The sequence below is a fragment of the Embleya sp. AB8 genome (genome assembly GCF_049739465.1).
In the GTDB taxonomy this organism is placed as follows: Bacteria; Actinomycetota; Actinomycetes; order Streptomycetales; family Streptomycetaceae; genus Embleya.
In genome coordinates this window covers 54,840-279,458 of record NZ_JBMHHY010000014.1, presented here as the reverse complement: position 1 = coordinate 279,458, position 224,619 = coordinate 54,840, and the positions used below count along the sequence as shown (strand labels likewise).

Annotated in this window: 189 protein-coding genes, 1 tRNA gene, 1 pseudogene and 1 riboswitch; of the genes and pseudogenes, 95 read left to right on the top strand and 96 right to left on the bottom strand. The window is 72.0% G+C overall.

Annotated elements, in window-relative coordinates:
• Positions 1 to 64: 64 nt before the first annotated feature.
• Both ABIA38_RS22605 and ABIA38_RS22600 read right to left on the bottom strand, forming a co-directional pair.
• Positions 65 to 157 (bottom strand) — tRNA-Lys (locus ABIA38_RS22605).
• A gap of 137 nt (positions 158 to 294) precedes the next feature.
• A complete protein-coding gene (locus tag ABIA38_RS22600; protein WP_424640568.1) occupies positions 295 to 1,278 on the bottom strand; it encodes an AfsR/SARP family transcriptional regulator in 984 nt (327 codons plus the stop codon).
• 363 nt (positions 1,279 to 1,641) lie between these two features.
• Here ABIA38_RS22600 and ABIA38_RS22595 point away from each other — a divergent pair, with 363 nt between their 5' ends.
• Both ABIA38_RS22595 and ABIA38_RS22590 read left to right on the top strand, forming a co-directional pair.
• Complete coding sequence (locus ABIA38_RS22595; RefSeq protein WP_424640567.1) at positions 1,642 to 2,598, top strand: diacylglycerol/lipid kinase family protein; 957 nt, start codon at positions 1,642 to 1,644, stop codon at positions 2,596 to 2,598.
• Positions 2,595 to 4,124, top strand: coding sequence for an MmgE/PrpD family protein (locus ABIA38_RS22590; RefSeq protein ID WP_424640566.1), 1,530 nt, complete (start codon positions 2,595 to 2,597; stop codon positions 4,122 to 4,124). The genes ABIA38_RS22595 and ABIA38_RS22590 overlap by 4 nt, the downstream gene beginning before the upstream one ends.
• Here ABIA38_RS22590 and ABIA38_RS22585 read toward each other — a convergent pair.
• Positions 4,098 to 4,316: a hypothetical protein gene (locus ABIA38_RS22585; RefSeq protein WP_424640565.1), complete on the bottom strand. Its 219-nt coding sequence runs from the start codon at positions 4,314 to 4,316 to the stop codon at positions 4,098 to 4,100. The genes ABIA38_RS22590 and ABIA38_RS22585 overlap by 27 nt on opposite strands.
• 63 nt (positions 4,317 to 4,379) lie before the next feature.
• Complete coding sequence (locus ABIA38_RS22580) at positions 4,380 to 5,393, bottom strand: phosphatidylglycerol lysyltransferase domain-containing protein (RefSeq protein ID WP_424640564.1); 1,014 nt, start codon at positions 5,391 to 5,393, stop codon at positions 4,380 to 4,382.
• A gap of 232 nt (positions 5,394 to 5,625) precedes the next feature.
• Here ABIA38_RS22580 and ABIA38_RS22575 point away from each other — a divergent pair, with 232 nt between their 5' ends.
• From ABIA38_RS22575 to ABIA38_RS22550, 6 genes are all read left to right on the top strand, one after another.
• Complete coding sequence (locus tag ABIA38_RS22575; protein ID WP_424640563.1) at positions 5,626 to 6,762, top strand: acyl-CoA dehydrogenase family protein; 1,137 nt, start codon at positions 5,626 to 5,628, stop codon at positions 6,760 to 6,762.
• Positions 6,763 to 6,787: 25 nt separating this feature from the next.
• On the top strand, positions 6,788 to 7,291 hold the full coding sequence (locus ABIA38_RS22570) for a hypothetical protein (protein WP_424640562.1): 504 nt from the start codon (positions 6,788 to 6,790) through the stop codon (positions 7,289 to 7,291).
• A complete protein-coding gene (locus tag ABIA38_RS22565) occupies positions 7,288 to 7,872 on the top strand; it encodes a flavin reductase family protein (protein ID WP_424640561.1) in 585 nt (194 codons plus the stop codon). Before ABIA38_RS22570 ends, ABIA38_RS22565 begins: the two co-directional genes overlap by 4 nt.
• A 28-nt stretch (positions 7,873 to 7,900) precedes the next feature.
• Entirely contained in the window at positions 7,901 to 8,887 is a 987-nt protein-coding gene (locus ABIA38_RS22560) for a VlmB-like protein (protein ID WP_424640560.1), read from the top strand.
• Positions 8,888 to 8,893: 6 nt separating this feature from the next.
• Positions 8,894 to 10,417, top strand: coding sequence for an APC family permease (locus tag ABIA38_RS22555; protein ID WP_424640559.1), 1,524 nt, complete (start codon positions 8,894 to 8,896; stop codon positions 10,415 to 10,417).
• 70 nt (positions 10,418 to 10,487) lie between these two features.
• Entirely contained in the window at positions 10,488 to 12,137 is a 1,650-nt protein-coding gene (locus tag ABIA38_RS22550) for a pyridoxal-dependent decarboxylase (RefSeq protein ID WP_424640558.1), read from the top strand.
• Positions 12,138 to 12,373: 236 nt separating this feature from the next.
• On the opposite strand, the gene ABIA38_RS22545 is transcribed toward ABIA38_RS22550, so the two are convergent.
• The gene (locus tag ABIA38_RS22545; RefSeq protein WP_424640557.1) at positions 12,374 to 13,255 is read right to left on the bottom strand and encodes an NAD(P)H-binding protein; all 882 of its coding nucleotides are present in this window, start codon (positions 13,253 to 13,255) and stop codon (positions 12,374 to 12,376) included.
• Positions 13,256 to 13,473: 218 nt separating this feature from the next.
• Between ABIA38_RS22545 and ABIA38_RS22540 the strand changes: the two genes are divergently transcribed.
• Together ABIA38_RS22540 and ABIA38_RS22535 are read left to right on the top strand one after the other, a co-directional pair.
• Positions 13,474 to 14,436 (top strand): AraC family transcriptional regulator, encoded by a 963-nt coding sequence (locus tag ABIA38_RS22540; protein ID WP_424640556.1) that lies wholly within the window; start codon positions 13,474 to 13,476, stop codon positions 14,434 to 14,436.
• Positions 14,437 to 14,720: 284 nt separating this feature from the next.
• The gene (locus ABIA38_RS22535) at positions 14,721 to 14,972 is read left to right on the top strand and encodes a hypothetical protein (protein ID WP_424640555.1); all 252 of its coding nucleotides are present in this window, start codon (positions 14,721 to 14,723) and stop codon (positions 14,970 to 14,972) included.
• A gap of 124 nt (positions 14,973 to 15,096) precedes the next feature.
• On the opposite strand, the gene ABIA38_RS22530 is transcribed toward ABIA38_RS22535, so the two are convergent.
• Together ABIA38_RS22530 and ABIA38_RS22525 are read right to left on the bottom strand one after the other, a co-directional pair.
• The gene (locus ABIA38_RS22530; protein ID WP_424640554.1) at positions 15,097 to 16,860 is read right to left on the bottom strand and encodes a phosphatidylglycerol lysyltransferase domain-containing protein; all 1,764 of its coding nucleotides are present in this window, start codon (positions 16,858 to 16,860) and stop codon (positions 15,097 to 15,099) included.
• 300 nt (positions 16,861 to 17,160) lie between these two features.
• Complete coding sequence (locus ABIA38_RS22525) at positions 17,161 to 17,400, bottom strand: hypothetical protein (protein ID WP_424640553.1); 240 nt, start codon at positions 17,398 to 17,400, stop codon at positions 17,161 to 17,163.
• Between the two features lie 761 nt (positions 17,401 to 18,161).
• Between ABIA38_RS22525 and ABIA38_RS22520 the strand changes: the two genes are divergently transcribed.
• The 4 genes from ABIA38_RS22520 to ABIA38_RS22505 all read left to right on the top strand — a co-directional run bounded on the left by ABIA38_RS22520 (position 18,162) and on the right by ABIA38_RS22505 (position 22,657).
• Positions 18,162 to 19,355: a cytochrome P450 gene (locus tag ABIA38_RS22520; RefSeq protein WP_424640552.1), complete on the top strand. Its 1,194-nt coding sequence runs from the start codon at positions 18,162 to 18,164 to the stop codon at positions 19,353 to 19,355.
• A gap of 109 nt (positions 19,356 to 19,464) precedes the next feature.
• Positions 19,465 to 20,658, top strand: coding sequence for a cytochrome P450 (locus ABIA38_RS22515; RefSeq protein WP_424640551.1), 1,194 nt, complete (start codon positions 19,465 to 19,467; stop codon positions 20,656 to 20,658).
• Positions 20,659 to 20,694: 36 nt separating this feature from the next.
• Positions 20,695 to 21,738 carry a methyltransferase gene (locus ABIA38_RS22510; protein WP_424640550.1) on the top strand — a complete coding sequence of 348 codons (1,044 nt, stop codon included), beginning with the start codon at positions 20,695 to 20,697 and terminating at the stop codon, positions 21,736 to 21,738.
• Between the two features lie 169 nt (positions 21,739 to 21,907).
• Positions 21,908 to 22,657 carry an AfsR/SARP family transcriptional regulator gene (locus tag ABIA38_RS22505; RefSeq protein WP_424640549.1) on the top strand — a complete coding sequence of 250 codons (750 nt, stop codon included), beginning with the start codon at positions 21,908 to 21,910 and terminating at the stop codon, positions 22,655 to 22,657.
• Between the two features lie 92 nt (positions 22,658 to 22,749).
• Here ABIA38_RS22505 and ABIA38_RS22500 read toward each other — a convergent pair whose 3' ends face one another.
• On the bottom strand, positions 22,750 to 23,274 hold the full coding sequence (locus ABIA38_RS22500; protein ID WP_424640548.1) for a flavin reductase family protein: 525 nt from the start codon (positions 23,272 to 23,274) through the stop codon (positions 22,750 to 22,752).
• On the bottom strand, positions 23,271 to 24,839 hold the full coding sequence (locus ABIA38_RS22495; protein WP_424640547.1) for a tryptophan halogenase family protein: 1,569 nt from the start codon (positions 24,837 to 24,839) through the stop codon (positions 23,271 to 23,273). The genes ABIA38_RS22500 and ABIA38_RS22495 overlap by 4 nt, the downstream gene beginning before the upstream one ends.
• Before the next feature lie 231 nt (positions 24,840 to 25,070).
• On the opposite strand from ABIA38_RS22495, the gene ABIA38_RS22490 reads away from it, so the two are divergent.
• The gene (locus ABIA38_RS22490; protein WP_424640546.1) at positions 25,071 to 26,372 is read left to right on the top strand and encodes a cation:proton antiporter; all 1,302 of its coding nucleotides are present in this window, start codon (positions 25,071 to 25,073) and stop codon (positions 26,370 to 26,372) included.
• A gap of 51 nt (positions 26,373 to 26,423) precedes the next feature.
• Here the strand turns inward: ABIA38_RS22490 and ABIA38_RS22485 are convergent, their stop codons facing one another.
• The 6 genes from ABIA38_RS22485 to ABIA38_RS22460 form a co-directional block, all read right to left on the bottom strand.
• Positions 26,424 to 27,272 carry an ABC transporter permease gene (locus ABIA38_RS22485; protein WP_424640545.1) on the bottom strand — a complete coding sequence of 283 codons (849 nt, stop codon included), beginning with the start codon at positions 27,270 to 27,272 and terminating at the stop codon, positions 26,424 to 26,426.
• A gap of 214 nt (positions 27,273 to 27,486) precedes the next feature.
• Complete coding sequence (locus ABIA38_RS22480; RefSeq protein ID WP_424640544.1) at positions 27,487 to 28,413, bottom strand: ABC transporter ATP-binding protein; 927 nt, start codon at positions 28,411 to 28,413, stop codon at positions 27,487 to 27,489.
• Between the two features lie 29 nt (positions 28,414 to 28,442).
• Positions 28,443 to 29,294, bottom strand: a complete 852-nt coding sequence (locus ABIA38_RS22475) for a DUF4097 family beta strand repeat-containing protein (protein WP_424640543.1) — start codon at positions 29,292 to 29,294, stop codon at positions 28,443 to 28,445.
• Between the two features lie 44 nt (positions 29,295 to 29,338).
• Entirely contained in the window at positions 29,339 to 29,833 is a 495-nt protein-coding gene (locus ABIA38_RS22470) for a toxin-antitoxin system HicB family antitoxin (protein WP_424640542.1), read from the bottom strand.
• A gap of 119 nt (positions 29,834 to 29,952) precedes the next feature.
• A complete protein-coding gene (locus ABIA38_RS22465; protein WP_424640541.1) occupies positions 29,953 to 45,867 on the bottom strand; it encodes an amino acid adenylation domain-containing protein in 15,915 nt (5,304 codons plus the stop codon).
• On the bottom strand, positions 45,864 to 52,397 hold the full coding sequence (locus tag ABIA38_RS22460) for an amino acid adenylation domain-containing protein (RefSeq protein WP_424640540.1): 6,534 nt from the start codon (positions 52,395 to 52,397) through the stop codon (positions 45,864 to 45,866). Before ABIA38_RS22460 ends, ABIA38_RS22465 begins: the two co-directional genes overlap by 4 nt.
• On the opposite strand from ABIA38_RS22460, the gene ABIA38_RS22455 reads away from it, so the two are divergent.
• The 4 genes from ABIA38_RS22455 (at position 52,386) to ABIA38_RS22440 (ending at position 60,469) form a co-directional block, all read left to right on the top strand.
• Positions 52,386 to 53,519: a thioesterase II family protein gene (locus tag ABIA38_RS22455; protein WP_424640539.1), complete on the top strand. Its 1,134-nt coding sequence runs from the start codon at positions 52,386 to 52,388 to the stop codon at positions 53,517 to 53,519. The two genes, ABIA38_RS22460 and ABIA38_RS22455, sit on opposite strands and share 12 nt — an antisense overlap.
• Before the next feature lie 17 nt (positions 53,520 to 53,536).
• Positions 53,537 to 54,361, top strand: coding sequence for an SDR family oxidoreductase (locus ABIA38_RS22450; protein ID WP_424640538.1), 825 nt, complete (start codon positions 53,537 to 53,539; stop codon positions 54,359 to 54,361).
• A 404-nt stretch (positions 54,362 to 54,765) separates the two neighbouring features.
• On the top strand, positions 54,766 to 57,456 hold the full coding sequence (locus ABIA38_RS22445) for an amino acid adenylation domain-containing protein (protein ID WP_424640537.1): 2,691 nt from the start codon (positions 54,766 to 54,768) through the stop codon (positions 57,454 to 57,456).
• A 322-nt stretch (positions 57,457 to 57,778) separates the two neighbouring features.
• Positions 57,779 to 60,469, top strand: coding sequence for an SdrD B-like domain-containing protein (locus tag ABIA38_RS22440; protein WP_424640536.1), 2,691 nt, complete (start codon positions 57,779 to 57,781; stop codon positions 60,467 to 60,469).
• 221 nt (positions 60,470 to 60,690) lie between these two features.
• On the opposite strand, the gene ABIA38_RS22435 is transcribed toward ABIA38_RS22440, so the two are convergent.
• Positions 60,691 to 62,103 (bottom strand): right-handed parallel beta-helix repeat-containing protein, encoded by a 1,413-nt coding sequence (locus tag ABIA38_RS22435; RefSeq protein ID WP_424640535.1) that lies wholly within the window; start codon positions 62,101 to 62,103, stop codon positions 60,691 to 60,693.
• Positions 62,104 to 62,286: 183 nt separating this feature from the next.
• On the opposite strand from ABIA38_RS22435, the gene ABIA38_RS22430 reads away from it, so the two are divergent.
• Entirely contained in the window at positions 62,287 to 63,429 is a 1,143-nt protein-coding gene (locus tag ABIA38_RS22430; RefSeq protein ID WP_424640534.1) for a hypothetical protein, read from the top strand.
• 221 nt (positions 63,430 to 63,650) lie between these two features.
• Here ABIA38_RS22430 and ABIA38_RS22425 read toward each other — a convergent pair whose 3' ends face one another.
• Positions 63,651 to 65,084, bottom strand: a complete 1,434-nt coding sequence (locus tag ABIA38_RS22425; RefSeq protein ID WP_424640533.1) for an APC family permease — start codon at positions 65,082 to 65,084, stop codon at positions 63,651 to 63,653.
• A 101-nt stretch (positions 65,085 to 65,185) separates the two neighbouring features.
• On the opposite strand from ABIA38_RS22425, the gene ABIA38_RS22420 reads away from it, so the two are divergent.
• The gene (locus ABIA38_RS22420) at positions 65,186 to 65,839 is read left to right on the top strand and encodes a TetR/AcrR family transcriptional regulator (protein ID WP_424640532.1); all 654 of its coding nucleotides are present in this window, start codon (positions 65,186 to 65,188) and stop codon (positions 65,837 to 65,839) included.
• Complete coding sequence (locus tag ABIA38_RS22415; RefSeq protein WP_424640531.1) at positions 65,836 to 66,996, top strand: P1 family peptidase; 1,161 nt, start codon at positions 65,836 to 65,838, stop codon at positions 66,994 to 66,996. Before ABIA38_RS22420 ends, ABIA38_RS22415 begins: the two co-directional genes overlap by 4 nt.
• A 109-nt stretch (positions 66,997 to 67,105) precedes the next feature.
• Here ABIA38_RS22415 and ABIA38_RS22410 read toward each other — a convergent pair whose 3' ends face one another.
• Positions 67,106 to 67,480, bottom strand: coding sequence for a DUF2690 domain-containing protein (locus tag ABIA38_RS22410; protein WP_424640586.1), 375 nt, complete (start codon positions 67,478 to 67,480; stop codon positions 67,106 to 67,108).
• Between the two features lie 422 nt (positions 67,481 to 67,902).
• On the opposite strand from ABIA38_RS22410, the gene ABIA38_RS22405 reads away from it, so the two are divergent.
• Both ABIA38_RS22405 and ABIA38_RS22400 read left to right on the top strand, forming a co-directional pair.
• A complete protein-coding gene (locus ABIA38_RS22405) occupies positions 67,903 to 68,139 on the top strand; it encodes a DUF397 domain-containing protein (RefSeq protein WP_424640585.1) in 237 nt (78 codons plus the stop codon).
• 97 nt (positions 68,140 to 68,236) lie between these two features.
• Positions 68,237 to 69,163, top strand: coding sequence for a helix-turn-helix domain-containing protein (locus tag ABIA38_RS22400; RefSeq protein ID WP_424640530.1), 927 nt, complete (start codon positions 68,237 to 68,239; stop codon positions 69,161 to 69,163).
• 39 nt (positions 69,164 to 69,202) lie between these two features.
• Here ABIA38_RS22400 and ABIA38_RS22395 read toward each other — a convergent pair whose 3' ends face one another.
• The 7 genes from ABIA38_RS22395 to ABIA38_RS22365 form a co-directional block, all read right to left on the bottom strand.
• Positions 69,203 to 70,018, bottom strand: coding sequence for an SAM-dependent methyltransferase (locus ABIA38_RS22395; RefSeq protein WP_424640529.1), 816 nt, complete (start codon positions 70,016 to 70,018; stop codon positions 69,203 to 69,205).
• Between the two features lie 504 nt (positions 70,019 to 70,522).
• On the bottom strand, positions 70,523 to 71,455 hold the full coding sequence (locus ABIA38_RS22390) for a hypothetical protein (protein WP_424640528.1): 933 nt from the start codon (positions 71,453 to 71,455) through the stop codon (positions 70,523 to 70,525).
• 119 nt (positions 71,456 to 71,574) lie between these two features.
• Positions 71,575 to 72,588, bottom strand: coding sequence for a hypothetical protein (locus ABIA38_RS22385; protein WP_424640527.1), 1,014 nt, complete (start codon positions 72,586 to 72,588; stop codon positions 71,575 to 71,577).
• Between the two features lie 109 nt (positions 72,589 to 72,697).
• Positions 72,698 to 72,967, bottom strand: a complete 270-nt coding sequence (locus tag ABIA38_RS22380; RefSeq protein WP_424640526.1) for a hypothetical protein — start codon at positions 72,965 to 72,967, stop codon at positions 72,698 to 72,700.
• A 755-nt stretch (positions 72,968 to 73,722) separates the two neighbouring features.
• Positions 73,723 to 76,488 carry an immune inhibitor A domain-containing protein gene (locus ABIA38_RS22375; protein WP_424640525.1) on the bottom strand — a complete coding sequence of 922 codons (2,766 nt, stop codon included), beginning with the start codon at positions 76,486 to 76,488 and terminating at the stop codon, positions 73,723 to 73,725.
• A gap of 434 nt (positions 76,489 to 76,922) precedes the next feature.
• Entirely contained in the window at positions 76,923 to 77,762 is an 840-nt protein-coding gene (locus ABIA38_RS22370; RefSeq protein ID WP_424640524.1) for a hypothetical protein, read from the bottom strand.
• Positions 77,759 to 78,904 carry a sigma-70 family RNA polymerase sigma factor gene (locus ABIA38_RS22365; RefSeq protein ID WP_424640523.1) on the bottom strand — a complete coding sequence of 382 codons (1,146 nt, stop codon included), beginning with the start codon at positions 78,902 to 78,904 and terminating at the stop codon, positions 77,759 to 77,761. Before ABIA38_RS22365 ends, ABIA38_RS22370 begins: the two co-directional genes overlap by 4 nt.
• 971 nt (positions 78,905 to 79,875) lie before the next feature.
• Here ABIA38_RS22365 and ABIA38_RS22360 point away from each other — a divergent pair.
• Positions 79,876 to 81,132, top strand: coding sequence for a hypothetical protein (locus ABIA38_RS22360; RefSeq protein WP_424640522.1), 1,257 nt, complete (start codon positions 79,876 to 79,878; stop codon positions 81,130 to 81,132).
• Here ABIA38_RS22360 and ABIA38_RS22355 read toward each other — a convergent pair.
• Complete coding sequence (locus ABIA38_RS22355; protein WP_424640521.1) at positions 81,110 to 83,218, bottom strand: tetratricopeptide repeat protein; 2,109 nt, start codon at positions 83,216 to 83,218, stop codon at positions 81,110 to 81,112. The two genes, ABIA38_RS22360 and ABIA38_RS22355, sit on opposite strands and share 23 nt — an antisense overlap.
• 539 nt (positions 83,219 to 83,757) lie before the next feature.
• Here ABIA38_RS22355 and ABIA38_RS22350 point away from each other — a divergent pair.
• Complete coding sequence (locus tag ABIA38_RS22350; RefSeq protein WP_424640520.1) at positions 83,758 to 85,437, top strand: hypothetical protein; 1,680 nt, start codon at positions 83,758 to 83,760, stop codon at positions 85,435 to 85,437.
• Here ABIA38_RS22350 and ABIA38_RS22345 read toward each other — a convergent pair.
• The 4 genes from ABIA38_RS22345 to ABIA38_RS22330 form a co-directional block, all read right to left on the bottom strand.
• Complete coding sequence (locus ABIA38_RS22345; protein WP_424640519.1) at positions 85,415 to 87,481, bottom strand: NB-ARC domain-containing protein; 2,067 nt, start codon at positions 87,479 to 87,481, stop codon at positions 85,415 to 85,417. The genes ABIA38_RS22350 and ABIA38_RS22345 overlap by 23 nt on opposite strands.
• Before the next feature lie 216 nt (positions 87,482 to 87,697).
• Positions 87,698 to 88,180 (bottom strand): hypothetical protein, encoded by a 483-nt coding sequence (locus ABIA38_RS22340; protein ID WP_424640518.1) that lies wholly within the window; start codon positions 88,178 to 88,180, stop codon positions 87,698 to 87,700.
• A gap of 271 nt (positions 88,181 to 88,451) precedes the next feature.
• Positions 88,452 to 89,315, bottom strand: a complete 864-nt coding sequence (locus ABIA38_RS22335) for a hypothetical protein (RefSeq protein ID WP_424640517.1) — start codon at positions 89,313 to 89,315, stop codon at positions 88,452 to 88,454.
• A gap of 34 nt (positions 89,316 to 89,349) precedes the next feature.
• Positions 89,350 to 89,907, bottom strand: coding sequence for a SigE family RNA polymerase sigma factor (locus ABIA38_RS22330; protein WP_424640516.1), 558 nt, complete (start codon positions 89,905 to 89,907; stop codon positions 89,350 to 89,352).
• Positions 89,908 to 90,310: 403 nt separating this feature from the next.
• Between ABIA38_RS22330 and ABIA38_RS22325 the strand changes: the two genes are divergently transcribed.
• A complete protein-coding gene (locus ABIA38_RS22325; protein ID WP_424640515.1) occupies positions 90,311 to 91,216 on the top strand; it encodes a hypothetical protein in 906 nt (301 codons plus the stop codon).
• A 172-nt stretch (positions 91,217 to 91,388) separates the two neighbouring features.
• On the opposite strand, the gene ABIA38_RS22320 is transcribed toward ABIA38_RS22325, so the two are convergent.
• The 5 genes from ABIA38_RS22320 to ABIA38_RS22300 form a co-directional block, all read right to left on the bottom strand.
• Positions 91,389 to 92,144: a polysaccharide deacetylase family protein gene (locus tag ABIA38_RS22320; protein WP_424640514.1), complete on the bottom strand. Its 756-nt coding sequence runs from the start codon at positions 92,142 to 92,144 to the stop codon at positions 91,389 to 91,391.
• Between the two features lie 430 nt (positions 92,145 to 92,574).
• Positions 92,575 to 93,084 (bottom strand): GNAT family N-acetyltransferase, encoded by a 510-nt coding sequence (locus tag ABIA38_RS22315; RefSeq protein WP_424640513.1) that lies wholly within the window; start codon positions 93,082 to 93,084, stop codon positions 92,575 to 92,577.
• Between the two features lie 276 nt (positions 93,085 to 93,360).
• Positions 93,361 to 93,918 (bottom strand): DUF3060 domain-containing protein, encoded by a 558-nt coding sequence (locus ABIA38_RS22310; RefSeq protein WP_424640512.1) that lies wholly within the window; start codon positions 93,916 to 93,918, stop codon positions 93,361 to 93,363.
• A gap of 128 nt (positions 93,919 to 94,046) precedes the next feature.
• Positions 94,047 to 94,958 carry a sensor histidine kinase gene (locus ABIA38_RS22305; RefSeq protein WP_424640511.1) on the bottom strand — a complete coding sequence of 304 codons (912 nt, stop codon included), beginning with the start codon at positions 94,956 to 94,958 and terminating at the stop codon, positions 94,047 to 94,049.
• Entirely contained in the window at positions 94,955 to 95,686 is a 732-nt protein-coding gene (locus ABIA38_RS22300; RefSeq protein WP_424640510.1) for a response regulator transcription factor, read from the bottom strand. Before ABIA38_RS22300 ends, ABIA38_RS22305 begins: the two co-directional genes overlap by 4 nt.
• 413 nt (positions 95,687 to 96,099) lie before the next feature.
• On the opposite strand from ABIA38_RS22300, the gene ABIA38_RS22295 reads away from it, so the two are divergent.
• Positions 96,100 to 96,339: a DUF397 domain-containing protein gene (locus ABIA38_RS22295; RefSeq protein ID WP_424640509.1), complete on the top strand. Its 240-nt coding sequence runs from the start codon at positions 96,100 to 96,102 to the stop codon at positions 96,337 to 96,339.
• Positions 96,340 to 96,442: 103 nt separating this feature from the next.
• Positions 96,443 to 97,372: a helix-turn-helix domain-containing protein gene (locus ABIA38_RS22290; RefSeq protein ID WP_424640508.1), complete on the top strand. Its 930-nt coding sequence runs from the start codon at positions 96,443 to 96,445 to the stop codon at positions 97,370 to 97,372.
• Positions 97,373 to 97,428: 56 nt separating this feature from the next.
• Here ABIA38_RS22290 and ABIA38_RS22285 read toward each other — a convergent pair whose 3' ends face one another.
• Positions 97,429 to 98,241, bottom strand: coding sequence for an SAM-dependent methyltransferase (locus tag ABIA38_RS22285; protein WP_424640507.1), 813 nt, complete (start codon positions 98,239 to 98,241; stop codon positions 97,429 to 97,431).
• Between the two features lie 77 nt (positions 98,242 to 98,318).
• A complete protein-coding gene (locus ABIA38_RS22280; RefSeq protein ID WP_424640506.1) occupies positions 98,319 to 98,840 on the bottom strand; it encodes a hypothetical protein in 522 nt (173 codons plus the stop codon).
• A gap of 496 nt (positions 98,841 to 99,336) precedes the next feature.
• Between ABIA38_RS22280 and ABIA38_RS22275 the strand changes: the two genes are divergently transcribed.
• Positions 99,337 to 100,149, top strand: coding sequence for an SAM-dependent methyltransferase (locus tag ABIA38_RS22275; RefSeq protein WP_424640505.1), 813 nt, complete (start codon positions 99,337 to 99,339; stop codon positions 100,147 to 100,149).
• Positions 100,150 to 100,265: 116 nt separating this feature from the next.
• Here the strand turns inward: ABIA38_RS22275 and ABIA38_RS22270 are convergent, their stop codons facing one another.
• The 8 genes from ABIA38_RS22270 to ABIA38_RS22235 all read right to left on the bottom strand — a co-directional run bounded on the left by ABIA38_RS22270 (position 100,266) and on the right by ABIA38_RS22235 (position 108,168).
• Positions 100,266 to 101,471, bottom strand: a complete 1,206-nt coding sequence (locus ABIA38_RS22270; protein ID WP_424640504.1) for an alpha/beta hydrolase family protein — start codon at positions 101,469 to 101,471, stop codon at positions 100,266 to 100,268.
• A gap of 223 nt (positions 101,472 to 101,694) precedes the next feature.
• On the bottom strand, positions 101,695 to 103,986 hold the full coding sequence (locus tag ABIA38_RS22265) for an FtsX-like permease family protein (RefSeq protein WP_424640584.1): 2,292 nt from the start codon (positions 103,984 to 103,986) through the stop codon (positions 101,695 to 101,697).
• A 20-nt stretch (positions 103,987 to 104,006) separates the two neighbouring features.
• A complete protein-coding gene (locus ABIA38_RS22260; protein ID WP_424640503.1) occupies positions 104,007 to 104,687 on the bottom strand; it encodes an ABC transporter ATP-binding protein in 681 nt (226 codons plus the stop codon).
• Positions 104,684 to 105,208: a PadR family transcriptional regulator gene (locus tag ABIA38_RS22255; RefSeq protein WP_424640502.1), complete on the bottom strand. Its 525-nt coding sequence runs from the start codon at positions 105,206 to 105,208 to the stop codon at positions 104,684 to 104,686. The genes ABIA38_RS22260 and ABIA38_RS22255 overlap by 4 nt, the downstream gene beginning before the upstream one ends.
• A gap of 145 nt (positions 105,209 to 105,353) precedes the next feature.
• Positions 105,354 to 106,145 (bottom strand): S1 family peptidase, encoded by a 792-nt coding sequence (locus ABIA38_RS22250; protein WP_424640501.1) that lies wholly within the window; start codon positions 106,143 to 106,145, stop codon positions 105,354 to 105,356.
• Between the two features lie 212 nt (positions 106,146 to 106,357).
• Complete coding sequence (locus ABIA38_RS22245; RefSeq protein WP_424640500.1) at positions 106,358 to 106,675, bottom strand: peptidylprolyl isomerase; 318 nt, start codon at positions 106,673 to 106,675, stop codon at positions 106,358 to 106,360.
• A 330-nt stretch (positions 106,676 to 107,005) separates the two neighbouring features.
• Positions 107,006 to 107,962 (bottom strand): oxidoreductase, encoded by a 957-nt coding sequence (locus tag ABIA38_RS22240; protein WP_424640499.1) that lies wholly within the window; start codon positions 107,960 to 107,962, stop codon positions 107,006 to 107,008.
• Between the two features lie 65 nt (positions 107,963 to 108,027).
• The gene (locus ABIA38_RS22235; protein WP_424640498.1) at positions 108,028 to 108,168 is read right to left on the bottom strand and encodes a hypothetical protein; all 141 of its coding nucleotides are present in this window, start codon (positions 108,166 to 108,168) and stop codon (positions 108,028 to 108,030) included.
• Between the two features lie 93 nt (positions 108,169 to 108,261).
• Between ABIA38_RS22235 and ABIA38_RS22230 the strand changes: the two genes are divergently transcribed.
• The 6 genes from ABIA38_RS22230 (at position 108,262) to ABIA38_RS22205 (ending at position 112,820) form a co-directional block, all read left to right on the top strand.
• Positions 108,262 to 108,720, top strand: coding sequence for a hypothetical protein (locus ABIA38_RS22230; protein WP_424640497.1), 459 nt, complete (start codon positions 108,262 to 108,264; stop codon positions 108,718 to 108,720).
• 4 nt (positions 108,721 to 108,724) lie between these two features.
• Positions 108,725 to 109,240 carry a thiol-disulfide oxidoreductase DCC family protein gene (locus ABIA38_RS22225; RefSeq protein WP_424640496.1) on the top strand — a complete coding sequence of 172 codons (516 nt, stop codon included), beginning with the start codon at positions 108,725 to 108,727 and terminating at the stop codon, positions 109,238 to 109,240.
• Positions 109,241 to 109,251: 11 nt separating this feature from the next.
• Complete coding sequence (locus ABIA38_RS22220; protein ID WP_424640495.1) at positions 109,252 to 110,019, top strand: TetR family transcriptional regulator; 768 nt, start codon at positions 109,252 to 109,254, stop codon at positions 110,017 to 110,019.
• Between the two features lie 194 nt (positions 110,020 to 110,213).
• Positions 110,214 to 110,831, top strand: a complete 618-nt coding sequence (locus tag ABIA38_RS22215; protein ID WP_424640494.1) for an HD domain-containing protein — start codon at positions 110,214 to 110,216, stop codon at positions 110,829 to 110,831.
• Between the two features lie 36 nt (positions 110,832 to 110,867).
• Entirely contained in the window at positions 110,868 to 111,632 is a 765-nt protein-coding gene (locus ABIA38_RS22210; protein WP_424640493.1) for a nucleotidyltransferase domain-containing protein, read from the top strand.
• A gap of 393 nt (positions 111,633 to 112,025) precedes the next feature.
• Positions 112,026 to 112,820 carry an oxidoreductase gene (locus tag ABIA38_RS22205; protein WP_424640492.1) on the top strand — a complete coding sequence of 265 codons (795 nt, stop codon included), beginning with the start codon at positions 112,026 to 112,028 and terminating at the stop codon, positions 112,818 to 112,820.
• Between the two features lie 48 nt (positions 112,821 to 112,868).
• Here ABIA38_RS22205 and ABIA38_RS22200 read toward each other — a convergent pair whose 3' ends face one another.
• The 3 genes from ABIA38_RS22200 to ABIA38_RS22190 all read right to left on the bottom strand — a co-directional run bounded on the left by ABIA38_RS22200 (position 112,869) and on the right by ABIA38_RS22190 (position 114,815).
• Positions 112,869 to 113,081 carry a hypothetical protein gene (locus tag ABIA38_RS22200; protein WP_424640491.1) on the bottom strand — a complete coding sequence of 71 codons (213 nt, stop codon included), beginning with the start codon at positions 113,079 to 113,081 and terminating at the stop codon, positions 112,869 to 112,871.
• A gap of 120 nt (positions 113,082 to 113,201) precedes the next feature.
• On the bottom strand, positions 113,202 to 113,822 hold the full coding sequence (locus ABIA38_RS22195) for a YigZ family protein (RefSeq protein ID WP_424640490.1): 621 nt from the start codon (positions 113,820 to 113,822) through the stop codon (positions 113,202 to 113,204).
• A 99-nt stretch (positions 113,823 to 113,921) separates the two neighbouring features.
• On the bottom strand, positions 113,922 to 114,815 hold the full coding sequence (locus ABIA38_RS22190) for a LysR family transcriptional regulator (protein ID WP_424640489.1): 894 nt from the start codon (positions 114,813 to 114,815) through the stop codon (positions 113,922 to 113,924).
• Between the two features lie 137 nt (positions 114,816 to 114,952).
• Between ABIA38_RS22190 and ABIA38_RS22185 the strand changes: the two genes are divergently transcribed.
• Together ABIA38_RS22185 and ABIA38_RS22180 are read left to right on the top strand one after the other, a co-directional pair.
• Positions 114,953 to 116,194, top strand: coding sequence for an MFS transporter (locus tag ABIA38_RS22185; RefSeq protein ID WP_424640488.1), 1,242 nt, complete (start codon positions 114,953 to 114,955; stop codon positions 116,192 to 116,194).
• A gap of 54 nt (positions 116,195 to 116,248) precedes the next feature.
• Positions 116,249 to 116,662: a VOC family protein gene (locus ABIA38_RS22180; RefSeq protein WP_424640487.1), complete on the top strand. Its 414-nt coding sequence runs from the start codon at positions 116,249 to 116,251 to the stop codon at positions 116,660 to 116,662.
• A 15-nt stretch (positions 116,663 to 116,677) separates the two neighbouring features.
• Here ABIA38_RS22180 and ABIA38_RS22175 read toward each other — a convergent pair whose 3' ends face one another.
• The gene (locus ABIA38_RS22175) at positions 116,678 to 117,367 is read right to left on the bottom strand and encodes a helix-turn-helix domain-containing protein (RefSeq protein ID WP_424640583.1); all 690 of its coding nucleotides are present in this window, start codon (positions 117,365 to 117,367) and stop codon (positions 116,678 to 116,680) included.
• A 76-nt stretch (positions 117,368 to 117,443) separates the two neighbouring features.
• Between ABIA38_RS22175 and ABIA38_RS22170 the strand changes: the two genes are divergently transcribed.
• The gene (locus ABIA38_RS22170) at positions 117,444 to 117,665 is read left to right on the top strand and encodes a hypothetical protein (protein WP_424640486.1); all 222 of its coding nucleotides are present in this window, start codon (positions 117,444 to 117,446) and stop codon (positions 117,663 to 117,665) included.
• 54 nt (positions 117,666 to 117,719) lie between these two features.
• Here the strand turns inward: ABIA38_RS22170 and tsaD are convergent, their stop codons facing one another.
• Positions 117,720 to 118,793, bottom strand: a complete 1,074-nt coding sequence (gene tsaD / locus ABIA38_RS22165) for a tRNA (adenosine(37)-N6)-threonylcarbamoyltransferase complex transferase subunit TsaD (RefSeq protein WP_424640485.1) — start codon at positions 118,791 to 118,793, stop codon at positions 117,720 to 117,722.
• 110 nt (positions 118,794 to 118,903) lie between these two features.
• Here tsaD and ABIA38_RS22160 point away from each other — a divergent pair, with 110 nt between their 5' ends.
• From ABIA38_RS22160 to ABIA38_RS22135, 6 genes are all read left to right on the top strand, one after another.
• A complete protein-coding gene (locus tag ABIA38_RS22160; protein ID WP_424640484.1) occupies positions 118,904 to 121,186 on the top strand; it encodes an excinuclease ABC subunit UvrA in 2,283 nt (760 codons plus the stop codon).
• A 58-nt stretch (positions 121,187 to 121,244) separates the two neighbouring features.
• Positions 121,245 to 123,224, top strand: coding sequence for a hypothetical protein (locus ABIA38_RS22155; RefSeq protein WP_424640483.1), 1,980 nt, complete (start codon positions 121,245 to 121,247; stop codon positions 123,222 to 123,224).
• Between the two features lie 160 nt (positions 123,225 to 123,384).
• On the top strand, positions 123,385 to 126,153 hold the full coding sequence (locus tag ABIA38_RS22150) for a DEAD/DEAH box helicase (RefSeq protein ID WP_424640582.1): 2,769 nt from the start codon (positions 123,385 to 123,387) through the stop codon (positions 126,151 to 126,153).
• Positions 126,150 to 126,983 carry an SWIM zinc finger family protein gene (locus tag ABIA38_RS22145; protein ID WP_424640482.1) on the top strand — a complete coding sequence of 278 codons (834 nt, stop codon included), beginning with the start codon at positions 126,150 to 126,152 and terminating at the stop codon, positions 126,981 to 126,983. The genes ABIA38_RS22150 and ABIA38_RS22145 overlap by 4 nt, the downstream gene beginning before the upstream one ends.
• 67 nt (positions 126,984 to 127,050) lie before the next feature.
• Entirely contained in the window at positions 127,051 to 127,755 is a 705-nt protein-coding gene (locus tag ABIA38_RS22140; RefSeq protein ID WP_424640481.1) for an HAD family hydrolase, read from the top strand.
• Entirely contained in the window at positions 127,755 to 128,195 is a 441-nt protein-coding gene (locus tag ABIA38_RS22135) for an NUDIX domain-containing protein (RefSeq protein ID WP_424640480.1), read from the top strand. Before ABIA38_RS22140 ends, ABIA38_RS22135 begins: the two co-directional genes overlap by 1 nt.
• A gap of 2 nt (positions 128,196 to 128,197) precedes the next feature.
• Here ABIA38_RS22135 and ABIA38_RS22130 read toward each other — a convergent pair whose 3' ends face one another.
• Entirely contained in the window at positions 128,198 to 128,722 is a 525-nt protein-coding gene (locus tag ABIA38_RS22130) for an urease subunit beta (RefSeq protein ID WP_424640479.1), read from the bottom strand.
• Positions 128,723 to 128,738: 16 nt separating this feature from the next.
• Complete coding sequence (locus ABIA38_RS22125) at positions 128,739 to 129,518, bottom strand: cobalamin biosynthesis protein CbiX (protein WP_424640478.1); 780 nt, start codon at positions 129,516 to 129,518, stop codon at positions 128,739 to 128,741.
• 340 nt (positions 129,519 to 129,858) lie between these two features.
• On the opposite strand from ABIA38_RS22125, the gene ABIA38_RS22120 reads away from it, so the two are divergent.
• Positions 129,859 to 130,299, top strand: a complete 441-nt coding sequence (locus ABIA38_RS22120; RefSeq protein ID WP_424640477.1) for a type II toxin-antitoxin system PemK/MazF family toxin — start codon at positions 129,859 to 129,861, stop codon at positions 130,297 to 130,299.
• A 22-nt stretch (positions 130,300 to 130,321) separates the two neighbouring features.
• On the opposite strand, the gene ABIA38_RS22115 is transcribed toward ABIA38_RS22120, so the two are convergent.
• The 7 genes from ABIA38_RS22115 to ABIA38_RS22085 form a co-directional block, all read right to left on the bottom strand.
• Positions 130,322 to 130,672: a cation:proton antiporter gene (locus ABIA38_RS22115; protein WP_424640476.1), complete on the bottom strand. Its 351-nt coding sequence runs from the start codon at positions 130,670 to 130,672 to the stop codon at positions 130,322 to 130,324.
• A gap of 1 nt (position 130,673) precedes the next feature.
• Positions 130,674 to 130,937, bottom strand: coding sequence for a monovalent cation/H+ antiporter complex subunit F (locus ABIA38_RS22110; RefSeq protein WP_424640475.1), 264 nt, complete (start codon positions 130,935 to 130,937; stop codon positions 130,674 to 130,676).
• Positions 130,934 to 131,503, bottom strand: coding sequence for a Na+/H+ antiporter subunit E (locus ABIA38_RS22105; RefSeq protein WP_424640474.1), 570 nt, complete (start codon positions 131,501 to 131,503; stop codon positions 130,934 to 130,936). Before ABIA38_RS22105 ends, ABIA38_RS22110 begins: the two co-directional genes overlap by 4 nt.
• On the bottom strand, positions 131,500 to 133,071 hold the full coding sequence (locus ABIA38_RS22100; protein ID WP_424640473.1) for a Na+/H+ antiporter subunit D: 1,572 nt from the start codon (positions 133,069 to 133,071) through the stop codon (positions 131,500 to 131,502). The genes ABIA38_RS22105 and ABIA38_RS22100 overlap by 4 nt, the downstream gene beginning before the upstream one ends.
• Positions 133,068 to 133,865: a Na(+)/H(+) antiporter subunit C gene (locus ABIA38_RS22095; protein WP_424640472.1), complete on the bottom strand. Its 798-nt coding sequence runs from the start codon at positions 133,863 to 133,865 to the stop codon at positions 133,068 to 133,070. The genes ABIA38_RS22100 and ABIA38_RS22095 overlap by 4 nt, the downstream gene beginning before the upstream one ends.
• Complete coding sequence (locus tag ABIA38_RS22090) at positions 133,862 to 136,717, bottom strand: Na+/H+ antiporter subunit A (RefSeq protein ID WP_424640471.1); 2,856 nt, start codon at positions 136,715 to 136,717, stop codon at positions 133,862 to 133,864. Before ABIA38_RS22090 ends, ABIA38_RS22095 begins: the two co-directional genes overlap by 4 nt.
• A 929-nt stretch (positions 136,718 to 137,646) precedes the next feature.
• Entirely contained in the window at positions 137,647 to 140,934 is a 3,288-nt protein-coding gene (locus tag ABIA38_RS22085; RefSeq protein ID WP_424640470.1) for an AfsR/SARP family transcriptional regulator, read from the bottom strand.
• 151 nt (positions 140,935 to 141,085) lie between these two features.
• Between ABIA38_RS22085 and ABIA38_RS22080 the strand changes: the two genes are divergently transcribed.
• Both ABIA38_RS22080 and ABIA38_RS22075 read left to right on the top strand, forming a co-directional pair.
• Positions 141,086 to 142,144 carry an NADP-dependent oxidoreductase gene (locus ABIA38_RS22080; protein ID WP_424640469.1) on the top strand — a complete coding sequence of 353 codons (1,059 nt, stop codon included), beginning with the start codon at positions 141,086 to 141,088 and terminating at the stop codon, positions 142,142 to 142,144.
• Between the two features lie 40 nt (positions 142,145 to 142,184).
• Positions 142,185 to 142,808, top strand: coding sequence for an NAD(P)H oxidoreductase (locus ABIA38_RS22075; RefSeq protein ID WP_424640468.1), 624 nt, complete (start codon positions 142,185 to 142,187; stop codon positions 142,806 to 142,808).
• Positions 142,809 to 143,246: 438 nt separating this feature from the next.
• Here ABIA38_RS22075 and ABIA38_RS22070 read toward each other — a convergent pair whose 3' ends face one another.
• The 5 genes from ABIA38_RS22070 to ABIA38_RS22050 form a co-directional block, all read right to left on the bottom strand.
• Positions 143,247 to 145,787: an FtsX-like permease family protein gene (locus ABIA38_RS22070; protein WP_424640581.1), complete on the bottom strand. Its 2,541-nt coding sequence runs from the start codon at positions 145,785 to 145,787 to the stop codon at positions 143,247 to 143,249.
• Positions 145,787 to 146,536 carry an ABC transporter ATP-binding protein gene (locus ABIA38_RS22065; protein ID WP_424640467.1) on the bottom strand — a complete coding sequence of 250 codons (750 nt, stop codon included), beginning with the start codon at positions 146,534 to 146,536 and terminating at the stop codon, positions 145,787 to 145,789. Before ABIA38_RS22065 ends, ABIA38_RS22070 begins: the two co-directional genes overlap by 1 nt.
• Positions 146,533 to 147,180: an ArsR/SmtB family transcription factor gene (locus ABIA38_RS22060; RefSeq protein ID WP_424640466.1), complete on the bottom strand. Its 648-nt coding sequence runs from the start codon at positions 147,178 to 147,180 to the stop codon at positions 146,533 to 146,535. Before ABIA38_RS22060 ends, ABIA38_RS22065 begins: the two co-directional genes overlap by 4 nt.
• Before the next feature lie 52 nt (positions 147,181 to 147,232).
• A complete protein-coding gene (locus ABIA38_RS22055; protein ID WP_424640465.1) occupies positions 147,233 to 147,763 on the bottom strand; it encodes a DUF1697 domain-containing protein in 531 nt (176 codons plus the stop codon).
• 73 nt (positions 147,764 to 147,836) lie between these two features.
• Positions 147,837 to 148,403, bottom strand: a complete 567-nt coding sequence (locus ABIA38_RS22050) for a TetR/AcrR family transcriptional regulator (RefSeq protein WP_424640464.1) — start codon at positions 148,401 to 148,403, stop codon at positions 147,837 to 147,839.
• Positions 148,404 to 148,487: 84 nt separating this feature from the next.
• Here ABIA38_RS22050 and ABIA38_RS22045 point away from each other — a divergent pair, with 84 nt between their 5' ends.
• The 7 genes from ABIA38_RS22045 (at position 148,488) to ABIA38_RS22015 (ending at position 153,633) form a co-directional block, all read left to right on the top strand.
• A complete protein-coding gene (locus ABIA38_RS22045; protein ID WP_424640463.1) occupies positions 148,488 to 148,982 on the top strand; it encodes an FBP domain-containing protein in 495 nt (164 codons plus the stop codon).
• A 65-nt stretch (positions 148,983 to 149,047) separates the two neighbouring features.
• Positions 149,048 to 149,266, top strand: coding sequence for a type II toxin-antitoxin system VapB family antitoxin (locus ABIA38_RS22040; protein WP_424640462.1), 219 nt, complete (start codon positions 149,048 to 149,050; stop codon positions 149,264 to 149,266).
• Between the two features lie 107 nt (positions 149,267 to 149,373).
• Positions 149,374 to 150,216 (top strand): NAD(P)H-binding protein, encoded by an 843-nt coding sequence (locus ABIA38_RS22035; protein ID WP_424640461.1) that lies wholly within the window; start codon positions 149,374 to 149,376, stop codon positions 150,214 to 150,216.
• Positions 150,217 to 150,298: 82 nt separating this feature from the next.
• Positions 150,299 to 150,997 (top strand): PadR family transcriptional regulator, encoded by a 699-nt coding sequence (locus ABIA38_RS22030; RefSeq protein WP_424640460.1) that lies wholly within the window; start codon positions 150,299 to 150,301, stop codon positions 150,995 to 150,997.
• A gap of 206 nt (positions 150,998 to 151,203) precedes the next feature.
• Positions 151,204 to 152,331, top strand: coding sequence for an ATP-binding cassette domain-containing protein (locus ABIA38_RS22025; RefSeq protein WP_424640459.1), 1,128 nt, complete (start codon positions 151,204 to 151,206; stop codon positions 152,329 to 152,331).
• Positions 152,328 to 153,143 carry an ABC transporter permease gene (locus ABIA38_RS22020; protein WP_424640458.1) on the top strand — a complete coding sequence of 272 codons (816 nt, stop codon included), beginning with the start codon at positions 152,328 to 152,330 and terminating at the stop codon, positions 153,141 to 153,143. The genes ABIA38_RS22025 and ABIA38_RS22020 overlap by 4 nt, the downstream gene beginning before the upstream one ends.
• Positions 153,144 to 153,231: 88 nt before the next feature.
• Positions 153,232 to 153,633 (top strand): VOC family protein, encoded by a 402-nt coding sequence (locus ABIA38_RS22015; protein ID WP_424640457.1) that lies wholly within the window; start codon positions 153,232 to 153,234, stop codon positions 153,631 to 153,633.
• Positions 153,634 to 153,649: 16 nt separating this feature from the next.
• Here ABIA38_RS22015 and ABIA38_RS22010 read toward each other — a convergent pair whose 3' ends face one another.
• The gene (locus ABIA38_RS22010; protein WP_424640456.1) at positions 153,650 to 154,471 is read right to left on the bottom strand and encodes a glutamate racemase; all 822 of its coding nucleotides are present in this window, start codon (positions 154,469 to 154,471) and stop codon (positions 153,650 to 153,652) included.
• Positions 154,472 to 154,763: 292 nt separating this feature from the next.
• Here ABIA38_RS22010 and ABIA38_RS22005 point away from each other — a divergent pair, with 292 nt between their 5' ends.
• From ABIA38_RS22005 to ABIA38_RS21995, 3 genes are all read left to right on the top strand, one after another.
• Positions 154,764 to 155,561, top strand: coding sequence for an arylamine N-acetyltransferase family protein (locus tag ABIA38_RS22005; protein ID WP_424640455.1), 798 nt, complete (start codon positions 154,764 to 154,766; stop codon positions 155,559 to 155,561).
• Between the two features lie 152 nt (positions 155,562 to 155,713).
• Positions 155,714 to 156,076 carry a hypothetical protein gene (locus tag ABIA38_RS22000; protein WP_424640454.1) on the top strand — a complete coding sequence of 121 codons (363 nt, stop codon included), beginning with the start codon at positions 155,714 to 155,716 and terminating at the stop codon, positions 156,074 to 156,076.
• A gap of 254 nt (positions 156,077 to 156,330) precedes the next feature.
• The gene (locus tag ABIA38_RS21995; protein WP_424640453.1) at positions 156,331 to 157,452 is read left to right on the top strand and encodes a hypothetical protein; all 1,122 of its coding nucleotides are present in this window, start codon (positions 156,331 to 156,333) and stop codon (positions 157,450 to 157,452) included.
• 241 nt (positions 157,453 to 157,693) lie between these two features.
• On the opposite strand, the gene ABIA38_RS21990 is transcribed toward ABIA38_RS21995, so the two are convergent.
• A complete protein-coding gene (locus ABIA38_RS21990; protein ID WP_424640452.1) occupies positions 157,694 to 158,494 on the bottom strand; it encodes a DUF952 domain-containing protein in 801 nt (266 codons plus the stop codon).
• 107 nt (positions 158,495 to 158,601) lie between these two features.
• Between ABIA38_RS21990 and ABIA38_RS21985 the strand changes: the two genes are divergently transcribed.
• Both ABIA38_RS21985 and ABIA38_RS21980 read left to right on the top strand, forming a co-directional pair.
• On the top strand, positions 158,602 to 158,862 hold the full coding sequence (locus ABIA38_RS21985; protein ID WP_424640451.1) for a LysR family transcriptional regulator: 261 nt from the start codon (positions 158,602 to 158,604) through the stop codon (positions 158,860 to 158,862).
• A 118-nt stretch (positions 158,863 to 158,980) separates the two neighbouring features.
• Positions 158,981 to 159,832, top strand: coding sequence for a class I SAM-dependent methyltransferase (locus ABIA38_RS21980; protein ID WP_424640450.1), 852 nt, complete (start codon positions 158,981 to 158,983; stop codon positions 159,830 to 159,832).
• Between the two features lie 16 nt (positions 159,833 to 159,848).
• On the opposite strand, the gene ABIA38_RS21975 is transcribed toward ABIA38_RS21980, so the two are convergent.
• Positions 159,849 to 161,279 (bottom strand): MFS transporter, encoded by a 1,431-nt coding sequence (locus ABIA38_RS21975; protein ID WP_424640580.1) that lies wholly within the window; start codon positions 161,277 to 161,279, stop codon positions 159,849 to 159,851.
• 392 nt (positions 161,280 to 161,671) lie between these two features.
• Between ABIA38_RS21975 and ABIA38_RS21970 the strand changes: the two genes are divergently transcribed.
• Positions 161,672 to 162,637 carry a TetR/AcrR family transcriptional regulator C-terminal domain-containing protein gene (locus ABIA38_RS21970; RefSeq protein ID WP_424640449.1) on the top strand — a complete coding sequence of 322 codons (966 nt, stop codon included), beginning with the start codon at positions 161,672 to 161,674 and terminating at the stop codon, positions 162,635 to 162,637.
• A 36-nt stretch (positions 162,638 to 162,673) separates the two neighbouring features.
• On the opposite strand, the gene ABIA38_RS21965 is transcribed toward ABIA38_RS21970, so the two are convergent.
• Entirely contained in the window at positions 162,674 to 163,087 is a 414-nt protein-coding gene (locus ABIA38_RS21965; RefSeq protein WP_424640448.1) for a response regulator, read from the bottom strand.
• A gap of 244 nt (positions 163,088 to 163,331) precedes the next feature.
• On the opposite strand from ABIA38_RS21965, the gene ABIA38_RS21960 reads away from it, so the two are divergent.
• The 8 genes from ABIA38_RS21960 (at position 163,332) to ABIA38_RS21925 (ending at position 171,181) form a co-directional block, all read left to right on the top strand.
• A complete protein-coding gene (locus ABIA38_RS21960) occupies positions 163,332 to 163,937 on the top strand; it encodes a class I SAM-dependent methyltransferase (protein ID WP_424640447.1) in 606 nt (201 codons plus the stop codon).
• 81 nt (positions 163,938 to 164,018) lie between these two features.
• Complete coding sequence (locus ABIA38_RS21955; protein ID WP_424640446.1) at positions 164,019 to 164,795, top strand: SGNH/GDSL hydrolase family protein; 777 nt, start codon at positions 164,019 to 164,021, stop codon at positions 164,793 to 164,795.
• Between the two features lie 134 nt (positions 164,796 to 164,929).
• The gene (locus tag ABIA38_RS21950) at positions 164,930 to 165,793 is read left to right on the top strand and encodes a siderophore-interacting protein (RefSeq protein ID WP_424640445.1); all 864 of its coding nucleotides are present in this window, start codon (positions 164,930 to 164,932) and stop codon (positions 165,791 to 165,793) included.
• A gap of 152 nt (positions 165,794 to 165,945) precedes the next feature.
• Positions 165,946 to 167,418: a M1 family metallopeptidase gene (locus tag ABIA38_RS21945; RefSeq protein WP_424640444.1), complete on the top strand. Its 1,473-nt coding sequence runs from the start codon at positions 165,946 to 165,948 to the stop codon at positions 167,416 to 167,418.
• A 175-nt stretch (positions 167,419 to 167,593) separates the two neighbouring features.
• A complete protein-coding gene (locus tag ABIA38_RS21940) occupies positions 167,594 to 168,847 on the top strand; it encodes an MFS transporter (protein ID WP_424640443.1) in 1,254 nt (417 codons plus the stop codon).
• Between the two features lie 11 nt (positions 168,848 to 168,858).
• On the top strand, positions 168,859 to 169,458 hold the full coding sequence (locus ABIA38_RS21935) for a TetR/AcrR family transcriptional regulator (RefSeq protein ID WP_424640442.1): 600 nt from the start codon (positions 168,859 to 168,861) through the stop codon (positions 169,456 to 169,458).
• 42 nt (positions 169,459 to 169,500) lie between these two features.
• Positions 169,501 to 170,427 carry a 4-hydroxy-tetrahydrodipicolinate synthase gene (gene dapA / locus ABIA38_RS21930; protein ID WP_424640441.1) on the top strand — a complete coding sequence of 309 codons (927 nt, stop codon included), beginning with the start codon at positions 169,501 to 169,503 and terminating at the stop codon, positions 170,425 to 170,427.
• Between the two features lie 337 nt (positions 170,428 to 170,764).
• Positions 170,765 to 171,181: a YchJ family protein gene (locus ABIA38_RS21925; RefSeq protein ID WP_424640440.1), complete on the top strand. Its 417-nt coding sequence runs from the start codon at positions 170,765 to 170,767 to the stop codon at positions 171,179 to 171,181.
• A gap of 18 nt (positions 171,182 to 171,199) precedes the next feature.
• Here ABIA38_RS21925 and ABIA38_RS21920 read toward each other — a convergent pair whose 3' ends face one another.
• Entirely contained in the window at positions 171,200 to 171,871 is a 672-nt protein-coding gene (locus tag ABIA38_RS21920) for a B3/B4 domain-containing protein (RefSeq protein ID WP_424640439.1), read from the bottom strand.
• Positions 171,872 to 171,933: 62 nt separating this feature from the next.
• Between ABIA38_RS21920 and ABIA38_RS21915 the strand changes: the two genes are divergently transcribed.
• Entirely contained in the window at positions 171,934 to 172,551 is a 618-nt protein-coding gene (locus tag ABIA38_RS21915) for a helix-turn-helix domain-containing protein (protein ID WP_424640438.1), read from the top strand.
• Positions 172,552 to 172,563: 12 nt separating this feature from the next.
• On the opposite strand, the gene ABIA38_RS21910 is transcribed toward ABIA38_RS21915, so the two are convergent.
• Positions 172,564 to 173,391, bottom strand: coding sequence for an MOSC domain-containing protein (locus tag ABIA38_RS21910; protein WP_424640437.1), 828 nt, complete (start codon positions 173,389 to 173,391; stop codon positions 172,564 to 172,566).
• 95 nt (positions 173,392 to 173,486) lie between these two features.
• Here ABIA38_RS21910 and ABIA38_RS21905 point away from each other — a divergent pair, with 95 nt between their 5' ends.
• Positions 173,487 to 175,112, top strand: a complete 1,626-nt coding sequence (locus ABIA38_RS21905; RefSeq protein WP_424640436.1) for an acyl-CoA dehydrogenase family protein — start codon at positions 173,487 to 173,489, stop codon at positions 175,110 to 175,112.
• Positions 175,113 to 175,150: 38 nt separating this feature from the next.
• On the top strand, positions 175,151 to 175,849 hold the full coding sequence (locus ABIA38_RS21900) for an HAD family hydrolase (RefSeq protein WP_424640435.1): 699 nt from the start codon (positions 175,151 to 175,153) through the stop codon (positions 175,847 to 175,849).
• A 301-nt stretch (positions 175,850 to 176,150) separates the two neighbouring features.
• On the opposite strand, the gene ABIA38_RS21895 is transcribed toward ABIA38_RS21900, so the two are convergent.
• On the bottom strand, positions 176,151 to 176,804 hold the full coding sequence (locus ABIA38_RS21895; RefSeq protein WP_424640434.1) for a TetR/AcrR family transcriptional regulator: 654 nt from the start codon (positions 176,802 to 176,804) through the stop codon (positions 176,151 to 176,153).
• Positions 176,805 to 177,005: 201 nt separating this feature from the next.
• Between ABIA38_RS21895 and ABIA38_RS21890 the strand changes: the two genes are divergently transcribed.
• Positions 177,006 to 178,613: an MFS transporter gene (locus ABIA38_RS21890; protein WP_424640433.1), complete on the top strand. Its 1,608-nt coding sequence runs from the start codon at positions 177,006 to 177,008 to the stop codon at positions 178,611 to 178,613.
• A gap of 60 nt (positions 178,614 to 178,673) precedes the next feature.
• On the opposite strand, the gene ABIA38_RS21885 is transcribed toward ABIA38_RS21890, so the two are convergent.
• Both ABIA38_RS21885 and ABIA38_RS21880 read right to left on the bottom strand, forming a co-directional pair.
• The gene (locus ABIA38_RS21885) at positions 178,674 to 179,525 is read right to left on the bottom strand and encodes a phosphotransferase family protein (RefSeq protein ID WP_424640579.1); all 852 of its coding nucleotides are present in this window, start codon (positions 179,523 to 179,525) and stop codon (positions 178,674 to 178,676) included.
• Positions 179,526 to 179,706: 181 nt separating this feature from the next.
• Complete coding sequence (locus tag ABIA38_RS21880; RefSeq protein WP_424640432.1) at positions 179,707 to 180,636, bottom strand: Gfo/Idh/MocA family protein; 930 nt, start codon at positions 180,634 to 180,636, stop codon at positions 179,707 to 179,709.
• 193 nt (positions 180,637 to 180,829) lie between these two features.
• Between ABIA38_RS21880 and ABIA38_RS21875 the strand changes: the two genes are divergently transcribed.
• Positions 180,830 to 181,348: an HD domain-containing protein gene (locus ABIA38_RS21875; RefSeq protein ID WP_424640431.1), complete on the top strand. Its 519-nt coding sequence runs from the start codon at positions 180,830 to 180,832 to the stop codon at positions 181,346 to 181,348.
• Positions 181,349 to 181,403: 55 nt separating this feature from the next.
• Here ABIA38_RS21875 and ABIA38_RS21870 read toward each other — a convergent pair whose 3' ends face one another.
• The gene (locus ABIA38_RS21870; protein WP_424640430.1) at positions 181,404 to 182,147 is read right to left on the bottom strand and encodes a decaprenylphospho-beta-D-erythro-pentofuranosid-2-ulose 2-reductase; all 744 of its coding nucleotides are present in this window, start codon (positions 182,145 to 182,147) and stop codon (positions 181,404 to 181,406) included.
• 167 nt (positions 182,148 to 182,314) lie between these two features.
• On the opposite strand from ABIA38_RS21870, the gene ABIA38_RS21865 reads away from it, so the two are divergent.
• From ABIA38_RS21865 to ABIA38_RS21855, 3 genes are all read left to right on the top strand, one after another.
• Positions 182,315 to 182,830 carry an N-acetyltransferase family protein gene (locus ABIA38_RS21865; RefSeq protein WP_424640578.1) on the top strand — a complete coding sequence of 172 codons (516 nt, stop codon included), beginning with the start codon at positions 182,315 to 182,317 and terminating at the stop codon, positions 182,828 to 182,830.
• On the top strand, positions 182,827 to 183,846 hold the full coding sequence (locus ABIA38_RS21860; protein ID WP_424640429.1) for an acyltransferase domain-containing protein: 1,020 nt from the start codon (positions 182,827 to 182,829) through the stop codon (positions 183,844 to 183,846). The genes ABIA38_RS21865 and ABIA38_RS21860 overlap by 4 nt, the downstream gene beginning before the upstream one ends.
• Before the next feature lie 77 nt (positions 183,847 to 183,923).
• Positions 183,924 to 184,727 (top strand): APH(3') family aminoglycoside O-phosphotransferase, encoded by an 804-nt coding sequence (locus ABIA38_RS21855; RefSeq protein ID WP_424640428.1) that lies wholly within the window; start codon positions 183,924 to 183,926, stop codon positions 184,725 to 184,727.
• A 45-nt stretch (positions 184,728 to 184,772) separates the two neighbouring features.
• Here ABIA38_RS21855 and ABIA38_RS21850 read toward each other — a convergent pair whose 3' ends face one another.
• Entirely contained in the window at positions 184,773 to 185,384 is a 612-nt protein-coding gene (locus ABIA38_RS21850; RefSeq protein ID WP_424640427.1) for a TetR/AcrR family transcriptional regulator, read from the bottom strand.
• A 157-nt stretch (positions 185,385 to 185,541) separates the two neighbouring features.
• On the opposite strand from ABIA38_RS21850, the gene ABIA38_RS21845 reads away from it, so the two are divergent.
• The 5 genes from ABIA38_RS21845 (at position 185,542) to ABIA38_RS21825 (ending at position 189,584) form a co-directional block, all read left to right on the top strand.
• Positions 185,542 to 186,429 carry a virginiamycin B lyase family protein gene (locus tag ABIA38_RS21845; RefSeq protein ID WP_424640426.1) on the top strand — a complete coding sequence of 296 codons (888 nt, stop codon included), beginning with the start codon at positions 185,542 to 185,544 and terminating at the stop codon, positions 186,427 to 186,429.
• Between the two features lie 226 nt (positions 186,430 to 186,655).
• Positions 186,656 to 186,841, top strand: a complete 186-nt coding sequence (locus ABIA38_RS21840) for a hypothetical protein (protein WP_424640425.1) — start codon at positions 186,656 to 186,658, stop codon at positions 186,839 to 186,841.
• A 57-nt stretch (positions 186,842 to 186,898) separates the two neighbouring features.
• Entirely contained in the window at positions 186,899 to 187,633 is a 735-nt protein-coding gene (locus tag ABIA38_RS21835; protein WP_424640424.1) for a hypothetical protein, read from the top strand.
• Entirely contained in the window at positions 187,633 to 188,577 is a 945-nt protein-coding gene (locus ABIA38_RS21830; protein ID WP_424640423.1) for a DUF6895 family protein, read from the top strand. Before ABIA38_RS21835 ends, ABIA38_RS21830 begins: the two co-directional genes overlap by 1 nt.
• Entirely contained in the window at positions 188,574 to 189,584 is a 1,011-nt protein-coding gene (locus ABIA38_RS21825; protein WP_424640422.1) for a serine hydrolase domain-containing protein, read from the top strand. Before ABIA38_RS21830 ends, ABIA38_RS21825 begins: the two co-directional genes overlap by 4 nt.
• A 1,077-nt stretch (positions 189,585 to 190,661) precedes the next feature.
• Here the strand turns inward: ABIA38_RS21825 and ABIA38_RS21820 are convergent.
• Positions 190,662 to 192,356, bottom strand: a complete 1,695-nt coding sequence (locus ABIA38_RS21820; protein WP_424640421.1) for a dihydroxyacetone kinase family protein — start codon at positions 192,354 to 192,356, stop codon at positions 190,662 to 190,664.
• 192 nt (positions 192,357 to 192,548) lie between these two features.
• Entirely contained in the window at positions 192,549 to 192,908 is a 360-nt protein-coding gene (locus tag ABIA38_RS21815) for a S26 family signal peptidase (protein ID WP_424640420.1), read from the bottom strand.
• A 100-nt stretch (positions 192,909 to 193,008) separates the two neighbouring features.
• On the opposite strand from ABIA38_RS21815, the gene ABIA38_RS21810 reads away from it, so the two are divergent.
• Positions 193,009 to 193,464, top strand: coding sequence for a hypothetical protein (locus tag ABIA38_RS21810; protein ID WP_424640419.1), 456 nt, complete (start codon positions 193,009 to 193,011; stop codon positions 193,462 to 193,464).
• Positions 193,465 to 193,506: 42 nt separating this feature from the next.
• On the opposite strand, the gene ABIA38_RS21805 is transcribed toward ABIA38_RS21810, so the two are convergent.
• Positions 193,507 to 194,340, bottom strand: a complete 834-nt coding sequence (locus ABIA38_RS21805; protein WP_424640418.1) for a hypothetical protein — start codon at positions 194,338 to 194,340, stop codon at positions 193,507 to 193,509.
• Between the two features lie 267 nt (positions 194,341 to 194,607).
• Between ABIA38_RS21805 and ABIA38_RS21800 the strand changes: the two genes are divergently transcribed.
• Both ABIA38_RS21800 and ABIA38_RS21795 read left to right on the top strand, forming a co-directional pair.
• Complete coding sequence (locus ABIA38_RS21800; protein ID WP_424640577.1) at positions 194,608 to 195,204, top strand: LysE family translocator; 597 nt, start codon at positions 194,608 to 194,610, stop codon at positions 195,202 to 195,204.
• Between the two features lie 28 nt (positions 195,205 to 195,232).
• The gene (locus tag ABIA38_RS21795) at positions 195,233 to 196,654 is read left to right on the top strand and encodes an amidase (RefSeq protein WP_424640417.1); all 1,422 of its coding nucleotides are present in this window, start codon (positions 195,233 to 195,235) and stop codon (positions 196,652 to 196,654) included.
• Between the two features lie 15 nt (positions 196,655 to 196,669).
• Here ABIA38_RS21795 and ABIA38_RS21790 read toward each other — a convergent pair whose 3' ends face one another.
• Both ABIA38_RS21790 and ABIA38_RS21785 read right to left on the bottom strand, forming a co-directional pair.
• A complete protein-coding gene (locus ABIA38_RS21790) occupies positions 196,670 to 197,362 on the bottom strand; it encodes an MOSC domain-containing protein (RefSeq protein ID WP_424640416.1) in 693 nt (230 codons plus the stop codon).
• A 167-nt stretch (positions 197,363 to 197,529) separates the two neighbouring features.
• Complete coding sequence (locus ABIA38_RS21785) at positions 197,530 to 198,543, bottom strand: zinc-dependent alcohol dehydrogenase family protein (protein WP_424640415.1); 1,014 nt, start codon at positions 198,541 to 198,543, stop codon at positions 197,530 to 197,532.
• Positions 198,544 to 198,731: 188 nt separating this feature from the next.
• Here ABIA38_RS21785 and ABIA38_RS21780 point away from each other — a divergent pair, with 188 nt between their 5' ends.
• Positions 198,732 to 199,541 carry a helix-turn-helix domain-containing protein gene (locus ABIA38_RS21780; RefSeq protein ID WP_424640414.1) on the top strand — a complete coding sequence of 270 codons (810 nt, stop codon included), beginning with the start codon at positions 198,732 to 198,734 and terminating at the stop codon, positions 199,539 to 199,541.
• 87 nt (positions 199,542 to 199,628) lie between these two features.
• Here the strand turns inward: ABIA38_RS21780 and ABIA38_RS21775 are convergent, their stop codons facing one another.
• The 9 genes from ABIA38_RS21775 to purB form a co-directional block, all read right to left on the bottom strand.
• On the bottom strand, positions 199,629 to 200,606 hold the full coding sequence (locus tag ABIA38_RS21775) for a ribonucleotide-diphosphate reductase subunit beta (protein WP_424640576.1): 978 nt from the start codon (positions 200,604 to 200,606) through the stop codon (positions 199,629 to 199,631).
• A gap of 17 nt (positions 200,607 to 200,623) precedes the next feature.
• The gene (locus ABIA38_RS21770) at positions 200,624 to 202,942 is read right to left on the bottom strand and encodes a ribonucleoside-diphosphate reductase subunit alpha (protein ID WP_424640575.1); all 2,319 of its coding nucleotides are present in this window, start codon (positions 202,940 to 202,942) and stop codon (positions 200,624 to 200,626) included.
• 77 nt (positions 202,943 to 203,019) lie between these two features.
• A riboswitch (cobalamin riboswitch) is annotated at positions 203,020 to 203,272 on the bottom strand.
• Between the two features lie 83 nt (positions 203,273 to 203,355).
• Complete coding sequence (locus ABIA38_RS21765) at positions 203,356 to 203,544, bottom strand: hypothetical protein (protein WP_424640413.1); 189 nt, start codon at positions 203,542 to 203,544, stop codon at positions 203,356 to 203,358.
• A gap of 257 nt (positions 203,545 to 203,801) precedes the next feature.
• On the bottom strand, positions 203,802 to 204,407 hold the full coding sequence (gene mug / locus ABIA38_RS21760) for a G/U mismatch-specific DNA glycosylase (protein ID WP_424640574.1): 606 nt from the start codon (positions 204,405 to 204,407) through the stop codon (positions 203,802 to 203,804).
• A 38-nt stretch (positions 204,408 to 204,445) separates the two neighbouring features.
• Entirely contained in the window at positions 204,446 to 205,270 is an 825-nt protein-coding gene (locus tag ABIA38_RS21755) for a GNAT family N-acetyltransferase (RefSeq protein WP_424640412.1), read from the bottom strand.
• A gap of 5 nt (positions 205,271 to 205,275) precedes the next feature.
• The gene (locus tag ABIA38_RS21750; RefSeq protein ID WP_424640411.1) at positions 205,276 to 205,737 is read right to left on the bottom strand and encodes a MarR family winged helix-turn-helix transcriptional regulator; all 462 of its coding nucleotides are present in this window, start codon (positions 205,735 to 205,737) and stop codon (positions 205,276 to 205,278) included.
• Between the two features lie 163 nt (positions 205,738 to 205,900).
• Positions 205,901 to 207,442 carry an ATP-dependent DNA ligase gene (locus tag ABIA38_RS21745; protein ID WP_424640573.1) on the bottom strand — a complete coding sequence of 514 codons (1,542 nt, stop codon included), beginning with the start codon at positions 207,440 to 207,442 and terminating at the stop codon, positions 205,901 to 205,903.
• Between the two features lie 96 nt (positions 207,443 to 207,538).
• On the bottom strand, positions 207,539 to 209,401 hold the full coding sequence (gene asnB / locus ABIA38_RS21740) for an asparagine synthase (glutamine-hydrolyzing) (protein ID WP_424640410.1): 1,863 nt from the start codon (positions 209,399 to 209,401) through the stop codon (positions 207,539 to 207,541).
• A gap of 236 nt (positions 209,402 to 209,637) precedes the next feature.
• Positions 209,638 to 211,080, bottom strand: a complete 1,443-nt coding sequence (gene purB / locus ABIA38_RS21735; protein ID WP_424640409.1) for an adenylosuccinate lyase — start codon at positions 211,078 to 211,080, stop codon at positions 209,638 to 209,640.
• A 47-nt stretch (positions 211,081 to 211,127) separates the two neighbouring features.
• Between purB and ABIA38_RS21730 the strand changes: the two genes are divergently transcribed.
• Together ABIA38_RS21730 and ABIA38_RS21725 are read left to right on the top strand one after the other, a co-directional pair.
• Complete coding sequence (locus ABIA38_RS21730) at positions 211,128 to 211,460, top strand: YnfA family protein (RefSeq protein WP_424640408.1); 333 nt, start codon at positions 211,128 to 211,130, stop codon at positions 211,458 to 211,460.
• 74 nt (positions 211,461 to 211,534) lie between these two features.
• Positions 211,535 to 211,939 (top strand): annotated as a pseudogene (locus ABIA38_RS21725) (class I SAM-dependent methyltransferase); the annotation flags it as partial.
• Positions 211,940 to 211,952: 13 nt separating this feature from the next.
• On the opposite strand, the gene ABIA38_RS21720 reads toward ABIA38_RS21725, so the two are convergent.
• The 4 genes from ABIA38_RS21720 to ABIA38_RS21705 are packed head-to-tail and all read right to left on the bottom strand — an operon-like array spanning position 211,953 to position 215,036.
• On the bottom strand, positions 211,953 to 212,987 hold the full coding sequence (locus ABIA38_RS21720; RefSeq protein WP_424640407.1) for an EamA family transporter: 1,035 nt from the start codon (positions 212,985 to 212,987) through the stop codon (positions 211,953 to 211,955).
• 31 nt (positions 212,988 to 213,018) lie between these two features.
• Positions 213,019 to 213,675 carry a GOLPH3/VPS74 family protein gene (locus ABIA38_RS21715; RefSeq protein ID WP_424640406.1) on the bottom strand — a complete coding sequence of 219 codons (657 nt, stop codon included), beginning with the start codon at positions 213,673 to 213,675 and terminating at the stop codon, positions 213,019 to 213,021.
• Positions 213,676 to 213,722: 47 nt separating this feature from the next.
• Positions 213,723 to 214,103 carry a hypothetical protein gene (locus tag ABIA38_RS21710; protein WP_424640405.1) on the bottom strand — a complete coding sequence of 127 codons (381 nt, stop codon included), beginning with the start codon at positions 214,101 to 214,103 and terminating at the stop codon, positions 213,723 to 213,725.
• A 9-nt stretch (positions 214,104 to 214,112) separates the two neighbouring features.
• Positions 214,113 to 215,036: an SPFH domain-containing protein gene (locus ABIA38_RS21705; protein ID WP_424640404.1), complete on the bottom strand. Its 924-nt coding sequence runs from the start codon at positions 215,034 to 215,036 to the stop codon at positions 214,113 to 214,115.
• 226 nt (positions 215,037 to 215,262) lie between these two features.
• Between ABIA38_RS21705 and ABIA38_RS21700 the strand changes: the two genes are divergently transcribed.
• Positions 215,263 to 216,636 (top strand): FtsW/RodA/SpoVE family cell cycle protein, encoded by a 1,374-nt coding sequence (locus ABIA38_RS21700; RefSeq protein WP_424640403.1) that lies wholly within the window; start codon positions 215,263 to 215,265, stop codon positions 216,634 to 216,636.
• Between the two features lie 41 nt (positions 216,637 to 216,677).
• Complete coding sequence (locus ABIA38_RS21695; RefSeq protein WP_424640572.1) at positions 216,678 to 218,102, top strand: penicillin-binding transpeptidase domain-containing protein; 1,425 nt, start codon at positions 216,678 to 216,680, stop codon at positions 218,100 to 218,102.
• A 32-nt stretch (positions 218,103 to 218,134) separates the two neighbouring features.
• On the opposite strand, the gene ABIA38_RS21690 is transcribed toward ABIA38_RS21695, so the two are convergent.
• Positions 218,135 to 218,743, bottom strand: coding sequence for a TetR/AcrR family transcriptional regulator (locus ABIA38_RS21690; RefSeq protein WP_424640402.1), 609 nt, complete (start codon positions 218,741 to 218,743; stop codon positions 218,135 to 218,137).
• Between the two features lie 139 nt (positions 218,744 to 218,882).
• Here ABIA38_RS21690 and hpnH point away from each other — a divergent pair, with 139 nt between their 5' ends.
• Together hpnH and ABIA38_RS21680 are read left to right on the top strand one after the other, a co-directional pair.
• Positions 218,883 to 219,887 (top strand): adenosyl-hopene transferase HpnH, encoded by a 1,005-nt coding sequence (gene hpnH / locus ABIA38_RS21685; RefSeq protein ID WP_424640401.1) that lies wholly within the window; start codon positions 218,883 to 218,885, stop codon positions 219,885 to 219,887.
• Between the two features lie 295 nt (positions 219,888 to 220,182).
• Positions 220,183 to 220,335: a hypothetical protein gene (locus ABIA38_RS21680; protein WP_424640400.1), complete on the top strand. Its 153-nt coding sequence runs from the start codon at positions 220,183 to 220,185 to the stop codon at positions 220,333 to 220,335.
• A gap of 119 nt (positions 220,336 to 220,454) precedes the next feature.
• Here the strand turns inward: ABIA38_RS21680 and ABIA38_RS21675 are convergent, their stop codons facing one another.
• The gene (locus tag ABIA38_RS21675) at positions 220,455 to 220,709 is read right to left on the bottom strand and encodes a hypothetical protein (RefSeq protein ID WP_424640399.1); all 255 of its coding nucleotides are present in this window, start codon (positions 220,707 to 220,709) and stop codon (positions 220,455 to 220,457) included.
• Positions 220,710 to 220,758: 49 nt separating this feature from the next.
• The gene (locus ABIA38_RS21670; RefSeq protein ID WP_424640398.1) at positions 220,759 to 222,063 is read right to left on the bottom strand and encodes an MFS transporter; all 1,305 of its coding nucleotides are present in this window, start codon (positions 222,061 to 222,063) and stop codon (positions 220,759 to 220,761) included.
• Positions 222,064 to 222,192: 129 nt separating this feature from the next.
• Between ABIA38_RS21670 and ABIA38_RS21665 the strand changes: the two genes are divergently transcribed.
• The 3 genes from ABIA38_RS21665 (at position 222,193) to ABIA38_RS21655 (ending at position 224,571) form a co-directional block, all read left to right on the top strand.
• Positions 222,193 to 223,053, top strand: a complete 861-nt coding sequence (locus ABIA38_RS21665; protein ID WP_424640397.1) for an acyl-CoA thioesterase — start codon at positions 222,193 to 222,195, stop codon at positions 223,051 to 223,053.
• 42 nt (positions 223,054 to 223,095) lie between these two features.
• Positions 223,096 to 223,470, top strand: a complete 375-nt coding sequence (locus tag ABIA38_RS21660; RefSeq protein WP_424640396.1) for a VOC family protein — start codon at positions 223,096 to 223,098, stop codon at positions 223,468 to 223,470.
• Between the two features lie 195 nt (positions 223,471 to 223,665).
• On the top strand, positions 223,666 to 224,571 hold the full coding sequence (locus ABIA38_RS21655) for an SDR family oxidoreductase (RefSeq protein WP_424640395.1): 906 nt from the start codon (positions 223,666 to 223,668) through the stop codon (positions 224,569 to 224,571).
• Positions 224,572 to 224,619 lie beyond the last annotated feature (48 nt).

Here is a 224,619-nt window from a genome sequence, read left to right as displayed (position 1 = left end):
TGCCTGCGGACGACCCGACCCGACCGCCCCCGGGGGGCTTCGGGTGGTTCATCCGTTTCCTGCGCGGAGAGGGCAGGATTCGAACCTGCGCGGACTCCGAAGAATCCGACCACGGCCAAGAGCCAGGTCCCCGATAAGCCACTCCGGGCACCTCTCCCGATCCCGACCCGCGCCCCGAAGGACCCGCGTCGTTCTCGTGTTTCCCTTACGTGTTCCACTGTGCCGGCATCCGCTGACCGCGTGCTGACGCAACGATGACGCCCGCGAGCGGTCGAGCCGATGCCGGTCGCCGTGTCAGCTGGATCGCACGTGCAGCGAGGGATCCTGTTCCAATACCGCTCGTTCGTACTCGCGCATGATGGGCGAGGGGGAAAGCCCCAGTTCCTCGGACAGTTGGCTGTGCAGGCCCCGGTAGACGTCGAGCGCGTCGGTCTGTCGGCCGCACCGGTACAGGGCGACCATCAGTTGCTGCCGGAACCGCTCGTGGTAGGGGTGTTCGACCAGTAAGGTCTGTAACTCGGGAATGATGCGCCGGTGCTCGAAGTTCTCCAGTTCGCAGTCGAAGAGGAATTCCAACAGTGCGAGCCGGGTCTCCTCGTACCGCGCGGCGGCGGCCTGGCACGACTGTCCGACGTGGGAGCCCCCGTAGATGGGCCCGCGCCAGATCTTCAGCACCTCGCGAATCTCGCCGGCCGCCGCGGTCCGGGGGATGTCCCCGTATTTGAGGCGGTCGTACTCACGCACAAAGGTGGCGACGTCGAGGGTCGCCCCGTCCAGAATCAGTCGGTAGCCCGCATGCTCGGTGCGCAGCCGGGTGCACCGCAGCTCTCTCTCCAGCACCGCGAGCTTGCGACGGAGTCGACTGACGTGCGCCTGAATGGCGTTCTCCACCAAAAGTGGAGGGTTACTGCCCCACATTTCGTCGATCAGGCTGCCTCGCGAGACCGGGTTGCCCTCGGCGATCAATAACGTTGCGAGGAGCGCCCGTTGCAGCGTGCCGGACAGCCGTAGTTCACCTCTCTCCGAACGCGCGCCGATGGCTCCGAACAACTGGAAAGCGAGCACGATGCCTCCTGACGGATGGATGATCCGATTCGGATGGATCCGGGCCGTGGCCATCGCACGCGCGGGGGTAAAGCTCACGCCGAACCGGCAGGGGCACGCGAGCGGCACGACACCTGGCCCGGCGCGCGGCGGGGGCGACATGGTCGCATCACCGCCGACACCGGCACATTCCGATCCTGGATCGATCGCCAGAAAACCGTTGACATCGGGCATTCAGCACATAAATAGCAGTAAATCAGCACCAGTAAATTGATCTCGGCCCGAGCCGGAAAGTCGGCACCGCATGGCTAAAAACGGCCGCGCCGACCCACGGTCGGCCGGACCGCATCACTGCCCCCGCCTATTCGATTGCGCCGATCCCCACCGATCGACAGCCATCGGTATAAGCCTGACACATTACCCGGGCTCCGCTGCAGAGTATTTACGAACCATTTGCCGGAAGCCCGGATTTTTCCCTTTTCCGATCTTGACTCCGGTCAGCGGCCCGTCAGAGGAAGATCAGCCGCACCTGACATCGTATATTTCGACCGCGTCCTACGGACGGTTAACGACGCGACAACGGACGGTGGACCAGCCTTGGCCGAGTTCGAGCCCCGCGAATGTGTCTTTCCCCGGATCGCAATCATTGCCAACCCGAGGGCGGGCTCCACGACCGTGGAGTATTCGTCCTCGGTGGCCGCGCGCTGCCGCGAGCACGCCGACCACGTGACCCTCCTGCACACCGAACACCCCGGGCACGCGAGCGAGTTGGCGACCCGAGCGGCGACCGGCGCCGAGCGCGTGGACCTGGTGGTCGCCCTCGGCGGCGACGGCACCGTGCGCGAGGTGGTGGCGGGCCTGGTCGACGGTGCCGACCCGATCACGGGCCCACCCCTGGTGATGCTGCCCGGGGGCACCGCGAACTCCGGCTACCGGTCGCTGTGGGACGACGCGCCCTGGGACGAGTCCCTGGCCGCCGCACTCACCGGAGCCGCCGAGCACCGCCGCCTCGACCTGGCCCGGATCGCCGTACTGGATCGACTGGTCTTCCTGGGCCTGAGCACCGGCCTGTTCGCCGCCGCCACCGCGCGCGCCCGCAACTCCCCCGTGCGCGGGCGCCCGCGCTACCAACGGGCCATCACCGAGTCGCTGCGCACCTACGTGCCCTACCGGGGCCGGGTGATCGTGGACGGCACCGTGGTGCAGGCGGGGCCCACGATCCTGGCCAACATCGGCGGCGGCCGGCATCGCGCCGGCGTATTCCAGGTGTTGCCGCGGTCGATCCGCGACGACGGCCTCCTCGACGTCTGCATCTTCGACCCGGAGACCACCGCCGAGACCGCCTTGGCACTGGCGCGCAGCGGCGCGCACCTGGACTGCGCCGGCACGACCTACGCCCAGGGCCGCTCGATCACCCTGGAGCGGCTGGACGGCCGACCGCTGCACTTCGAGCACGACGGCGAGGTCATACCCACCGATCGGACCTCGATCACCGTCGATGTGCTGCCCAACGCGCTGCACGTGCTCGCCTCGCCGAAGCGGCCCGGCGGATGACCGGCCGGGGCGCGCCCGCCGCGGCGCGGGCGGACCGGGCGCGGGCCGTCGAACCGCTGTCCCGACTCGCCGACTGGGCCGCCGAGTTGCACCTGTCGGACGTCCCGGACCGAGTGGTCGACTTCGCCGCGAGCCACATCCTGTCCCAACTCGCGGCCATCCGCACCGGCGCGCGCCAGGAGGACGGCCGTCGGCTCGTGCGCGCGCTCGGCGCCCCGTTCGGGGCCGACACCGCGCAATCGGCGCGGGTGTTGGCCGGGGTGGGCGCCTGGCTCAATCTGGACGACACCGCCTACGCCGGACACCTGGGCCCGTCCACGGTGGGCGTGCCGCTGGCCTACGCGCACGCCCTGGGGGCGAGCGGCGCCGACTTGTTGCGCGCGGTGATCCTCGCCGACGAGTGCGCGGCGCGGGTGACCGCCGCAGCCACCCTGGGCCCGTTTCGCGGCCAGACCGCGCTGCACACCCACCTGATCGGCGCGGTCGCCGGTCGGCTCGCCTGCGAGCGGGCCCCGGCCCAGGTATGGCGCGACGCCCTGGCGCTCGCGCTCAGCGCCCCGCCGTGGACCCTGTGGCGCGCATTCGTGGCCGGCGACGCCCGAATGTTGCATGTTCCGCTGGCGGTACGCGCCGGCCTGGACGCGTGCGACGCGGCGATGGGCGGCCTGCACGGCGCGGCCGACATCGTCGAGCACCCCGACGGCTTCCTCGCCGCCTTCGCCACGGTGCCGCTGCCCGAGGTGCTGACCCTGGGTCTGGGCCGGCGCTGGCACACCGAGACCCTGTCGTTCAAGCTGCATCCGGGCGGGCCCGGCATCGATGCCGCCGTCGACTGCGCGATCGACCTGCACGCCGACCTGGCCGCGGAAGCGGGCTCCTGGACTGTGGCGGATGTGCGCGAGGTGGTCGTGGAGGGTTCCGTGTACACCCTTTTTGCGGCTCGCAAGGCGCTGCCCTATCTGGACGGGCCGCGCTCCCCGATCGGCGCGCTCGTGCTCGACCCGCCTTACCCCGTGGCCACCGCCCTGCTCACCGGTGGGCTCACCATCGAGGACTTCACGGCGCCGGCGCTGGAGGACTCCGAGCGGTGGCTGCTCGCGGCCCGGGTGCGCCTGGTGCACGATGTCGCGATGACCCGCGAACTCCTGGCGGGCGACGCGCCGTTCGGCGAGGCCCTGCGGCAGGCGGGGGCGGCCGGTCCGGCCTGGCTGACGAAGTTCGGCGGGCCGGAACTGGCCGCGGCGGCGGCGCCGCCCGGCCCGCCTGCCGAGGATTTCACCGAGGCGGTCAAGCCGACCCCGGCCCGGGTACGGGTGTGTCTGCGCGACGGACGCGAGTTCGTCCGCGAGTTGCGGGTGCCGCGCGGCGGCATCGGTCCGGACCTGCGCGCCGGGCACCAAGAGACGGTGGCCGCCAAGTTCCGCGCCGCGGGCGGACCGGCCTCGGTGCTTCGACTGTGGCCGAAGCTCGCCGAGGCCGATCCGATCGAACTGCGCGCCCTACTCGAGGAGGCCGTCGGGGTCTGACCCCGCGGCGGGGTCGAGCAGCACATCGAGCAAGCGCATCGCCTCTTGCGCCCGGACGGCCGCCTCCGTGTCGTCCGGGTCGGCGCACAGCGCCAGGAAGGCGGTGCTCAATCGCTCCTCGATGGCCTCGATCGCCACGCCCGTCTCGTCCGGGGTGGTCGTGCCCGACTCGTTCTCGATCCGTGTGTCCATCGTCTGCTCCGATCACGATCTCGATGGGAATGGGTGGGTCGGCCCGGGGCCCGGGCCGACCGGTCACATCGCGTTGCACGCCCGCCAGATGTTGACGAATCCCTCGGCGCTCGCCCCGTCCGGAAATCCGACGTATTCGGTGGTGATCAGCGTGGGATTCCACTTGTCCTTGTAGGTGAGTTGCGAACTCGCCGGGTAGACGACCTGGTTCCGCCACAGCCAGTGCATGAGCCACTTGAACCCGAGGCTGTGTCCGGGCATCTCGCGCGCGTCCTCGAGGGTGGTGAACGGGGTGAATCCGAAATGCAGCCAGGGCACGCCTTCCGCGATGAACGTGTCGATCGCCGCCTTGTTGCACGCCTCCATCACCCCGGCCGGGCTTTCCGGGAGTCGGCGGCTGAGGTCGTGCATCCAGCCGTCCCACGAGCCGTACACCGGTGAATAGGAGACGTATCCGACGGCCTGGCCGTCGAGATGGGCCAGGAACAGCCGGCGCAGCGGCTGCATCGGTCCACCGGTCTGGCCGACCAGGTATTCCAGCGGTTTCGCGTCGTCGCCCTTGAGCGGCAACCAGCGGCGGTCGATCTCGGCCACGCCGTCGACCCACTGCTCGTAGTCGGCCTCGATGACGGTCAGTCCGCTGCGCAGGGCTCGCGAGATCTTGTTCCGCAACTGCATGTAGCGGGTGCCGACGAGGGTGAAGGTGTGCAGGTCGACGGCGTAGGAGGCGCCGACCTGGTTGACCGTGTAGCCGTGCTCGGCGTGGATGCGCGCGTCGTATTCCTGGAGCTGGACGATCGCCTGTCGGCGGCCGGTCTCGGCGGCGAACGCGGTGAACGCGCGCATCAGGTCCACGTAGGACTCGTCGGGTGCGAACGGGCCGCCGAACTGTACGAGGTAGTCGCCCGCCGTTCGGTAGACCACAATGCCGGGGCGGCCGGGCAGCATGAAGTAGGAATTTCCCTGGCTGACCGCCAGAAAGGAACTCGGGTTTTCCGCTCGGGTATATTTCCTAATGGCCTCCAGGGCATCTTCCGCCGAACCGGCGGTCGCCTTTTCCACGGTTTCCTGTGTCATTGTGGTCTCCCCACGTGCGGCATCGCATCACGGCTCATGATGATGCGGTGTCCGCTCGCACGCAATGGCATAAGGCGTGTTTCGGTCGCCTGTCAGGCGGGTGTCATCGATATGTCAGAGGCGCCGTCCACGGTCGATAGCCGGGCTCATCAGAATGATGTCAGGAGGGGGTCAGAGTCCCATGTGACCGTGGGCCGGTGGCATTCCTACAGAATTCCGGAGGCACCCTCGGATGCTTTCTCTCGATCTCGCCCGGCAGACATGTGAACGGCATCACCCCGGGCTCCTGAAGGCGCTTGACGCGCTTCCGATGCCGGGCCGCGAGGCCCATGACAGTCCCGTCGTCGACATCTTCAAGGAGTACGGTGGCGCGGGTCTGCTCGTGCCCCGGGAGTACGGCGGCATCGGTGCGGACGCCCTGGACGCGGTCCGGGTCACCCGGGCCCTGGGCGCCTACTCGCCCTCGTTGGCGGCGGCCGCCACCATGCACAACTTCACCGTGGCCATGTTGTTCGCCCTGGCGGATCGTGTGGTGCCGCCGACTCCGGAACAAAGGGCCCTGCTCGCCCGGATCGCGCCGGAGGGCATGCTGCTCGCCTCGGGCTGGGCCGAGGGCAGCCCCCAGCAGGACATTCTGAGCCCGGCGGTGACGGCCGTGCCGGTGGCCGACGGGTTCGTGGTCAACGGCGCCAAGAAGCCGTGCAGCCTGTCGCGGTCGATGAACCTGCTCACCGCGAGCGTGTTCGTGCCCGATGCCCAGGGTCGAACCTCCTTGGCCGTGCTGCTGATTCCGGCCGACTCCCCGGGCATCTCGGTGCATCCGTTCTGGGACAGTCCGGTGTTGGCCGCCGCGCAGAGCGACGAGGTGCGGCTGCGGGACGTGCACGTGCCCGAGCACCTGGTCATCCGCGGCACGCCGGACGATCCCAGTCGGCTGGACGACCTGCAGGAGAAGACCTTCGTCTGGTTCGAGTTGCTGATCACCTCCGCCTATGTGGGCGCGGCCTCGATGCTGACCGAGGCGGTGATGCGGCGCGAGCGGGGCTCGGTGACCGATCGCGCGGCGCTCGGCATCCAGGTGGAGGCGGCCGTGGGGCTGACCGAGGGCACCGCGCGGGCGCTGCGCGACGGAGTGACCGGCGAGGAGTCGGTGGCCGCCGCGCTGACCGCGCGCTTCGCCGTGCAGAAGTCGTTGGCGGCGGTGCAGGAGCTGGCGGTGGAACTCCTCGGCGGCATCGGCTTCATCAAGTCGCCGGAGATCGCGTACCTGTCCTCGGCACTGCACCCCCTGGCGTTCCACCCACCCGGCCGGACCAGTTCCTCGCCGCACCTCGTCGAGTACTTCAACGGCGGACCGCTGCGGATCTGACCCGGTACCCACCCGTGGAGTTGTGATGGATCAGGTCAACGTCTTCGAATCCCCCACCACCTCGCGCCTGCACCGGAGCGAGTACCTCGTCGGGCTCGGGGTTTCGCTCGCGCTGCTCGTCGCGCACGCCGGCCAGGTGCGCTGGGTGCCGGCGGTGTTGTTGTTCTTGTACATCGACCTCTTCGGCTACATCCCCGGGGCGATCGCCTACCGGCGCAGCTCCACCGGGCGCATCCCCCGGGGCTTCTACCTCGCCTACAACACGATGCACTCGATGATCACCAACGCCGCGGTGATCGGGGTGTGGATCTGGGTAAGCGGCCCGGAGTGGGCGCTGTTGGCGATCCCCATCCATCTGTGCACCGACCGGGGCGTGTTCGGCAACTTCCTCAAGCCGTTCGCGCTGCCCTTCGAGCCGGTGCCGGACCAGGATTTCGTCCGCTTGTCCGAGCGGTTGTTCGGGGCGCGCCGGCCGGCCGCCTCGGCGGTGGCGGAGCCGGCGGGTCCGATCGTGCGGTCGAACCGATGATCCGGGAGTCGGTCCCGGGTCTGGCCGATCCGCCGCGCTCGGACGACCGGGAGCAGGAACTGCGCGTAGTGTCGCGGTTGTTGCCCACCGGGATCGCGGTGTTGACCGCGATCGACGGGGAGTCGGCGCACGGTGCGACGGTGTCCACCGCCAGCGTGCTCTCCCAGCGACCGCTGCGGGTGGGCGTGTGCCTGCGCGCCGGTTCGGCGAGCACCGACCTGGTCCGGGCCAGCGGCCGCTTCGTGTTGAACGTGCTCTCCTCGCGCCAGGCGTTGCTCGCGGACTGGTTCGCCAATCCGCGGCGGCCGTTCGGGCTCGCCCAGTTCGAGCTGGTGCGGTCCGAGCCGGACCCGGAGCACGGTATCCCGGTGTTGCGGGACGCGCTGGCCTGGTTCGGCTGTTCCCTGACCGAGTTGGTGCCGCTGGGGGGCGACGACCTCCTGGTGGCGCAGATCCGTACCGCGCATGCCGGTTCCGGTCGCCCACTGATCGGCTTCGCGGGCGGGTTGCACGATGTCGAGTTCCACGGGGTGCGCCGGCGGCAGGGCTGGCGCGCCGACACCACGACCACTCTCGATTGAGACATCTCCACACATCGGAGCCGCCGTCATGGCCGAGTCCGCATCATCGATACCACCCGAGACCGACTGGGACACCGCGCCGGGACTGCTCGACGGCGCCATGACCCTGGAGTTGAGCGCCGAGCAGTGCAATCTGGGGTACTGGTTGCCCGCGGTCGCCCAGGGCACGTTGCGCGACCGGGCGCGAACGGGGCACACCGACGCCGAGCCGACGCCCGCGCACATGCGCGCGGACGGTCCGCTGCGCGACGCCCAGATCCTGGAGTTGGGCTGCCGTTCGCTGGCGGAGGAGCAGGCCACCCGGGTGCTGGGGCACTACGTGGCGCAGGCCACCGGGGTCGCCGAAATGGAGTTCTTCGCCACCCAGTTGGTGGACGAGGCCCGGCACTCGATGGTCTTTCGCAACCACCTGGTGGAACTGGGTGTGCCGGCCGTCGGGTTGTTCGACACGATCGCCGAACTCACCGCCGACTACCGGATCGACGTGCTCGATCCGATTCTCGATTTCGCCCTGCGCACGGTGCGTGACGACGGCGACTTCATCGGCGGGGTGGCGGTGTTCACCATCGTCATCGAGGGCGTGTTGGCGCCGGCGGCCGAGTTGAGCGAGCGCAAGTGGAATCGGCTGGATCCGGCCGCCGCCGCCATCGCGCGGGGGGCGTCGATCGACGAGATCCGTCATCTGACGGTGGGCAGTTCGATCGTGCGCGAGCATCTGCGTCGCAACCCCTCGGCGCGCGCCGCGCTGCTCGACGTGGTCCGGCGCGGCCGGGAACTGTGGGACACCATTCCGGACCGCAAGCACATCCTGGTCCGCGAGCACCTGTTCCAGGAGGGTCTGCGCGAACACGGCGCCCTGGTGGGCGACTACGAGGTGTGGCCGGGCACCCGCCTGGTGGACACCGAGCCGGAGGAGCGCTACGAGATGGCCGAGCGCTGGACCGACAAGATGGCCGCGGCCCGGCTCGCGTACATGGGTCTGCCGGAAGCCGTCGAGATCCTGCGATTGACGTGACGTGACATGGTCGAGACCGCGGCGGCCGCGTCGCCGCCCGCCTTCGAGCGCACGCTGACCACGCCGAAGATCGTCTTCATCATCATCGCGGCGGCGGCCCCGTTGGCCGCGATGATATTCACCGTCCCGCTGTCCTTCTCGCTCGGTACCGGCCCCGGGGTTCCGGCGATGTTCGTCTTCGCCGGGCTGACCCTGCTGTGCTTCTCGGTGGGATATGCCGCGATCTCCCGACGGATCAGCGACATGGGCGGGTTCTACACGCACATCGCGCACGGCCTGGGTCGGCCGATCGCGGCCGGCGCCGGGTTGCTGGCGGTGTTGTCGTACACCACGGCCACCATCGGCGTGCTCGGCGCCTTCGCGTTCTTCGCCCAGGACGTGGCGGCCGGGCACGGTCTGGATCTGCCGTGGGAAGTGTGGACGGGCGTGGGCCTGTTCGTGGTGGGGGCGCTCGGCTATCGCGAGGCGGAGGTGAGCGCCCGGCTGCTGTCGGCGTGCATGATCTGCGAGATCGTGATGTTGTTCGCGCTCGACCTGGCCGTGCTGTTCCGGCACGGCTCGGGCGCGCTGCCGGCCACGTCGTTCGCGCCGGACCACGTGGTGGCCCCCGGGCTCGGGGTGTCGGTGATGTTCGGCTTCGGGGCGTTCCTGGGCTTCGAATCGGCCGCGCTGTACGGCGAGGAGGCCCGGTCGCCGCAACGCAGCGTGCCCCGGGCGACCGTGATCGCGGTGATCGTGGTGGCCTGCTTCTACGCGCTGACGAGTTGGGTCGTGGTCGGCGCGGTGGGCCCCGATCGGGTGCGGGCCGAGGCCGACCAACACCTGAACGACATGTTCTTCCGGCTGAGCGACGACTATCTCGGTCATCCGGCCACGGTCACCATGCAGGTGCTGCTGTGCACGAGTTTGTTCGCGGCCTGGCTGGCGCTGCACAACGCGGGCAACCGCTACCTGTACGCGCTGAGCCGGGACGGGTTGTTGCCTGCCCGGTTGCTCGGTCGGCACGGGCGGCACGGGTCGGTGCACCGAGCGAGTCTGGTGCAGAGCGCGTTCGGTGTCGTGGTGGTGGCCGGGTTCGCGCTGGCCGGTCTCGACCCGTACGTGAACATGTCGACGAGCATGCTGGGCCTGGGCACGCTGGGCATCATCGTGCTCCAGGCGTTGGCCTCGGTGGCCGTGTTGGGGTTCTTCCGCGGCCGGCGCGAGGGTCGATGGCGCACCGTGGTGGCGCCGGTGCTGGGCGCCGCGGGTCTGGTCTCCGCGGCGGTGTTGGTGGCGTCGAACTTCGACGTGCTCACCGGCACCACGAACCCGGTGGTCGGCTCGCTGCCGTGGCTGCTGCCCGCGGTCACCCTGGGCGGGGTCGCCTTCGCCTACCGGCTGCGGGTGGCGCATCCGTCGCGGTACGCCCGCCTGGGCGGTCTGGGCAAGGCGGCCTCGGCCGAGCCGGATTCCACGCCGAACGCGCCCGATGCCCTCACCCGAGCCCCCACCGAGGCCGGCGCCGGGCTCACCCCGACCGCGCAGTGATGCGGCCGGGCATCCGTGGTCCGGCCGACACATCGAGACATCACGGACGCAAGCGAAAGGATCGGTCCTGATGGCATACGACGCTGAAGCACCCTCGGACATCCCGTTCGGCCCCGAGGACACACCCTGGCAGAAGACCTTCGGCGACTTACGGCTCGTCGGCGGCGTCCCGTTCGGGACTCCCCCGTCGACCGACCCCCGGGAGGCCTACATCCGGGTTCCCGAGGTGCCCTTCGCCAAGGTGCAACTGCCGCCCGGCGGACTGGACTTCCGGCAGTACACCGAGGCCGAGGCGCTGTTCCGGGCACACGTGGACACCCAGACCCACAACTTCGTGGGGTACCAGATCACCAGCAACGGCCTGGACTATCGCCGGCTGAGCCACTACCTGGATCGGCACCTGAACAACCTGGGGGATCCGTACCAATCCGGTTCGTACATGCTCAACTCGAAGGTGTTGGAACGGTCCGTGCTCGACTACTTCGCGTCGCTGTGGCACGCCAAGTGGCCGCACGACCCGCGTGATCCCGAGTCGTACTGGGGTTACGTGCTCACCATGGGTTCCAGCGAGGGCAACCTGTACGGCCTGTGGAACGCACGCGACTACCTGTCCGGCAGGCGCCTGCGCGCGGCGACACACGGGAACCGGTCGACGGGGTACGAGCAGGCCGTGCCGAGCGCGGACCAGAGTCCGCACGCCTACCATCCGGTGGCGTTCTTCTCCGAGGACACCCACTACTCGGTGACCAAGGCGGTGCGCGCGCTGGCCGTGGACACCTTCCACACCCTCGGCAGCACCCGCTACCCCCACGAGAACCCGCTGCGACCGGGGGCGCCCTGGCCGACCGCGGTGCCGTCCACCGAGGACGGCGCCATCGACCTGGAGCAACTCGCGGTACTCGTCCGTTTCTTCGCCCGGCGCGGCCACCCCGTGCTGGTGAGCCTCAACTACGGATCGACCTTCAAGGGCGCCTACGACGACGTGGCCGCGGTGGCCGAGACCGTGCGCGAGATCTGCGCCGAGTACGGGCTCGATCGGCGCATCGTCCCGGGCGGGCCCGGCGGCGAGGAGGACACCGACGAACGATCGGGCTACTGGCTGCACGTCGACGGGGCCCTGGGCGCCGGTTTCGTGCCCTACCTGGAGATGGCCCGGAACGCGGGCATGGTGGAGGAAGCTCCGCCGGTCTTCGATTTCCGGCTCGCCGACCTGCACTCGCTGACCATGAGCGGGCACAAGTGGTACGGCACCCCGTGGCCCTGCGGGGTGTTCATGACCCGGACCGGGTTGCAGATGACCCCGCCCTCGCCGTCGGAGTACATCGGGGCCGCCGACACCACGTTCGCGGGGTCCCGCAACGGCTTCTCCGCGCTGCTGATGTGGGACTACCTGGCCCGGCACTCCTACGACGACCAGATCCGGCTGGCCACCGACTGCGAGCAGTTGGCCGGCTACGCACACGAGCGGTTGCTCGACCTGCAGGACCGGCTGGGCCGGGATCTGTGGGTGGCGCGCAGCCCGCTGTCGCTGGCCGTACGCTTGCGTCGGCCGAGCACCGAGATCGTGCAGCGCTACTCGCTGGCGAGCGAGACGGTGGACGTGGACGGGGAGCCGCGCGCCTATGTGCACCTGTACGCGGTGCGACACCTCACCCGCGCGCTGCTCGACGACATCATCGCCGATCTGAGCCGGCCCGACGCCTTCCCGGGCGATTCTTGAAATGGCCTGAGTCGAATTGACGAGATCCCGCTTCGGCCGTCGAGGCCGGGCGGGATTTCGGCTTTTTCGACCTGTCGCAGCGAAGGTTGAGCATGGTCGCCGAAGGTTGGTGAACACCGGGTCGTCGCACTGGAGGGTCGAGTGGCTGCCGAAGCCTGGTGGTCCGGGGAGACGCCGGGGGAACCGGTACGTGGGTACGGCGATCCCGGCCGCCGCCCACGGGGACGGGCGAGGGCTCAGTGGGGATCCGGCACCACGTGCTGCTCGGGCGCCCGGGCGGACTCGCGCCATACGGCGGCGTGTTCGGCGGCGTATGCCCCTAGCGTGCGCGCGGGGTGGCCGGTGAGGCGTTCGATGGTGTCGGTCACCACCGCGTTGCCGCCGTCGCGGATGAGGGCGTACAGCGCCAGGTACCAGGTGATCGTGCTCTCGGCGGCCCCGGCCGCGCGCCGCCCGGCGGCGAACGTGTCGGCGGACTGCGGCACATACCGAAATTCGCGGCCGCCGGCGTCGCTCAGGATCGCCAGGGCCCGGTCGAGGGTGAGTGCTTCGGGTCCGGTCAGGTCGTACACCCGGCCCGCGTGACCGGGTTCGGCGAGCACCACGGCCGCCACGTCGCCGATGTCGCGGGTGTCGACGAACGCGAGCGAACCGTCGCCGGCCGGGACTTCGATGCCGGCGTGGTTCCGCAGGGAATCGGCCCAGACCCCCGCGAAGTTCTGCTGGAACCAGTTCGGCCGCAGGATGGTCCACTCCTTGTCCGAGGCGCGCAGATCCGCCTCCCAGCCCGCCATCATCGTGGCCGCGCCCAGCACGTCGGCGCCGAGGACGGACATCAGGACGACCCGGCGTACATCGGCCGCGGCGGCCAGCAGGTCGCGCAGCAGGGTGGTGCCGTCGGGTTCCGCGAACGGCCCGACCAGGTACAGGCCGTCGACGCCCGCCAGGGCCGGACCCCAGGTTGCGCGGTCCCCCCAGTCGAAGCGCACCGGCACGACGCCCTCGGACGCCGCCGCCGGGTTGCGGCTCGCCGCCCGGACGTCGATGCCGCGTGCCACGAGCGCGTCCACGACGGGCCGGCCGGTCTTGCCGGTTGCTCCGATGACCAGAACAGTCATGTCCGTTCCCTCTTTCGGTGCTGTTGCTTCGTTCTGTTGCTTCGGTGCTGTTGCTTCGGTGCTGTTGCTTCGGTTCTGTTGCGGGTTCTCCGCGAGCTCGGGTGGCCTCGCTTGCGATCTCAACGCTAGAGGGATCAGACGGGACGTTGAATGCCGGATAATCCTGACTTCATGTCCATGCGTCCTGAGCGGCAAGAGTGCCGGCTATGCTTCCCGTCGTGGATGTCCTCTCCGACGCTCTCGCCGCCATGCGCACCGGGCCGCCCCGGGCCGCCCGGACCGACGTACGCGCACCGTGGGCGCTGCGCATCCCCGCGGTCACCGGCGCCGCGTTCCACGTGGTCCTGCAGGGCACGTGTTGGCTCCTGCCCGACGTCGGCAGCAAAACCGACGCCGCGAGCGCGCCGGACGCCGAGCCGCTGGCGCTCGGCCCCGGCGACGTGGTGTTCCTGTGGCACGGCAGCGGGCACATCCTGGCCGACGATCCGCTCACCCCGGCCGTCGAGTTCCTCCCGAAACGCGCCGACCCGTCATCGCCGATCGGGCAGGTCCGCATCGACGGCCCGGGTGCCCACGCGGTGCTGCTGTGCGGCGCATACCAACTCGGCCCGGCGCGACCGCACCCGCTGATGGCCGACCTGCCGGATCTCGTCCATCTCCCGGACCGCCCCGCCAGGCACCCCGAACTGCGCAGCCTCGTCGCCCTGTTGGCCACCGAGCTCGACGAGGCCCGACCCGGATCGGACGGCATCGTGCCCGCGCTGGTGGACGCGATGTTGCTGTACATGCTGCGCGCGTGGGTCGACGACCGCTCCGCCGCCGAGGAAACGTCCGTCTGTACCGGCTGGGCGCGCGCCTTGACGGACCCGGCCGTCGGCAAGGCCCTACAGCACATCCACGCGCGGCCCGCACACCCGTGGACGGTCGAAGAACTCGCCACCTGCGGCGGCCTGTCCCGCTCGGTCTTCGCGCAGCGTTTCAGCACACTGGTCGGCGAACCACCCCTGACATACCTGACCTGGTGGCGCATGACCACGGCAGGCCGGCTGCTCCGCGAATCGGACGCGGCACTCGGATCGGTAGCGCAACAGGTCGGCTACAGCTCGGAGTTCGCCTTCGCCAAGGCATTCAAACGCACATATGGCATCCCCCCGGGCCGCTACCGCCACCCGGCGACATGAGCAACACGGAGTCGGCCCGGGGCGGGTGTGGGCGGGGTGTGGACACGCGATGCCGTGTGCGTCGGAGACGGCCCGCCCGGCGCTGCGCAGACGGACACCGTCGCACATATGCGTGCGACGTGACAGGGCACGGTGTGACCCGTCGCACCCGCCCTGTCGGTCGATAGTCTCGGTGCGCCCCGAGTCGACCGTACGTGCCGTACGGGCACGATCACGGTTGCGGGGTCCCCGAAGCACGTCCGTTCGGTGATCACTCGATCGTCAATGGAAGGAACGTGTTCCAGATGAAGCGTCTGTCCCGCATGATCGGCGTCGGCGTCTTGACCGCCGCCGCGCTGTACGGCGGAGTCGGTTCGGCAATGGCCGCAGGCTCCGCGGTCCCGGACACCGCGACCTCCCAATACGGGGGCCCGCACCGCAAGTGCGATGCGGAGTACACCGCCGCCTACTACTACGCCATCCACGAAGGCTGGGGCGACCTGCTGGCCCGCGAATACGCCGACATGGTCTACGACGGCTGCAGCGTGAGGGGCTGACCCCACAGGCAGTCGGGCCCACCGCGGCGATCGTCACGATCGATCGGGCCGGCAACCGTACGAGAGCAGGACGTCGGTCTGCGGGGAGCTTGCTCCCGTTGTCCGGCGTTCACCCAAGGCGTGCTCACGCGGCGGAGACGGACTCCGCGGCCGGGGTGGTCTCGGGGTGGGCCGCCGCAAGGCCGACGCGTTGCGGCTTGCGGCCGAGCCTGGGCATGCCCAGGGAAATGAACGCCTCGGCCTGCATGGTGGCGAATCCGATGCGCGGCAGGTCGCGGGTGGCCGGGTACACCAGGAAACGCGGTTCCCACTTCGGGCGGAACTTGGCGTTGAACTTGTACAGGGACTCGATCTGGAACCACCGGGACAGGAAGATCAGCAGCGCGCACCACAACCGCAGGACCGGGCCCGCGCCCAGGCGTTCGCCGCGCGCGAGCGCGGAGCGGAACATCGCGAAGTTCAACGACACCCGGCGCACGCCCAGATCCGGAGCGGCCAGCAGCGTGGCCACGATGAGGAGTTCGTTCAGACCCGGGTCGGCGGTGCGGTCGCGGCGCATCAACTCCAGGGAGATCCCCTGCGGGCCCCAGGGCACGAAGTGCAGCACGGCCTTGAGGTCGTCGCCGGCCGAGGGCGTGCCGTCGGGTGCCGGGTCGGGGGCCTTGTGCGCGGTGACGACGAGGCAGTCCTGGTCGGCGGGGTCGCCGAAGCGGCCCAGCGCGGTGGAGAAGCCGCGTTCGGTGTTCGTGTCGCGCCAGCGCGCGGCGGCGTCGCCGATCCGCATCCGTTCGGCGTCGTCGAGTTCGGAAACCTTGCGCACCTTGCAGGAGTAGCCGTTGCGTTCGATCCGCTTGACCATCTGGCGGACGTTGCGCATGGCTCGTCCCTCGAGCGAGAACTCGCCGGTGTCCACCACCGCCTCGTCGCCCAACTCGAGGGCGGACAGGCCCGCTTCGCGCGTCCACACCTCGCCGCCGGCCTCGCTGCATCCGATCACCGCGGGGACCCACGCGTGGGCGCGGGCCTGCGCCATGAAGACCTTGATCGCGCCGGGCCATGCCTCGACGTCCCCGATCGGGTCACCGGAGGCGAGCATCACGCCCGAGACCACGCGGTAGGCGATGGCGGCCTTCCCGCTGGGGGAGAACAGCACACTCTTGTCGCGGCGCAGAGCAAAGTAGCCGAGCGAGTCGCGCGCGCCGTGCCGGTCCAGGAGGGCGCGCATGCGCTCCTCGTCGGCGGCGGACAACTCCGGTTCGGGGCGTTCGGGGCGCAGGAAGAGGTAGGCGGTGGTCAGCGCGGTGATCAGCCCCAGGGCGCCGAGCAGGTAGCCGACCCGGTCGGCGGCGTGGTCGGACGTGTAGCGGATCGGGCCCTCGAAGCCGAACAGCCCGTACAGGGTGTGTTCGAGCATCCGGATCGCACCCGAGTCGCCGATCTCGCGGGCGCGGTGGGTCCAGGTGATCAGCAGGCCCAGGAGCACGGCGACGGTGCCCATGCCGATCAGGTTGTACAGCGCGCGCCACCGGGTGCGCGGATCCGAGAGCGCGTAGAACTCGCGGCGGTGCACGATCAGCACCGCGAACGCCACGAACGACACGACGGCCGCGCCGGTGGCGTGCCAACGCAGCAGGTGCAGGAAGCCGCCGACCAGCAGCAGCACGACGGCGGCCCGCCACGCCCGGGCCTTGCGCCGACGCAGCGCGGGCGCGAGCAGCACCAGGAGGACGCCGATCATCAGCGAGCCGGCGGTGGCCAGGGTCGTGGTGCCGCCCGGCAGTTGTCCGACCCACAGATGCACGCGGCTGCCGCGAAAGCGCGGGAATACCGCGCCGACGATGTCCAGCACACCGATCGCGAGGCACACATAGCCTGCCAGGGACGGCATCCACGGCCAGCGCGGGGTGGCCGAGGCCAGTGTGCGCAACGCTCGCCGACTCGTACGGGGAGGGCGCGGCGATTGGGTCGGTGGCTCCGTAGTCATAGTTCTCGACGCTACGGCCCGGGCGCGCGTACATAGTCAGCCCGAAGGATGAAGCTCGATACCCACCTGAGGTCTCCCCCGAGGCCGGACACCGAGGGCTCGGCGGTCGGCGACCGCCCCGAACCGATCGCCGGCGGCCCCGCCGCTGCGGGAAGGACGACGGCGCTGTTGCCGGTCGGCCGTGTCGACGGCAGGTTCAACGGGTCAAAAAGGCGGCCGACGCCGCGAGGAGAGCGCGTCCGGGGTCGCGGTGACGTGATCGTGTAGCCGAGCATCGGCAGGGTGCTGTTCGCGGTGTTCGGTCTCGCCGGTGGCCGGGAGGTCTTGGCCGACCCGTTGCAGGCCGGTCAGGTACACGCCCTCGGTTTCGGTCGGGAAGGTGGCGTTGACGTCCGTGACGGTCCTGCCGGAGAGTCGTTTGTCGGTGAGTACCGGTTCCCGCATCGTGAGGGGTGATCAGGCCGAGGATTCGCGTGAGGTCGGTGGTGGGCCGCGTCAGGTGTGTGCGCTTCCCGACGGGGACGGGGTGGCGGTTGTCCCTCGGGCTTGGGGGCGACCTCGACGCGTGTGCCGTGGTGGACTCCCGCCCCGACCGGGGCGCCGAGTGCGTGGGCGTCCGGGCTCGACGGGCTCGCGGTGAGCGTGGGCTCGACCTCGGCCGCGGTCGGCGCGCCCGCCGATCGGTGGGCGCGCCGACCGCGCGGATGCCGTGGGCCGATCGTCGCGGCGGAGCGTGCGCGCGGCCTTTCCGGTCCCGCCGAAGCGTTGCGCATGCGCCGTTCGGATTTGCCGGAATATCCGGGCGCAGGCCGCCGAATAGAATGGCCGGGGTCCTGGTCCGGCGGAATCTTGATCGTGTCGATCGAGTCGGTTGCGATGTTTGCGTGGGGGTGTCCCGTCGACGGGACATGGAAATCACCGCGCGTCGCGCCGGGGTCGGGAGCCGGTTATGCCGGGTCGGTCGAAAGCAAAACCGTGACCGCCGTGTCGAGGCGGTCCGGTTCGTCGCGGCCCGGCAACCTTGACAGTCCGAAGGTGGCGCTGAAAGGCTCGACAGGAGTTGGATCGGCTCCCGGTTCGATATCTCGAACCGACGTTCAAGCACCTTCATCGTGCGGGCCGCAGGCGAGCATACGCGGTCGAGAGCCTGATCATCGATTACCGCTCGGAGTACCTGGAACCATTTCTGCGGGAGGACGCTTCCTGTGAGTTCACTCGTCGAGCAGTGGAATATTCATCCGGAGCATTTCTGGCTGCACGGTAAACGACCCGCCAAGATCGTCGAGTACGACGAAAAACTGCAGATGTGGAATATCTACGGTTATCCCGAGTCGATCGAGGTACTCAGCCGGCCGAAGGTCTTCTCCAACGATTCCGCCTACCTGTCCCCCATCCCGATCGACCCGTCGATCTGTGAGGGCGACTTCGCCCAGATGGATCCGCCCGAGCACCGCAAGGTGCGTGGTCTGGTCGATCGTTCGTTCACCCCGAGGCTCGTGGCCGACATGGAGCCGCGCGTACACCGGGTCGTCGAGGAACTGCTCGACGACATCGCGGACCGGGACCGGTTCGACCTGGTGGCCGACTTCGCGAACCCGCTGCCGGTGCTGGTGATCTCCGACCTGTTGGGTGTGCCGCGCAGCGACCGGCCCCTGTTCAAGAACTGGATGCATCAGTTGCTCGACGGCGCGGAGGAACTCGCCCCGCCCGAGACCCTGGAGGAGATGGAGGCGCAGCTGGAGAAGGGGTTCGCGTTGTTGCGCGAGATGCGCGACTACTGGAGCGAGCACGCCGCGGATCGCCGGCGCACGCCGAGGGAGGACCTGCTGAGCCACCTCGTGCACGCGGAGGTGGACGGCGAGCGGCTCTCCGACGGGGCGGTGTTCAACATCGCGAACCGGCTGCTGATCGCCGGACACCACACGACCTCCATGCTGATCGCGAACACGATGTTGTGTCTGGAGGCGTTCCCGGACCAGGCGGAGCGGGTACGCGCGGACCGGTCGCTGATGCCCGGTCTGATCGAGGAGTCCATCCGCTTCCTCAGCCCGCTCTCCGGGATCATGCGTGTGGTCGCCGAGGACACCGAGGTCGGCGGGCACCACTTCGCCAAGGACCAGATGGTGATGGTGTGGTGCGGCGCGGCGAACCGGGACGAGCGCCAGTTCGCGGACCCGAACGTCTTCGACGCGGCCCGCTCCCCCAACGTGCACATCGGTTTCGGTCGGGGTGTGCACTTTTGTCTGGGCCGGCGGTTGGCCCGGGCCGAGGGCCGGGCCGCGGTCGACGCGCTGCTCGACCGTTTTCCCGCGCTGCGTACCGACCCGGACCAGGCGCCGACGTTCTTCCGGGTGATCGACGCGAGCGGCCTGGAATCGATGCCCGTGCTGACCCGATGAGCACCCCACCCACTGCGCCCACCCCCGCCGTCCGGGCCGAACGCCGGGCCGGACCGGGCGAGTTCCCCGACGAATCCCGCAACGGGTTCCGCGACGAAGGAGAAGCACGATGACGACGGTGGTAGACCGGTGGAACATCCATCCCGATCATCGGTGGCTGCGCGGGGAACGGCCCGACGCGCCGATCACGTTCGACCAGGCGCAGGGCGTGTGGAACGTCTACGGCTATGCCGAGTGTCAGGAGATGCTCGGCGACGCCGCGCGGTTCTCCTCGCACACCGCGCGGCTGCTGCCGGTGGCGGTGGATCCGTCGCTCATGGAGGGCGACATGTCCCAGATGGACCCGCCGCAGCACCGCAAGTTCCGGCAGTTGGTCAGCCGTGCCTTCACCCCTCGGCTGATCGCCGGCATGGAGTCGCGGATCGTCGAGATCACCACCGAGTTGCTCGATCGGGTGGAGGGAAAGCCCGAGCTCGAACTTGTCGCCGACCTGACCTTCCCGCTGCCGGTCATCGTGATCGCCGAGTTGCTCGGCGTGCCGGCGAGCGATCGCGACATGTTCAAGAAGTGGGCCGACAACATCATCGCGAGCTTCAGCGGTTTCTCCTTCCTGGACGACAGCGACCAGGGCCACCAGGACATGAGCGACGCGACGGAGCAACTTCGGCCGCTGCTGGAGTACCTGGCCGGGCATGTCGCCGAGCGCCGCCGGCACCCGCGCGAGGATCTGCTCACGCATCTGGCCACGGCCGAGATCGACGGCGATCGGCTCACCGACAACGAGGTCGTGAACGTCGCGAACATCATGCTGGTCACCGGGCACATCACCACCACGATGTTGCTCGGCAACACGGTGTTGTGCCTGGACGCGGACCAGGAGCAGGGCGCCCGGGTGCGCGCGGACCGATCGCTGGTCCCGGGCGCCATCGAGGAGGCGCTGCGGCTGTTGCCGCCCTCGACGGCGATGACCCGGGCCACCAGTGTCGACGTGGAGGTCTCGGGGGTCGCGATCCCCAAGGACCAGATGCTCATGTTGTGGCTGGGGGCCGCCAACCGCGACCCGGGCGTGTTCACCGATCCCGGCGCCTACCAGCCGGGGCGCGACCCCAACCCGCACCTGGGTTTCGGTCGGGGCATCCACTACTGCATCGGTGCCGCGTTGTCCCAGATGGAGGGGCGGATCGCGCTGAACGCGCTGCTGGACCGCTTCCCGAAGTTGCGTACCGATCCCGCGAATCCGCCGGGGTTCTTCGCCACGCCGGACATGATCGGGGTGAGTTCGCTGCCGCTGCGCACCAGCTGATCCGCCCGACCACACCACGGGGAGAAACGCTTCACCATGGATCAATCGTTGTCGCAGATGTCCTTCGGCTACATCCCCACGGCGATGTTGCGCGCCGCCGCCGAACTCAAGGTCGCCGACGCGCTGGCGGCCGGCCCGCTCTCGGCCGAGGAGGTGGCCGAGCGCACCGATACCGATCCCGCCGCGTTGCGTCGGCTGCTGCGCGCGCTGGCCGGCCTCGGTCTGCTCGCCCGACTCGACGGGGGGCGGTTCGCGCTCACCGAACTGGCCGATCCGCTGCGGGCCGACGCGCCCGACTCGGCGCTCGACGACATCCTGCTGTCCACCACGCCGGAGTTGTGGCGGGCGTGGGGCGAGTTGTCGCAGATCGTGCGCACCGGGCGGGCCGCCCGGCATCCCGACACGGGCCTGACCGCCTTCGAGGCGGCGCTGCGCGACGCCGGGCACGCGGCGCGGTTTCGCGCGGCCAAGGCGCTCAACAGCCGGGAGTACACGGCGGGTGTGACCGGGGCGTACGACTTCTCCCGGTTGCGTACGCTCGTCGATCTCGGCGGCGACGAGGGCACGTTGCTCGCCGCGGTGCTGACCGCCGCGCCCGCGTTGCGCGGGGTGTTGTACGAGCGGGCGGATGCGGTGCAGGCGACGACGGCCGCGCTGACCCGGGCGGGCGTCGCAAACCGCTGCCGGGTCGTCGCGGGCGACTTCGCGACGGCCCCGGAGGCCGGCGCGAACGCGGGTCCCCCGGTCGACGCCTATCTGTTCAACCACGTGATCCGCGACCACGACGACGAGCACGCGCGAGCGCTGTTGCGCGCCTGTCGGGCCGTCGTGTCGCCGGCCGCGCGGGTGCTGCTGGTGGAGACCGTGCTGCCGGCGGTGCCGAGCGCGGCGGAGTCCGCGAGCTACGGGCTGACCGACCTCAACAACCTGGTCTACGCGGGCGGCCGGGAACGCACCGAGGCCGAGTATCGCGAGTTGTTGGCTACGGCGGGTCTGACTCTGACCGCCGTGTTCGACGTGCCGACCACCGCGGCCGGCATGCCCGACTATCACCTCATCGAGGCGAGGCCCGGCGCGTAGTCGGGCCGGTCCCGCCCGCCCGCGCGCCCGCCCGCACCTGCGTGTGCCCTGCCCGGGCGAGCTCGCGGCACGGGATGCGGACCCGCGCGGGCGGGCGATGCGGCCGGGGCCGTGACGGCAAGGCGTCGAGGAAGCAGACCGAGACCGAGTAGCCGTGAGGTCGTGTGAGATGGAGTTCCGCATTCTGGGGCCGGTCGAGATTTTGGACGGCGGCACCCGGATTCCACTGGACGGGGCGAAGCAGCGGACGGTTCTGGCGGCCTTGCTCCTCGCGCAGGGACGATTCCTCTCGGACTCCGAACTGAGCACGCTGTTATGGGGGTTCCACCCGCCGGCGACGCTCAACGCGCAGATCTACAACTATGTCTCCCGGCTGCGCAAGACGGTGGGCCACGGTCTGAGCATCACCCGCCGCTCGCCGGGATACCTGATGCGGATCGACACCGCCGCCTTCGATCTCTTCGAGTTCGAGAGGCTGGCCGCACGCGGGCAGTCGGCGCTGCGGGCGCGGCGCCACGAGGACGCCGGCCGACTGTTGCGCGGCGCGCTGGCGCTGTGGCGCGGGCCGGCCCTGGCCGATGTCTCGGAGCATCTGAGCAATGCCGAGGGGCCGCGGATCGAGGAGGCCCGTACTTCGGCGATCGAGAGCCTGATCGAGGCCGAGCTGGCGCTGGGCCGGCATACGCAGGTACTGCCCGAACTGACCAGGCTGGTGGGGCAGTACCCGCTGCGGGAACGTTTTCGGGCCCAGTTGATGACCACGCTCTACCGGTGCGACCGGCAGGCCGAGGCTCTGGCGCTGTACGAGCGCGGCCGGCGCCTGCTCGCCGACGAACTCGGGGTCGAGCCCGGGGTGTTGTTGCGCGATGTCTACCACGCCATCCTGACCGCGAACCCCGCGCTGCGCTGTCCCGCGTAACGGCCGCGTCCCGGGCTGGTGCCGCGCCCTTGCCGGGCCCGGCACCAACGCACCGTCCCGCCGGCCTGCCCGGGTGGCGGGCCGCCCGGCGTTCAGGCCCGCGGCCACCGGATGTAGCGGCGCAGCCCGTACAGCAGCGGCCAACGACCGCGCCGCCGGGTGATGCCGAGCACCTCGCCGAACACCACCACGTGGTCGCCGACCGGCAGGGTCCGGCCGATGCGGCAGTCGGCGACGGCGTGCGTGTCGGCGGGCAGGTGCGGGCTGCCGTGGTCGGGGTCGGCGTACCAGTCGACGCGCTCGAAGCGGTCCGGTGTGCCGGAGGCGAACAGTTCGGCGGTGGCCTGCGCGCCCTCGTGCAGCAGGTTGACGGCGAAGGCGCCGCGCAGCTTCAGGGCCGCCAGTGTGGGGCTCGCGGCCCGCAGGCAGACAAGCAGCGTGGGAGGTTCCAGCGTGACGCTGCACACCGACGAGCAGGTCAGGCCCCACGGCCGGCCGTCGAGGTCGGTCGTGGTCACCACGGCCACGCCGGTGGGGAATCCGCGCATCATCGCGCGAAATCCCTCCGGCATGGCCGGGCCGGCCGATCGGGTGATCGCGTCGATCGATTCGGTCATTGCAGGCCGCGCATCCGGGCGAAGTACTCGTACTGGCTGGGCAGGGTCTCGGCCAGGTGCCGGGCCTTGCCCCGGATGGCGGCGAACTCCTTGCGGGCGGCCGTCTGGTCGGCCAGCCCCAGGGCCGGCGACGGGCGCAGCTTGATGCCGCCGGTACCCAGCAGGATGCACATGTACGAGTAGGGCGGCAGCCCGTGGTAGTAGGGGAACACCGTCTCGCTGTCCGGCAGGCGCACCTGCCAGCGCTCGATCCGCTCGGCGAGCGCGTCCGGGATGGCCCGGGTCTTGGTGTCCTTCCAGTACTGGGTGTCGTCGCGGGCCGCGCCCTTGTAGTGCAGGACCAGGAACTCGCGGACGCCGTCCATCACGTTGGCGATCGCGGAGTTGTACATCTCGCGCATCCCGGGGTGCCAGTCGGCGGCCGGGAAGTACTTGACCAGTTGTTCGATCGCGTGGTGGATGAAGAAGATCCCGGTGGATTCGAGCGGTTCGACGAATCCGCTGGAGAGGCCGATGGCGACGCAGTTGTTGGCCCAGGACTCGCGGCTGCGCCCGATGCGCATGCGGATGTGGTTGGCCTCGACGTCGGCCGCCTCGGGGCCGACGAACTCGCGCAGCGTGCGCTCGGCCTCCTCGGGCGTGCAGTAGTCCTTGGCGTAGACGTAGCCGGTCCCGATCCGGCCGAACAGCGGGATGGTCCAGATCCAGCCGGCGTTTTGGGCGGTGGCGGTGGTGCACGGGCGAATGCCGCGGCGCTTCATGTCGAGCGGTACCTGCAGGGCCACCGCGCTGTCGTTGGGCAGGGTGTCCTGGTAGGAGACGAACGGGACTTCGAGCGCCCTGTTCAGGAGCAGGCCGCGAAAGCCGGTGCAGTCGACGAACAGGTCGCCGTCGAGGTCGCCGTGCTCCTTGGTGCGTACGTTCGCGATCCAGCCCCGGTCGTCGAGGGTGACGTCCCGGACATCGTCGACGATGTGCCGCACGCCGCGTTCCACCGAGTACTTGGTGAGGAACTTGGCGAGCAGTGCGGCCTCGAAGTGGTAGGCGTAGGGGAACTGGGTCTTGCCCTGGTGCTCGGACATGGTCAGTCCGACGGCTTCCTCGGCCTCGGTGTACTCCTGTTCGAGGAGTCTGCCGTCCAGGTGCCTGGGGCTGCGGCCGGCGTCGCACAGGTTGGCCATCACGAAGCAGTCCGTGTCGAAGCGTTCGCCGGGGCCGTTGTGCAACCACCAGTCGCTAAGCGGGAATCCGTCGACCGAGCGCATCTGTTCGAACGGGTGGTAGAAGTGGTGCCCGGGCCGACGCCAGTTCTGGAAGCGGACGGCCAGCTTGTAGGTGGCGTTGCAGGCCGGCATCCAGTCCTCCTCCTTGAGGTCGAGGAACTCGAAGAAGTGCCGGATGTCGCTGAAGGTCGCCTCGCCGACCCCGATCGTACCGATCGTGCCGGATTCGACGAGGGTGATCGACACGCGGTCGCCGAACGCCGCCTTCAGATATGAGGCGGTCATCCAACCGGCGGTTCCGCCACCAACGATGACGACCTTGTCGGGGTTCTTCGTATTCACGTCAACACCTCGGTTCGCAGCGTCGGCTTTCATGCGGGTCGGGTGTCCCGCCCGATACCGACCACCATGGCGTTCGCGGCTATCCGACTTCTATATCGCGGCTACCGCCGCGGTATTTCGCCGGGAAATGCGCGCCGCTTGGGGGCTTTTCCGGGTGCATAGGAAAGATATAGCCTCCGCCGGCACGGTGGGGTCGATACTCGACCGGGCTCGGGAAGCGGGGGTTACGCGATGGGGGCAGCAAATTCGGTGATCCGGCCGGCACATCTGCTCGCGGTGCTCGGCGTGGTGGTGTTGATCGTGCTCGCGGGTCGTTTCGCGGCGCGCCGGGCCCGACAGCCGGAGGTGGTCGGCGAGTTGACGGCGGGGATTCTCGCCGGTCCGCTGGCGGTCCGGCTGCTGGGCCGGGACACCTTCGACGACGTGTTGCCGGGCGAGGTGCTGCACGATCTCAAGTTGTTGGCCGAGGCGGGCCTGGTGTTGTTCCTGGTGGGCCTGACCCACAAGCTGCGCACGGGCTCGCCGGCGCCGGCGCGACGCGCGACCGGCTGGGTGGTCGCGGGGGCGCTGTTGCCCGCGTTGGCGGCCGGCGGCCTGCTCGCGGGTTGGGTGTTGCTGGACGGGGATCCGGTGGTGCGGGGTACCGCTCCGGTGGCCGCGCTGGTGTTGATGCTGGCGGTGTCGTTGTCGGTGACGGCGGTGCCGGTACTGGCCCGGATCCTGACCGACCGGGGCATGACGGACACCGGGGTCGGGCGTCTGGCGCTGACGTCGGCGATCGTGATCGACGCGGTGTCGTGGTTGTTGCTGACCGTGACGGTGGGGTTGGCGAAGGGCAGCGTCGAGGGTTTCCTGCGGTCGATGGCGGTGCTGGGGTGCGGCGCGGCGGCCGCGGTGTTGTTGCGGCTGGTACTGCGCGCGCGGGCGGCGAGTCGGCTGTGCGCGCGGGCGCCGTGGGGTGCCGCGGTGCTGGTGGGCGCGGTGGCGGTGGCGATGGCGATCACGATGGAGCGGCAGGGCATGACGGCGATCATCGGCGCGGCGCTGGCCGGGCTGGCGGTGCCGGCGACGCCTGGATGGGACCCGGTGGTGCATGCGGTGACCCGGGTCGGCCGCAGCCTGGTACCGGTGTTCTTCGTGGTCACCGGGGTGACGGTGCTGACCAAGGATCTGGGCTCGGCGCCGCTCGTGCTGATCGCGCTCGCCACGTTCCTGGGCATCGCCGGGAAGGCGGTGGGTGGTTACCTCGGCGCCCGGCTGGGCGCGCAGTCGCACTGGGACGCGCTGCGGATCGGCGCGTTGATGAACACCCGCGGCCTGACCGAGTTGATCGTGCTCCAGGTCGGACACCGCGCGGGGATCCTGACCACGCCGTTGTTCCTGGCGCTGGTGGTGATGGCCTTGGTGACCACGGCGCTGACCGGGCCCTCGCTGCTGGGTGTGGACCGGGCCGAGTTGCGGCGCCGGGGAGCGGGGCAATCCTCGCCGGTGGGGGCGCGGGCGCTGCCCGAGGCGGCCCGGCCCGAGCGCTGAACCGCCCCCGGTGGGTGGCCGAAGCCGCCCGCCGGGGGCGTGCGGTCGGGTTCAGCCCACGCGCTGCATGGCCCGTTCCCGGCGCTCGGCCACACTCGATCCCGACTCGCGGCGGGCCATCCTGCGCAGCACGATCGGCGCCAGGACCAGGCCGATCGCGGCCCACACGCTCAGCACCCCCACGGTCTCCCATTGCCGCCAGGAGTCGCCGATCTCGACGTCGACCGCGCTGTCCGGGAGCAGTGCGGTGCGCATGCCCAGGCCGAGCCAGTAGACGGGGAACACCTGGGCGATCCACTGCACCCAGCCGGGCATCGAGGTGATCGGGTAGAAGATCCCGGAGATCCCGATCATGGCCAGGATCGGCAGCAGCAGGACGCCCTGACTGCGGGCGCTGGTGAACACCGAGCCGAGCACCGCGCCGATCGGCAGGGTCGCCACCAGCCCCAGGGCGAGCACCCAGATCAGCGTCACCCAGGCGCCGGCGCTGCCGATGGTCAGGTCGGAGATGATCAGCATGCCCGGGACCAGGAAGATCGCGAGGTCGACGATCAGGCCGCCGGAGACCGAGACGATCTTGCCGACCAGGTAGCCGACCATGCCGTTGGGGGTGGCCTTGGCGCGCAGCAGCGTGCCGTCCTCGCGTTCGGCGGTGAGCTGTTGGCTCACGGTGACCATGGCCATCGCGGCGTTCATGCCCAGGATGCTGGGCAAGACCAGGGTGCCCAGTTGGAATCCGCTGTCGCCGAAGGAGACGTCACGCAGCGAGAAGGTGACGATCAGCATCAGCACGGGCCAGAAGAAGTGGTTGAACAGGTCGCCGGCGTTGGTGAACGACTGGCGCAGTTCGATGACGCCGCGGGACCAGCCCGCGCGCAGTGCGGTGGTGGTGGGGTTCATCTCGGCTCCTTCGTGGATGCCCCGGGTTTCGGTCCGGGGAGCAAACGAGGCTCCTGCGGGAGCGGCACGGGCCGGCCGCCCGGCCGCCGCGGCGAAACGCGGTGCGGCGCACCCGCGCCGGGCCCGGCCCCTCGGCTGGGGAACCCGGCCGAGGCCTCGGCCGGCAACCACCGGCGGGCGGGCGGGACATCCCGCCCCTCGGGGCGGGGGGAGGTCAACCGGCCATCGCCTCCTGCGCCTTGGCGTGGGCCGCCTCGGCGCGGGCGGATTCGGCCCGGTGCACCAGGGACAGGTAGGTGTCCTCCAGCGAGGCCCGGCGTACCTCCAGTGCGGTGATCGCGTCGCCGTACTCGCGGTAGAGCTCGAAGACGAACTTGGCGGGGGCGTTGGTGGCCTGGGTGTGCTGTTCGCCCGCGTGCGACCAGCGCACCTCGTCCTCGCCGACGATGCGGTGGGCGAGTTCCTGGGCGGTGCCGTCGGCGATGATCCGGCCGCCGTCGAGGATCATGATGCGATCGGCGAGTTTCTCGGCCTCGTGCAGGTCGTGGGTGGTGAGCAGGATCGTGGTCTCCTCCTCGGCGGCGAGGCGCTCGACGAGGTCGTGGAACTCGTGGCGGGCCACCGGGTCGAGGCCGGCGGTGGGCTCGTCCAGGAACAGCAGTTCGGGGCGGCCGACGATGCCGACCGCGACGTCGAGTCGGCGGCGTTGGCCGCCCGACAGGGTCCGGATCTTCTGGTGGGCGTGCTCGGTCAGGCCGACGGCGGCGACCAGGTCGTCCGCGTCCCAGGGCCGTTGGATGGTCTCGGTGGAGTAGCAGGAGTAGTAGGTGCCCAGGTGTTCGAGCAACTCGCGCACGTGCCAGCGGCCGTGGTCGCGCCAGGACTGCAGGACCACGCCGACTCGGGCCCGCCAGCGTTCGTCGCCGTGCGCGGGGTCGACGCCCAGCACCTCGACGCGGCCGGCGGAGCGCATGCGAAAGCCCTCCAGGATCTCCAGCGTGGTGGTCTTGCCGGCCCCGTTGGGTCCGAGCAGGCACAACACCTCGCCGTGTCGGACCTGCAGGCTCACGTCCTGCAGCACCTCGGTCGCGCCGTATCGCATGCGCAGACCTTCGGCCTCGAGCACGATCTGCTCGCTCATCGTGAATCCCCTCGTCGTCGAAGTGGTGCTCAGGAGCGGCGGATCGTCACGTCGCCGTCGAAGGTGCGGGCGCGGATCTCGACGATCTCCCGGGCGTGCCCGGGGCCGTCGACCACGTCGAGCAGGTTGCGCACGTGGCCGGAGACCGTGCTCACGTCGAAGCCGACCGCGCTGCCCTCGCGGATGCCGATGTCGATCGCGCCGGAGACGGTGGTGAGTCGGATCCGGCCGCGTGCGGCCTCGCCGATCCGGACGTCGCCGTGCGCGGCCTTGACCTCGACGTCGGCGTGCGGCAGGGCGATGTCGACGGCGCCCTGGGTGCCGCCGACGCGCAGGTCGCCGGTGATTTCGCCGATGGTGGTGTCGCCGTTCTCGTTGCCGATCACCGCGGAGCCCTCGATCAGGTCCACCCGAACGTCGCCGAAGTGGGCGGTGATCTCGGCGTGGCCCACCACTCGACCGACCGAGATGTCGCCGCGGACGGCGGCCACCCTCAGCGGGCCGGTGTGTTCGAGCCGGATGTCGCTGCGCACGCCCTCGAAGCGGACCTCGCCCAGTCGGCCGTCGGCGTGCAGCGCGGCCCACGCGGAGCCGCCGCGCACGTGTGAGCCCTCGGGCACCGCGATGCGCACGTCGACCGACCCGCCGCCGCGTGATCCCCCGACGCGCCGGCCGAGTCCGGTGGGTTCCTTGACCGAGAGTCGGCCGCGCGCGTAGTCGACGCGCACCTGTTCGGCGGCCTTGACGTCGAGGTCGTTGGCGGCGTCGGTGGCGCGCACCTCGACGACGGTGTCACCGCGCTCGCTCGCGTCGATGCGAATGTCGCCCGCGGTGATCGCGATCGTCGCGGTGATCGGTCGGGGGGTGTCGAATACGGCCACGGTCGGTCTCTCGTTCATCGGGTCGGGCGCGGGGTCGGGGCGGGTCATCGGGCCCAGCCGGTGTGCCGCCGGCCGCCGTCGGGCGGGCGGCGGGTGGTGCGGGCGGAGTCGGTGCCCAGGACGGTGTTGGCGGCGCGCACGAGCCAGGCGTTGACCGACAGCCCCTCGCGGCCGGCCGCCTCCTCGATCCGGGCCTTGAGTTGTTCCGGGGGGCGGAAGTTGATCCGCCCGATCGGGCCCTCGTCCTCGCCGGCCGCCGGGTCGGGCTCGGTCGAGGGGTCCGGGGGCGGTTCGGGCGGTGGCGCGATCACCACGAAGGCGGGGTCGAGGCCGCGCAGCCTGATGTCGACCGATCCCGGGGCGAGTTCGCGGGTGATCTCGCCGGCCGCACTGGAGAGCGCGCCCAGCAGGGCGAGTCGCACGCAGGAGTCGAGGGGGGCGACCAGGCGCTCCGCGAGTGCGAGGTTCTCCTCGCCGCCGGCCTCGGCGGTGGTCAGGAACTCGTGGCGGACGTTGTCCACATAGGGCGTCAGGTCCATGGCACCATCATGGCGCATCGATGGCGCCGCAGCAAGTCCGGCACGTGGCAATCCATGGACTCCGCACACGGCCTCGGACGGCGCCATGTGGCGCCATCCGAAGCTCGTAGCCGGTCGGCTCACTCCCCGGCGAGTTCCCGGCGGATGATCCGGCAGATCTCGGCGGCGGGTCCGGGCAGATACAGCTCCTCGTGCGCCCCCCGCACGTCGTACCGGCGCACCGCGCCCTGCACGTGCGCCCGCCACAGGTCGGCGAAGGATCCCTCGGGGTTGGGCACGGCGCCGAAGAACAACATGTCGCCGCGATAGACGGGCGAGTCGAACCCCGGCATCAGCGCCGTGTAGTTCGCCACGACCGCGACCGCCTGCTCCAGGAACGCCTCGTCGTCGCGCCCGGCCAGGCCGGTGAGGTGTTCGGCGAAATAGTCCCGGATCTCGGCCGTGGTGGGCGGCGTCTCGCTCGCCAGCCGGCTGCCCGGAACACTGTCGAGCAGGGCCAGCAACGGCACCTGGTGACCGCGCCGTTGCAACTCCGCGGCCATCGCGTGGGCCAGCGTGCCGCCGCCGGAGAGCCCCATCAGATGGAAGGGCCCCTCGGGTTGCACGGCCAGGATCTCCTCGACGTAGTCGGCGACCATCTCCTGGATCGACCCCGGCAACCGGGTCCGCCCGTCGAAGCCCTTGGCCTGGATGCCGTAGCTCGGCCGGTCCTCGGGCAACAGGCCGGCGAAGCCCAGGTAGGGCCAGCACAGGCCGCCGCCGGGGTGGACCCACCACAGCGGCTCGCGCTCCCCCTCGGACCTGATCGGCAGCACCGCCGCGAGCGGGTCGGCGGGCGCGCCGACTCCGCCGTCCGCCTCCAGGTAGGCGGCCAGTTCGGCGACGGTGGGCCGGTCGAAGATCACCCGGATCGGGAGGTCCGCGCCGAGCACGGTACGCACCCGGGTGATCAACCGGGTGGCCAGCAGCGAGTGCCCGCCCAGCGCGAAGAAGCCGTCGTCGATGCCGACCCGGTCCAGCCCCAGCACCTGGGCGAACACCCCGCACAGCAGTTCCTCGCGGGTGCTGCGCGGCGCGCGTCCGGTGCCGGCACCGCCGTAGTCCGGCGCCGGCAACGCGCGTCGGTCCAGCTTCGCGCTCGCGGTCAGCGGTACCTCGTCGATGGTCATCAGCGCCGCGGGCATCATGTATTCGGGCAGCCGCGCGGACAGATGGCCACGCAGGTCGGCGACCAGTTCGCCGTTCGCCCCGCCGGCCGGTACCAGGTAGCCCACCAGCCGCCGGTCCCCCGGCCGGTCGTCGACCACGACCACGGCCCGGTCGACGCCCGGATGGGCCAGCAGGGCCGCCTCGATCTCGCCGGGTTCGATCCGGAAGCCGCGGATCTTGACCTGCTCGTCCGCGCGTCCACGAAAGACCAGTTGCCCGTCCTCGGTGCGGGCCACGATGTCGCCGGTGCGGTACATGCGCTCGCCGGGTCGACCGAACGGGCAGGCCACGAACCGCTGCGCGGTCAGCTCGAGGCGGCCCACATAGCCGCGCGCCACGCCCGAGCCCGCGATGTACAACTCGCCGGGCACCCCGGCGGGCACCGGCCGCAGCGCGCCGTCCAGGACATAGACCCGGGTGTTGGGGATCGGCCGGCCGATCGGCAACACCTCGCCGGCGCCGGCCAGCGGCGCGCTCATCGTGGCACAGGCGGTGGTCTCGGTCGGCCCGTACACGTTCACCATCCGCCGCTCCCGCGACCATCGGGCGACCAATTCCGGCGGGGTCACCTCCCCGCCGACCACCAGCGAGCGCACCGTGGCCAGCGAGCCGGCCGGCATCGCGGCGAGCATCGTGGGCGGGATCATCGCGTGGGTGACCCGGTGCGCGGCGATCGTGTCGGCCAGCGGATCGCCGGGGGCCAGCCGATCCGGGTCGGCCAGTACCACGCACGCCCCCGAGAGCAGCGCGGTGAGCAACTCGCACAGCGAGACGTCGAAGCTCGGCGAGGCCAGTTGCAACATCCGGCTGTCGGGGGTCACCGCGAGTCGTTCCACGTGTGCGGCGGCCAGGCTCGCCACCCCTCGGTGGGTGACCACGACGCCCTTGGGCCGACCGGTGGAACCCGACGTGTAGATGACGTACGCCGCGCCGGCCGGCGACACCGCCGGTGCCGCGAAGTCGCGGTCGGCCCGGGCCGGTTGCCGGTCCACGCGCACGGTCGCGAGGCCCAGCCCGGCCGACGTCGCGATGCTCGCCTCGTCGACGATGATCAGGCACGCCCCGGAGTCCGCCGTCATGAACTCGATCCGCTCGCGTGGCAGCGCGGGATCGATCGGCAGGTATATGCCGCCCGCCTTCGCCACGGCCAGTAGCGCGACCACGAATTCCGGCGAGCGGCGCACACTCACCGCCACCACCGACTCCGGGCGCACGCCGCACCCGAGCAGTTCGTGTGCCAGCGCGTCCGAGCGCGCGTCCAGTTCCCGGTAGGTCAGCGTGGTCTCGCCGAACACCACGGCCGCGGCGGCCGGGTCGGCGGCCACCCGGGCGGCGAACAGGTCGGCGACGGTCGCCTCGACCGCGTCCGGCACACCCTCGTTGAGCTCGGCCAACAGCCGCTCCCGCTGAGCGACTTCGAGGCCGTCCAGGGACCCGATCGGGGTCTGCGGGTCGGCCGCCACCCGGCGCAGCACGCGGGCGAGCCGTTCGGCGACACCCTCGGCGCGCTCGGGCGTGAACAGGTCGCGCTGGTACTGCATGACCACGCGCAGGTGCGGGTCGGCGGTGGCCGCCACGCCGAACGGGTAGTGGGTGCCGTTCGCCGAGTCGGCGCCGGTGATCGTGATGCCCGCGGCGGTGTTCGCCTCGTCGATGCCGGCCCGGTCGACGGGGAAGGACTCGAAGACCACGACGGTGTCGAACAGTGTCGGCAGCCCGGTGGCCCGGTGGATCTCGGTCAGCCCGCAGTGGTGATGGTCGAGCAGTGCGCCCTGCCGGTCCTGCAGGGTGGTCAGCATCTCGCCGAAGGTGTCCCACGAGGAGAGCCGGACGCGGACCGGCACGGTGTTGATGAACAGCCCCACCATCGTGTCGACATCCGCGACCGCCGGCGGCCGCCCGGACACCGTGGTGCCGAACACCACGTCCCGCCGGCCGGTCAGCCCGGCCAGCACGACCGCCCACGCGCCCTGCACCAGCGTGTTCGGCGTGACGCCCAGTTCGGCGGCCCGCCGCGACAGTTGCGCCGCGACGTCGACCGACAGCGCGACGTCGACCTGCCCCACCCGGCCCTGGTCCACCTCGGGCCCCGCGTCGGGGGCGAGCAGGGTGGGTTCGTCGAAGCCGTCGAGTTCGCGGGCCCACGCCCGGGCCGACGCGTCCCGGTCCTGCCGCGCCAGCCATACCAGGAAGTCCCGGTAGCCGCGTACCCTCGGCAACGCCGACTCGTCCCCGCCGCAGGCGTACAGCCGCAGCAGGTCGTGCGTCAGCAGCGGCAGCGACCAGCCGTCGAACAACACGTGATGCGCGGTCAGCACCAACTCGGCCCGGGCGCGGCCGGTGCGCACCAGGGTCAGTCGCAACAGCGGCGGCACCGCCGGGTCGAAGTGGCCGGCCTGGTCCGCGGCCAGCAACCGGCCGAGGTGCGCGTCGCGTTCGCTCTCCTCCAGATCGCGCAGGTCCACCTCGCGCCACGGCAACTCGACCCGGTCCTGGACCAGTTGCACCAGGTCGCCGGCCAGGTCGGCGATGAAGGCGGTGCGCAGGTTGGCGTGCCGGTCCAAGAGTGCCTGGCCGGCCGCGCGCATCCGGGCCGGGTCCACCTCGCCGGTCAGGTGGTGGACCAGTTGCACGTGGTAGGCGTCGTAGGTGGCACCGGCCAGCATGGATTCGAACAGCAGCCCGGACTGGAGCGGAGTCGGCGGCCAGATGTCCGCCAGGCCCGGGTAGCGTCGCTCCCAGACCTCGATCTCGCTTTGCCGCACCGTCACCAGCGGCACGTCCGAGGGGGTGAGTCCGCCCGCGCCGGGTGTCGCGACGTGTGTCGCGAGGGCTTCGAGTGCGGCGCACCACAGGTCCGCCAGTTCGTGTACCTCCGCCGGGGCGAGCACTCCGGTGGGGAAGTCGATCCGGGCGTCCAGGCGCGGACCGCGCTCGGTGTCGGTGACGAACGCGTTGAGTTCCACGGCGGACTTGGCGGGCAGGTCCGGGTCGAACGCCGCGACCAGGCCGAAGGCATCGGCGACCTCGGTCCAGCCCAGGCCGCGCAGGTTCTGCGGCATGTCCGCCGCGGAGAACCGGCCCAGGTAGTTGAACGCGATCTGCCCGGGGGCATGGGCCGCGAGCACGGCGCCGGTCTCCGCGTTGAGGTAGCGCAACAGCCCGTAACCCAGGCCCTTGTCCGGGATCCGGAGCAGCTGCTCCTTGACCGCCTTGACCACCGCCCCCGCCGCCGGTCCCCCGGCGAAGGCGTCGTCCAGGTCCGCGTCGGCCAGGTCCAGCCGGACCGGGAACATGCTGGTGAACCAACCCACCGTGCGGGACAGATCCGCACCCGGGACCACGTGCTCCTCCCGGCCGTGACCCTCCAGCCGCACCAGGACCGAGGACTCCACCACCCCGCGCCCACGCCGCCACCTCGCCACCGCGAGCGCCAACGCGGCCAACAGACCGTCGTTGACCCCACCGTGGAACACCGCCGGAACCCGGGTCAACAACGCCTCCGTCACCGCCACCGGCAGCCGCACGGACACGCTGTCCATCGTCGCGTGCACGTCCACGGCGGGGTCCAGGTCGCGGGCGCCGAGCAGTGGATCGGGGCCGGCCAGCATCTGCTGCCACAGCGGCAGTTCGGCCACGCGCCGCGCGTCGAGAGCCTCCGCCGCCAGCGCCTGCGTCCACCGTCGGGCCGAGGTCGGCACCGGCGGCAGGTCCGGCGCGTTCCCGGCCCGCACACGCTCCCACGCGGCGGCCAGGTCCGGCAGCAGGATCCGCCAGGAGACGCCGTCGACGACCAGGTGGTGCACCACCATCAGCAGCCGCCCCACCGCGCCCGGGCCGGCCGCGGCGAACCACACGAACTGCGCCATCACCCCGGCCGCCGGAGCCAACCGCCCGGCGGCGGCGTCCAGTTCCCGTTGTGCGTCGGCCCCGGCCGCGACCCGGTGGAGCAGCCCTCGGGCGTCCACCGAGCCGGGCGCGGCGATCCGCAGCCCGTCGGCGTCGAGCCGCGAGCGCAACGCGTCGTGCCGGTCAAGGACCGCGTTCAGCGTCGCGACGAGCCCGTTCTCGTCGATCCCGGGCGGCAGTTCCACCAGCGTGGACATCGCGAACCGGTCGATGCCGCCGCCCGGCTCCAGCAGGTACCCGGCCATCGGCGGCAACGGCATCGGGCCCACGCCGTCGCCGTCGGATTCGGCCGGCGCGACATCGCGGGCGTTCGTGGTGCCTGCGGCGGCGGCCAGTTCGGCCACCGTGCGCAAGGCGAAGATCTGCCGGGGCGTGATCCGCACGCCCTGGGCCCGGGCCCGGGACACCACCTGGATGGAGCGGATGCTGTCGCCGCCGACCAGGAAGTAGTCGTCGTCGACGCCGACCCGGTCCAGGCCGAGCACCTCGGCGTAGACCCCGGCCAGGACCGTCTCCGCGAAGGTGCGCGGCGCCCGGTAGACGCCCCCGGTGAACACCGGCTCCGGCAGCGCCGTGCGATCCGGGTCGCCCGCCGGCGTCTCGGGGAGCCGGTCGAGGATCATGAACACCGAGGGGACCATGACGTCCGGCAGTCGCTCGGCGGTGAAGCGGCGCAGCTGCGCCGGCGAGACACCGGTGGTGGTGAAGTCCAGGTCGGCACCGGCGTCGCCGGCCCCGGTGGGGACGACGTAGCCGATCAGTTGCCGTCCCGCGCCTCGACCGGCGTGCGGGACCACCACCGCGCGGGCCACCCCGGGGTGGGTGGTCAGCACGGCCTCGATCTCGGCCGGGTCGATGCGCTTCCCGCGCACCAGCACCTCGGCGTCCCGGTCCGGTCCGATCCCGGCGGCGGCGCCGATGGGCGCGTCGGGGTCGGCGACCAGTTCGCGCAGGGTGGCGGTGAGCCGGTCGGCGATGTCCTCGACGGTGGCCCGGTCGAACAGGTCGGCGGCGTATTCGAGGTTGACGACCACGCCGACGTCCGCGATGTCGGCCATGTTGAAGCACAGGTCGAACTTCGTGGTCGCGGTGTGCGTCGGTTCCACCCTCACGTCGAGGCCGGGTAGTTCGAAGTCGTCGTGCCCGATGCTCTGCCAGGCCAGCATGACCCGAAACAGCGGCTGGTCCGGGGAGGAGCGCTCGGGGTCGATCAGTTCGACGAGCCGTTCGAAGGGCACGTCCTGGTGGTCGTACGCGGCCAGCGCCTTGTGTCGTACCTGGTCGAGGACCTCGCCGAACGAGGGGTTGCCGGGCAGTCGCACGCGCAGCACCCACGTGTTGAGGAAGAATCCGACCAGGTCGGCGAGGGCCTCATCGGTGCGGTTGGCGATCGGCGAGCCGATCGTGATGTCGTCGCCGCCGCCGAGCCGGCGCAGCAGCACCGCGAGCGCCGCCTGCACCACCATGGGCGCGGTGGCGCCCCGGGCGGCGGCCAGCTCGCGGACCGCGGCGCGCAGTTCGGGTGCGATGACGAATTCGAGCAGGCCGCCTCGGCCGTCGCCCGGCCCGGTTCGGGGGTGGTCGGTGGGCAACCGCTGGGGTCGGGTGACCGCGTGCAACTCGCGTTGCCAGAATGCGGATTGGCCGGCCCACACGCTGTGTGGGTCGTCCTCGTCGCCGAGCAGTTCGCGCTGCCACAGCGTGTAGTCGACGTATTGCACCGGCAGTTCCGGGCGGCGTGGTGCCTCGCCGCGCAGCCGGGCGGCGTAGGCCGCGCCCAGGTCGCGGACCAGCGGTGCCAGCGACTCGCCGTCGCCCGCGATGTGGTGGAGCAGCAGCAGCAGTACGTGTTCGCGCTCGTCGTGGCGAAAGACGGTGGCCCGCAGCGGCGGCTCCGAGGTCAGGTCGAACGGCCGGGCCGCGGCGCGCGCGATCGCCTCGGCGCCGGCGGCCGGTTCGACCTCGACGCCGATCGTGTCCGGCGGCAGGTCGTCGAGGCTCAGCACCCGCTGGTGGGCCACGCCGTGCTCGTCCTCGCCGATGAGCGTGCGCAGGCTCTCGTGGCGGCCGACCACGTCGCGCAGCGCCGCCCGCAGCGCGGGCAGGTCGAGCGGGCCGGTCAGGCGCAGCACCAGCGGGAGGTTGTAGGTCGCGGAGGGCCCGTCGAAGCGGTCGATGAACCACAGTCGGCGCTGCGCGAAGGACAGCGGGATGTGTGCGGGACGGTCGGCCGCGCGCCGCAGTTCGGGGCGCGTGCGGGATCCGACCGGCAGGTGCGCGCCCAGTTGCGCGACGGTGGGCGCGTCGAACACGGTACGGATCGGCACGTCGGCCGCCAGCGCCGTGCGCAGCCGGCCGACCAGGCGGGTGGCCAGCAGCGAGTGCCCGCCCAGCGCGAAGAAGTCGTCGTCGATGCCGACCGTGGGCAGCCCGAGCACGTCGGCGAACAGGGCGCACAGGACCTCTTCGAGCGGGGTGCGTGCGGCTCGTCGGGGGCCGGTGGCGGCGCGTTCGGGGGCGGGGAGCGCGGCCCGGTCCAGCTTGCCGTTGGCCGTCACGGGCAGCCGGTCCAGTACCACGAAGGCGCTGGGCACCAGGTATTCGGGCAGTTCGGCCTCGGCGTGCGCGCGCAGGGCGGCGGTGAGTTGGTCGGGGTTGTACCACTGCTCGGCGGCTGCGGGCGGGCCGGCGGCCGGCTCGGCCATCAGGTCGGGGCGGGTGGCGTGGATCGAGTACATGCCGGTGCCCGCGAGTTCGGCGGAGGCGTCCACGGTGGTGTGGAAGCCGTGTGCGCGCAGCAGGTCGACGATCAGGTCGCGGCGGCCGTCGATGTCGTGCACCTCGGCGACGATCTGCCGGATGATCGGCCAGTGTTCGGGCTCGATGCCGGTCAGCACGTCGAGTTCGCTCTTCTCCGCGTCCACCTTCAGCAGGTCGATCACGGTCAGCTCGTGCTCGCGGATCACCTGTGAGAGGGTGCGCAGTTCGACGTCGACGGGCACGCTGTGCAGCCGCTCGGTGAGCAGTTCGGTCAGGTCCTCCTCCCCGGTCGCCGGGTCGGGCCGCTCGTTGGGGTCGGCCTGCTCGCGCTCGCGTTCGTTGCGCAGGACCTGTTCGAGCATGTGGCGTTCTTCGCCCTCGTCGGCGAAGCGGCCGGAGAGCAGCGACATGTCCGGGTAGTAGGTGAACACCGCGCGGCCCGGCTCGCGGCCGATGCCGCAGGTGGTGACCACCGCGTCGATGTCGTGCAGTTCGGCGTTGGTGCGGAACATCTCGGCGAGTTCGGGGATCGGCTCGAAGGCGTAGATCCGGCAGTCGGGCCGGCGGGTCTTCAGGTAGAGCGAGAACAGGCCGACGTGGCCGCCGACGTCGACCACGCAGGCACCCTCGGGCACGCGCACGCCGGAGCGCAGGTATTCGTTGCGCCCGAAGATCTCGTCGTAGAGGTAGGTGGTGTTGGACCGGTTGCGCGCGTGCACCAGCATCCCGTTGGGCATCTCGTGCAGTTCCACCCCGTCGAGCCGGCCCTCGCGGCGCATCCGGGTCACGTTCGCGACCGCCGGCGCGTGCTCTCGGCCGGGCACCACGTAGGCCACCAACTGCCGGTCGCCCGAGGGGGCTTCGCGGGCGAGCAGGACGGCCTGCGCGACGCCCGGATGGTCGGTGAGGGTGTTCTCGATCTCGCCGGGTTCGATCCGGAAGCCGCGGATCTTGACCTGGTCGTCGGCCCGGCCGAGGAATTCGAGGCGACCCTCGCGGTCCCAACGGACCAGGTCGCCGGTGCGGTACATCCGGCTGCCGGGCGCGCCGAACGGGTCGGCCGTGAACCGCTCGGCGGTCAACCCCGGCCGGCCGGTGTAGCCGCGGGCCAACTGCCGTCCCGCAAGGTAGAGTTCGCCGGCCACGCCGGGTGGTACGGGGGTGAGGTGGGGGCCCAGGACGTGGACCCGGGTGTTCCACACGGGGCGGCCGATGGTGACCGGCCCCGGGTCCGAGCGCGGGCACGGCGTCGCGGTGACGTCGACCGCGGCCTCGGTCGGCCCGTAGAGGTTGTCCAGCGGGGCGGGCAGGATCGTGTGGTAGTGGTCGCGCAGGGCCGGGCTCAAGGCCTCGCCGCTGCAGACGACCTGGCGCAGGCTCGCGCAGCCGGCCGCCGCGGGCTCGTGCAGGAATGCCTGGAGCATCGACGGCACGAAGTGCGTGATGGTGACCCGGGCCCGCTGGATCAGCTTCGCCAGGTAGGTCGGGTCGCGGTGTCCGTCGGGCCGCGCCAGGACCAGCACGGCGCCGCTGATCAGCGGCAGGAACACCTCCCAGACCGAGACGTCGAACCCCAGCGGGGTCTTTTGCAGGATTCGGTCGTCGGGGGTGACGTGGTAGTGCTCGCGCATCCACAGCAGTCGGTTGACGATCGCCGCGTGCTCGACCACCACGCCCTTGGGGCGGCCGGTGGAGCCCGAGGTGTAGAGCACGTAGGCCGGATGCGCCGGGCCGGCCGGGGTGAGCGGGCCGGCGGCGGTTTCCTCCCGGTCGACGTCGTCGATCACCAGGCGGGCGAAGTCGCCCGTCCCGGGCGCGTCGGCGAGGGTGAGGGTGACCTGGGGGCGGGCGTCGGTGTGCAGGTAGGCGATGCGTTCGGCGGGGTATCCCGGGTCGATCGGCAGGTAGGCGCCGCCGGCCTTGTGTACCGCCAGCAGGGCCACGATCATCTCGATCGAGCGGGGCAGCAGTACCGCGACCACGCTCTCCGGTCGCACGCCGCGCGCGCGCAGCCGGTGGGCGAGCGCGTCGGCGCGCCGGTCCAGTTCCGCGTACGTGACGGCGGTGTCCTCGAAGACCACGGCGATCGCCTCGGGGGTGCGTTCGACGCCGGCCCGGAACAGTTCGGGGATCGTGGTGGCCGGTACCGGTCGCGCGGTGTCGTTCCAGGTGACCCGGACCTGCTCGTGCTCGGCGGGTTCGAGCACGTCGAGCCGGGCCAGCGGCAGGTGCGGATCCGCCACGATCTGGGTCAGCACCCGCACCAGTCGGCCGCCGATGCCGGCCACCGCGGCGTGGTCGAACGCGTGGTGCTGGTACTGGAGGGCGATCCGCAACAGCGGATCGGCGTCGGCGGTGACCGCCAGCGGGTAGTGGGTGCCGCTGAACGGGGTGAGCCCGCTGATCGCCACCCCGGACTCGGCGTTGGCCTCGCTCAGGCCCACCCGATCGACGGGGAAGGACTCGAAGACCACGACGGAGTCGAACAACACGCCGAGTCCGGCCGCGCGTTGGATCTCGGCCAGCCCGAACTGGTGGTGGTCCAGCAGCGCGGCCTGCCGGCGCTGCAACGTGGTCAGCAGTTCGGCGAGGGTGGCCGTGGGGGTGCAATCCACCCGCACCGGCAGGGTGTTGATGAACAGCCCCACCATCGAGTCGACCTCGGAGACGGCGGCCGGCCGGCCCGACACGGTGGCGCCGAACACCACCTCCCGGCGACCGGTCAGCTGCCCGAGGAGCACCCCCCAGGCGCCCTGGAGCAGCGTGTTCAGCGTCACGCCCAGCTCGGCGGCGCGCCGGGACAGGCCGTGCGTGAGTTCGGCCGACAGCGGCACGTCGAGCTGTCCGGTGTCCCCGGCGGCCGTGCGGCCCGCGGAGCCGGCCGCCAGCAGGGTGGGTTCGCCGACGCCGGCCAGTTCGTCCGCCCAGGCCCGGGCGGCCGCGTCGCGGTCCTGTCGGGTCAGCCAGGCCAGGAAGTCGCGGTAGCCGCGCACTCGCGGCAGCACCGACTCGTCCCCGCCGCAGGCGTACAGCCGCAGCAGGTCGCGCATCAGCAGCGGCACGGACCAGCCGTCGAACAGCGCGTGGTGCGCGGTGAAGACCAGTTCCGCGCGTTCGGGGTCGAGCGTCATCAGCGACATCCGCAGCAGTGGCGGCACCGCCGGGTCGAAGTGTGCGTCGCGGTCCTCGGCCAGCAGTCGCTCCAACTCGTCGTCGCCGCGACCGATCAGGTCGAAGTGGCGCCACGGGAGTTCGACTCGGCCCGGCACGACCTGGACGTATTCGCCCCGGGCGTCGGGCACGAACGCGGCGCGCAGGTTGGCGTACCGGTCGAGCAGCGCCTGACCCGCGGCGCGCATGCGCTCGGGATCCACCCGGCCGGTCAGGTGGTACACGAACTGCACGTGGTAGGCGTCGTAGGTGGCGTCGGCCAGCATCGACTCGAACAGCAGGCCGGATTGCAGGGGGGTCAGCGGCCAGACGTCCACCAGGCCCGGATAGCGTCGCTCCCACGCCTCGAGCTCGCTCTGCCCCACGGTGACCAGCGGTACGTCCGAGGGCGTCAGGCCGCCGGCGCCCGGCTCGGCGACGTGCCGCGCCAACCCCTCGAGGGCGGCGCACCACAGGTCGGCCAACTCGCGTACCTGGTCGGCGGAGAGCACCCGGGTGGGAAAGCCGAATCGGGCGTCCAGGCGTGCGCCCTGGTCGGTCTCGGTGACCAGCGCGTTCACGTCGAGTACCGACAGTGCGGGCATGTCCGGGTCCGGGGTCGCCACCAGTTCGGCGGTGCCCGGGGTCTGCGACCAGCCCAGGCCGCGCAGTTCCGCGGGCATGTCCGCCGCGGAGAACCGACCCAGGTAGTTGAACGCGATCTGCCCGGTCGGGTATTGCGCCAACTCGGCGCCGGTCTCGTCGTCGAGGTAGCGCAACAGCCCGTAGCCCAGGCCCTTGTCCGGGATCCGGAGCAGCTGCTCCTTGACCGCCTTGACCACCGCCCCCGCGGCGGGTCCGCCGGCGAAGGCGTCGTCCAGGTCGGCGTCGGCCAGGTCCAGACGGACCGGGAACATGCTGGTGAACCAACCCACCGTGCGGGACAGATCCGCGCCCGGGACCACGTGCTCCTCGCGGCCGTGACCCTCCAGACGCACCAGGACCGACGACTCCTCCACCCCGCGCGCACGCCGCCACTTGGCGACCGCGAGCGCCAACGCGGCCAACAGACCGTCGTTGACCCCACCGTGGAACGCCGCCGGAACCCGGGTCAACAACGCCTCGGTCACCGCCACCGGCAGCCGGGCCCAGACGTGGTCCCCGGTGGCCGTCACGTCCAGCGCCGGATCCAGCGGGCGTGAGCCGAGCACCGGGTCGGGGCCGGCCACCACCGATCGCCACAGCGGCAACTCCCGGGCCCGGTCGGGCGCCTGCGCGACGAGCGCGTGCGCCCAGCCCCGCGCCGAGGTGCGCACCGGGGGCAGCGCCGGCGTCCCACCGATCCGCACCTGTGCCCACGCGGCGGCCAGGTCGGGCAGCAGGATCCGCCAGGACACCCCGTCCACCACCAGGTGGTGCAGCACGATCAGCAGCCGGCCCGGGCCGTCGAGGCCACGTGCGTCGAACCACACGAACTGCGCCATCACCCCGGCCGACGGGGCCAACCGGCCGGTGGCCGCGTCCAGTTCCGCCTCGGCCTGCTCCTGCCACGGCCCCGCGCGGACCACCCGCCGCAGCAGCGCGGCCGGCGACGCCGTCCCCGGCGCCTCGACCCGCAGCCCCTCCGGTACCAGCCGCGAGCGCAGCACGTCGTGGTGGTCCAGGACCGCGCCGAGCGTGCCGAGCAGCCCCGCCTCGTCGATGTCGGGCGGCAGGTCCACCACCATCGACATGGAGAACCGGTCGATCCCGCCGCCCAGTTCCAGCAGGTAGCGGGCGATCGGCGGCAGCGGCAGCAGGCCCACGCCGCCGCCGGCCGGCTCGTCGAGCACCGCGCGCACGCCGGCCCGATCGCCCGCGAGCGCGGCCAACTCGGCCACCGTGCGCCGCTCGAAGATCTCCCGGGGCGTGACCTCCACGCCGCGCGCCCGGGCCCGCGAGACCACCTGGATCGAGCGGATGCTGTCCCCGCCGATCGCGAAGTAGTCGTCGTCGATGCCGACCCGGTCCACACCGAGCACCTCGGCGTAGACCTCGGCCAACACCGACTCCGCCGCCGACCGGGGCGCCCGGTATTCCCCGCCCGCGAACACCGGTTCCGGCAGCGCCGCCCGGTCCAGCTTCCCGTTGGCGGCCAGCGGCAGGCGATCGAGCACTACGAAGAGCGAGGGGACCATGAACTCCGGCAGCCGTTCGGCGACGAACGTGCGCAGTTCGGCGACCGAGACGCCCACGGTCAGGTCCACGTCGAGCCGGCTCAGGCTCGCGGCGCCGCCGAGCGAGTCCACGGTGCCGATGCCCCCCGCGCCCACCGGGACCACGTAGCCCACCAGTTGCCGCCCGCCCGGCCGGTCGTAGGTGGTCACCACGGCCTGCGTCACGCCCGGATGCGCGGTCACGGCGGCCTCGACCTCGCCCGTCTCGATCCGGAACCCGCGGACCTTGACCTGCGCGTCGTCGCGCCCCGCGTACTCCAGGGTGCCGTCCGCGGCGCGCCGGGCCAGGTCGCCGGTGCGATACATCCGCTCCCCGGCCGGACCGAACGGGTCGGCCACGAAGCGCTCCGCGGTCAGTGCGGGACGCGCGTGGTAACCGCGGCCGACCGCGCCCGCGACATACAGTTCGCCCACCACGCCCGGCGGTACCGGCCGCAGCCCGGGGCCCAGCACGTAGGTGCGCATGTTGCCCAGCGGCGCCCCGATCGGCACACTCCCGGCGGCCTGCCACGGCGCGTCCGCGGGCACCGCGAACGTGGTGGCGTAGAAGCTCTCGCTCTGCCCGTACGCGTTGACCACGCGCACCCCGGGGAACACCTCGCGGACCCGGCGTACCAGGGCGGCGGGCAGGGCCTCGCCGGCGCACACCACGGCGTCCGCGGTCGAACCGGCCGGCAGGTGCTCGACCAGTTCGGCGAGGACCGAGGGCACGGTGCTGATCACCCCGCCCGACCCGGCCGGCCGCTCGCCCAGCGCGAGCACGTCGCGCAGGATCTCGACGGTGCCGCCGACGCCGAGGGTGGTGACGATCTCGAACACCGACACGTCGAAGTTGATCGACGTCCCGGCGCACATCCGCGAGCCGGGGCCCACACCGACCGAACGCGCCAACCGCAGCACGCCGTTGACCACGCCGTGGTGGGTGATCGCGACGCCCTTGGGCGTGCCCGTGGAGCCGGAGGTGTACATCACGTAGGCCACGTTGTCCGGTCGGGGTGCGGACGCCGGGGTGCCCGGGTCGGCGCCGTCGAGGTCCAACTCGTCCAGGCGCACCCGGGGAATGTCCGCGCCGGGCAACGTCGGGGCGGTGTCCGCGTCGGTCAGCAACAGCCTGGGGCGGGCCTCGTCGAGGATTCGATCGAGGCGCCGGCTCGGATAGCGGGGATCGATCGGCACATAGGCGGCGCCGGATTTCCAGATGCCCAGGAGCGCGACCACCAGCTCTGCGGACCTGGGCAGGGCCAGGCCCACCAGCGTCTCGGGCCCCGCGCCGCGCCGAACCAGCTCGTGCGCCAGCCGGTTCGCCCGGGTGTCCAACTCCCGGTAGGTCAGCCGCCGGTCGCCGAAGACCACGGCGATCGTGTCCGGGGACACCTCGACCGTGCGCCGTACCAGTTCCGGGACGCCGAGCGCCGGGGTGGGCATCGCCGTGTCGTCGAACCGGGCCCAGCGTTCGCGCTCGTTCGGGGCCAGTACGTCCACCGCGCCCACCGGCATGGTCGGATCGGTGGTGAACTGCCGCAGGACGCGGACGAATCGCTCGCCGATGCCGACGATGGTGTCCCGCTCGAACAGGTCGGTCGCGTATTCGAGGGTGCAAAGCATGCCCGCCTCGACCGCGTCGACGGCGAAGTTGAACTCCAGGTCGAACTTCGAGGTCCGGGTCGGGACGGCGGACAGGTGCGCGTTCAGGCCCGGGAGGTCGAGGTCGATGCGGGCGTTGTTCTGCCAGGTGAACATCACCTGGAACAGCGGGTGGTAGGCGGTGGACCGCTCCGGGTTCAGTGCCTCCACCAGCCGCTCGAACGGCGCGTCGGAGTTGTCGAAGGCGCCCAGCGCCCGGTCCCGGACCCGGTCGAGCACCCGCTCCACCGACGGGTTGCCGGACAGGTCGGCGCGCAGCACCCAGGTGTTGACGAAGAACCCGACCAGGTCCGCGAGTTCCTCCTCGCCGCGCCCGGCGATCGTGGAGCCGAGGGTGACGTCGTCGCCGGCGCCGAGGTGGTACAGCAGGGTGGCCAGCGCCGCCTGCATGACCATGGACACGGTCACGCCGCGGCTGTGGGCCAGTTCGGTCGCGGCGGCGAGCAGGTCGGCGTCGATCGCGAACTCGACCATGTCGCCGTGATGGCTCGCCGTCGCCGGGCGCGGATGGTCGGTCGGCAGCCGCATCTGCTGTGGCGCACCGGCGAGTTCGGCGCGCCAGTAGCCGAGCTGCCGAGCCAGCACGCTGTCGGGGTCGCGCTCGTCGCCGAGGAACTCCCGCTGCCACAGCGCGTAGTCCGAGTACTGCACGGGCAGTTCGAGCCACTGCGGCGCCCGCCCCTGGACGCGGGCCCGATACGCCGTGGTCAGATCGCGGGCCAGCGGCGCCATCGATTCGCCGTCGGCGGCGATGTGGTGGACGACGAGCACGAGCACGTGCTCCTCGGCGGAGCAGCGCAACACCTGGGCGTGGATCGGGATCTCGCCGGCCAGGTCGAACCGCCGGCCCACCGCCTGGGCCAGCGCCTCGGGGACCGCGTCGGGAGCGATCTCGACCACCGGCACCGGCGGCGCCACCTCGGCCGAGGGCAACGTCCGCTGGGCGGGCACCCCGTCGTCGTCCACCACGAACACCGTGCGTAAACTCTCGTGCCGCTCCACCACGTCGCGCACCGCCGCGCGCAGCGCGGGCAGGTCGAGGACACCTTCGAGCGTAAGCACGAAGGGGAGGTTGTAGGTCGCCGACGGCCCCTCGAACCGGTCGATGAACCACAGTCGGCGCTGCGCGAACGACAACGGGATCACTTGGCATCCACTCCTCGATCGGTCATCTTGCGCAGCCGGGGTCTGGGGCCGGCCGTCGTGGTCACCGCGGCGAGGTCACCGGACAACTCGCCGATCGTCGGACTCAGGAAGATCGCTCTGATCGGCAGGTCGGCGCCCAGCTCCGCGCGGATGCGGCCGACCAGGCGGATCGCCAGCAGCGAATGTCCGCCCAGGGTCAGGAAGTTGTCGTCGATGCCGACCCGGGCGACGCCGAGCACCTCGGCGTACAGCCGGCACAGCACCTTCTCCCGCGCGGTGCGCGGCGCGCGGTACTCGGCGCCGACGAACGTCGGTTCGGGCAGCGCGCCGCGGTCCAGCTTGCCGTTGGGGAGCAGCGGGAAGCGCTCCAGGGCGACGAACGCGGCCGGCGCCATGAAGTCGGGCAGCCTGCCCGACACCCAGCCGCGCAATTCCTCGGTCGCGGGGGCCGCGCCTGCGCTCGCCACCACGTAGGCCACCAGCCGGCTCCCCCGGCCGCCGTCGCGGCCCGCACGCGGCACCACCACCGCCTGGCCGATCCGGGGGTGTGCGGTCAGCACCGCCTCGATCTCGGCCGGTTCGATCCGCACCCCGCGGATCTTGACCTGGGCGTCGCCGCGCCCGAGGTATTCGAGCCCACCCCGGTCGGTCCAGCGGGCCAGGTCGCCGGTGCGGTACATGCGCGCCCCCGGGGGCCCGAACGGGTCGGCCACGAAGCGCTCCGCGGTCAACCGCGTGCGCCCGTGGTAGCCGCGCCCGACGGTGGCGCCGGCCACGTACAACTCGCCGCGCACGCCCGGTGGGACCGGGCGCAGTCCGGCGCCGAGCACGTAGGTGCGCACGTTCGCCAGCGGCGTGCCGATCGGCGCGCCGGCCGGGCCGTCCCAGTCCTGCTCCGCGGGCAGCGCGAACGTGGTGGCGTAGAAGGTCTCGGTCTGCCCGTAGGCGTTGACCACCCGCACCCCCGGGATCGCCTCGCGGGTGCGGCGCAGCAGCGCGGCGGGCAGCGCCTCACCGGCGAACACCACGGCCTCGGCCCGGATTTCGCCCGCCGCCTGGTCCAGCAGCTCGGCGAACACCGAGGGGACCGTGCTGATCACCACGCCCGAACTCCGGTCCCCGGCGCCGCGCTCGACCAGGGCCAGTACATCGCGGATCACCTCGACGGTGCCGCCGGTGCACAAGGTGGTGAACATTTCGAACACGGACACGTCGAAGTTGACCGAGGCCCCGGCCAGCATCCGTGTCCCGGGCGGGACGCCGAGGCAGGAGACCAGGCCCGGCACACAGTTGGTGACGTTGCGATGGGTGATCGCCACCCCCTTGGGCGTGCCGGTCGACCCGGAGGTGTACATCAGGTAGGCCACGTCGTCCGGCCGCGGCCGGGTGCCGCGCACGGGGGTGTCCGCTTCGCGGTCCGCCCGGTCCGGGCGCAGCACGGGCAGGTCGGTCGGGGGCAGGATCGTTTCGGTGTCGGCGTCGGCGAGGATCAGCGACGGAGCGGCGTCGGCGAGCACGAACTCCAGTCGCGCGCTGGGGTATTGCGGGTCGATCGGCAGGTAGCCGGCGCCGGATTGGAGCACCGCGAGCAGCGCCACGACCAGGTCGGCCGACCTGGGCAGGGCCACCGCCACCACCGACCCGGGTCCGATCCCGCGCCGGATCAGCGCACGGGCCCGGCGCCGCGCCCGCTCGTGCAGTTCGCGATAGGTCAGCGACGTCTCGCCGGACACCACGGCGATCGTGTCCGGGGTCGCGGTGGCCTGTCGCTCGAACAGTTCGGGGATGGTCGTCGGTGGTGTGGGCACGCCGGTGTCGTCGAGGCCGCGCAGCAGTTCGCGTTCGGCGGGTTCCAGCAGGTCCACGGCCGCGACGGGGTGCTCGGGGTCGGCCGCCGTCTGGCGCAGCACGCGCCCGAAGCGGGCCGCGATGCGCTCGGCCCGGTCGTGCTCGAATACGCCGTGGCGGTATTGCAGGACCAGCCGCAGGGTGGCGCGATCGTCGGGGAAGGCCATCACGGTCAGTGGGTAGTGGGTGGCGGTGAACGGTCGCAGTCCGGTGACGGTGATGCCGGCCTCGCGGCTCGCCTCGGTGATGCCGGAACGATCCAGCGGGAAGGACTCGAAGGCGATGTAGGTGTCGAACAGGGTGGTCGAGCCGGTCGCCCGGCCGATGTCGGTCAACGGATGGTGGTGGTGGTCGAGCAGCGCGCCCTGCCGGTCCTGGAGGCGGGTCATCAGCTCGGCCAGGCTCTGCCCCGGGCTCCAACGCACGCGGACCGGGACGGTGTTGAGGAACAGGCCGACGACGGAGTCGACGCCGGTGAGCGCGGGTGGGCGGCCGGCCACGGTGGCACCGAAGACCACGTCGGTGCGGCCGGTCAACTGGCCGAGCAGGGCGGCCCAGGCGCCCTGTACGACGGTGTTCAGGGTGAGCCCGAGTTCGGCCGCCCGATGCGCGAGCGCGCGGGCCTGGTCGCCGGTCAGCGGTACGTCGACCTGGCCGATGCCGGTGAAGGTGTCCGCGCCGGGGGCGGTCCGGGGGGCGATCAGGGCGGGGTCGTCGAACCCGTCCAGCTCGTTCGCCCACGCGCGCGCGGACCGGTCGCGGTCGCGGCGGGAGAGCCAGGTCAGGAAGTCGCGGTAGCCGCGCGCCCGGGGCAGCGCCGCGGCGTCGCCGCCGTTGCCGTACAGCCGCAGCAGATCGCGGGTCATCACCGGCAACGACCAGCCGTCGAACAGCACGTGATGCGCGGTCAGCACCAGTTCCGAGCGGTCGGGCCCCAGGGTGACCAGGGTCAGCCGCAGCAGCGGCGGTACGGCCGGGTCGAAGCGCCGCCCCAGGTCCTCGGCGAGGAGTCGGGCGAAGGCCTCGGTACGCGCCGCCTCGTCGAGGTCGCGCAGGTCCACTTCGCGCCACGGCAGCGGGACGCCCTCGACGACCAGTTGGACCGGGCCGTTCGCGGCGTCGGGGACGAACGCGGTGCGCAGCGCCGCGTGCCGGTCGAGCAGCGCCTGCGCGGCGACGCGCATCCGGGCGGGGTCCACGGCCCCGGACAGGTGCAGCGCGTACTGCACCCGGTACGGGTCGACGGCGGATTCGTCCAGCATGGTCTGGAACAGCAGCCCCTCCTGGAGCGGGGTCAGCGGCCAGATGTCGACCAGGCCCGGGTGGCGCTGCTCCCAGGTGTGGATCTCGTCCTGGCTCACCGACACCAGCGGCACGTCCGAGGGGGTCAGGCCGCCCGCGCCCGGCCGGGCGACATGCCGGGCCAGGCCCTGGAGGGCCGCGCACCACAGGTCGGCCAGTTCGTGTACCTCCTCGGGGGCGAGCACCGCGGTCGGGGCGCCGAACAGCGCTCCCAGGCGCGGGCCCTGGTCGGTGTCCACGACTGCGGCGTTGATGTCCAGCTCGGACAGTGCGGGCATGTTCGCGTCGTGTCCGGCGTCCAGTTCGGCCAGTTCGGCGAATTCGGCCAGTTCGGCGGTCTGCGTCCAGCCCAGGCCGGCCAGGTGTTCGGGCATGTCGGCGCCGGAGAACCGGCCGAGGTAGTTGAAGCCGATCTGGCCGATCGGGAAGGGGGCGAGTTCGGCGGCGGTGTCCGGGTTGAGGTGGCGCAGCAGCCCGTAGCCGATGCCCTTGCCGGGGATCCCCAGGAGTTGCTCCTTGACCGCCTTGAGCGCCCGGCCGGCGGCCGGGCCGCCCGCGAACGCCTCGTCCAGGTCGATGTCCGCGACGTCCAGGCGCACGGGGAAGACACTGGTGAACCAGCCCACCGTGCGGGAGAGGTCGGCGCCCGGGACCGTCTCCTCCTCGCGGCCGTGGCCTTCGAGGCGGAGCAGGGTCGAGGTCTCGAACCCGCCTCGGGCCTGCCGCCGGCGGGCCACCGCCAGCGCCAGGGCGGCCAGCAGGCCGTCGTTGACGCCGCAGCGAAACGCGGCGGGGATCGAGGTGAGCAGCGCCTCGGTGACCGCCGGGGACAGCAACACCCGGGTCTTGTGCACGGTGCCCATCACATCCGCCGCCGGATCCAGGCGGCGGGTGCCCAGGAGTGGGTCCGGGCCGGCCACGATCGAGCGCCACACCGGCAGTTCGGCCACCCGCTGCGCCGAGGTCGCCTGGTCCGCCAGCGCGTGTGCCCAGCGCCGTACCGAGGTGGGCACGGCGGGCAGGGTCGGCGCGTTCCCGGCCCGAACCCGTTCCCACGCGGTGGCGAGATCGGGCATCAGGATGCGCCACGACACCCCGTCGATGACCAGGTGGTGCAACACCACGAGCAGGCGCCCGGGGCCGGGCGAGCCGACCGGGTCGAACCACACCAGCCGCGCGATCACCCCCGCCGAGGGGTCCAGTTGCCCGGCGGCGGCGTCCAGTTCGCCGACCAGCAGGCGGTGCCAGTGCTCCCCCGCCCAGTTCCCGTCGCACTCGACGCGGCGGATCAGCGGGTCCGCCGGCACCGTGCCCGGGGGCGCGACCACCAGCGCGTCGGAGTCCAGTCGCGCGCGCAGCAGGTCGTGCCGGTCAAGCGCGGCGGTCACGGTCGCGACCAGCCCGGTCCGGTCGATGTCCTCGGGCAGGGCCAGCACCATCGCCTGGGACAACCGGTCGAAGCCGGGCCCGAGTTCGCCGATCCAGCGGGCCACCGGCAGCAACGGCAGCCGGCCGATGCCGCCGGCCGCGGGCTCGACCGGCACCGGGTCCGGGCCGGCCCGCTCGGCGGCGATCGCGACCTCGGCCAGCTCCGCGACGGTGCGGGACTCGAAGATCTGGCGGGCGCTGATCTCCAGGCCCCGGGCGCGGGCTCGGGAGACCACCTGGATCGATTGGATGCTGTCCCCGCCGATGGTGAAGAAGTCGTCGTCGGTGCCGATCCGGGCCCGGCCCAGCACCTCGGCGAACACCGAGGCGAGCAGTTCCTCCTGGGGAGTGCGCGGCGCCCGGTAGGTGGTGCCGGTGAACTCCGGTGCGGGCAGTGCCGCGCGGTCCACCTTCTCGTTCGGGGTCAGCGGCATGCGCTCGAGCACCACGATCACCGCCGGCACCATGAACTCGGGCAGCCGGCGGGCCACGAACTCGCGCAACTCCCCTGCGGCAAACCCGGTGTCGAAGGCGATGTCGCCGGCGCCGGCGTCGCGCGGGACCACGTATCCCACCAGTTGCCGGGCGCCGCCGATCCCGTCGCGGGCGATCACCGCCGCCTGGGTCACCTTCGGGTGGGTCAGCAGCACCGCCTCGATCTCACCGGGCTCGATCCGGAACCCGCGCACCTTCACCTGCGTGTCGGCGCGCCCCTTGAACTCCAGTTCGCCGTCCGGGTTCCGGGTCACCACATCGCCGGTGCGATACATCCGCTCGCCGGCCGGCCCGAACGGGCACGCGAGGAAACGTTGCGAGGTCAGCGTCGGTCGATTGAGGTAGCCGCGCGCGACCCCGACGCCCGCGAGGTACAACTCGCCGGGCGTGCCCGGTGCGACCGGGGTGAGCGTGTCGTCCAGCACGTAGGCGCGCATGTGGTCCATCGGGCGGCCGATCGGGATCTCCTCGCCCGCCGCACCCATGGGATCCACCAGTGCGCACACGGCGAACACCGTGGTCTCCGTCGGCCCGTAGCCGTTGACGAAGGCGGTCTGCGGGCACGCCCGCCGGGCCGCGCGGACGGCCGCCGGCGAGACCCGGTCGCCGCCGATCCACAACTCCCGGAAGCCGGCCAGGCACCGCGCGTCCTCCCGGACCAGCAGGTCGAACAGGGCCGCGGTCAGGAAGGTCGAGGTGACGTCGTGCTCGGCCACCAGCTCGGCCAGCGAGGCGGGGTCCAGTTCCCCGGCCGGGTCCACCACGACCTGTCCCCCGGTCAGCAGCGGCACCCACAGCTCGTAGACCGAGGCATCGAAGGCCAACGGCGAGTGCAGCAGCACCCGGCGCTGCGTGCCGCCGCGCCAGCGCCGGTCAAGGGCCAGGCCCACCACGTCGCGGTGGGTCACCCCGATGCCCTTGGGGGTCCCGGTCGAGCCGGACGTGTAGATCACGTACGCGAGCGTGTCCGCCCGGGCCGGCCGCGGGCCCTGCTCCGCCGCCGGGTCGAACGCCGGGGTGTCCCGCAGGAGTTCGTCCGGCTGCACACTCGGGCAGGCATCGGGCAGGGTGGCCGCCGGGGGCGCCGTGGCCAGTAGCAGCACGGGTCGCGCGTCGCGCATCATGAACTCGATGCGCTCCGCCGGGTACGTGGCGTCCACCGGCAGGTACGCGGCGCCCGCCTTGAGCACCGCGAGCAGCGCCACCACAAGATCCACCGAACGCGGCAGCAGCACGCCCACGATCGACTCCGCGCCCACGCCGCGCCGGGTCAACGCGTCGGCGAGCCGGTTGGCGCGCTCGTCGAGTTCGCGGTAGGTCAGCGTCGTGTCGCCGCACACCACCGCGGGCGCGTCCGGTATCGCCGCCGCCTGCCGTTCGAACAACGCGGGAATCGTCGCGTCGGGTATCGGCTCGGCCGTATCGTCGAACGTCTTCCACAAGCGATGCCGCTCCATCGGATCCTGCACATCCATCACCCACCCGAAGAGGAAGTGAATCGGAGCAACGATTTACGTCGCACTGCCGTCCACGACATCGGTTCGGGGGCCGAATCGGGCCGCACCCACATCGATATCGCCGATAAAGATCACGCCGTCGCGCTCTGCGGACTTCCAACACCTTCGTACCTGTGTCCGCGTGGGTCAAGCACGCACCCGGTCGGCCACGCGGTTCGCAATTCGATCGGCCGGCCGCTGTGTTCCTTGCCACTGCGGAAAACGCGCGGGATCATGAATTGCCGCTGTCGGGCAATCCGCTGGCAGCCCGACCCGGCCGTCCCACCAGTTGAACCACGCGACGTCCCGTCGACGGGACAGCAGCCGGTCACCCGGCGCCCCCTACAGTTCGCGGTCGACGGTTCGGGAAAACACGAGGATTCCATGTCGGCAAAGTCGCTTTCCTTGGTGTGTCTGCCGTTCGCCGGGAGCGGAGCCGGATTCTTCCGCGCCTGGGCGGAAATACCGACCCATGGCATCGAGGTATTACCGGTGCAGTTGCCGGGCCGCGAGGAGCTTTTCCTGGACGATCCGTTCACGGATGTGCTCGAGGCCGCGGCGTGGCTCGCGCCGCAAGTCGCCGATCGCACCGAGGGAACGGATCGATTCGCGCTCTTCGGGCACAGTCTGGGCGCCGTGCTGTGTCACGAAATCGCGCGCCAACTCGTCCGGCTCGGCCATCCGGGCCCCAGCCATGTCTATGTCAGCGGTTCCCCCGGACCGGGGAGCGGTCGCGATCGTCGGGCCACCGGTCTCGACGACGACGAATTCCTCGGGCGGGTACAGGAATTCGCCGGATATCGACACGCGGCATTCGACGACCCGGATCTGCGCGAGTTGTTGCTGCCCGTGCTGCGCGCGGACGTGTCGATGCACGAGGACTATCGGCCATCCTCGACCGAGCCCCTCGACATCCCGCTCACCTCGCTGCGCGGCGCGGACGACGCCCTGGTCTCGAGCGAACACGCGCGGCAGTGGCGCGAGGTCACCAAGCGAGACTTCCGATACGTGGAACTGCCGGGCGGGCACATGTATCTGGCCGACTCCCCCGACGCGCTGCTGCGCACGATCGTGGCAGCCTGAGCAACGGAGACCACGGCATGGCATTGCAGGGCAAGACCGCCGTCATCACCGGAGCGGCCCGCGGCCTCGGCCGCGAATGCGCCGTCCGATTCGCCCGCGAGGGAGCCGACCTGGTACTTCTGGACATCGCCGACGACCTGCCGGGCGTGGGCTATCCGCTGGGCTCCGCGAGCCAGTTGGCGCACACCGCGAAGTTGTGCGAGGAGCACGGCGCCGCCGTGCTCGCGGCCGCCGTGGACGTGCGCGATCCGATCGGCGTGCGGACCGCGGTCGACGCCGCGTTGGAGCGTTTCCACACGATCGACGTGCTCGTCAACAACGCGGGCATCGCCGCGCCTTCGGGCCTGCCCCTGCACGAGGTGAGCGAGGCCGACTGGGCGCTGATGCTCGCCGTCGACGTCACCGGCGCCTGGCGGATGATCAAGGCCGTCGTACCGTCGATGCTCGAACGGCGCAGCGGCAGCATCGTCAACGTCTCCTCGACGGCGGGCCTGGTCGGCTACCGCAACTTCGCCGGCTACGTCACCGCCAAGCACGGCCTGATCGGCCTGACCAAGGCCGCGGCATTGGACTACGCCCCCTTCCGGATCCGGGTCAACGCACTGTGCCCCGGCTCGGTGCGGGACGATCCGCTGGTCGAGGGCCGCATGCTCGCGGAGATCGCCCGCTCGCTCGACGTCCCGGTCGACGAACACGAGGAGATCTTCCTGCGCGATCAGCCGATGAACGCACTGGTCGAACCGGCCGACATCGCGGGGGCCGCGCTCTGGCTCGCCGGCGACGACTCCCGCCGGGTAACCGGCACCGTCCTCACCGTCGACGCGGGCTTCACCAGCCGGTGAGGCCGGGGACGGGCCCGAAACGCGCACCGGCGCTCGGCCACGGCGGCCGAGTCGACCCGACCTGCGACCCGGTGCCGCGCACCAGCCGGCCGCGAACGCCGACCGGTCGCGGGATCGCCCGGCCCGCATGGCGGGCCGGCACCCGAGTCGGGGCCGGATCAACGGCCCGGCGGCGCCGGCCCGGCCGGCGCCCTGCGGGCCCGGCTCGGCCCGGCCCGCAGGTCGGGTCGAAGCAACGCCTCGTTCACCGGTCCCGACCACGGCATTCGAGAACCACCCCTCCGACACGGCAGGAGCGCACGATGGCGACAGCTACGCACAGGCCGCGGCCCACGGCCGATCGGGTCGACCCGCCCGGGTCGCCGGCGTCGTCCCGACCGGGACGCGACTGCCACAGTCTGGTCGTGCGGCTGCGCGACCCGGCCCCGGGCGCCGACGAGATCCGCCGGCGACTGGACCGGGCGGGCCGGCGGTGGGGCGCGCCGGACCGGTTGCCACTGGCCGAGGTGACCGTGTCCGGTCCGCGCGACGCCCCTAGCGCCCGGGCCCGGGTCCGGCGCGAGGCGCTGCGCCCGGTGCGGGAGGGCCCCTTTCCGTTGCGCGCGGTGCTGGTGCGCTACGCCGACGCGACCGGCGATCTGGTCCTGGTCGCGGCGCGCGGGCGCTTTTCGCTCGCGGCCCTGGACCGGGTCGCCGACGTCCTCGGGTCGGACGCCGACCCGGGCGGGGCACTCCTCTCGCCCGCCGTCGAGCCGACGCCGAACGGCGGGTGGCCCGCCGTGGATTGGGGACTGGGCGATCCGCGCCGCGCAGGCATCGTCGGCTCATGCCCGCTGACGGTGCCGACCGGCGCGGGAGGCGCACACGCGGTGCGCACGGCGGTCGCCCTCACCCTGGCCGGATACGGCGGGGCGGCGGACCCCGAGGTCGGCAGCCTGGACGCGATGCCGTCCGGCCCCGGGGCCGCACTGCCCCCGGTCGGCGTGGTGATCACCCCCGCGCGCGCGGACCGCACGTATCTGCCCACACTGGCCCCGGTCTTCCCGCTGACCGTACACGGAGTCGAGGGCCCGGACGGCTCGTTCGAGGGGTGGTGCCGATTCGACGAGGGCACGATCGCCCCGGAGGTCGCCGACGGCTTCTGTGCGAGCGTGGTGCGCCTGGCCACGCGGCTTGCCGCCGACCCCGGCGCGCCGTTGCCGGCCCGGCCGCCGCTCGTGGACCCGGAGCAGGTCCGAGAGATCCTGCGACTGGGCGGTGCGGGAGTGCCCTCGGGCGATACACCCCGGATCGACCGGCTGTTCGAGGAGGTGGCCCGGCGCCGTCCGGACGCCGTGGCGCTGGTGGCCGACGACGGTGAACTGACCTACCGTCAACTCGACGAGCGGGCCGATGCCCTCGCCGCCGGATTGCGCGCGTCCGGCGTCACCGCCGGTGCCATGGTCGGCATCTGCCTGGACCGCGACACTTCGCTCGTGGTCGCCATGCTGGGCGTCTTGAAGGCGGGATGCGCCTACGTGCCGATGGATGCCGGGTATCCACCCGATCGCCTGCGCTACATCGTGGAAAACGCGGACCTGCGTCTGGTCCTGGCCGCCGACGTCGGGTCGTTCCCCACCATGGCGGACGTCGTGGTCCGGCGACCGGCGGAGGTGATCGCCGCCGCCGCCCTCGACGGTGACCGTACGACGGCCCGGACGTCGCGAGACGCCGACGCGCCCGCCTATGTGATCCACACCTCGGGGTCCACCGGCCGCCCGAAGGGCGTCGTCGTCCCGCACCACAACGTCACCGCCCTGCTGGCCGCCACCGCCGCGGATTTCCACCTGGCCCCGGACGACGTCTGGACGCTCTTCCACTCCAGTGCCTTCGACTTCTCGGTCTGGGAGATCTGGGGCTGCCTGCTCACCGGTGCACGACTGGTCATCGTCTCCTACTGGGTGGCGCGCGACACCGAGGAGTTCCACCGGCTCCTGGTGGAGCAGCGGGTCACCGTACTGAACCAGACCCCCTCGGCCTTCGCCCAACTCGCGCGCACGGATCGGCGGGCAACCGACGAACTGTCCGTGCGACTGCTGATCTTCGGCGGCGAGCCCCTGGACACGGCCGTACTGGGCCCCTGGTTCGCGCGTCATTCGCACACCCGTTGTCGCGTGGTGAACATGTTCGGCATCACCGAGACCACGGTGCATGTGACCGCGCAGACCATCACCCCGGCCGAGGTCGTGGCGGGCTCCCGTTCGGTCGGCCGCGCGCTGCCGGGCTGGTCGGTGTCGGTCCGCGACGAACACGGGCGGGTGCTGCCTCCCGGCCCGACGGGCGAGATCCACGTCGGCGGCGCGGGTGTGGCGCACGGCTACCTGGGTCGCCCGGAGCTGACCGCCCAGCGGTTCATCCTCGACGCGGCGACGGGTGAGCGCCTCTATCGCAGCGGCGACAAGGGCCGACTGCGGCCCGACGGGCGACTCGACCACCTCGGCCGGCTCGACAATCAGGTGAAGATTCGCGGGCACCGCATCGAACTGGACGAGATCCGCTCGGTATTGGCCGCCGACCCCGAGGTCGGCGCGGCCGTCGTGGTGGTGAACCAGGCCACGCCCGGCGATCCGGCGACCAGTCGCATCGACGCCTACGTAGTCCTCACCGCCGGCTCCGACACCCGCCGGGTCCTGGACCGCGCCCGACGCATCCTCCCCGACTACATGACGCCCACCACCTTGACCGAGATCCCCACGATCCCACTCACCGAGAACGGAAAACCGGACCTCGCCCGGCTCCCCGCACCCACCCTCGGCGCACTCGCCCACCGGCCGGACCCGGTCGCCCCCGATCCGCTGCCGGCGGCCGAGCCCGACCGGCTCGCCGCGGCAGTCCTGGACATCTGGAGCCATTGCCTGCGGACCCCGGTGACCAGGGAGGACAACTTCTTCGAAATGGGCGGCAACTCCCTGCTCGTCGTCCAGGTACTCACCTCGATGCGCGAACGGCAACTGCCCAGGGTCTCGACCCGCGACTTCTACAGCAACTCGACCGCCGGCCAGTTCATCAACCTCGTCGAGCAACGGCACGACGCGGCACGGCACGGTCGCACGTAGCCCCCGAGCAGATTCGAACTCGCGGCCCCCGCATACCGGTTGGCTGGAAGGACGGCTCCTCACCGGCATGGGCCCTCGATCACGAACCGACGAAAACTCATGAACGATCGAGGTTTAAGCTCCGGCTACCAACGCGGATCAGCGCACTCCGCGGATCCCTCACGACGTTGGACGCAGGGCCTTTTTGCGCGCTGTGATTGCACGATGAGAGCAGGAACGACAGCTATACATGGCACCTATATCTGAACAAATGAACGACGCCGCGCCTGGCGCGGGTCGGCGGCGGTCGGGTTTGCCCGGCCGCCGCGCTTTCGGTCGAGCGTTGAGCGGTATCGCGGCGCTCGCCGTGGGGATCGGCGGTTACTCGCTGACGGCGGCTCCGGCCGCCTATTCGCAGCCGGACGACGGTTCGGTGACGGTCCGGGTGGTGCGGGCCGTGGACACGACCGGTGTGTGGAGTCCCGTTCTGGAGCCGGGTATCGGTGGCGTGACGGTGACGCTGACCGGCGACGACGGCGGCAAGGTCACCGGGGTGACGGTCGCCGACGGCACGGTCACGTTGGCGCCCGACAAGGCCAAGCCGTCCGGCAGCGGCAAGTATCGGGTCCAGGTGGTGAATCCGAAGCCGGGCGTGCTGTTCCCGGCGTTCGCGTCGCGGCAGGGCCTGGACGGCGCGCCCAACCAGCTCAGCAGCAACGAGGAGTTCGTCGACCTCGCCGGCGGCAAGCACGTCGCGTACACCACCGGGTTGTGGAGTCCCGGCGACTACTGCCAGAAGAACGCGCCGCTGGCCACGGCATGCCAGCCCGCGACGCGCGAGCCGGCGTCCCAGCGCACGCTGGTGACGTTCCCCTACAACGCACGTGGCGCCGACACGCCGACGACGCAGCAGGCCACCGGTCTGGCCACGAACGCCGAGACCGGCACCCTGTACGGCATGGCGTGGAGCAAGCCCGGTAAACGGCTGTTCAGTTCGGCGATGGCCAAGCGGGACACGACATACGGTCCCGGCGGCGCCGGGGCGATCTACGTCACCGATGTCGCGGGCAAGTCGACGTCGTTGTTCACCAGCGTTCCGGACGCCGGAGCTTCGGCGCACGGCGTGGGCACGAGCGACGACGCCTTCCTCGCCGCGGCGGGCAGGGAGAGCCTGGGCGATCTGAAGATCTCCGATGACGGCCGCGATCTGTTCGTCGTCAACCTCAACAACCGCAAGCTGTACCGCTACGACGCCACCCTGCCGACCGCGACGGAGTCGGTGGCCTCCTACGCCATCCCGGACCCCGGGTGCCCCGCACCGGGCGACTGGCGTCCGTTCGGCCTGGGCCTGCAGGACGGCAACGGCTATGTCGGCGGCGTCTGTTCGGGCGAGTCGACCGGGAAGGTCTCGGACCTGCGCGCCGTGGTCCTGCCCTTCGACCCGGCCACGGGAGCCTTCGGCAAGGCGGTGCTGAACCAACCCCTGGACTACCCGCGCAAGTTCACGCTCAACGTGCCCTGTCCCGGGGCGGGTTGGTTCCCGTGGACGAACACGTTCCCCACGGAGCAGAACGGTCGGGCGTGCGTCCAGGCGATGGCCAACCCCGAGCCCGAGTTGGCCGATATCGCCTTCGAGACCGACGGTTCGATGTTGCTGGCGTTTCGCGATCGGCTCGCCGACAGGGTGACGGCGATTCCACGGATCGGCGCCCCCGGGCCCTTCACCCAGGCACTGTCCGGTGGTGACCTGAACAAGGCGTGCCTGTCCGCCGGCACGTACGTGATGGACACGAACACCGGCTGCGGGATGACGCCGCGGGGAACCAGGTTCTTCAATGTGTCCACCCTCGGCGGCGCCCATCCGAACTCGGCCTACGCCGGCCTGGCGTTGTCGAAGGTGGAGGACTTCATCGCGACCTCCGGCGTGGACCCCAACGACACGGCCAACAGCGCCGGCACGATGTTCACCAAGCGTGACGGCACCAGGGAGCGCGGTTCCGGCCTGCGGTTGACCTCGCCGGGCGCCATGTCCTCGTTCGGCAAGGGTGCTTCGATGGGTGACCTGGAGGTGCTCTGCGACCAGGCGCCGCTGCAGATCGGCAACCGGGTCTGGTACGACCCCGAGCGCAAGGGCATCCAGAGCCCGAGTCAACGTCCGGTCGAGGGCGCCACCGTCAACCTCTACGACGAGTCCGGCAAGGTGGTCGGCACGACCAGGACCACCAAGCGCGGCGAGTACTACTTCGACGACTCGAACGTCACCGGCGACCTGAAACCGAAGACCAAGTACACCATCCGGATCGACAACCCCGCCGACTACGCCACGGGCGGCCCCCTCCACCAGTGGGTGCCGACCGACGAGGGGATCGGCGACAACCGCTTCGTCGACTCCAAGGGCATCGTCCCCAAGGGCGGACGCTACCCCGAACGCGCGCTGACCACCGGCGGACCCGGCGAGAACGACCACACCTTCGACTTCGGATTCCGCCAACAGGAAGGCGCGGTACGCCTGGTCAAGAACGACCAGGACGGCAAACCCCTCGCCGGAGCGAAATTCGAACTCTGGAAGGAAACCAACGGCACCGACGGACTCCAACCCGACGGCACCACCCCCGACACGAAGATCGGCGACCCCTGCACCACCGGCACCGACGGCATCTGCACCCGCAACGTCGAACCCGGCACCTACTACTGGAAGGAAACCAGCCCACCCGACGGCTACGCCCCACCCGACAAACCCGTACTCGGCCCACTCGTACTCAACTCCGACAACCTCGACACCGGAGTCTCGGTGACGGCCGTCAACAAGCTGGTGCCCACCACACCACCCACGACACCGAGCACACCGAGCACACCCGACACCCCGACGCCACCGGCCACCCCGGGCGGCAACCACGGCGGCTCACCGGGCATCCTGGCCCGCACCGGCCTGAACGGAACCCTGCCCTCGGCCCTCGCCGCCTCCGTAGCGATGATCGCCCTCGGCGGCGGGGCACTCGTACTGTTCCGCAGGCGACAAACCCGGCAGCGGTAACTCCGGGCACGGCGGCCGGCGGCCGAGGTCGACCGCCGACCGACGCATTTCGGGCGGGTTCGCGGACCATCGGGTTCGCGAACCCGCCCTCTGCCTTCGACCCACGTGAGCAAAGGCATCCGCCTGCCCGGACCGAGAACGGCGACCCGCACCGCCGTCGATGGCGGCGGTGCGGCGATGCGAGCCGACGACGTCTGCGTGCCGGGGCCCGCTCGCCGTGGTCAGCGTGGTTGTGGCATCGCGGTGGGGTCGGTGGGCAAGGCGTAGCGGTCGGGGTCGACGGTTCCGGGAAGGTCGGTCGCCGGGCGGGCGGGTGTGGTGGGGTCGGGCATCGACGGTTGGGCGGGCGGGGCGGGCACCGAGCTGAACGCGATGCCGCGCGGCGGCTGGACGGGGACGGCCCGACCCGCCGGCACCGCCCGGCCCGGGCTCGTGCCGCACCCGGCGAGGTCCTCCAGGCCGCTCGGGCTCTGCGTCGCGGGCGAGTTGCCGGTGAAGCAGTTGCCGGGATCGGCGGCGGCGCTCACCAGGTCGGTGCCATTGTCCGTGACGCGATTGCCCTCGACGCGGTTGCCGACCGCCGGATGCCCGGGCGGATCGGTGACCACGACCCCCGCCGAGCGGTTGCCGCGGACGAGGTTGCGGGCGACGCGGTTCTCCTGCCCGCCACCGATGCCGATGCCTATCCCGAAGCCGCCGTCGGCCTGTTCGGGCGTGTCCGACGCGTTGTTGTCGGCGATCACGTTGCCCGCGATCACCGCGCCGTGCTGCGGCGCCAGCGCCTCCAGGTCGTTGGAGTTGATCGTCACCCCCACGCGGTTGCCGACGACGCGGTTCCCGAGCACCGTCAGACCCTCCGAGGCGTTGGTGATCTCGATGCCGACCGCGTTGCGCTCCACCGTGTTCCCGCGCACCAGCGTGTCGCACGGCCGGCACTGGCCGACGTAGATGCCCGAATCGGCCTGCCCGGACGTGTAGGAGTCCTCGATCACACCGCCGCGCGCGTCGAACGCGTAGATCCCGTAGAGCCCGTTGTTGTACGCGGTCACCGCGGTGGCCCGGAAACCCCGCACCATCGGGAACCGGGTGGTGTCCAACGGATCGTAGGCCGAGCCGCCCGCACCCCGCCGCTGCAACCGCTCGTCGGTGACACCGGTGAACAGGACACCGTTGGCGAGATACCCGCGAACCGTGAGGTTCTCCACCACCGAACCGGCACCGGTGACCGTGATGCCGTTGACGAGCCGAACCCCGCCGTCGAACACCACCGCGTTGCGATCCGTGCCGCGCACCACCACCCGCGGCACCGTCACCCGCACACTCTCGCGATACACCCCGGGGCCGACCAGCACCAGGTCGCCCTCACGAGCGACGTCCACCGCCTTCTGCACCGTACGGAAGTCCTGCGGCACCCGAAGCACATTCCCGGCCGGATGCCGCCCATCGGACGACTTCGAATTCGAATCCCCCGACGAGCAGCCCGAGGCCACCACCACGATCAGGAGGGCCAGCACCGACAGGAAGCGCAGCGACCTCGTCCGGAACACGGACGGCCGAGCCGCCGCGCGAGGCAACTGGCCATGAGGAGACAGGATTTGCATGACAGGTGTTCTATCGTCTCGAATACCGCCCATGCATATCGAACCGGGGACTCCGCAGGAGCCGGCACGACCCGCCGCAACCGGCCGGGGGCGCCGGGGGCTTTTCGCCAACGGTCCGGAAACACCCGGTGGGCAATGGGCGGCGGTCTCGCGGAGATTCCCGGTCCGCGCGCGGAACCGGGCCGCTCGCCGCCTCCGCGCGGATACGTTTCGTCGGTGGCAGATCCCAGGGGGGATTCGGGTGCGGCCGACGGCCCGGATCGGACCGACGAGCAGACGGACGCCAGACCGACGCCCTGGTTGACGAACGGGCCCTTGAACGGGCGGCGTCGGGTCGATCCCCGAGTCTTCGACGAGGACTTCGTGCGCGACGCGCGGTACGTCGAGGGGTCGGCACGGGCTCGCATGCTCACGACCCGCCTGAACGATCCCGCGCAGGCCGACGAGGTCGCCCGACAGGCGGCCCGACCCCGGGACTTCCGGTACCCCAAGCGGCGCTACTCGCCCCGCCGACTCCGGCTGCGGCGAGTGCTGAAGAGGATCCTCCTCGGCGAACTCGTCTTCTTGTTGCTGGTCGTGTTCTGGAAGTGGGATGTGCTGTTCGGCGAACCGTCGGTGTCGAAGACCGCGCACGCGACCAGGGCCGCACCGTTCACGGGTTCGCCGGCGGTGCGCTACGCCGACAACGAGGCGGGTCTGCCGCTGCCCGAGGCCAGGGCCATCGGCGGCCACTCCGCGAGCGCCGTGGCGAACGCGCTGGAGCTGACCCGGAAACTCCTGATCGCCGGCAACCTGGACCGCGACGTGCTCGCGGGCGGGTGGCCGACCGCCTACCTCGCTCTGCTGGATCCCGAGGGCAAGTCCGTCGACCAGGCCACGGCGGCGTTGCGCGACCCCGCGTCGCCCGAGGCTTCGGCGTGGGTGACCCGGTTCGATCCCAACGAGATCGAGGTGGTCGGCACGGTCGTCAAGGTCACTGGAGGCACGACCTACGAAACGGACGGCGAGGGCACGTTGATCGTGCACGCGGACTACTCGTTCGTGTACCCGGTCACCAAGGTCGGCAGCGGCCCGGGCGGCGAGATCGCGCGCGTGGTGGTGCGGAGATCCGTCGACACCAAGGTGTTTCGGGGACCGAGATACACCCCGTCTCCACCCGGCCGAATCTGGCTCGGCCGGCTCGACCGGGACATCGCGAACAACTCGTGCACCCGCCGGGACGCCTTCCTGCGCCCCACGTTCACGACGGACGCGGAACGGAATCGGTTGCGGACCGAGGGCCCCGCGTTCGACCCGTACGACCGCAGCGAGCCGATCAAGCACGACGTCCCCTACTGTCAGCGCACCACCGGCACCTGACCGGCGGGGTGCGGCCGGCGGGGCGTGGCATGGCGGCCCCGGATTCGCGGTGAACCTGCCCGGGCGGCGTACTCCGACACCGCGTCGGCGTACGCCGCCCCGTCGGCGGGTTCGGCCCGCCCGGCCGGGTCGCGGCATCCTCGGCCGGAACTCCGGTAGCAGGCCGAGCCGTTCGACCGGCGCAGGCATCCGCACCGGGGTGTGGGTTGGTGGTCTCGGTGTTATCGGGTCGGGTCCGGGGCCGGGGTGGGCAGGGTCCAGCGATGTTCGCGTCTGGGGTGTAGGTAGGCGTAGTAGTAGAGGTAGCCGGCCGCGACCATGGAGAGGGCGATGGCGGTCGGGCGCCAGTCGGATTTGATGGATTCGTAGAGGACGTAGGCCATTACGGCGATCACGGCCAGCGGGACCCAGGGCCAGGCGGGCATGCGGTAGGTCGCGTGGGCGGTGGCGCCGGTGATCCGGCCGTGCAGGGCGGACGCGGCGACGAAGACGTACAGCACTACCAGGTTGGCGCCGGTGGCCAGGATCAGGGTGTCCAGGGGGACCAGCCAGGCGACGACGATCGCGGCCACGCCCATGGTCAAGGTGGCCGGGACCGGGGTGCGCAGGCGTGGGTGTACGGCGGCCAGGGGGCGGCCGATCACGTCGGGCCAGGCGCGGTCGCGGGCGGAGGAATAGAGCAGCCGGCCGATCTGAAGCATGATCGCGATCACCGCGTTGACGATGGCCACCGCGATGCCCAGGCTGACGGCGGTGTTGACGGCGCTGCCGCCGCGTTCCAGGAGGAAGTAGTTCATCGGGGACGGGGCCGCCATCAGGTCGCGGGTGCTGGGGGTGCCCAGGAGGACGGCGACCAGGGGCAGGCATTCGGCGACCACGGTGATGCCCAGCGACCACATGACGATCTTGCCGATCGAGGAGACCTGGCGGGTCTCCTCGGCGAAGTACACGGCGGTGCCGTAGCCGTTGTAGGCGAACAGCGCGGTGGCGGCGAAGGAGGAGACGAGTCCGGCCGAGGCGCCGATCAGGACGTCGCCGTCGCCGAGGGCGTGCGGGGTCCACAGGGTGGAGATGGGCTGGTCGATGTGGACCAGGCCGAGCCAGGCCAGGACGGCGATCGCGGCGAGTTCGACGGCGAGGAAGACGCCGGTGACCCAGGCGTTGGTGCGGATCCCCAGTACGGCGATCAGTGAGGCCAGGGCGATCACGCCGAGTCCGACACCCTTGCCGCCGAGCGAGGTCCAGACCACGCCCAGGTAGTCGCCGGTGCCCAAGGCGATCACCGCGACGGTCAGCACACCGGCGAGCAGGCCGAGGGCGAACAGTGCGAAGCCGGTGGCGCGGCCGAGGGTGCGGGCGGCGAACGCGTACTCCCCGCCGGTGATCGGGAACGCGCTGGACAACTCGGCGTAGCAGAACGCCATCAGCATCCCCGCCACCGCCGCGAGCGCGAAGGCCAGTGCGGCGGCGCCGCCGAGGCCGCTGATCACCGACGGCATGATGATGAAGACGCTGGAGGCGGGGGTGACCGCGGACAGGGTGATGAACATGTTCTCGCCCAGGCCGAGCGAGCGGGACAGGTCCTGGGCGTAGGCGGTGGGTTGTTGCGGGGGCGGGGCGTCGGCGGGCGTCTGACTGCCCTGGGTTTCGGCCATGGGGCTCCCTTGTCAGTTCTTTGACGCCGGAGTCAACGTTATGGAAGACTCCCACGTCAATAGGCTTTCGTTAATTTGGCACTTGGGACAAGGAACAGTGCATGGCGCGACCGAGGAATCAGACGGCGAGACGTGAGCAGCTGGTCCACGCGGCCACCGCGGCGGTCGGCCGGCACGGGCTCGCCCAATTGCGGGTGGCCGACATCGCCGAGGTCGCGGGTGTGGCCCGGGGGTCGGTCAGCTACTACTTCAGCGATCTGGGCGACCTGTTGCGGCAGGTGTACCAGCAGGCCGCGGACCGCTTCTACACCTCCCGTACCGACACCGCGTCCCGGCTGGACGACGCGCGCGACAAGCTGGTGGCGTGTGCCCGGCTGGGGCTGCCGGCCGGGCCCGACGACGAACTGGCGGTGGTGCTCTACGAGTTCTGTTCCGCCGCGCGCGACGAGGGCCAGTACGCGGCGCTGGCGCAGAGCCTGTACGACCGGCAGGTGGCGATGTACGGGTCGATCCTGGAGATCGGCCGGGCGCAGGGGCATTTCCGGTTCACCGAGTCGATACCGGACGTGGCCGCGAACCTGGTCACCCTGGAGGACGGCTACGGCCTGCACATCGTGAGCCGCAATGCCTCGTTGCCGCCCGAGCGGGCGCTGGCCCTGGTCCTGGCCCACGCCCGGCAGGCCACCGACTGCCCGGACCTGCGCCCGGATCGGGCCGTCCCCGACCACGACGACACTGGAGAAGGCACCGCGTGAACAACCCCACCGCAATCCCGCACACCGCCACCACCACCCCGTCGGGGCGGCCTCGCGCCCGGGCGCTGGGGATTCGCCTCGACGGAACCCCCGGGCCCGCCAACGCGCTCACCGACGTCCCCGGCGTGGCGATCGGCTACGCCACTCTCGTCGAGGGCACGTCGGTGCGCACCGGGGTCACCGCGCTGCTGCCGCGCGGGCGCGACGGCGTCGGTCTGCCGTGCGCCGCGGGCCGCTACTCGCTCAACGGCAACGGCGAGATGACCGGCAGCAGTTGGCTCGACGAGAGCGGCGCGCTGGCCGGCCCGGTGATGATCACCAACACCCACGCGGTGGGATCCGTGCATCGGGGTGTGGTCGACTGGACGGTGGCCAACCGCCCGGATCTGGCCCGGCAGTGGCTGCTGCCGGTGGTCGCCGAGACCTGGGACGGCTACCTCAACGACATCAACGGCCCGCACGTGCGCGCCGAACACGCCGTCGCCGCCATCGACTCCGCCGGGTCGGGCCCGGTCGAGGAGGGCTGCGTCGGCGGCGGGACCGGGATGAACTGCTATGGCTTCAAGGGCGGTTCGGGAACGGCCAGCCGGGTGGTCCAATACGGCAGCGCCCGGCACACGGTCGGCGCGTTCGTCCAGGCCAACTTCGGCGCCCGGCGCGAACTCGTCGTCGCCGGCACACCCGTCGGACGGCGGCTGACCGAGGACAACCCGATGGAGGACACCGACTGGACCGCCCCCGGCGGCGCCGGCTCGGTCATCGTGGTCGTCGGCACGGACGCGCCCCTGCTGCCCGACCAGTGCCGGGCCCTGGCCCGCCGGGTCCCGCTGGGCCTGGCCCGGACCGGCACCACCGGCAGCCACTTCTCCGGGGACATCTTCCTGGCCTTCTCCACCGCCAACGCGGGTGCCCTGACCAGTAGTTTCCCCCAGGCTCCGGCCACCGACGAGGACTACGACACCCTTCGGCACCTTCCCTGGGGGCGGATCGATCCCTACTACGAGGCGACCGTTCAGGCCGTGGAGGAGGCGGTCCTGAACGCGCTCGTCACGGCCGAGGACACCATCGGCCGCGACGGGCATCGCAGCCCGGCCATCCCCCACGATCGGCTGCGGGCGCTGCTGGCGGAGGGGCGAGGGCACGACGACGGCCGGTGACGGGGACGCCACATCGGCGCATCGGCGGGCCGACGAAGTGGCGAAGGCCCGGCTCGACGCCCTGCCTTGGGCGGCGAGCCGGGCGTGGCGATCGGGGTCCGCGTGGCGGTCAGTACCAGCCGGTACAGGCGAAGTAGTCGTCGGCCTTCGCGCCGCAGGCTCGCATCACATAACCCGCGTCGTTGTACGCCGGGGTGTGCGTGTCGGAGCCGTTCTGGACGTAGGTCATGCCCAGCGGCCCGTTCCAGGTCCTGCCGCCGTCGCTCGAGTGGTCCACCCACACCCGGTCGCCGGGAACCGCGTTGGTGATCCGACCCCAGGCGCACCGGCTCGACGTGCTGTACCGGAGTTCGATGTTCATCCCCTCGACGGAAGCCCGCCTCGGTGAGGTCGCGTTGCTTGTGCTGCACGCCGCCGCCGCGGATCCCTCGGCGGAGGTTGCCTGTGCGGCGCCGGCCGTGAAGCCGAGGCCGGTGACGAGCATTGCCGCGGCCATCGACACGGCCGCTTTCCTGGCCATCCTCATGAGATCCCCCATTGATGTGGTCTCGTCTGGATCGGTGGGCCGGATCGGTACGCCGGGTGGTGCGCGTACCCTTCGGCCAACCTCACTGTCCTGCGCCCGTTCCGGGCCCGAAACCCCGGAACCGGCCAACATCGCACCGCTCTTCGGGCGGCTCTCGGGCGATGTTCGAGGGCGCACTCGGGGGGCATTCGACGGCGTGGACGCACGTTTGCGGGTGCTTCACATCGGCGGAGGGTCACCCTTTCGGGGGACTTTGTGGCTTTGGGTTCGTGGCTAGCATTCTCGAAAACGGCGCGTGCATTTGCATATGGCGTTGCATGGCCGTACGCGCGCTCGGATCGGGGCGTGTGGACCGGGCGGGCGAGGAGGCGGTGGTCGAGATGCGCGAGAGTGTCAACGGTGCTCCGGCGGGGTCGTTGGGAGTGTCGGAATGGGTGAAGAGCGCGGCGAGTTCGGCGACGGGCCAATGTGTGGAACTGGGGGTCATCGCCGGTGGTGGGATCGCGGTGCGCAATTCGCGTGATCCGCAGGGGCCGGCGCTGGTGTACACGACCGCGGAGATCGCGATGTTCGTGGCGGGGGCGAAGGCGGGCGAGTTCGACCGGCTGATCGACTGACGGTTTCCCGGATCCGACCGCCGGTCGCGGTGATCGGCGGACGGGGGTGCGCGCGTTTGGAATACTGGCGCGCACACCCCTTTCCTGGAGTCGCCGAGTGTCCCTGTCCCCCGACGCCGCGGGGCCCGTGGCCGACGATCGTGGTCTCGACCCGCTGCCCGACCGGCCGGCCGCGGCGGTGAAGGTGTTGGGGTCGATGTTGCGGGACCTGCGCCTGGATCGGGACATGGGGTTGACGGCGGCGGCGGCCGTGGTGCGCGGTTCGGCGTCCAAGATCTCCCGGTTGGAGCGGGGCGAGAGTCCGCCCAAACACCGGGACGTGATGGACCTGTTGGCGGCGTACGGGGTGCGTGACCCGGCGATGTTGGCCACCGTCGAGGATCTGCTGCGCAAGGCGCACCAGCGGCCGTGGTGGTATCGGTACGCGGATGTCACGCCGGGCTGGTTGCGGCGGTTGATCAGCCTGGAGGAATCGGCGTCCCGGATCAGCACCTGGGAAGTCCACGTGGTGCCGGGCCTGTTGCAGACGCCCGAGTACGCGCGCGCGGTGATCGGCAACGGCCTGCCGGACGCGGACGCGCACGAGATCGAACAGCGCGTGGCGCTGCGGCGCGGCCGGCAGGAGGTGTTGGGCAACGGTCAGCGTACGCAGATGTTGATCGCGCTGTTGGACGAGAGTGTGCTCGCCCGTCCGGTGGGTGGGCCGGCGGTGATGGCGGGTCAGATGCGGTTCCTGTTGGCGGCGATCGAGCGTCGCTGGATCCAGGTGCGGGTGGTGCGGTTCGAGAACTCGGCGAGTCTGACCCCGCCGTCCTCGATGACGCTCCTGCGGTTCGCGCACGGCGGCCTGCAGGAGTTGGTCTATCTGGAGCACGTCGAGGCGGCGACCTATGTGAGTCGGGTCAAGGACGTCGAGCGCTACCGGGCGCTGTTGGAATCGTTGTACCTGGTGGCAGAGTCGCGGGCGCGCAGCAAGGCGATGATCGTGGCGGCGCGGGATCGGTACGCGGCGTTGGCGACCTGAGCGCCGCTCGTCGGCCGGTGGCCGGTGGTCGGTGGTCGGTCAGGGGACGCGCGCGAGGCCGCCGTACTCGATGAAGCCCTTGCCCTGGAGGACGCGCGGTTCGGTGTCGGGGCACCAGTCGGTGACCTCCAGCAGACCCGGCGGCATGACCTCCAGGCCATCGAGGAAGTCGTGCACGGCCTCGCGGGGCCGCACCTCCCCCCAGTTGCCGTGGGTGGCCTCGGCCATGAAGTCGGTGACTCCCCTGCGTACGGCGGCGTCGTCGCTGACGAGTTGGCACACCACCAGGTAGCTGCCCGGGCACAGTTTGGCGGCGACTCGGCGGATCAGCGCCTTGGGGTCGTCCCGCTCGGGGATGCAGTGCAGGACCGACACGAACAGGGCCGCCACCGGCCGGTCGAAGTCGATCATCCGACGCACCACGGGCCGTTCCAGGATGGCGTCGGTGTCGCGCATGTCGGCCTGGAGGAACAGGGTCGACTCGTCGTCCTCGTCGAGCAGGGTGCGGCCGTGCGCCAGCACGGTGGGGTCGTTGTCGACGTAGACGACCCGGCACGAGGGGTCCACGGCCTGGGCGACCTGATGCACGTTGTCCCGGGTCGGCAACCCGGACCCGTGGTCGACGAACTGGCGGATCCCATAGCGGTCGGCGAGTACCCGGACCACGCGGCGCAGGAACGCCCGGTTGTTCAGGGCCAGTGCGCGGGTGTCCGGGACGATCCGCAGCAGGTCCTCGCAGGCGCGGCGGTCGGCGACGTAGTTGTCGGTGCCGCCGAGGTAGTAGTCGTACATGCGGGCGACGCTGGGGGTTTTCGTGTCGATGGGCGGCGGATCGAAATCCTCGTCCTCGTGCATGGCGTCCCCTCGATGTCCGCATCACACCCCCGTCCGGGTGACGTCCCCATGCTAGAGGTCCGGCGAAACGGACCGCGGCAACTCGGTGGGGTGAACGGGCTTGTGGCGGGGGTGATTTCGGGGCGACGGCGCGGAAAGGGGCGCGGGGCGGAGCGGGGCGCGGGGCGTGCGGGCGGACGGACCCTCGGGCGCGTGTGGGCGCGGGCGTGGGCCGGTGCGGCAGGTGGGCGCGGGCCGCCGTGGGCGGGGCCGTCGCGGATTCGTGGGCGGGCTACGGCGCGGCGGGCGGGCGCGGGCCCGGCGGATCGGTGGGCAGGCATCAGGCGCGGTCGGCGCGTATTCGAGGTTGCGGAGCGTCGAGCTGGGCGGGGGCGCTCGGCCGGGGGCTGGTACGGGGCAAGCGAATCGTCGTGTCGACGTCGAGGAGGCACTGCGCCGGTGGATGTGTCGGGCCGAGCGGACCGGTCGGCGGGCTGCGGGTGTTGGGCCGGCGGAAGACGGGCGTCAGGCGCGGCGGGTGCGTTCGAGGTCGCGGATCGTCGCGTTGGGGAGGGCTCGTTCGGCCAGGACCAGGTACAACGCGACCGTGGGTGCGTCGACGCCCATCAGGTCGGCGGTGGTGGTCAGGGTCATGCCCAGGCGGTAGTGCAGGACGACGGCGTCGACCTGGGCCGGGGGCAGGGCGTCGCGTAGGACCTCGCGGGTGGAGTACGGGGCGGCGCCGCGGGTCTCGACGGCGGTGACGGCGGCGGTGAGAATCTGCCAGGCGTGCCCGGTGGGGTTGGCGGTACGCAGGATCTCGTCCCAGTGCGAGGCGAGTTCGGCGAAGGCGTCGTCGACCGCTGCGGCAGCGCACCGGCGGTCGACGACCCGGGTGTGCGCGTAGCGGTGGTAGGGGTCGTGGTGGAGGAGGCGGAAGGCGGTGAATGCGGTGGAGGCGGCAGTGGGGACGGAGTCAGTGGACGCGGTCGGGGCGGTGGTAGCGGCGGCTTGCGACGTCGTGAAGGCTTGGGCGACCTCGGCGACTTCGCCTGCCCTGGCCGCTTCGGCTCCTTCGGCCGCCCCGGCAACTTCGGCCGCGTCGACCGCGTCGGCCGCGTCAACTGGTCCGACTGGTCCGACCGCTGCCGCGACTCCGGCTGCCCTGACCGCTCCGACCGCCCCCACCACTTCGACTGCCTCGGCCACTTCGACTGGCTCGGCCGCTTCGGTGGCTTCGGCCGGTTTGGTGGCTTCGGCTGCCCCGACTGCTTCGCTCGCCTCCGCCGCCTCAACCGCCTCGGCCACTTCGACTGGCTCGGCCACTTCGCTGGCCCCGGCCGGTTTGGTGGCTTCGCCTGCCCCGACTGCTTCGGTCGCCCCCGCCGCCTCAACCGCCTCGGCCAGTTCGGCCAGTTCGGCTACTTCGCCTACTTCGACCGCTTCGGCCGCACCCACCACTGCGGCTGCCTTCGCGGCTTGGGCTGCTTCGGTGGCTTGGGCTGCCCCGGGTGTGGGTGGGTTTGTGGGTGGGGGTTCCGGCATGGGGGGTGGCTCCCAGGAGGGTGGTGTGGGGGTCATCGGGTGGGGGCGGGGTCCTCGCGGGTGATCAGGTGGTGCCAGGGCAGGCCGCCGCTGGGGATGGGGGTGTTCAGGTCGATCAGGGTGGCGTAGTCGGCGGCGCGCCAGTGGTGTCCGCTCCATTCGGGGTCGTCCTCCAGAGCGAGGGTCAGGGCTCGGGTCTGCGGCCAGTCGGGTACCAGTCGGCGATCGAGGATCGCAGTGGTGATGTCGGTGGGCAGGTACGACTCGAAGCGGGTGTGCGCGGGTCTGGCGGCGGCGAGCCACAGGCCGCGCAGGTGGGCGGCCAGCGCGCGGGCGGCGTGCAGGGCGTCGCGTGGCGCGTCCGGGCACACCCGGCGGGACTGATCCCACAGCGAACGCAACTCGTAGCGGTCGCCGCCGAGTTCGTCGGTCAGCACGAGGGTCAGGGTCCAGGTCGGCGGCAGGTGGCCGCTGAGGATTCCCTCGACGTAGTCCTCGCCGAGCCGGGTCTCGCGAGCGAGGTCGCGCAGTGAGACGCGGCCGGCGGCGAAGAGTGTACGCAGCGCCGCGGCGAGGCGGCCGGGGCGGGGCGGGCAGGCGGTGGGCGGGGCGGGGGCGGGCGGGTCCGTCGGCGGGTCCGGGACGCCGATGTCGGAGGGGACTCGGCAGCACAGCGCGGGGGTGGATCCGGCCGGTGGGTTCGGGGCGAGCGGGGACGGCAGCGGCGAGCCGAGGGCGTGCACCAGTCGTCGGTTCTCGGCCTGTAACTGCTCGTGCAGGTGCACCAGTTGCAGGGGTGTGTCGCCGCGCAGGTGGGCCTTCACCAGCGACGCGGCCAGGGCGAGCAGGCCGTCCGCCGGGGTGGTGTCCTCGTCGGTGGGGGTGCGGCGCCCGCGCGCGCGGCCTTCGCGTTTGCGGGCGTTGGCGGCCGAGCTGCGGCAGGCTTCGGTGCAGTACGTCTTGGGGCGTCCCGCGCCCGTGGGCGACGTGAAGTCCTGCCCGCAGGCGGGGCATTTCGCGGTGGTCGAGGGGGCGCCGGCGCCCATGTGTCCTTCTCCGTCCGATCGGGCGCCCCGCCGCACCGCGCCCCCACGGGTCCGGGTGGGCGCGGCGAGGCGGGCGAGGGAGGTGTGCCGGCGGACCGGCACGGGCGGTTCAGCGCCGGTGGATCCGCACCCAGCGAATCGTGGAACCGCCCAGGAAGGCGGTCCCGGTCAGCACCAGGCCCACCGCGGTGGGACGTGTCGTGTCACCGGGGGACGCCGCCCACCAGGACAGCGCCGCGATCGGCAGGACCGAGCCCAGGCGCAGGTTTACCTCCCAGGCGTCGATACGGCGAGTTTCCGAGCCACCGGCGCGTGGAATGATATATTCGAGAGGCGTCACCGATTCACGTGCGAACCGTTGACGCAGTGATTCGAGCATTGGCATATCCGTTCGGATTTTGGGCCCTGGGTGCGTCGCTAGCGCACCCGGGGCCTTTTGGCGGTTGAGCCCCGCCATTTAAACAGGCGCCGAGGGCCGGCCGCCACGCATTCGGCCCAACGGCACGCAGCGGGACATACTTGCGCCAATTTCTCGAACGCCCACACGGTGGGTATGCCGCGATGCGGTATCCAGTCGATCTATTTCATTTCGCCGTCGTATTCGGTCAGCCGCCATCCGGTATGCGGTCGGGCGGCGACGTAATCGGTCGATTCGATTCGGCGGCAGCCGATGGCGCGTCGGCGCATTTCGACGGCGCATCACCCTCATGGGTGAATACGCGATTGCATATGCAAGAGGACAACGGCGAAATCGCCCGGCGTCCACGTCCACGTCCGGGTCCACGCCGGCGCCGGTTGCCCCGATCATTGTCGTTCCCGGGCGGACGACGACCCGGGATGCGACGGATGGAAACGGCGATGAGGTCACGCCCCGAAGGTCGTGACCTCATCGGTCATCGGTCATCGGTCACACCCGGTCGTGCGAACGTGCGCCGCCACACCGTGGAGCCGGCACCCCCCGCGGGCCCCGGCCCTACGGGCCGACCTGTGATCAACAGCTCTGCCGTTAACGGAAGTTGACGTGCGGTGGAGGATCCGGCGACCTGCGGGACGGCCGACCGGATCCCGCACGCGTCGGCCCCCACGACCCAAGTGCGGTCGTGGGGGCCGACGTTGCCGGTGCCCGATGCGCGGCTACTTCCCCGAGGGGGCGATGAACACGACGGCACCCTGGTTGTCCGGAAGCGGGGTGAGCGGGAATACGGTCACGCCGTATGCCTTGTCCCACCCGGGATTTCCGGAACCGAGCGTGGAGGTGGAGAACGGCTTGCCGTAGTTCGCGAAGTCCGGCGAGCCGTCCGGCTTGGTCACCCTGGTCGAGTACGGCGCCCGCGCCGGGACCACCGTCGAGCCGTACGCGTCCTTGGCCACGAACCCGGTCCCGCTCGCCTCCGCGCCCGGCGCGTAGCCGAGCGCGTCGGTGAAGAACCGCACCGGCGCCTGCTTGTCGAACGACGCGCAGTGGTCACCGGTCACCCGGCAGGCCCGGAACGGCGAGGTGTCCCGGAAGCCGAAGGCCGCGTTCGCCGACTGCACCCGGGTCTCCAGGTTGGCCCCCGGGGCCGCCGGGGCGTCCGGGAACCGGTAGGGGTCGGGGTGCGAGTCGACGAGGAGCAACTCGCCCTTGGCGCCCCACGACGGGGCCTTGTCGAGGAAGTTGGCAACGCCGTTGTTCTCGTACTCGTCCGACCTGAGCCACACCAGCAGGCCCGGCGCGTTGTACGCGATCTTCTCGCGCTTGCCGTTCTCGCCGAACGTGTAGGTGTACTTCAGGCCCTGGTCGAACCCGGAGGTGTTGCGCCACTCCAGCAGGTAGTACTGCGCACGATTGAACGTTCCGTCGGTCTTGACCCAGCCGGCGCCGCGTGTACCGGAGGTCGAACCACCCTGCGCCGTCCAGCCGTTGTCGCCGCCCTCGACGTCGTCCGACCACACCGTGGCAGTGCCGTTGGTGAGCGAGAAGTCGTCGGCGAGCCAGCCCTTCCACTGCGTCGCCGCGTCCGTGTCGACGCCCAGGCGCAGCTTGACGTTCTGCCCGGCGTACGGCGTCAGGTCAACCCGATCGTGGCGCCAGCCGTTGGTGGAGCCGGTCAGCCCGGTGGTCTTGCCGAATCGGCGTAGATTTCCGTTGGGATCCGGGTAGTTCGGCGGGGTCGACACGAGCGTGCCGGCCTCGTCCCGGACCTCGAGTTGCTTCCAGGTGGTGCCGCCGTCGGTGGAGACCTCGACGAAGCCGAAGTCCCAGTCCTCCTCCAGGGCGTAGTCGCTCCACCATTGGAACTTCACATCGGAGCCGGTGGGCACCGCGATGTCCCGGACGAGTTTGACGTCCGCCCAGTTCTGGTCGTTGCTGGAGTACCACGCCTTGCTGCCGCTGTGTGGCGTGCTGAATCTGATCACCTTGTCCGGGAGATTGACCCGGACCGCCTGTTGGGTTCCTCTGGGCGTCTTGGCCGCCTGCCCGATGGTGACCAGTTCGGGACTGCCGCCCGTGTTCACGACCTTGGGCGTCAACCAGCCGAGCGTGTACTTGGACCACGCGCTCATGTGCGCGGGCATCGATTGGAACAGCGGGCCGGAATGCGATCCGCTGGCCATCAGGTCCCAGAAGTTGACGTCGGATGAGCCGCCGCTGAAGTTGTCGTACAGGTCCGGCAGACCGAGGTCGTGGCCGTACTCGTGGGCGACCACGCCCACGCCGGAGTCCTCCGGCTGCACGATGTAGTTGGCGATCTTCACCTTGGTCCCGGGGACCGTGTAGCCGTTGGGCACCGAACTCGAGTGTGCCCAGATGGCGTACGAGCCCTCGGCGCCGCCGCCGGCGGACTTGTCCTTGCCCGCGTGCACCAGGACCAGGTGGTCCACCACGCCGTCGGGCTCCTGGGTGTTGCCGTTGTGGTTGGCGTCGCCCGGGTCTTCCTTGTCGTAGTCCGCCCACGGGAAGTTCGGCTGCGCCTTGGCCAGCGCGTCCACCGCGTCGATCGCGAGCTGGCCGGCCCCCAGCGGGTTCTTCGGGTGGCCGCCCATGTCCTGCATGCGCTGGCCGCAGCGCCCGGCGGCGTACCACGCCTCGGAGTGCGGGACCTTGATCCACGGGGTGGCGGTGCCGGTGACGGTGTACTTGCCGCCCGACATCTCCTCGTACATGTTCTTCATCGTGTAGCCGGAGAGGTCGATGCCCGGCTTGCCGTCGGGACCGGTCAGGTCCTTGCGCATACGTTCGGTGATGCCCTCTTTGGTGTAGAGCATCTTGTTGTAGTGCTCGGGGCTGAAGTTGGCGGTCCACTGCGAATTGTTGTCCCGTCCGGTGAGCGCCGGGTCGGGGATGGTGTTGTGCAGTGGCCCGTTCTTGAGGGTCCCGGGCGGTTCGACCACGCACGAGGCGTCGTCGACGCTCTTGCGGCGATTGAAGCCGGAGAAGTCGTCGTTGGCCTGGTCGTTGAACTCGACCAGGATGGTCAGCAGCTTGGCCTCCTGCTTGGCGCCGACCGCCTTTCCACTGCCCTCGGCCTTGAGCTGCTCCGGGCTCTTGCCGGTGCGCCTGGACTCGGCTTCCAGTCGTCGCAGCTGGGATGCGGCGCGTGGGTTGCCTTCGTGGTTCTTGTTGCCGATCTCCTCCTTGGCCCTGCGTGCCTTCTCGTTGGCCGGGAGCTCGGCGTCGATCGGGTCCTTGCGGCCGTCCTCGGCCTCGACGGTGTTGAGGTATTGGTCCTCGGGGCCGGGATTCCACACGGCCTTGGTGGTGTCCACGCGCGCGGTCGCGGCGGACGAGGTGGCACCGGTCGCCGTCGTCAGGCCCGCGACCGCGAGCACCGAGACGGACAACAACGTGACCGGGCCACGAAAGCGCCGGATGCCTCGCGGCGGAGTTCCGCCGCGTCCGGGTATCGCTCGACTCAAGATGGTCCCCCTTCCGCCCGGAAGGTGATCCCGGACGCGAAGCGACGCCGATCAGGGTGCTGTGGTGCTTGTGGTGCTGTCCGCGCCCACGACGTCGAGCTGATTCGGCAGGACCCGACGCACGGTTCCCATCGACCGTCGGGTCACGACGGTCGGGGAAATCGGGCCGGGCGTCCGGACACTAGAGGCGGGAGTGACTGGAGAGGCAGGGGAAGCTTGGGTTTCTTTGCTTAGACTTTACTTAATTATGGATGGGGCGTGTCCCGTTTGGGAGGCGAAGTGGGGTGATTTTGTGCCGGCGAGGCGGTAAGGGATCGGGGGCCGTGCCGACCGGCGCCGGCCCCGGACCGGCCGGGGATGGCGAACGGCCGGGCGGCGTCGGGTGGATGCCGCCCGGCCCGTTGTCGGGGTTTGTGCGTCGGTGCCGGTCGCGGTCAGTTGCGGGTCGGGCAGGACGTACGTGGGGTGCGGCGTGGCGGGCGGGTGGTGGGTGTCGTCTGTACGTGGGATTTCAGCCACGCGTGGGGTACGCAGACCTCGCCGTAGTCGGGGTCCTCGACGCCTCTGATGCCGGGTTCGACCCGTGCGACGTAGGTGTCGGCGAGGGGCTCCGGGTCGTCGGGGACGGACTGCGGTACGGGCGCCGGGGTCGGGTGCGGGTCGGGGGTGGGGATGCCTCGGGTCCAGAACTCGGCGTCGTAGGGGTCGTTTTCGGCGCAGTGGTGCAGGACCAGGAAGCGCATCGCCTCGGCGTCCTCGGCGCCGGCGCCGAACCGCCACCAGAACGCCGCGGGTTCGGTCCGGCCGGTGAGGTAGAGCAGGCAGCCGAACACGACGCCGCCGGCCGGGGCACGATGGTCGACGAACTCGGTCAGGAGGGTGGCCGTGTCGGGACGGGCGACCACGAGGCGGCACAGGTGCTCCAGCTCGACGGCGGCTCGGGTGCGGATGGTCTCGCGGGAGCCCGGAGTCGCGGTGGTGGGGTTGGTAGGAGCGGTGGGGTTGGTAGGGGTGGCGGGATCGATCGGGGTGTCGGGGTTGGTCGGGGTGGTGGGATTCGCGGCGGTCACGGCGCTCGCGACGTACCCCTTGTTTCCGCCGTTTCCGGTGTTTCCGGTGTTTCCGGCGGCGGGTGCCCGGATCAGCTCGGCTGCGAGGCGTTCCTGGACGATGCGCGAGGCCAGGCGTTGGAGGGCCGCGGCGGGGTCGTAGTCGGCGAATGCCTCGTCGAGGGTTCGGCGTTGCTCGCGCAGTGCGCGATCCAGGGAGTTCATGTGGTCTTTCCCTCGGGGGGATGGGGTCGGACGGGGTCGTAGGGCACGGTTCCCCGCTGTGCGGCGGCGAGTTCGCGGCGGGCGGCGTGGACATGCGAGCGGACGGTGGAGATGGTGATCCCCAGGTATGCGGCGACTTCGGCCGGCGGGACCTGCATGACCAGGTGTAGCCACGCGCACGCGCCACGTTTGGGTGGCATCAGCGAGATGGCGCGGTGCACGGTGTGGAGTTCGGGTACGAATGTGGCCGGGTCGGCGGAGGCGGCGCGGGCGGACACGACCTCGGGCGCCGAGGGGGCCGTGAAGTCGACGCTGATCTCCCGGCGGTGGACCGCCCGGCGCTGCCAGTCGACGGCCTTGTGCTTGAGCATGCGGTAGGCCAACGCCTGTGGTGGGCTGGGATGTTGGACCAGCAGGTTCCACCGGACGCACATCGCCAGCATGACCTCGGAGACCACGTCCTCCGCGTCCTGGCGCAGCGGCCCCAGGCGGCGGCGGGCGAGCGAGGTCAGGGTGGGGCGGTAGGCCCGGGCGAACTCGACGAACTCGTCGGCCCAGGGCAGCTCCACGGGAAGTCGCGGGCCGTCGTCGGCATTTCGGTGGGGCGCGACGGCGTGGCGGACGCGGGCGCATTGGGCGGCGTGGTCGTCGAGGTGTTCCATCAGGAGCTTCACCACCGCGTCGATCGGCGGGCCGGGGGCGCGCAGCAGTTCGGCCCAGTCGCGGTCGACGACGACCATGACGTCCTCGACGGCCTGGACGGCGTCCGCCACGGAGCCCAGGGATCGGTACGCGAGGCGGGTCAGGGTGGGGAGGTGGGTCCGGGCGAACGTGTGGTAGTCGTCGGGTAGGTAGCGGGTGAGGTCGATGGCGCGGATGCCGCCCGGGGTTTGGGGTTGCCGCGCCGGGTCGGAGGTATGGGGTCGGGAGGCGATCCCGCTCGCCCCGGGGGCCGTCGCGACGGGGTCCTGCGGGTCGACCTCGGCGAACACATCGAGATCGGCGAGATCGGCCAGATCGTCGAAGTCGGTTGCCTCGTCGAGGGTTTGGAACACATCGAGGCGTTCCAGACCGAGCGCCCGGATCTCGGCGTCGGTGGGGTCGTACCAGTGGGCGTCGACGCGCTCGGGGGACTCGCTCACAGTCCGCCGCCCTTCGCACGCGCGGAGCGCGTGGCTCGGAGGCCGTAGCCGGGGCGGCCTCGGTGTCGGGACGGCCCGGCCGGACGCGCTGCGGGGACGCCGAGGGGTGTACGCGAGACGACGGCGAGCACGCCTATGAGGAGCCAGAGGCTCCCGGCGCCGGTGGGCCCGGTAATGCCTATCACGGGGCGTTCCTTCCGAACGATTGATCCGCACGCACCGCCCGTCCGCCATGGGCGTGCGCCCGGCGCACAGGAGGGCGTGCGGAGACCTGCGGTGCCTTCGCGGGTATCTCGTTCGGGGGGCGTGCGATGTCCAACGCGAGTCGCAAGATCTTTTACCGGGGCACGGTTTGGCCGGGAGCGCGGTCTACTCGCGAGGTGGTTCGGTGCATCGTCGTCGCAGGTCCGGGGCGGTGGGCTAGGGTCTCTCGGATACCGGCGGCATGGGGGGATGGATGCTCGGGATGCCTTGGGACGGTCCGGTCGCGCTTCCGGTGGGTGCGGCGGCGGACCGGTGGTTGACGATACGGCCCGAGCGAGTCGTCCTCGGGGTCATCCACAATGTGACGTCCGCGACTCGGCTTCTCGATCTTTTGCGTCTTTTCGATGGCGACCGACGAATTCAGGTCGTTTTCACGTGCACCGGCTCCTCGGCATTCGAGCATGGCATCCAGGAGTTCATTCGCGATCAGGGAATCGTGTGCCTGCCGTGGGATCAGGCCATTTCCCGGAAGTTTGATCTGGCCATCACGACGAGTCGGGGCGGTGAATTGCATCGGATAAAGGCACCTATTATCGGTACGCCACATGGAATGGGCTACAATAAGATACTGGCCCGGGAAGCCGGGAAGCCGGGAAGCCGGGAAGCCGGGAAGCCGGGAAGCCGGGAAGCCGGGAAGCCGGGAAGCCGGGAAGCCGGGAAGCCGGGAAGCTTTTGGTTTGACGGCGGAGTGGCTTACCCACGACGGGGTGGTTGTCCCGTCCGCCGTGGTCCTGTCGCATGCGGAGCAGTTGCCGCGACTTGCCGAGGGGTGTCCGGAGGCGTTGCCCGCGGCGGTGGTGGCCGGGGATCCGTGTCTGGACGAATTGCAGGCGAGTGTGCCGTTTCGGGACGATTATCGCGCTGCCTGGGGTGTGCTTCCGGGGCAAAAGCTCGTGGTGATCTCGTCCACCTGGAGTGGGGAGTCACAGCTCGGTAAGTCGTGGCGCCTCCTCGTACACGCGTTGGCGACGCTGCCGCGTGACGAGTTCAGGGTCGTGGCGGTGGTTCATCCCAATGTCTGGTACGCGCACGGGCCTTGGCAATTGCGCTCCTGGCTGGCGCCCCTGCAATCCGCCGGATTGATTCTTGCCCGGCCGGAGGGCGACGGGTGGAAGGCCGCACTCGTGGCGGCCGACGCCGTCATCGGCGATTACGGATCGGTGACCTTTTACGGCGCGGCCCTCGGCCGGCCCACGCTGCTGTCGGGAATGCCCGCCGACGGTACGTTGGCCGAGGCCTCCCCCATCGCGCGCCTGCTCCCGTTGTTGACCCGGGTGAATACCGAACGGCCGCTGCCGGAGCAGCTCGACGAGGCGGCGCTGCGGACGGCCACCGATCCGCGTATCGCCGAAGTCACCGCGGGCGCGTCGTCCCTGCCCGGTGGGTCCGCTCGGGTGTTGCGCGAATTGTTCTACGACCGGCTGGGCCTGCCCGAACCGGCCCGGTCGGTGCTGGTGGGGCCGGTGGAGTTGCCCGATGCCCGGTCCGAAGTCGGGCCGCGGCGCTCGCCGTTGATGCCGGCGACGATGTCGGCCGCCGGCGTCGAGGGTGACGAGGTGACGGTGCGCCGCTATCCCGAGAACCTCGCCGCCGGGACCGACGTGCACCTGACGGATGCTCATCTCGTCGCGGACGCGGCGGAGCCCGATCCGGAACTCCGGCTCCAGGCGGATGTGCTCGTGGGGCGGTCGCCGGCCACCGAGGAACACCTCGTGGGCCTGTTCCGCGCGCACCCGGGTTGCTGGTTGGCCGTGTTGCCGACCGGTCCGCGCGCCTGCCTCCTGGGCACCCGGCCCGGTTGGCGCGCTCGGGTCGGTTGGGAGTGCGACGATCCCAGGATGTCCGCGGCGGTCGCCGGCTCCGCCGTCTACGGCCGACTGGCCGCCGGGGGTGATCCGAGCGCACCGCTGTCGGTGCGGCTGGGGGACCTCGTGGTGCCGCTCAGCCTGACCGTAGTGCGCTGACCGCGGCGCGCACCTCCCCCGCGCGGGAGTCGCCGAGTTGCTCGTACAGTTCCGCCGCCGCCAGCCACGCCTCGCCGGCCGCCTCGATCGCCCCGGATCCGGCTCGGGCACTGCCGAGCAGGTGCAGGATGCGGGCCTGTTCGTGCCGTACGCGGTTGTCCCGCATGTGCGGCAGCGCCCGGGACAGGGCGGTCGCGGCCTCGTCGGGTCGGTTGGCGCGCAGGTGCGCTTCACCGAGGCTGGTGAGTACGCGTGCCTCGTTGTACGGATCGGGGATGGCGATGAACGCCGCACGGGCGCGCTCGAGTTGAGCCACCGCCGGGGCGTCCTGGCCGCTGAGCGCCAGGGCCCGCCCGAGGTGGTGGGTGAGCAGGGCCCGGCCGCGCGGGTGGTCGACGCCGTCGAGTGCATCCACGGCGTCCGCGAAGTTTCGGGCCGCCAGGGCTGGTTCGTCGGCGCGGAGGGCGAGCAGGCCGAGCGACTCCAGTGCGCTCGACGTGGTGCGGGCATGGCCGATGCGCCGGGCTCGGCGCAGCGCCTCGGTGAACCCGGTGCGGGCTTCGGCTTCGTCGTCGGCGCCGGCGTTTCGCTCGAAGTAGGCGAATCCCAGGTGTAGTTGCATGCGCGCGTGGGCAACCGGGTCGCCGGCCTGCTCGGCGGCGCGCAGGCCCAGCGTGTAGGTCTCGATCCAGTCCGCAAAGTGCCGGCGCATGAAGAACAGGCCCCACAGCGCCTCGCACAACTGCCATGCCTCGGCATGTCTGCCGGTACGCGCGGCCAGGCGCACTGCGGCAACCAGGTTCTCCCGGTCGGCTTCCAACGCGTCCAACGCCGATCCGGGATCCGGGTAGGCGGGATTGGCCGAATAGATCGGATCGGCGAAGGCGGGGCCGTGCCGCCACCGCGAACTCACCACCCGATCGGCCTCGACCGCCCGCTCCAGATAACCGCCCACGATCCGGTCGACGGCCGCCTCGCGCTCGGCCGCGGACGCCTCGGCGGCCTGATCGGCCGCGTGCGCGTGGACGAGGTCGTGCATCCGGTAACGCCCGGTCTCCGGCCCGGTTTCGAGCAGGCTGGCTCGGACCAGGGCGTCGAGGAGGCGTCGGGTGGCAGCCGGGTCGAGGCCGCCGGCGCAGGCCGCGGCCCGGACGTCGACGACCGGCGTCGGATGCAGTCCGAGCTGGCGGTAGAGGCGTCGGACGTCCTCGGGCAGGGGTCGGTAGGAGGCGTCGAAGACGGCGCGTACCGAGATGTCGTCGTCCGGCACCGAGAGCACCTCCCAGTCCGTGGTCGAACGGCCGTCGCCGCTACGGCGATCCAGGGCGGACACCGCGTCGGCCAGCGAGGCGTGCGCCTGTTCGGCCACCTGTGCCCCCATCACCCGCAATGCGATCGGCAAACCCCCGCAAGCGCGGGCGAGTTCGGGCGCCGAGGTGGTGTGTCCGGTCATCGCGGTGAGCAGCGCGGCGGCGTCGCCTTCGTCGAGCGGCTTGACCGGGACGCGGATCGCGCCGTGGCTGGCGGTGAGACCGGCGAGGGTGTGCCGGCTGGTGACCACGACGAGGCTGTCCGGGTGGCCGGGGATCAGGGGGCGTACCTGCGCGGCGGTCCGGGCGTTGTCCAGGAAGACGATGACCGGCTGCGCCGCGGTCAGGGAGCGGAAGTGTTCCGGGAGCCGTTCCGGGTCGACGGGAATGTCCCGGGGCGACACGTCCAGGTCGCGCAGGAATCTGTCGAGAACGGCAGTGGGTGATCTCGACGCGTCGGGATCCTGGCCGCGCAGGTCGATGAACAGGTGGTCACCGGCGTACCGATCCCGGATGTCGGTCAGCCAACGCAGCGCGCTCGCGGTCTTGCCGACGCCGCCCATGCCGGTGAGTACGACGATGGTGGGGCCGCCGGGCCGGCTCGACGCGGCTTCGAGCAGGCGCAGTTCGGCCACCCGATTAACGAAGTAGCCGACCATGCCGCGTAGTTGTCGTTGCGGATCGCGGACGGTTGGCGCGGCGTGCACATGGGCCACGCGCGCCTGGACGACCGCGCCGAATCGGCCGCCGCTGATCGTGTTGTGCGTCTCGTCCATCGATCCCCCGTCACCGCCACCGTCACCGACACGCCACGGACAGACACCATGATGCCGGACGGGCGCCGGTTGTATGGCTGCTACGCCGTCCGGGTTCCGGGTCCGGCGCGGCCACTTGCCACCTCGGCGGGTCCGGGGCAGGCGCTCCGGTCGGCGAGGTTTCGAACGCACGTGGCAGGCGGTTTCGTACAACACCACCTTCCGGCCGTACGCCGTTGCTCTACGGTGGATCAGCACAGCGCCGATGGGGTGGAACGGAACGCGGATCGGAAGGTTGCGAAGCGGTTTGAAAGACGGTAGGGCGACCCTAGCCGCGAGCCGCGAGCCGCGAGCCGCGAGCCGCGAGCCGCGAGCCGCGAGCCGCGAGCCGCGAGCCGCGAGCCGCGAGCCGCGAGCCGCGAGCCGCGATGGGGATGTGCGTGCGCTAGTCCGACCGGGGGTGCGGTTTGTCGGCGCATGCCAGTGACCCGTTGCGGGTGCCGGTGGGGGCGGATTCGGCGCGATGGAAGACGTTCTCGGGTCGGCATACCGTCGTAGTGGTGACCCGTACGGTGACCTCGACCGTGCGCGTTCTCGATGTCGTCTCCGAGCTCTTCCACTCGGCCCCGGAACTCGATCTGGTCTTCACGCACGATCGCGGCTCGGCGTTCGACGACGGCGTGTACGAGCTGCTGCGCAGCGTCGGTGGCCGGATCATGCCCTGGGCGCAACTTCCGCACATTGCCTGCGATCTGCTCATCACCGCCACGGAGAATTCCGAACTGCCCGCCGGGGATTGCCCGGTGCTCGTGGTGCCGCACGGCGTCGGTTTCCACAAGCACGTCCCCGACGCGCGTCGGCCGGGCGAGCGGGTGTCCGGGGTGGTGCCTCGCGAACTCCTCGACAGCGGCCGGGTCTGGTTGGCCATTTCCCATCCCGATCAGGCCGAGCAATTGGAGGCGCTGCACCCCGGCGCCGCCGAACGCACGATCCTGGTCGGCGATCCCTGCCATGACCAGTTGCTGGCCGGCCGGCGGATGCGCGAGCGGTATCGTCGCGCGCTCGGTGTCGCGGACGGGCAGCGGCTGGTGGTGGTGAGTTCGACGTGGCGCGACGAGTCCTTGATCGGTCGAGGTCCCGCGCTGCCCGCCCGGCTGCTCGGTGCGCTGCCCGTCGACGAGTACCGGGTCGCGCTGATCATGCATCCCAACGTCTGGTTCGGCCATGGCCCCGGCGCCGTCCGCGCACTCCAACGCCGGGCGGTGGACGCGGGGTTGTTGCTGATTCCGCCGACTCAGGGTTGGCAGGCCACGCTGATCGCCGCGGATCTGCTCGTCGGGGACCACGGGTCCGTCACGCTGTATGGCGCCGCGCTGGGCCTGCCGCTCCTGCTCGCCGCGTTCGGCGACGAGGCCGTCCCGGGCACGCCGATGGCGGAGTTGGGCCGGCTCTCCCCCTACCTCGATCCGGCGGACGGCCTGCGGGCCCAGGTGGACCGGGCCGTTGCGAACCACGATCCGGATCGACTCGTGAAGGTCGCGGACGGTGCGTTCGCCGTGCCGGGACGGGCCATGCGGCTGTTGCGGACCGCCGCCTACGAGTTGCTGGGCCTGCCCGAGCCGGCCGGCCGGCCACCGGCGCCGCTGGCCTTCCGTGACCCGGTGCCGGAGGACTTCGCGGTCACGGCGTGGTCGGTGGTGACCACCATGGGCGGGGACGGTTGTACGGTCGACACTCGTCGTTTTCCGGCCTCGGTGGCCGAGGAAGTCGCGGAGGTTGCGGAGGTTGCGGGGGCCGTGGCTGCCCCGGATGCCGAACCCGCCGAGGCGGAGGGGGTCTTCGTACACCTGGCCTGCGACGAGGACGAGTTGGACAGCAAGTTGGCCGAGAGTGCCTCGGTCCTGACGAAGCATCGGCCGGCCCGCACGGCGGTGTGCGCGGCGCGGTGGATCCGCGATACCTTCGCCCACTTCCCGTTCGGCCGGCTCGCCGCCGCGACCATCGGCGACGAGGAAGGCCCGGGCGTCGGGTACGAGTTCGTGGTCGGGCTGTGGGACGGGCGACTCGTGGAGGTGGTGACCACCGGAGCACCCACCGACCCGGGACATGCGGCGGCCGTCGTCTACGCGCGGCTTCGGGCCGGCCTCCCGATCGACGACGTGACGGTGCAATTGCGGATCGGGCCGCGTGGGTCGGACGTCGCGCTGCGGATCCGGCCTACCCGGTGGAGTCGCCGGTAGCGTCCAGCCGTTCCCGGACGACCGCGGCTCGCGGGCTGCCGCCGGCGGCGTAGATCTCGTACGCGCGGTTCAGGTGTTCCGGTACCGCCGCGCGATCGCCGGCGCGTTCCTCGATGTCCGCGAGCGATTCGAGTGCCTGGGCCTCGTAATGGGATGCCTCGACCTTCCGCAGGCCCGCGATGGCTTCGCGCAGCGTACGCGCCGCCTGCGTCGAGTCGCCGAGGCGGTCCTGGACCCGGCCGAGCGAGGCCAGCGCACGTGCGGTCATCCGGGCATCGGGCACGGCGCGCAACCGGTCCACCGCGTCCTGGAGGGTCGCCGACGCGGTGCGCCGGTCACCGCTCGCGTCCTGGGCGCAGCCCATGAAGTAGATCGCCAGCGCGGCGCCGCGCTCCTCGCCCGCCTCCTTGTTGAGGGCGATCGATTGCCGATACACCTCCACCGCGCGGGCCGGGTCGATCCGGTCCCAGTAGCGGCCCAGGAACTCCAGGACGGACGCCCGGAGTACCGGGTGTCCCGACTCGTCCGCGCCGGCGACCGCGGCGGTCAACTCGGCCCGGGCGCGCTCCGGTTGGTCGGTGTCCAGGAGCGGTCGCGACAACATGCTGCGCAACCGGGCCTCGGCGGCCGGGTCGCCCTGCGCGGCGGCGGCTTGCGCGCCGAGCGTGCAGGTCTCGATCCAGTCCGCGAGATGGCGGTGGTGCAGGTACAACACGACCATCGCCTCGGCGAGTTGCCACACCTGCCGATCCAGGCCGCCGTGTTCGGCGGCGGCGCGCAGTACGGCCAGGGCGTCGGCCCGTTCGGCGGTCAGCCAGGCGAGGGCCCGCGTGCGCGCGTCGCCGCCGGCGAAGGGATCGGTGCGCTCGCGCAGGAGCGTCCGGTGATCGGCGATGCGCAGCCGCTCGCCCATCACGGCTCGGTCGGCGAACGCCGCGCAGGTCAGGTAGTGCTCGACCACTCGACTCAACAACGCCTCGCCCGCGCCCTCGGGTTCGTCCTGCCCGGCGCAGTCCCGCGCATGTAGGCGGGCCAGCTCGTGCAGGGCGTACCGGCCGTCGGTGGCCGGTTCGTCGAGCAGGCCCGCGCCGTCCAGTACGTCCAACAGGTCCTGTGCCTGCCGCTGCTCGACATCGGCGGCGACGGCCGCGGTCGGCACGTCGAAGGTACGACCCGGGAGTAACCCGAGGCGGCGGTACAGGCGTGCCGCGTCGGATGGCAGATCCCGGTAGGCCAGCGTGAACACCGCCGACACCGTGCGCTCCCCTCGCATGGACAGTCCGGCCAATCGCTGCTTCTCGTCCGCGAGTTCGGCCGCCAGGTCGGCCATCGTCGGTCGCCGTCGATGGGCCAGCCGGGCGGCCACGACGTGCAGTGCCACCGGCAGTCCGGCGCACAGTTCGACGAGGCGGTCGGCGGCCTCCGGTTCGGCCCGGACACGTTCCTCGCCGCACAGCGCCGCGAGCAGATGCCGGCCGGCGACCGCGTCGAGTGGCGGCAGGGGCATCAACCGGGCACCGTCGAGCCGCAGTTCGTCCAGCGCACGGTTGCTGGTGACCAGTACGGCGCTGCCGGGGGCCCTGGGGACCAAGGCGCTGACCTGGGCGGGTTCGGTCACGGCGTCCAATACGACCAGGACGCGCTGCTCCGCCGTCAGGGTGCGAAACAGCGCGGCTCGCTCGTCCAGGGTGGCCGGCAGGTATTCCTCGGCGACGCCGAGGCTGCGCAGGCACTTGGCCAGGCCTTCGGAGACGTCGCCACCGGCTCGGTCCCGCAGCGCCGAGTAGTCGACGTGGAGGTCTCCGCCGGGGAAGCGGTCCCGCATGTTCTCCGTCCACCGGCGGGCGATCGAACGTTTGCCCACACCCGGGAGCCCGCTGAGCACCGCGATCCGCGGCGAATCGGCGGCCGGTGGCACGAGCCAGCCGTCCATCCCGGACAGGTGCGCCGTACGGTTGACGAACACGGCGGCGCAGGCGGGTACTTGGTGCGGGGTCCTGGGTGTCGGGCCGGGGTGGGGCGCCTGGTGGTAGGTGATGTTCATGCCTCCGTGCACCGCGCCTGCCTGGATCACCGGCCCCGCGTGGTTGCCCGCAAGGGTATTGGCCACCGTTCGCGGTCGGGTCGGATCGTCCTCGGGTCCCGTTGCGCCGCCTACCACTGGTGCCTCGCTCTCATGCCTCGCGCGTCGGCCGGCGGGGATTTCACGCTACTGGAAACGGTGGCCGCGCCCGTACAGTACGGCGCTCGGTGCCGATGTTCACCCATGTTCGGCCGGATTGCCCGAACCCGGCGAAGTGTGGGGGGTGTTGGCGACCGTGGTGTGGAAGGTCTGGCGGGCGAAGTCGCGTCCTTGCTGCACAGGCGCGTGGTACTCGCCTCCGCTGATGGTGTTGTGAACCACGCTCGTGGTTTCCCCCCGGTCCCCGACCAGCGGCGCGAGTTCGTCGAGGAGAGCCCGCAGGTCCGCGGCTGCGACCGGGTCGGTACGCAGAACTCGGCGTAGTCGGGTGCGCCACTCCGCCTCGACGTCGGCGACCACCTGCTCGTCTCCCGCTTCGCGGGCAGCCGTCAATTCACGCTGGGAAGTCTCCAGTTCAAGCTCTGCCACGTCGGTATCGCCGCTGTCCCGGCCGAAGAAGGCGGCCAGGCGGGCCCGCGCCTGCGCCCACGACTCGGAGACCATCAGGCCGACCATGGTGGTCGCCCCGGATGTCGCCAGCGTCAACAGTTCCGCTTCCACAAGACCCCACATTCGGTGCAGTCGGTGCATTCGGTGCCGCATTGGACGGATCGAGGTGCGACGTCGTGCAGCCGCGTCTCCGGCCCAGCATTTCACGTGACGACCCGTTCACGCAGTGTCCCGCGAGATCGATGTGGCGGTCGCCGTGTCCAGCTCGCTCGTGTCGTGGCCGATGATCGCAGCGCACAGGACCGGGCCCACCCCGAGATCGAGTCTCGGGGTGGGCCTTGCGGCCTTGGGGGACCCTGGGGCCCGGGCGGCGTCCGGCGGCTCAGTGTTCGCCGGAAGGAGCCGGACGGGCCGCCGGCAGAGCGGTCCGGAAGGCCGGGGTGGAGGCGAGGGTTACCAGGTCGGCGGCGGTCAACGGGGAACCGTTGAGGATGGTGCCGAACTTGTCACGGTTGCTCGATGTGAACGAGTACGAGATACCGGCGGGGGTGATGAAGTCCAGGAACACACTCTTGTCCCGGCCGGTGGGCAGGGTGGCGGTGATGGCTTTCGCGCCGTCGGGGAGGACCGCGCCGGCGCAGTCGGTCCAGTCCAGCGTGTTGGTCTGGCCCGTCTTGTTGTCGATTTGCGGGCCGAGTTCGCAGGGCAACTGCGGCCGGCCGCCCGGGGTGGTCGCCTCGCCGCTGGTGAGGTCGAAGGTGAGGGTGCTGCCGTCGGTGCGGGTCAACAGGAAGAAGAGGGTCTTGTCCCCCTCGGCCTGGTCGACGGCCTTGGTGATGCCGGCGGGAAGGTTGGCCCGCAGGGCGGCGAGAACCCGGTCGTGGATGGGACCGCGGTCGAGGATGAAGTTCTCGTCGGGCGGCGCGGTCGAGAGCCAGGCGGTCGAGGGCAAGGCAGGCGAGGACGAGGCGGGCGAAGGTAGCGTGATCGTCGCGGTGGGGGCCGCGGCCGGACCGGAGCCCGCGTGGCCACCGTCGCCGGGGACGAGGGCGAAGGCCCCGGCGGTGGCGCCGGCGAGTACGGCACCGACCGCGAGGGTGGCCACGCCGATGGCCAGTCGGCGCCGGCGCCGGCGCCGAATGCCGCCCGCGCGAACGTCCGGGAGGATGTTGGGGATCGGCGGTTCGGCGCCCCCGGCTGGGAGCATGTCCTGGAGCAGGGTGGGCAGTTCGTCTTCGAGGGGCATTCGGTGCTCCTTTGTGGCAGTGCCGATGATGCGGTTACGAGTGGGCGATGTCGATCAGGGACTCGCCGAGGATGGTGCGGAGTTGGTCGAGGCCGCGGCTGGCTGCGGAGCGGATGGCCGTGGAGCTGCGACCCAGGAGCGCGGCGGTTTCCTCGACGCTCTGGTCCTCCCAGTAGCGCAGGACCAGTACGGCTCGGTAGCCCGGCGACACCCGACCGAGTGCAGCCAGCAACGCGAGGCGTCGGGCGCTGTCCGCGTCGTGCCCCGGCGCGTCGGGCGGATCGGGCAGCGTCGCCGTGGGGAACTCGCGGCTGGAGCGCAGGCGTTTGGTGTCCAGGAAGCCCCGGATCATGACCCGCCGGGTGTAGGTGTCGACGGCACCGGGATCCCGCATCCGATGCCAGGACGCGAACACCTTCTCCAACGCGATCTGGACCAGGTCCTCGGCTTGGTGCCAGTCGCCGCAGAGCAGGTACGCGGTGCGGCGCAGCGCCTGGTAGCGCGCGACGACGAATTCGTCGAACAGCCGCTCCCGATCTGATTTGCATTGATCTCGGATCGCCTTTGGTTGGGTTTTGAATGGTTTTGTCAAAGTAACGATCCCCGAGATGCGACGTGATGGGTGGCTTTGGGCTGCTTCTTGAGCTGCGGCTTGGGCTGGTGTCGGGAGATAGACGGGTCGGACGCCTCGAGATGTTGCGTCGTCCGTTCGGGAACCGCCGGCCTGTCGGGGCACACGGCCGCCCGGCACCGGGGTGCGGGTGCGGGTGCGGGTGCGGGTGCGAGCATGCCGCAGACGGTGACGAGTGCGGGTTTTGTGCCTCGTCGGTCGAGGGCCGGTCCCCGGCGAGGTCCCCGGGTGATGCCTCGGCGCAGGGCCGCGGCCGTGGCGGCGCGGCGGCGGTGGAACGGCCGCGCGGCGGACGGGCGGCACGGACTCGGAGCGCCGGATCGAGAGCCCGGCCGTGAACCGAGACGCGCAACGTGGTTGCGCCATGGGTTGGTTGCGCCGCGCCTCGGGCCGGCTGCCGACACGCCGCCCACCGGCCGGCGGCGGTCGTGCCGCCGAGCGGGCCGGCGCCGGCGCCGGGCGCGCCACGGGGTTGCGGCGGGGTTGCGACGGGGTTGCGACGGCCTCCCGACCTCGCGCCGAGGGCGTACTCGCCGTGGGGACCGGGTTGATGATCGCCGCGTTCGAGTTCGCGTCGTTGCCTGCGGTGGTCGGCCTGGCGTTGCTCGGCGCGGTCGTCGCAGCGTTCTCGTATCGCGCGCTCACCCCGTCCGGGACCACGCGCGCCGCGCGGGGGTTGCTCGCCGGAATCGCCATGCGCCGGCTGCTCTCGGCGGCCTACTTCGGGGCCGACACGTTCCTCCCGCTCGGCCCGACCGAGCTGCGCGGGCTCGGCACCATCGAGGCGGGTCCGGGCAGGTCGGCGGGGGCACCGACCTGGGTGGCCGGGTCGGCGCTCCGGGCCCGGTGGGACGACCGGTGCGGCGCGCGGCTGCGCCCGACGTACAGCGCGCTCGGCACTGTGGTGTTGTGCGTGGGCATCGTGGTGTCGACCGCCACCATCCTGATCGACGCCGTACCGCCGCTGGTGGCCGTCGCAGGCTGGGCGATCGGCGGGTTCGGCATGGGGGTGGCGTACCACGCCGCATCCGCCGCGGTCGTGGCCCAGGGCCCGGATGAGCAACAGGGCCGTACCGGTGCGGCGTTGCAGTTGTCCCAGACGTTCGCCGTCGCGGTGCTCGGCGGTCTCGGCGGCGGCGCGGTCGCGTTGAGCCACGCGCACGGCGCGGGCCTGGGCACCGCGCTCGGCGTCACATTCGGCCGCACCGCGCTCCTCGCGCCGGTCGCGATCCCCGTATCGCGGCGCATCAAGGTACCGCCGGCGCACTGACGGCGCACTCCCCCCGGGCCGCCCTGCCCGCCGCCCGCCGCCCGCCGCCGGCCGCCCGCCGCCCGCCGCCGAGCATGCCGACTGCACGCCCGGCGGCGGACTAAGCGGACTCATCCGGTGGTCGCCTCGGCCGCCCGGCGAGGTACGTCCGAGCTGTCGGGCACCCCCGGGGTCAGCGGGACGGGAGGTCGAAGCCCCAGCCCTTGGCCTTGTATTCGGTGATCAGCCGGTCCACCGCGTCCACCGTCTGCTGCCGGTCGCCGCCCGCGTCGTGCAGGGTGACCACGCCGGTCGGGGTGATGCCGTCGCGCAGCCGCTGGAGCAGTACGTCCACGCCGGGGAGTTCCCAGTCGCCCGGCATCAGGGTCCAACTCAGCGGACGCAGGCCCAGGTTCGCGGCCACGGCCGGCGACTGACCCCAATTGCCGTACGGCGCGCGGAAGTAGGGGATCTCCACCCCCGGTACGGCGGCCCGGATCTGCGCGTTGGTCTGCTGGATGTCCGCCTCGATGTCCGCCGGGGAGACCGTGGTCAGGTCGCGGTGGCGGTAGGTGTGGTTGCACAGCGTGTGGCCGTCCGCGACGATCGCCCGGACCTGCGCCTGCTGCCATTCGACCTGCTCGCCGACCAGGCAGAACACCGCCTTGACCTGGTGCTTCCTGAGCACCTGGAGAAGTTGCGGGGTGTACTGCGAGCTGGGCCCGTCGTCGAAGGTGAGCGCGACCTGGTTGCCGGGGTGGGCGGTCGTGGTGATCAGCGCGGGGCTCACCGGGCCCGCCGCGGCGGCGGGCGTTAAGTCGGCGGGCGCGGGCGCCGCCGTCGCGGCGGGGGCGCCGACCCAGGCGGTGGCGGCGCAGACTATCGCGGCGGTCAGGGTCGCCAACCGGCGACGACGCGACCGGGGGCGGGCGGAGCGGATGTCATGCATCGGGGTGGTTCCTTTCGGTGGAACTGGTGGTGATCGCCGTGCGGTGGAGCCCTCCGGATCGGCCACCGAAATGGCTGCCGGATCGGCTCGCGGTGGACCGGATCACGATGGATCGGTGAATTCCGGGGTGGATATCGATATCTGCCGTTCACGTCCCGGATTACCGACCGACAACCATCGGAGCAGCGACCCGAAACCATGGTAGCTATATGTATATCCGGCTTGACTGTGTGGAATCGCACCTGCTCACCGGCTTGACCGAGTGATCGAATATCGCTCATAATCACGGGCGGTCAATTCCATACCGAATTATCGGAACAAAATCCACACAGTCCCCCATATCCCATGACCAATATCGGGAAAACCGGGCCACGGCGAAAACCCGCCGCCCCGACCAGGGGTCGGAACGGCGGGTCCGGTGGTGGCGGGATCAGATGCCGAATGGGGCGGCGTAGTGCACGATCCCGGCGGGCAGCGGGTGTTCGGGGTCGAGGGTGAGGGCCATCAGGGCCTCGTCCGGGACCTCGATGGTGAGCCCGATACCGTGCGTCGAGGCGCGGGTGAAGCCGAACCTCGGGTAGTAGGCCGGGTGGCCCAGGACGACCACGAAGTGCTCGCCCAGGTCGGCGGCCGACCGCAGTGCGGTGTGGATGGCGGCCGAACCGGCGCCGGTCTTCTGGTATTCGGGAAGTACGGCGACCGGGGCCAGGCACAGCGCCGGCACGGTGCCGATGTGGCAGCGGGTCAGCAGTGCGTGGCCGATCGGCCGGTCGTGCCGGTCGGTGGCGACGATGGACAGGCCCGGGATCCAGCTCGGGTCGGTCCGCAGTGCGTCGACGAGGTCGGCTTCCGCGCCGGTCTCGAACGCGGCGGCGTTGATCGTGTGCACGGTGGGGATGTCGGCGGCGGTCTCGGCGCGCGTGATCCAGGTGGTGCTCATGATGGATGTCGATCCGTTCCTGGTGGGTTCGTGTGGGTGTCGCCTCGCGCGGGTGCACGCTGCCCGCGCGGGCGAACTACGAGACGGGGTCAGGCCATCGCCCGGGACGTGCGGCTGATCCGGACGCTGCGCACGACAGTGGCCCTTCGCGCGGTCATCAACCCCACCTCCTCGTTTGCCTCGATCCCGGCCGAACACGAACGCCGTTCAGTCTAGCGAAGACCGGTCACCCGCCCGGAACGGATCGACCGCCGAGGTCACCGTGACGTGTCGAGGTCACAATGACGTGATGTGGTCGCTCGTCCCGTTGTCGAGGATCTCCGGCTTGCTGCCGTCCGACTTGACCCCGTAGAGCACCAGGTGCTTCGAGCCGTTCACGGTGATCTTGTCGAACCAGGACACCTCGATGCTGTGCGAGGCGCCCGTGACGGTCAGCTGCCGGCAGAAGCCGGTGAGGGTGATCGAGATCGAGTCGCCCTCGATCCGCACGTCGCGGCCGGTGCAGTCGGTGGTCGGCTGGGTGCCGGTCCCGGAGATCACCAGCGGTCCCGGGCCGGACGGCGTGCTCGGCGCCGGCGGCGCGGACACCGACGCCGGCGCCGACGGGGTGGCCTTGCCGGTCTGCGGCGTGGACGTCGACGGCTGGTCGCTCGCCGACGCCGGGGCCGGGGCTCCCGTTCCGCTCCCGGTGGTGGTGCCGGAGCCGTTCGCGGTGGGGCTGCTCGCCGGCGCCGCGGTGTCGTTCTTCTTCTCGATCCCCGCTTCGCACGCGGTGGCGCCGAGCACGAAGCCGCCGGTCAGCAGGAGCGCGGGCAGCACGGTACGGATATGCATTTCGGTTTCTCCCCCATGGTCCTCGGGCCGGTTCGGCCGCTGCGCTCAACGCTAGGGAACGTGTGTCGCACCGGTGTGGCAGCCGGCTACCGGATCCGCGACATCGCCGACCGGATTCGGCGACACGGTCACGACGCGGGCAGTCGCAGTCGTACGACCGTGCCCGACTCGGGCCGGCTGCGCAGTTCGGTGTTGCCGCCGTGCCGCACCACGACGGCCTGGACCAGGGCCAGCCCGAGCCCGCTGCCCGGCGTCCCACGCGCGTCGCTGCCGCGAACCAACTCCTCCCAGACCGAGGGAAGTTCGTCGGCGCGGATGCCGCGTCCGGTGTCCGCGACCTCGACCACGACGTGGCCGTCCTCGGCGAACGCGCGCAGTTCGATCGCGCAGCCGGGATCGCTGTACTTGACCGCGTTCCCGACCAGGTTCTCGAGCGCCAGTTCCAGCAGGTCCGGATCGCCCGCGAGGGTGGGCAGCGGCCAGGGCACGCGCGGCACCGAGACGGTGATCCGCCGGTCCGCGCCACCGGGCAGATCGCGGGCGGTCTCGCCGGCGGCGTCCAGGAGCACCGCCACATCCACCGCCACCCGCTCCAGCGGGCGCGATTCGATGTCGGCGAGTTTGCGCAGGTCGCCGGTGATCCGGGCGAGCCGGGCGACCTGTTCCCCCACGCTGCCCAGCGAGCCGTCCGGGCCCGCGTCCACGCCGTCGGCGGCGAGGTTGGCCAGCCCCAGGCGCATCGCGGTCGGCGGGTTCTTCAGCTCGTGGTCGAGCCGGCGCAGGAACCGGTGGTGCTCGGCCGCCGCCTCGGCGCGGGCGCTCGCCCGGGCCCGGGCGACGCGCCTGCGTACGGTGACCACGAGCGTGGCGGCGCCGGCCGCGAGCAGGCCCAGGATCGCCACGCCCAGGACGGGGGCGAAGCGTACGTACACCTCCCAGCCGCCGCCGAACATCGCCGTCGCCACCAGCGCGGCGACGAAGGCGACGATCGCCGCGCCCGGGACCGGGCCTGGCCGGGCCAGTCGGCGCCGGCGGGTCATTCGGCCGCCTCGACGCGGGCCACGAAGCGGTAGCCCTCGCCGATGACCGTCTCGATCCAGCGCGGTGCGCCGGAGTCGTCGCCGAGCGCCCGGCGCAGTTCCGCGACCCGGTTGTCCACCGCGCGAGTGGTGGCGGCCGATTCCCAGCCCCACAGCACCTCCATCAGCCGCTCGCGGGAGAGCAGTTCGTCGGGGTGGGTGACCAGATAGTCGAGCAGCGCGCCGGCCTTGGGGGTGAGGGTCAGCTCGCGCTCGCCCAGCCACGCGCGGCGTGCGGTCCGGTCCACCCGCAGCGCCCCGGCACGCAACCTTCCCGCGCCCGCCAACGGCGGCGGTCCGCGTCCGGCTCGACGTAGCAACGCCCGCATTCGGGCGATGAGTTCGTAGGGGTCGAAGGGTTTGTTGAGGTAGTCGTCGGCGCCCTCCTCCAGGGCCATCGCCCGCTCGGTCGACTCGCCGACCCGGGTGAGCAGGATGACCGGGATCCAGGCCCCGGAACGCCGGATGCGGCGCAGCACCTCGCGCCCGTCCAGGTGCGGCATGAGCACGTCGAGCACGATCAGGTCGGGCGCGGGTGCGCCGGTGGCCGCGGCGAGGGCCGCGGCGCCGTCGTGCACGGTCCGGATGTCGAATCCGGAGCGTTCGAGGAGTGGCCCGAGTTGTCCGGTGATGGCGACGTCGTCGTCCGCCGGCAGCACCGCGGGCCGTCTCGCCTGGTCTTCTGTCACCGTGCTCCACCCCCGTGTCCGGGTCGAGGATAGGGGACGGGGTGCGGGAAGGCCGGGGCTTCGGCCTCGCCGCCCGGGTCGGTTTCCGGCGCCGGGCCGGGCGGCGTTCGCAGCCACGCGCTCGGGCCGGTTCGGCCGGCCGCACCCGGTCGAGGTGCGGCCCGTTCGCCGAGCCGGATGGGCAACTCGCCTGCCCCTGCGATGAGTTGGAATCGGCCGGCGCCGAGCGGTCGCGGTGTCGTGGGCGGTGGGCCGGGTCGGGGGAGAACTCTTTCGAGGGACTTCCCGGTCGGTGTTCGGTGACTAGGCTGGCCTCGGTCCTTCGTGCGAATGCGGGTGGTTTTGCCCGACGGGCCGCTGTGTGTCCGTGATCGCGCCGTGGGGGTCGCGATCGGACCGGATCGGGAAGGGTGATGACGATGCGTGCCACCAACGGGGATCCGGCGGACTCGTTCGGATCGCTGACCTGGGTGAAGAGCAGCGCGAGCACGGCGGAGGGGAACTGTGTGGAGTTGGCCGCGCTGCCCGGTGGCGAGGTCGCGGTGCGCAATTCGCGCTTCGCCCGGGGGCCGGCCCTGGTCTACACCCGGGCGGAGTTGGCCGCGTTCGTCGCCGGCGCCCGCAACGGCGAGTTCGACGCCCTGATCGACTGACCGCGCGCACGACCGGCACCGGGCCCGGTCGCCGGATCCACGGACACGCGGGGTTCGGCTCGGGATAATGGCGCGGGTCGACACGCCCAGTTCTGGAGCCCGCATGTCCGCCGACCGCCCGGCCCGCGTCTCGTCGTCGGTCGCCCCCGTGGTGGCGTTCGAACGGCAGCGCAACCCGGCCGCGGCCGTGAAGGTGCTCGGCGCGACGTTGCGCAAGTTGCGCCTCGACCACGGTCTGGGTCTCAAGGACGCGGCCGAGGCGATCCGTGCCTCGATGTCCAAGATCAGCCAGCTGGAGCGCGGCGAGAGTCCGCCTCGGCCTCGGGACGTCTTCGACCTGGTCCGCTTCTACGGCGTCCACGACGAGGAATCCTTGTGCGAGATGGAGGAGTTGCTGAAGAAGGCGCTGGAGCCCGCGTGGTGGAGCCACTACAGCGACGTGATGCCGGGCTGGTTGGCTCGGCTGATCGGCATGGAGGACTCGGCGACCAGGATCGACACCTACGAGGTGCACGTCGTGCCGGGTCTGCTCCAGGTGCCCGAGTACATCCGCGCGGTGGTGCGCGGCGGGCTGCCTCGGGCGGCCCGCGCGGAGGTCGAGCGGCGGATCGAACTGCGCTGCCAGCGGCAGGCGTTGCTCGCGGACGAGGGCCGACCGGACCTGACCGCGCTGCTCGACGAGGGCATTTTGCGCCGGCCGGTCGGGGGTCCGGCGGTGATGGCCGCGCAGCTGCGCCACCTGTTGGCCGAGTCGGCGCGGGACCGGATCAACATCCGGGTGTTGCGCTTCGATCGTGCGGCCGGCCTCACCCCGCCGTCGCCGATGACCCATCTGCGCTTCGCGTCGGGCGGGCCGAGCGAGATGATCTATCTCGAGCAGGCCAACGGTGCGACGTATCTGAGCCGGCGTGCGGACATCGACGCCCATCGGGAGATCCTGTTGCGGCTGTGGGCCGTGGCCGAGGATCGCGCGTCCAGCGAACGCATGTTGCGCGAGGCCGAGCGACGCTTCGCGACCGCCGCGAACGACTGAGCCGGGCCCGGGAGTCAGCCCCGGCGGGCGGCCCCGGCGGGCGGCCCCGACCGAGGTCAGGGAATCCGGGCCAGGCCGCCGTACTCGATCCACTCGTCGGTCTCCTGACGGGCGGTGACGTGCGAGTCGGGTCGCCAGGTGGAGACCTCGACCAGGCCCGGCTCCAGGATGGTCAGTCCGGCGAAGTAGGCGTCCACCTGGGCGGGTTCGCGGACCCGGCCCCAGTTGCCGCCGGTCGCCTCGGCCATGAAGTCGCTGACCCCGTCGCGGATCGCCGGGTCCTCGCTGACCAGTTGGCAGATCACCAGGAAGCTGCCCGGGGCCAGCCGGTCGGCGACCCGGCGGATCAGCGCGGCCGGTTCGGCCGATTCCGGCAGGCAGTGCAGCACCGAGACGAACAACGCGGCGACCGGCTCGTCCGCTCGGATCAGCCGCCGGACCTCGGCATGCCCGAAGATGCCCGCGGTGTCGGTCATGTCGGCCTGGATGACGGCGGTGTTGTCGTTCTCCTCCAGCAACATCCGGCCGTGCGCCAGGACGATGGGGTCGTTGTCCACGTAGACCACCCGGGCGGCGGGGTCCACTCGCTGGGCGACCTGGTGCACGTTGTCCCGGGTGGGCAGGCCCGAGCCGTGGTCCAGGAACTGCCGTACGCCGTATTCGGCGGCCAGCACCCGAACCACACGTTGCAGGAACGCCCGGTTGTTGCACGCGAGTTCGCGCGTGCTGGGGACGATCTTGAGCAGTTCCGCGCAGGCCGCGCGATCGGCCGGGTAGTTGTCGGTGCCGCCGAGATACCAGTCGTACATCCGCGCCGCGCTGGGTGTGTCCACGTCGATTTCGAAGGCCGGCCGCTCCGCGCTCCCCATGGTGCCCCCTCGTCGAGTTCGCCACGTACCGTCCCAGCCTCCCATGCCGGGCGCGACCGACACGGGCGTGGGACCCCTCAATCGCCCGCGTCGCAATCGGGGCGGCGCCCCAGGGTCTTGACCACGTCGGTCGGCAGGCTGCGTTCGGCGAGGACCAGGTGGGCGGCGATCTCCGGCGGGTCGGCGCCCATCAGCTCGGCGGTCGCGGTGAGCGTCATGCCCAGCCGATAGTGCAGCACCACGGCGTCCGCCTGCGGCCACGGCAGCGCGTCATGCAGGGTGTCCCGCGCGGGGGCACGCGAGCGGGTCACCGTCCGGCCCAGGATCCGCCACGCTCCGGCGGCCGGGTTGGGCCCGCGCAGGATGTCCGCCCAGTTCGTGGCCAGTTCGGCGACCGCCGAGCGCACGGCCCACTCGCCCCGGACCGGATCCCCCATCCGCACTCCGGCGTATTGCGCCCAACGTGCCCGGTGCAGCAGGCAGAACGCGATGAAGTCGAGCGAGGCGCGCGCGGGCCCGTCGGCAAGGCCGAGGACGTCGGCCCGGTCGGGCCGCGCCGCACCGGGTATCAGCCTGTCGCCGCCCCCTCGGACATTCATCCCGTGTACCTCCTCCCGGTTCCCGGCGCACGCGCCCGCACCGGTGCAGCGTGCGGCCGGAGCCGGACATTCACATACTCCACACTCCGCGCCGTTTCCCGGGCCCGATTTGCGACACCGGGCCGGTGGCGGACCCGCGTCGGCGGCGAATCCATCCCTGCGGGTGATACGTATGCAAATGCAGGTGCAAAGGGTCGACGCCACACCCGTCCCCGGGCCGACGCGGTGGTCGAGCACCCGCCGCGACGCCGCCGGCGGACGTGCGCCGGCCGGGCGCGCCGCCCCCGTGACCGAGCGCGCCGGCCGACCGCGGTGGGTCGGGCCGGCGACGCGGTGGCGTCGGCCGGACACGGCCCGGCACCGGACCGACCCGAGCGCCGGCCGCCTGGCACAATGGATCGGGCATAGATCAAGATGCCCGTCCGCGCCGCCGTTTTTCGAAATACCGGCCTCGGTTTTGCCGAATGAATGGCGTACAGGAAAAGGAACCACCGCCGTGAGCGAGAGTCGACCGACCGACGGCCAGCCGACTTCCGGGCAGGACGTGGCGCACAACGCCCGGGTCTGGAACCACTGGCTGGGCGGCAAGGACAACTACCCGATCGATCGCCGGGTCGGCGACCACGTCACCGACATGTTCCCCAGCATCGGCGAAGTGGCCAGGGCGGACCGGGTGTTCCTCGGTCGCGCGGTGCGCTTCCTGGCCGGCGAGGCGGGCGTGGACCAGTTCCTGGACATCGGCACCGGGCTGCCCACCGCGGACAACACACACGAGGTCGCCCAGCGGGTGAACCCCCGGGCGCGGATCGTCTACGTGGACAACGACCCGCTGGTCCTGGCGCACGCCCGGGCGCTGCTCACCAGCACCCCCGAGGGCGCCACCGACTACATCGACGCGGACGCGCACTACCCGGACGCCATCATCACCGCCGCCAAGGCGACGCTGGACTTCGAGCGGCCGGTCGCGGTGATGTTGCTGGGCAGCCTCAACTTCATCCTGGACACCGACACGGCCGTGGACATCGTCCGCCGACTGATGGCCGCGGTGCCCGTGGGCAGCTACCTGGTGGTGACCCACCCGACCATCGAACTCGGCGGCGAGGGCAACATCGAGGCGATGCGGTTCTGGAACGAGAACGCCAAGCCGCCGATCACCGCGCGCAGCCTGGCCGAGTTCACCCGCTTCTTCGCCGACCTGGAGTTGCTCGAACCCGGCATCGTCTCCTGCGCCCGCTGGCGCGCGGATGCCGTCGACGGCGAACTCCCGCCCATCGTCCCCCAGTTCGGCGCGGTCGCACGCAAGGTGTGACCCGCCGGTCGGGTCCCGCACACGATCACCCGTACCACCGCCGGCCCGGGCGACCCCCGTCGGGATCCCCCGGGCCGCCGCTGTCATCAGGCCCGGACCCGGAGCCGGACCCGCGCCTACGGCAGGAACCGGACCTCCGGGAACCGCGGCGACGGCCCCGCCAACAGCCGCCCCTCGTGCCGTAGATGCAGGTCGAAGAACGCCCTCGGATACGCCCGCTGGATCGCCAGCGCGCGCTCGGGGCGCAACGTCCCGATCAGGTCCGCGACCTGCTGCGCCGACCAGCCCAGCCAGGCGGCGGCCTGCGGGACGATCAGTTCCTCGTCGCCGAGCGAGATGTGCTTGGTCTCCTCCACCCGCAGGTTCAGCCGCCACCCGCGCAGATGCGACCAGAACTCGGCCAGCGCCGGGATCGCGCGCGAACTCTTGTTGAGGTCCAGCGGCAGGTAGGGCCGGTCCAGTCCGGCCGACTGCACCGGTCCGTACACCGCGCCGTCCAGGCTGAGTCCGGCGAGGATCCGGTCGTCCTCGTACATCGACGCGGCCACGGTCCCGCCGCCGAGCGAGTAGCCGAACATGGCCACCCGGGACAGATCGAACGCGCTCGCGAGGCCGGCCGGCAGCGGATGCCGGTCCACGTCCGGATTGCCGCCGGCGTCCAGCACCTCGAGCGCGTCGAGCACGAACCGGGTGTCCGCCACCCGCGCCGCCGCGATGCCGTGTGCGTCCCGCGTCGCGTCGGGGATGGCCGGGATCACCGTGCCGTCCGGGAACTCCACGGCGAGGCCGCAGTACGGGTGGTCGAGCGCGACCACCAGATATCCCCGGCCGGCCAACTCCTCGCAGATCAGCGTGCAGCCGAACCGCGACCCGTTCTTGCCGGTCGAGAACACCACCACGGGCAACCGGCCCAGGCAGCCCTGGACGGGCGCGCCGTCGTGCCCGTGGGTCACCGGGGCCCGGAAGGTCCCCGGCGGGAAGCCGCCGTCGAGTCCGAACGCCTCCGCCGAGCCGGCCGGCAGCCACGGCGCGCGCGGATACCGATGTCCGGCGCGGGCCGGGTACCACAGGGTGATCATCAGCTCGCGCAACGGGTGCTCGGGCACCCACGGAACCCGCCGCGTGGCGTCGATCAGGTGCAGCGACACGGTGCCCACCGGATGCGGACCGGTGGGCCCGGGCAGCGTCGCCCGAAACGTGCCGTTCGGGGCAGCCGCAGCGGCCGGACCCGCTCCCGCGCCGAGCACCCCACCGGCGAGCAGCGCACCCGCGCCCAGACTCAGCCCGATCGCCTGACGGCGCGTCACATCAATGGAACTCATGGCTCTCCAAGGGAAATCGACGGCAGGGTCGCCCCCACGCTCCCCCGGCGGGCCACCCGCGCGGGTCGCACCCAGGGCCCGACTTCGCCGTCCACCCCCGGTACCGCACCCCGCCGTCGAGCGCCCGCCGCCCACCCCACGGGCCGACGCCGAACCCGTGGCCGGGCAACGAGCGGTGCCCGAGGCCCGGAACATCCGTGCCTCGGGCACCGCCCGTTGCGTGCTATTCGGTGCGCAGTCCGTCCGGGCGCATCAGGCGCCACAGCGGCGGCAGGCTCAGCAGCGTGACCAGCGCCACCACGGCCGCACCGATCCCGGTCATCGCCGCCATCGCGCCCCAGTCAAGGGCGAACGGTCGAGCCACCATGCCGAGCAGCGCCGCACCCAGGCCCACGCCCGTGGCCGTCGCGAGAATCAGCCCGAGGGCGACCGGAACCGCCGTCTGATAGAGGATCGACCAACTCAGCGTGCTGCGCCTGGTGCCGAACGCGACCAGCACGGACAGCAGTTTCCGCCGCTCGCGCAACTGCTCCAGCATGCTGACCAGGAGACTCGCGCCGATCATCAGCAGCACCACGGTCGTGCCGATGAACAGCGCCGTACGCACGCTCTTGAACCGGTGGTTCTCCGTGGTCCAGTGCAGATCGATGGTGCTGGCCAGCGGATCGGCCCGGGCGACCGCGTTGCGCACCAGATCGTCGGCGTTCGGGACCGCCGGGTCAAGCTGTACCTCGAAGGAGTACTCCAGACGCCGGTTCGCGGCCGGCGGCACCGCGCTCGGCGTCGCCAACAGCCCGTGGTACCGGCGCCCGCTCGCGTCCGCCCGACCCGGCACCGTTCGGGCGGTGGCCGGGATCTGCCACGGCGTCGGGGTGGCCCGCGAACCCGCGTACGTCGGATCGATGATCACGGTGTCCCCGGGCGCCGGGTTCAGCGACCCGCTCTGGTCCGGCCCGGAGGGCTCGAGCAAAAACGTGTCGCCCTCCGCGCACCGCTCGATCCGGGCCATCTCGCGCAACGCGTCGCAGCCCCCGACCGTCAGCGACGTACCCAGACCGTGTTCGGCCCGCTCGGCGACCTGGATGGTCCCGTGTCCGAACGCGCTCTTGACGCCTGAGGTCTCCCGGATCCGCCGGGTGGTCTCGGCGACCTGGTCGCTGCTCACCCGGCCGTTGGACATCACCGACAGTTGCGCCCGGCCGGGGTCCTGGCCGGTCTCCCTGGTGTAGTCGTGCTCGATGCCGGTGAACAACATCTGCAGCGCGATCGCGCCGGCCACCGCGACCGCGATGCCGTTGACCGATCGGGCCGCCGAGCCGCCGCCCAACTGGAGCCGGCGGACCGCCAGTTGCCAGGGCACCCGGCCCGCGCCGAGCCGGGACACGACGATCGCGACCAGCCACGGCAGCAGTACGGTGATGCCGGCCAGCAGGCAGACCGTGCCGGCGACCACCTGTATCTGGTTGACGCCGCCCTGCTCCGTGCTCTTGCGGATGGTCGGAACCAGCAGCCCCAGACCCACCAGTGGCAGCAGCAGTCGCCACCACACCCGGCGTCGGGCGGGGGCACCGGCGCGGACCACGCCGAGCGGCTCGATCACCACCGAGCGCATGGCGAACAGTGTCACCGCGACCGCGGCGGTCGGCACCGCGCACCCCACCAGGACCGCGAGCGGCAGGCTCGGATCCAGGTCGCCGGGGAAGATGCTGAGGTCGAACGCCTCGGCCACACCGGTGAGTTGTCGGCCGATCAGGAAGAAGCCGAGGCCGAGGGCCAGGCCGAACAGCGACCCGGCGAGCGCCTCGCCGGCCGCGATCCACCGGGTGGCCTTGGCGTCGGCGCCGACCAGGCGCAGCGCCGCGAGCCGTCGGTCGCGCCGTTCGCCGCCGAAGCGCACGGCGGTGGCGATCAGTACGGCGACCGGCATCAGCAGGACCACGAACATCACCAGGACGAGCAGGAGCAGTCGCTTGTCCAGCGGCTGGGCCGGGAACTCGTCGCCGTAGCTGGTGACTCGGCGCGCCGAGCCGGTCTCGGCGGAGAGCGCGTCGTGGCCCGCGTAGTAGGCCAGTTCGTTCGGGCCGAGCAGGCCCCGGTCGCCGATCGTGCCGGTGATCCGGTAGGGCAGCCGCTCGCGCAGCAGCCGGCCCCGGTCCGAGCCGAGCAGGTCGGCCAGCGCGGGCGAGACGACCATCTCGCCCGGTGCGGGCACCTTGGTCAGGCCCGGCGGGATCGGCGGGTGGGCGCCCTCCGCGCGCAGCAGCCGGCCGCGGATGTCCTTGCCCCGGTAGGTGGTGCCCTCGGACATGCCGACGAGCAGCGTGTTCGCGGCGGCCTGCGGCACGAACGTGATGTGCTCGAGCCGGTCGTTGCCGCGCTGGTCGCGCGCGGACAGCGCGCCGAGTATCGCCGTGGTCAGCAGCAGCAGGGCCACGCCCAGGCCGACGCCGATCGCGGTCAGCAGCGTGCGGGTCCAGCCCTCCCGGCCGCCGGTGACCGCGAATCCCGCGCCCATCCCGAGATTGCCGAACACGTTCACGCGGCGCGCGCCAGGTCCTGGGACCGGCCGTCGCGGACGACGATCTCGCGGTCGGAGTAGGCGGCGATCCGGGCTTCGTGGGTGACCAGTACGACGGCGGCGTTCGTGGCGCGGGCCGCCTCGATCAGCAGGTGCATGACACGTTCGCCGTTGAGCGAGTCCAGCGCGCCGGTGGGCTCGTCCGCGAAGACCACCTTGGGGCGGATCACCAGGGCGCGGGCCACCGCGATCCGCTGACCCTGGCCACCGGAGACCTCGGCGGGCCGCTTGCGCGCGAGGTCGGCGACCTCCAGGCGCTCCATCCAGTCCAGGGCCTGTGCCTCGGCCGTCTTGCGCTTGGCGCCGTTCAGCCGCAGTGGCAGCGCGACGTTCTCCAGGCAGGTGAGTTCGGGCACCAACTGGCCGAACTGGAAGACGAAGCCGAAGTCGCTGCGGCGCAGCGCGCTGCGTCCGGCGTCGGACATCGCGGTCAGCTCGCGGCCGGCGTAGTGGATCACCCCGGAGTCGGGGCGCACGATGCCGGCCAGGCAGTGCAGCAGGGTCGACTTGCCGGAGCCGGACGGGCCCATGATGGCGACCACTTCGCCCGCCCGGATGGTGAACTCCGCGCCGGCCAGGGCGGGGGTCGCGCCGTAGGTCTTGTGCAGGTCGCGGCCGCTGAGCAGGGCGTCGGTCACTTGCGGACCTCCCGGGTGAGTTCGCCGAGGCGGGCGGCGGTCAGTTCGAGCCAGCGCAGGTCCGCCTCGAGGTGGAACAGCGCGTGGTCGCAGATCAGGCGGTCGCTGAGGTCGCCGTCGATCTTGCGGCGGGTGAGCTCGCGCATCATGCCCAGGTGCTCGGCACGTTGGGTGTCCAGGATGTCGGCGGCGTCGCGACCGGTCAGCAGCGCGAGCACGACCTTGGTGTAGAGCGTCGACTGGAGGTAGGGCTCGGGCTTCTCCGGCCGGCCGAGCCACTGCTCGACGTCGGTGACGCCGGCGTCGGTGATCGCGTAGCGCTTGCGCTCGGGACCACCGCCGGATTCGAGGCCGTCTATCTCCACGAGGCCGTTCTTCAGCAGCCGCGACATGGTCGAGTAGACCTGACCGTAGGCCAGCGTGCGGTCGCGGCCGAAGCGCTCGTCGAAGCCGCGCTTGAGGTCGTAGCCATGGCGGGGGCCGGACTCCAGGAGCCCGAGCAGGGTGTGACCGATTGACATGCCCCGCACTATACGCACTAGGTATACCCACTGTGTATAGCGGGTCGGCAAACGGGCCTGCCACCGGTTCGGCGGCAGGCCCGAGGGGATCCGAAATCCGGTCGGACCCGGGCGAATCGCTACGCCCGCGCAGGGCCGGGACGGCTCAGAGGCCGAGTTCCCCGGTGACCGCGCTCGCCCGGGTGAAGACCGATCGGGGCTGCTCGGCGGAGCAGTACATGTTGCCCGAGGAGACGATCCCGATCAGCTTGCCGCCGGCCACCAGCGGGCCGCCCGAGTCGCCCTTGCAGACGCTGGTGCCGGGGTTGTCGGCCGGCGGCAGACCGCACACCTTGGTCGCGGTGGTGTCCCCGGGGAAGGTGTACGGGTCGCACGCCGCCGGCGGCGAGAGCACCAGCGTGGTGCGTTGCTGCCGGGTGGTCGGCACGCCGCCGTCGCGCTTGCCCCAGCCGTAGACGGTCGCCTTCCTGCCGAGCGTGTAGAGCGCGTCGTCCTTGGCACCGGCGATCGGCAGCGTCTTGTCGGCCAGCGGCCGGTTCAGTTCCAGCACGGCCGCGTCGTAGGTCAGCGTGCCGACGACGAACCTCGGGTGCACGCGCGCCCTGGTCACCTTGCGGGTGCTGCCGTTCGACGTGGTCAGGTCCACTCGTGCGGCGACCACCGTGATGCCGGTCGGGTCGGCCACGTCCATGACGCAGTGCGCCGCGGTGAGCACCTTCGTCGAGGTCACCAGGGTGCCGCCGCACAGTTGTTGTCCGTCGGCGGTGAACAGCGCGACCGCGTACGGTGCGGCGCCGGCCGGCGCGGTGCTGCCGTTGCGTACGGCCGACGCGGAGGGCGCGCAGATCGCGAGCGTGGCGAGGGCGACGGCCGCCGCGCCGAAGACCCGGGCCGGGCGGGGGCGGCGGGTGTCCTGGGTGTGCCGACTACGAATCATCCGGGGTATCCCTTTCGCTCGGGCGGCCGCGCGCCGGACGGTTCCGGCCGGGCGGCGACGCCCCTACCCCTTGCACGCGGGCCGCCGCGGTTCGGATGCATCCCCGCGCCCGGTCGGTAGCCCCCGGCGGACCGGGGCCCGCGGATGGTTCGTCGCGCCGAGCACGCCGGGCCGGGCGCGTTGTTCGTCGCGCGGAGCGGATCGGGCCTCGCTCAGTCCTCGTCGACGTGCCGGGCCGGGCGGGTGGCGGCGAGTTTGATGATGTGGAAGCCGTACTGGGACGGGACCAGGTCGCTGAACCGCCCCGGGCGCAGCCGGACCAGCGCGGCGGCGAACGCCTCGGCGTAGTCGTCCTCCTGTCCCCAGCCCAGGTCGCCGCCCTTGGCCGCGGACAGCGGGTCCTTCGACCGTTTCCGGGCCAGATCGCCGAACCGGTCCGGATCCCGGGCGAGTTCGTCGAGGATCGCCCGCCCCTCGCTCTCCGTCTCCACCGCGATGTGCAGGACGTGGTATTCCAGCGTGTCGGACAAGGTCGCTCCCGGGGTCGTCGCCACCCGGCGCGCTCGGGCCGAGCGCGGTCACCGAGTTGTCGATCAGCTGGATGATACGGCCGCCGCGCGGCGGTGCGGCCCGCGGACCGCGCCCGGGGCGGTGGGTCGGGACGCGCCGTCGGACCCCCTCGGGTCGGACGGCGCGTCTGCCGTCGCGCCTCGGCATGCCGGCGAAGTGAGCGCGCGGTGGCCCCCTTCCGCTGTTCCTCCGGCACGGCGGGCGCCGCGAGGAGCCCGCAGTGCGGATACCGGACGGCGCGGACCCGGCACGGGTTCGACGACCCGCCCGGGGACGGGCCGCACGTCCGATCAGCCGAACGCGTCCAGGCCGGTGAGGTCGGCGGACAGCCGCCACAGACGGGCGGCGTCGACCGGATCCGTCGCCCACGGTTTGACGCCGCCCACGAGCATGTCGTCGGAGGTCGCCGGTTCGGCGATGTCGCAGTCCTGGAGGTAGGCCCCGCCGTGTGCGTCGAGCACCGGCGCGGTCGCCGCCCATACGGTGGTCGCCGCGCCCTGGGCCGGCGTCTTGAAGCCGGGCGCCGGCCGGCCGTCGGCGGTCAGCCAGCCCTGGGCGACTTGCTCCTCCCGGGGGATGTGCCGTTGCAGGGGGGTGAGGATGCTGCCCGGGTGCAGCGCGAAGGCGTGCAGTCCGCGGCTCGCGCCGAGGGTGTCCAGGTGCCGGGCGAACAGCGCGTTGGCGGTCTTGGACTGCGCGTACGCCGCCCATCGGTCGTATCCGTCGCGAAAGTGTGGGTCGGCCCAGCGGATCCCGGAGAGGAAGTGGCCCGAGGAGGCCACCGCCACCACCCGGGCGCGGCCGGGGGTCAGCGCCGGGAGCAGCCGGTTGACCAGCGCGTAGTGGCCCAGGTGGTTGATCGCGAAGTGTGCCTCCCAGCCCGGGCCGATCCGGGTCTCGGGGCAGGCCATCACGCCGGCGTTGGCGATCAGCAGGTCGAGCGGGCGGGCGGTGCGCAGCAGGTCGGCGGCGAAGGCGCGGATGCTCTCCTGGTCGGCGAGGTCGAGTTCGTGTACCTCGGTACCGGGCACCTCGCGCAGCGCGGACTCGGCGGCGGCGGCCCGGCGCGCGGGCACGATCACGTGCGCACCGGCGCGGGTCAACGCGCGCGTGGTGGCCAGGCCCAGGCCCGAGTAGCCGCCGGTGACCAGGGCGGTCCGGCCGGAGAGGTCGATCCCGGCGAGCACGTCGTCGGTGGTGCTGTGTGCGCCGAATCCGCTGCCGATTCGGTGTTGCGTGGTCGTCATGTCGGCAACGCTAAAAGCTGGAGCGCGGTCCAGGTCAAGGCAGCCGGCCACGGCGCGCCGAGGGCCTACTCCGCGAACGATTCGGCGAGCGCGGCCGGCGATTCCTGGCTCCAGGTCGGTCGGCCGGCCGTCAGGTCGGCCAACACCGCGCCCACCCAGGCCGGTTCCGCCGCGGTGACCGCGCGCAGGTACTCGTCCGCCTCCACAAGCCCCCGCCACAACAAACTTGAACGCGTTCAAAAACAGGTCTAGAGTCACTCGCGTCGCTCGATTTGAACACGTTCAAAAAGGAGCCGGTCATGGATATGACCGTTGTCACCTACGCCATCTACCTGCTCGTCAGCATCGGCCTCACCGTGTGGGTGGCCCGCACGCTGAGCCGCAACGGACAGGTCTTCCTGCACGACGTCCTGCATGGCCGCGACGACCTCGCCGCCGCCGTCAACCACCTCCTGGTGGTCGGCTTCTACCTGGTCAACCTCGGCTTCGTCGCGCTCTACCTGCGGATCGGCGACGCCGTCGAGGACACCCGCGGCTCGGTCGAGGCGTTGTCCGTCAAGCTCGGTACCGTGCTGCTCGTACTGGGGGTCCTGCACCTGCTCAACGTCTACGTGCTGAGCCGGATCCGGCAGCGCGGCCTCGCCGACGAGATCGACTCGGACGCGAACCGGGCCCGCCGGGCGCAGAAGGTCGCCGCTCGGGACTGGGGTCCGCCGATCGCGCCCCAGGGCAACACCCGACCGGCGCCCGGGGTCTGACCCGATGACCGCCACCCCGCAGAACTCCGCGCCGGGCCGATCGGAGGGGACGGCCCGGCGCGGTGCCCCCGCCCCGCCGCAACCGCTGCGCCGGATCACCGTCCTCTACGACGCAGAGTGCCCGCTGTGTCGGGCGCTGTCCGGTTGGCTCGCGCAGCAACCGGCCCTGATCGCCGTCGACCTGCTGCCCGCCGACTCGCCGCGGGCGCACAACCGATTCCCCGAGCTCGACCATGCCGCGACGGTGCGCGAAATCACCGTGGTGGGCGGCTCCGGGGAGGTGTGGACCGGCGCCGCCGCGTGGGTGACGGTGTTGTGGGCGCTACGCGGCTACCGGCGGTTGTCCCGGCGGCTCGGCACACCGGTGGGGATGCCGATGGCCCGGGCCGCCGTACTGGCCGCGGCCCGGATCCGGGCGGTCACCCGCGCCGATCCGCTGCCGCCGGAGACGGACCACGATCCCTACCGGGAAGCATGGACGATCGTCGCGTGTACCGAGCGGTGCGAACTCGACCATTAGCCTTGCCTCTCGTGGAGCACGTGGCAGGCACCGAAGCAGCGAACCCGGCCGACGACGACGCCAAGCGGGACCGGGGCGGCCGGCCCGGCAAGAGCGAGCAGACGCGGTCTCTGATCCTGGAGACCGCGCTGCGGCTGTTCCGCGAACGCGGCTACGACAAGACCACGATGCGGGCCATCGCCCAGGAGTCCGGGGTCTCGGTCGGCAACGCCTACTACTACTTCGGCTCCAAAGAGCACCTGATCCACGGCTTCTACGACCGGGTCACCCAGGAGCACATCGCCCGTGCCCGGCAGGACCTGCGCGGGGTCCGCGACTTCGGCGACCGGCTCCAGGCGGTGCTGACCGCGTGGCTGGACACGGCCGAGCCGTACCACACGTTCGCCGTGCAGTTCTTCCGCAACGCCGCCGACCCGGAGAGCCCGCTCAGCCCGTTCTCCGCCGAGTCGTATCCGATCCGCGAGCAGGTCACCGAGCTCTTCGCGGACGTGCTGCGCGGCTCGTCGTTGCGGATCGACGACGAACTCGCCGAGTTGTTGCCCGAACTGCTGTGGCTGCACCTGATGGGCATCGTGTTGTTCTGGGTCTACGACCGCACCCCCGACAGCGCCAAGACGCGCGCGTTCGTCGCCCGCACCACGCCGATGGTGAATCGGGTGATCACCCTCTCCCGGTACAAGGTGTTCCGGCCACTGGTGCGCGACGCCGAGCGGTTGATCCGCGACTACATCGTGCCCGAGGGCCTGGCCGCGGCCGACCGGCCCGCCGACGCTCGATAGACCCGGACCGAGGATCCGGCCCGTGGTGTGGTCGAGCCCACCGGGGCGGTCTTCGGCGGGAGTGCATTGCATATCGTGGACGCGTCCGTGCCCCCACCGTGCCGCGTGCCGACACCCGTTATGCGCCGGTCACCGCGCTCGCGGAACGGTGATGCGATCCGGACGCCGCCCGACCGTACGACCGAGGAGTTCCCTTGTCCGGTGTTCCGCCCTTCCCGCCCACCGACCCGCGCCTGGCCGCGCAGCTCGGCTTCGTCCTGGAGATCGACCGGCTCAAGGGCGTGATCCGGCGCAACCTGATCGCGGACGCGTCGCGACGGGAGAACACCGCCGAGCACTCGTGGCACCTGGCCATGCTGGCCGGGATCCTGGCCGAGCACGCGGCGGCGGACGTGGACGTCTCGCGGGTGATGCGCATGTTGCTGATCCACGACCTGGTCGAGATCGACGCGGGCGACACCTTCTACTACGACCGCGTCGCCGAGGCGGACCAGGCCGAGCGCGAGGAAAAGGGCGCGGACCGCATCTTCGGCCTGCTGCCCGCCGAGCAGGGCGCCGAACTGCGGGCCCTGTGGACCGAGTTCGAGGCCCGGGAGACCCCCGACGCACGATTCGCCAAGGCGGTCGACCGGTTCCAGCCGTGCCTGCTCAACTTCCACACCGAGGGCGGCACCTGGCGTGAGTACGACCTCACCCGCACCGAGGTACTGGCCAAGCAGGGCAGCACCATCGCGGACGGCTCGCCCTCGTTGTGGGCCTACACCCGAGAGCTGATCGACGAGGCGGTCACGCGCGGCTACCTGCGGCCTTGACCCGGCCCGCGGCCGGCGCCTTGTAACCTCGTCCCCATGATCGGAGACACCGCCTTCACCACGCTCGTCACCGAACGGCTCGCCGCACTGCCCGGGGTCGCCGCCGTCGCGCTCGGCGGGTCGCGCGCCCAGGGCACCCACCGGCCGGACAGCGACTGGGACTTCGCGGTCTACTACGGGGACGGCTTCGGCCCGGACGCGGTCCGCGGCCTCGGCTGGCCCGGCGAGGTGTCGGAGTTCGGCGGCTGGGGCGGCGGGGTGTTCAACGGCGGCGCGTGGTTGACCGTGGCGGATCGTCCGGTCGATCTGCACTATCGCGAACTCGCGGCGGTGGAACGGGAGTTGGCCGAGGCGCGGGCGGGTCGCTTCGGCATCGAGCGGCTGTTGTTCCACCTCGCGGGGGTGCCGACCTACCTGGTGGTCGCCGAACTCGCGGTCAACCGGGTGTTGTTCGGCGACCTGCCGCGCCCGTCCTACCCGGCGGCGCTGCGCCGGGCGGCGCACACCCGGTGGGGCGACGACGCCCGGCTGACCCTGACCTACGCGGAGCACGCGCACGCCCCTCGGGGCCATGTCACCGATGTCGCGGGCGCGATCGGGCGCGCGGCGTGCGAGGCGGCGCACGCGGTGTCGGCCGGGCGCGGCGAGTGGGTGACCAACGAGAAGACCCTGCTCGACCACGCCGGCCTGCGCGAGGTGGACACGATCGCGGCCGGCTTGACCCCGTCGACCCTGCCCACCGCGATCACCGAAACCCGCGCCCTTCTCGACGCGGCACTGTCGGCAAGCCGACCCACCTGATCCGACACCCCCTCGCCCGCTGCGCCTCCGCTTCCCCGACCACCGTCCGAATCAGGCCGCCAACCGGCCGCAGCGCTTCCGCCGCCTCGCGGCGACCTTCCCACCCACACAGGCCCCGGCACGCACGCCGCCGCCCCCCAACACCGCCCTGCGCCGCCCTCTCCGCGCGCACCGCCCTGCACCGCCCTCTCCTCCCGCGCCACCGCGCGCCGCCCTCTCCGCGCCACGCCGCACGCCCTGCCCTCCCCCCCGCACCGCCCCGCGCCCTCTCCGCGCCACACCGCTCTGCGCCGCGCCGCCCTCCCCGCGCCGCACCCACACCCGCACCGCCGCGCCGAACGCGACGGCGGATTTCCGCCAGACGTGATCTATCCGCGCCGCAACAATTAAGCCATGAACTTGAACCTGAAGAACAAGGTCGTCGTGGTCACCGGCGGCAGCAAGGGCATCGGCCTGGCGATCGTGCGCGGCTTCGCCGAGCAGGGCGCCCGGGTGGTCGCCGGCAGCCGCCGGGTCTCCCCCGAACTGGCCGAACTGCGCGCGGAGTTCGGCGTCCTCCCGGTGGCCGCCGAGTTGGCCCACCCGGACGGCCCGGCCGAACTGGTCCAGACCGCGCTCGACGCGCACGGCGGGCTGGACATCCTGGTCAACAACGTCGGAGCGAGCGCGCCCACACCCTCGATCATCGACGTCGAGGACGCCGAATGGCAGCGCATCCTCGAGATCAACCTGTTCAGCGCGATCCGCGCGACCAGGGCCGCGATGCCCGCGATCCTGGCCGCCGGGGGCGGCGCAGTGATCAACATCGGCTCGGTCAACGCCCATGTGCCGGCCCGGTCGGTGGTGCACTACTCGGTCGCGAAGGCCGCACTGACCGCCTACTCGAAGTCGCTCGCCGAGGAGTTCGGCCCACAGGGAGTGCGCGTGAACACCGTCTCGCCCGGCCCGGTCCGTACTCCGCTGTGGACCGACCCCGGGCAGTTCGCCGACCTGATGGCCGCCGAGGCGGGCACCACCGCCCAGGCGTTCCTGGACGAGGTGCTGCCGCAGGCGATGGGGGTGCTCACCGGTCGGATGTCCGAGCCGCACGAGATCGCCGACCTGGTGGTGTTCCTGGCCTCGGAGCGGGCCGCGAGCATCGTGGGCGCCGACTACGTCATCGACGGGGGCATGCTGAAGGGGCTCTGAGGTCGCGGGCGGGCGAGCAGGTCGCCGGCGCCCGGGTCGCCCCAGGGGTCACGCGCTGCCCGCCGGTGGGATCGTCACGCCGTATTCCCGCGCGGCGTGCAGCGCCTCCTCCAATTCGTCGAGCGCCGGCGACAGCCCGACCGTGTCGTGCGCGTCACTCGCCTCGGACAACACCGAACGGGCCCGAATCACCCGCTCCCGCACCGCCCGGGCGATCTCCGCCTGGTCGATCGCCGGCTTCTCGTCGTATCCAGCCGTCATCACTTCCTCATTTCCCGCAGCCCCCGTGCGAGTACCCGTACACCCATTGGTGTTCCGACCTGGGGCGGGTTTCAACCGGAACGGGGGCGTACCGGCGCGAGAAGTGCGTCACGACATGTTTCAACGCGCGTCGACCTCGACGAACGTGCGCCCTGTCTCGTGCGCGCTCGCCCGCCCGCCGGTCAGGTCGGTCAACCGGGCCACGAAGCGGTCCCGGTCCGGCTCGGGGACGCAGACGTCGATCGCCACCTCGGCGCCGTAGCGGATGTCGCGCACCTCGTGGCCGAGCCCGCGCAGGTCGTTCTCCAGGCGGCCGGCGTGGGCGTGGTCGACGTCCACGGTCAGCACCAGCATCGGGCGCAGCTCGACCACGCCGACCGCGTCCACCGCTTCGGTCACCGCCGAGCCGTAGGCCCGGATCAGGCCGCCGGCGCCGAGCATGATGCCGCCGAAGTAGCGGGTGACCACCGCGACCGTCTCGGTCAGCTCGCGGCGGCGCAACACCTGGAGCATCGGCGCGCCCGCCGTGCCGGACGGTTCGCCGTCGTCGTACGCCTTCTCCTGACCGCCGGCGATCCACGCCGAGCAGTTGTGCCGCGCGGACGCATGCAGCACCCGGCGGCGGGCCAGGAACGCCTGGGCCTCGGCGTCGGTGGACACCCGAGCGAGCGCGCACAGGAAGCGGGACCGGCGCACCTCGATCTCGACCTCACCTTCAGACTTGATGGTGAGCAGCGGCATGGCGCGGTCCTTCGGTCTGGGATCGGCCGACGCACGCACGGCATGGCCCGTCGGGTTCGGGTTCGGGCTCGTCGAAATGACGGCTTCGTCGATGGATCGTCATGCCGGTACGACGAGCCCGGCGGACGCGTCGACGAACGCGCGCAGCAGCGCGGTCTCGTGCCCGTTTCGCCAGGCGACCGTGACCGCCGACTCGGGCAGCCCGGTCACCGGGACGAACGCGACGTCGGGCCGCCCGTTGTAGCCCGCGAACTGGTCGCAGAACAGCATGACTCCCTGATCCGCCGCGATCAGCGAAAGCACTTCCTGGAGGGTGCCGGCGCCCGGCCCGCGCGGGATCGGCCGCCCGCCGGGGGTCACCGTCGGCGACTGGAGTTCGCGCCAGGGCGCGGGCGCGGGGCCGGCGATCTCGACGAACGCGCACTCCGCGAGTTCCTCGGCGTCCACCTGGGCGCGGCGTGCGAACGGATGCCGCGTGGAGACGCCGAGCACCAGCGGGTCGGCGGCCACCACCGGACCGATGCCGAGCGCGGGGTCGGCCACCGGCAGGGTCACGAACGCCGCGTCGATCTCGCCGCGCAGGAGCGGGCCGAACGGATCCGACAGCGGCATCTCGACCAGTTCGGCACGGGCCTGCGGATGCCGGGTCCGAAAGTCGCCGACCAGGTCGAGCAGGACGCCGTACGGGGTGCCGACGAAGCCGATCCGCAGCACGCCCTCGATCCCCCGGGCGCGCGCGTGGGCCCGGTCCACGGCACCGATGACGGCGGCGTACGCGGGGCCGAGGTCGGCCAGGAACCGCTCCCCCTGCGGAGTGAGCCGGACCCGGCGGCTGCTGCGCTCGAACAGCCGGGTGCCGATCCGGTCCTCCAGTTGCCGGAGCAGTTGGCTGACCCGGGCCTGCGACGTGTACAACCGGGCTGCGGTGCGGGTGAAGTGCAGTTCCTCGCTCAGCACGACGAAGCACTCCAACTCGCGGAACTCGACACTCATCCGCGTTCTCCTCCCACCGGGGCCGCGGCCCCGGTCGGGTCGCTCGTCTGCTCCGACCTGCGAGCATAAGCCAGGCTTGTGCTCGCATGCGATCTTCGCCGTTGTTCGGCGCCCGGGGCGCGACCAGGGTGGACGACATGTCCGACACCATGTCCGATCCGGTCGCCGAGCCAGGATCGTCCGCTTCCCCGTCCCCCGATCGAACTTCCGTCCAGGCTCCCGAGGCCGCGTCGCCGCGCGCGTGGTTCTCGGTCGGCGCGATCGCGGTGGGCACGTTCGCCGTGGTCAGCACCGAGATGTTGCCGGTCGGCCTGCTCACCCCGATCTCGTCCGACCTGCATGTCTCCGACGGCACCACCGGGCTGGCCATGACGCTGGCCGCGGTGATCGCCGGCATCGCCTCGCCGACCGTGCTGGTCGCCGCCGGGCGGGTGGATCGGCGGATCGTGCTCGCCGCGATGATGATCGTGCTGCTGGCGTCCAATGCGATCAGCGCACTCGCGCCGAACTTCGCCACGCTGCTGGTCGCCCGGATCCTGGTGGGCACCAGCATCGGTGGCTTCTGGGCGATCGGCGCGAGCCTGCCGGTGCGATTGGTGCCCGCCCACTCGGTCGGCCGGGCCGGCGCGTTGATCTTCGGCGGGGTGTCCGTGGCCTCGGTGGTCGGCGTACCGGTCGGCACGATGATCGGTGAATGGGCGGGCTGGCGGATTGCGTTCGCCGCGATGGGGGTGCTCAGCGCGGCCGTCCTGGTCGCCCTGCTGATCCTGCTGCCGCCGCTGCCCGCCGACCGGGCCGTGCGGTTCGGCGAGATCCCGGCGCAGTTGCGGCGCGGCAGTGTGCTGGCCGGCACCGTGGCGCTGGTCCTGATGATCGCCGGGCACTTCGGTGCGTACACCTACGTGCGGCCGATCCTGGAAAACATCGGCGACCTGGGCCCGGGTCCGATCGGCGGACTGCTGCTCGGCTACGGCGTGGCGGGTGTGCTGGGCAACGTGGTGGCCGGCGCCTATGCGACCCGGCCGCCGCACCTGAACCTGGCGTTGTCCGCCGGGGTGCTGACGGCGGCGGTGGTATTGCTCGCGGTGGTGGGTTCGTGGACGCCGGGGACGGTGGTGGCGATGCTCGCGTGGGGGCTCGCGTACGGCGCGGTGCCGGTCGCGTTGCAGACGTGGGTGTTGCGGGCGGCGCCGGACGCGCCGGAGGCGGCCTCGGCGGTGTTCGTCTCCGGCTTCCAGCTCGCCATCGCGGCCGGTTCGCTGCTCGGCGGGGTGGCGGTGGACACGGTGGCCACGGCGAGTGTGTTGTGGTTCGGCGCGGCGCTCGGTGCGGCGACCGTGCTGCTGGCGCTGGTGTGGGGCCGTCGGGTGAAGTTGTGATCGTGTCCGATTCGTTCAAGATCGCGAGTGGATGGGCCGGCTAGCGTTGCGGACATGACTTCTCGTTCGCTTCGTTTCCACTTCATCGGGCTCGTGGTCGCCGACATGGCCGCGTCGCTCGCCTTCTACCGGGCCCTGGGTCTGGACATCCCCGCCGAGGCGGATGCCGCGCCGCATGTCGAGGTGACGCTGCCGGGCGGCCCGCTGCTGGTCCTGGACACGGTCGCCACGGTGCGCTCGTTCGACCCGAACTGGACCACGCCGAGCGGTGATTCGCGGGCCGGGCTGGCCTTCGCGTGTGCCGACCCGGCCGAGGTCGACAGGGTCTACGGCGAGCTGGTCGCGGCCGGGTACGAGGGCCACATGGCGCCGTGGGACGCGTTCTGGGGTCAGCGGTACGCGGTCCTGCACGACCCGGACGGGAACGGCGTGGACCTGCTGGCGCCACTGCCGGGCGCGGCGCAGTAGCCGGGCGCGCCCGGGTCAGGTCAGCAGGGTGCGCAGCGGTACGCCGGTCAGCGCCTTGACGTCGCGGGAGAAGTGGGCCTGGTCCGCGTAGCCCGCGTCGGCGGCGACCCGGGCGGCCGGGAAGCCGGCGCGGGCCAGGTCGAGCGCACGTTCCAGGCGCAGTACCCGGGCGAGCGTCTTGGGGCCGTAGCCGAACGCGGTGAGCGAACGGCGGTGCAGTTGGCGCTCGCTCAGGTTCAGGCCGGCCGCGACCGTGGCGATCCCGGCGCCGGCCCGCAGTTCGCCGACCACGGCGCGGGTGAATCGGGCCGTGTCCGGGTCGCGATCGCGCAGCCGGTCGGCGGCCAGTCGCTCCAGCAACGCCGCCGGGTCGGCGGCGGCGGCGATCCGCTCGGTGCACAGCCGTGCCCGGTACGCGCCCCACACGTCGGCCAGCGGGACCCGGCGATCGCGCAACGCGTCGGCGGGCAGCCCGAACAGGTCGGGTCCGACGCCGGGGGCGCAGCGCACCGCCGTGTAGCGCGTTCCCGGCCGGTCGGTCGAGGCCTCATGGGCGACGGTGTCCGGGCCGGTGACGATCAGTTCGTCGCCGGTCCAGATCAGGTCCATACATCCGTCGGGCAGCACCCGACCGCGGCCGGCCGTCTCGACGGTGCGGGTCCACACGACCAGTGGCGCAAGCCGGGAACGATGTTCGACGTACACGTCTTCCAGTATCCCCATGGTGTCGGCGGTACGGTTGAGGCCTCACCGGGCACGGCCTGAGCAGGCAGGGGCAGCCATGGACAAGCAGCGCAAGCGCACCCACTCGGCACCGAAGCGCGCGCACCACGAACCGGTCGATCCGGCCGCCGACCAGGCCGCGCGAACCGCCCGCTGGGGCAAGCTCCCGGACCGCCCGGACCCGGCCGCGCTGGTCGAGGAGCAGCCGGCCGACCCGCCCAACGACCCGGACTTCGGCCGCAACCCGGACCGCGACTGGATGTTGCGCTACACCCCTTGAATCCGGGAACGCCGCGCCGGACGCCGTTCGGCGGGCGCGGGCCGGCGTCCCGGCTCAGCCGGCTTTGCGGCCGGCTGTCGCCACCGGGTGCAGGGAGGCGTATTCCAGGGGGGCCGATGGGTCGATGGATACGTCGAGGGGGGCCGGGGTGGTGCCGGCACGGATCAGCAGGTCACCGACCGCGGCGATCATCGCGCCGTTGTCGGTGCACAGGCGCGGGGGCGGCACCCGCAGGGTGATGCCCGCCGCCGCGCAACGTTCCGCGGCCAGGGAGCGGACTCGGGAGTTGGCCGCGACGCCGCCGACCACGATCAGGGTGCGTACGTCGTGGTCGAGGCACGCGGCGACCGCCTTGCGGGTGAGGACGTCGGCAACCGCCTCCTGGAGTGCGGCGGCGCCGTCCGCGACCGGCAACTCGCCGCCGCCGGCGCGCGAGCGCTCGGCCCAGCGGGCGGCGGCGGACTTGAGGCCGGAGAAGGAGAACGCGTACGGGTCGTCGCGCGGGCCGGTCAGCCCGCGCGGGAAGGCGACGGCGCGCGGATCGCCGTCCCGGGCGGCCCGGTCGATGGCCGGCCCGCCCGGGTAGGGCAGCCCGAACACCCGGGCGACCTTGTCGAAGCACTCCCCCGCCGCGTCGTCGAGGGTGTCGCCCAGGTGCACGATCCGGTCGTGGGCGAAGTCGCGCACCAGCAGCAGCGAGGTGTGCCCGCCGGAGACGATCAGCACGACGCACGGATTCGGCAGCGGGCCGTGTTCGAGGGTGTCCGCGGCCACGTGTCCGGCCAGGTGGTGCACCCCGTACAGCGGCACGTCCAGAGCCAGTGCGAACCCCTTCGCGGCGGCCACGCCGACCTGGAGCGCGGTGGCCAGGCCCGGTCCCGTGGTCACCGCGACCGCGCCGATGTCGCTCCGACGCAGGCCCGCCGCGTCCAGCGCGGCGCGCACGGTCGGGGTGACCGAGTGCACGTGCGCGCGGGCCGCGATCTCCGGTACCACGCCGCCGAATCGGGCGTGTTCGGCCATGCTGGTGGCGACCGCGTGCCCGAGCAGGCGGCCGTCCCGGACCAGGCCGACGCCGGTCTCGTCGCAGGACGATTCGATGCCGAGCACGATGGGGGATGCGGTCATGGGTCGAGCCTAGTGCCGGGCCGGGCCTACTTGCACATGGGTCGCAATAGCGCCGTCGGCTCGGGAATCCCTGACCGGATGTGTCAGGGATACCCTCGTACGTTCGCGGCATGAACTACGACCACATCGTGATCACCGGCGCCCGGGAACACAATCTCAAGGACGTCTCGCTGCGTATCCCGAAGAACCGGATCGTGGTGTTCACCGGGGTCTCCGGCTCCGGCAAGTCGTCCATCGTGTTCGACACGATCGCGGTCGAGTCGCAGCGGCAACTCGCGGAGACCTACCCGGCGTTCATCCGCAACCGGCTGCCCAGGCACGAGCGGCCGGACGCGGACACGATCGAGCATCTGTCCACCGCGATCGTGGTCGACCAACGCCCGATCGGCGGCAATTCGCGCTCCACGGTGGGCACGATGACCGACATCCATCCGCTGCTGCGGGTGTTGTTCTCCCGGCACGGCACACCGTCGGCGGGGCCGTCCAACCACTACTCGTTCAACGACCCGAACGGGATGTGCCCGACCTGCGACGGCCTCGGGCGCACCGTGCGGCTGAACCTGGACGCGCTGATCGACCCGACCAGGTCGATCCGGGAGGGCGCGATCCGACACCCGGGGTTCGCCGTCGGCGGTTGGCAGTGGCAGCTGTACGCACACCACGGCCTTTACCCCACCGATGTCCCGGTGGGCACCTTCACCGACGAGCAGCGGCGGCTGTTCCTGCACGGCACCGGCGCCAAGGTGGAGATCGTCAACAACAACGGCCGGCACCACATCGACTACGAGGGCCTGGTCGACCGGTTCAATCGGCTCTATCTCAAGCGGGACACCTCCGGGCTGGCCGAGAAGAGCCGCGAGACGATCAACCGGTTCGTCGTCGAGGGGCCGTGCCCGGACTGCGCGGGCGCCCGGTTGAACGAGGCGGCGCGGAGGTCGCTGATCGAGGGGCGGTCGTTGGCGGACTACGCGGCCCTGGAGATCGCCGACCTGGTCGAGGTGCTGACCGGGCTGGCCGATCCGATCGCCCGCCGGGTGGCCCGGCCGGCGGCGGTCGCGTTGGAGCGGATCGTCGCGATCGGGCTCGGCTACCTGCATCTGGACCGGCCCACCTCGACGGTGTCCGGTGGTGAGGGGCAGCGGTTGAAGATGGTGCGCTATCTGGGGTCGAGCCTGACCGGGATGACGTACATCTTCGACGAACCGAGTGTGGGCCTGCATCCGCGCGACGTGGTGCGGCTCAACGATCTGCTCACCCGGCTGCGGGACAAGGGCAACACGGTCCTGGTGGTCGAGCACGATCCGGACGTGATCGCGATCGCGGACCACGTGGTCGACGTCGGGCCCGGGGCGGGCATCCGCGGCGGCACGATCGTGTTCGAGGGCGACTTCGCCGCGCTGCGCGCCGCCGATTCGCCGACCGGGCTGGCGTTGCGCCGGGCGTCCTCGCTCAAGCCGAGTGTGCGCGTGCCCACCGGCGCGCTGGCCATCCGCGGCGCGAACCTGCACAACCTGCGTGACGTCGACGTGGACATCCCCACCGGCGTACTCACCGTGGTCACCGGTGTCGCGGGCTCGGGCAAGAGCACGCTGATCTCGGACGTGTTGGTCGGGGCGCATCCGGACGCGGTGGTGGTCGACCAGTCGGGGGTGGGGATCTCCTCGCGCTCGACGCCCGCGACCTACGTCGGCGTGCTGGACCCGGTGCGCAAGTTGTTCGCCAAGGCCAACGGTGTCGACCCGGGGTTGTTCACCTTCAACTCGACCGGCGCCTGCCCGGAGTGCGAGGGGCGCGGGGTGATCCGGACCGACATGGCGTTCATGGACCCGGTCACCACACGCTGCGAGGCGTGCCGGGGAAGGCGGTTCCGGGAGGCGGTGCCGGCCTACCGACTGCGCGGCAAGTCGATCGTCGACGTGCTCGCGCTGACCGCGGAGGAGGCGGTGGGCTACTTCACCGAGCGGGTGTTGCGCGCCCGGGTGGACTCGCTGGTCGCGGTCGGGCTCGGCTATCTGACCCTGGGTCAGCCGCTGAGTTCGTTGTCCGGGGGCGAGTTGCAGCGGCTCAAGCTGGCGAGCGAGCTGCACAAGAGCGGCACTGTGTACATCCTCGACGAGCCGACCACCGGGCTGCACATGTCCGATGTCGAGACGCTGATCCGGTTGTTCGACCGGCTCGTGGACGCGGGCAACACGGTCGTGGTGGTCGAGCACAATCCGGACGTGGTCAAGCGCGCCGATCATGTGATCGACCTGGGCCCGGGTGGCGGCAAACACGGCGGCACGATCGTGTTCGAGGGCACCCCGGCCGAGTTGGTCAAGGCGGAGGACTCGGCCACCGCGCACTTCCTGCGCGCCGCGTTGGCCACCGCCGAGGCGGCGCGGCGGAGGTGACCGGGCCGGGGGCGGGGGCGGCCGGGGCGGCGTCGGCGCGGCGCGATAGGGATGGCCCATGGCAAACACGACTGTTGATCCCTGGGGCTCGTGGTTCCCCGGGGCGATGTCCGGCCTGCTCACCGGCATGGGGATGTGGCAGCGAGAGGTGTCGACGGGCTTCGAGCGGGTCGCCGGCTACCTGGCCGGCAGTTGGGATCCGCCGGCCGACGCGGACGGGCCGGGATACGTCGGCGACGGGTCCTGGCCGGCGCTGATCGGTCGGATCGGCGCCGTCGCGCTGCGCGCGGCGGCGCCCTCGACCGGGCCCGAACACCGTGCGGCGCTGCTGGGCCTGCTCGAGGTCTGGGCCGAGACCGTGTTCGCGGATCCGACGGCCCGGTTGCGGATCGGGACCGCGCGGGCCGACGCCAAGGCGGTGCGGGACGAGCGAGGGGCCACCGTCGCCACCTCTTGGCCGCACGACGGGCGCTGCGCGGTGCTCCAGGTGCGCGCCGGGGACGCCGATCCGCCGGAGTTCGGCACGCCGACCGACTGGGTCGAGGTGCCGCGCGGTTGGGGCGACGCGGCGCAGCTTCGCCGGCTGGTCGCACTCGTGCGCGAGCGTGGCCCGATGCCCTGGGATCCGGCGGCGGCCCGGCGCCTTGCCGAGGCGACCGGCCTGTCCCGGGCGGCGAGCGTGCTGGTCCTGGTCGGCGATGCCGGGGGGATCCGGACGATCAAGCCGCTGAGCACCGAGCAGCGCCGACTGCTCGGTCTCGGTCAGGCCGAAGCCGCGGCCGGCTACGACGAGTTGCGTCGGCTGACCGAACCGGACCGGCTGGAGTTGTTCGCCCGGGCCCTGCCCGACGACCCCGCCGAGTTGTGGGAGCCGACCGGCCCGGATGCGTTGGCCGGCCGGATCGGCGCCGCGTGGCGGGACCGGTTCGGGCGCGCGGTCGCCGCGCCGGAGGCGACGATCGCGGTACTGGCCGAGCTGGACCACGTCACGCTGCACACCCCCGCCGCGCAGATCTGCGCGGCCTTCCTGGCCCCGGACACCCACGAGTTGACCAGCCGGGACCACGATCCCTGGCTGGCGGACGGGCTCGGTGGGGCGTACTGCACCAGCGAGGAGCAGGGGATCCGCTGGTTCGAGGAGTTCCTGAAGGCGATCGGTGGCGCGCTGCCGATCATCTACGCCGAACTGCCCGCCGGGGACCCGGTGCGCGCCGGGCTGCCCGCGGTGGTCGCGCAACTGCGGGCCCGGTTCGAGCATCCGGGGCTGCTGTTGGACGCCGGGTACACCGTGGGCTTCAGCAATTCCTTCGACGAGCTGCGGGCCCGGTTCGGGGATCGGCCCTTCGTCGGGCGGTTCCCGCTGGAGACGCGGAGTTTCGACGACGGCCTGACCGTCGCCACCCGCGCGGAGCCCACCGAACGCGATCCGAAGCCGAGCACGCGGCTGTATTTCCGCCCCGCCCGCTACGGCGACGACGAGCGCTCGGCGCTGCTGCGCGAGCTGGCCTCGAACGGCTCGCCGGTCCGCGATGCGGTGGACATGTTGCGCGGCGACTGGTGCACACGGGTGCTGGATCGGGTGGCCGGCGACGCGCTGCCGGTCGGCGCGTACGAGAGCAACCCGGCGGCAAGCGCGCCGGAGACGGTGGCAAGGGTGGCCAAGGCGCTGGGGGTGGGCAACGACGCCGCCGCGCTCCATCTGCAACTGCTCGCCCTGGAGCGGCCCACGGATCGGCGGGTTCGGCTGTGGAACGGGTGGACCGCCGCCCGGCACCGGGACGCGGCGGCGGCGCTCCTGGACGCGGGGGTGGTGGTCGCGGACCAGCGGGCGCGGGCCGGTCGCGGGGTGTTCCTGCCGGGCGGCTGGGCCAAGGCCCGCAAGCCGTGGTGGCCGATGGAGGTGTGGAAGGCGAACGTGCTCGGCGTGCGGTTGATCGGCGACCAGGTCTGGGCCGCCCGCGACACCTGGCAGCTGACCCTGCCCGAGTTGTTCGCGCACGTGTGGGACCTGGTCGAGCGGGGTGCGGGACCGGCCTGACCGCCGAGAGGAATTGGGTACGCCGTACGAGGGCGACTCCGGATGTTGTACGGTACGGCATACGGAGTTGCCCGAGGCGAAGCTGGTCCGCGTCGGGACGAGAGAGTGGCGGGCGAGCCCGGCGCCCCGCGGCGCGCCCGACGACCCAGGAGCAGCGAACATCGCCACCCGCAGCACGCCCGCCCCGACCGAACTGATCCGACACGCGGCCACCTTCGCCCCGGCCGATCCGCCACGCGCCGGCACCGTCGCGTTCTGGCCGTACCCCGGCGGCCCCGACACGATCACCGTGCTCGCCGCCGACGGCACCGAGCACACCCACCCCGCCGTACGAGTGCCGGTCGCCGACGCGGTGCGGCTGCTCTCCCGGGCCCGCCGGGCCGCCGACGCGCATCCGGCGGCGGCGTTCTGGGGCGCGGCCACCGTGCTCGCCCTGCAACTGGTGGCGCGCGGACGGATGGTGCCCGGCCTGTCCCCCCAGGACCACGACGCGTGGCGGGCCGGGCCGCTGGACGCCGCCGACGTGGACCGGGTGCGGGCGCTCGCCGACGCGATGCCGGGCGAGGCGCGGGCGATCCCGACCGCCGGCGGCGGGCTGTTGCCCGAGGCGGCTCCGTTGGTCCAGGCCTTCCTGGACGCGGTCGCCGACACCATGCCGCGCACCGCCGCCGCGCCGCGGGCGAACGGGAGCACCGCGTTCGCCGGCGCCGAGCCGCACCGGCTGCCCGCGCTGCGCGGGTGGTCGGACGAGGTGGCCGCCGGGATCGACACGGGCGTGCGGATCTCGCTGCGCCTGGAGACGTACGACGTGGCCCACGCGCCGTTTCGGGCCGTGGTCCAGGTGCACTCGCTCGCCGACCCGGGTGTGGTGATCGACGCGGACACCCTGTGGACCGGCACCGATCCCCGGTTCGGCGACCGCGCCCGGCGGGACGTGCTGCTCGCGCTGCGCCGGGCCGCGCGGGTGTGGCCCGCCCTGGAGCCGCTGCTTGGCGCCGGTGTGCCGGACCGGGTGGTGGTCGGCGACGACGACCTCGGCGCGCTGCTCGGTGCGGCGACCGCCCGGCTGGCCGCGGCCGGCGTCGAGGTGCACTGGCCGCGCGAGCTGATCCGCGATCTGACCGCCAGGGCCGTGCTCGGCGCCGACGAGCACGCACCCCGGGACCTGCGCGCCTTCCTCGGCGGCCACACCACACTCGGCTTCGACTGGCAACTCGCGCTCGGCGGCGAGCCGTTGACCGCCGCCGAACTGGACGCGCTGGCCGAGTCGCACCGGCCGGTGGTGCGGCTGCGCGACCGGTGGGTGGTGGTCGATCCGACCCTGGTGGCCAAGGCCCGCAACCGCTCGATCAAGTCGCTGACCCCGATCGAGGCGCTGACCGCGGCGCTGACCGGCACCGCCGAGGTCGAGGGCCGGCGGCTCGAGGTGGCCACCTCGGCATGGCTGGACGAACTGCGTGCGCGGATCGCCGACCCGGACGCGGGCGAGCCGATCGGGCCGCCCGCCACGCTCGCCGCGACGCTGCGCGACTACCAGTTGCGCGGCCTGCACTGGCTGGACCGGATGACCGCGCTCGGCCTGGGTGGTTGCCTGGCCGACGACATGGGCCTGGGCAAGACCGTCACGCTGATCGCGCTGCACCTGCACCGCGCCGAGCACCCGGCCGATCCCGCCGACGCGGGGCCGACCCTGGTGGTCTGCCCGGCCTCGCTGCTCGGCAACTGGGAGCGGGAGATCCGCCGGTTCGCCCCCGGCACCCCGGTGCGCCGCTTCCACGGCGGCGCCCGCACCCTGGCCGACCTCGACGCCGGATTCGTGCTGACCACCTACGGCACGATGCGCCGGGACGCGGCGGACCTGGCCGAGGTGCCGTGGGGCCTGGTGGTCGCCGACGAGGCGCAACACGTCAAGAACCACACGTCCGCCACCGCCAAGGCACTGCGCCGCATCCCCGCCCGGGCCCGGATCGCGCTGACCGGCACGCCGGTGGAGAACCGGCTGGTCGAACTGTGGGCCATCCTCGACTGGACCACCCCGGGCCTGTTGGGCAACGCGGCCGCGTTCCGACGCCGCTGGGTCAAGCCGGTGGAGGCGGATCGGGACGGGCCGACCGCCGAGCGGCTCGCCCGGCTGGTCGCGCCGTTCCTGCTCCGCCGGCGCAAGTCCGACCCGGGCATCGCGCCCGAGTTGCCCGCCAAGACCGAGACCGATCAGCCGGTCTCGCTCACCCGCGAGCAGGTCGGGCTGTACGAGGCGGCGGTGCGCGAGGCGCTGGCCGAATTGCGCGACGCCGAGGGGATGGCCCGGCGCGGGCGGATCGTCCGGCTGCTCACCGGCCTCAAACAGATCTGCAACCACCCGGCGCAATACCTCAAGGAGCACGATCCCCGCCTGGACGGCCGCTCCGGCAAGCTGGAACTGCTCGACGAACTCCTCGACACCATCCTCGCCGAGGACGGCGCGGTGCTGGTCTTCACCCAATATGTGACCATGGCCCGGCTGCTCGCAAAGCATCTGGACGCGCGCGGCATCGGCAATCACCTCCTGCACGGCGGCACCACGCCCGCCCGCCGCGAAGAGCTGGTCGACCGCTTCCAGGCCGGCGAGGTACCGGTGTTCCTGCTCTCCCTCAAGGCGGCCGGCACCGGGCTCAATCTCACCCGTGCCGACCATGTCGTGCACTACGACCGCTGGTGGAACCCGGCCGTCGAGGAGCAGGCCACCGACCGTGCGTACCGGATCGGCCAGATGCGGCCGGTCCAGGTGCACCGGTTCATCGCCGAGGGCACCATCGAGGACCGGATCGCCGAGATGTTGCGCGACAAGCGCACGCTCGCCGACTCGGTGCTCGCCGGCGGCGAGGCCGCGCTGACCGAACTCTCCGACACACAACTCGCGGACCTGGTCGAGCTCAGGAGTGCCCGATGACCGCCGAATCCGCCCGTACCTTCCCCGCGTTCGCGCCGCGCCGGGCCCGTGGCATCGGCGCGGTCACCTGGTGGGGCCGTGCCTGGACGGACGTGCTTGAGGGCGCCGCGCTGGCGCACGAGCCGCTGCGCCGGGGGCGGACGTACGCAAACTCCGGGCTGGTCGGCGCGATCACCGTCGGGCCGGGCCGGATCGTCGCGTCGGTGGCCGACACGGACGGCGCGCGGTATCGGACCGAGCTGCGCGTCGAGCCGTTCGACGACGCGGGCTGGGCCCGACTGCTGGACGAGGTGGGCGCGCGGGCCGGGCATCTGGCCGCGCTGCTCGATCGGGACCTGCCGCGCGACCTGGTCGCCGCCGCTGCGGACGCCGAGCTGCCGCTGCTCCCGGAGATCGGCGAGTTGGACACCGAATGCGGCTGTCCCGGCTGGGAGTTGCCCTGTCGGCATGCCGCCGCGCTGGGCTATCAGGCGGCCTGGCTGCTGGACGCGGATCCGTTCGTGTTGTTCCTGCTGCGCGGGCGGGACGAGCGGGACTTCCTGGACCGGTTGCGCGAGCGGTCGGCGCGGGCCGGCGCGGTGGGGGTGGCCGCCCGGGACGCGTACCGACCGGCCGACACGTTGCCCGCCGATCCGCCGCCGGTGCGCGAACCCGCCGTACTGCTCCGGGTCGCGCCCGCGCCCGGGATCCCGGCCGGTGTGCTGGAGTCGCTGGCCGCCGAGGCCGCGCACCGGGCCCGGGCACTGCTCGCGGAACTCGACGCGGCGCCCGACCACGCGGGGTCCGACGGCCCGATCCAGGGGCCGCCCGCGGGTCGGATATCCCGATGATCTCGGCCGGCACTCGCCCTAGGATGAGCGCCGCAGTGTCGCCGATCGGACAGGGATGAATCGAACCATGCACACGCCCACGGGCTCCCCTCGTCAGGTGCTGATCTTCGACGCGGACGACACGCTCTGGGAGAACAACATCCTGTTCGAGCGGGTCATCGACGCCTACCTCGACTGGGTCGCCCGGCCCACCCTGGACCGGACCCGGGTCCGGTCGCTCCTGGACGAGGTCGAGGCCGCGAACGCGCTCACCCACGGCTACGGCAGCAAGGTGTTCGTCCGCAGCCTGGGTGAGACCCTGGAGCGGCTGAACGCCCGCCCGGCCACCGACGCGGAACTGCGCCACATCGACGAGTTGGCGGTCGTACTCCTGCGGAACCGGGTCGAACTCGTGCCCGGCGTGGTCGAGACGCTCACCACGCTCGGCGCCCGGCACGACCTGATGTTGCTCACCAAGGGCGACACCGAGGAGCAGCAGCGCAAGATCGACGCGTCGGCACTGGCCCACCACTTCCGCAGCACGCACATCGTGCCGGAGAAGGGCGTCGACGCCTACCTGGACCTGACCCGCGCGCACGACCTGGTGCCGGCCACCACGTGGATGATCGGGAACTCCCCCAAGTCGGACATCCTGCCCGCGCGCGGCGCGGGTCTGGGCGCGGTGTTCATCCCCAACGCGCACACCTGGGTCCTGGAGCAGAGCGAGCTGGATCCGCTCGACGACCGGGTGCTGACCCTGACCGCGTTCCCCGAGTTGCTGAAGCACTTCTGATGACGGCGAACCGGCCGGCCGGCCCCTCCGTGTCGTGTGCCTTCATCTGCCACGACGGCGCCGGTCGGGTGTTGCCGGCCCGCCGATCGAGCGCCGCGCGCGACGAGGCGGGCACGTGGGACACCGGCGCGGGTGCGCTGGAGTGGGGTGAGACGTTCGAGGCGGCGGTGACGCGCGAAGTGCGCGAGGAGTACGCCGTCGAGGCCCGCTCGATCGAGCAGCTCGGGGTGCGCAACGTGTTGCGCGGGGAACCGATCGCCTCGCACTGGGTCGCGGTGGTGTTCGCGGTGCGGGTCGATCCGGACCGGGTCGCGATCGGCGAGCCGCGCAAGTTCGACGCGCTGGAGTGGTTCGCGCCGGACGCGCTGCCGGCCCCGCTGCACTCGCAGTGCGGGGCCGGGTTGGCGCTGTTTCGGGAGTGGCAGGACCGCAGCCGATAGCACTACGAGGGTGCGCCACGCTCGGGCAGGCCGGGACGGGTTTCGCCCGCAGCACCTCGGCGGGGCGCCGGGCGCGGGGCTCGTGGCGCGGGTGAGGGTTTGCTCGGCGGCCCGGCGCCCGGTTTGCGCGGAGCCGGTCCCGTCGTGGGCCGTGGGCCGGCAACGAGGGTCCGGCCGGCCGCCGTTCGCGGCGACGCCGCCCGCGCGCCGGCGTCGTTCGGGCGTGGCGGGGTCGGCCGGCCGGTGCGCACGGCGCGGTAGCCGACCATCCGGCCCGCGCCGGTGAACGCGCACAGGTCCACCTCGGCCGCGTCGCCCGGGGCGACGCGAAGTGTGCTGCCCGCCGGGATGTTCGGCCGCATGCCGAAGGTCGCCGCCCGGGCGAAGGACAGTGCCGGGTCGACCTCGAAGAAGTGGTAGTGCGAGCCGACGCGCACGGTGCGGTCGCCGGTGTTGCGGACCACGACGGTCAGCGTGCGCCGATCCGGCGCCGGTCCGGCCGGGTCGGCGTGCCGGGGCATGGCCATGGGATCGCCCTCCGGGTCAGGCGACGGGGAACGGGGACGCGTGTACGAACTCGCGGCCGTGCGCGCGGCCGAGCGCATGGCGGTGGTCGGGCGCCGGGCCGTCGGGGTGGGTGTGTACGGGCCGGTGCGCGCGGGCCGTCGCCAGGCCGTCGTCGCCGAGGGTGTGCAAGCGCTCCATGGCCGCACCGACCCGCGCGGCCAGGACGCCGGCCGCCGCCGGTGCGGTGAGCAGCGGGGCCGTTCCGGGGACCGCGGGCAGCACGAACGAGGCGGGCAGCGCGATGGTGCGGGCCGCGCCGAGCACCCGGCAACGTTCCAGGGCGCGGCCCAGGTCCGGGTCACCGCCGAGGAGTGCGACCTCGACGATCCGGTGCGGGCCGTGCTGCCACACCAGGCGCGCGATCCGGTACAACTCCGCATCCTCGTGCGCGTCCCCCGCCGGCGCCGTCACCAGCAGCGCGGCCCGGGCCGGCACCCGCGCGGCGGCGGCCCGCAGCCAACCGGTGAGCTGTTCCGTACCGGCGAACGGCCGGGCCAGCACCACCCGGTCCCGCTCCGCCGGGGGCAGGGTGAGCAGCGTCCGCGCGGTGTCCGCGACCAGCGCCGCGTCCCGCCCGAGCGTGATCGGCACCACGCACACCCGATCCGCCCCGGCGGCAAGCAACGCGCCCACCGCGTGCCGCAGTTGCCGGCCCCCGGCGACCGAGGTCACCTCGGGGCCGAGCACTCCGGGCAACGCCGCGCCGTGTGCGCTCTCATGCCCGCCGACCGCCACCACCGCCACCCGCTCCGCCACGGCTCAACCGCCGATCGGGTCGGCGCCGGGCAACCGCCCGGCAGCGGCCGGTCCCGATGCGATGAGCTCGGCGAATTCGTGTGGTTCGGGGTGCATCGTGGCTTCCTTTGCTGGTTCCGGGCGGTCGGTGGCGCGCGGTCGACCGAGGGCTCGTGAACCGACGGTGTTCCGGCCGACGGATGCGCGGGCCCGCCGGGGCCGCGCCTGCTCGGTCGAGGGTTGTCTCGTCCCGGGTATCCATCCAACCGACCCGTCAACCTCACGCACAAGGGTGAAATATGACCGTCCGGCCCGGTCGCCCGCCTCCCGGCCACGCCCGGCCATCGGATAGACAGGCGGCATGAAGCTCCTCGTCCCGGCCGCCCTGACCGCCCTGGCCGCCCTGGTCGTGCTCGCCGGGTGGTGGTCGCGCGCGCGTCGGCTGCGCGCCGTACCCGTACCGCCCGTGCCCACCGGCCGCTCGGCCCGCCCGGTCCCGGGCCAGATCTGGTGGGCGAGCGTGCCCTTCGACGAGGGCGACGCGGCCAAGGACCGCCCGTGTCTGGTGGTCCGGGTGGGCCCGCGTGGCGCCGAGGTGCTCAAGATCACCAGCCGCGACCAGAGCGCGCGCGACCGCTATCTCCGGCTGCCCACCGAGACCTGGGATCCCGGTGCGAGTCACCGCAGTTGGCTGGAGACCCGGCCGCTGCGCAACATCGGCCACGACGCGTTCCGGCGGCCCGCCGGGGTGTGCGACCGGCGCGTGTGGTCCCGGATCAGCCGGGCGCATCGGGTCCGTTGACCACCGGTGCGCCGAGTGCGGGTCAGCGCTCCGGTTCGGCCGACTCCGCGAGTTCGTCGACGGCCAGGTCGCCGGTGGGCAGGTGGGGCTGCCGATAGACGGCGTGTCCCACCAGGTGGGTCGCCACCGGCACGGTGGTCAGTTGGAAGAAGCCGACCATCACCAGCATCCCGATGTCGATCCCGCTGCGCAGCCGCAACCCCAGGCCGAGGGTGACCAAAAGCAGGCCGAGCACCTGCGGCTTGGCCACCGTATGCATCCGGGACAGCGTGTCCGGGAAGCGCAGCAGCCCCACCCCCGCGACGAATGCGAGCGCGCAGCCCGCCAGCAGGCAGGCCACGGACGCGCCGTCGGCGAACTCGCCCGCCCGCACGTCAGTTCCCCTCGCGGGCGGAGAAACGCACGATCGACACCGAGCCCAAAAACCCGACCAGCGCGAGCGCGAGCAGCACCGGGACGGTGGTGGTGTGCCGATTCAGCGTGGCCTCCGCCGCGATCGCGGCCAACACCACCGCGAGCAGCATGTCCACCGCGACCGCCCGATCCAGTGTCGACGGCCCGCGGACGAGCCGGATCAGGGCCAATACGGCGGCCGAGCCGAGCAGCACGATCACCGTGACCCCGACGAGCGGATTCATGGACCACCTCCGGGAGTTCGGGCCGACCTGGTGCGTTCGGCGCGGGTACCGAAGGCGCCGACCGCGCGCGCCTCCAGGCGCACCACGGCACGCCGGGCCGCCGCCACCGCCGCCGGGGTGTCGGCGCCGAGCGCGTGGATGTAGAGCGTGGTGGGCCCGTCCCGGCGGATCTCGATCACGATGCTGCCGGGCATCACGTTCAGCGCCAACACGATCAGGGTGAGCAATACGTCCGAGCGGGTGGCCAGTTCGACCCCGACCACCGAACTGCGCGGCAATCGCCCGGGCCACAACGCCTGCCAGGCGACCCGCAGCGAGGACACCACCAGGTCGACCGCGAACAACACGACGAACCGGACCAGTCCCCATGGCCGAAAGGCGAGCCGGTCCCGCGCCGGGGACAGCGGCAGCAGGGTCAGCAGCAACACCGCGAGCACGATCCCGGTGAGCACGTTGGCCGCGGTCAACGTGCCCCACAGGGCCACCCACACGGCGGTCAACCACACCACCAGGAGCGGCGATACCCGGCGATACCCGCGCGCCGGCCGGACCCGGGTCGTGCTCATCGGCCACCGCCTCGGTCGAACCCGCCGGGCAGCGGTACGGCGTGCAGGTAGTCGGTGCGGTCCACCAGTTCCCGGCCGGTGCGCTCGGTCAGCGCGACCAGCGGGCCGGCCAGGACGGTGAACGCCAGCCCCACCGCGACCAGCGCACACGTGGCCAGTGTCATCGCGCGCGGCAACACGCTGCTGGTGGCCGCGACGTCGCGCCCGCTCAGACTCGCGCCCGAGGAGTACGCGGTCTCCCCCGGCTCGGCCGGCGTACTGCCGAACACCTGTCCCCAGATGCGCGCCATCGCGTAGAGCGTCAGCAGGCTGGTCGCCACCGCCGCGCCGATCAGCACATACGAACTCACCCCGCCGCTCTCCGCGCCCGCGCGCAACAGCAGCCACTTGCCCAGGAATCCGGACAGCGGCGGGATGCCGCCCAGGTTCATCGCGGGTACGAAGAACAACACCGCGAGCGCCGGCGACATCCGGGCCAGCCCGCCGAGCCGGCCCAGATCGGTACTGCCGCCACGCCGCTCGATCAGCCCGGTGACCAGGAACAGCGAGGTCTGCACGGTGATGTGGTGCACCGCGTAGAACACCGTCCCGGCCAGCCCTGCGGCGCTCGCGAGGGCGATCCCGAAGACCATGTACCCGATGTGGCTGATCAGCGTGAAGGACAACAGTCGGTTCAGGTCGCTCTGGACGATCGCGCCCAGGATGCCCACGATCATCGTCGACGCGGCGACCACGAGCAGCAGTGCGCGCAGCCGCTCGTCCGGGAAGAGCAGGGTCTGTACCCGGATGATCGCGTAGACCCCGACCTTGGTCAGCAGTCCGGCGAACACCGCGGTGACCGGCGCCGGCGCCGTCGGGTAGGCGTCGGGAAGCCACGCGGACAGCGGGAACACCGCCGCCTTGACCCCGAATCCGATCAGCAACATCGATTCCAGGACCAGCCGCACACCGGGATCCACGTCGGGCAGCCGGACCGCCAACTGGGCCAGGTTGACCGTGCCGGTCGCCGCGTAGACCATCGCGATCGCGGCCAGGAACACCAGCGAGGACAGCAGGCCGACCACCACGTAGCCGGCGCCGGCCCGCACCCGGGCGGCGGTGCCGCCCACGGTCAGCAGTACGTAGCTGGCCGCGAGCAGCACCTCGAAGCCCACGTAGAGGTTGAACAGGTCGCCCGCCAGGAAGGCGTTCGCGACACCCGCGACCAGGATCAGATACGTGGGGTGGAACACGGACAGCGGGGTGGCCTCGTCCTCGTCCGCGCGCCCCTGGCCGATCGAGTAGACCAGTACGCCCAGGGTGACCGCGCAGGACACCACCAGCATCAGCGCGGACAGCCGGTCGGCGACCAGCACGATGCCGGTCGGCGCGGGCCAGCCGGCCAGCCGGGCGACCACCGGGCCGTCCCGATCGGCGGCCACCAACAGCGCGATCGCCACGCCGAGTACGGCGCTCAGCACACCGACGCTGATCACCCGCTGGCCGCGCGGCAGCCGACCGCCGATGGCCAGCTTGAGCCCGGCGCCGAACAGCGGCAGCAAGACCGGCAGCGGGACCAGGTGGTTCATCGATCGAGCTCGTTCCTCGGCACGTCGCCGCCTCGGCCGGCGCCCGCCGCACCCGCGCCGCGCGGGAACTCGGTGTCGGGCACGTCGTCCACGATGCTGTCGGCTCGCGCCACGGCCGCCCGTTCGGCCCGCGCCTGCCGGTTCAACTCGCGCCGCGCGGCCCGGAACCGGGCCCGCAACTCGGCCTGTTGGCCCTGGTGTTCGGCCCTGATCCCGCGCAGTCGCAGCTTGAGTTCGGCGCGCCGCTCGCGGGCGATCGCGCGGGCCTCGGGCCGGCCGCCGCGGCCGTGCTCGTCCACCCCGAGCCGGCGGCATTCGTCGGCGTAGCCCGCTTTCGCCGCCGCCGCCAACTGTCGTACCGCCGCGCCACGTTGTGCGGTCTGCCTGCGCAACTCGCGGCGCAGTCGTCGATGTTCGGTGCGCAGATCGCCGCGCTCGGCACGGCGCACCACGCGCAGGTCCTCGGCGTCGTCCTGGATCTCGTCGGAGCCGGTCAACTCCCAGTGCCGGTGCACCATCGACAGGACGAACGCGGTCACCGCGAGGGTGATCACGATCGCGGTCAGCACCATCGCCTGGGGCAGTGGGTCGTTCATCCGGTCCGGGAGGGTGATCCCGAGCACCGGCGCGCCGCCCGCCCGGCCCCCGCCGGAGAGCACGACCAGGTTGGCTCCGTTGCCGATCAGGACCACGCCGAGCAGCACCCGGGTCAGGCTGCGTTCCAGGAGCAGGTAGACCCCGACGCCGACCAGGACCGCGGCGGTCAGCACCAGGGTCAGGGTGGGACTCCTCATACGATCACCGTCCGTTCCGCGTCCCGATCGCGGGTCTGTTCGATCCGACGGTCCAACTCCGCGCCCAGCGCGCTCAGTACGTCCTGCACGAGGCCGATCACCAGCAGGTAGACGCCGATGTCGAAGAACACCGACGTGGCGATGTGCACGTCGCCGAACAGCGGCAGCGAGTAGTCGAGCACCGTGCTGCGCAGTGCCGCGCCGCCCACGATCAGGCCGATCAGGCCGACCCCGGCGCTGATCACCAGGCCGGTGCCGAGCAGCCGCCCGGCGGGCAGCGGCGCCGCCTCGGCCAGTTCGTAGCGCCCGCCCGCGAGATAGCGCACCAGGAGCGCGAGGCCGGCGGTGATCCCGCCCGCGAACCCGCCGCCGGGGGTGGAGTGGCCGCTGAAGAGGAAGTAGAGCGACAGGATGAGCACGGTCGGGAACGCGACGCGCGCGACCACCTCGAACAACACCGTGCGCCGCTCGGGGGCGAGCGTGCCCGCCGCCGCGAGCCAGGGCGGCGGCTCGCGGTCGGCGCGATGGGCGCCGCCGCCCTCGGCTGCCTGCGACCGGTCGCCGATCCTGGGCAACTCCCGGGCCCGGCGCACGAAGATCAGGCTGGTCACCCCGATCGCGGCGACCGCGAGCACCGCGATCTCGCCCATCGTGTCCCAGGCCCGGATGTCCACGAGCAGCACGCTGACGATCTCCTTGCCGCCCGCCTCCTTGGCCGCGGCGGCGAACGCCTGGGACACCGGTGGGCGGGTGCGGGCGGCGAACGCGGACACCGCGACGCCGGCGACCACGACGGCGGACAACACCGCGAGACAGATGTGCACGACGCGGCGCCCGGGTCGGGTGCCGTCGCCGAATCGGCGCGGGAGGCGGCGCAGTACGAGCAGGAACACCACCAGGCTGAGCGTCTCCACCAGGCCCTGGGTCAGCGCCAGGTCGGGGGCACCCTGGAGGACGAACAACGTCGCGCAGCCGTAGCCGGTGACGCCGACCAGGAGTACGGCGGGCAGTCGACCGCGGGTGCCGGCCGCGATCAGCGCGGTGGCGGCGACCAGGGTGGCGACCACGATCTGGGCCGCCGAGTCCCACCAGCGCCGCTGGTGCGGGAAGGGCAGCGGGAGGTGGCCCAGGGCGGTGGCGGCGGTGATGGCGATCAGGCTGAGCAGGATGACCCCGAGGTAGACCGGCATCGAGCCGCGTTGGGTGGTGCCGGTCAACTGCAGGGCGCCTCGGTCCACGCCGCGTACCAGCGCGTCGTACAGCCGCGAGGGCTCGATCCGCGCGGTGGCCAGTTGCAGCCGCACCACCGGCTCGCGGACCAGGAACAACACGATGCCCACGCCGAGCGCGGCCAGCGACAGGTAGAGCGCGCTGCCGAAGCCGTGCCACAGGGCCAGGTGGTAGCCGGTCGCGGTGGGTGGGAACAGGTCGGCGTACGAGGAGATCCAGTGGTCCAGTGACGCGGCGGCCGGGCCCAGGGCCAGGCAGCCCGCGCCGAGCAGGAGCGCGGGACCGAGCAGCAGGCCGCCGAGCGGTGCGCAACTGGTGGTCGGCACACCGGGTTTGCGGGCGAAGGCGCCCCAGACGAAGCGCAGGCTGTACGCGGCGGTCAGCGCGGATCCGGCGACCAGTACGCCGAGCACGACGGTGTCGGTCCGGCCACGATGCAGGAACGCCTCGTACACCGCCTCCTTGGCGACGAATCCGGCCATCGGCGGCAGTCCGGCCATGGACAGCGCGGCCACCACGGCGACCAGGCAGGTGATCGGCATCGTGCGGGCCAGGCCGGAGAGTCGGCGCAGGTCCCGGGTGCCGGCGCCGTGGTCGATGATGCCGACGACCAGGAACAGGGTGGCCTTGAACAGCGCGTGGGCGACCAGCATCGCGACGCCGGCGAGCGCGGCGTCCCGGTTGCCCGCGCCGGTGACCACGGTGAGCAGGCCGAGTTGGCTGACCGTGCCGTAGGCGAGCACACGTTTGAGGTCGTTCTCGCGCAGCGCCCGCCAGCCGGCCAGGAGCAGGGTGGCGCAGCCGGTGATCAGTACGATCGGCCGCCAGGGCGCGAGTTCGGCGAATCCGGGGGCCAGCCGGGCGACCAGGTAGACGCCGGCCTTGACCATCGCGGCGGCGTGCAGGTAGGCGCTGACCGGGGTGGGCGCGGCCATCGCGGCGGGCAACCAGGACCCGAACGGCACGATCGCCGATTTGGACAGCGCGCCGACCAGGATCAACACGATCGCCGTGGTCACCACCGTGCCGCCGGGCGGGTGGGCGAGGATCACCGAGAGCCGGTAGGTCCCGGCCTGTTCGCCGAGCAGGATCAGCCCGACCAGCATCGCCAGCCCACCGAAGGTGGTCATGGTGAGCGCCTGCATCGCGGCCCGCCGCGAGCCCCGATGCTCACTGCGATGCCCGATCAACAGATAGGAGAAGACAGTCGTCAGCTCCCAAAAAACATAAAGCAGGATCAGATCATCGGTGGCAACCAGCCCGATCATCGCCCCCGCAAACGCCACCAACACCCCTGCAAATGCTCCCAATCCAGGCTCATCCGCAGCAAAGTAACGAGCACAATAGACAAGAACCAACACCCCCACGCCCGCGGCCAGAAACACCATCACCAGGGCAAGCGCGTCACACCGAAACGCCAGCGAAACCCCAAGCCGCGGAATCCACTCCCGCGTCTCGACCACCGGCACACCATCGAACACGGCCCGCGCCTGAGCCAACGCCCACCCGGTGGTGGCCACCGGCAACGCGGCCAACAACAAAAACCCATTCCGCCCAAACCGCCGAACCAGCCACGGAGCGACGGCCGCGACCACGAAGTACGAGGCCACCGAGAAGATCATGACGCCACGGTATGCGGCATTCCCCCCAAATCCCCTCACCTGACCCGCAAGTCACCCATTTCCCCCACACCCACTCTCCCCGCCCCCACCCGTTGGCCTCAAACGCCGGCCGGGCCGACCGGTCCCGACCGACCCCGGGCGCTGTTCGGACCCACGCCGGCCTCCAACACCGGCCGGGCCGATCGGCCTTCACCGACATCGGGCGCTGTGCGGACCCACGCCGGCCCCAAACACCAGCCGGACGGATCGGCCTTCACCGACATCGGGCGCTGTGCGGACCCACGCCGGCCCCAAACACCAGCCGGGCCGATCGGCCTTCACCGACATCGGGCGCCGCGCAGACCCACGCCGGCCCCAAACACCGGCCGGGCCGATCGGCCTTCACCGACATCGGGCCGCGGCCAACGCCGCGTTGCCCTCGAACGCCGGCGGACCCGATCCGGTTCGGGCGCCACCTCCAGCAGACTCAAGCCACTCCAGCCCGGCCGGCGCTTGAGGCCAACCCAAGCCATCGAACGCGCAAGTCTCGCCGAACCAATCAGCCCGGCCGGCGTTTGAGGCCAAGAAGCCGACCGGACGCGTGCGGCCACATCAACAACGCCGAGCCACTCCAGCCGGGCCGGCGATTGAGGCCACTCAGCCCCGCCGGCGCTTGAGGCGACCAGCCCGGCCGGCGCTTGAGGCCAAGAAACCGAGCCGACGCGTGCGGCCACATCAACCAAACGCCGAGCCACCCCAGCCCGGCCGGCGATTGAGGCCACTCAGCCCCGCCAGCGCATGAGGCGAACAGCCCGGCCGGCGCTTGAGGCCAAGAAACCGAGCCGACGCGTGCGGCCACATCAACCAAACGCCGAGCCACCCCAGCCCGGCCGGCGCTTGAGGCCAATGAGCCCGGCCGGCGCTTGAGGCCGCCTCGGCCGCAGGCCGGGTCAGTTCAGCCCGGCCGGCGCTTGAGGCCAAGACGACCAATCGCCCGCCAACCCCCACTCCGCTCCGCGGCCGAACGCAACCGCAAACCCGGCCTCACCAAGCTCCTCCCGAACCACCCTCGCGATCCGCAACACGTCCCCCCGCTCGCCGACAGGCAACGGCGCCGCGACCGAAGCCCGCAACCCGTCCGCCCGACCAAGCAGCGTCGCCGCCTCCACCGCCCGCCCCGAGATCGCCTCGACCCCGGCCAACCCCTCCAACGCCAGTGCCACCGCCCGCGGATCGCCCATCGCCCGCGCCGCCGCCAACCCCTCCTCGTGCAACGCCCGCGCCCCGGCCGCGTCCCCGCGCAGCTCGGCCACGAACCCCAATTCGGCCAGCAACAGCGTCACCCCGTAGAACGGCACACCCTGGTCGTCGCGCAGCCGCCGATTCCACTCCAGCGCATTGCGCAGATGCGTCGAGGCCGCCTCCAGATCCCCCGCCCGCCGCGCCCCGAGCCCCAGCCCGACCTCGGCGAACTCCTCCGCGAAGCGGTCCGACTGCTCCACCGCGAGCCGCCGCCCCCGCTCGTGGAACTCCGCGGCCCGACCGAAGTCACCGCTCAGCAGCGCGATCCGCCCCAGTCCGGACAGCCGATACGACACGTCCGTCCACAACCCCAACTCCTCGGCCCCGCGCAGCCCTTCGCGATGCAGCGCGGCGGCCCGGTCGTACTCGCCGGAGACCTCGGCCAGATACGCCTGCATGTCCGACGCCTGCACCCGCCCCCACCGCTCGCCCAACGCGGCGAACCGCGCCGCGCTGTCCGCCGCCGCCTCGCCGGCCGCGCCCAGATCGCCCCGGAACATCTCCCGCTTGGCCCGGCTGCTCAGCGCCGCCGCGATCCCCCACTCGTCGCCGACCGCCCGAAACCCGGCCAGCGCCCGATCGATCAGCTCGCCGCCGGTATCGGCGTCCCCCACATGCAGGTGCGCCAAGCCCAGGAACCACTCGGCCCGAGCCCGCCCGTCCGCGACGACCCCCTCGTACGCCGCCAACGCCTCCCGGCTCAGCCGCAACGGATCCCGCGCGTCCCCGATCAGCAGCGCGAATCCGGCCCGCCAGGCCCCCGCCGCCGCCCGCACCGCGGCCGACGCATCCGGGTCCGGCCCACCCGGAACCGACAGCGCCGCGTCCAACGCCGACCACGCCTCGCGGTAGCGCCCACGCAGATACCGATACCACGCGGCCCCGACCGCGAGCCGCAGCGCCGATTCGGCATCCCCGCGCCGCACCGCGCCGGCCGACGCCCGGGCCAGGTTCACCTGCTCGGCGTCCAACCGGGCCAGCCATTCGCGCTGGTCGGGGCCGTACAAGTGGGGCGCGGCCCGCGCCACGAACTCGGCGAGATACCGATCGTGGCGCCCCTGCACCGCCTCGAACTCCCCCGCCGCGTGCAACTGCTCCAGGCCGTACGCGGCGACCGACTCCAACAGCCGATACCTGGGCCCGAACGCCGCCCCCTCGACCGCGACCACCAACGAACGATCGACCAACCGCCCGACCAGATCGAGTACCTCCGCGCGAGCCAGGTCCGGCCCGGCACACACCGCCTCGGCCGCCTCGGGAGCACATCCGTCGACCTGGATCGCCAACCGCCGCAGCACGATCCGCTCCGGCGCACCGAGCAGTTCCCAGCTCCAATCGATCATCGCGCGCAACGTCTGTTGCCGAGCCGGCGCCCCGCGTCGACCCACGCCCAGCACCCGGAATCGGTCGTCCAGCCGCGCCGCGAGACCGTGTACGCCCAGCCCGCGCACCCGGGTCGCGGCCAACTCCAGCGCCAGCGGAATCCCGTCCAGCCGCCGGCAGATCGCCGCGATCGCCGCCGCGGTATGTGCGTCCAGCTCGAACCCGGGCGCCGCCGCGGCCGCCCGCGCCACGAACAGCCGCACCGCCGTGGACTCGGCCAGCTCCGCCGGATCCGCCCCGGCGGCCGGCACCACCAGCGGCCGGACCACGCACAACGACTCGCCGCCCACCGCCAACGGCTCCTGACTCGTGGCCAGGATCCGCAGTCCCGGCGCGGCGCGCAGCAGCCCATCCGCCAACTCCGCGACCGGCTCGATCACATGCTCGCAGTTGTCCAGGACGAGCAGCAGCCGCCGCTCGCGCAGCGCGTCCGCGAGCCGCGTGCGCGGATCCGGCGCCCGCTGCCCGGCAGCGGCCGCGACCTCGTCCCGGATCCCCAACGCCGCCGCGATCGTGTCCGCCAGGTCGTCCCCGCTCGGGTCGCGCCGCGCGGCCAGTTCGACCAGCCACACTCCGTCCGGGAACGGGAAGGGCAGCGCGTCGTCGTCCGCCACCCGCGCCGCGCACTCCAGCGCGAGTCGGGTCTTGCCCACCCCGCCCGGCCCGGTCAACGTGACCAGGCGCGCACTTCGCAGCAGCGCGCCGACCTCGGCCACCGCCTCCTCGCGGCCGACCAGCTCGGTCAGCGCGGCGGGCAGATTGCTCCGCGCCCGCGCCGCCGTCGTGGCCGGCGCGGCGACCGCGGCCAGGCTCGGGTCCTGGGCCAGGATCGCCCGCTGCAGTGCGGCCAGCTCCGGCCCGGGATCCAGGCCCAGTTCCTCGGCCAACCGCTCGCGCAGCTCGGCGTATCCGGCCAGCGCCTCCTCCTGCCGCCCGGCCCGGTAGAGCGCGCGCAGGTGCGCGGCCCGCAACCGCTCGCGCACCGGATGCAGCGCGACCTGTTCGCCCAACTCGTCGGCCAGCAGCGTGTGTTCGCCCAGTTCCAGGCGCGCCTCGGCGTAGTCCTCCACGGCGGTGAGCCGCTGCTCGTCCAGCCGGGTGATCGCGGCGCGGGCGAACTCCTCGTCCCGGAAGTCGGCGAACGCCGGTCCGCGCCACAGCGCGAGCGCGTCCGCGAGCAGCCCGGCCCGAGTGCGCGCGTCGGCGCTCGCCCGAGCCCGCGCGGTCAGCTCGGCGAACCGATCCGCGTCCACCGCGTCGGCGGCCACCCGCAGCTGGTAGCCGGGCGGGCAGTGGGCGACCAGTTCACGGCCCCCGGGCTCGGCCGCCGCCAGTGCCCGGCGCAGCTGGGAGACCTTGGTCTGCAGCGTGTTGGTGGGATTGCCCGGCGGGTCCGCGCCCCACAGGTCCTCGACCAGCCGGTCCGCCGAGACCGGCCGACCCCGATGTACGAGCAGATCCGCAAGCAGCGCGCGCACCTTCGACTCCGGGACCCGAACCGGCTGTCCATCCGCCGTCCACACCGCCAGCGGACCCATCACCCCGAAGCGCATGCGGCCACGTTATCCCAGGTCAGCCGGGCCCTGCGGGTCGCCCGCCGGCGCCCGTGCGCGAACCCCCAGGATTCCGTGCGCGGCCGGCGGCACAGTCGAGTCATCGAGTTCGGCCCGCCGAGCCAAACCCCACAACTCAGGAGCAAGCACCATGTCCGCAAACCCCACCACCCCCACCACCCCCACCACCCCCGACACCCTCGTCACCACCGGCCGTGAGATCCGCCTGGCCGCCCGTCCGGTCGGCACGCCCACCGCCGCCGACTTCGCGTTGGTCACCGCCGAGATCCCGGCGCTCGCCGAGGGCCAGATCCTGGTCCGCAACACGTGGATGTCGGTCGACCCCTACATGCGCGGTCGGATGGACGACGTCGAGTCGTACATGCCGCCGTTCGAACTCGGCGCGGTACTCGACGGCAGCGCGGTCGGCGAGGTGATCGCCTCCCGCGCCGACACGATCCCGGTCGGCGCGACGGTGTCGCACTTCGCGGGTTGGCGCGAGTACGCGGTCGTCGACGCGGCCACCGCGATCCCCCTGGACGTCTCGGGCGTACCCGCGCAGACCTACCTCGGCGTACTCGGCACCACCGGCCTGACCGCGTACGCGGCGCTCACCGACACCGCCCCGGTCCGCGAGGGCGACACGGTCTTCGTCTCCGGCGCGGCGGGCGCGGTCGGCAGCGTGGCCGGCCAGATCGCCCGCAAGCTGGGCGCGGGCCGGGTGATCGGCTCCGCCGGCGGTCCGGCCAAGGCCGAGCTTTTGCACAGCGAGTTCGGGTACGACGTCGCCCTCGACTACCGGGCCGGCGCGATCGGCGAGCAACTCGCCCAGGCCGCGCCCGAGGGCATCGACGTCTACCTCGACCACGTCGGCGGCGACCACCTGGAGGCGGCCATCGCGCATGCCAAGGTCGGCGCCCGGTTCGCGCTGATCGGTGCGATCAGCGGCTACAACGCGACCGAGCCGGTGCCCGGGCCGAGCAACCTCTTCCAGGCGTACACCCGCCGGCTGAACCTGCGCGGCATGTTGGTCACCGACCATCTGGCGCTGTTCCCGGAGTACATCGGGCGCGCGATCGGCTGGCTCGGCGACGGTTCGCTGCGCACCCAGGAGACCGTGTTCGAGGGCCTCGACCAGGCTCCGGCGGCGTTCCTCGGCGTCCTGAGCGGCGCCAACACCGGCAAGATGCTCGTCCGCCTGGCCGACTGAGCCCCTCACCCGTCGTCCCAGCACCGAGGAAGACCACGCCATGACCATGACCACCACCACCGCCGCACCACACGCCCTGCTCGTCGTCGCCCACCCGCGCGCCGACTCGCTCACCGCGCGAATGGCCGCCCGCGCGCACACCCGCCTGCTGGCCGCCGGCCATACCGTGGACGTCCTCGACCTGCACGCCGAGGGCTTCGACCCGAGGATGACCGTCGAGGACGAGCCGGACTGGGCGGACCGGGACAAGACGTACAGCCCGGAGGCCCGCGCGCACATGGCCCGGATCGAGGCCGCGGACACGATCGTCGTGGTCTTCCCCGTGTGGTGGTTCGGCCTCCCCGCACTCCTCCAGGGCTGGGTGGACCGGATCTGGAACTACGGCTTCGCCTACGGCCGCAGCCACGCCCGCCTGGCCGGCAAACGCATGCTGTGGCTGGGCCTGGCCGGCTACTCCGAGGACCACTTCACCAGCGGCGGCTGGGACGACCTCCTGGACCGCCGCCTCCGCGTCGGCATCTCGAACTTCAGCGGCATCCAGGACGCAACGGTCCACCTCCTCTACGACACGGTAGCCACCGGCGCCCACGACGGCCCATTGCTGACCGCAACAGAGGAAGCAATAGCAGCCCTCACCAAGCCCCAACTCCCAACCCCGACCTGAAGCCCCAACACAAGGCTCCCCCAAGGCAGTTCGACTCCCAAGGCCCCCCAACACAACCCACCACCCAAGCGCCGGCCGAGCCAATCGACCCGGCCGGCGCTTGAGGCCAACCCAACCCAACCAACACCCACCGCCGGCCGAAACCATCCAGCCCGGCCGGCGTTTGAGGCCAACTAGCCCCGCCGGCGCATGAGGCAAACAGCCCAGCCGGCGCTTGAGGCCACTCAGCCCCGCCGGCGTTTGAGGCGACCAGCCCGGCCGGCGCTTGAGGCCAAGTAGCCCAGCCGGCGCTTGAGGCAAACAGCCCGGCCGGCGTTTGAGGCCAATCAGCCCGGCCGGCGCTTGAGGCCAATCAGCCCCGCCGGCGCTTGAGGCGAACAGCCCGGCCGGCGCCTGAGGCCAACTAGCCCCGCCGGCGCATGAGGCGAAGGCGGCCCATCAATCTCGCACCGAGATCACCTCGGCCGAATTCCCCCGCAAAGCCGCGCAGCCCGGCACCACCGTCGCCACCACCGCCAACCCCGCCGCCGCGACCAACACCGCGGCATACGTCAACGGCGGCGCGTACGGCACGGCCCGATCGGTCATCCCCAGGCTGTACGCGGTCAATGTCGCGTAGGCGACCGCCGTGCCCAGCCCACCCGCGAGCAGCACCACCATCCCGGTCTCCCACCGCAACATCCGGAGCACCTGCCGCCGAGTCGTCCCCACCAACCGCAGCAGCGCAAACTCGCGCCGCCGCGCCGAGGTCGCCATCACCAGCGTGTTCACCACCGCGATCCCGGTGAACGCAATGATCAGCCCCATCGCGACATAGTCGACCTGCGCCCGCGTACCGGCCTGATCCCGCCGGGCCCGCCCCACGTCCCCCGCATCCAGCACCCGCACCCCGGGAAACGAACCCACCGCCCGCTGCACCGCACTTCGCGACACCGAAGGCGCCCCCGCAACCAGCACCGCGTCCGCCGCCGGTCGATCCACATGGGCCGCCACCACCGCATGAGGCAGCGTCAGATCACCGAACCCCAGCCCACGTTCGTACACCGCGACCACCGGCAACGCGAGCACGACCCCGTCCCCCATGGTGATCCGCAGCCGGTCCCCGACCCCGACTCCCTTGGTCCGGGCCGCCAGTTCGCTCACCGCGACCGTGCCGTCGGTCATCGCCCCGAGCGAGCCGGACGTCGTCCGCAGATCCAGCGTCCGTGCCAACCCCCGAGGCGTGACGCCCTGTGCCGAGAACTTGTCCTGCCCCGCCCGCACCATCGTGTGCAGCACCTCGGTGGCCACCTCGACCCCCGGCACCGCCCGCACCGCGTCCGCCGCAGCACCCGGCACCCCGGGGCCTGCGGCCAAGGTGAACGAGGCCAACGTCCCCGCCCCGGCCTGCTGTTCGGCCGCATGGTCCGTCGTCGTCCGGGTGAACAGGATGGTCGAAGCCATCGCCACCGCCAGACTCAGCGGCACGACCACCGCCGCCACCCGCCCTGCGGCAGCCCGCATATTGCGCGCCGCCAGGAACCCGCTCACCGGCGACCAGCGCGCGACCACCGGCCCCAGCACGGCCGACAGCGCCCGAGCCAACACCGGACCGAGCAGCGCGATCGCCACCGCCGCCAGAATCACCGTCAAAAACGTGACCGGCGTCGCCGTGGGCTCGGTGTCCAGCGAACTCAGCAGCACCAACAACGCCCCGAAGCCGAGCGCCGCCACCACCCCACCGACCAGGCGCCAGGCCCCCAACCCCGGCCGCTCGATCGCCGCGTCCGCCAGCGCCTCGGTCGGCCGCACCCGCGCGGCTCGCCGGACCGACACCCGAGCCGCCGTCCACGCGGCGAGCAGCGTCAACAACACCGCGCCGAGCGGCGGAATCGCACTCAGCCGCAGTTCCAACGTGTCCGGCAACGCCCCGAACGCCACGAACCGCCCATACAGCCACCGCGCGAGCCCAAGGCCGGCGCCCGCCCCGAGCGCTCCCGCGAGCAGCCCGACGACCAGCGCCTCGCGCCCGACCATCCGCCGAATCTGCCGGGGCGTCGCGCCGATCGCCCGGAGCAGGGCGATCTCGCGCCGACGCTGCTGTATCGACAGCGCGAACGTACCGACCACCACCAGGATCGCCACCAGCAACGACGTACCGCCGAGCGCGCCGCCCAGACTGACCAGCGTCGTACGGGCCTTGGCCGCGGCCGGGAACTCGGCCGAGCCACGATCCGCGCCGGTGCGCACCTGGGCACCCGTACCGGCGAGCACCGCCCGCGCCGCCGTCCGCACCGCGTCCGGATCCGCGCCGGGCGCCATCACCAGGCCGGCCGCGGCCACCTGCCCGGGATGCCCGGCCAGCCGCCGTGCCTCGTCGTCGGCGAAGAACACCGTGGCCTGCCGGGCCAGTCCGTCCCGACCGGGCGGCGCCGCGATGCCCACCACCCGATACGGCCCCGGGGCGCGGCCGGCCTGCACGGTGACCGTGCCGCCCACTCCGACTCCGGCTCGCCGGGCCAGGTCCGCGTCCACCACGATCTCGTCGGCCGCCGTCGGCGCCCGCCCGGTGCGCAGCCCGAAGGGGGTCAGGCCGGCCGACTCCCACGCGTGCCCCCACGCGTTGTCCGCGGTGTCCAGGGCCCGGCCGCCGGCCGTGAGCACGTGCGCGGGGAAGGTCAGTTCGGGCACCACCGCGCGCACACCCGGCACCGCGCGCAGTCGATCGACCGCGGCCGTGTCCAACCAGGCCCGCTCGGTCAGCGGCTTGGATTTGGTCTTGGTCTTGCCCTTCTTCTCCTTGGTCCAGTGCAGGTTCTGGTCGGCGGTGACCACGGTGTCGGTACCGGCGTAGCGTTCGGTCCTGATGTCGCCGCGAAGTCCGGTCTCCAGGAGCGCGCCGCACGCGGTGACCAGTGCGGCGGCGCAGAGCAGCGCGACGAACGCGCCGACGAAGCCGCCTTTGCGGGCGCGCAGCGTGCGCAGGGCGAGGAAGAGCATCAGGCCCACGCACCCAGGTGGGTCATCCGGTCCGCGATCCGGTCCGCGCTCGCGCCGGCCATCGTGTCGGTGATCCGGCCGTCGGCCAGGAAGAGCACCCGGTCGGCGTAGGACGCGGCGACCGGGTCGTGGGTGACCATCACCACGGTCTGGCCCATCGAGTCCACCGTGTCGCGCAGCAGGACCAGCACCTCCTTGGCGGTGACCGAGTCAAGGGCGCCGGTGGGTTCGTCGGCGAAGACCACTTCGGGTCGGGTGACCAGCGCGCGGGCGATCGCGACGCGCTGCTGCTGGCCGCCGGAGAGTTCGGCCGGGCGGTGCCCGGTCCGTCCGGTCAGGCCGACCCGCCGGACGATCTCCGCCGACCAGGACCGGTCCGCCTTGCGGCCGGCCAGGCGCAGCGGCAGCGTGATGTTCTCCAGGACGGTCAGCGAGGGCATCAGGTTGAATGCCTGGAACACGAACCCGATCCGCTCGCGCCGCAGTTCGGTCAGTGCGCTCTCGGACAGCCCGGCCAACTCCGTCTCGCCCAGTCGTACGCTCCCGCTGGTCGGCCGGTCCAGGCCGGCCGCGCACTGGAGAAACGTGCTCTTCCCGGAGCCGGAGGGTCCCATCACGGCGATGAAGCCGCCCCGCCGGATGCCGACGGTGATCTCGTGCAGGGCGGTGACGGCGGCGGTGCCCTTGCCGTGGACGCGGCCGACGCCGGTCAGGGTCACGGCGTCGGGTATCCGGTCTTGCGAACTCATGGTGCGGTGCCGCCCTTTTCACTATCGATGTGCTGAATATCCCGACCGCCCGTCCCGGGCTCACCGGGCTCGGCGGGGGTCGGTGTTTGGTATGCGAAGAAGCGGGTCTCCACCGGCAGCACCTCGGCCGGCAACGGCCCGGTGCGCTTGTACCGGTTCATCAGGGCGATGTATTCCTCGAAGAACTCGCCCAGTTCGGCCCGGGTGACCTGGATGCTGCCGCGCGAGTACGGCATGTCGACGGCCTCCCCCGCCTCGCCGGCCGCGGTCGCGTCCTGCGAGTGCAGGTATTCCGACAGGTCGGCCGCGAAGGCCAGTCGGTTCAGCTCGTCGACCACCGGCCGGACCTCCGCGCTCTGCTCGCTGCGCGGCGGGAACCGCAGATCCCGCCGCACGGCGCGCCACCACCGCTCGCGTCCGTGCGCGTCGGGGTCGGCGAAGTCCTCGACGAACCCGTGCCTGGCCAGCTCCCGCAGGTGGTAGCTGGTCGCGCCGGTGTTCAGGTCGAGCGCGCGGGCCAGTGACGCGGAGGTCGCCGGCCCGCCCGTCTCCAGTTGCCGCAGGATCCGCTGTCTCCGGGGGTGCGCGAGCGCCTTCAGCGCTTCGAGTTCGCTGACGTCACGACGTTCCGGCGAGGTGGCCATGTGTGCACAATAATCTGTGCACAGAGAATTGTGCAAACGCCGAACGCCGGGACTACTCCACCAGCGCCAGCAACTTGTGCACCGTGTTCCAGTTGCGCACGGTCGCCCCGTCGCCCAGCCGCCGGGCCAGGATCGGCGTCAGTCGCGCCCTGCCGAGCCCGTCGGGGAAGTAGAGGTAGAGCTCGCGCTCCCCCACCCGAAGCTCCTCCGGCGCGTAGCTCTGCGGATCGAGCCCGGCCCACACCGCCGGATCCGGTACGGCGCGCAGGAACGCCACCGCGAGCTTGGCCGGATCACGCACCTCCAGCGGATTGGCCGCGACCACCGCGCGCAGCTCCGCACCGGTTCGCACCATCACGTCCACCGCGAACCCGAACTCGGCGGCCAGGCCCGCCTCGATCTCCGCGACGAGGTCCACGGTCGGCCGGTCGGCGGCCTCGAAGACCGCGTTCCCGCTCTGCAGCAGCGTGCGTACCTCGGTGTAGCCCAGCTCGGCCAGCACCCGGCGCAGGTCGGCCATCGGCACCTTGCGATGCCCGCCCACGTTGATCCCGCGCAGCAGCGCCACGTATTTCGTCACCACGTGCCTCCAACGGATCCGGAGCCGCCCCGCGGGCGGCCCACTCCCGGGCACCATGGCACCATGATCGACCGGGTCAGTCGGGCCAGTTCGTCAACGCCACGTGCAGTGCCTCGACGGCCCGGTCGAAAGACGCGCCCGGCGGGCGTACGTGGCCGAACCCGCCGTTGCCCTCCAGCGCCGCGAAGCCGTGGAACGCGGCGCGCAACAGCCGTCCCGCGTCGGTCAGATCGGGCTCGTCCAAGCCGTAGGCGCGCAACATCGCGTAGGTGTTCTCGACATTGCGCCGGTAGCCGTCGGAGCAGGCCAGCAGCGCCGGATCGATCCGCGCCTGGGTGGCCGCGTAGCGGCCGGGGTGCTCCAGGGCGTACTCACGGTAGGCCCGGGCGAAAGCGATCAGCGCGTCCTTGCCCGCGCGACCGGCCACCGCCGCGCCGATCCGGTCGGCCATCTCGTCGGCGGCCAGCAGCGCGATCCACACCCGCAGCTCCTGGATGTTCCGCACATGCGAGTACAGGCTCGCGTCCTTGACCCCGAAGCCGCGCGCCAGCGCGGTCAGGGTGATGTTCTCGAAGCCGACCTCGTCCGCCAGCTCCGCCGCCGCCCGGGTCACCCGGTCCGCCGTGAGTCCCTTCCGAGCCACCTGCCACCTCCATCCTCCGCCGGGCGCTTCCTAGAGCCTCTAGGTATTTGCCTAGAGTACACAGGCAATGTTAGCTTCCGCCGCATGAACCCACTGACCGAGCAGGACATCCGTACGTCGTTCGTCAACTGCTCCAAGGGCGAGGCCCAGCGCCTGCCGATGCCTCGTGACCTGGCCGAACGCCCCTGGGCCGAGCTGGACTTCCTGGGCTGGGGCGATCCGGGCGCACCCGACCGCACCTACCTGGTGACCGAACACGAGGGCACGCTGGTCGGGGTGACCCTGCGCTTCCCCGCCCAGCGCCGCGGCTACCTGCACCGCAGCATGTGCTCCCTGTGTCTGACCACCCACCCGGGCAGCGGCGTGTCCTTGATGACCGCCCGAAAGACCGGCAAAGCCGGCCGCGAGGGCAACTCGGTCGGCGTGTACATCTGCACCGACCTGGCCTGCTCCCTCTACGTCCGCGGCAAGAAGCAGGCAGCCCCCGGCGCCCGCTTCGAGGAGACCCTGACGGTGGACGAACAAATTGCCCGCACGCGGGAGAACCTGTCGACGTTCCTGACCAAGATCCTCGAGTGAGCCCGACGCCGGCAACGCATGGCCTCGTTGTACCTCACGAACATCCACAGGGAGGTGCGTGCGGTATGACCGAGACCCGGATCGACCTCGACGACGACACTCTGCAGCGGGTCGTGGCCTTGTCCGGGGCCCGGACGCCGACGGCAGCGGTCAATCTGGCCCTTCGGTTCTACGCCGACCGACAAGAGCATGCGGCGCGTATCGGCGGCCACTTCGAGCGGGCCCGCCACTGGGGAGCGCTCCAGGACGCCGAGCGTCGGCATCGGGCGGAGAAGGACCGATAGGCGTCCATCGTTCGCCGACCGTCCTTGACCTCCAGCGCGGTTGAGGTTGCATGATCGTCGCGGCGGGGCCGGATCGGCCGGCCCTCGATCACGGGGATGGCACGCGCATGATTTTGGTGACCGGGGCGACCGGGAATGTCGGGCGGCAGGTGGTCGGGCAGTTGGTGGCCGCAGGGGTCGGGGTGCGGGCCCTGGTCCGGCGGCCCGAGGAGGCCGCGCTGCCGGGCGAGGTCGAGGTGGTCGGCGGGGATCTGGGGGCGCCGGAGACCCTCGCCCCCGCGCTTCTCGGGGCCGAGACGGTGTTCCTGGTGTGGCCGTTCCCGAGCGCCGAGGGGGCGTCCGGCGTGCTGGACACGATCGCGGCGCACGCTCGGCGGGTGGTGTATCTGTCCTCCTCGCGGGTGCGGGACGACCTGGATCGGCAGCCCGATCCGATCAGTGGGCTGCACGCCGAACTGGAGGCGGCGATCGCGAAGTCCGGCGTCGAGTGGACCATCCTGCGCGCCGAGACGATCGCGAGCAACGCACTGGGCTGGGCCGCGCAGATCCGCGACACGGGGGTCGTGCGCGGCCCGGACCTGGCCGCCAAGCCGGTGGTACACGAGCGGGACATCGCCGCCGCCGCGGTCCGGGTGCTGACCGAGCACGGGTCGCACGCGGCGGCGACCTACGTCCTGACCGGTCCGGAGGTACTCGGGCGGGCCGACCAGGTTCGGCTGATCGGCGCGGCGATCGGCCGGTCGTTGCGCTTCGAGCCGGTGCCGATCGCCGCCGCCCGGGCCCGGATGCTCGCCGACGGCCGTCCGCCCGCCCTCGTGGACGCGCTGCTCGCAGGCGCCGACGGACCGCCCCAGCCCGCCCCGATCACCACCGCCGTGTACGACCTCACCGGCACTCCGGCCCGCAGCTTCGCCGACTGGGCCGCCGACCACGCCGCCGACTTCGGCTGAACCACCGCCACCTGCCCCTGGACGCACACTGCCCGCCGTCGTATATTCGGTGGCAAGTAATCGAGTCACGGGGGCAGTTGGGGTGGCCAAGCGCAAGGTGGACAGCACGTTGGCACTCGCCGTGCTGGTGCTCGTCGCCGAACAACCGCGCCACCCCTACGAGATCGCCCAGGTGCTGCGCAGCCGCGGCAAACAGGGCAGCATCAAGATCAACTTCGGTTCGCTCTACACGGTCGTGCGCAACCTGGCCAAACACGGCCTGATCGCCGCCACCGGGACCGATCGTGAGGGTCGCCGGCCCGAGCGCACCATCTACACGGTGACCGAGGCCGGCGACACCGAGATGCGCGAGTGGCTGAGCGAGTTGCTCGCCGTCCGGGTGCACGAATTCCCGCGCTTCGAGGCCGCGTTGTCGCTGATGATCGTGCTCGGCCCGGACCGGGTGAGCGAGCTGCTGCGGCAGCGGGTCGAGGCCCTCGACGCGCACGTGCAGCGCACCCGGGCCGAGCTGGCCGACCTCGCGAGCTTCCTGCCACGGGTGTTCCTGGTCGAGAGCGAGTACGAGCTGGCCATGGTCGAGGCCGAGGCCGGCTGGATCCGCGGCCTGCTCGCCGAGCTGGCCGACGGCACCCTCACCGGCGTCGCCGAGTGGCGCGGACTCCACGAGACCGGCGAGTTCCCGCCCCGCTGGGCCGAACTCGACGCCGCGGGCCTGGAACTCTCGCCGACCGAACTCGCCGACCGATATCGGGGGACCGCCATCGACGACCCCACCCCGTAACCCACGATCCGGACCGAAACAGGCCCCCGGGCGGTGCTCGAACACCATGCCCGAGGGCCGGGAACCTCGAACCGAAACCCTGCGGCAACAGGGACCGGCACGTACGAGGTGCACCGAACTCATCGTATCCCCGGTCCTCTTGTCGCAGGTCGGCGCGCCATCCGGCGCCGCCGTACCGCATGTCGACCGGAGGGATCCACCCCACCATGAACCACACCGCACGGACGGCGGCAACCGTCCCGGGCGGGCCCGCGCCCGAGCACACCGGCGGCGCCGGCACCGACGTCGTACCCGCGATCGAAGCGCACGACCTGGTCAAGACCTACCCGCTCAAGGGCCGGCCGCAGGGCGTCCGGGCACTGGCCGGGCTGAGCCTGAGCGTCGCCCCCGGCACCGTCTTCGGCCTGCTCGGGCCCAACGGTGCGGGCAAGTCCACGACCGTCAAGATCCTCACCACGCTGGCCGCCGCGGACTCCGGCTCGGCCCGGGTGGCCGGCCACGACGTGGTCCGGGAAGCCGCCCTGGTCCGCCGGGCGATCGGCGTGGTCGCCCAGCGCTCCGGCGCCGACCCGGTCGCCACCGGTCGGGAGAACCTGATCCTGGCCGCGCGCCTGTTCGGCCTGCGCGGTCGCGATCCCGGCCGGCGTGCCGACGACCTCCTGGACCGCTTCGGCCTGACCGAGGCCGCCCGGCGCCCGGTCCGTACCTACTCCGGCGGCATGCAGCGCCGCCTGGACGTCGCGCTCGGCCTGGTGCACCGCCCGGAAGTGCTCTTCCTGGACGAGCCCACCACCGGCCTCGATCCCGAGGCACGCACCGACATGTGGGACGAGATCGGCCGGCTGGCCGCCGAGGGCCTGAGCATCCTGCTCACCACGCACTACCTGGACGAGGCCGACCGGCTCGCCGCGCGGCTGGCCATCGTCGACCACGGCCGGGTCGTCGCCGAGGGCACCCCCGAGCAGCTCAAGTCCGAACTGCGCGGCGACGCGGTGCGGGTGGACCTGCTCGATCCGGCCGAGCCGGCGGTCCGCGACGCGCTGGCGGCGGTGCCGAACATCCGCGAGGTCGCCGTCGAGGCCCACACCGTACGCGCCCGCGCGGACCACGGGGCCGCCGCCGTACCGGCGGTGTTGGCCGCCCTGGACCGGGCCGGCGCCCGGGTGGGCGCGGTCAGCGTGACCCGCCCCTCGCTCGACGACGTCTACCTGCGCCACGCCGGGCGACGTCTCGCCGACGCGAACACCGCCGCCGGCACCGACCCCGACGACATCCCCGGCGTCCCGGCCACCGCCACCACCACCGCCACCGCCACCGAGGGAGGCACCCGATGACCATCACCGTCCCGAGTGCCGTGCGGGCCGGCGGCCTGCGCGAGGCGATCACCCACACCTGGTACATGACCGACCGTCAGTTCCGGGTGTTCTTCCGCCAACCGGCCTACCTGATCATCACCCTGATCCAGCCGGTGATCTGGCTGTTCCTGTTCGGGCAGCTCTTTCGCAACGTCGCCGACCTGCCCGGCTTCGGCGCCGGCTCCTACCTCGACTACCTCGTCCCCGGCGTCGTGGTGATGAACGCGGTCTCGGCCAACATGTGGGCCGGGATGGGGGTGTTGGAAGAGATCGACCGCGGCACGCTGAACCGCTTCCTGGTCACCCCGTTGCGGCGCAGCGCGCTGGTCAACGCGAACGTGGTCGCCCAGGGCTGCTCGACCGCGTTCCAGTCGCTGGTGATGATCGCCCTCGGCCGACTGGGCGGCGCGCACTACCCGGGCGGGGTGGTCGGGATCCTGGTGCTGATCGTGGTGTCCTCGATCCTGGGCACCATCTTCGGCGCCTTCTCCAACGCGTTGGGCATGGTGGCCCGGCAGCGGGAGACGGTGATCGCGCTCAACACGTTCCTCCTGCTGCCGCTGACGTTCCTGTCCTCGGCGTTCCTGCCCGCCGCCAACATGCCGCATTGGATCCGGGTGATCGCCCGGTTCAATCCGCTCGACTGGGCGCTGCGCTCGGCCCGTTCGGCGATGCGCGCGGATCCGGACTGGGCGATGGTGGCCGAACGCGGCGCTGCGCTGGTCGCGTTGGCCGCGTTCGCGGTCTGGCTGTCGATGCGCACCTTCCGCGTCTACCGCAAGTCGGTGTAGCAGACCGGTCCGGCCGCCCGCGCGGATGCTTGGCGGGCGGCCGGACCGGGGTGGGGTCGACCCGCCGGCACCCGCTAATCTCGCCCGCATGATCAGCGCGGAGACACATGTACGAGTGGCCCGTCCGTCCGCCGACCCGGCCGCCGCCGAGCGGTTCTACGTCGAGGGCCTGGGCCTGGAGGTGCTGTGGCGCACCACCGAGCGGGTCGCCGGTGAGCACGACCTGGTGATGGTCGGCCTCCCGGGTGCCGGCTGGCACTTCGAGTTGACCCGCGACCCCGAGCACCCGCTGCCGCCGACGCCCACCGTCGACGACCTGTTCGTCCTCTACCTGGGCGGCCCGATCGACCCGGCGCTGGTGGACCGCCTGGTGGCCGCGGGCGGCACCCGGACCGTCGCGCACAACCCCTACTGGGACCGATTCGGCGTCACCGTCAGCGACCCCGACGGTTACCGGCTGGTCCTGTGCACCCGCTCCTGGGGCGCGTAACCGATCCCCGACGCGGTCAGGCCGGCTGCACACGCGCCGTCGCCGCACCGCCCCGGAGCAGCACATCGACCGGCAGCCGGCCGCCGGCGGCGAGCGCGCGCCCGAGCGGGTAGGCCAGGGCGACCGGCGGCAGCATGCCGGGGCGTCCGCTCAGCAGCACCTCGAAGTCGCCCGGGGCCGCCGCCGAGTCCTCGGTCAGGTCGAGCCGGCGCAACGTCTGTCGGGCGACCGCCTCGGCGCTGTCGTACAGGGCCGTCCCGGCGGGCAGCGCGGCGGCGATCCGCTCGGCGACCAGCGGGTAGTGCGTACAGCCGAGCACCACGCCCGCGCAGTCCGCCGGCGTACGCCGCGCGGCGTCGGCGACGGCCGCGTCGATCGCGTCCTCGTCGGCCCGGTCGATCGCCTCGGCCAGTCCCGGACACGCCACCCGGGTCACCGCCCGCCCTGCGGCGAACTCCTCGATCAGCCGGGCCTGGTACGCGCTCGCGGTGGTCGCGACGGTGGCCCACACCGCGAACGGCGCACCGGACGCGGCGGCGGGCTTGATCGCCGGCACCGTGCCGACCACCGGCACCAGCGGCTCGGACCGCGCCCGCAGGGTGTCCAGGGCGGTGACCGTGGCGGTGTTGCAGGGCACCACGATGCCGTCCGCCCCACGCTCGGCGGCCGAATCGGCGGCGGCCAGCACGCGCCGGGTGATCGCCGCCTCGCCGCGGTCCCCCCACGGCATGTGATCGGGATCCATGCACAACAACAGATCCAGATCCGGCCGCAACCGCCGCAACCACCCGGCCGTCGGCAACAGCCCCATCCCGGAATCGATCAACGCGACACGCATCCCCCCAACCTATCCGCCCGCCCGACCTGGCACGCGACAAGGTCGCGGTGTCGCCGCCGATCCGCTCACCGGAGTACGCGGACGTCGCGGCCGGGCGGCGAGGCGCCGGGCCGGGCGCGGTGACGGGGCAGACCTCGCCGAGCGCGGCACCGGCATGGTGCCGCTGCCGGACCGGGCCGGTCCCGGGGTGTTCCCCGACCTCCCGAAATCCGCGGAGGCGGGTGCGTGGCCCGGCCGGCCCGCTGGGCATGATGGGCGCCGACCCACCCCCGCCACACCGCACGGAGACCCCATGGACGACGCCCGTATCGACGCCTACCTGGCCCGACTCGGCATGCCGCGCCCCGCGCGTGCCGACGCGGCCACGCTGGCCGAGCTCCAGTGGCGGCATCTGCTCGCGGTCCCGTTCGAGAACCTGGACATCCACCTCGGCCGGCCGATCTCATTGGCCGAGGACGCGCTGCTGGGCAAGCTGCTTGATCGTGGGCGTGGCGGCTTCTGCTACGAACTGGGCGGCACGTTCGCGCTGTTGCTGCGCGCGCTGGGCTATCGGGTCACCCTGCTGGCGGCCCGCACGCTCGATACCGAGGGTCGGCTCGGCATCCCGTTCGACCACCTGGCCCTGCGGGTCGACCTGGACCACCCGTGGCTGGTCGACGTCGGGTTCGGCCGGTTCACCCACCATCCGCTGCGGCTGGACGTGCGTACGGATCAGGTCGAGCCGGGCGGGGTGTTCCGCCTGGTCGAGGGCACGGACGGGGATCTCGACGTGCTGCACGACGGCCGGCCGGAGTATCGCCTGGAGGCGCGGCCCCGCGAGTTGCCCGACTTCGCGGCGGGCTGCTGGTGGCACCAGACCTCACCCTCGTCGCACTTCACCCGCGCGCCGATCTGCTCGCGCCCCACCGCCGACGGCCGGATCACCATCTCCGACCGCACCCTGGTCCGCAGCACCGGACCGGACCGGCACGAGGAACCCCTCACCGACGACGCCGCCTTGCTGTCCGCCTACCGCGAACACTTCGGCATCACCCTCGACCGGGCGCCGGCCCGCCCACCGCTCCCGACCATCCCGACCACCGCTCCCTGACCGACCCGGCCGGCCGGCCGGATACAACCCGCCAACTGTGATCGATACCACATCGAATCCGGCACGCCGGCGGTTATCCAAACACCCGCTCGACCCGTCTAGACACCAGTGGAGCCGCACGGCTCCTCCGGACACGAACGAGGGAGCGGGCCTTGGGCGAGCGAGCCGGCTGCACCGAATACGCCGAGGCAGCCGCGCCCGGAACGCGCCGCGGCGCGCCCCCGATCCGCAGCAACCGGCACCCGCCCGAGGATCTTCCCCGGACCGCCGTCGAGCAACTCTGGGCGGTTTGGCGCCCGGCCGAACGCACCGGCATTCCGGGCCGCTACGCCATCGGCGAGCCGGGCGCGGCATCGGCGGTGCCCTCGCATCCGGCCCCGGCGGCGCTCCGGGAGTTGCGGGGTGATCGGGTCGACCCGGTCGAGATGTCCCCCGACGAAGTGAGCACTCCGTACGAGTGGTTACGGCCCGACCGAGGGGATGACCCCCGCCCCCTCGGCGGAAGCAACCGGTAGCCGCGCCCGTCCGCCGCGTCCGTTCCCGACTCGCTTCGCCCCTTCGCCCCTTCGCTTCGCTTCTTCGCTTCTTCGCTTCTTCGCTTCTTCTCGCGTTCCTCGCTTCCTCGCTTCCTTCGCGTCCCGTCGGGGCGCCGACGGTTAGGTCGGTCATGCCCAAAACCTGCCACGAACCGGTTGTTTGCACCGAGCTCGAAGCCGCGCGCGGCACGCCCGTCGAGTCGGTCGGGCCACCGGCGGCACCACGCCGGTGGGTGCCCTCGCCGACCGGCCGTCGGGTGGCGATCCTGGTGACGTGCGTCGCGCTGGCCGCGTACACCGGGCTGCGCGCGCCGAGCGCGTGGACGGCGACGCTGCAATCCATCTCGTTGCAGGACGGCTTCCATCGGCGGTTCGTGGTCGGGACGGTGCTGCATCCGTTCGCCGAGGGCTCGGACTACGCATACGGCCTGTTCGCCGGCACGTCCTTCACGATCCTGGCCGCGCTGGTCGCGGTCCTGGTGGTCGCCGCGGTCCGTACTCGGCTGCCGGCCCGGCGGGCGCTGGTGGCCGGGTGGTTGGTGCTACCCACCGGCGGCTACCTCTTCCACGAGGTCGGCTATTTCGAACAGGTGTTGTTCCTGGCCCTGTTCGGCGCTTGGTGGCTGGTCGTACGCGGGCGGTGGGTCGCCGGGGCGCTGGTGATGGCGCTCTCCGTGTGCGTGCACGAGATCGCACTGCTCACCGTGGTGCCACTGTTCACCCTGATCGTGGTACACACCCTGCCGATCCGACGCGCGCTCGCCGCGCTCCTGCCGGCCGTGGTCGGGGGCGGCTGCGTGCTGCTCGGCTCGCCCGCCTCCGGCGACGCCGTACCGCGGCTCACCGTGCGGCTGCGCGATGCCGGATTCCCGGCACGGGCCGACGTGTTGGAGATCTTCGGCCGGACCCAGGCGGAGAGCCTGCGGATGTACGAGCCGCTGGAGGTGCTGTCCTTCCTGGTCCCGCTCGCGGTGCTGCTCGCCGCCGGGCTCGCCCTCGCCTTCGCCGGTGGGCCGGTGGTCGGCGCACATCGGCTGCTGGCGCTCGCGGCGGCGACGGCGCCGCTGGTGGCGGCGTTCGCGGGCTGGGACACGCACCGCTGGGCATTTCTGCTGCTCGCCAACACGGGTGTCGTGACGTGGTGGTGGCTGGGCCGGCGCGACCCGGACCCGAGCCCGGGTCACGCCCGGGCCGTCCCGCGCTATCAGGTACTGGTGGCAGCGGCCCTGCTGTGCACACACGTACCGCTTGCCTACTTCGACGGGTTCGCGCCACGCGAACTCACCGGCCCGGCGATCCGCGCCTTCGTCTCCGACGCGACCTCCGGCGACCTGCTCCGCACGCCGACCCGCTGACCCGCCGACCAGCCGCGGGCCGCTCGGGGCCGGGTCCGGGTACGGCGGGGACGGTTCGTACCGAATGCCTGCCCGACCCCGTACAGCCGGCCCACCGGCCACGGCGCCACGTCGTCCGCCGTGCCGAACCCGCACGACCGCGCGATCCCCTCCATCCCATCGGGGTCCGCGTCGGCGCCCCGAGCCCGGGTCGCCGAGCATCGTGTCCGCCGCACTCCGCAGCGGCTCGTATGACGGGATGTCAGTTGTCGTGCGTGCGTAGCGCCGCCTCGACTGCCGCCGCGACCGTATCGCCGTCGGGGGTCGCGGGCAGGGGCAGTTCGGTACTCCAGCGGACCGTCGTGGTCGGGTCCAGGTCGCCGTACACGTGTGGGAACAGGTCGCCGCCGCGGGACGGCTCCCAGCGCAGGGCCGCGCCCAGGGCGGACACCTCCAGCGCGACCAGGGTCAGCGCGTCCCGGCCGGCGAAGTGCCGGCGGGCGGTCTCCGCCGCCTGGGCCGCCGTGGACAGGTGTACATAGCCGTCCACCAGGTCGATCCCGGCACCCGCGAAACGCCCGTCGCGCAGCGCGGACGCCCATTCGTCGGTGCCGACCAGCTTGTAGACGACCCGGTCGCTCCCGGCGGCCCACGTCTCGTGCAGGTGTCGCCACCGCAGGCCGTGCGCGGCCGAGGCGTCCCGTTCGAACACCACCGTCGCGGCCCGCACGGTAGCGCCGCCGGCCGCGCGTACCTGCACCTCGCGGTAGGTGGCCACGACGAACTCGTCCGCCGAGGCCACCACACGCACGCCCTCGATGGTGATCCGCAGTCCCGGTACCGCGCCCTGCGCGCCGTCGATCATCGCGAGCACCTCCGGCCGGGTGAGCGTACGACCACCCGGCTCGGTCAGCGTGAAGTCCGGCGCGTGTGCGAGCGCGAATCCGGCGGTATCCCGGCTCGCGCCGGTGAGCAGGCCCTCGATGAGCACGTGCAGCCGCTCGATTTCCGCCCGGCACCCGGCCGCTTCGGCCGCCGGGTCCCGCCTGTCTCGGATCGACATCCGTATCCGTTCCCCTCCGCTTTGTGCTGTCCCGAAAACGTAGCGGACCACCGCCGGTGCGCGGCCGGCGACATCGCCGCGAAACGGGCTCCGGGTAGCCTTCGGCGATGGAACTGCGTCATCTGGGCACCTTCGTCGTCGTGGCCCGGGAGGGAAGTCTCACCGGCGCCGCCCACACGCTCGGCATGGCACAATCCTCCGTCGCGGACCACATCCGCTCCCTGGAACGCTCGCTCGGTCTGGCCCTGTTCGACCGCGACCACACCGGCATGCGGCTGACCGACCCCGGCGCCCGACTCGTGGACTGGGCACACCGCCTCCTCGACCTGGCCGGCCAGGCCCGCCGCGACGTCACCGGCACCGCCTGAACCGCCCGCGCCGAACCGGCGCGCCGAGTGCGGATCGCCGCGTGTGGATTACCGGAGCCGTCCGCCGACGTTGTCTCCCCCAACACCGCCGGAGCGCCAGAACTCGGGAGAGCCACCCATGACCACCCAGCCCGACCTCGACCGCGAAGCCGAACTGCACGCGCCGTTCCTGGAACAGGCCGCCGCCCGGCTGCGCGACCTGGCGCTGCACGGCGATCACACGTTGGCCCGGGTGGACCGTATCCTCGACCTCGGCGGCGGTCCCGGGGTCGCGTCGTGCCTGCTGGCCCGCTACTTCCCCCATGCCGACGTGGTCGCCGTGGCGCCGAGCCCGGCGCTGCTGGCCCGGGCCGGCGCCCGCGCCCACCGCGAGGGCCTGGGCCACCGGGTCCGCACCCACCATGTCGACCTGCCCACCGACCTGGACGCGCTCGGCCACGCCGACCTGGTCTGGGCGGGCGATCTGGTCCACCACCTCGGCGACCAGCAGGCCGCCCTGGACGCACTGGCCCGGGTACTGCGCCCGGGCGGCGTGCTCGCGATCGCCGAGCGCGGCCTGGCCCCGCGCTTCCTGCCCCGCGACATCGGCATCGGCCGGCCCGGCCTCCAGGCCCGCCTCGACGCCGCGCACGAGGACTGGTTCGCCGATCTGCGCGCGGGCCTGCCCGGCACCCGCGCCGCGGTCGAGGACTGGCCGGCCATGCTGGCCCGCGCCGGCCTGGTCCCCACCGGCACACACTCGTTCCTGATCGACTTGCCCTCACCTCTGGACGCCGGCCCGCGCGAGCACCTGCACGCCGAACTGACGCACCGCCGCGCCCTGTTGGCCGACCGCCTGGACGCCCGGGACCTGGCCACCCTGGACGCGCTGCTCGACCCCGACGCGGACACCGGCATCCTGTGGCGTCCGGACGCCTTCTACCTCACCGCGACCACGATCCACACCGCCCGCGCCTGCACCCGGCACTGACCGAAGCCGCCCCGGGTCACCCGGCATCCTCCGCCCCGCCGGCCGGCACCCCGCGCAGGAATCGGGCGCAGTAGCCGGCCGCGACCGCCATCACCACCACCGCCCCGAGCGCCGCGGCGCTCATCCCGTCGCAGAACGCGTCGCGCGCGGTGTCCACCAGGGCCCGACCGGTGTCGCCCGGCAGTTGTGCGGCGGTGGCCTGGGCCCCGCCGAGGGTCTCCCGGGCCGGCCCGGCCGGGGCCCGGTCGACCATCGCCCGGTGGTAGACCGCGTCACCGATCGTGCCGAGCAGCGCCATGCCGAGCGCGCCGCCCAGTTCGCTGCCCGATTCGAGCACGGCGGAGGCCGACGCGGCCCGCTCCGCCGGCGCCACACCCATCGCCATGTCCGTCACCTGCGTCATCACCGCGACCACCCCGGCCGCGTACACCGCCGCCCCGGCCAGCAGCACCCCGAGCGACGAGTCGGGCCGGGCGCCCGTCAACACCGCGAACCCGGCGCCGCCCACCGCGAACCCGCCGCACATCACCCAGCCCCGATCCACCCGCCGGGCCAGCAACGCGGCCACCGGCGTCGCCACCGCGACCGCCACCGACGGCACCAGACTCCACAACGCGGCCCGCAGCGGGCTCATCCCCAGCACCGACTGGAGGTACTGCGTGGTGAAGATGGCGAATCCGACGATCGCGAACATCGCCAACACATTGGCCACCACCGACCCGCCGAACGCCCGCAGGCGCAGCAACTCCAGATCCAACAGCGGGTGCTCGGCGGTGAGTTGGCGACGGACGAAGAGCGCACCGAGGACCAGTCCGACGCCGATGCTCGCCACCGGCAGGGTCGCCGCCCCGGTCCGGGCGATCTCCTTGATCCCGTACACCACCGGCAACAGCGTGCCCAGCGACAACACCGCGCCGATCAGGTCGAACCTGCCCTGCCCGACCCCTCGATGGCGCGGGACGAACACCGGGACCAGGAACAGCAGGATCGCCATCGCCGGCACGTTGATCAGGAAGATCGAGCCCCACCAGAAGTGCTCGACGAGCACCCCGGACAGGATCGGCCCGAGCGAGATCCCGGTGGTCAGCACGCCGGTCCAGATCGCCAGCGCGGTCGCCCGCTGCTTCGGGTCGGCGAACATGGTCCGGATCAGCGCGAGGGTGGAGGGCATCAGCGCCGCACCACCCACGCCCAGCACGGCCCGGGCCGCGATCAGCGTCTCGGCGCTGTGCGCGTACGCCGCGATCAACGACGCGCCGGCGAACAGCGCGGCGCCCACCAGGAGCAACCGGCGCCGGCCGATCCGGTCCCCGAGCGCGCCCATCACGATCAGCAGGCCGGAGAGTACGAACCCGTACATGTCCAGGATCCACAACTGCTGCGTCCCGGTGGGTTCGAGCGCGCGACCGATGAACGGCACCGCGAAGTACAGCACCGACACGTCCATGCTCACCACCAGCAGCGGCAACAACAGCACGGCGAGCCCGACCCACTCCCGCCGCCCCGCCGGCGCCGCGGGCCCGGGGCCCGGCTCGGGCCCCGGCTCGGGCCCCGGCTCGGACCGTTGTTCGGGTGTCTCGATGATTGTCACTGGAATCCCCCATGGGCTCGCCGCCGATACGGCGTACGCTCAGACGCGTACAGAGTAAACACGCGTCGTCGATCCACGCAACAACCGGATTCACCGCACGGATACGCCGCTCATCCCAGCACGGATACGCCACTCATACGCCTCTCATCAACTAGTGCACTACCATCGGCGCACTACCCCACGACGAACCAGTGCCCTATAGTGCACCGATCGCCGCCCTAGTGCACCCACACCCCCGGGAGCCCCCGATGTCCCAGCCCGACGCCGCCGCCACCCCCTCCGCCCGGATCGCCGCCGAACTGCGCCGGCGGATCGAGGCCGGCGAACTGCGCCCCGGCGACCGAGTGCCCTCCACTCGCGCGATCACCGCCGAATGGGGTGTCGCGATGGCCACCGCCACCAAGGTGCTCACCGCACTACGCGAGGCCGGCCTGGTCCGCGCGGTGCGTGGCGTCGGCACGGTGGTCGCCGACCGTTCGCCCCGCCCCAGCACCCCGCGGGCCCGCCCCACCTCGGCGGCGGCCGTACCCCCCGCCCACCCCTCGCGCGCCGACACCGACCTGACCCGCGCCCGGATCGTCGCCGCCGCCGTCGCCATCGCCGACGAACGCGGCCTGGCCGCGCTGTCGATGCGGCAGCTCGCCGCCGACCTGGGAGTGGCCCCGATGGCCCTCTACCGGCACGTCCCCGGCAAGGAGGAACTGCTCGCGGCGATGGCGGACGACGTGTTCGCCGAGCAGCCCTTCCCGCCGGCGGAGCGGATCGGCTGGCGGGCCCGGCTGGAGACCTCGGGTCGGCTGCAATGGGCGATGTACCGCGAACACCCGTGGCTGGCACAGGTGATGTCGATGACCCGGCCGCTGCCCACGGTGCGCGGGATGGCCCATGTGGAGTGGGCGATGGCCGAGTTCGCGGACCTGTCGCCGAATGTGATGATCCACATCGCGGTGACCATGCTCAACTACGTACGCGGCACCGCCGTCAATATCGCCGCCGAGTTCGAGGCCGAGCGGGCCACCGGGATCTCCAGCGAGGAATGGATGCAGGCCCAGGAGGAGACCATGGAACTCATCCTGCGCAGCGGCCACTTCCCGATGTACGCCGCCGCGCTGAGCGATCCGACCCTGGAACTGGACCTCGAATCGTTGTTCACCTTCGGCCTGGAACGCCTCCTGGACGGCATCGCGGTGCTGATCCGGCCGGCGGCCGGGTGAGCCCGCTCACCCGGCCGCCGGCGGCGGCGCCCGTGCTCACGGACGCGGCAGCGTCACCAGGCTCAGGAAGAACTCGTCGATCCCGCGCACCGCGGCCAGGAACGATTCGAGTTCCACCGGCTTGGTCACGAACGCGTTGGCGTGCAGGTCGTAGCTGCGCCGCACGTCCTCGGGCGCCGCCGAAGTGGTCAGCACCACCACCGGGATGCTGCGCCACCGCTCGTCGGCCTTCATCGCCGACAACACCTCGCGGCCGTCCATCCGCGGCATGTTCAGGTCCAGGATCACCAGGTCCGGCCGGGGGTTGGTGCGCAGCCACTCCAGGGCGTCCATGCCGTCCGCGACCCGGCACAGCGCATGCCCCTGCTCCCGATCGAGGAGCGCCTCCTCGATCATCAACGCGTCGCCGGGATCGTCCTCCACCAGCAACACCGTCGCGGTCCGGCTCATTCGCACCACCTTCGGCTCACCGCCCGGCCGACCCGCGTCCCGGACCGGCACCCACCATCGCACGCGGCGCGACCGCGCCATCGACCCACGTCGGAAGGCTAGCGTCGCGCCCGGCGACGATAGGCCCTCGGGCGCACCACCCTGGCGCCACCCGGCGGGCCCGCCCGCGCGCGTCCTTGACGCCGCCCATGCCATGGCCCATCGTGGACGGCTGGTCACACTCGGCAACCGGGGGGAGCATTCCATGCGAATGAACACGGTCGAGAAGGTCGTCGTCGCCAGCCCCCTGCGCCGGGCCCCACAACTCTGGTACGAGACACCGCTGCTCCTGCGCCTGGGTGGCCGGCTCGATCCCGGCGCCCACGCCCTTGAGCTCGGCTGCGGCACCGGCAAGGGCATCGGCCTGATCCTGAACCGCTTCGGCGCCGCCCGGGTGGACGGGATCGACGTCGACACCGCCTCGCTGGCCAGGGCCCGGCGGCGCTGGCACGGCAACAGCCGGGTGGCCCTGGTCGCGGGCACGGCCACCGATCTGCGCGCCACGATCGGCGCGGCGGACGCGAGCTACGACGCGGTGTTCGACTTCGCGATCGTGCACCACATCCCGGATTGGCGGGCCTGTCTGGCCGAGGTCGGGCGGGTGTTGCGGCCCGGTGGGCGGTTCTACTTCTCCGAGATGACGGCCCGCGCGCTGGCCCGGCCCAGCCTCGCCTTCCTGTTCGACCACCCCACCGAGGACCGCTTCGGCGACCGGGACTTCCTCGCCGAACTGCCCCGCCACGGGCTCGACGTGATCGGCAGCAAGACCCTGCTCGGCGACTACTTCTTCGGCGTCGCCCGCCGCCGTTGACCGACCGGTCGGCGGGCCGGCGCGCGACGCCGGTGCCGTACCCGGCACCAGTGCCGGGCACGGCACTAGACTTTTCCGGCCATGCACACACCACACCCCACCTTCGCGACCTTCGTCGCGGTCGGCGACTCGTTCACCGAGGGCATGTCCGATCCCGATCCCGCGGGCGGCTACCGCGGTTGGGCCGATCTGCTCGCCGATCGCCTCGCCGTCGACACGCCCACGCTGCGCTACGCCAACCTGGCCGTACGCGGCAAGCTGATCCGGCAGATCGCGGACGAACAGGTCGATGCCGCCGCGGCGCTCGGCGGCGAACTGATCACCCTCGCCGGCGGCCTCAACGACGTCCTGCGCCCGCGCTGCGACGTCGACGCGGTCTGCACGGTGTTCGAACAGGCCGCGGGCAAACTCGCCGCCGGCGGCGGGCACCTGGTGCTCTTCCGCAGCACCGACCCGACCCGCCGACTGCGCTCCTCCGCGCGCCTGATGCCGCGCATCGAACGGCTGGTGGCCTTCGTGGACGCCGTCGGCGCGCGCTACGACGCGACCGTGGTCGACCTGTTCACCGCGCGCGCCTTCGACGATCCCCGGATGTGGGCCGACGACCGGCTGCACCTGTCCACCGAAGGGCACCGCCGGGTCGCCGAGGCCACCGCGCAAGCCCTGGGCCTGCCCGCCGAGTTCGACTGGCGCGCACTGCTGCCCCCGGCGCCGGCGCCGCGCTGGGCCGACCGCAGGCGGGCCGACGCGCGCTGGGCCCGGACCCATCTGGGCCCGTGGCTGGCCCGCCGCGCCACCGGCCGCTCCTCCGGCGACGGCCGCGCACCCAAGCGCGCCGAACTCACCAGGTGGCACTGAGGCGTGTCTTTCGGCCCTGGGGCGTGTCTTACCAGCCCCAGGGGAACACATCACTCGCCCATCTGGTTAGGGTTACCTAACCAAGACGGCATCGAGTCGCATCGAGTCGCACAGCGCAGGCGAGGAGAACCTCCATGGCGGAACGCCCCGAACGCCCCGAACGACCGGTACGCAAGACCCGCAAGCTGATCGAACTCGAAGTGCGCAGCGCCGAGCCGGTCGGCCCGCACCTGATCCGGATCGTGGCCGGCGGCGACGGCTACCGGCACTTCATCGACAACGGCTTCACCGACGCCTACGTCAAGGTGCTCTTCCCGCAGCCCGGGGTGCGCTATCCCGAGCCGTTCGACATGGAGGTCATCCGCGCCGAACTCCCGCGCGAGGACTGGCCGCGCACCCGTACCTACACGGTGCGGGCGCACGACCCGAACACCGGCGAGTTGACCATCGACTTCGTCCACCACGGCGACGAGGGGCTGGCCGGACCGTGGGCGGCGCGCGCCCGAGCGGGCGACCCGCTGCGCCTGCTCGGCCCGGGCGGTGCCTACGCCCCGGATCCCGCGGCGGACTGGCATCTGTTCGTCGGCGACGAGAGCGCCTACCCGGCGATCAGCGCGTCGTTGGAGCGCCTCCCCGCCGCGGCCAGGGCGATCGCGCTGCTCGAGGTGGGCAGCGCGGCCGAGTCCCCCACCGGGACCGTCCCGGCCACCCACCCCGACCTGGATCTCGACCTCACCTGGATCACCCGCGACCGCGGTCCGGACCTGCTCGCCGCGCTGCGCGCGCTGGACTTCCCGACCGGCCGGGTGCACGCGTTCGTGCACGGCGAGGCGGGTGTGGTCAAGGAGCTGCGCCGGCATCTGGTCGACGAGCGCGGCGTGGACCGTACCGACATCTCGTTCTCCGGCTACTGGCGCAAGGGCCGCGACGAGGACGGCTTCCAGGCGGACAAGGCCGCCGAGAAGGCCGCCGAACGCGAGGCCGAGCAGCGTGCCTGACCGGGCATCATCCGCCGCCGGCCCGGGACTTCGCCACGTCCCGGGCCGGCTCACCCGTCCGGCCGCGAACCGCGACGGCAGTCGACCCGCACCCGGGTGAATGCGCGGGTCTGCCCTACCGCGAGCGACGAAGCCGGCACAGGGTGGAGCCCATGAGACGTCCACCACACGCCCTCCTCGCCCTGATCACCGCGCTGGCCACCGCCCTCGCCCTGACCGCGGCCGCCGCGCCCGGCGCGCAGGCCGAAGCAGGCGCCGACGCGACGCCCACGCCCGGCGCACCCGGCATCGGCGACCCGCTGTTCCCGCTCAGCGGCAACGGCGGCTACCGCGTCGAGCACTACACCCTGGACTTCGACTGGCAGGCGCCCCGCGTCGGCTTCCCGGCCGGCACCACCATCGAGGCCACCGCGACCCAGGCGCTGTCCCGGTTCGACCTCGACTTCGCGGGCAACACCCTCGGCCGGGTCACCGTCGACGGCCGACCCGCGACCGCCACGCGCGCCGGCGACGAACTGGTGATCACCCCGGCCCGCCCGCTGCGCAAGGGCCGCTCGTTCACGGTCCGGGTCGAGTACACCGCCGACCCCACCCAGCAACGGCACCGCGACGACGCCATCGACACGTTCGGCTGGATCCCCACCCCCGACGGCACGGTGGTCTATCCGCAGCCGGACGGCGCCAAGCTGATCTTCCCGAGCGACGACCATCCAAGCCTGCGGGCCCGCACCACGGTCAACATCACCGCGGCCGACGACCTCACCGCACTGTCCAACGGCACCCTCGTGCACAAGCGCCGGGCCGCGCCCGGCCGCACCCGCTGGACCTACGACAGCCGGCAGCCGGTGGCCGGCCAGCTCTTCCAACTCGCCATCGGCAAGTACACCCTGATCGAGGGCCGGGCCGCCGACGGCACCCGGCTGCGCGACGCGATCCCGCCGGACCTGGTCGACCGGGTCGAGCCGTACCGCTCGCTGACCCCTCGTCACCTGGCCTGGGTGGAGCGCAGATTGGGTCCCTATCCGTTCGACGGCTACGGCCTGGTCGTGGCGCACACCGATCTCGGCGTCGCGCTGGAGACCCAGTCGTTGTCCCTGCTTCCGGAGGCCGATCTGCTCGGCGACCGGATCAACGCCGAACGCAACATGGTGCACGAGCTCGTCCACCAGTGGACCGGGGACAGCGTGGCCATCGAACGTTGGGCCGACCTGTGGCTGAGCGAGGGCCACGCCCGCTACTACGAGCGGCTCTACAGCGAGGAGAACGGCGGGGCGAACTTCGAGGCGCTGATGCGCGAGGCGTACCGTCAACACGACATCTGGCGCCGCGACTACGGCGCCCCGGCCGCGCCCACCGAGCCCACCCTGTTCAAGCGCATGCGCTACGACGGCTCGGCGCTGGTGTACTACGCGCTGCGTACCGAGGTCGGCGCGGACACCTTCGCCCGAATCGAGCGCGCCTGGACGAGTCACTACCGGGGGCGTACCGCGAGTACGGCCGACTACATCGCGCTGGCCTCCCGGGTGGCCGGCCGCGACCTCGCGCCGTTCCTGACCCCGTGGTTGTACGGCGCCAAGACCCCGCCGATGCCCGGCCACCCGGATTGGACCGTCGACCCGGCCTGACCGCATCGGCCCACGCGGCGCGGCGGTCGGCCGGCCGGCCGGCGACGGCCGGCCGCCGGGCCCCGGCGGCAGCCCGAAATCGGCCCGGAGGCAACCCGTTTGGCGCAGCGCACACACCGTGATAGAAAACTGGAACGAACGTCCCACTTTCTCTTTTCTATCGACGGGAACTCCCGTGCGCAACCCCTACCGAGACATCTTCACCGCGCCCGGCGCCAAGGGATTCTCGGCAGCCGGCTTCATCGCCCGCATGCCCATCTCGATGACCGGCATCGGCATCGTCACCATGCTGTCCGAGCTGCGCGGCGAATACGGCCTGGCCGGCGCGGTGGCCGCCACGTTCGCCCTGGCCACCGCGCTGATCGCGCCGCAGATATCCCGGCTCGTGGACCGATACGGGCAAAGCCGCGTGCTGGTCCCGGCCACCGGCGTCAGTGTCCTGGCGATGGGCGCGCTGCTCCTGTGCGCCCGCTACGACGCGCCGAACTGGACCCTGTTCGGGTGCGCGCTGCCGGCCGGCTGCATGCCGAGCATGGGGGCGATGGTCCGCTCCCGCTGGCTGGTGCTCTACCGGGGTTCGCCGCACCTGCACACCGCGTTCTCGTTCGAGTCCGTGGTGGACGAAATGTGCTTCATCCTGGGCCCGATCATCGCCGTCCAGCTCTCCGTCGCGGCCTTCCCCGAGGCCGGCCCGCTGGCCGCGATCGTCTTCTTCACCATCGGCGTACTGCTGTTCACCATGCAGCGCGGCACCGAACCGCCGGCCCACCCGCGCGTCGCCGGCAAGTCCACCTCGGTGATGCGCATCCGGGGCCTGCAGGTGCTCGTGGTCACCCTGATCGCGATCGGCGCCATCTTCGGCACGGTCGACGTGGTCACCATCGCCTTCGCCGAGGAGCACGGGCAACGCGGCGCGGCCAGCTTCGTGTTGGCCACCTACGCGGCCGGCTCGTGTATCGCCGGAATCGCGTTCGGCGCGTTCAAGTTCGCCGCCCCGCTGCCCCGGATGTTGCTGATCAGCGTCGGCGTGACGGCCGTCACCGTACTCCCACTGCTCCTGGTCGGCAGTCTGCCCGCGCTCGCGGCAACCGTGTTCGTGGCCGGCTTGTCCATCTCGCCCACCATGATCATCACGGTCAGCCTGGTCGAACGCCTGGTCCCGCCCGCCCGGTTGACCGAGGGCATGACCTGGACCACCACCGGGATCGGCATCGGCGTCGCGGCCGGCTCGTCGTTGTCCGGGATGTGCGTCGACCACTTCGGCGCCCGGGCCGGATTCGGCGTCGCGGTCGGCGCAGCCCTGCTCGCCGGCGCGGTCGCCCTCGGCGGATACCGTGTATTGCGCCGCACCGCGCCGCGCGCGAGCACCGTCGCACTCGCCGGTTCGCCGACCGCCGCCCCGCCCGTACGAGAAGGTGAACCCCACTGACCGAGGAAACCGTGGGCCTCCGGGACCTCGAGGGGGCCGTCGACGGCCGTCGGGCCAAGGGCGAACGCCGCCGTCGCGCGCTGATCGAGGCCACCCTGCGGGTGGTCGAACGCGACGGCGCGGCCGGGGTCAGCCACCGCACCGTCTCGCGCGAGGCGGGGTTGCCCACCAGCGCCTCCACGTACTACTTCGCGGGCGTCGACGACCTGCTCACCGCCGCGCTGACCTCGTGCATGACCGAGGACGCGAGCAATGTGCGCGCGATCGCCGCCGCTCCCGGCGATCCGCGGCGGGCGCTGGCCGAGCAGCTCCGGCACATCTGCACGTCGCCCGGCCGACTGGTGGCCGAATACGAGCTGTTCCTGCTCGCCGCGCGCCGGCCGGAACTGCGCGAGTCCACCGACCACTGGATGGCCGCAGTCACCGACTTCGCCCGGCGCTTCACCGTCGACCCGGTCCGGGTCCGGGTCTTCGTCGGCGCCTTGGACGGGTTGCTGATCCAGGCCCTGCTCACCGACGCGCCGCCGAGCACCGAGGAGTGGGAGGCGATGATCCGCGACCTGCTGCCCGGTCCGTGTCTGGCGCCGACCACACCGGGCCGGCCGGCCTAAAACCGGTGGCCCGACCCGCCCGGGTGCGCAAGGGTCGGAGCCATGGCCAACCCGGCGGCGACCCCGCGACCCTCGACCCTGCCCACGCGCGGACTCCTGGTCCCGCTCGTGACCCCCTTCAGCGCCGACGGCGAACACGTCGACCTCGACGCGCTGGCCGGCCTGGCGCACGAGGTCCTGGCCGCCGGCGCGGCCGGCCTGGTCGCACTCGGCACCACCGGCGAACCGGCCACCCTGGACGCGGCGGAAAAGCGGGACGTGGTCGAGGTGTGCGCCCGGGTGTGTCGCGAACACGACGCGGCGCTGATCGTCGGCGCGGGCGGCAACGACACGCGCGGCAGCGTCCGAGACCTCGCCGACTACCGCGACCGCCCCGAGATCGCCGGCTTCCTGACCCCGGTGCCGTACTTCACCCGGCCGTCGGAGACCGGCGTGGTCGCGCACTTCGCCCGACTGGCCGCGGACAGTCCCGCACCGCTGATCGTCTACAACATCCCGTACCGCACCGGCCGCACGCTGAGCGCACAGACCCTGCTGCGGCTGGCCCGGATCCCGGGCGTGGCCGGCGTCAAGCACGCCGTCGGCTCGGTCGACCAGGACAGCATCGAGCTACTGGCCGCGCAACCGGCCGACTTCGCGGTCTGGGCGGGCGACGACCTCTATGTCTCGCCGCTGCTCGCGCTCGGCGCCGCCGGCGGCATCCTGGCCTCGGCGCATCTGGCCACCGAACGCTTCGTCGCCCTCGTCCACGCGTGGCACGCGGGCGACGCGACCGGGGCCCGGGCCGCCGGACACGCCCTCGCGAGCGTGTCCGCGTCGCTGTTCACCGAGCCCAACCCGACCGTGCTCAAGGGCGTCCTGCACGCGCAGGGCCGAATCCCCAGCGCCGCCGTACGACTCCCGCTCCTCCCCGCCGAACCGGGATCGGTGGCCGCGGCCGCGGCCGCACTGGACCGCCCGGCCAAGTAGCCCACACCAGCCAACGGCAGCCGGGCAGGCCGGAGTCGCGCCTGCCGAACCCGACTCGGCCCGCACACCACGCACGCCCTCGACCGCCCGGCCAGGTAGCCCACGCCACCCGACGGCGGCCGGGCAGGCCGGAGGCACGCCCGGCGAACCCGACTCGGACCGCACACCACCCGCTCCCGACCACCCGGCCACGCAGTCCGCAACGGGCAACGGCGGCCGGGTGGCCCGGAGTCGCGCCCGCCGAACCCGACTCGGCCCGCAGGCGTCGACGCCCGCGACCACCTGCCGAGCCGGCCCGCGCCGCGCGACGGCCGCCGGGTGGGCGACAATCGGGGGCATGTCCCGACGCACCCAGCGGCCCCGACCGGACGCCGTCACCGCCGCCTCGCCCTGCCCGTGCGGCCTGCCCGCGACCTACCGGGAATGTTGCGGCGCCCGGCACGCCGGCTCCGCCGCGCCCACCGCCGAACTGCTGATGCGCTCGCGCTACAGCGCGTTCGCCGTCCACGACGAGGCGTATCTGCTGCGCACGTGGCATCCCGACACCCGGCCGGACCGGCTCGACCTGGACGACCGCACCCGGTGGGTGGGCCTGGAGGTGCACACGAGCACCGCCGGCGGCCCGTTCCACCAGGAGGGCACCGTCGAGTTCACCGCGACCTACCTGGACCGCGGGCAGCGCGGCACGCTGCGCGAACACAGCCGCTTCGTACGCTCCGACGGTGCGTGGGTATACGTCGGCCCACTGGCCTGAGGCCCTGCTCCCGGCGCTTCAGACGCCGACCAGGCGGCTGTCGATCCGGACCGCCGGGGACAACTCGCGCAGTCGCCCGGTCAGGTCCTCGCCCGCCTCGTGCAACGCGTCCAACGTCATCGGCGCGAGCCGTTCGAACAGGAACAGTGCCTCGGTGGTGTGCTCGGTGATCCGCGTGCGCACACACTGCCGCCAGTTCCACCGGCGGCAGGTGACCCCCTCGTCGTCGCACCACACCACCTCGCCCGGCGCGGGATGCTCGATCGCCGGCTCTCCCGCCTCCAGTACCTCGAACGGCTCGGTGCCCTCGGCCCGGATCAGCCGGGCCGCGCCGCGATAGCGGGACAGATCCTCGCCGCCGACCGGGAGCACATGGCGCACCGAGACCGCGTTGTAGAGGTCGACCAGGCGGTTGACCTCGGGCAGCCCGCCGCGTCGCATCAGCGCCTCCACCGAGCAGCGGGTGCGCTGCGGCTTGGCCCCGAAGGCCCGGTACGCCGCACGCCACGCGACCACGTTCGGATGCTCCTCGGGCGGGGTCGCGGGCAACGACGCGGTCGCCTCGGCCAGCGCGGCCCGCGAGCCGTCGTCGCTCGGACCGCCGGGCAGCCCGGTGGCGACCAGCGCGAGCACCACCGCGTCGGGGCGCAGCGCGTGGACGGCCGGATCGATCGTGATGGACGTGAGCACGTTCGGGTTCTCCTCCGCGAGATGTCGACCCGGGCGGGCCTTGGCCCACTAGAGTAGACCGCATGGAGCAGAATAATGACCGCGCGGCCGACCCCGATCAACCCGGTCAACCCGCCGTCAGCCGCGCGATCGCGGCCAACGTGCGCGCCGCGCGCACCGCGCACGGCTGGTCGCTCGACGCGCTCGCAGCACGCAGCGGGCTGAGCAAGGGCGCGCTCGTGGGGGTCGAGCAGGGCCGGGGCAACCCCGGCGTCCTCACCCTGGCCCGGATCGCCGACGCACTCGGCCTGCCGCTCACCGGCCTGGTCGACGCGACCCCCGCGCCGCTCGTCGAGGTGGTCCCGGCGGGCGGCGGCACCCGGTTGTGGCAGGGCGAACACGGCGGCCACGGCGACCTGTTGATCGGCAGCGACCCGCCCGTGTCGGCCGAGCTGTGGCGCTGGACGCTGGCCCCGGGCGACGCGCACGTCAGCGCTGCCCACGGGGTGGGCGTGCGCGAGTTGGTCACCGTGCTCGACGGCACCCTCACGCTGGATGTGGCGGGCGACCGGGTCGAGGTCCCGGCCGGCGCGTGTGCCCGCTTCGCGGCCGACCGCGCGCACACCTACCGAAACGACGGGTCGGGCACCGCGCGCTTCATCGGCGTCGTCCTGCTGCCCGGTCGGGCCGACCCGACCTGACCCGCCTCGCCGCTACAGCTCGGACGCGCCCCACTCGGTGACGATCAACTCGTCGCCCACCGCCAACTCCCCCGGGCGCAACACGGCGAACTTGCCGCCGAACGCCACCCCGCCCGGCGCGGCGCGGCGGTAGTCGGCGAACGTCCGCAGCGGCTCCGGTCCGGTCTTGGCCCCGGTGCGCTGGTCGACCATGGTCACCGCACAGCGGATCGCCAGTTTGGCGTAGCCCAGTTCGGCGCCGCCGACCGTGATCCGCCGGATCCGGTCCTCGGTGTGCGGGTCGGTCCAACCCTCGACCACCAGATTCGGCCGGAACCGGGTCATCGGCAGCGGCACTTCGCCACGCTCCACCAGGCGCTTGTTGAGCAGATCGAGCGAGGCCCGGGAAACCACGTGCAGCGGCGAGCTGTCCGCGTATCCGGCGGTGCCCGGGATCGCGCCGTCGGTCACCCGGTCGTGCTCGGGCGGCACCCGGACCAGCCGGCGGTCCGCGCCCAGCGCCTCGGACAACCACTCGGCCACCAAATCACCCTGGTCGATCCCCCGGAACGGATTGCCGAACAGGTCCACCTCCCGGCGCGGGCCGTCGGTGTCCACGTCGAAGGTCACCGGATCGATGCCGGGCCGGTACAGCGTCATCCGGTCGCCGGCGGCGTCGATCTCCGGCCGGATCGACGCGAGCAACGGGTCCCGACGCTGGGTGCGAAAGACACCCTCCCGGTCGACCACCATGAAGGCCCGATCGTGGGCCAATCCGGCCGGGGTCAGCAACGCCCGCGCCACCGAGGTCCCGGCGCAACCCTTGATGGGATAGAAGGTCAGTTCGACAACGGTGGCCATGGTCCGAGCCTAGCGACGCGGCTCGGTGCGACACGGGCCGGGCAGCGGCCCGCACACCCTTGTTACCGGCGCGTAGCACTGCTTGACTGCCGGACATGTCGTCGACGCACGAGGTCACCAACCAGGTCCCGGCTCCGACCCCCCGGGACGCCGCCGCCGATCCCGCGCTCCACGCGGCGCTGCACCGCGAGGGTGCCGGCTGGGCCGAGGCCGAGGTCCGCGCTCTGGGCCTGCGCGCGTGGGCCGAACCCGCCCAGGAGTGGGGCCGGTTGGCCAACGAACACGAGCCGGTGCTGCGCAGCCACGACCGCACCGGCCACCGGATCGACGAGGTCGAGTTCCACCCGGCCTGGCACGAGTTGATGACCGTGGCGGTCGAACACGGGCTGCACGCGAGCCCGTGGCGCGAGGACCGCGCGGGCGCGCATGTCGCCCGCGCCGCGAAGTTGTACGCGTGGGGTCAGGTCGAGGCGGGCCACATGTGCCCGCTGTCGATGACCTACGCGGCCATCCCGGCGCTTCGCACCGAACCCGAACTGGCCCGGTCGTACGAGCCGTTGCTGGCCGCTCGGGCGTACGACCCCGGCCTGCGCGAGCCGACCGCCAAGCGCGGCCTGCTCGCGGGCATGTCGATGACCGAGAAGCAGGGCGGCTCGGACGTACGCACCAACACCACCCGCGCGGTGCCGTCGGCGGACGGGTCGTACCGGCTGACCGGGCACAAGTGGTTCACCTCCGCGCCGATGTCCGACCTGTTCCTGACCCTGGCCCAGGCACCGGGCGGGTTGTCCTGCTTCCTGCTCCCGCGCGTACTGCCGGACGGCACCCGCAACACGTTCCATCTGATGCGGCTCAAGGACAAGCTCGGCAACCGGTCCAACGCGTCGGCGGAGATCGAGTACGACAACGCGTACGCCCGGCTGGTCGGCGCCGAGGGCGACGGCGTGCGGACCATCGTGCAGATGGTCAACGCGACTCGGCTCGACTGTGTGATCGGCGCGGCCTGCGGGATGCGGGTCGGCGCGGTCCGGGCCACCCATCACGCCGCGCACCGGCGGGCGTTCGGGGCGGCGCTGATCGATCAGCCGCTGATGCGCAATGTGCTGGCCGACCTGGTGATCGAGTCGGAGGCGGCGACCACGGTGGCGATCCGGCTCGCGGGCGCCGCCGATCGTGCGCTGCGCGGGGATCGGGACGAGGCGGCGTTTCGGCGGATCGCGGTCGCGGTGTCCAAGTACTGGGTGTGCAAGCGCGGTCCGGCGCACGCGGCCGAGGCACTGGAATGCCTGGGCGGCAACGGCTACGTCGAGGAGTCGGGACTGCCCAGGCTGTATCGCGAGGCACCGCTGGTGTCGATCTGGGAGGGCTCGGGCAATGTCGCCGCGCTCGACGCGTTGCGTGCGATGGCCCGTGAACCGGCGTGCGTGGACGCGTACTTCGCCGAGGTGGAGCCGGCCGTCGGAGCGGATTCGCGGCTGGCCGCGGCGGCGGCGGCGCTGCGCAAGGAGTTGGCCGATCCGGACGACGCGGAGTTCCGGGCCCGGCGGATCGTCGAGTCGATGGCGGTATTGCTCCAGGGCGCCTTGCTGGTCCGCTACGCGAGCCCCGCCGCCGACGCGTTCTGCGCGACGCGCCTGGCCCACGAGGGCGGCCACGCCTTCGGCACGCTGCCGGCCGGCACGGACACCGGCGCCCTGCTGGCCCGGGTCCGGGAGGAGTAGGGCCGACCGCGGCCGACCGCGCCGAATAGGCTCGGTTCATGATCGACACCAACACCGACATCGACAAAAACACCGACATCGACTCCGTCGAACTCGTCCTCTTCGACTGTGACGGCGTGCTCGTGGACAGCGAGCCGATCGCGATCCGGGTCCATGTCGCGCTCGGTGCCGAGCACGGCTGGCCGCTCACCCCGGCCGACGTGATCGAGCACTTCGTCGGCCGCTCGTCGACCGCGATAGCCGAGCAGATCGCCGAGCGGGTGGGCGCCGAGACCGCCGCCGAGTGGACGCGCGGTTTCGAGCGGCGGCACCGGGACGAGGTGGACGCCGGGCTGAGCCCGGTGGAGGGCATCGAGTACGCGGTGGACCGGCTCGCCGAACTGGGCCTGGCCACGTGCGTGGCGTCCAGCGGCAGCCACGACAAGATGGCCCACACGCTGGGACGCACCGGGCTGTACGACCGCTTCGCGGGCCGGATCTTCAGCGCGACCGAGGTCGCCCACGGCAAGCCCGCGCCCGACGTGTTCCTGCACGCGGCGGCCCGGATGGGCGTCGCCCCCGAGCGTTGCGTGGTGGTCGAGGACAGCCTCAACGGCCTGCGCGCCGCCCGTGCCGCCGGCATGCGCTCGTTCGCCTACACGACCGACCTGATCGCGCCGCACCTCCTGGCGGGCCCGGGCACCACGGTCTTCAAGTCCATGCACGACCTGCCGAGTCTGCTCACCGACCGGCGCTGACCCGCCCACCGGCGCGTCCGCCACGGGCCGGCACCGGACGACCCATGGACCGGCCCACCAACGGGCACCGCCACCATGCCCCGCGCCCCGCGCCCCGGCCACCGCACCGCGCCAAACCGCACCGCGCCAAACCGAGCCGAGCCGAGCCGAGCCATCGAACCCGACCGGGCCCGAACACCCCGGCGCAGGACCCGAATTACTCGCCCTCGACGCGGCGACACCGGCACCAGGGCGCCTCACCCCGCCCGACCCGCCTCCGCCTCGCCCGGGCCGCCGCGACTCGGGTGGTGGCGGGTGGTGGTCAATCCTGCGGCGGGCCGCCCACCCGGGTGACGATCTCGATCGCTCGGCCGGCCGGGACGCCCAGGGCCACCTGGCACGCGATCGCCTGGTCCGCAGCGGTCACCCGGACGTCCGCGTTGACCGCCTGGAGCAGCGCCACGCACATCCCTTCCAGGGCTATCGCCAACACCGGCGCGGGCAGGTGGTCGGCGAACGCGCCGCTTCGTTGGCCCGCCTCGATAAGTTCGATCGACCGGGCCCGAACCGGGGCCAGCATCGCCGGGATCCCGCCGTCGCCCAGGTTGCGCTGGGCGAAGCTGATCAGCAGCCGATAGCGCTCACCGCCCTCCCACGCGGCCAGGTCGAACCGGGCCACCGCCTCCTCCGGCGTGTCCCGGTCGTGCCGCGCGCCCTCGACGGCAGCCAGGATGTCCCGCCGCGCCTCCTCGGCCAGCCCCGCGATCAGCGCCTCGCGGCTGGGGAAGTGCCCGTACACCGTGCGCCGTACCACTCCCGCCGCCCGGGCGATGTCGTCCATCGACGCGTCCGCGTCCCGGATCAGCTCGGTCCGGGCCACCGCCAGGATCCGCTCGCGGTTCGACTGCGCGTTGCGCCGCCGCACCGGCGCGGGCCCGTTCGCCCGTTCGTCGGCGGTCTCCGGTTTCGTCTGCATCGCGCGTTCCTCTCTGCGGTGACCCGGAGCCTGCCAGAGATCCGATCCCGACGGCACCGACACTCCGCCCCGAGCCCACGAATCGCCCTATTCACCCGACTCGTTCCACCATATTTGCACAGTGCTGTGCAATCAACTAAGTTGCACATCGTTGTGCAATTACCGCGGCTGCGCCGGCCGCCTGCTCCGAAAGGCGTCCCGATGTCCGTCTTCGCCACCACCCCGGTCGACCGGATGGATCGGCCGTACCCACGCCGCTGGTGGGCCCTGGGCGTGCTCTGCCTGAGCCTGCTGATCATCGTCATGGCCAACACCTCGCTGATCGTGGCCGCCCCCGACATGACCCGCGACCTGGGCCTGTCCAGCCGCGATCTGCAATGGGTGATCGATGCCTACACCGTCCCCTACGCCGCGCTGATGCTCGTCCTGGGCGCGATCGGCGACAAGTACAGCCGGCGCGGCGCACTGCTCACCGGCCTGGTGGTGTTCGCCGCCGGTTCGATCGCCGGCTCCCTCGTGCACTCGACGTCCGGCGTGATCATCGCCCGCGCCGCGATGGGCCTGGGCGCCGCGGTGATCATGCCCGCGACGTTGTCCCTCCTGGTCGCCACCTTCCCGCGCAACGAGCGGGCCAAGGCGATCACCGCGTGGAGCGCCACCTCGGGTCTGGCCATCGCGCTCGGCCCGTTGATCGCGGGCTGGCTGCTGGAGCGGCACGCGTGGGGCTCGACGTTCCTGATCAACGTGCCGGTCGCGCTGATCGCGGTGGTCGCCGCGCTGTTCGTGGTCCCGCCGTCGAAGGCGCACGACTACGGCCGGCTCGACCTGGTCGGCGGCGCGCTGTCCATCGTGACGCTCGGCTCGCTGGTCTACGCGATCATCGAGGGCCCGCACTTCGGCTGGGCCGGCGGCCCGGTCGCCGCGCTCGTCGTCTTCGTCCTCGGCCTGGCCGCGTTCATCGCCTGGGAACTGCGGCACCCGCGCCCGATCTTCGATCTGCGCAAGTTCCGCGAGCGGGTGTTCTCCGGCTCGATGCTCGCCGTACTGCTGTTCTTCCTGGGCACCTTCGGCGCGATCTACTACCTCACCCAGCACCTCCAGTTCGTGCTGGGCTACACCGCCCTCGAGACCGGCGTCCGGCTGCTCCCGCTGGCCGGCGCGGTGGTCGTCGGTTCGATCATCACCGGCCGGCTCACCCCGAAGCTGGGCATGCGGATCACCGTGACCACCGGCATGGCGCTCGGCACCATCGGCATCCTGCTGATGACGCGCGTCTCGGACGGCTCGGGCTACGCCGACTTCCTGGCCCCGCTGCTCCTGCTCGGCGTCGCGATCGGGGTGAGCGTCGCGCCGTGCACCGAGGCGATCATGGGCTCGTTCCCGGAGAACGAACTGGGCGCGGGCGGCGGCGTCAACGACACCGCGGTGGAGTTGGGCGGCGCGCTGGGCATCGCCATCCTGGGCTCGATCCTGGCCACCTCCTACGAGTCGGAACTGACCAAGGCCGTCGGCGGCAAGCTGCCTCCGGAGGCGATGGACGTCGCGAAGGACTCGATCGGCGGCGCGCTCGCCGCGGCCGAGCGGGTGGGCCAGGTCGCCGGCCCGCAGCAGGCCCACGCCCTGGTCCAGGCCGCCGACCACGCCTTCGCCCAGGCGGTCGCGCACACCAGCCTGATCGGCGGGATCGTGCTCGCCGTCGGCACCGTCCTGGTCGGCCTGATCCTGCCGAACCGGGCCCACACCCCGGCGGCATCCGCCGAGGAGTCGACCGCCGACGAGCCGGAGCGCACGAAGGAGTCGGTGGGCTGAACCACCGACACAAGACGCGAGGGGCGGCCGAGTCGGCCGCCCCTCGCGTGCGTCCGCCCGTCAGCCCGTCCGCAACGCCCGAACCGCCCGCCCGACCCACGCCTCGAAGCGTTGCCACCCGACGAGTTCCTCGCGGGTGCGCGGCTCCGGCCAGTCCAACAGCGCGTCACCCGCGTCCAGCAGATCCCAGTACGGGTGATGGTCGTCGGCCCGACCGGACACCTTCGCGTACACGGGCAGGAACTCCTCGGCCACCGCCACGCCGTGGCTCAGCGCGAGATTGATCCGGATCCGGGCCAGATCGATGCCGCGCGCCCCGACACAGCCGGTGGTCCAGTCCACCACCCCCGCGATCTCCTCGCCCCGCCACAGGAGTTGCTCGGCGTGGAAGTCGCGATGGATGAACCCGGACGCGGTGTACGGGGGTTCCTCGGCCAGCGCGGCGAACATCCGCTGCCAGACGTGTGGTCGGGTGGTCCAGGCCGGTACGGTCCGCGGACCGTCGTCGGCCGGGTCGTAGTAGGTCTCGTACTCCCCCACGTCCGCGCCCGCCGGGTCCACCGCGTGGATCGTGGCGAGCAACTCGGCCGCGCGGCGCAGCAGTACGGCCGGATCGGCGGGCGGCTCGGGCGTGCCGGGCACGCGCGTGGTCAGCAACGCCGGATCCGGCACCTCGAATCGGGCCGCGACCAACTCCGGCGCGGGTACCGGGGTATCCGCGAGCAGCCGCAACACCCGCGCCTCGTGCTCGGGCCGATACCACCGGTCGGTGGCCAGCCGGTCGGCGTCGTGGAAGACCCGCAACACCAGGTCGCCGACCACGTAGAGCCGGTTCGCGCCGACCCCCATCGGCTCGATCGGGGTGTCCCCGACGATCCCGCGCAGCCAGGCGAGGTTCTCGGCTTTCGGCATGGACACGGACGGGTCTCCTGTTCATCGGTTCCGGGTTTCGGGTTTCGGGCTCCGGGTTTCGGGCTCCGGGTTTCGAGTTTCGCGGAGCCGGCCTGCCAGGGTCGCCGCCCAGTCGGCCCGGGTGGGGCCGGTGCGACCCGACCGGATCAGCCCGTCCGGCGTGCGAGGACACCCGACCCACCTACCCCACCCGTACTGTGCGCCCCTCCCGTCGCGACACCACGCATGCCTCGGCCACCGCCTGGGCCGCGAGCGCGTCGGCGCCCGGGCAGGGGCTCGCGATCCGACCCGAGGCGAAGTCGACGAACGCCGCGAGCTCGGCTCGGTACGCGGCGTCGAACCGGGTCAGGAAGTCGCCCTCGGTGACCCCGCCGCCCGTGTGCGTCCCGGCCGTACCCGCGAGTTCGAGCCGCACGTCGTAGCCCGGTTCGTGCTGCCGACCCGCGTGCGCCGTACCGAGCGTGCCGTCGGCGAGCCGAAAGAGCACCGCCGACACGTCCACGTCGTCGTGCTCCCGGAACACCTCCGCACCCCGGTTCGCCCCGATCGCGGTGACCTCGACGATCGGCACGCCGGTCACCCACGGCACGATGTCGAAGTCGTGGATGTGCGAATCCCGATAGATCCCACCCGACGTCGGCACGAACTCTGGGTGCGGCGGCCGAGGATCCACACTCACCGCGTGCACCCGGGTCACCGTGCCCAGCGAGCCGGCGCGCACCGCCGCCCGGGCTGCGAGGTATACCGGGTCGAACCGGCGCTGGAAACCCACCTGCAGCCCGGCCCCGCGCGCCTCGACATAGGCCACGGCCTCGCGCGCCACCGCCGGATCCAGCGCGATCGGCTTCTCGCACAACACCGGCAACCCCGCGTCCGCGACCCGCCGCAACATCTCGACATGCGCCGCCGTCGGCGCTGCGACCACCACCGCGTCGACCCGGCCCAACACCTCGTCCGGCCCGGCCGCCTCGACCCCGGCCCGAACCGCGAACTCGTCGGCCCGGGCCCGGTCCGCGTCCGCGACCACCACCTGCTCGACGGCCTCGATCCCGGCCAACGCCCGGGCGTGAAACGCCCCGATCCGCCCGACCCCCAGCACCCCGACCCGCATACGTCCCCTTCCACCGACCCGATCCACCGACCAGGTACGCCGGCCCACCACACGTGGTGCGCCACCGCACCCGCACCCGACACATGCCCTACCGTCGGCCAACCACACCGATGCCGCGCAAGCGATACCAGCCGACCACGGCCCGGGTCGCCCCCGCTTCCTGAGGCCCCGGCAGGGCTCTTACGCTGGGCGCGTGACCTCCGCCAAGCTCCGTCCGCTGCCCGCCGAAGTGGCCATCCTCCTGGATCAACTCACCCCCTGCCCACGCCTGGTCGAACATCTGCGCATCGTGCACGACGTCGCGTGTCGGCTGTGCGACTGGGTCGCGGCGACCTACCCGGAACTGGACTTCGACCGCGACGCGGTGTTGTTCGGCGCCGCGACCCACGACATCGGGAAGACCCTGCACCCGGAGGAGTTGTCCGGGCCCGGTTCGTGCCACGAGCAGGCCGGCTACGACCTGCTCACCGCCCGGGGCGTAGCCCCCGTCCGCGCCCGCTTCGCCCGCACCCACGCGGCGTGGAACCCGACCGATCCGGACGAACTGCTCGTCAGCCTCTCCGACAAGGCCTGGAAGGGCAAACGGGTCGCCGCCCTGGAACAGGACCTGACCGCCCTGCTCGCGAGCGCCTCGGGGCGCTCCGAATGGGAAACCTTCCAGGCCCTCGACGACTTCCTGACCACGATCGACACCGACACCCTGCTGTTCTGACGCCCCGCACCGGCCCCGGCACCCACGCCCGCATCCGCCCCGGCAGCCCGCCCGCTCAGCGCGGCAGCCGTCGCCACACCGGCCTGGGCAACATCCGCATCCCCACGAACACCGGCCGCAACACGGCCGGCACCCACACCTCGCCCTTCCCGCGCAGCAGCGCCCGTACCGTCGCGTCGGCCACCTGCGCCGGCGTGCTGGACAGCGGCGCGGGCGACATGCCCTCGGTCATCCGGCCCACCACAAAACCGGGCCGCACCAGGAGCAGCCGTACCCCACTGCCCGCGAGCGCGTCGGCCAACCCGCTCGCGAATCCGTCCAGACCGGCCTTGGCCGAGCCGTACACGTAGTTCGCGCGGCGTACCCGGACGCCCGCCACCGACGAGAACACCACCAGCCGGCCATGCCCCTGCGCGCGCAACACGGCGGCCAGATGGGTGAGCACGCTCACATGTGCGGTGTAGTCGGTGTGTACGACCGCGACCGCGTGCGCCGCGTCGAGCTCGGCCCGGCGTTGATCGCCGAGGATGCCGAACGCCGTGACCACCACGTCCAACGCGCCGTGTCGGGCGATCACCTGGTCCAACATCGGCCGGTGTGTGGCCAGTTCGTCGGCGTCGAACTCGACCCGATCCACCCGGTGGGCACCCGCCCCGCGCAGCCGGGCCTCCTCGGCGTCGAGGTCGTGGCTGCGCCGCGCGGCCAGGACGACGGTCCGCGCCCCGCGCGCGACCAGTCGTTCCGCGACCGCCAGGCCGATCTCACTGCGGCCCCCGAGGACCAAAACGGTTCCACTCACCCGCACAGTCTGCCGGATCTCCCTGCCGGCCCCCTCTCCACGATCCACAGCCACTCAATAACCTTGCCCATGTGACCGCACACACGAAGATCGACCCGAACCTCGGCCCGAACGCGACCCCGGCCCCGGCCCCTGACCCGACCGCACCGCACCGCGCGCCCGTCGAGCTGCGCGGAGCGGACGCCGTAGCGCTCGCGATCGAGCCGGTGCGGGCGATCCTGGCCGAGCTGGTCCTGGGCGGCGCCGCGCTCGGCTGGGTCGAGCCGCCGCCGCTCGCCGAGGTGACCACGCTGCTGACCGAACTCGCCACCGCGCAGCGCTCCGGCGACGCGGCACTGCGGTTCGCCTACGTGGGCGAGGACCTGGTCGGTTTCGGCTACTGGCGGCGCTACGACCGGCCCACCCACCGGCCCAACGCCGACCTCGAAAAGGTCGCGGTGGCCGCGTCCGCGCACGGTCGCGGCATCGGCCGGCTGCTCACCGCCGCCCTGCTCGAGGACGCCCGCGCCGCGTCGGTCGAGATCCTCACCCTCGACGCCCGCGGCGACAACGCCAACGCGCTGCACCTGTACCGCTCGCTCGGCTTCGTCGAGTACGGCCGCCTGCACGACTTCGTCGCGGTCGGCGCGCGCCGCTACGACAAGGTGTTCTACTCGATCGACCTGCGCGCGTCCGCGGCATGACCGACCCGGGCTCGGGTCCGCCCGAGCACCCGGCGGACCTCCTGCGCGCCGACGAGCGGCTCGCCACGTGGCTGACCGCGCTGGCCGACTTCCGCACCGGCGTCGAGATCACCCTGCCCGCCGGCGACGACCTGGTGGCGATACTCCTCGAACTGACTTTCCCGCACGAGGACATCAACGACCTGGTCGCGACGCGCGGCTCGCTCCTGGCCGACCCGTTCTGGCACGAGCTGTTCGAATGCGCCGTCCGAGCCCTGCTCGCCGGCCTCGGTACGGTCGAGCAGCCACTGAACACCCCGGCCCTCCCGGCTGCCGCGGGTCCGGTCGGCCACTGGTTCCACGTATTCGTCTACCTCGCCGCCCGCCCGCACGTCCTGGCCTACCACCACACGCTCGGCATCCCGGCCGACGTCTCCCGTCGTACGCTCGCCGACCTCGGTCGCCACGTGGCGGTCCACCGACGGCGGCACGGCACCGGCGGGCTGCTCGCGGTGCACTGGCCCAAGTTCGCCTTTCGCGGCGAGTTGTATCAACTCGGCCGACTCCAGTTCCAACGCTCGTACCTGCTCGAACCAGGCGCCGCGAGCGCCGCCGCACGCGGCCTCCCCTACCGCGCGGACGACCCCGTCCTGATGGTGCACATCCCGGACTTCCACGGTCCGCTGACCCCGGCCGCCTGCGACGAATCCCTCTCCCTGGCCCGCGACTTCTTCCCCCGCCACTTCCCGACCGAGGACTACCGAATCGCCGTCTGCGGATCCTGGCTGCTCGACCCGCAACTTCGCGAGTACCTTCCGAACGACACCAACATCATCCGCTTCCAACGCCGCTTCCACCTGGACGCCACCACCACGAGCCTCCCCCCGGCCGACACCGCCCCGATCGGCTTCGTCTTCGGCAACCCGGACCTACCCCCCGAAGCCCTCCCCCGCCACACCACCCTGCAACGCGCCATCGGCGACCACCTACGCGCCGGCCACCACTGGCACGTCCACACCGGCTGGTTCGAACTCTGAGCCCGGACCGAGCCGTCGGGCCGAGCGGTGGAAATTTGCCGGCGGGAGGGGTGGGGCTCGGGGAGGATGGCGGGGTGATGAGGGATGATCTTCGCCGGCGGTTTGCGGGTTATGTGTGGGAATCGGTCGCCGTGGGGTGTTCCGGTGCGGGTGTGTATCGGTTGCTCGGGCGTGGTGGTGAGGAGCTTTATCTCAAGGTCGGCGAGGCGAGCGCGCATCCGGACAGCGGATTCCAGCTTTCCGCGGAGGTGGCCCGTGGGGTGTGGGCGGCAGGCCGGGGTGTCCCGGTGGCCGAGATTCTCGACCACGAGGTGGACGAGTCCGGCGGCTGGCTGCTCACCCGCGCCGTGCCGGGTCGTTCCGCGGCCGATCCGTGGCCTGCCGAGCAGCGGGACGCGGTGATCGACGCGCTCGCCGAGACGGCCCGTACGCTGCACGAACTTCCGCTCGCCGACTGCCCGTTCGACCGCACCCTCGCGGTCACGGTGCCCGCCGCGACGCACGCCGTCGCGGCCGGCCTGGTCGATCTCGACGACCTGGACGAGGATCGGCTCGGCCGTACCGGCCCCGAGCTGCTCGCCGAGCTGACCGCGACCATCCCGCCCACCGAGGACCTGGTCGTCGGCCACGGCGACTACTGCCTGCCCAACATCCTGCTCGACCCGGAGACCCTGCGGGTGACCGGCCTGATCGACCTCGGCCGCCTCGGTCGCACCGACCGCCACGCCGACCCGGCGCTGATCACCCGCAGCCTCCGCGCCGACTACAACGAGCAATATTCCCCCGCCCACGCGGCCCGTTTCCTGGCCCGCTACGACCCCGCCGGCACCCTCGACCCGAAGCGGCTGGAGTTCTACCGGCTCCTCGACGAGTTCTGCTGACCCGCCGGCCCCGGCCCTCCGCCGCCATGCCGCGCGGCACCGACATCAATCCCCGTCCCGGACGAAGACGCCCGCCCGAGCCGCCACCACCGCCGCGTCGGCGGCGCGCGTCGCCTGCCCGGCGTCCACCGGTTCACGGGTGATGAACAACCGGTAGTACAACGCGCCGACGGCGGTCCGCACCACCTCACCCGGATCGGTACCCACCGGCAACTCGCCCCGGCCGATCGCCCGTTCCACCACGGCCTCGGCCTGCCCGAGCCGGCCCAGCAGAAACTGGTGCAGCGCCGCGCCGGTGGTCGGATCGTGCACCGCCGCGGCCACCAGGGCCCGTGCCGTGGGTCCGCGCTCGGGGTCGTCGAAGCCGGCCAGCACCAATGCGGTGATCGCCCGCAGGTCGCCCCGGACGGTGCCGGTGTCCGGCAGCGGCCACGACTCCTCGGCCGCCAGGTCCAGCGCGTCGGCGGCCAACCCGGCGGCATTGCGCCAGCGCCGGTACACGGTCGTCTTGTGCACCCCCGAGCGCGCCGCGACGGCCTCCACGGTCAGCCCGTCGAAGCCCCGCTCCGCCAATTCGGCCAGCGTCGCCCGGCGCACCGCGTCCCGAGTCCGCGCGGTCCGCCCACCGGGCCGCACCCCACCCACACCGCCACTCACGTCGCCATTCACCCGACACCGCCGAGCCGAGCGACCCAAAAGCAACCAGGTTGCATTAACACCCTCCATCCGTCACACTGAATCTAATGCAACCTAGTTGCATTTACCCATATCCGCACCCCCACCCCCGACCCCACCCGACCACCGGAAGGCTCGGATGAAACCCCACACCATCCGCGAACTCCCGGTCGCCGACCGCGAATCCGGCCCGTACGCGATCACCGTCGGCCCGGACGGCGCACTGTGGTTCACCCTCGTACACGCCGGCCGAATCGGCCGCCTCGACCCGGCCACCGGCACGCACACCACCCACGACCTCGGCGATCCCTCCTGCGGGCCGACCGTGCTCGTCACCGGCCCCGACGACGCACTGTGGTTCACCGAATACCGGGCCCACCGCATCGGCCGAATCACCGTCTCCGGCGTGGTCACCCATTTCGACCTGCCCACCCCCGAGTCGGGTCCGTTCGGGATCACCACCGGCCCCGACGGCGCGCTGTGGTTCACCGAGACCGCCGCCAACCGGATCGGCCGGATCACCCCGACCGGCACGGTGACCGGCTTCGACCTGCCGATCCCGGCCGCGTTCCCGGCGGCGATCGGCACCGGCGCGGACGGCGCACTGTGGTTCGCCCTCAACGCCGCCCACGCCATCGGCCGAATCACCACGACGGGCGCGGCGACCATCCATCGACTGCCCGAGGGCTCGGCCCCGGTCGGCATCACCACAGGTGCGGACGGTTCGGTCTGGTGCGCCCAGATCGGCGCAGGCACGATCGGCCGCCTCGACGCGTCCGGCGAATGGTCGCAATTCCCGCTGCCGGACCGGGAGTCGCGACCGCACGCGGTGGCCCTGGACACGGCCGGCGACTGCTGGTTCACCGAATGGGGCGCGAATCGCATCGGCCGACTCACTTCGGCGGGCGCACTTACGGAGTACGACTTGCCGAGTGCCTCGGCCGAACCGCACGGCCTCACCCAGGGCCCCGACGGCGCGATCTGGGCCGCCCTGGAGATCGGCGCCCTGGCCCGACTGACACCCTGACAAAGGCGAAAAACCGCTGGTGGGCGCCGGATCCGCAGAGCAATTCGGCAGCCCGGCCGGACCGGCCCGCGCCCCCGAGTGCGCCCCGCAGTGCGCCCGCGCGGACCCGACGAGCAGGACTCGCCGCCAATCCCGAAATGGTGCATAGACCGACGAAAAGTGCTTATGGTCGAAGGCACGGGGGCGCCGCCTGCCCGGCGGCGAAGTCACGATGAGGGAGCACCCGATGCTTACTCAACACATCCGTCAGCCCGCAACGGCCACGCCGACCCAGGCCGGGACCGTCGCCACGCTCATGATCGAGGAGGAGACGACCATCAGCGACGCGCCGCTGTTCGTGCCGGAAGATCTCGGCGCCGGACTGCTGCTCCTCGGCCTGCTGTTGTCGCCGAAGCCCCCGAAGGAGCGGTAAGCCGAACCGGGTGTCCGTGACATCACCGGTACCGACGGGAAGTAGTTGATCACCACAATGCCCTTCGCCGACACCTCGCCACACGAGGCGTACACGGCGGCGGTCGAGCGAGTGGCAGGCCGTGCCCTCGGCGTCCTCATGGACGCCGGGGGCTCGGTCGTCCCCGCCGGCTTCGCCGCCCCGGACCCGCACCCGGCCGCCGCCGGCGACCCCGACGCCGACCTGCCCGGCCTGCGCGTGCTCGGCTCGGACGCGTTCGCCCCCCACATCCTGCGCGGCACACCGCTGCCCGCCGACCAGGCCGAGGCCGCCGCGCGGGCCTTCGCCGCGTTCCCGCCCGACTCGCTGGGCGCCACGCCCGAGACCGGGTGGATCATCACCTGGCAGGACTGGGCCACGGCCCGCACCCTGACCCGCTTCGGACTGACCGTGGACGTCCCGCGCCCGGGCGACGGCACCCAGGTCGCGGACGCGAGCACCTGGCAGTCCTGGTCGGTACGGATGGCCCAACTCTCCTCCCTGGCCCTGCCCGGCCTGGACGGGCCGATCCACGCCGCCGCCCGGCGCAACGCCGAGTCGCTGGCGCGCGGCGCGGCCCGCGCGATGTTGCGCCGCGACTACCGCACCGCCGCCCGGATCGCCCGCTGGCTGGCCTTCGTGGCCGTCGACGGGGTCGCGTTCCCACTGGAGTTGGCGCCGCTGCTGCGCCACGTCCGGCTGTTCGGCGGCGGCAGCACCCGCACCGTGCTCGACACCCGTATCGCCCAACACGTCACCGGGTTGGCGAGCTGATGACTGGAGGAATCGTGCCGGCGGAGGTACTCAGGACCGCGCACACGATCGGCTCCGGCGCGCTGCGCTGGCTGCGTGCGAACGCCCACTTCGGGCCGCTGCCCACGCACACCGTGGTCGACTTCAACGACCGGGACAGTGCCTACAAACCGCTCGGCGAGACCGCGTTGGCCACCTCGCTGGTGCTGCGCGAGGGAGTCGCGGGGCCCGGCGAGCTGGCCGCCGCGCGGGAGTTGCTCGACTACGCGTGGGGACAGTTCCGCGAGGGGGACTTCCTGTACGAGCGCCAGGTGCGCCATCCGCTGGTGACCGATCCACTGGAGACGTACGCGCACTTCGTGCGGGCCGGCATCCGGCACGAGCGGATGGATCGGCTGCTGGCCCACCTGGACGAACTGCGCTCGGTGCGCGCGATCGAGATGATGGCCAACCGCCGGCTGGCGGTGGCCAACGCCAGTCGTGTGGTCGGTCTGGCGCACCGCCCCGACTGGGCCGAGCTGAGCGCCGACACCTGGCTCGGGCAAACCCCCGAACCGTGGGTGATCGACTGGATGACCGCGTACAACATGACCCACGCGGTGTTCCACATCACCGACTGGGGTGCGCATCCCGAACTGTTGCCCGCCGAGATCCGCGACTATCTGCGGGTGTGGTTGCCGGTGTGGGTGGATGTGTGGGCCGAGGTCGCGCAGTTCGACCTGGTCGGCGAGTTGCTGATCGTGGACGCGTGCCTGCCCGAGCCGGTCTGCGACGACCAGGGCTGGCGCACGCTGGCCGCGGCGCAGCGGGCCGACGGGCTGCTGCCGCGCGACGCGGATCCGGTGGACGAGGATCCGCGGCAGGCGTTCAAGGACCACGAGCACACGGCGGTGGTCGCGATCGTGGCCGGCACCGTCACGCTGGCCCGGTCGCTGGGCACCGCGCCGGCGCCCACACTCGGGTGAGCGACCCGGACGCGACCCTGCTCGCCCCGCTGCTGCGCGCCGCTCCCGAGGCCGGTGCGCTGGTGGTGGGGACGGTGCGGGGCGGCGAGCACTCGGTGGTCTGTCGCGGGCCGGCGGTGGACGCGGACTCCCGGTTCGAACTGGGCTCGGTGTCCAAGACGTTCACCGCGTTGCTCCTGGCGGACGCGGTCGCGCGCGGGGAGGTTCGGCTGGACGATCCGCTGCGCGGCTATCTGCCACCCGGCGCCCGACCGCGTTGGTCCGCGCAGGTCACGCTGCTGCAACTGGCCACGCATACCGCAGGATTGCCGCGGCTGCCGCGCGGGTCGCTGCGCCCGGCGCTGCAGGCGTGGTACACGAATCCGTACGCGGGGTATCCCGAGGAGCGCCTGTTCGCGCTGCTCGGCCGGACCCGGCCACGCGCACGCCCGGGGACGCGGGTGTCGTACTCGAACCTGGGCGCGGGACTCCTCGGCCACGCGCTCGCCCGCGCCGCGCGGCAGCCGTTTCCGGACCTGGTGGTCGCCCGGCTGGGGGTGCCGCTGGGTCTGACGATGACCACGTGCGACCCGAACGGGCCCCAGGTGACCGGGTATCTGCACGGCCGCCCGCGCCCACCCTGGGACATCCCGGCGTTGCCGGCGGCGGGTGCCGTGCGCAGTACGGGTACGGATCTGACCCGCTATCTGGCCGCGCACCTGGATCCGGCCGAGGTGGGCCCGGACTCGCTGGCCCGAGCGCTGACCGAGGTCCGCCGCCCCCGGCTGATCACCCCCGGCGACGGGGACCGGATCTGCCTGATCTGGAACCTGCGCGCCCGCCCGGGCCACGACCTGGTCTTCCACGGCGGCTCGACCCGCGGCTTCACCGCGTTCGTGGGCTTCAGCCCACAGGCGGGCGTCGGCCTGGCGGCACTGACGAACACGGCGGCGGGGGTGCGGGCGCCGTTCATCCAGACCGCCTACGAAACGTTGCGCAACCTGGCAGCGGACGCGATGTCCCGCTGAGCACTCGGGCCGGCGCACTCGGGCCGGCGGGCGCGGGGTCGGTCAGGGGGCGGGGTCGGCGGGCGCGGGGTCGGTCAGGGGGCGGGGTCGGTCAGGGGGCGGGGTCGGCGGGGGCCGGGTCTGGCGCGGGTTGGCCTCGGTGAGGTCCGGTCCGGGTCCGGGGTGGTCGCGGTCGTTGGGGTGATCGGGTGCGCGCGGTCGGGGAGTTGGTCGCGCCGGCGGGTTGGATCGGGTTGGCGCGGGCGGCCGGGGCAGGCGGGCGGTGCGGGCGGCCGGGCCGTGCGGGCGGCTGGGCATTGGGAGTGACCGAGCCGTGCGGGTGGCTGGGCATTGGGAGTGGCCGAGCCGTGCGGGTGGCCGGACTATGGGGGCGGCCGGGTCCCTTCGCATCGGCGCGGCCGTTCGGAGCGGCGGGATGCTCCGGGCCGGTCGGATTGGCTGCGTGAGTCGATCCAGCCGATCCAGTCGAATCGGCCGAACCGGCCGAACCGGCCCGGCCGTTCGCGTCAGTGCAGCCGTTCGGTCGGCCGGGCCGCTTGCGTCGGCCGGATGCTCCGGGCCGGTCGGGCGGACCAAGTCGGCCGCCCCGGCCGAACCGGGCGAATCGCCCGGGCTGTTCGGGGCAACCAGGTCGTTCTCGTGGGTGAAGCCGTTCCGGTCGGCTTGGCCATTCGGGTCGGCCGGGTTGGTGTCGCCGACCGCTCCGGCTGCGCCGCCGAGGCTGTTCGGGACAGCCGAGCCGGCCCGGGCGGTGGGCGGAGCCGGCCGCGGCGGGGTCGGCGGCGGGGAGGCCGCGCCGCCGAGGCTGTTCCGGGCAGCCGAGCCGCCCTGAGCAGTGGACGAAGGCGGCCGGGGCGGGGTCCTCAGCCACGCCGGCCGAACCGCCGAGGCCCTTCCGGACAGCCGAGCCGCCCTGAGCAGTGGACGAAGGTGGCCGGGGCGGGTCCTCAGCCGCGCGCCCCGAACCGCCGGGGCTGTTCGGGGCGGCCGAGCCGCCCTGGGCGGTGGGCGGAGCCGGCCGGCGCGGGATCGTCGGCGGCGGCGGGCCGGTGGGGCGGGGTGTGGGGTGTGGGGTTGCTATGTGGGTTCGGCTTCGGTGTCCAGGGCGGCGGCGATGGCTCGGAGCCAGGTGACCACCGCTTCGGCGCCCGGGTCGACCGTGCCGATCGCTCGGTCGCCGAGGTAGCTGCTGCGACCTCGGCGGGCGCTGTGGGTCGCGGTTTGTTCGGTGCCGGCGACGGCCGCGTCGATCGCCTCGGCCAGACTCGCGCCGCCGACCAGGGCCTCGCCGGCCGGGACCAGGGCGTCGAGCATGGTGCGGTCGCCCACCCGGGCGCCGCCGAGTTCGGCGACCGCCCGGGCGCCGGCCGCCGCTGCCTCGCGCCAGCCCTGTGCGGACGTGTCCCGGGCCACCACGCCGGCCGCGCGAAGCAGCAGGACCGAGTACAGCGGGCCGGAGGTGCCGCCGAGCGCCCGGCGTACGGTGTCGGCGAGGCCGCGCAGCACGGCGGCCGGGCTGCCGCCGCCGTATTCGGGCAGTTCGCGCCGGACCGCCTCGGCGCCGCGGGTCAGGCTGAGGCCCAGATCGCCGTCGCCGACGATCCGGTCCAGCTCGGTCAGGCGCGGTTCGGCCGCGATCAGCGCCGTGCAGACCGCCTCGATCACCCGGGACAGCGGCGTCGGTTCGGTCAGCGGCGTACCGGCGTCCGCGGCGCCGGGCGCCGGCGGCGTGGGCAGCACGGTGATCGTGCCCACCACACCGTGCACCGGGGTCGGCCACGCGGGCGCCGAGGTGGCCGCGTCCAGCCGGGCCAGGCGCGCGTCGTCGACTCGGAGCAGGGACAGCGATACGCCCGCCATCTCGAGCGCGGTCAGGAACGAGCCGCGCCAGGCTCGTTCCAGGACCAGGCCCCGACCCGTGAGGTGGCCCACCGCGCCGCGCAGCACGATGTCCAGTTCCATCGTGGGCGTGCCACCGAGGTTGTTGACCAGCAGGGCGACCCGGTCGCCGGCGGTCAGGCCGGTCTCCGCCACGATCCGATCCAGGAGTTCGGCCACGAACGAGTCGATGGGCGCGATCTTGTCCCGCCGTACACCCGCCTCGCCGTGGATGCCCAGACCCAATTCGACCTCGTCCTCGCCGAGTTCGAACCCGGGCTGCCCGGCCGCCGGCACCGTGCACGGGCTCAGCGCGACGCCCATCGTGCCGACCGCGCCCGCCGCCGCCTCGGCCTCGCGGCGGACCTCGGCCAGACTCGCGCCCGCGGCCGCCGCCGCGCCGGCGACCTTGTGCACGAACACCGTCCCGGCGATCCCGCGCCGCCCCGCGTTGTCCTCGCCGCCGGCCGCCAACGCCACGTCGTCCGCGACCAGGACCAGTTCGACCGCGATTCCCTCGGCCCGGGCCAACTCGGCGGCGAGCCCGAAGTTGAGCCGGTCCCCCGTGTACGACTTGACCACGAGCAACACCCCGGCGGGCCCGGCGACGGCGCGGATCGCGGCCAGGATGGTGTCCGTGGCGGGCGAGGTGAACACGTCCCCCGATACGGCGGCGGTGAGCATCCCGGGCCCGACGTAGCCCGCGTGCGCCGGTTCGTGGCCGGCCCCGCCGCCGGAGATCACCGCGACCCGGCCGCTGTCCGCATACGCCCGCGCGTCCGCGCGCAGTGCCACGTTCGTCCCGTCGAGCAACGCGATGCCCGGATTGGCCAGGGCCAGCCCTTCGAGCATTTCGGGCACGACGTCGCGGGGATCATTGATCAGCTTTTTCATGGCAGGATCCATACCTGGAAGCGCGCCCCACGAACCCCTCGGAGCAGCGCGGATCACGGGCAACCGGATGGGCGGCCCACACGTCCTCGGCAACGGGTCGAAACCGGCCCGCGGCTCGGCTCGTGGCGGGAGTGGTTCCTCCTCGGGACTTCCACCACGAGCCGGCCTCCGATGGGCGCGCGGACGTGCGCCCTACTCGGTCGACACCGGCGCGCGGGTCTTCCGGGAAGCACCCGGTCGTGGGACGCCGTCCACGCTGACGCAGATCCCGTATACGCGGGCATGCGACGTCCAACCGTTGGCGCGGCCACGGTTGTTGCTGATCTGTACGCGCGCACGGGGCACGTCCAGCGCGGAGACCAGATGCAGGTACATCTTTCCGGCGACCCTGGCCAGGACGATGTCACCGATTTCCAGGCGGGCCGGATCGACCGGCGCGACGGTCACGAGTTGACGACTGCGGATAAGCGGGACCATGGAGGCCCCGCGCGGGCGAAACTCGACGGTGGCGCCGTGCACCACCTTGGCGGCCATGCTGTCCATCATCCCCATCGCGGAACAGGATGACGGATGAACGCCGAACCGGCCACGGGTTTTTCGCCCACCCGGGCCGGCACTCGGGAACCCCGCCCGCCCAGTCGGAAGGCCGCAGATGAGCACCCGTCAACACCACTACCGATTCGCACACGTGATTTTCCGCTCGATCGCGCTGCGCAATGCCGCCGAGTTGCTCGCCGCGCCGGTCGACGAGTTGACTGCGGCGACCGCGGACATGTGGGTCGGGGTCGGCGCCCGGTTGCCGGAGGAGGAGCGCTTGCCCGCCGACGGTCTGGCGCTGAGCCACGTCCGGCTGGGGGCGGGGAGCGGGCTGCTGGTATGCCTGCCGCCCGCGCTGTACCCGCCGGAGGCACACTTCGCCCTGGTGCCGGGGCCGGATGTGCCCGGCGAGCCGCGCTACTTCGTCCTGGAGGAGAGCTTCGACGTGCTCGCCCGCACCCGGACCACGGTACTCGGCGGCTGGACCGAGGACTCCCATCTCAACCTGGGCCCGGGGTCGATCGTGGCGGCGGACGCGTTCGTCGCGGCGGTCGCCGCCCGACTGTCGTAGCCCGGCCGGCGGGGTGCAGGGGCCGAGCGGCGGGTCCCGTCTTCATTGCGGCGGCGGGCTCCCGGTGCCGGCATCGTCTTCGGCATCGGGGGTGTTGATCGCCCGCCACGGGGCGGTCAGGACGGCCCGGTCCGGCTCGGCCGTCAGGTGTGGTGCGCCGAGGGCCATCGCGGCGTGCAACAGGGTGTGGCTCGCCCGGGACCACGGTCGGCTCAACATCTCGCCGTCCGCTTCGCCGTCCTCGTCGTACTCGATCTCGAAGGCCGTCGGGCCGCCGCGTTCGCGGGCGGCGGCGCGTACCGCTGCGGACAGCACCAGGAAGCCCTTGCCGATCGGTGATCCGATCGGACCCGCGCCGGGGATCAGGAGCGTGCACGTGTGGTCGCCGTCCCGGTAGGGCGCGGCGTTCGGCTCGTCGGCGAGCCAACGGTCCCAGGCCGCGCCGAAGTAGGCGCGGGCCTGCGGGACGAGTGCCGCCGCGAGTCGGGCGGCGGTCGCCGGGGTGAGCGCCCGGGCGGCGTCCACGATCTCCACCACGGCGTCCCCGTGCGGCCCGAACAGCGCGGCGACCGGCAGTTCGGCGAGGATGTCCACGGCGAACGCGCGGGTGTAGGCGGCCGGTACGCGCAACCCCTCGGCCGCCTCGGCCATCGCCGCCCGCTCGCGCTCGGTCTCCGGCGGGACCACCGCGACCCGATACAACCGCCCCGGCCAACCGACGACGTTCACGGTCGCCAATTCCCGATCGACCACGATCCACGGCGGCTCGAAGTCCTCCTTGACGATCCGCTGTCCGGCCACCGCACCGGTCAGCGGTCCGCCTCGGTCGTCCGGCACAAAGACGAATCCCGGCTCGGCCGGCGCATCCTGGGTCATCCGGCCAGCGTAGGCCGGGCTTTCGGACCGCCGAAGGCGGCCTTGGGGTGTCCGTACTCCTCCGGCCCCGGCGGCATCAGCTCGGGCTCGTTCGTGCTCGCTCACTCGCTACTGATCGGCGTCTCCCGAGCGAGGCGCCGGACAACCCGGTTGCCGGGAAATCTGTGGACAAGACAGAATTGCGCGCGTACCGGGAGTGGCACGACGGCGGGGGCAAGTGTGGTCGAGGCAAACGCGATAGTCGGGGTGAGTGCCGTGGCGCTCGGGATGGTGCTGACCCCCGGGCCGAACATGATGTATGTGACGTCGCGGAGCATCACCCAGGGCCGCCGAGCCGGCCTGGTGTCGCTGCTCGGTGTGGGGCTCGGCTTCCTGATCTACATGTCGATGGCCAACCTCGGCCTGTCCGCCGTGTTCCTGGTCGTGCCGGAGCTCTACCTGGCGGTCAAGCTCGCCGGTGCGGCCTACCTCGGCTGGCTGGCCTGGCAGGCGCTGCGGCCCGGTGGCACGTCGGTGTTCGCGCCGCAGGAGCTTGCGCCGGACTCCAAGCGGCGACTGTTCACCATGGGGCTGCTGACCAATCTGCTGAACCCCAAGGCCGCGATCATGTACCTGTCCCTGATCCCCCAGTTCGTCGACCCCAGGGCCGGCCACGTCCTGCTCCAGGGGTTCGTGCTCGGCAGCGTCCAGATTCTGATCAGCCTCGCGGTGAACGCGATCCTGGTCCTCGCGGCCGGGTCGATCGCGGTGTTCCTGACTCGGCGGCCGTCCTGGCTGCGGATCCAGCGCTATGTGATGGGCACCGTACTCGGCGGGCTCGCGATCAAACTGGCCACCGACAAGGGCCATCCCGCGACCGCCTGACGCCTTACCGGAATCCAGAGGGAGCGGCATGCAGCTCGAGGAGTACGCGCGGTACGACGCGATCGGGCTGCGCGACCTGATTCGCTCCGGCGAGGTCACCTCGGCCGAGGTCGAGGCCGCCGCGCGGGCGGCGTTGGAGGTCGCCGACGCGCGGGTGAACGGCCTCGCGCTGCCCGTGTTCGAGCCGGCGCTCGGCCGCTCCCTCGACCCGGCGGCCGCGTTCGCCGGCGTGCCGTTCCTGCTCAAGGACGCCGGGCCGGTCGCCGAGGGGGTGCCGTTCTGTCTGGGCAGCCGGGCCGTACCGGGTGTCCGCGCGGCGCACGACAGCGACCTGATGACCCGCTTCCGGGCCGCCGGGCTGGTCAGCCTCGGCCTGACCACCGCGCCGGAGATGGCGATCAGCTTCGCCACGGAGTCGGCCAAGTACGGCATCACCCGCAACCCCTGGGACCTCGATCGTGGCGCCGGCGGCTCCAGCGGCGGCGCGGCGGCCCTGGTCGCGGCCGGCGCCGTACCGATCGCGCACGCCACCGACGGCGCCGGCTCGATCCGCGTCCCGGCCTCGGCCTGCGGGCTGGTCGGCCTCAAGCCCAGCCGGGGCCGCACGCCGTGTGGCCCGGACCTGGACGAGGCGTTCTTCGGGATCTCCTACAACTTCGCCCTCACCCGCACGGTCCGCGACGCCGCGCACCTCCTCGACGCGATCGAGGGCCCTGGGGTCGGCGACAAGTACACGGCACCGCCGCCGCTGCGGCCGTACGCGGCCGAACTCGGCACGGCCGTCGGCCCGTTGCGCGTCGGCGTGACCACGCGGTCCTGGTCCGGCAGCGCGGTCGACGCCGAGGTGGCCGACGCGACCATGATGGTCGCGGGGCTGCTCGCCGGGCTCGGCCATCGGGTCGAGGAGGCGAGCCCGGTGGTCGACTGGGAAGGTGTACTCCAGGGCCTGGTCACCGAGGTGGTCGCGTTCGTCGCCGCACCGCTGCTCGGCGCGCCCCGTCCGCCGGACCCGACCAAGCTGGAGGCGGTCACCCGGCAAATCCTGCACGACGTCAAGGACTTGACCGCCCTCGACCTGGTGTCCGCGTTCGCCGCGCACAACCGGGTGTCCCGCTCGGTCGGCGCCTTCTTCACCGAGCACGACCTGCTGATCACCCCGACGCTGGGCCGACTACCGGCCCCACACGGCACGTTGAACTACGACGACCCGACCCACACGGTGCGCGGCTGGCTGGACACCATTTTCGAATACGGCCCCTTCACCGCCGTCTTCAACATCACCGGCCAACCCGCGATCAGCCTCCCCCTGGCCCAGAGCAGCACGGGCCTACCGATCGGCATCCAACTGATCGCCCCCTACGGCCGGGAAGACACCCTCTTCCGCGCCGCCACCCTCCTCGAACAAACCCTCCCCTGGCACGACCGCACACCGTCGACCTTCATCGCATAGCCCCGAGGGCCGGCACTACTCGTCGTCCGGTGCGAACGGCGGTGGCGTCACGGCCGTCCGTTTGCGGGCCAACTCGCGGGCCTCGCCCGGGAGTTCCTCGACGTCGATCAGCCTCGGCAGCAGCTCCGCCTCGATTGTCAAGGCTCGGAAGCAGATGCCTACCGTGAGGTCGTGGTCGGGGCGGGAGACGATCTCGATGTGGTCGCCGGAGCGGATCTCGCCCGGTTCGATCACCCGCAGGTAGGTGCCGGGCAACGCGCGCTCGGTGAACCTGCGCACCCAGCGCCGCTCGTCGAGCCAGTGCGCGAAGGTCGCGCACGGGATGCGCGGGACCGAGACCTCGAGGAGCGGACCGGTCGCGCCGACCCGCCAGCGCTCGCCGATCAGTGCGGCCTCGACGTCCAGGTCGGATGTGGTCAGGTTCTCCCCGAAGGAGCCGTTGGTCAGCTCGCGACCGAGTTCGCGCGCCCACATGTCCAGGTTCTCGCGCGAATAGGCGTATACCGCCTGATCGTCGCCGCCGTGGTTCTGCCGGTCGTACACCCCGTCGCCCACCAGGCCGCTGCCGAGCCCGCCGTACTTGGGCCCGGGCGCACGCACCGCCACCGGATGGTCCACCGGCCGCTTGTCGATCCCGGTCAGGCCGGCACCGGACTTCGTCGGGTTGGGTCGCGGGTGGGCCAGGTTCACGGACACGACGTGAGACATACCGGCAGGCTACCGGCCCACCCCGGGCGGCACCGCCGAGACCTCCCGGACCCCGGCAACGATCTTGTGCCGTGGGCGAGTTCCGGTCGAATCGGGCCGATTGCCCGGATCCGCACGGCGGGCGCCGAGCACGATCACCCGCACGATCTCCGCTTCCGCCGACCCGGTCACCCGTGGCCGATCACCACGTTGCCCACGAATCCACCCTTGCGGTAGTAGCGCAGCGCGTCCGGGACCTCGTCGAAGCCGAACTCCCGGTGGATCGACGGCCGCAGCCCCCACGTGCCCACCGCGCGGTTCAGGGCTTCGAACCGGGCCCGGCTGCCCACCGCGAGGGGGCGCAACACGGCGCCCGCGGTGAAGAAGGCCGACGCGGACAGCGACGGCGACCCGGCGTCCGTGCCCAACCAGTGGCCGACGAAGGCGATTTCGCCGCCGAGGGCGGTCGCGGCCAGGGACTGCGCGAGGTCGCCCGCGATGTCGACGACACGATCGACGCCGCGTCCACCGGTGATCCGCCGTACCTCCTCGCCCCACGCGGGCGTGACCCGGTAGTCGACCACCTCGTCCGCCCCCAACGCGCGCAGCCGCTCCGCCTTGTCCGGGCTCGACGTGGTGGCGATCACCCGTGCGCCCGCGACCTTGGCGAGTTGTAGGGCGAACAGGGACACCCCACCCGTACCGAGCGTCAACACCGTCTCGCCGGCCACCACGGGCCGTCCGCCGGTGAGCGCGTGCCACGCGGTGACCGCGGTCAGCGGCAGCGTGGCGGCCTCCTCGTAGGACAGGTGTGCCGGCAGGCGCACCAATCCCCGCTCGTCGACGAGGGCATACTCGGTCAGCATGCCGTCCCGCGAACTGCCCAGCTGCGCCGCGTAGGCCGGCGCGAACGGTCCGTCGATCCAGTCCGGGAAAACGGTCGCGGCCACCCGGTCCCCCGGCCCGAACCGGGTGACCCCGGCCCCGATCGCGACCACCTCACCGGCCCCGGCGCAGCCGGGAATCGTGTCCGGCAGCACCGGCAGCGGATAGTCCCCGTCGAGCACGAGCAGTTCGCGCAGGCTCAGCGAGGTCGCCCGAACCCGGACCAGCACCTGGCCCGGCGCCGGCTCCGGCACGTCGTGCTCACGGACCGTCAGCCCATCGATGCCGGCGCCGGGCCGCAGGTGGTAGCTCTTCATCACAGTGCCTCTTTCCACGAAGTTCCGACCGGTAGCCGCCGCGTACGAAGTACGCCGCCGCATACGGAGTACCGGGTCCGACCCTCCCGTTCGGCGGGCCGTGACGACGATCCTGCGGGCACCGGGCGAGCCCGACAATTCCCGCCAGGGAATTGCCGGCGGCACCCCCACCTGCCTAGAACTGCCTCATGAGCACGATGACGACCCGGTCGCAGGGCCAGGACTTCCCCGCCGAACTGCGCCGCTGGCGCACCGCCCGGCGGCTGAGCCAACTGGAACTCGCCGCCCGCGCGGAGACCTCGCAGCGCCACCTCAGCTTCATCGAGAGCGGCCGATCCCGCCCCGGCCGCACGATGATCATCCGCCTGGCCGAGTCGCTCGGCCTGTCCCTGCGCGAGCGCAACGCGCTGCTGCACACGGCCGGCTTCGCCCCGGTCTTCACCGAGTCGGACCTGGACGCGCCGATGTTGCGCCCGGTCCACGACGCGCTGCGCGCGGTGATCGAGGGCCATCTGCCCTACCCGGCCCTGGTGTTGCGGCCGTACGGGCAGATCGTCGCGGCCAACGAGGCGGTCGACGTACTGACCGAGGGCGCGTCGGCGGAGTTGCTGAAGCCTCCGGTCAACATGTTGCGGGTGATGTTGCACCCCGACGGCATGGGACCGCGCGTACTGAACCTGAACGCCTGGGGCCACCACGTCCTGGAGAACATGCGCGCCCAGGCGCTGCGCAGCCCCGACCCGCTGCTCGACGCGTTCATCGAGGAACTGCGCGGCTACGTCCCGCACGCCGAACTCGGCCCCGACCACCTGGGCTTCGCGGTCCCGCTACGCCTGCGCACGCTCGACGGTCAGGGCGAACTCCGCCTGCTCACCACGTTGACGTCGTTCGCCACGGCCACCGACATCACCCTGGCCGAACTCCACCTGGAGGCGTTCCTCCCCGCCGACGAGGCGACCGCGACCGCGCTGCGCCGCCGCGCGGCCGACCGCGGCTGAGCCGACGGCCACCCGGATGCCGAACCGCCGCGCCATCCCGTGTCGAGCGGGATGGCGCGGCGGTCGGGGTGGGGCAACGTCGGATACTCAGAAGTCCTCGTCGAACGACACCGATCCGGTGACCGCGACCTGATAGGCCGACACCCGCCGCTCGAAGAAGTTGGACAACTCCTGTACGTCCTGGAGTTCCATGAAGCCGAACGGGTTCGCCGATCCGTAGACCGGCGCCATCCCCAGCTGGGCCAGCCGCCGGTCCGCCACGTGCTCGAGGTAGGAGCGCATGTCGGCGACCGTCATCCCGGACACCCCGCCCTGCAGCAGGTCCTCCGCGAAGGCCGTCTCCGCCTCCACCGCCTCGGCCAGCATCCGCCGCACGTCCTCGGCGAGTTCGTCGTCGAACAGGTCGGGCTCCTCGGCCCGTACCGTCTCGACCACGGCGAACGCGAAGTCCATGTGCGCGGACTCGTCGCGGAAGACCCAGTTGGTGCCCGAGGCCAGGCCGTTGAGCAACCCGCGCGAGCGCAGGAAGTACACGTAGGCGAACGCGCCGTAGAAGAACAGCCCTTCGATGCACGCCGCGAAGCAGATCAGGTTGAGCAGGAACTGCCGCCGATCCTCCCGCGATTCGAGCCGGTCCAGGCCCATCGCCGAGTCGATCCAGCGGAAGCAGAACTCCGCCTTGCGCCGGATCGAGGGGATGTGCTCGACCGCGGCGAACGCCTGCTCGCGCTCCTCGTGGTCGGGCATGTAGGTGTCGAGCAGCGTCAGATAGAACTGCACATGGACGGCCTCTTCGAACAACTGCCGCGACAGATACAACCGGCCCTCGGGCGAGTTGATGTGCCGGTAGAGATTCAGCACCAGGTTGTTCGCCACGATCGTGTCACCGGTCGCGAAGAACGCGACCAGGCGCTGTACGAGGTGCCGTTCCGCCGGGCTGAGCTTGTCCAGGTCGGCCAGGTCGCTGTGCAGGTCGACCTCTTCGACCGTCCAGGTGTTGCGGATCGCCGCGCGGTACTTCTCGTAGAAGTCCGGGTACTGCATGGGGCGCAGCGTGAGGTTCATTCCGGGATCGAGCAGGCTCACGTGCACGCCTCACAGGCTTCGGGGTTCTCCAGCGAGCAGGCGATGACCTCGAGGTCCGAGATCTCCTCCACCGGCGCGGCCGACGCCTGCGCCGGCACCGTCGCCTGCTGGATGCGCGTCGCGGGGCGCGAGCGCAGGTAGTACGTGGTCTTCAGGCCGGTCGACCACGCGTAGCGGTACATCGAGGACAACTTGCCGATGGTCGGGTCGGCCATGAACAGGTTCAGCGACTGCGACTGGTCGATGTACGGGGACCGCTGGGCGGCCAGGTCGATCAGCGCGCGCTGCGGCAGCTCCCACGCCGTGCGGTACAACTCCCGTACGTCCTCCGGGAGTTCGGCGATGCCCTGGACCGAGCCCTCGGCCCGCTTGATCCGGTCGCGAACCTCGGGGGTCCACAGGCCGCGAGCCTTGAGCTCGCGCACCAGGTAGGCGTTGATCTGCAGGAACTCGCCCGACAGCGTCTCGCGCTTGAACAGGTTGGACACCTGCGGCTCGATGCACTCGTACGCGCCCGCGATCGAGGCGATCGTGGCGGTCGGCGCGATCGCGACGAGCAGCGAGTTGCGCAGCCCGTGCTCGGCGACGCGCGAGCGCAGCGCGTCCCAGCGCTTGGTCTGCGTCGGGTACACGCCCTCCCACAGGTCGGGCTGGAGCCGCCCGCGCGCGGCGTGCGTCTCGGCGTAGGCCGGGTGCGGGCCGTGCGCCTCGGCCAGCGCGGAGGAGGTCTCGAGCGCGGTGAGGTAGATCTCCTCGGAGATCAGCGTGGACAACTCGCGCGCCTCGGCGGAGTCGAACGGCAGGCCGAGCGTGAAGAACACGTCCTGCAGGCCCATCAGCCCCAGGCCCACCGGGCGCCAGCGCGGGTTGGACGCGGCGGCTTGGTCGGTCGGGTAGTAGTTGATGTCGATCACCCGGTCCAGGAAGACCACGGCGGTGCGCACCGTCGCGCGCAGCTTGTCCCAGTCCATCCCCTCGCCGGCGATTACATGCGCGCCGAGGTTGACCGAGCCGAGGTTGCACACGGCGGTCTCGCCGTCGCTGGTGACCTCCAGGATCTCGGTGCACAGGTTGGACAGGTGCACCACGTTGCCCGGTTCGGCGGCCTGGTTGCAGGTGCGGTTGGCGGCGTCCTTGAAGGTCATCCAGCCGTTGCCGGTCTGCGCGAGGGTGCGCATCATCCGGGCGTAGAGGTCGCGCGCGGGCAGTTGCCGGACGAACCGGCCGTCCCGCTCGGCGGCTTCGTAGACCCTGTCGAACTCGGCGCCCCACAGGTCGGGCAGTTCGGGCAGCTCGTTCGGGTCGAACAGCGACCAGACGCCGTCCTCCTCGACCCGGCGCATGAACAGGTCCGGCACCCAGTTGGCCAGGTTGAGGTTGTGCGCCCGGCGGGCGTCCTCGCCGGTGTTCTCGCGCAGTTCGAGGAATTCCAGGATGTCGGGGTGCCAGGTCTCCAGGTAGACGCAGGCCGCGCCCTTGCGCCGGCCGCCCTGGTTGACCGCGGCCACGGACGAGTCGAGCGTCTTGAGCCACGGCACGATGCCGTTGGAGTGCCCGTTGGTGCCGCGGATCAGCGAGCCGCGCGAGCGCACCCGGGACCAGGCCACGCCGATGCCGCCGGCGAACTTGGACAGTCGGGCGATCCGCCCGTACATGTCGTAGATCGACTCCAGCTCGTCCTTGGGCGAATCCAGCAGGTAGCACGAGGACATCTGGGTGTGCACCGTGCCGGAGTTGAACAACGTCGGCGAGCTGGGCAGGTAGGCGAGCGAGGACATCAGCCGGTAGAAGCCGATCGCCTCGCCGGGCTCCTGGGCCAGGCCGCACGCCACCCGCAGCAGGAAGTGTTGCGGGGTCTCCACCACGCTGCGCGAGACCGGGTGCCGCAGCAGGTAGCGGTCGTAGACGGTACGCAGGCCGAAGTACTCGAACCGGCGGTCGCCTTCGGTGTCCACGGCGGCGTCCAGCTCGGCGGCGTGCGCGGCGACGAACGCCGCGGTCTGCGCGCCGATGATGCCCTCACGGCGGCCGAGCGCGATGCCGGCGCTGAACGAGGTGACGCCGGCTTCGGCGGCCTCGGCGGCGATCCGGCCGGCCAGCAGGCGGGCGGCGAGGCGCGAGTAGGCGGGCTCCTCGGCGATCAGCTCGGCGGCGGTACGCACCGCCAGGTCCGCGGCGGCGCCGTCGTCCGCGCCCTCGTTCAGGCCCGCGACGACCCGGCGGACGACCCGATCCGGATCGACCTCCGGCAAATCGCGCGCCTGGGTGCGTACCAGGGTCGCCAGTCGGTCCTCGGGGCTTTCGTCGATCCGCATCCGGGTCGCGCCCACGCTGTCCACAACGGTCACGTGCTCTCTCCTCGCGAGCTCGTACGTACAGGTGACCCCACGCCCGAAGGCGCGGGCAGCCGGCAGGTATTCGGACTCGCGGGCATGCCGGGGCACCGCCGGGCACGGCGTGCTCGGTGGTCCGCGGAGTTCCTAGTGGTCGTCGCTTCCCGATCGCCTCTCGGCGTTCGGCGCTCCATGACGACGTTCGTTCCCGCTCACCGCTGCGGGGGCAGTTCCGGCTTCGCACCGGATTCCCTCTTGCGTCGCCCCTCCATCGAACTTTCGGATGGGCGAACCAGCTGCGTCGGAGAGCATATATGTAGTGGCGGCGTGGTCGTTGCACCCCCAGGTGTTGTGTCGTGTCGCGGTCTCGGCCAGGCCCGTTGTTCCGGGCCCGGTCACGGCCGGCCGCCCCGGGGCCCGGCTTTGGCCGGCCGGGCGGGTCCGGCCGGACCACCCTGCGGCCGATTCACCGCCCGGGGCACCTCCCGCCCCGAGTCGCGCCACTCGGCGACCAGCGCCTCGTAGACGGGAGTCTCGAACGTCTCCGTGGGCCACGGCCCGAACGGCGCGCGCAAAATCTTCACGCCGACCCAACCGCCCGAGAGGTCACGAAGTAACCACCAACCGAGTGAAGCCACTCGGTCGATGGACGGGGGCGGGGGCGGTGGGTAGGGGCGGGCAGCGACGCGGGGTCGGGCGGCCTGCGGGGCAGCACAGCGGCCCGACGGCGGGGCCGGGGAAGAGATGGCGGCGCGGTGGGTGTTGTGCCGTGGGCCGGATGCGCGGCGGGTCGGGGCGCGTGGTTGGCGTGGGGGCGCCGTGGCCGGCTGCTCTCGCCGCGTCAGCCGGCGTCTGGGTCGGCCGGTTGTTCGGTCGGCCCCGCGTCGCGAGGTCGTGCGAAGGCTGTCGTGCGTAGGGTGGTGAAGGCTTCGGCGAGGGTGGTGGCGGTCCAGTGGGCGTTGAGGCCGCTCGGGTTGGGGAGGACCCAGATTCGGGTGTCGTCGATGGTTTCCGGTTGGCGGCCGACCACGGCCTTGGGGCGGCCGAAGCCGGTTCGGTACGCGCCGATGCCGAGCACCGCCAGCCAGGCCGGGCGGTACTCGCGCACCCGCGCGGTGAGCGCCGCGCCGCCCGCCCGGTATTCGTCCCTGGTCAACTCGTCCGCCCGGGCCGTGGTCCGGGCCACCACGTTGGTGATGCCGAGCCCGAGGGCGGTCAACTCGTCCTGTTCGTCGGGTCGGAACAGGCGCGGCGTGAAGCCGGCGGCGTACAGCGCGGGCCAGAACCGATTGCCCGGCCGCGCGAAGTGTCGCCCGGTCGCGCCGGACCACAGCCCCGGATTGATCCCGCAGAACAACACCCGCAGATTCGGCGCGAGCACGTCCGGGATGCTCACCCCGTGCGCCGCCGCCAACTCCGCCGCCGTCGGATTGCGCCCCGCCGGAATCGGCAGCACGATCGGCTTCGCCGGCCCCGCCCCGCCGCTCACGGTGCCTCGGCGATCAGCGCCGTCCCCACCGACCGGAAGCCGAGCCGGTCGTACACGCGCGCCACGTGCTCGTCCCCCGCGGACAGGAACACCGTCTCGCTCCCGCTCGCCAGCGCGTGCCGGGCCAATTCCCACGTCACCGCCGCCGCGAGGCCGCCGCGCCGGGCCGCCGGGAGGGTGGCCACGCCGACGATCTCGGTGGTGTCGTACAGCTGTTGGTAACTCCCGACGCACAGCGGTCCCGCCGGGCTGTACGCGGCGAACATCACCGTCGCGCCGCTGCGCAGCCGCTCGTTGAGGTAGGACAGCAGCTCCGGGTCCTGCCCCAGCGCCGCGGTGTCCCGTTCGCTCGGCCCGTCGGAGCCCGACGCGGTGCCCGGGTTGGCGAAGCCGACCGCCGCGACGCTGTGCACGATGGCCAGGTCGGTGGCGTCCGCGCGAATCTGACGCACCGTCACCAGGTCCGGCAGATCCGGGCGTTCGGCCGGCTGCTCGGTCGGATCGAGGACCATCAGCGGGTGTTCGTGGACCTGCAACTCGGCCTCGATGGCCGCCGCGCGCATTGCGGGCGTGGTCTCGTGGACCCATTCGAACGTCTCGGGCACTTGCAACTCTCTCTGCCGCGCCCGCACCGCACGGACATCCGCGACGGTGGGCTCGACGGTGCCGCCGAGCGTGGGTCGGGCGTAATAGGGCCAACCGAGGCCCTCCCGGACGAACAACGTCAGTGCGCCGATCGACTCCGTGCGGGTGGACCGGCGTGCCACCCCGTCGTAGAACGTCTCCAGATGCGCACGCAGCTCCGCGGCGGACTTCGGCATGCGGGTCAGTGTGACACGACCGCCGGCACCGGTAGCGGTCGGTGTCCGAAGCCGGCCTTGAGCCGGCCCAGGAGTTCGGACAGCCGCTCGGCGTCGTCGTCCGACCAGTCCACGAGGCGCTCCGCGAACACCGCCAGGCACGCGTCGGTGGCCCGCTCGACCACCGCGCGGCCCTGTGGGGTGATCCCGAGCAGCACCGCGCGGCCGTCGCTCGGATGCGGCCGGCGCTCCACCCAGCCGTGTTCGACGAGGTGCGCGAGGTGTCGGCTGACCACGGACATGTCCAGGTCGAGGAGTTCGGCGAGGCGCCCGGCGCGCAGCGGTTCCGTACTGCGGCTCAGCGCGAACAGCACCGACGAACCCGGCGGCAGGCTGCCGACCGGAACCGCCTTGGCGAGGCTGCGGTAGACGCCGACGATGCCCTCGAACTCGGTCAACAGTTGTCGGCAGGCTTCCCGGGTGGCCATGGCCGGCCTCTTTTCTTCCGACTTCATCCCGCAGCACTTTCCGCAGCACTTTCCGCAGCACATTACGGATCACGCTCCGGATCGCTTCCGGATCGCGTTCGGCACTGCGCCCCGCGTCGCGATCCGCGCGGGTTTTCGTTGCCTACCACAACTATAGAAGATGTTAGTTGCGTTCGGCAACTTCTCTGACCGTATCCATGTCGTCGGCCTCCGCCGCCGTCTTGTCCTCGCGATACCGCACCACCCGCGCGAATCGCAGCGCCAGCCCGCCCGGATAGCGCGTACTGGTCTGCAACCCGTCGAAGGCGATCTCCACCACCAGCTCCGGCCGCACCCACACTGTCCAGTCGTCCCGCCGCACCGCCAATTCCTGAAGCCGCTCGGTCTGCCACGCGAGCAGCTCGTCGGTGAGCCCCTTGAACGTCTTGCCGAGCATCACGAACCCGTCCCCACCCGGATCCCGCGCCCCCAGGTGCAAATTGCTCAACGTCCCGCGCCGGCGCCCGTGCCCCCACTCGGCGGCCAGCACCACCAGGTCGAGGGTGTGCCGAGGCTTGACCTTGACCCACCCGGCGCCACGCCGACCGGCCGTATACGGGGAGTCCAACGACTTCGCCACCACCCCCTCGTGCCCACGCGCGACCGCGTCGGCGAAGAACGCGTCCGCCGCCGCGTCGTCGTCCGTGACCAGCCGAGGCACCAGCAGCTCCGCCGGCGCGAGCGCCGCCAGCGCGGCCCAGCGCTCGGCCCCCGGCCGGTCGATCAGGTCCGCGCCGGCCACGTGCAGCGCGTCGAACAGGTACACCGTCAGCGGTGTCTCGGCCCGCAGCCGGGCCGCGTCGTGGGTGCCGGTCCGGGACGCGGTGAGCTGGAACGGGTGCGGCCGACCGTCCGGACGCAGGGCGATCGCCTCGCCGTCCAGCACCACGCTGCGCACCGGCAATGCCCGTACCGTCTCGACCAGTTCGGGCACCCGCGCGGTGATGTCGTCCAGACTGCGGGTGAAGACGGCGATCCGGTCGCCGTCCCGGTGCAGTTGCACCCGGATCCCGTCGATCTTCCATTCCAGCGCGACGAGGGCGTGCACGTCCTTGGCCCGCAACTTGGCCAGCGCGGCGGGCACATCGGGCGCCGCCGCGGCCAACATCGGCCGCACCGCGTGCCCGACCTCCAGGCCGAACCCGGCCAGCGCGCCCGCGCCGCCGGACAACGCCGCGGCGGCCACCGGCCCGGCGGCCCCGCGCAACATCAACGCCCGCCGTACCGCCGGCACCGGCACCTCGGCGGCGCGCGCGATCGCGTCCGCCATCACCCCGTCCAACGCGCCCTGCCGTACCTCACCGACCAGCAGCCCGACCAGGAACCGCTGCTCCACCGCCGTCGCCCGGGCGAACAACGCCGCCAGCAGCTCCCGCCGCGCGGCCTGCGACCCGGCGCCGGTGGTCGCCCCGATCGCCGCCAGCGCGGCGTCCACCTCCAGCACGGTCAACCCCGGCTCGGTCGCCGGCTCCGGCAACGCCCGCAACGCGGCCGGTCCGACCCCGATCTGCCGCTGAGTCAGCGCCCCGGCGAGGTAGGCCACCACCACGCCGGCCTCCGCCGGATCCGCCCGCCGCAGACACCCGGCCACCAGTTCGGCCTTCGCCGTCCGCCCGGCCTCCGCCGCGACCCGGCTCGACACCACGGCCACGTCATAAAACAACAACGACGCCACGCCACGACTCCTCACCCGGGACGACTGCCGAAACCATGGCCGCCGAGCACGCGGCTCATGCCGACCCGGGCCGTACGGGTGAGTCACTCACACCTCGACCCGCACCCCGTACCGGCGCAACCACGCGTCCGTGCTCAGCACCACCTCGATTGCCGCCCGGGCCTCGTCGCCCGTTCCGTGTACCGCCTTGCGGGCCGCGTCCGGGTCGAGGAGGGGACGGACCGGTGCGTCCCGGTCGGCCAGGAGGGCGTCGAGTTCGCGGCGCAGGGCGTTCGTATACGCCGGGTCCTGGATCGACGGGTACGGGCTCTTGCGGCGCTCGGCTATCTCGGCCGGCAGCACATCGCGGGTGGCGGCCCGGAGCAGGCTCTTCTCGTAGCCGTCGAAGTTCTTCAGCGACCAGGGGGTGTTGAACACGTACTCGACCAGCCGATGGTCGCAGAACGGCACCCGCACCTCCAGGCCGACCGCCATGCTCATCCGGTCCTTGCGGTCCAGGAGCATCTGGACGAAGCGGGTCAGGTGCAGGTAGCAGATCTCGCGCATCCGACGCTCGTGCGGATCGGTGACCCCGTCCGGGTGCGGAACCTCGAGAAGCGCGTCGTGGTAGTGGTCGCGCACGCGCGCGTCCAGTTCGATCCGGGCCAGCAGCGCGGGGTCGAACAGGCCCTCGCGCGGGGTGACGTCGGTGCCGCCGAAGCCGCCCAGCCGAGTCATCGAGGCGAGCCACGGAAAGGTGTCGGCGTAGACCGATTCCCGGTCGTGAAACCACCGGTAGCCGCCGAACACCTCGTCCGCCGACTCGCCGGACAGCGCGACCGTACTGCGTTCGCGAATCGCCCGGAAGAGCAGGTAGAGCGAGGTGTCCCCGTCGCCGATGCCCAGCGGCAGATCACGCGCGCCGAGCGCGGTCTGCCTTGGTCCGGGGTCGAGCAGGGCCGCGGCGTCGAGCACGATGTCGGTGTGTTCGGTGCGCGAGCGTTCGGCCAGCATGTGGACGTACGGCGCGTCCGGTGTGCCGCGCATCGCGTTCGGCGCGAAGTTCTCGGTGTAGCCGGTGAAGTCCACGGCGAATGACCGCACCGTGCCCAGCCCGTCGGCCCGGGTCCGGTCGGCGGCCAGCGCGGTCAGCGCGCTGGAGTCCAGGCCGCCGGAGAGCAGCGTGCACAGCGGCACGTCGGAGACCAGTTGCCGGGCCACGATGTCGTCGAGCAGTTCGCGCACGTGCGCCACCGTGGTGTCGCGGTCGTCGGTGTGCTCGCGCGCGGGCAGCGACCAGTAGCGGATCTCCCGGCTGCCCGTGCGCGAGACGCGCAGCACGTGACCGGGCGGCAGTTCACGCATCCCGCCGAAGATCGCGTGTCCGGGTGTCTTGACGAAGGCCAGGATCTCGGTGAGCCCGTCGGCGGCGACGGTGGCCCGTACGTCGGGGTGGGCCAGGATCGACTTGGGTTCGGAGCCGAACAGGACGCCGTCCGAGGTGGCGTACCAGTACAGCGGCTTTATCCCCATCCGGTCCCGGACCAGGAGTAACTCCTCGGTGCGCGCGTCCCACAGGCCGAACGCGTACATCCCGTTGAGCCGGTCGACGAACGCGCCGCCCCACTCCAGATAGGCGTGCAGGACCACCTCGGTGTCGCTCGCGGTGCGGAAGTGGTGGCCGAGTCGGCCCAGTTCGGCGCGCAGTTCGCGGTAGTTGTAGACCTCGCCGCTGTAGGTGAGCACGAGCAACGGCCGGCCGTCGGCGGTGATCACCATGGGCTGTGCGCCGCCCTCGATGTCGATCACCGCGAGTCGGCGGTGCCCGAACGCCACGTGCGAGGCGGTCCAGGTGCCGCCGTCGTCCGGGCCGCGGCACACGTTGACCTCGCTCATCCGGTCCAGGATCGCGCGCTGCTCGGGTCGATTCAGATCGTCCTGGTAGGAAACCCAACCGGTGATGCCACACATGTCGGTGCCCCTCTCCCCGGCCGCGCAGGGAGGGCGGCCGAGCCGTGAGCGTGACGTTACGCTCCGGAAACATCGACTCACAAGGTTGTAGGCACCATCTATTCGGTCAAAGGTTGGTCAATACATCGAACCGTCGGACGACGATCCGTCGCCGCACGCCGACGGGCCGGGCGGCGGGGTCCTCCCCCACCGCCCGGCCCGTCGGAGCCGCCGACCACACGTCGGCCGAAAAGCGACTAAAGGATGGCCCCCGGGCGGTACTTCGCCGCCTCCGGGTGCTGCTCCGCCACCGTCTCCACCCGCCGGATCACCTCGGCCACCTGCGCCGCGGCGGCACCCGTGAACGACAGCCGGTCCGCGAGCAGCGCGTCCAGCGCGGCCCGGTCCAGCGGCAGCCGGTCGTCGGCGGCCAGTCGGTCCAGCAGTTCGTTGCGCTCGATGCCCTCGCGCAGGGCCAGCGCCGAGGCCACCGCGTGCTCCTTGATCACCTCGTGCGCGGTCTCTCGACCCACACCGCCGCGCACCGCCGCCATCAGCACCTTGGTGGTGGCCAGGAACGGCAGGTAGCGGTCCAACTCGCGGGCCACCACGGCCGGGAACGCGCCGAACTCCTCGAGCACGGTCAGGAACGTCTCGATCAGCCCGTCGAACGCGAAGAACGCGTCCGGCAGTGCGACCCGGCGCACCACCGAGCAGGACACGTCGCCCTCGTTCCACTGGTCGCCCGCCAACTCGCCGACCATCGACGCGTAGCCGCGCAGGATCACCGTGAAGCCGTTGACCCGCTCGCACGAGCGTGTGTTCATCTTGTGCGGCATCGCGGACGAACCGACCTGGCCGGCCTTGAAACCCTCGGTGACCAGCTCGTGGCCGGCCATCAGCCGGATCGTCTTGGCCAACGAGGACGGCGCGGCGGCCAGCTGCACCAGCGCGGTGACCGCGTCGTAGTCGAGCGAGCGCGGGTAGACCTGGCCGACCGAGACGAACGTGTGCTCGAAGCCCAGGTGCGCGGCGACCCGTCCCTCCAGCTCGGCCAGCTTGTCCTCGTCGCCGCCGAGCAGGTCGAGCATGTCCTGCGCGGTGCCCACCGGGCCCTTGATCCCGCGCAGCGGGTAGCGGGCGATCAGGTCCTCGAGCCGGTGGTAGGCGACGAGCAGTTCGTCGGTCGCCGAGGCGAAGCGCTTGCCGAGGGTGGTGGCCTGCGCGGCGACGTTGTGCGAGCGGCCCGCCATGACCAGCTCGGCGTACTGCGCGGACAGTTCGGCCAGCCGCACCAGGAGCGCCACCACGCGGTCCCGGACCAGTTCGAGCGAGGACCGGATCTGCAACTGCTCGACGTTCTCGGTCAGGTCGCGCGAGGTCATGCCCTTGTGCACGTGCTCGTGGCCGGCGAGCGCGTTGAACTCCTCGATCCGGGCCTTGACGTCGTGCCGGGTGACCCGCTCGCGCTCGGCGATCGAGGCCAGGTCGACCCGGTCGATCACCCGCTCGTAGTCGGCGACCGCGCCCTCGGGCACCTCGATGCCCAGGTCGGCCTGGGCGCGCAGGACCGCGAGCCACAGGCGGCGCTCGAGCACCACCTTGTGCTCGGGGGACCACAGCGTGGCCAGTGCCGGGGAGGCGTAGCGGTTGGCCAAAACGTTCGGAATGCGGGGCTTGCGCACAGGCTGGGACGTCACGAGCGGCGAGTTTACCGAGCCGCCGTCGCCGGCTTTACCGTACGTCCATGATCGTCGCGCGTTCCCTGGTCCTGTTCGTGCTCGCCGCCGTTGCCGAGATCGGTGGCGCGTGGCTGGTGTGGCAGTCCGTCCGCGAGCACCGGCCGTGGTGGGTGGCCGGCCTCGGGGTGATCGCGCTGGGCGTGTACGGGTTCGTGGCCACCCTCCAGCCGGACGCCGATTTCGGCCGGATCCTGGCCGCGTACGGCGGTGTCTTCGTCGCGGGTTCACTGGCGTGGGGGATGCTCGTGGACGGCTTCCGCCCGGACCGCTGGGACCTGGCCGGCGCTGCGGTGTGTCTGGCGGGCGTCGCGTTGATCATGTACGCGCCACGCCGCTGATCGGGTGGGCACGGCGCGGTCGGGTACGCCCCGCGCCGCCGAGCCGGCCCGAGGCGGCGGGCACAATCGAGGGCATGGACAAGATCCGGCCCGCCTACGAGGAACTGGGCGCCGAGGGCTTCTACCTCCGACACGGGTCGGCGTACCGCAACCCGCACGAGCCGAGGGTGCGCGCCGTGCTGGCCGAGGTGTTGGCCGAACCGGTCGCGGCGGAGCCGGAGTTGCTCGCCGATGTGCTGGACCTGGCCTGCGGCAGCGGTGAGGCCACCCTGGCGCTGCGCGAGTTGGGCGCGCGTGCGGTGACCGGCATCGATCCGTTCACCGGGGCCGCCTACCGCGAGCGGACCGGGCAGGACGCCGAGGCGTTGCGGTTCGAGCAGATCGCGGCGGGTGCCCTGGCCGGGCGCAGCCATTCGCTGGTGGTGTGCAGCTACGCGCTGCATCTGCTCGCCGAGTCCCGGCTGCCCGCGCTGGCCTACGCGCTGAGCGAGGTCACGTCCGCGTTCCTTGTGGTGACTCCGCACAAGCGTCCGGTGTTGCGGCCGGAGTGGGGCTGGCATCTGGGTCGGGAAGTGCTCGTGGATCGGGCCCGGGCCCGGCTGTATCGGACGACGCCCGGGACCGCCGAGGCGACTGCGCGATCGTGACCCCCGCGCTGGCGATCACCACGAGCGCGATGCCCGCGATCTGGATCGGTACCAGCGACTGATCCAGGACCAGGAAGCCGGCGATCGCCGCCACCGCCGGTTCCAGGCTGGCCAGCAGGCCGAATGTGGCGGGCGGGAGATGCTTCATCGCGAGCATCTCGAAGCTGTACGGCAGCGCCGAGGACAACAACGCGACGCACAGGCCGAGCCCGAGCACCTTCGGCTCGACCAGCGCGGTCCCGGCGGTGGCCACCCCGAACGGGGTGACCAGGACGGCGGCCACCGCGAAGCCGAGGGCCAGGCCCTCGATGCCGTCGAAGCGCTTGGAGATCTTCGAGGCGACCACGATGTAGCCCGCCCAGCAGGCCGCCGCGGCCAGTACGAAGGCGACTCCGACGCCGTCCAGACCGCTGAACCCGCCGCGACCGAGGAGCAGTACACCGCCGGCCGCGAGCACGATCCACACCATGTCGCGCAGCCGCCGGGACAGTACGACGGCCAGGCCCAGCGGGCCGAGGAACTCCAACGTGACCGCGGGGCCCAGCGGAAGCCGGTCGATCGCCGAGTAGAAGAACATGTTCATCCCGGCGAACATCACCCCCAGGCCGACCACCACGAGCCAGTCCGCGCGGGTGCGCCCGCGCAGCCGGGGTCGGGAGAAGGCGAGCAGGATGGCCGCCGCGATCACCAGTCGCAGGGTGACCGCGCCGGCCGGTCCCACGTAGGGGAACAGCCGGGCCGCGAACGCGGCGCCGAACTGGATCGAGCACGCACTGCCCAGCACCAGCAACACCGCGCGCCCCCGCACTCCCGGCAACAGCCGGTCGACGAACGGGGACAGCGCGCGCGGGGTCGCGTCGGGGGTGGTGCGGGAGGTCATTCTCCGACAGTACGGACACCGTCAAGCCGGCTCAGCCGCCGCCTCCGCCGTGCGCGGTGGCCTTGGCATCGTTGACCGCGTCGTGCAGCGCCTTGGGCAGCGGACCGAGGCCGGCCGCCAGCTCGCGGATCCGCTCCTTGGCCGCCCGGCGTTCCGGGCCGCCGAGCACCACGCGCAGTTCGCCCTCGTAGGCGAACACGGCGAGCGCCGCGTCCGGCCCGGGTACTGCACTGATCCGGCCCTTCAGCGCGTCCCACATCGCCTTGGTCGCCGCGCCGCGCAGTTGCGGTTGGCGCAGCAGCACCCGCCGGCGCGGGATGACGCCGAGCATCCGGTACGGCTCGTACCTGATCACCCGGTCGTGTTCCAGCGCGGCACCGACCAGGCCGACCGACCGGTTTCCGCGCTTCTTGACCCAGTAGCGCCACTTGCGCGGCTTCTCGCTCGCCGCGATCCGGGCCAGCAGGTCGGCGGCCAGTTCACACTCGGGCGCGCTGCCCCCGGGGGCGGCACCGAGTCGCCCGGTGATCCGCACCAGGCCGTCCTCGTCGTGGATCAGGCCCTGTTCGCAGAGCTCGTACAGGGCCGCCGCCTGGAGCGTCAACCCGAGGTGGGATCTGCTCGAAAGGCGCTGCCGCTGGGGGTTGCAGGCGAGCAGGAACACTCGCCTGGGCAGGGATACGTGCACGGCTGCCTCCTCGGCGCCAAGGGGTCACATCGTCTTCGGGTCGGTGCTCACGGCGCGGCACCGAGGTGGCCAGTGTCGCCACCGTCCCCGCGAGGGCCACCAGCATCGCCGGTATCGCCTCGATCGCCACCGCCGCCTCCACCGGGCTCGGTATCGGATTCGGTCTCGGACTCGGATTCCGTCTCGGGAGACCCGGGAGATTCGGAAGTTTCGGGAGACGGCGGTGCGGCGGGCGCGGGTTTCGGGGGCCGGCCCCGGCGGGCCGGACGGCCGGCGTTGCCCGGCATCCGGCTCGCGTCACCGAGTGCACGACGCAGCAGGAACTCGATCTGCGCATTGGTACTGCGCAGTTCGTCGGCGGCCCACTTGGCTATCGCGTCGTGCACCGCGGGATCGAGTCGCAGCAGAATCTTCTTGCGCTCGGTCACCGGGATCGACTACGCGTAGAGGGAACCGGTGTTGACCACCGGCTGCGTGGCCTGCTCGCTGCACAGCACCACGAGCAGGTTGCTGACCATCGCCGCCCGGCGGTCGTCGTCGAGTTCGACCATGTCGCCCTCTTCGAGCCGGTTCAGCGCCAGTTCGACCATGCCCACCGCGCCCTCGACGATCCGCTGCCGGGCCGCGACCACCGCGCCCGCCTGCTGCCGGCGCAACATCGCCTGGGCGATCTCCGGCGCGTAGGCGAGTCGGGTGATCCGCGACTCGACGACGCTGACCCCGGCCGAGGCGACCCGGGCGGCGATCTCCAGGGACAACTTGCCGGTGATCTCGTCGGCGTTGTCGCGCAGCGACATGCCGCCGTTGCCGTGGTCGTCGTAGGGGTAGCTGTTGGCGATGTGCCGCACGGCGGTCTCGGTCTGGATCGCCACGAACTCCTCGAAGTCGTCCACCTCGAACTTGGCCTGCGCGGTGTCCTTGACCTGCCACACCACGACGGCGGCGATCTCGATCGGGTTGCCGTCGTTGTCGTTGACCTTGGCGGTCTGCGTCTCGTGGTTGCGGATCCGGGTGGAGACCTTGGTGCGTTCGGTGAACGGGTTGACCCAGCGCAGGCCGTCGGTGCGCAGCGTGCCCTTGTAGTGGCCGAAGAGCTGGAGCACCCGGGCCTGGCCGGGGGCGACGGTGACCAGGCCGCACAGGCCGAACAGGGCGAGGACGACGATCACGATGCCGGCGGTGAGCCCGGTGGCCTTCTGCGCGTTGTGCAGGAACGCGCCCCACACGATGACGCCGGCGCCGCCCAGGATCAGCAGCAGGCCGACGATGAGCGCGGGCAGGCCGGGGGCACCGGTCACCACCTTCTCCCGGACCTGCGGCGCGGGCATTTCCACGATGGACTCGGAGCCGATGTTGCTCATGGGGTCACTCCTGCTCGGATCGGTTTGCCATCACCACCATAGCAAAGTGATATCACTTTTTGTTGAGGGGTAGACCTCGCCCTCGGCCCTGCCCGATCGGTCGCCACGTGGTCGACCCGGAGCCTCGTCCGCGCCGGCGGCGCGGACCGTGGCGACCGATTGCGGCGGGGCGATGTGGGCGCGATCTTCCGGTTACCCAGGGTTACTTGTGGGAACTCCAGAGCGCATGTCGAGATGGCGGCGGCGCACGACGGCGGGCGAACCCCTCCCACCGACGCGTCGCAACACCGAACTCCTGCTTCTCGTGTTCGCGGTCCTGATCCCGGTGTTCGCCTACGCGAACGTCGGCCTGGCCAAGGACGGCTCGATTCCCCCGGGAACCGCCAAATACGGCCTGGGACTGGGCCTGCTGGTCCTGGTCGCACACATCCTGGTGCGCTTCTTCGCGCCGTACGCGGATCCGGTGCTGCTGCCGATCGCCGCGCTGCTCAACGGTCTCGGCCTGGTGCTGATCTACCGACTCGACCTGGCGACCCCCGGAGTCCAGGCGGCCTCCTCGCAGTTGATGTGGTCGGCCATCGGAGTGATCCTGTTCGCGGCCGTACTGATCGCCGTGCGCGATCACCGCACGCTGGGGAAATACGCGTATCTCGCCGCCGCCGTCGCGCTGTTCCTGATGATCGTCCCGGTCTTCTTCCCGGCCATCAACGGCGCGAAGGTGTGGATCCGGCTCGGCCCGTTCTCGTTGCAGCCCGGCGAGTTCGCCAAGATCATCCTGGTCGTCTTCTTCGCGTCCTACCTCGCCGGCACACGCGAGACGCTGATGATGATCGGGCGCCGGTTCTGCGGGGTCAACCTGCCGCGCGGGCGCGATCTGGGACCGGTGGTGGCGGTGTGGCTGGCCTCGGTCGGCATCCTGGTCCTGGAACGCGATCTGGGCACATCCCTGCTCTACTTCGGCGCGTTCGTGGTGATGCTCTACGTGGCGACCGCGCGGATCGGCTGGATCGTGGTCGGCCTGATCCTGACCGCGCTCGGCGCGTTCGTGGTCGGCTCGGCCGAACCTCACGTGCACAGCCGGGTACAGAACTGGCTGGATCCGTTCGCGAGCATCCACGAGGGGCTCGGCCCGGGCCAACTCGCCCAGTCGCTGTTCTGCTTCGCGGCCGGCGGCCTGCTCGGCGCGGGGTTGGGCCTGGGGCACTCGATCCTGGTCGGGTTCGCCGCCAAGAGCGACTTCATCCTGGCCACCGCCGGCGAGGAGCTCGGACTCACCGGCATCGCCGCGTTGTTGGTGCTCTACGCGCTGTTGGTCGCGCGCGGCTTCCGGGCCGGGCTGGCCGCGCCGGACCCGTTCGGCTCGCTGCTCGCCCACGGGCTCTCCGCCGTGCTCGCGATCCAGGTGTTCGTGGTCGCGGGCGGGGTGACCGCACTGATCCCGCTGACCGGCATGACCATGCCGTTCCTGGCCCAGGGCGGCTCGTCGGTGGTCACCAACTGGGCGCTGATCGCCCTGCTGATGAAGGTCAGCGACCGGGGCCGCCGACCTCCCGCGCCGATCGAGGAACCGACCCCGCTGCCCGAGGAGGTGCGCGCGTGATCGTCACCGCCCGACGGGCCGCCGGATTCTGCCTGTTGCTGATGCTGGCCCTGCTCGGCAACGCGACGTGGGTGCAGGCATACAAAGCCGATTCGTACGATCACATGACGGGCAACCGCCGCCCGCAGATCATCCGTTACCAGCAGCCGCGCGGCGACATCCTGGTGGCCGATCGAGCGATCACCGGTTCGCCGCACCCGGCCGGTTCGTTCGATCTGGCCTACGGGCGCAGCTACACCGACGGCCCGCTCTACGCGCCGGTCACCGGCTACGCGTCCCAGCTCTACGGCACCTCGCTGCTCGAAGGCGTCGAGGACGACGTACTCGCGGGCACCGATCCACGCCTGGGCGCCTGGCCCGTGCTCACCGCGATCACCCGTAGGCGCAGTTCGGCGGGCAACGTGGCCACCACGATCCTGCCCGCCGCGCAACAGGCCGCGTTCGCCGGGCTGGCGAGCACCGGCAACAAGGGCGCGGTCGCCGCGCTCGACCCCACCACCGGCGCGATCCTGGCCCTGGTCAGCACACCGTCCTACGACCCGGGCGCGGTGGCCGGCGCGAACAAGGCGAGCCGCATCGCATGGGCCGCGCTGGACGACGATCCGGACCGGCCGATGCTCAACCGGGCGCTGCGCGAGACCTATCCCCCGGGCTCCACCTTCAAGGTGGTCACCGCCGCCGCCGCGCTCGCCTCGGGCGCGGTCGGCGATCCCGACGAGCCGACCGGGTCACCGGATCCCTATCCGCTGCCCGACACGCACACCCTGCTCGGCAACGAGGCGTCCGGCTGTCGTGACGCGTCGCTGCGCTACGCCCTCGCGGTGTCCTGCAACACCGTCTTCGCCAAGCTCGGGGTGGACCTGGGCGCGCAGACGATGCGCCGTCAGGCGAGCGCCTTCGGCTTCGACGATCCCAGGCTGCGGATCCCGGTCGCGGTCACCGAGAGCGTCTTCCCGAGGAGCCCGGACCGCCCGCAGACCGCGCTGTCCGCGATCGGCCAGTTCGACACCCGGGCCACCCCGCTGCAGATGGCCATGGTCGCCGCCGGGGTGGCCAACGACGGCGAGGTGATGCGGCCCTACCTGGTCGACCGGCTCACCCGCGCCGACGGCAGCACCATCCAGAGCACCGACCGACAGAGTCTGGCCCGCGCGGTGTCCCCGTCGGTGGCCCGACAACTGCAATGGATGATGCAGGACGTGGTCACCACCGGCACCGGCGGCAATGCCCGAATCGACGGCGCGATCGTCGGCGGCAAGACCGGCACCGCGCAGCACGGCGAGCACAACCGCGCGGTGCCCTACGCGTGGTTCATCGCGTACGCGAAGCCGACCGCGGACGCCAAACCCGCGGTGGCGGTGGCCGTAGTGGTCGAGGACGGCGCCGCCGACCGCGCCGACATCACCGGCGGCGGCCTGGCCGCGCCGATCGCCAGGGCCGTGATGACCGCGGTCCTGACCCGGTGACCCGCCGCGGGAGCGCGCCGCAGGAGAACGGGTCAGCTCTTCCGCAGCCCGGCCAGCACCCGGTCGATGACCTGCCCCACCTCACGCCGGGCCTGGGCCGGATCCGCGGCGCGCGCGGTGTACATGCTCGCCTCGGAGATCAACGACGCGAGCAGCCGGGCCAGTGGCGGCACCGGCAGCTCGTCGATCTCGCCGTTGTCCATCGCCTGTCGCAGCCACGCCGCGAGCAGCCCGTGCCCGTGCTCGTCCACCAGCGCGTCCCACGACCCGGGCCCGAGCACCGCCGGCCCGTCCACCAGCACGATCCGCTGGAAATCCCCGGTCGTGCACACGTCCAGGAACGACTGGAACCCGTGTCGCAACTGGTCCCACGGTTCGCTCGGGTGTTCTTGGGCATGACGCATCTCGTGGGCGACCAGGGCCTCGGCCGCCTCCGCCGCGACGATCTCCATCACCGCGCGAAACAGCTCGGCCTTGTCCTTGAAGTGGTGATACAGCGCACCGCGGGTGACCCGGGCCCGGGCCACGATCTCCTCGGTGCCGGTCTGCGCGTAGCCGCGGGTCGCGAACAACTCGCGCGCCGCGGCCAGCAGGGCCGCACGGGTGTCGGCGACATGTTGTGCCCGACGCGTGACCGCCATACAACCCCCACGTGACGTACAACCTGTATGTTGAAGATGTTGTCATCATCGGGCACCCCCGGGCAACGACGCCACGCCGAGCAGCGTTTCAGCGGACGCCGACGCCCCCGGGTACGGGGATAGAGAGGATGCGACGGTCATGGGCCTGCCGCTGAACCTGGCTGTGAAAATCGGCACGCATCTGGTCAAGCAGAAGATCAAGCGCGTCGACAAGTTCGCGATGATCGTGGAGGTCGAACCGCTCTTCGCGTGCAACCTCAAGTGCGGTGGGTGCGGCAAGATCCAGCAACCGCACGACGTGCTGCGCAAGCGCATGTCGGTGGAGCAGGCCGTCGCGGCCGTCGAGGAGTGCGGCGCGCCGATGGTCTCGCTCGCCGGCGGTGAGCCGTTGATGCACAAGCAGATCGACCAGATCGTCGAGGAACTGCTCAAGCGCAAGAAGTTCGTCATCATCTGCACCAACGCGGTGCTGCTGCCCAAGCACCTGCACAAGTTCAAGCCGAACAAGAACTTCGCGTGGATGGTGCACATCGACGGGCTGCGCGAGAAGCACGACCAGGCGGTGGCCAAGGAAGGCGTCTTCGACGAGGCGGTGGCCGCGGTCAAGATGGCCAAGGCGGCCGGGTTCCAGGTCTACACGAACAGCACGTTCTTCAACACGGACTCCCCCGAGAGCATCGTCGACGTGCTCAACTTCCTCAACGACGATCTCAAGGTCGACCGGATCCAGATCTCCCCGGCCTACGCCTACGAGAAGGCCCCGGTGCAGAACCGCTTCCTGGGCGTGGAGCAGACCCGGAAGTTGTTCGCCGCCGCCTTCTCCGGCGGCAATCGCAAGAAGTGGCGGCTCAACCACTCCGCGCTGTTCCTCGACTTCCTCGAGGGCAAGCGCGACTTCGAGTGCACCCCGTGGGCCATCCCGTCCTACTCGCTGCTCGGCTGGCAGCAGCCGTGCTACCTGATGGGCGACGGCTACGTGCAGAGCTACCAGGAGCTGCTCGACGACACCACGTGGGAGAACTACGGCCGAGGCAAGGACCCGCGCTGCGACAACTGCATGGCGCACTGCGGCTACGAACCCACCGCCGTGCTCGCCACGATGGGGTCCCTCAAGGAGAGTCTGCGCGCGGTGGTCGCGGGCTGACTCACGCGAACACCCCCGCGCCGCCGAACGACACGACGCGTGTCAATTGGGAGGCTCCGGACACCCCTCACCGGCATCCGGAGCCGCCACAACCTGATGAAGCGGCAGCGTAGCGGAAGCGCTGTTGACACGTGTCGCATGGGGGCCGGCAAAACCAAATCTTGACCCTTTCCGCACGGGGCCGAACGCGCCGCGCGCCCGACCGGATCGCTCCGGCCGGGCGCGCGGTCGGCTCCCCCGGGTTCGACCGCCGTACGACTGGCCGACCGCGCAACGCGTCCCGCTCGCCCGGGAGTTGCCGGCGGAGACCGAGTTGCCGATCGACGTGGTCGCCGAACGCGCCGGCTGCGGCGGCGCGGCCACACTGCGCCACCACTTCCTGCACCGCCGCGGCAGCACACCGCACAACCACCGGCGGACGTTTCGCCCACGCGGCAACCCGGCGTGACCGCACACCGCCGGGCCCGAACCGCGCGGCCGGGGCCGGATGTCGGTGCGGGCGCGTAGCCTTCGTGGTTCGACGGTCCGGTCCGGCGCTCTCTTGCCCCTGTTCGGACCGGGCCGTCGTCAGGTCAGCTTCGCGGCGGCGCGCAGCGCGCGCATGATCTTGAACCGGTTCGGGCCGAGCACCATCATCGGGTGCGCGTGCAGGGCGTGTATGGCGTTGCGTTCCGCCCGGACCGCCGCCGACCACTGCCGGGTCAGTTCGGCGTCCAGCCGCCCGGGGTTCTCCCGAGCGAACGTCGTGACCGCGTCGGCCGCGTGATCGCGCTCGCGCTGGAGGGCGATCAGCTCCGCCGGGATTTCCGCCGTTTCATACATGCCGATCATCGTAGGTGGCCGAATGCCCGCGACCTAGGACATGCGTGCCTCACACGTGCGGCGAATCCCGCGGCTCCCCCTCGGCCGAGTCCGAACCCGGATCCGCACCCGGATCCACGACCGGACCCGGATCCGCGACGGGTACCGGCTCGACCGCCGCCTCCGGCGCCCGCTCGCCGCGACCCGCCGCGCAGTACAGCGCGACCGCGCCGCCGAGCAGCGCCGTGCCCAGCAGGATGATCCGGTGGTCGAGCACCGCCAGCAGCCCGGCCACCCCGACGATGGCGAGCGCCGTCGGCGCGAACATCAGCGTCCCGGCAGTGGCCGCGACCCGCCCCACCAGGTGTCCCGGCGTCTCCCGCTGCAGCACCGTCATCGCCGCGATGTGCACCGCCGGCAGCCCGAACCCGATCAGCGCGCTGCCCGCGAGCACCCCGGGCAACCACGCGACCGCGCGTACCCCCACGCCGACCGCGAACAGCGCCAGCCCCAATGTCGCGAACCCCCGCGCGCCGAGCCGCCGGATCAGCGCACCCGCGCCGAGTCCGACCACCACCGATCCGGCGCCCTGCGCGGTGTACAGCACTCCGACGAACGCGGGCGAACGCCCCAACCCCCGGTCCACCACGGCGTAGATCGCGCCGCTGCTCAGCCCGGACACCACCATCGCCAGCCCGCCCGAGCACACCAGCCGGCGCAGCGGCCGATGCGCCCACAGATACCGCACCCCCTCCGAGGTCTGCCGTAACCACCCGGTGTCCGCCCGCTCGCGCACCGGCTCCTCGAAGCGCATCAACCCGAACACGGCCGCCGCAAGCACGAATGTGCCCGCGTCCAGGAGCGCCACGGTGTGCCCGCCCGACCAGGCGAACAGGCCCGCGCCCGCGAGCGGCGCGATCAGTTTCATCCCCTCAGCGGCGCTGAGCCGCATCCCGTTCAGGTCACCGAGCAGGCCCGGCGCGATCCCGGCGGACAACGCCGTCGACTCGGCCGCGTCCAACAGCACAAAACCGAAGCCGTAGCCGAGCATCACCGCGAACAGGATCCACACCTGGGCCCGCGAGTGCACGGTCAGCGTCGCGGTCAGCAGTACGGCGAGCACCACGTTGGCCGCCAGGAGCACCCGCTTCGCGGGCAGTCGATCCGCCACCGCGCCGATCAGTGGCCCGAGCAGGGACGGCGCGAACACACCGAGCGCCATCAGTGCGGCGATGCTGTCCGAACCGGTCAGCGTCTTCGCCCAGACCCCGGCCACCAGGGTCATCGCACTGCTGCCGAAGCTGGAGACCACCACCCCGCCCAGATAGAGCCCCGCGTTGCGGTCCCCGAGCACCTTTACCGCACCCCAAGCCACGCCGTCACCACGCCCCTCGTCGTCGATCGCGCCGGCCGCCTTGCTGTACTGACGGTCATGAGCAGCGCCGTCAGCCAGTTCGTGGAAGAAATTGAGCCTACTGGACTCAAGTCCGATTCGGTTGAGTCCATGGGACTCAAGTCAGACCAACGTGAGCCTGCCCAGCTCAAGTTCGAGCTGTTCGAGGGGAAAAGCCCCGATCCGGACGCCCTTCGGGTGTTCGGCGGCTGGCTCGTCGCACAGGCCCTGGCCGCCGCCGGGGCCACCGTGGGCGCCGATCGGGTGCCACACTCCCTGCACACGTCGTTCCTGCGGCCGGCCGATCCGACCTTGCCGCTGACCTACCGGGTCACCCGGACCCTCCAGGGCCGCACGCTGAGTCACCGTCAGGTGGACGTGCTCCAGGCGGACAAGGTGCTCGTCCACCTCGTCGCCTCGTTCCGGGTGACCCGCCCCGAGAGCCCGTTCGACCACGCGCCCACCGCGCCGGCGATGCCCGACCCGGAAACCCTGCCCACCCTCGCCGAGCGGCTGGCCGCGCTGGACGGTCCGCTGCGCCGGCCGGGGTTGGTCCGGCACAACCCGGTGGACCTGCGCTTCGTCGAGCCGCCGAGTTGGGCGGACGAGACCTTCACCGCGCGTCCCGCGCACAACGCGGTATGGGGGCGCGTGGACGGCGAACTCCCGGACCGCCCGCTGTTGCACGCGTGCGCCATCGCGTACGCGACCGACCTGAACATCCTGGACACCCTGGTCCTGCCGCACGCGAACGCGCTGGGCCGGCGCTGGATCCCACGTGCCAGCCTGGACCACACGATCCGCTTCCACCGGCCGTTCCGAGCGGATCGATGGTGGCTCTACGACCAGGAGGGCACCACGCTGCACGCCGCGCACGGCACGGTGCACGGCCGGTTGTTCGACGCGGCGGGGACGCTGTTTGCGACGGTGAGTCAGGAGGCACTGTTCGGCGAACCGGTCGAACACCGGTAACCGGGCCGCCGACGGCCGGCGGTCGCAGCCGAGGGAGTGCGCATGTTGCAGGTCGGCAAGGTCTCGCTGAACGTGAACGACCAGGACGCGGCGAAGCGCTTCTGGGTCGAGAAGATGGGCTTCGAGGAGGTGATGGACACCCCGATGGGCGAGGCCGGCAGCCCACGCTGGATCGAGGTCCGCGCGCCGGGCGACGGCATCACCCTGGTGTTGTTCAGCCATCGGTTCGACATGGAGAAGGTCGGCGCCCTCAACAACGTCCTGTTCGCCTGTGACGACGTACCGCGCACCTACCGGGAACTGGCGGCCAAGGGCATCGACTTCCCCGACAAACCCGCGCAGCAGGAATGGGGCTGGTGGGCCACCTTCCGCGACAACGAGGGCAACTTCTACGGCCTGACCGAGCGCAACGCCTGACCACCACGCCGCCCGGCGCGCCGCCGAGGCGGTGCGCCGGGCGGTGCGGTGGACCTCGGTCGTCGGCCCGCGCCTCTCGATTCCTGTGCGCCGTTGGGATATCCCAGGGTGTGCCGGCGGACGGGCCGCTCCTCGACCACGACGGTCCGGTCGCGCCCGACACCGCCCCACCCACGACACCGGGAGCTGACCCGCATGACCGAGGTATCCGAGGCATCCGACGGCATCATCGGCCTGCCCGAACCGCCCGCCCTCGGCGCGAGCGCGCTGCCGGTCGGCACCTACGCGGGCCGCACGGTGTTCGTCACCGGCGGCGGCACCGGCCTGGGCAAGGCGATCGCCGTCGAGTTCGGCCGACTCGGCGCGGACCTGGTGATCGCCAGCCGCAAGGCGGACCACCTGGACGCGGCCCGCGCGGCGCTCGCCGAGGTCGGCGCGAAGGTGCACGCCGTGACCTGTGACATCCGCGAGCCCGAGCAGATCGCGGCGGCCTTCGACGCGGCCGGCGAGACGTTCGGATTGCCGGACGTACTGATCAACAACGCGGCGGCCAACTTCCCGGTCCCCGCCGAGGAGATGTCGCCCAACGCGTGGCGCACGGTGGTGGACATCACCCTCAACGGCACCTACTTCTGCGCCCGCGAGTTCGCCCGCCGACACCTGGCGGCGGGCACCCCGGGGTCGATCGTCAACGTCGGCGCCTCCTACGCCTGGACCGGCGGCCCGGGCTTCGCGCACAGCGCCGCGGCCAAGGCGGGTGTCAAGAACCTGGTCGAGACGCTCGCCGTGGAGTGGGGCCCGTACGGCATCCAGGTCAACGGCCTGGTCCCGGGCCTGTTCCCGCACCAGGACATGACCGCCGACATCAAGGGCAATCTGGCCGGCACCCACGACAAGGACCCGTGTCAGCCGGCCATGCGGGTCGGCCGGCTGCGCGAACTCGGCTGGGCCGCGACCTTCCTGGCCTCGCCCTACGCGCGCTTCGTGGCCGGCCACACACTGGTCGTCGACGGCGCCAACTGGCAGCGCCGCGGCCTGGTCAACCCGCCGGTGGTCACCGTGCGACAACAACTGGGCAAGGGCCCGTTCGAACTGCCGTGAGCCCGAGGCGGATCGACGCAGGCCGGGAGCCCGCGTACGGCCTGCGAC

Bases quoted from the DNA above. Each gene is read 5' to 3' on its own strand.
- tsaD (WP_424640485.1), bottom strand. From the start codon at position 118,793: ATGACCGCATCCCCCATCGTGCTCGGCATCGAATCGTCCTGCGACGAG.
- ABIA38_RS22085 (WP_424640470.1), bottom strand. From the start codon at position 140,934: ATGCGCTTCGGGGTGATGGGTCCGCTGGCGGTGTGGACGGCGGATGGA.
- ABIA38_RS22040 (WP_424640462.1), top strand. From the start codon at position 149,048: ATGACCGAGACCCGGATCGACCTCGACGACGACACTCTGCAGCGGGTC.
- ABIA38_RS22455 (WP_424640539.1), top strand. From the start codon at position 52,386: ATGCCGCTCCATCGGATCCTGCACATCCATCACCCACCCGAAGAGGAA.
- ABIA38_RS22325 (WP_424640515.1), top strand. From the start codon at position 90,311: ATGGGTTGGTTGCGCCGCGCCTCGGGCCGGCTGCCGACACGCCGCCCA.
- ABIA38_RS21815 (WP_424640420.1), bottom strand. From the start codon at position 192,908: ATGGGGATGATGGACAGCATGGCCGCCAAGGTGGTGCACGGCGCCACC.
- ABIA38_RS22575 (WP_424640563.1), top strand. From the start codon at position 5,626: ATGCTTTCTCTCGATCTCGCCCGGCAGACATGTGAACGGCATCACCCC.
- ABIA38_RS21800 (WP_424640577.1), top strand. From the start codon at position 194,608: ATGGTGCTGACCCCCGGGCCGAACATGATGTATGTGACGTCGCGGAGC.
- ABIA38_RS21905 (WP_424640436.1), top strand. From the start codon at position 173,487: ATGTCGTCGACGCACGAGGTCACCAACCAGGTCCCGGCTCCGACCCCC.
- ABIA38_RS22070 (WP_424640581.1), bottom strand. From the start codon at position 145,787: ATGCTCTTCCTCGCCCTGCGCACGCTGCGCGCCCGCAAAGGCGGCTTC.
- ABIA38_RS22195 (WP_424640490.1), bottom strand. From the start codon at position 113,822: ATGCCGCTGCTCACCATCAAGTCTGAAGGTGAGGTCGAGATCGAGGTG.
- ABIA38_RS21775 (WP_424640576.1), bottom strand. From the start codon at position 200,606: ATGAACCTCACGCTGCGCCCCATGCAGTACCCGGACTTCTACGAGAAG.
- ABIA38_RS22230 (WP_424640497.1), top strand. From the start codon at position 108,262: ATGGATATGACCGTTGTCACCTACGCCATCTACCTGCTCGTCAGCATC.
- ABIA38_RS21840 (WP_424640425.1), top strand. From the start codon at position 186,656: ATGCTTACTCAACACATCCGTCAGCCCGCAACGGCCACGCCGACCCAG.
- ABIA38_RS22285 (WP_424640507.1), bottom strand. From the start codon at position 98,241: ATGGGGAGCGCGGAGCGGCCGGCCTTCGAAATCGACGTGGACACACCC.
- ABIA38_RS22185 (WP_424640488.1), top strand. From the start codon at position 114,953: ATGTCCGACACCATGTCCGATCCGGTCGCCGAGCCAGGATCGTCCGCT.
- ABIA38_RS22500 (WP_424640548.1), bottom strand. From the start codon at position 23,274: ATGACCGAATCGATCGACGCGATCACCCGATCGGCCGGCCCGGCCATG.
- ABIA38_RS22295 (WP_424640509.1), top strand. From the start codon at position 96,100: ATGACGATGCGTGCCACCAACGGGGATCCGGCGGACTCGTTCGGATCG.
- ABIA38_RS21980 (WP_424640450.1), top strand. From the start codon at position 158,981: ATGACCACCCAGCCCGACCTCGACCGCGAAGCCGAACTGCACGCGCCG.
- ABIA38_RS21965 (WP_424640448.1), bottom strand. From the start codon at position 163,087: ATGAGCCGGACCGCGACGGTGTTGCTGGTGGAGGACGATCCCGGCGAC.
- ABIA38_RS22180 (WP_424640487.1), top strand. From the start codon at position 116,249: ATGACTTCTCGTTCGCTTCGTTTCCACTTCATCGGGCTCGTGGTCGCC.
- ABIA38_RS22570 (WP_424640562.1), top strand. From the start codon at position 6,788: ATGGATCAGGTCAACGTCTTCGAATCCCCCACCACCTCGCGCCTGCAC.
- ABIA38_RS21655 (WP_424640395.1), top strand. From the start codon at position 223,666: ATGACCGAGGTATCCGAGGCATCCGACGGCATCATCGGCCTGCCCGAA.
- ABIA38_RS22515 (WP_424640551.1), top strand. From the start codon at position 19,465: ATGACGACGGTGGTAGACCGGTGGAACATCCATCCCGATCATCGGTGG.
- ABIA38_RS22105 (WP_424640474.1), bottom strand. From the start codon at position 131,503: ATGAGCACGACCCGGGTCCGGCCGGCGCGCGGGTATCGCCGGGTATCG.
- ABIA38_RS22020 (WP_424640458.1), top strand. From the start codon at position 152,328: ATGACCATCACCGTCCCGAGTGCCGTGCGGGCCGGCGGCCTGCGCGAG.
- ABIA38_RS22580 (WP_424640564.1), bottom strand. From the start codon at position 5,393: ATGACACAGGAAACCGTGGAAAAGGCGACCGCCGGTTCGGCGGAAGAT.
- ABIA38_RS22450 (WP_424640538.1), top strand. From the start codon at position 53,537: ATGGCATTGCAGGGCAAGACCGCCGTCATCACCGGAGCGGCCCGCGGC.
- ABIA38_RS21730 (WP_424640408.1), top strand. From the start codon at position 211,128: ATGATCGTCGCGCGTTCCCTGGTCCTGTTCGTGCTCGCCGCCGTTGCC.
- ABIA38_RS22130 (WP_424640479.1), bottom strand. From the start codon at position 128,722: ATGGCCATGCCCCGGCACGCCGACCCGGCCGGACCGGCGCCGGATCGG.
- ABIA38_RS21925 (WP_424640440.1), top strand. From the start codon at position 170,765: ATGTCCCGACGCACCCAGCGGCCCCGACCGGACGCCGTCACCGCCGCC.
- ABIA38_RS21700 (WP_424640403.1), top strand. From the start codon at position 215,263: ATGTCGAGATGGCGGCGGCGCACGACGGCGGGCGAACCCCTCCCACCG.
- ABIA38_RS22210 (WP_424640493.1), top strand. From the start codon at position 110,868: ATGATCGGAGACACCGCCTTCACCACGCTCGTCACCGAACGGCTCGCC.
- ABIA38_RS21665 (WP_424640397.1), top strand. From the start codon at position 222,193: ATGGGACTCAAGTCAGACCAACGTGAGCCTGCCCAGCTCAAGTTCGAG.
- ABIA38_RS22510 (WP_424640550.1), top strand. From the start codon at position 20,695: ATGGATCAATCGTTGTCGCAGATGTCCTTCGGCTACATCCCCACGGCG.
- ABIA38_RS22490 (WP_424640546.1), top strand. From the start codon at position 25,071: ATGGGGGCAGCAAATTCGGTGATCCGGCCGGCACATCTGCTCGCGGTG.
- ABIA38_RS22530 (WP_424640554.1), bottom strand. From the start codon at position 16,860: ATGCCGTCCCTGGCAGGCTATGTGTGCCTCGCGATCGGTGTGCTGGAC.
- ABIA38_RS21975 (WP_424640580.1), bottom strand. From the start codon at position 161,279: ATGGACGTGTCGGTGCTGTACTTCGCGGTGCCGTTCATCGGTCGCGCG.
- ABIA38_RS22240 (WP_424640499.1), bottom strand. From the start codon at position 107,962: ATGACGACCACGCAACACCGAATCGGCAGCGGATTCGGCGCACACAGC.
- ABIA38_RS22005 (WP_424640455.1), top strand. From the start codon at position 154,764: ATGGACGACGCCCGTATCGACGCCTACCTGGCCCGACTCGGCATGCCG.
- ABIA38_RS21785 (WP_424640415.1), bottom strand. From the start codon at position 198,543: ATGAAGAGCTACCACCTGCGGCCCGGCGCCGGCATCGATGGGCTGACG.
- ABIA38_RS21860 (WP_424640429.1), top strand. From the start codon at position 182,827: ATGACCGACCCGGGCTCGGGTCCGCCCGAGCACCCGGCGGACCTCCTG.
- ABIA38_RS22480 (WP_424640544.1), bottom strand. From the start codon at position 28,413: ATGAGCGAGCAGATCGTGCTCGAGGCCGAAGGTCTGCGCATGCGATAC.
- ABIA38_RS22025 (WP_424640459.1), top strand. From the start codon at position 151,204: ATGAACCACACCGCACGGACGGCGGCAACCGTCCCGGGCGGGCCCGCG.
- ABIA38_RS21750 (WP_424640411.1), bottom strand. From the start codon at position 205,737: ATGGCCACCCGGGAAGCCTGCCGACAACTGTTGACCGAGTTCGAGGGC.
- ABIA38_RS22205 (WP_424640492.1), top strand. From the start codon at position 112,026: ATGAACTTGAACCTGAAGAACAAGGTCGTCGTGGTCACCGGCGGCAGC.
- ABIA38_RS22435 (WP_424640535.1), bottom strand. From the start codon at position 62,103: ATGGGCGGTATTCGAGACGATAGAACACCTGTCATGCAAATCCTGTCT.
- ABIA38_RS22010 (WP_424640456.1), bottom strand. From the start codon at position 154,471: ATGCGTGTCGCGTTGATCGATTCCGGGATGGGGCTGTTGCCGACGGCC.
- ABIA38_RS21885 (WP_424640579.1), bottom strand. From the start codon at position 179,525: ATGCCGAAAGCCGAGAACCTCGCCTGGCTGCGCGGGATCGTCGGGGAC.
- ABIA38_RS22505 (WP_424640549.1), top strand. From the start codon at position 21,908: ATGGAGTTCCGCATTCTGGGGCCGGTCGAGATTTTGGACGGCGGCACC.
- ABIA38_RS21950 (WP_424640445.1), top strand. From the start codon at position 164,930: ATGGCGGAACGCCCCGAACGCCCCGAACGACCGGTACGCAAGACCCGC.
- ABIA38_RS21820 (WP_424640421.1), bottom strand. From the start codon at position 192,356: ATGAAAAAGCTGATCAATGATCCCCGCGACGTCGTGCCCGAAATGCTC.
- ABIA38_RS22315 (WP_424640513.1), bottom strand. From the start codon at position 93,084: ATGAGCACCACCTGGATCACGCGCGCCGAGACCGCCGCCGACATCCCC.
- ABIA38_RS21915 (WP_424640438.1), top strand. From the start codon at position 171,934: ATGGAGCAGAATAATGACCGCGCGGCCGACCCCGATCAACCCGGTCAA.
- ABIA38_RS21890 (WP_424640433.1), top strand. From the start codon at position 177,006: ATGTCCGTCTTCGCCACCACCCCGGTCGACCGGATGGATCGGCCGTAC.
- ABIA38_RS21755 (WP_424640412.1), bottom strand. From the start codon at position 205,270: ATGCCGAAGTCCGCCGCGGAGCTGCGTGCGCATCTGGAGACGTTCTAC.
- ABIA38_RS22460 (WP_424640540.1), bottom strand. From the start codon at position 52,397: ATGGAGCGGCATCGCTTGTGGAAGACGTTCGACGATACGGCCGAGCCG.
- ABIA38_RS22095 (WP_424640472.1), bottom strand. From the start codon at position 133,865: ATGAGGAGTCCCACCCTGACCCTGGTGCTGACCGCCGCGGTCCTGGTC.
- ABIA38_RS21835 (WP_424640424.1), top strand. From the start codon at position 186,899: ATGCCCTTCGCCGACACCTCGCCACACGAGGCGTACACGGCGGCGGTC.
- ABIA38_RS22170 (WP_424640486.1), top strand. From the start codon at position 117,444: ATGGACAAGCAGCGCAAGCGCACCCACTCGGCACCGAAGCGCGCGCAC.
- ABIA38_RS21955 (WP_424640446.1), top strand. From the start codon at position 164,019: ATGCACACACCACACCCCACCTTCGCGACCTTCGTCGCGGTCGGCGAC.
- ABIA38_RS21690 (WP_424640402.1), bottom strand. From the start codon at position 218,743: ATGGCGGTCACGCGTCGGGCACAACATGTCGCCGACACCCGTGCGGCC.
- ABIA38_RS22585 (WP_424640565.1), bottom strand. From the start codon at position 4,316: ATGGACACACGGATCGAGAACGAGTCGGGCACGACCACCCCGGACGAG.
- ABIA38_RS22145 (WP_424640482.1), top strand. From the start codon at position 126,150: ATGACCGCCGAATCCGCCCGTACCTTCCCCGCGTTCGCGCCGCGCCGG.
- ABIA38_RS22305 (WP_424640511.1), bottom strand. From the start codon at position 94,958: ATGACCCGCCGGCGCCGACTGGCCCGGCCAGGCCCGGTCCCGGGCGCG.
- asnB (WP_424640410.1), bottom strand. From the start codon at position 209,401: ATGTGTGGCATCACCGGTTGGGTTTCCTACCAGGACGATCTGAATCGA.
- ABIA38_RS22600 (WP_424640568.1), bottom strand. From the start codon at position 1,278: ATGCCCGATGTCAACGGTTTTCTGGCGATCGATCCAGGATCGGAATGT.
- ABIA38_RS21945 (WP_424640444.1), top strand. From the start codon at position 165,946: ATGAGACGTCCACCACACGCCCTCCTCGCCCTGATCACCGCGCTGGCC.
- ABIA38_RS21985 (WP_424640451.1), top strand. From the start codon at position 158,602: ATGGAACTGCGTCATCTGGGCACCTTCGTCGTCGTGGCCCGGGAGGGA.
- ABIA38_RS22140 (WP_424640481.1), top strand. From the start codon at position 127,051: ATGCACACGCCCACGGGCTCCCCTCGTCAGGTGCTGATCTTCGACGCG.
- ABIA38_RS22035 (WP_424640461.1), top strand. From the start codon at position 149,374: ATGATTTTGGTGACCGGGGCGACCGGGAATGTCGGGCGGCAGGTGGTC.
- ABIA38_RS22405 (WP_424640585.1), top strand. From the start codon at position 67,903: ATGCGCGAGAGTGTCAACGGTGCTCCGGCGGGGTCGTTGGGAGTGTCG.
- ABIA38_RS22370 (WP_424640524.1), bottom strand. From the start codon at position 77,762: ATGAACTCCCTGGATCGCGCACTGCGCGAGCAACGCCGAACCCTCGAC.
- ABIA38_RS22525 (WP_424640553.1), bottom strand. From the start codon at position 17,400: ATGCGGGAACCGGTACTCACCGACAAACGACTCTCCGGCAGGACCGTC.
- ABIA38_RS22075 (WP_424640468.1), top strand. From the start codon at position 142,185: ATGACCATGACCACCACCACCGCCGCACCACACGCCCTGCTCGTCGTC.
- ABIA38_RS22555 (WP_424640559.1), top strand. From the start codon at position 8,894: ATGGTCGAGACCGCGGCGGCCGCGTCGCCGCCCGCCTTCGAGCGCACG.
- ABIA38_RS21795 (WP_424640417.1), top strand. From the start codon at position 195,233: ATGCAGCTCGAGGAGTACGCGCGGTACGACGCGATCGGGCTGCGCGAC.
- hpnH (WP_424640401.1), top strand. From the start codon at position 218,883: ATGGGCCTGCCGCTGAACCTGGCTGTGAAAATCGGCACGCATCTGGTC.
- ABIA38_RS21900 (WP_424640435.1), top strand. From the start codon at position 175,151: ATGATCGACACCAACACCGACATCGACAAAAACACCGACATCGACTCC.
- ABIA38_RS22270 (WP_424640504.1), bottom strand. From the start codon at position 101,471: ATGAGTTCCATTGATGTGACGCGCCGTCAGGCGATCGGGCTGAGTCTG.
- ABIA38_RS22045 (WP_424640463.1), top strand. From the start codon at position 148,488: ATGAACCCACTGACCGAGCAGGACATCCGTACGTCGTTCGTCAACTGC.
- ABIA38_RS22470 (WP_424640542.1), bottom strand. From the start codon at position 29,833: ATGGACCTGACGCCCTATGTGGACAACGTCCGCCACGAGTTCCTGACC.
- ABIA38_RS21910 (WP_424640437.1), bottom strand. From the start codon at position 173,391: ATGGCCACCGTTGTCGAACTGACCTTCTATCCCATCAAGGGTTGCGCC.
- ABIA38_RS22090 (WP_424640471.1), bottom strand. From the start codon at position 136,717: ATGATCTTCTCGGTGGCCTCGTACTTCGTGGTCGCGGCCGTCGCTCCG.
- ABIA38_RS22135 (WP_424640480.1), top strand. From the start codon at position 127,755: ATGACGGCGAACCGGCCGGCCGGCCCCTCCGTGTCGTGTGCCTTCATC.
- ABIA38_RS22560 (WP_424640560.1), top strand. From the start codon at position 7,901: ATGGCCGAGTCCGCATCATCGATACCACCCGAGACCGACTGGGACACC.
- ABIA38_RS21830 (WP_424640423.1), top strand. From the start codon at position 187,633: ATGACTGGAGGAATCGTGCCGGCGGAGGTACTCAGGACCGCGCACACG.
- ABIA38_RS21855 (WP_424640428.1), top strand. From the start codon at position 183,924: ATGAGGGATGATCTTCGCCGGCGGTTTGCGGGTTATGTGTGGGAATCG.
- ABIA38_RS21790 (WP_424640416.1), bottom strand. From the start codon at position 197,362: ATGTCTCACGTCGTGTCCGTGAACCTGGCCCACCCGCGACCCAACCCG.
- ABIA38_RS22485 (WP_424640545.1), bottom strand. From the start codon at position 27,272: ATGAACCCCACCACCACCGCACTGCGCGCGGGCTGGTCCCGCGGCGTC.
- ABIA38_RS22110 (WP_424640475.1), bottom strand. From the start codon at position 130,937: ATGAATCCGCTCGTCGGGGTCACGGTGATCGTGCTGCTCGGCTCGGCC.
- ABIA38_RS22200 (WP_424640491.1), bottom strand. From the start codon at position 113,081: ATGACGGCTGGATACGACGAGAAGCCGGCGATCGACCAGGCGGAGATC.
- ABIA38_RS22395 (WP_424640529.1), bottom strand. From the start codon at position 70,018: ATGCACGAGGACGAGGATTTCGATCCGCCGCCCATCGACACGAAAACC.
- ABIA38_RS22065 (WP_424640467.1), bottom strand. From the start codon at position 146,536: ATGAGTTCGCAAGACCGGATACCCGACGCCGTGACCCTGACCGGCGTC.
- ABIA38_RS22335 (WP_424640517.1), bottom strand. From the start codon at position 89,315: ATGCCCCTCGAAGACGAACTGCCCACCCTGCTCCAGGACATGCTCCCA.
- ABIA38_RS22265 (WP_424640584.1), bottom strand. From the start codon at position 103,986: ATGGGCGCGGGATTCGCGGTCACCGGCGGCCGGGAGGGCTGGACCCGC.
- ABIA38_RS22100 (WP_424640473.1), bottom strand. From the start codon at position 133,071: ATGAACCACCTGGTCCCGCTGCCGGTCTTGCTGCCGCTGTTCGGCGCC.
- ABIA38_RS21960 (WP_424640447.1), top strand. From the start codon at position 163,332: ATGCGAATGAACACGGTCGAGAAGGTCGTCGTCGCCAGCCCCCTGCGC.
- ABIA38_RS22545 (WP_424640557.1), bottom strand. From the start codon at position 13,255: ATGACTGTTCTGGTCATCGGAGCAACCGGCAAGACCGGCCGGCCCGTC.
- ABIA38_RS22535 (WP_424640555.1), top strand. From the start codon at position 14,721: ATGAAGCGTCTGTCCCGCATGATCGGCGTCGGCGTCTTGACCGCCGCC.
- ABIA38_RS21770 (WP_424640575.1), bottom strand. From the start codon at position 202,942: ATGCGGATCGACGAAAGCCCCGAGGACCGACTGGCGACCCTGGTACGC.
- ABIA38_RS21895 (WP_424640434.1), bottom strand. From the start codon at position 176,804: ATGCAGACGAAACCGGAGACCGCCGACGAACGGGCGAACGGGCCCGCG.
- ABIA38_RS22255 (WP_424640502.1), bottom strand. From the start codon at position 105,208: ATGTCAATCGGTCACACCCTGCTCGGGCTCCTGGAGTCCGGCCCCCGC.
- ABIA38_RS21880 (WP_424640432.1), bottom strand. From the start codon at position 180,636: ATGCGGGTCGGGGTGCTGGGGGTCGGGCGGATCGGGGCGTTTCACGCC.
- ABIA38_RS22155 (WP_424640483.1), top strand. From the start codon at position 121,245: ATGGCAAACACGACTGTTGATCCCTGGGGCTCGTGGTTCCCCGGGGCG.
- ABIA38_RS22225 (WP_424640496.1), top strand. From the start codon at position 108,725: ATGACCGCCACCCCGCAGAACTCCGCGCCGGGCCGATCGGAGGGGACG.
- ABIA38_RS22550 (WP_424640558.1), top strand. From the start codon at position 10,488: ATGGCATACGACGCTGAAGCACCCTCGGACATCCCGTTCGGCCCCGAG.
- ABIA38_RS22190 (WP_424640489.1), bottom strand. From the start codon at position 114,815: ATGAGTGTCGAGTTCCGCGAGTTGGAGTGCTTCGTCGTGCTGAGCGAG.
- ABIA38_RS21780 (WP_424640414.1), top strand. From the start codon at position 198,732: ATGAGCACGATGACGACCCGGTCGCAGGGCCAGGACTTCCCCGCCGAA.
- ABIA38_RS21845 (WP_424640426.1), top strand. From the start codon at position 185,542: ATGAAACCCCACACCATCCGCGAACTCCCGGTCGCCGACCGCGAATCC.
- ABIA38_RS21720 (WP_424640407.1), bottom strand. From the start codon at position 212,987: ATGACCTCCCGCACCACCCCCGACGCGACCCCGCGCGCGCTGTCCCCG.
- ABIA38_RS22280 (WP_424640506.1), bottom strand. From the start codon at position 98,840: ATGAATGTCCGAGGGGGCGGCGACAGGCTGATACCCGGTGCGGCGCGG.
- ABIA38_RS22355 (WP_424640521.1), bottom strand. From the start codon at position 83,218: ATGGACGAGACGCACAACACGATCAGCGGCGGCCGATTCGGCGCGGTC.
- ABIA38_RS22120 (WP_424640477.1), top strand. From the start codon at position 129,859: ATGAAGCTCCTCGTCCCGGCCGCCCTGACCGCCCTGGCCGCCCTGGTC.
- ABIA38_RS21810 (WP_424640419.1), top strand. From the start codon at position 193,009: ATGAGCACCCGTCAACACCACTACCGATTCGCACACGTGATTTTCCGC.
- ABIA38_RS22590 (WP_424640566.1), top strand. From the start codon at position 2,595: ATGACCGGCCGGGGCGCGCCCGCCGCGGCGCGGGCGGACCGGGCGCGG.
- dapA (WP_424640441.1), top strand. From the start codon at position 169,501: ATGGCCAACCCGGCGGCGACCCCGCGACCCTCGACCCTGCCCACGCGC.
- ABIA38_RS21695 (WP_424640572.1), top strand. From the start codon at position 216,678: ATGCTGGCCCTGCTCGGCAACGCGACGTGGGTGCAGGCATACAAAGCC.
- ABIA38_RS21675 (WP_424640399.1), bottom strand. From the start codon at position 220,709: ATGTATGAAACGGCGGAAATCCCGGCGGAGCTGATCGCCCTCCAGCGC.
- ABIA38_RS22290 (WP_424640508.1), top strand. From the start codon at position 96,443: ATGTCCGCCGACCGCCCGGCCCGCGTCTCGTCGTCGGTCGCCCCCGTG.
- ABIA38_RS22310 (WP_424640512.1), bottom strand. From the start codon at position 93,918: ATGCATATCCGTACCGTGCTGCCCGCGCTCCTGCTGACCGGCGGCTTC.
- ABIA38_RS22410 (WP_424640586.1), bottom strand. From the start codon at position 67,480: ATGCTCGTCACCGGCCTCGGCTTCACGGCCGGCGCCGCACAGGCAACC.
- ABIA38_RS21660 (WP_424640396.1), top strand. From the start codon at position 223,096: ATGTTGCAGGTCGGCAAGGTCTCGCTGAACGTGAACGACCAGGACGCG.
- ABIA38_RS22250 (WP_424640501.1), bottom strand. From the start codon at position 106,145: ATGATTCGTAGTCGGCACACCCAGGACACCCGCCGCCCCCGCCCGGCC.
- ABIA38_RS22380 (WP_424640526.1), bottom strand. From the start codon at position 72,967: ATGCTCGAATCACTGCGTCAACGGTTCGCACGTGAATCGGTGACGCCT.
- ABIA38_RS22160 (WP_424640484.1), top strand. From the start codon at position 118,904: ATGAACTACGACCACATCGTGATCACCGGCGCCCGGGAACACAATCTC.
- ABIA38_RS22425 (WP_424640533.1), bottom strand. From the start codon at position 65,084: ATGGCCGAAACCCAGGGCAGTCAGACGCCCGCCGACGCCCCGCCCCCG.
- ABIA38_RS22385 (WP_424640527.1), bottom strand. From the start codon at position 72,588: ATGGGCGCCGGCGCCCCCTCGACCACCGCGAAATGCCCCGCCTGCGGG.
- ABIA38_RS22420 (WP_424640532.1), top strand. From the start codon at position 65,186: ATGGCGCGACCGAGGAATCAGACGGCGAGACGTGAGCAGCTGGTCCAC.
- ABIA38_RS21805 (WP_424640418.1), bottom strand. From the start codon at position 194,340: ATGACCCAGGATGCGCCGGCCGAGCCGGGATTCGTCTTTGTGCCGGAC.
- ABIA38_RS22015 (WP_424640457.1), top strand. From the start codon at position 153,232: ATGATCAGCGCGGAGACACATGTACGAGTGGCCCGTCCGTCCGCCGAC.
- ABIA38_RS22060 (WP_424640466.1), bottom strand. From the start codon at position 147,180: ATGGCCACCTCGCCGGAACGTCGTGACGTCAGCGAACTCGAAGCGCTG.
- ABIA38_RS22345 (WP_424640519.1), bottom strand. From the start codon at position 87,481: ATGAACATCACCTACCACCAGGCGCCCCACCCCGGCCCGACACCCAGG.
- ABIA38_RS21705 (WP_424640404.1), bottom strand. From the start codon at position 215,036: ATGAGCAACATCGGCTCCGAGTCCATCGTGGAAATGCCCGCGCCGCAG.
- ABIA38_RS22320 (WP_424640514.1), bottom strand. From the start codon at position 92,144: ATGCATGACATCCGCTCCGCCCGCCCCCGGTCGCGTCGTCGCCGGTTG.
- ABIA38_RS21990 (WP_424640452.1), bottom strand. From the start codon at position 158,494: ATGTCGATCCGAGACAGGCGGGACCCGGCGGCCGAAGCGGCCGGGTGC.
- ABIA38_RS22565 (WP_424640561.1), top strand. From the start codon at position 7,288: ATGATCCGGGAGTCGGTCCCGGGTCTGGCCGATCCGCCGCGCTCGGAC.
- ABIA38_RS21970 (WP_424640449.1), top strand. From the start codon at position 161,672: ATGTCCCAGCCCGACGCCGCCGCCACCCCCTCCGCCCGGATCGCCGCC.
- ABIA38_RS22080 (WP_424640469.1), top strand. From the start codon at position 141,086: ATGTCCGCAAACCCCACCACCCCCACCACCCCCACCACCCCCGACACC.